The sequence below is a fragment of the Acidobacteriota bacterium genome (assembly GCA_030697165.1).
Lineage (GTDB): Bacteria > Acidobacteriota > Vicinamibacteria > Vicinamibacterales > UBA2999 > 12-FULL-67-14b.
The window spans coordinates 1-230686 of the sequence record JAUYQQ010000009.1; the positions used below are offsets into that span (position 1 = coordinate 1).

Annotated in this window: 203 protein-coding genes and 3 tRNA genes (1 of these 206 cut by a window edge); 111 read left to right on the top strand and 95 right to left on the bottom strand. The window is 66.1% G+C overall.

Annotated elements, in window-relative coordinates:
- Positions 1 to 117 precede the first annotated feature (117 nt).
- Positions 118 to 1236: an exo-alpha-sialidase gene (locus Q8T13_08295; protein MDP3717745.1), complete on the top strand. Its 1119-nt coding sequence runs from the start codon at positions 118 to 120 to the stop codon at positions 1234 to 1236.
- On the opposite strand, the gene Q8T13_08300 is transcribed toward Q8T13_08295, so the two are convergent.
- Positions 1233 to 1961 (bottom strand): sulfite exporter TauE/SafE family protein, encoded by a 729-nt coding sequence (locus Q8T13_08300; GenBank protein MDP3717746.1) that lies wholly within the window; start codon positions 1959 to 1961, stop codon positions 1233 to 1235. The genes Q8T13_08295 and Q8T13_08300 overlap by 4 nt on opposite strands.
- A gap of 48 nt (positions 1962 to 2009) precedes the next feature.
- Here Q8T13_08300 and Q8T13_08305 point away from each other — a divergent pair, with 48 nt between their 5' ends.
- Complete coding sequence (locus tag Q8T13_08305; GenBank protein ID MDP3717747.1) at positions 2010 to 2633, top strand: carboxypeptidase regulatory-like domain-containing protein; 624 nt, start codon at positions 2010 to 2012, stop codon at positions 2631 to 2633.
- A gap of 82 nt (positions 2634 to 2715) precedes the next feature.
- Here Q8T13_08305 and Q8T13_08310 read toward each other — a convergent pair whose 3' ends face one another.
- The gene (locus tag Q8T13_08310) at positions 2716 to 3117 is read right to left on the bottom strand and encodes a hypothetical protein (GenBank protein ID MDP3717748.1); all 402 of its coding nucleotides are present in this window, start codon (positions 3115 to 3117) and stop codon (positions 2716 to 2718) included.
- Positions 3118 to 3214: 97 nt separating this feature from the next.
- Here Q8T13_08310 and Q8T13_08315 point away from each other — a divergent pair, with 97 nt between their 5' ends.
- Together Q8T13_08315 and Q8T13_08320 are read left to right on the top strand one after the other, a co-directional pair.
- Positions 3215 to 4162, top strand: coding sequence for a hypothetical protein (locus Q8T13_08315; GenBank protein ID MDP3717749.1), 948 nt, complete (start codon positions 3215 to 3217; stop codon positions 4160 to 4162).
- 13 nt (positions 4163 to 4175) lie between these two features.
- Positions 4176 to 4251: transfer RNA gene (locus Q8T13_08320), tRNA-Ala, on the top strand.
- Between the two features lie 78 nt (positions 4252 to 4329).
- On the opposite strand, the gene Q8T13_08325 is transcribed toward Q8T13_08320, so the two are convergent.
- Complete coding sequence (locus Q8T13_08325) at positions 4330 to 4698, bottom strand: hypothetical protein (GenBank protein ID MDP3717750.1); 369 nt, start codon at positions 4696 to 4698, stop codon at positions 4330 to 4332.
- A 144-nt stretch (positions 4699 to 4842) separates the two neighbouring features.
- Between Q8T13_08325 and Q8T13_08330 the strand changes: the two genes are divergently transcribed.
- Both Q8T13_08330 and Q8T13_08335 read left to right on the top strand, forming a co-directional pair.
- The gene (locus Q8T13_08330; protein MDP3717751.1) at positions 4843 to 7311 is read left to right on the top strand and encodes an ABC transporter permease; all 2469 of its coding nucleotides are present in this window, start codon (positions 4843 to 4845) and stop codon (positions 7309 to 7311) included.
- Between the two features lie 36 nt (positions 7312 to 7347).
- Positions 7348 to 8430, top strand: a complete 1083-nt coding sequence (locus tag Q8T13_08335) for an FtsX-like permease family protein (GenBank protein MDP3717752.1) — start codon at positions 7348 to 7350, stop codon at positions 8428 to 8430.
- Between the two features lie 21 nt (positions 8431 to 8451).
- On the opposite strand, the gene Q8T13_08340 is transcribed toward Q8T13_08335, so the two are convergent.
- From Q8T13_08340 to Q8T13_08355, 4 genes are all read right to left on the bottom strand, one after another.
- The gene (locus Q8T13_08340) at positions 8452 to 8595 is read right to left on the bottom strand and encodes a DUF3309 domain-containing protein (protein MDP3717753.1); all 144 of its coding nucleotides are present in this window, start codon (positions 8593 to 8595) and stop codon (positions 8452 to 8454) included.
- 257 nt (positions 8596 to 8852) lie between these two features.
- A complete protein-coding gene (locus Q8T13_08345) occupies positions 8853 to 11519 on the bottom strand; it encodes an ABC transporter permease (GenBank protein MDP3717754.1) in 2667 nt (888 codons plus the stop codon).
- Complete coding sequence (locus Q8T13_08350; GenBank protein ID MDP3717755.1) at positions 11516 to 11848, bottom strand: PadR family transcriptional regulator; 333 nt, start codon at positions 11846 to 11848, stop codon at positions 11516 to 11518. Before Q8T13_08350 ends, Q8T13_08345 begins: the two co-directional genes overlap by 4 nt.
- Before the next feature lie 72 nt (positions 11849 to 11920).
- Entirely contained in the window at positions 11921 to 12466 is a 546-nt protein-coding gene (locus Q8T13_08355) for a hypothetical protein (GenBank protein ID MDP3717756.1), read from the bottom strand.
- Positions 12467 to 12511: 45 nt separating this feature from the next.
- Between Q8T13_08355 and Q8T13_08360 the strand changes: the two genes are divergently transcribed.
- The 3 genes from Q8T13_08360 to Q8T13_08370 all read left to right on the top strand — a co-directional run bounded on the left by Q8T13_08360 (position 12512) and on the right by Q8T13_08370 (position 16093).
- On the top strand, positions 12512 to 13318 hold the full coding sequence (locus tag Q8T13_08360; GenBank protein MDP3717757.1) for a hypothetical protein: 807 nt from the start codon (positions 12512 to 12514) through the stop codon (positions 13316 to 13318).
- Between the two features lie 4 nt (positions 13319 to 13322).
- Positions 13323 to 14444 (top strand): NAD(P)/FAD-dependent oxidoreductase, encoded by a 1122-nt coding sequence (locus Q8T13_08365; protein ID MDP3717758.1) that lies wholly within the window; start codon positions 13323 to 13325, stop codon positions 14442 to 14444.
- Positions 14445 to 14506: 62 nt separating this feature from the next.
- Positions 14507 to 16093: an amidohydrolase gene (locus Q8T13_08370; GenBank protein ID MDP3717759.1), complete on the top strand. Its 1587-nt coding sequence runs from the start codon at positions 14507 to 14509 to the stop codon at positions 16091 to 16093.
- Between the two features lie 43 nt (positions 16094 to 16136).
- Here Q8T13_08370 and Q8T13_08375 read toward each other — a convergent pair whose 3' ends face one another.
- The 4 genes from Q8T13_08375 to Q8T13_08390 all read right to left on the bottom strand — a co-directional run bounded on the left by Q8T13_08375 (position 16137) and on the right by Q8T13_08390 (position 19509).
- A complete protein-coding gene (locus Q8T13_08375; GenBank protein MDP3717760.1) occupies positions 16137 to 16793 on the bottom strand; it encodes a class I SAM-dependent methyltransferase in 657 nt (218 codons plus the stop codon).
- Between the two features lie 76 nt (positions 16794 to 16869).
- Positions 16870 to 17520: a nucleotidyl transferase AbiEii/AbiGii toxin family protein gene (locus Q8T13_08380; protein MDP3717761.1), complete on the bottom strand. Its 651-nt coding sequence runs from the start codon at positions 17518 to 17520 to the stop codon at positions 16870 to 16872.
- Positions 17520 to 18032, bottom strand: a complete 513-nt coding sequence (locus Q8T13_08385) for a hypothetical protein (GenBank protein MDP3717762.1) — start codon at positions 18030 to 18032, stop codon at positions 17520 to 17522. The genes Q8T13_08380 and Q8T13_08385 overlap by 1 nt, the downstream gene beginning before the upstream one ends.
- A 43-nt stretch (positions 18033 to 18075) precedes the next feature.
- Complete coding sequence (locus Q8T13_08390; GenBank protein MDP3717763.1) at positions 18076 to 19509, bottom strand: PQQ-binding-like beta-propeller repeat protein; 1434 nt, start codon at positions 19507 to 19509, stop codon at positions 18076 to 18078.
- Between the two features lie 61 nt (positions 19510 to 19570).
- Between Q8T13_08390 and Q8T13_08395 the strand changes: the two genes are divergently transcribed.
- On the top strand, positions 19571 to 20491 hold the full coding sequence (locus Q8T13_08395) for a hypothetical protein (protein MDP3717764.1): 921 nt from the start codon (positions 19571 to 19573) through the stop codon (positions 20489 to 20491).
- On the opposite strand, the gene Q8T13_08400 is transcribed toward Q8T13_08395, so the two are convergent.
- Genes Q8T13_08400 through Q8T13_08410 form a run of 3 tightly spaced genes read right to left on the bottom strand, consistent with a single transcriptional unit; the run spans position 20484 to position 23323 of the window.
- Positions 20484 to 22190, bottom strand: coding sequence for a DUF885 family protein (locus Q8T13_08400; protein MDP3717765.1), 1707 nt, complete (start codon positions 22188 to 22190; stop codon positions 20484 to 20486). The genes Q8T13_08395 and Q8T13_08400 overlap by 8 nt on opposite strands.
- Before the next feature lie 37 nt (positions 22191 to 22227).
- A complete protein-coding gene (locus Q8T13_08405) occupies positions 22228 to 22884 on the bottom strand; it encodes a thioredoxin domain-containing protein (GenBank protein MDP3717766.1) in 657 nt (218 codons plus the stop codon).
- The gene (locus Q8T13_08410) at positions 22871 to 23323 is read right to left on the bottom strand and encodes a disulfide oxidoreductase (GenBank protein ID MDP3717767.1); all 453 of its coding nucleotides are present in this window, start codon (positions 23321 to 23323) and stop codon (positions 22871 to 22873) included. Before Q8T13_08410 ends, Q8T13_08405 begins: the two co-directional genes overlap by 14 nt.
- 73 nt (positions 23324 to 23396) lie before the next feature.
- Between Q8T13_08410 and Q8T13_08415 the strand changes: the two genes are divergently transcribed.
- The 3 genes from Q8T13_08415 (at position 23397) to Q8T13_08425 (ending at position 25659) form a co-directional block, all read left to right on the top strand.
- Positions 23397 to 23618: a ribbon-helix-helix domain-containing protein gene (locus tag Q8T13_08415; protein MDP3717768.1), complete on the top strand. Its 222-nt coding sequence runs from the start codon at positions 23397 to 23399 to the stop codon at positions 23616 to 23618.
- Positions 23615 to 24025: a type II toxin-antitoxin system VapC family toxin gene (locus Q8T13_08420; protein MDP3717769.1), complete on the top strand. Its 411-nt coding sequence runs from the start codon at positions 23615 to 23617 to the stop codon at positions 24023 to 24025. The genes Q8T13_08415 and Q8T13_08420 overlap by 4 nt, the downstream gene beginning before the upstream one ends.
- Before the next feature lie 71 nt (positions 24026 to 24096).
- Positions 24097 to 25659, top strand: a complete 1563-nt coding sequence (locus Q8T13_08425; GenBank protein MDP3717770.1) for a M20/M25/M40 family metallo-hydrolase — start codon at positions 24097 to 24099, stop codon at positions 25657 to 25659.
- A gap of 4 nt (positions 25660 to 25663) precedes the next feature.
- On the opposite strand, the gene Q8T13_08430 is transcribed toward Q8T13_08425, so the two are convergent.
- Together Q8T13_08430 and Q8T13_08435 are read right to left on the bottom strand one after the other, a co-directional pair.
- Positions 25664 to 25912: a hypothetical protein gene (locus Q8T13_08430; GenBank protein MDP3717771.1), complete on the bottom strand. Its 249-nt coding sequence runs from the start codon at positions 25910 to 25912 to the stop codon at positions 25664 to 25666.
- A complete protein-coding gene (locus Q8T13_08435) occupies positions 25909 to 26463 on the bottom strand; it encodes a nucleotidyl transferase AbiEii/AbiGii toxin family protein (protein MDP3717772.1) in 555 nt (184 codons plus the stop codon). The genes Q8T13_08430 and Q8T13_08435 overlap by 4 nt, the downstream gene beginning before the upstream one ends.
- A gap of 164 nt (positions 26464 to 26627) precedes the next feature.
- On the opposite strand from Q8T13_08435, the gene Q8T13_08440 reads away from it, so the two are divergent.
- The 5 genes from Q8T13_08440 to Q8T13_08460 all read left to right on the top strand — a co-directional run bounded on the left by Q8T13_08440 (position 26628) and on the right by Q8T13_08460 (position 34091).
- Positions 26628 to 27083, top strand: a complete 456-nt coding sequence (locus Q8T13_08440; protein MDP3717773.1) for a cytochrome c-type biogenesis protein CcmH — start codon at positions 26628 to 26630, stop codon at positions 27081 to 27083.
- 222 nt (positions 27084 to 27305) lie between these two features.
- Complete coding sequence (locus Q8T13_08445) at positions 27306 to 29495, top strand: protein kinase (GenBank protein MDP3717774.1); 2190 nt, start codon at positions 27306 to 27308, stop codon at positions 29493 to 29495.
- Positions 29496 to 29513: 18 nt separating this feature from the next.
- On the top strand, positions 29514 to 30572 hold the full coding sequence (locus Q8T13_08450; protein ID MDP3717775.1) for an SMP-30/gluconolactonase/LRE family protein: 1059 nt from the start codon (positions 29514 to 29516) through the stop codon (positions 30570 to 30572).
- Positions 30573 to 30636: 64 nt separating this feature from the next.
- Positions 30637 to 32913: a cytochrome c gene (locus Q8T13_08455; protein ID MDP3717776.1), complete on the top strand. Its 2277-nt coding sequence runs from the start codon at positions 30637 to 30639 to the stop codon at positions 32911 to 32913.
- Positions 32910 to 34091, top strand: a complete 1182-nt coding sequence (locus Q8T13_08460; protein ID MDP3717777.1) for a catalase family protein — start codon at positions 32910 to 32912, stop codon at positions 34089 to 34091. The genes Q8T13_08455 and Q8T13_08460 overlap by 4 nt, the downstream gene beginning before the upstream one ends.
- Before the next feature lie 20 nt (positions 34092 to 34111).
- Here the strand turns inward: Q8T13_08460 and Q8T13_08465 are convergent, their stop codons facing one another.
- Positions 34112 to 34669 (bottom strand): response regulator, encoded by a 558-nt coding sequence (locus tag Q8T13_08465; protein ID MDP3717778.1) that lies wholly within the window; start codon positions 34667 to 34669, stop codon positions 34112 to 34114.
- Positions 34653 to 35930: an ATP-binding protein gene (locus Q8T13_08470; protein MDP3717779.1), complete on the bottom strand. Its 1278-nt coding sequence runs from the start codon at positions 35928 to 35930 to the stop codon at positions 34653 to 34655. The genes Q8T13_08465 and Q8T13_08470 overlap by 17 nt, the downstream gene beginning before the upstream one ends.
- Positions 35931 to 35998: 68 nt before the next feature.
- Between Q8T13_08470 and Q8T13_08475 the strand changes: the two genes are divergently transcribed.
- The gene (locus Q8T13_08475) at positions 35999 to 38146 is read left to right on the top strand and encodes a response regulator (GenBank protein MDP3717780.1); all 2148 of its coding nucleotides are present in this window, start codon (positions 35999 to 36001) and stop codon (positions 38144 to 38146) included.
- Here Q8T13_08475 and Q8T13_08480 read toward each other — a convergent pair.
- Together Q8T13_08480 and Q8T13_08485 are read right to left on the bottom strand one after the other, a co-directional pair.
- Complete coding sequence (locus Q8T13_08480; GenBank protein ID MDP3717781.1) at positions 38130 to 39740, bottom strand: M56 family metallopeptidase; 1611 nt, start codon at positions 39738 to 39740, stop codon at positions 38130 to 38132. The two genes, Q8T13_08475 and Q8T13_08480, sit on opposite strands and share 17 nt — an antisense overlap.
- On the bottom strand, positions 39737 to 40126 hold the full coding sequence (locus tag Q8T13_08485) for a BlaI/MecI/CopY family transcriptional regulator (protein ID MDP3717782.1): 390 nt from the start codon (positions 40124 to 40126) through the stop codon (positions 39737 to 39739). The genes Q8T13_08480 and Q8T13_08485 overlap by 4 nt, the downstream gene beginning before the upstream one ends.
- A gap of 161 nt (positions 40127 to 40287) precedes the next feature.
- Here Q8T13_08485 and Q8T13_08490 point away from each other — a divergent pair, with 161 nt between their 5' ends.
- From Q8T13_08490 to Q8T13_08535, 10 genes are all read left to right on the top strand, one after another.
- Entirely contained in the window at positions 40288 to 42117 is a 1830-nt protein-coding gene (locus Q8T13_08490) for a PQQ-binding-like beta-propeller repeat protein (GenBank protein MDP3717783.1), read from the top strand.
- A gap of 62 nt (positions 42118 to 42179) precedes the next feature.
- Positions 42180 to 42605: a hypothetical protein gene (locus tag Q8T13_08495; GenBank protein MDP3717784.1), complete on the top strand. Its 426-nt coding sequence runs from the start codon at positions 42180 to 42182 to the stop codon at positions 42603 to 42605.
- A 3-nt stretch (positions 42606 to 42608) separates the two neighbouring features.
- Positions 42609 to 44144: a gas vesicle protein GvpD gene (gene gvpD, locus Q8T13_08500; protein ID MDP3717785.1), complete on the top strand. Its 1536-nt coding sequence runs from the start codon at positions 42609 to 42611 to the stop codon at positions 44142 to 44144.
- Between the two features lie 2 nt (positions 44145 to 44146).
- Positions 44147 to 45280, top strand: coding sequence for a HAMP domain-containing sensor histidine kinase (locus Q8T13_08505; protein ID MDP3717786.1), 1134 nt, complete (start codon positions 44147 to 44149; stop codon positions 45278 to 45280).
- The gene (gene mqnB, locus Q8T13_08510; GenBank protein ID MDP3717787.1) at positions 45281 to 45898 is read left to right on the top strand and encodes a futalosine hydrolase; all 618 of its coding nucleotides are present in this window, start codon (positions 45281 to 45283) and stop codon (positions 45896 to 45898) included.
- Positions 45880 to 46716: an MqnA/MqnD/SBP family protein gene (locus Q8T13_08515; protein ID MDP3717788.1), complete on the top strand. Its 837-nt coding sequence runs from the start codon at positions 45880 to 45882 to the stop codon at positions 46714 to 46716. Before mqnB ends, Q8T13_08515 begins: the two co-directional genes overlap by 19 nt.
- A 74-nt stretch (positions 46717 to 46790) precedes the next feature.
- A complete protein-coding gene (locus Q8T13_08520; protein ID MDP3717789.1) occupies positions 46791 to 47891 on the top strand; it encodes a Gfo/Idh/MocA family oxidoreductase in 1101 nt (366 codons plus the stop codon).
- Between the two features lie 205 nt (positions 47892 to 48096).
- Positions 48097 to 49845, top strand: a complete 1749-nt coding sequence (locus Q8T13_08525) for a protein kinase (protein MDP3717790.1) — start codon at positions 48097 to 48099, stop codon at positions 49843 to 49845.
- 11 nt (positions 49846 to 49856) lie between these two features.
- On the top strand, positions 49857 to 51389 hold the full coding sequence (locus Q8T13_08530) for a M48 family metalloprotease (GenBank protein MDP3717791.1): 1533 nt from the start codon (positions 49857 to 49859) through the stop codon (positions 51387 to 51389).
- On the top strand, positions 51386 to 52249 hold the full coding sequence (locus Q8T13_08535; protein MDP3717792.1) for a hypothetical protein: 864 nt from the start codon (positions 51386 to 51388) through the stop codon (positions 52247 to 52249). Before Q8T13_08530 ends, Q8T13_08535 begins: the two co-directional genes overlap by 4 nt.
- A gap of 44 nt (positions 52250 to 52293) precedes the next feature.
- On the opposite strand, the gene Q8T13_08540 is transcribed toward Q8T13_08535, so the two are convergent.
- The 3 genes from Q8T13_08540 to crcB form a co-directional block, all read right to left on the bottom strand.
- Entirely contained in the window at positions 52294 to 52785 is a 492-nt protein-coding gene (locus tag Q8T13_08540; GenBank protein ID MDP3717793.1) for a hypothetical protein, read from the bottom strand.
- A gap of 98 nt (positions 52786 to 52883) precedes the next feature.
- The gene (locus Q8T13_08545; protein MDP3717794.1) at positions 52884 to 54197 is read right to left on the bottom strand and encodes a PQQ-like beta-propeller repeat protein; all 1314 of its coding nucleotides are present in this window, start codon (positions 54195 to 54197) and stop codon (positions 52884 to 52886) included.
- Between the two features lie 8 nt (positions 54198 to 54205).
- The gene (crcB, locus tag Q8T13_08550; protein ID MDP3717795.1) at positions 54206 to 54577 is read right to left on the bottom strand and encodes a fluoride efflux transporter CrcB; all 372 of its coding nucleotides are present in this window, start codon (positions 54575 to 54577) and stop codon (positions 54206 to 54208) included.
- A 203-nt stretch (positions 54578 to 54780) separates the two neighbouring features.
- On the opposite strand from crcB, the gene Q8T13_08555 reads away from it, so the two are divergent.
- Positions 54781 to 56895 carry a TonB-dependent receptor gene (locus Q8T13_08555; protein ID MDP3717796.1) on the top strand — a complete coding sequence of 705 codons (2115 nt, stop codon included), beginning with the start codon at positions 54781 to 54783 and terminating at the stop codon, positions 56893 to 56895.
- A 100-nt stretch (positions 56896 to 56995) separates the two neighbouring features.
- Positions 56996 to 58204: a YeeE/YedE family protein gene (locus Q8T13_08560; GenBank protein ID MDP3717797.1), complete on the top strand. Its 1209-nt coding sequence runs from the start codon at positions 56996 to 56998 to the stop codon at positions 58202 to 58204.
- A gap of 105 nt (positions 58205 to 58309) precedes the next feature.
- Here the strand turns inward: Q8T13_08560 and Q8T13_08565 are convergent, their stop codons facing one another.
- Both Q8T13_08565 and Q8T13_08570 read right to left on the bottom strand, forming a co-directional pair.
- Positions 58310 to 59503 (bottom strand): ABC transporter permease, encoded by a 1194-nt coding sequence (locus Q8T13_08565; protein MDP3717798.1) that lies wholly within the window; start codon positions 59501 to 59503, stop codon positions 58310 to 58312.
- A gap of 173 nt (positions 59504 to 59676) precedes the next feature.
- Entirely contained in the window at positions 59677 to 60072 is a 396-nt protein-coding gene (locus tag Q8T13_08570; protein MDP3717799.1) for a four helix bundle protein, read from the bottom strand.
- Between the two features lie 240 nt (positions 60073 to 60312).
- Here Q8T13_08570 and Q8T13_08575 point away from each other — a divergent pair, with 240 nt between their 5' ends.
- Positions 60313 to 60645 (top strand): PadR family transcriptional regulator, encoded by a 333-nt coding sequence (locus Q8T13_08575; protein MDP3717800.1) that lies wholly within the window; start codon positions 60313 to 60315, stop codon positions 60643 to 60645.
- A gap of 80 nt (positions 60646 to 60725) precedes the next feature.
- Positions 60726 to 63362, top strand: a complete 2637-nt coding sequence (locus Q8T13_08580) for an ABC transporter permease (GenBank protein ID MDP3717801.1) — start codon at positions 60726 to 60728, stop codon at positions 63360 to 63362.
- Between the two features lie 225 nt (positions 63363 to 63587).
- On the opposite strand, the gene Q8T13_08585 is transcribed toward Q8T13_08580, so the two are convergent.
- Positions 63588 to 63962: a PIN domain-containing protein gene (locus Q8T13_08585; protein ID MDP3717802.1), complete on the bottom strand. Its 375-nt coding sequence runs from the start codon at positions 63960 to 63962 to the stop codon at positions 63588 to 63590.
- The gene (locus Q8T13_08590; GenBank protein ID MDP3717803.1) at positions 63959 to 64183 is read right to left on the bottom strand and encodes a type II toxin-antitoxin system Phd/YefM family antitoxin; all 225 of its coding nucleotides are present in this window, start codon (positions 64181 to 64183) and stop codon (positions 63959 to 63961) included. Before Q8T13_08590 ends, Q8T13_08585 begins: the two co-directional genes overlap by 4 nt.
- Before the next feature lie 312 nt (positions 64184 to 64495).
- On the opposite strand from Q8T13_08590, the gene Q8T13_08595 reads away from it, so the two are divergent.
- The 4 genes from Q8T13_08595 to Q8T13_08610 all read left to right on the top strand — a co-directional run bounded on the left by Q8T13_08595 (position 64496) and on the right by Q8T13_08610 (position 67714).
- On the top strand, positions 64496 to 65038 hold the full coding sequence (locus Q8T13_08595; GenBank protein MDP3717804.1) for a DUF2911 domain-containing protein: 543 nt from the start codon (positions 64496 to 64498) through the stop codon (positions 65036 to 65038).
- A 126-nt stretch (positions 65039 to 65164) separates the two neighbouring features.
- The gene (locus Q8T13_08600) at positions 65165 to 65743 is read left to right on the top strand and encodes a hypothetical protein (GenBank protein MDP3717805.1); all 579 of its coding nucleotides are present in this window, start codon (positions 65165 to 65167) and stop codon (positions 65741 to 65743) included.
- Positions 65740 to 66870: a matrixin family metalloprotease gene (locus Q8T13_08605; protein ID MDP3717806.1), complete on the top strand. Its 1131-nt coding sequence runs from the start codon at positions 65740 to 65742 to the stop codon at positions 66868 to 66870. Before Q8T13_08600 ends, Q8T13_08605 begins: the two co-directional genes overlap by 4 nt.
- A gap of 109 nt (positions 66871 to 66979) precedes the next feature.
- Positions 66980 to 67714: a ferritin-like domain-containing protein gene (locus Q8T13_08610; GenBank protein ID MDP3717807.1), complete on the top strand. Its 735-nt coding sequence runs from the start codon at positions 66980 to 66982 to the stop codon at positions 67712 to 67714.
- On the opposite strand, the gene Q8T13_08615 is transcribed toward Q8T13_08610, so the two are convergent.
- A complete protein-coding gene (locus tag Q8T13_08615) occupies positions 67711 to 68343 on the bottom strand; it encodes a nucleotidyltransferase family protein (protein MDP3717808.1) in 633 nt (210 codons plus the stop codon). The genes Q8T13_08610 and Q8T13_08615 overlap by 4 nt on opposite strands.
- 239 nt (positions 68344 to 68582) lie before the next feature.
- On the opposite strand from Q8T13_08615, the gene Q8T13_08620 reads away from it, so the two are divergent.
- From Q8T13_08620 to Q8T13_08630, 3 genes are all read left to right on the top strand, one after another.
- Complete coding sequence (locus Q8T13_08620) at positions 68583 to 68789, top strand: cold shock domain-containing protein (GenBank protein ID MDP3717809.1); 207 nt, start codon at positions 68583 to 68585, stop codon at positions 68787 to 68789.
- Between the two features lie 42 nt (positions 68790 to 68831).
- The gene (locus tag Q8T13_08625; protein ID MDP3717810.1) at positions 68832 to 69452 is read left to right on the top strand and encodes a YdcF family protein; all 621 of its coding nucleotides are present in this window, start codon (positions 68832 to 68834) and stop codon (positions 69450 to 69452) included.
- A gap of 12 nt (positions 69453 to 69464) precedes the next feature.
- Positions 69465 to 69560, top strand: a tRNA-Sec gene (locus tag Q8T13_08630).
- A gap of 4 nt (positions 69561 to 69564) precedes the next feature.
- Here Q8T13_08630 and Q8T13_08635 read toward each other — a convergent pair.
- The 6 genes from Q8T13_08635 to Q8T13_08660 all read right to left on the bottom strand — a co-directional run bounded on the left by Q8T13_08635 (position 69565) and on the right by Q8T13_08660 (position 75056).
- Positions 69565 to 70257, bottom strand: coding sequence for an HAD family hydrolase (locus tag Q8T13_08635; GenBank protein ID MDP3717811.1), 693 nt, complete (start codon positions 70255 to 70257; stop codon positions 69565 to 69567).
- Positions 70258 to 70271: 14 nt separating this feature from the next.
- A complete protein-coding gene (locus Q8T13_08640; GenBank protein ID MDP3717812.1) occupies positions 70272 to 70985 on the bottom strand; it encodes a hypothetical protein in 714 nt (237 codons plus the stop codon).
- Entirely contained in the window at positions 70982 to 71884 is a 903-nt protein-coding gene (locus tag Q8T13_08645) for a PHP domain-containing protein (protein ID MDP3717813.1), read from the bottom strand. The genes Q8T13_08640 and Q8T13_08645 overlap by 4 nt, the downstream gene beginning before the upstream one ends.
- 108 nt (positions 71885 to 71992) lie before the next feature.
- Entirely contained in the window at positions 71993 to 73012 is a 1020-nt protein-coding gene (locus Q8T13_08650) for a transcriptional repressor (GenBank protein ID MDP3717814.1), read from the bottom strand.
- Between the two features lie 10 nt (positions 73013 to 73022).
- Positions 73023 to 73400 carry an iron-sulfur cluster insertion protein ErpA gene (gene erpA / locus Q8T13_08655; protein ID MDP3717815.1) on the bottom strand — a complete coding sequence of 126 codons (378 nt, stop codon included), beginning with the start codon at positions 73398 to 73400 and terminating at the stop codon, positions 73023 to 73025.
- A gap of 126 nt (positions 73401 to 73526) precedes the next feature.
- Entirely contained in the window at positions 73527 to 75056 is a 1530-nt protein-coding gene (locus Q8T13_08660; GenBank protein MDP3717816.1) for a FumA C-terminus/TtdB family hydratase beta subunit, read from the bottom strand.
- A 51-nt stretch (positions 75057 to 75107) separates the two neighbouring features.
- Between Q8T13_08660 and Q8T13_08665 the strand changes: the two genes are divergently transcribed.
- On the top strand, positions 75108 to 77552 hold the full coding sequence (locus Q8T13_08665; GenBank protein MDP3717817.1) for an ABC transporter permease: 2445 nt from the start codon (positions 75108 to 75110) through the stop codon (positions 77550 to 77552).
- 190 nt (positions 77553 to 77742) lie between these two features.
- The gene (locus Q8T13_08670; GenBank protein ID MDP3717818.1) at positions 77743 to 78384 is read left to right on the top strand and encodes a class I SAM-dependent methyltransferase; all 642 of its coding nucleotides are present in this window, start codon (positions 77743 to 77745) and stop codon (positions 78382 to 78384) included.
- On the opposite strand, the gene Q8T13_08675 is transcribed toward Q8T13_08670, so the two are convergent.
- Positions 78385 to 78996 (bottom strand): biotin transporter BioY, encoded by a 612-nt coding sequence (locus tag Q8T13_08675; GenBank protein MDP3717819.1) that lies wholly within the window; start codon positions 78994 to 78996, stop codon positions 78385 to 78387. It abuts the gene before it with no gap.
- 16 nt (positions 78997 to 79012) lie between these two features.
- Between Q8T13_08675 and thiD the strand changes: the two genes are divergently transcribed.
- The 6 genes from thiD to Q8T13_08705 all read left to right on the top strand — a co-directional run bounded on the left by thiD (position 79013) and on the right by Q8T13_08705 (position 82952).
- A complete protein-coding gene (thiD, locus tag Q8T13_08680; GenBank protein ID MDP3717820.1) occupies positions 79013 to 79798 on the top strand; it encodes a bifunctional hydroxymethylpyrimidine kinase/phosphomethylpyrimidine kinase in 786 nt (261 codons plus the stop codon).
- 9 nt (positions 79799 to 79807) lie between these two features.
- Complete coding sequence (locus tag Q8T13_08685; protein ID MDP3717821.1) at positions 79808 to 80281, top strand: molybdenum cofactor biosynthesis protein MoaE; 474 nt, start codon at positions 79808 to 79810, stop codon at positions 80279 to 80281.
- Positions 80272 to 80517, top strand: coding sequence for a molybdopterin converting factor subunit 1 (gene moaD / locus Q8T13_08690; protein ID MDP3717822.1), 246 nt, complete (start codon positions 80272 to 80274; stop codon positions 80515 to 80517). The genes Q8T13_08685 and moaD overlap by 10 nt, the downstream gene beginning before the upstream one ends.
- 123 nt (positions 80518 to 80640) lie before the next feature.
- Positions 80641 to 81717, top strand: a complete 1077-nt coding sequence (gene prfA, locus Q8T13_08695; protein MDP3717823.1) for a peptide chain release factor 1 — start codon at positions 80641 to 80643, stop codon at positions 81715 to 81717.
- Positions 81714 to 82559: a peptide chain release factor N(5)-glutamine methyltransferase gene (prmC, locus tag Q8T13_08700; protein ID MDP3717824.1), complete on the top strand. Its 846-nt coding sequence runs from the start codon at positions 81714 to 81716 to the stop codon at positions 82557 to 82559. Before prfA ends, prmC begins: the two co-directional genes overlap by 4 nt.
- 51 nt (positions 82560 to 82610) lie before the next feature.
- Positions 82611 to 82952 (top strand): histidine triad nucleotide-binding protein, encoded by a 342-nt coding sequence (locus tag Q8T13_08705; GenBank protein MDP3717825.1) that lies wholly within the window; start codon positions 82611 to 82613, stop codon positions 82950 to 82952.
- Here Q8T13_08705 and Q8T13_08710 read toward each other — a convergent pair.
- The 4 genes from Q8T13_08710 to Q8T13_08725 are packed head-to-tail and all read right to left on the bottom strand — an operon-like array spanning position 82949 to position 87129.
- Entirely contained in the window at positions 82949 to 83782 is an 834-nt protein-coding gene (locus tag Q8T13_08710) for a hypothetical protein (GenBank protein MDP3717826.1), read from the bottom strand. The genes Q8T13_08705 and Q8T13_08710 overlap by 4 nt on opposite strands.
- Positions 83779 to 84462: an HAD family hydrolase gene (locus tag Q8T13_08715; protein ID MDP3717827.1), complete on the bottom strand. Its 684-nt coding sequence runs from the start codon at positions 84460 to 84462 to the stop codon at positions 83779 to 83781. Before Q8T13_08715 ends, Q8T13_08710 begins: the two co-directional genes overlap by 4 nt.
- Positions 84463 to 84487: 25 nt before the next feature.
- Positions 84488 to 85855, bottom strand: coding sequence for a pitrilysin family protein (locus Q8T13_08720; protein MDP3717828.1), 1368 nt, complete (start codon positions 85853 to 85855; stop codon positions 84488 to 84490).
- A complete protein-coding gene (locus Q8T13_08725) occupies positions 85855 to 87129 on the bottom strand; it encodes a pitrilysin family protein (protein ID MDP3717829.1) in 1275 nt (424 codons plus the stop codon). Before Q8T13_08725 ends, Q8T13_08720 begins: the two co-directional genes overlap by 1 nt.
- A 100-nt stretch (positions 87130 to 87229) precedes the next feature.
- Here Q8T13_08725 and ileS point away from each other — a divergent pair, with 100 nt between their 5' ends.
- From ileS to Q8T13_08745, 4 genes are read left to right on the top strand one after another with little or no spacing between them, the layout of a single operon-like run.
- A complete protein-coding gene (gene ileS, locus Q8T13_08730) occupies positions 87230 to 90046 on the top strand; it encodes an isoleucine--tRNA ligase (protein MDP3717830.1) in 2817 nt (938 codons plus the stop codon).
- Between the two features lies 1 nt (position 90047).
- Positions 90048 to 90542: a signal peptidase II gene (lspA, locus tag Q8T13_08735; GenBank protein MDP3717831.1), complete on the top strand. Its 495-nt coding sequence runs from the start codon at positions 90048 to 90050 to the stop codon at positions 90540 to 90542.
- On the top strand, positions 90523 to 91353 hold the full coding sequence (gene lgt / locus Q8T13_08740) for a prolipoprotein diacylglyceryl transferase (GenBank protein ID MDP3717832.1): 831 nt from the start codon (positions 90523 to 90525) through the stop codon (positions 91351 to 91353). Before lspA ends, lgt begins: the two co-directional genes overlap by 20 nt.
- The gene (locus Q8T13_08745; GenBank protein MDP3717833.1) at positions 91350 to 92486 is read left to right on the top strand and encodes an RluA family pseudouridine synthase; all 1137 of its coding nucleotides are present in this window, start codon (positions 91350 to 91352) and stop codon (positions 92484 to 92486) included. Before lgt ends, Q8T13_08745 begins: the two co-directional genes overlap by 4 nt.
- Before the next feature lie 4 nt (positions 92487 to 92490).
- On the opposite strand, the gene Q8T13_08750 is transcribed toward Q8T13_08745, so the two are convergent.
- The gene (locus Q8T13_08750) at positions 92491 to 93705 is read right to left on the bottom strand and encodes an MFS transporter (GenBank protein ID MDP3717834.1); all 1215 of its coding nucleotides are present in this window, start codon (positions 93703 to 93705) and stop codon (positions 92491 to 92493) included.
- Positions 93706 to 93759: 54 nt separating this feature from the next.
- Between Q8T13_08750 and Q8T13_08755 the strand changes: the two genes are divergently transcribed.
- The 3 genes from Q8T13_08755 to Q8T13_08765 are packed head-to-tail and all read left to right on the top strand — an operon-like array spanning position 93760 to position 96504.
- Positions 93760 to 94986 (top strand): Gfo/Idh/MocA family oxidoreductase, encoded by a 1227-nt coding sequence (locus tag Q8T13_08755; GenBank protein ID MDP3717835.1) that lies wholly within the window; start codon positions 93760 to 93762, stop codon positions 94984 to 94986.
- On the top strand, positions 94935 to 95810 hold the full coding sequence (locus Q8T13_08760; protein ID MDP3717836.1) for a TIM barrel protein: 876 nt from the start codon (positions 94935 to 94937) through the stop codon (positions 95808 to 95810). The genes Q8T13_08755 and Q8T13_08760 overlap by 52 nt, the downstream gene beginning before the upstream one ends.
- Before the next feature lie 7 nt (positions 95811 to 95817).
- Positions 95818 to 96504 carry a DUF1080 domain-containing protein gene (locus tag Q8T13_08765; protein MDP3717837.1) on the top strand — a complete coding sequence of 229 codons (687 nt, stop codon included), beginning with the start codon at positions 95818 to 95820 and terminating at the stop codon, positions 96502 to 96504.
- A gap of 34 nt (positions 96505 to 96538) precedes the next feature.
- Here the strand turns inward: Q8T13_08765 and Q8T13_08770 are convergent, their stop codons facing one another.
- Positions 96539 to 98053 carry a Gfo/Idh/MocA family oxidoreductase gene (locus Q8T13_08770; protein ID MDP3717838.1) on the bottom strand — a complete coding sequence of 505 codons (1515 nt, stop codon included), beginning with the start codon at positions 98051 to 98053 and terminating at the stop codon, positions 96539 to 96541.
- Positions 98054 to 98218: 165 nt separating this feature from the next.
- On the opposite strand from Q8T13_08770, the gene Q8T13_08775 reads away from it, so the two are divergent.
- From Q8T13_08775 to Q8T13_08790, 4 genes are all read left to right on the top strand, one after another.
- Positions 98219 to 99916, top strand: coding sequence for a GMC family oxidoreductase (locus Q8T13_08775; protein MDP3717839.1), 1698 nt, complete (start codon positions 98219 to 98221; stop codon positions 99914 to 99916).
- Positions 99913 to 100500, top strand: a complete 588-nt coding sequence (locus Q8T13_08780; GenBank protein ID MDP3717840.1) for a gluconate 2-dehydrogenase subunit 3 family protein — start codon at positions 99913 to 99915, stop codon at positions 100498 to 100500. Before Q8T13_08775 ends, Q8T13_08780 begins: the two co-directional genes overlap by 4 nt.
- On the top strand, positions 100497 to 101024 hold the full coding sequence (locus tag Q8T13_08785) for an NUDIX hydrolase (protein ID MDP3717841.1): 528 nt from the start codon (positions 100497 to 100499) through the stop codon (positions 101022 to 101024). The genes Q8T13_08780 and Q8T13_08785 overlap by 4 nt, the downstream gene beginning before the upstream one ends.
- Positions 101025 to 101299: 275 nt before the next feature.
- Positions 101300 to 101746, top strand: a complete 447-nt coding sequence (locus tag Q8T13_08790) for a hypothetical protein (protein ID MDP3717842.1) — start codon at positions 101300 to 101302, stop codon at positions 101744 to 101746.
- 18 nt (positions 101747 to 101764) lie between these two features.
- On the opposite strand, the gene Q8T13_08795 is transcribed toward Q8T13_08790, so the two are convergent.
- Complete coding sequence (locus tag Q8T13_08795; GenBank protein MDP3717843.1) at positions 101765 to 104062, bottom strand: response regulator; 2298 nt, start codon at positions 104060 to 104062, stop codon at positions 101765 to 101767.
- 139 nt (positions 104063 to 104201) lie between these two features.
- On the opposite strand from Q8T13_08795, the gene Q8T13_08800 reads away from it, so the two are divergent.
- Positions 104202 to 105362, top strand: coding sequence for a peptidyl-alpha-hydroxyglycine alpha-amidating lyase family protein (locus tag Q8T13_08800; protein MDP3717844.1), 1161 nt, complete (start codon positions 104202 to 104204; stop codon positions 105360 to 105362).
- Positions 105363 to 105413: 51 nt separating this feature from the next.
- Here the strand turns inward: Q8T13_08800 and Q8T13_08805 are convergent, their stop codons facing one another.
- Positions 105414 to 106964: an AbgT family transporter gene (locus Q8T13_08805; protein MDP3717845.1), complete on the bottom strand. Its 1551-nt coding sequence runs from the start codon at positions 106962 to 106964 to the stop codon at positions 105414 to 105416.
- A gap of 115 nt (positions 106965 to 107079) precedes the next feature.
- Here Q8T13_08805 and Q8T13_08810 point away from each other — a divergent pair, with 115 nt between their 5' ends.
- A complete protein-coding gene (locus tag Q8T13_08810; GenBank protein MDP3717846.1) occupies positions 107080 to 109089 on the top strand; it encodes a PQQ-dependent dehydrogenase, methanol/ethanol family in 2010 nt (669 codons plus the stop codon).
- A gap of 28 nt (positions 109090 to 109117) precedes the next feature.
- On the opposite strand, the gene Q8T13_08815 is transcribed toward Q8T13_08810, so the two are convergent.
- The 4 genes from Q8T13_08815 to Q8T13_08830 all read right to left on the bottom strand — a co-directional run bounded on the left by Q8T13_08815 (position 109118) and on the right by Q8T13_08830 (position 113221).
- The gene (locus Q8T13_08815) at positions 109118 to 109438 is read right to left on the bottom strand and encodes a hypothetical protein (protein ID MDP3717847.1); all 321 of its coding nucleotides are present in this window, start codon (positions 109436 to 109438) and stop codon (positions 109118 to 109120) included.
- A gap of 14 nt (positions 109439 to 109452) precedes the next feature.
- The gene (locus Q8T13_08820) at positions 109453 to 109983 is read right to left on the bottom strand and encodes a hypothetical protein (protein ID MDP3717848.1); all 531 of its coding nucleotides are present in this window, start codon (positions 109981 to 109983) and stop codon (positions 109453 to 109455) included.
- Between the two features lie 143 nt (positions 109984 to 110126).
- Entirely contained in the window at positions 110127 to 112589 is a 2463-nt protein-coding gene (gene lon, locus Q8T13_08825) for an endopeptidase La (protein ID MDP3717849.1), read from the bottom strand.
- A gap of 101 nt (positions 112590 to 112690) precedes the next feature.
- Positions 112691 to 113221: a TraR/DksA C4-type zinc finger protein gene (locus Q8T13_08830; GenBank protein ID MDP3717850.1), complete on the bottom strand. Its 531-nt coding sequence runs from the start codon at positions 113219 to 113221 to the stop codon at positions 112691 to 112693.
- A gap of 421 nt (positions 113222 to 113642) precedes the next feature.
- On the opposite strand from Q8T13_08830, the gene rpmB reads away from it, so the two are divergent.
- Positions 113643 to 113834: a 50S ribosomal protein L28 gene (gene rpmB, locus Q8T13_08835; protein MDP3717851.1), complete on the top strand. Its 192-nt coding sequence runs from the start codon at positions 113643 to 113645 to the stop codon at positions 113832 to 113834.
- A gap of 39 nt (positions 113835 to 113873) precedes the next feature.
- A complete protein-coding gene (locus tag Q8T13_08840) occupies positions 113874 to 114254 on the top strand; it encodes a RidA family protein (protein MDP3717852.1) in 381 nt (126 codons plus the stop codon).
- On the opposite strand, the gene Q8T13_08845 is transcribed toward Q8T13_08840, so the two are convergent.
- Positions 114235 to 116409, bottom strand: coding sequence for a bifunctional (p)ppGpp synthetase/guanosine-3',5'-bis(diphosphate) 3'-pyrophosphohydrolase (locus Q8T13_08845; GenBank protein MDP3717853.1), 2175 nt, complete (start codon positions 116407 to 116409; stop codon positions 114235 to 114237). The genes Q8T13_08840 and Q8T13_08845 overlap by 20 nt on opposite strands.
- Positions 116410 to 116735: 326 nt before the next feature.
- Here Q8T13_08845 and Q8T13_08850 point away from each other — a divergent pair, with 326 nt between their 5' ends.
- From Q8T13_08850 to Q8T13_08865, 4 genes are all read left to right on the top strand, one after another.
- The gene (locus Q8T13_08850) at positions 116736 to 117605 is read left to right on the top strand and encodes a tetratricopeptide repeat protein (GenBank protein ID MDP3717854.1); all 870 of its coding nucleotides are present in this window, start codon (positions 116736 to 116738) and stop codon (positions 117603 to 117605) included.
- 142 nt (positions 117606 to 117747) lie between these two features.
- Positions 117748 to 120993 carry a carboxypeptidase regulatory-like domain-containing protein gene (locus Q8T13_08855; protein MDP3717855.1) on the top strand — a complete coding sequence of 1082 codons (3246 nt, stop codon included), beginning with the start codon at positions 117748 to 117750 and terminating at the stop codon, positions 120991 to 120993.
- Positions 120994 to 121095: 102 nt separating this feature from the next.
- The gene (locus Q8T13_08860; GenBank protein ID MDP3717856.1) at positions 121096 to 122847 is read left to right on the top strand and encodes a tetratricopeptide repeat protein; all 1752 of its coding nucleotides are present in this window, start codon (positions 121096 to 121098) and stop codon (positions 122845 to 122847) included.
- A gap of 12 nt (positions 122848 to 122859) precedes the next feature.
- Positions 122860 to 123759, top strand: a complete 900-nt coding sequence (locus Q8T13_08865) for a fused MFS/spermidine synthase (GenBank protein MDP3717857.1) — start codon at positions 122860 to 122862, stop codon at positions 123757 to 123759.
- Here Q8T13_08865 and Q8T13_08870 read toward each other — a convergent pair.
- From Q8T13_08870 to tgt, 12 genes are all read right to left on the bottom strand, one after another.
- Complete coding sequence (locus Q8T13_08870; GenBank protein ID MDP3717858.1) at positions 123713 to 124558, bottom strand: hypothetical protein; 846 nt, start codon at positions 124556 to 124558, stop codon at positions 123713 to 123715. The genes Q8T13_08865 and Q8T13_08870 overlap by 47 nt on opposite strands.
- A gap of 56 nt (positions 124559 to 124614) precedes the next feature.
- Positions 124615 to 125094 (bottom strand): biopolymer transporter ExbD, encoded by a 480-nt coding sequence (locus Q8T13_08875; protein MDP3717859.1) that lies wholly within the window; start codon positions 125092 to 125094, stop codon positions 124615 to 124617.
- A 1-nt stretch (position 125095) separates the two neighbouring features.
- Positions 125096 to 125536 (bottom strand): biopolymer transporter ExbD, encoded by a 441-nt coding sequence (locus tag Q8T13_08880; protein ID MDP3717860.1) that lies wholly within the window; start codon positions 125534 to 125536, stop codon positions 125096 to 125098.
- A 75-nt stretch (positions 125537 to 125611) separates the two neighbouring features.
- Positions 125612 to 126382, bottom strand: coding sequence for a MotA/TolQ/ExbB proton channel family protein (locus Q8T13_08885; protein ID MDP3717861.1), 771 nt, complete (start codon positions 126380 to 126382; stop codon positions 125612 to 125614).
- 75 nt (positions 126383 to 126457) lie between these two features.
- The gene (locus Q8T13_08890) at positions 126458 to 127171 is read right to left on the bottom strand and encodes an energy transducer TonB (GenBank protein MDP3717862.1); all 714 of its coding nucleotides are present in this window, start codon (positions 127169 to 127171) and stop codon (positions 126458 to 126460) included.
- Between the two features lie 400 nt (positions 127172 to 127571).
- A complete protein-coding gene (locus Q8T13_08895) occupies positions 127572 to 129971 on the bottom strand; it encodes a sodium-translocating pyrophosphatase (protein MDP3717863.1) in 2400 nt (799 codons plus the stop codon).
- Between the two features lie 64 nt (positions 129972 to 130035).
- Positions 130036 to 130656: a DUF502 domain-containing protein gene (locus tag Q8T13_08900; GenBank protein ID MDP3717864.1), complete on the bottom strand. Its 621-nt coding sequence runs from the start codon at positions 130654 to 130656 to the stop codon at positions 130036 to 130038.
- 3 nt (positions 130657 to 130659) lie between these two features.
- Positions 130660 to 131475, bottom strand: a complete 816-nt coding sequence (locus Q8T13_08905) for an undecaprenyl-diphosphate phosphatase (protein MDP3717865.1) — start codon at positions 131473 to 131475, stop codon at positions 130660 to 130662.
- A gap of 30 nt (positions 131476 to 131505) precedes the next feature.
- Positions 131506 to 132441: a protein translocase subunit SecF gene (secF, locus tag Q8T13_08910; protein MDP3717866.1), complete on the bottom strand. Its 936-nt coding sequence runs from the start codon at positions 132439 to 132441 to the stop codon at positions 131506 to 131508.
- A 4-nt stretch (positions 132442 to 132445) separates the two neighbouring features.
- Positions 132446 to 134002, bottom strand: a complete 1557-nt coding sequence (gene secD / locus Q8T13_08915) for a protein translocase subunit SecD (GenBank protein MDP3717867.1) — start codon at positions 134000 to 134002, stop codon at positions 132446 to 132448.
- Positions 134003 to 134005: 3 nt separating this feature from the next.
- Positions 134006 to 134356, bottom strand: coding sequence for a preprotein translocase subunit YajC (yajC, locus tag Q8T13_08920; GenBank protein ID MDP3717868.1), 351 nt, complete (start codon positions 134354 to 134356; stop codon positions 134006 to 134008).
- Complete coding sequence (gene tgt, locus Q8T13_08925; GenBank protein ID MDP3717869.1) at positions 134353 to 135504, bottom strand: tRNA guanosine(34) transglycosylase Tgt; 1152 nt, start codon at positions 135502 to 135504, stop codon at positions 134353 to 134355. The genes yajC and tgt overlap by 4 nt, the downstream gene beginning before the upstream one ends.
- A 68-nt stretch (positions 135505 to 135572) precedes the next feature.
- Here tgt and Q8T13_08930 point away from each other — a divergent pair, with 68 nt between their 5' ends.
- Together Q8T13_08930 and Q8T13_08935 are read left to right on the top strand one after the other, a co-directional pair.
- Positions 135573 to 136742 (top strand): D-alanine--D-alanine ligase family protein, encoded by a 1170-nt coding sequence (locus tag Q8T13_08930; protein ID MDP3717870.1) that lies wholly within the window; start codon positions 135573 to 135575, stop codon positions 136740 to 136742.
- Positions 136739 to 137848 carry a hypothetical protein gene (locus Q8T13_08935; GenBank protein ID MDP3717871.1) on the top strand — a complete coding sequence of 370 codons (1110 nt, stop codon included), beginning with the start codon at positions 136739 to 136741 and terminating at the stop codon, positions 137846 to 137848. The genes Q8T13_08930 and Q8T13_08935 overlap by 4 nt, the downstream gene beginning before the upstream one ends.
- A 661-nt stretch (positions 137849 to 138509) precedes the next feature.
- On the opposite strand, the gene Q8T13_08940 is transcribed toward Q8T13_08935, so the two are convergent.
- Positions 138510 to 140585 carry a HEAT repeat domain-containing protein gene (locus Q8T13_08940; protein MDP3717872.1) on the bottom strand — a complete coding sequence of 692 codons (2076 nt, stop codon included), beginning with the start codon at positions 140583 to 140585 and terminating at the stop codon, positions 138510 to 138512.
- Positions 140586 to 140590: 5 nt separating this feature from the next.
- Positions 140591 to 141706, bottom strand: coding sequence for an o-succinylbenzoate synthase (menC, locus tag Q8T13_08945; protein MDP3717873.1), 1116 nt, complete (start codon positions 141704 to 141706; stop codon positions 140591 to 140593).
- Between the two features lie 26 nt (positions 141707 to 141732).
- On the opposite strand from menC, the gene Q8T13_08950 reads away from it, so the two are divergent.
- The 7 genes from Q8T13_08950 to Q8T13_08980 are packed head-to-tail and all read left to right on the top strand — an operon-like array spanning position 141733 to position 149902.
- Complete coding sequence (locus Q8T13_08950; GenBank protein MDP3717874.1) at positions 141733 to 142374, top strand: deoxynucleoside kinase; 642 nt, start codon at positions 141733 to 141735, stop codon at positions 142372 to 142374.
- A gap of 16 nt (positions 142375 to 142390) precedes the next feature.
- Positions 142391 to 143287, top strand: a complete 897-nt coding sequence (accD, locus tag Q8T13_08955) for an acetyl-CoA carboxylase, carboxyltransferase subunit beta (GenBank protein MDP3717875.1) — start codon at positions 142391 to 142393, stop codon at positions 143285 to 143287.
- Positions 143287 to 144534, top strand: coding sequence for a folylpolyglutamate synthase/dihydrofolate synthase family protein (locus Q8T13_08960; GenBank protein MDP3717876.1), 1248 nt, complete (start codon positions 143287 to 143289; stop codon positions 144532 to 144534). Before accD ends, Q8T13_08960 begins: the two co-directional genes overlap by 1 nt.
- Positions 144535 to 144569: 35 nt before the next feature.
- Positions 144570 to 146852 carry a putative LPS assembly protein LptD gene (locus tag Q8T13_08965; GenBank protein MDP3717877.1) on the top strand — a complete coding sequence of 761 codons (2283 nt, stop codon included), beginning with the start codon at positions 144570 to 144572 and terminating at the stop codon, positions 146850 to 146852.
- A gap of 14 nt (positions 146853 to 146866) precedes the next feature.
- Positions 146867 to 147880 (top strand): dTDP-glucose 4,6-dehydratase, encoded by a 1014-nt coding sequence (gene rfbB, locus Q8T13_08970; protein MDP3717878.1) that lies wholly within the window; start codon positions 146867 to 146869, stop codon positions 147878 to 147880.
- Positions 147880 to 148830 (top strand): GDP-mannose 4,6-dehydratase, encoded by a 951-nt coding sequence (locus Q8T13_08975; GenBank protein ID MDP3717879.1) that lies wholly within the window; start codon positions 147880 to 147882, stop codon positions 148828 to 148830. Before rfbB ends, Q8T13_08975 begins: the two co-directional genes overlap by 1 nt.
- A gap of 31 nt (positions 148831 to 148861) precedes the next feature.
- Positions 148862 to 149902 (top strand): radical SAM protein, encoded by a 1041-nt coding sequence (locus Q8T13_08980; protein MDP3717880.1) that lies wholly within the window; start codon positions 148862 to 148864, stop codon positions 149900 to 149902.
- Here the strand turns inward: Q8T13_08980 and Q8T13_08985 are convergent.
- Positions 149840 to 151015, bottom strand: a complete 1176-nt coding sequence (locus Q8T13_08985) for a M20 family metallopeptidase (protein ID MDP3717881.1) — start codon at positions 151013 to 151015, stop codon at positions 149840 to 149842. The two genes, Q8T13_08980 and Q8T13_08985, sit on opposite strands and share 63 nt — an antisense overlap.
- A 261-nt stretch (positions 151016 to 151276) precedes the next feature.
- Here Q8T13_08985 and Q8T13_08990 point away from each other — a divergent pair, with 261 nt between their 5' ends.
- The gene (locus tag Q8T13_08990) at positions 151277 to 151618 is read left to right on the top strand and encodes a hypothetical protein (GenBank protein ID MDP3717882.1); all 342 of its coding nucleotides are present in this window, start codon (positions 151277 to 151279) and stop codon (positions 151616 to 151618) included.
- Positions 151619 to 151684: 66 nt separating this feature from the next.
- On the opposite strand, the gene thiC is transcribed toward Q8T13_08990, so the two are convergent.
- Positions 151685 to 153307, bottom strand: coding sequence for a phosphomethylpyrimidine synthase ThiC (thiC, locus tag Q8T13_08995; GenBank protein MDP3717883.1), 1623 nt, complete (start codon positions 153305 to 153307; stop codon positions 151685 to 151687).
- Positions 153308 to 153484: 177 nt separating this feature from the next.
- Between thiC and Q8T13_09000 the strand changes: the two genes are divergently transcribed.
- On the top strand, positions 153485 to 156514 hold the full coding sequence (locus tag Q8T13_09000; GenBank protein ID MDP3717884.1) for a FlgO family outer membrane protein: 3030 nt from the start codon (positions 153485 to 153487) through the stop codon (positions 156512 to 156514).
- A 20-nt stretch (positions 156515 to 156534) separates the two neighbouring features.
- Here the strand turns inward: Q8T13_09000 and Q8T13_09005 are convergent, their stop codons facing one another.
- The gene (locus Q8T13_09005) at positions 156535 to 158232 is read right to left on the bottom strand and encodes a M1 family metallopeptidase (GenBank protein MDP3717885.1); all 1698 of its coding nucleotides are present in this window, start codon (positions 158230 to 158232) and stop codon (positions 156535 to 156537) included.
- A 20-nt stretch (positions 158233 to 158252) separates the two neighbouring features.
- Here Q8T13_09005 and Q8T13_09010 point away from each other — a divergent pair, with 20 nt between their 5' ends.
- Together Q8T13_09010 and Q8T13_09015 are read left to right on the top strand one after the other, a co-directional pair.
- A complete protein-coding gene (locus Q8T13_09010; GenBank protein MDP3717886.1) occupies positions 158253 to 160610 on the top strand; it encodes an ATP-dependent helicase C-terminal domain-containing protein in 2358 nt (785 codons plus the stop codon).
- Between the two features lie 65 nt (positions 160611 to 160675).
- Positions 160676 to 162040, top strand: a complete 1365-nt coding sequence (locus tag Q8T13_09015) for a M23 family metallopeptidase (protein MDP3717887.1) — start codon at positions 160676 to 160678, stop codon at positions 162038 to 162040.
- Here the strand turns inward: Q8T13_09015 and Q8T13_09020 are convergent.
- The 3 genes from Q8T13_09020 to Q8T13_09030 all read right to left on the bottom strand — a co-directional run bounded on the left by Q8T13_09020 (position 162037) and on the right by Q8T13_09030 (position 165481).
- Positions 162037 to 162468, bottom strand: a complete 432-nt coding sequence (locus Q8T13_09020) for a hypothetical protein (protein ID MDP3717888.1) — start codon at positions 162466 to 162468, stop codon at positions 162037 to 162039. The genes Q8T13_09015 and Q8T13_09020 overlap by 4 nt on opposite strands.
- A gap of 15 nt (positions 162469 to 162483) precedes the next feature.
- Entirely contained in the window at positions 162484 to 162957 is a 474-nt protein-coding gene (locus Q8T13_09025; GenBank protein MDP3717889.1) for a hypothetical protein, read from the bottom strand.
- Positions 162958 to 163309: 352 nt separating this feature from the next.
- Positions 163310 to 165481, bottom strand: coding sequence for a transferrin receptor-like dimerization domain-containing protein (locus Q8T13_09030; protein ID MDP3717890.1), 2172 nt, complete (start codon positions 165479 to 165481; stop codon positions 163310 to 163312).
- A gap of 37 nt (positions 165482 to 165518) precedes the next feature.
- Here Q8T13_09030 and Q8T13_09035 point away from each other — a divergent pair, with 37 nt between their 5' ends.
- Positions 165519 to 166490 carry a TlpA disulfide reductase family protein gene (locus Q8T13_09035; GenBank protein MDP3717891.1) on the top strand — a complete coding sequence of 324 codons (972 nt, stop codon included), beginning with the start codon at positions 165519 to 165521 and terminating at the stop codon, positions 166488 to 166490.
- 35 nt (positions 166491 to 166525) lie between these two features.
- On the opposite strand, the gene Q8T13_09040 is transcribed toward Q8T13_09035, so the two are convergent.
- The 7 genes from Q8T13_09040 to rpiB form a co-directional block, all read right to left on the bottom strand.
- Complete coding sequence (locus Q8T13_09040; protein ID MDP3717892.1) at positions 166526 to 168298, bottom strand: tetratricopeptide repeat protein; 1773 nt, start codon at positions 168296 to 168298, stop codon at positions 166526 to 166528.
- Between the two features lie 53 nt (positions 168299 to 168351).
- Positions 168352 to 168888, bottom strand: a complete 537-nt coding sequence (locus tag Q8T13_09045; protein ID MDP3717893.1) for a redoxin family protein — start codon at positions 168886 to 168888, stop codon at positions 168352 to 168354.
- 95 nt (positions 168889 to 168983) lie between these two features.
- Positions 168984 to 171941 (bottom strand): carboxypeptidase regulatory-like domain-containing protein, encoded by a 2958-nt coding sequence (locus Q8T13_09050; protein MDP3717894.1) that lies wholly within the window; start codon positions 171939 to 171941, stop codon positions 168984 to 168986.
- A gap of 272 nt (positions 171942 to 172213) precedes the next feature.
- Entirely contained in the window at positions 172214 to 173110 is an 897-nt protein-coding gene (locus tag Q8T13_09055; protein MDP3717895.1) for a hypothetical protein, read from the bottom strand.
- Between the two features lie 9 nt (positions 173111 to 173119).
- Positions 173120 to 174451, bottom strand: a complete 1332-nt coding sequence (locus Q8T13_09060; protein MDP3717896.1) for a hypothetical protein — start codon at positions 174449 to 174451, stop codon at positions 173120 to 173122.
- Between the two features lie 180 nt (positions 174452 to 174631).
- Complete coding sequence (locus Q8T13_09065) at positions 174632 to 175798, bottom strand: class I SAM-dependent rRNA methyltransferase (GenBank protein MDP3717897.1); 1167 nt, start codon at positions 175796 to 175798, stop codon at positions 174632 to 174634.
- Between the two features lie 52 nt (positions 175799 to 175850).
- Entirely contained in the window at positions 175851 to 176288 is a 438-nt protein-coding gene (gene rpiB, locus Q8T13_09070; GenBank protein ID MDP3717898.1) for a ribose 5-phosphate isomerase B, read from the bottom strand.
- A 110-nt stretch (positions 176289 to 176398) separates the two neighbouring features.
- On the opposite strand from rpiB, the gene glyA reads away from it, so the two are divergent.
- The 8 genes from glyA to Q8T13_09110 all read left to right on the top strand — a co-directional run bounded on the left by glyA (position 176399) and on the right by Q8T13_09110 (position 184158).
- Positions 176399 to 177664 carry a serine hydroxymethyltransferase gene (gene glyA / locus Q8T13_09075; protein MDP3717899.1) on the top strand — a complete coding sequence of 422 codons (1266 nt, stop codon included), beginning with the start codon at positions 176399 to 176401 and terminating at the stop codon, positions 177662 to 177664.
- 79 nt (positions 177665 to 177743) lie between these two features.
- Positions 177744 to 179735, top strand: coding sequence for a helicase C-terminal domain-containing protein (locus tag Q8T13_09080; GenBank protein MDP3717900.1), 1992 nt, complete (start codon positions 177744 to 177746; stop codon positions 179733 to 179735).
- Between the two features lie 30 nt (positions 179736 to 179765).
- Positions 179766 to 180701, top strand: coding sequence for a tetratricopeptide repeat protein (locus Q8T13_09085; protein MDP3717901.1), 936 nt, complete (start codon positions 179766 to 179768; stop codon positions 180699 to 180701).
- A gap of 14 nt (positions 180702 to 180715) precedes the next feature.
- Positions 180716 to 181417, top strand: coding sequence for a YggS family pyridoxal phosphate-dependent enzyme (locus Q8T13_09090; protein ID MDP3717902.1), 702 nt, complete (start codon positions 180716 to 180718; stop codon positions 181415 to 181417).
- Positions 181414 to 181980: a DivIVA domain-containing protein gene (locus Q8T13_09095; protein MDP3717903.1), complete on the top strand. Its 567-nt coding sequence runs from the start codon at positions 181414 to 181416 to the stop codon at positions 181978 to 181980. Before Q8T13_09090 ends, Q8T13_09095 begins: the two co-directional genes overlap by 4 nt.
- A 19-nt stretch (positions 181981 to 181999) precedes the next feature.
- Positions 182000 to 182284 carry a DUF167 domain-containing protein gene (locus Q8T13_09100; protein MDP3717904.1) on the top strand — a complete coding sequence of 95 codons (285 nt, stop codon included), beginning with the start codon at positions 182000 to 182002 and terminating at the stop codon, positions 182282 to 182284.
- Positions 182285 to 182299: 15 nt separating this feature from the next.
- Complete coding sequence (gene hutI / locus Q8T13_09105) at positions 182300 to 183541, top strand: imidazolonepropionase (GenBank protein MDP3717905.1); 1242 nt, start codon at positions 182300 to 182302, stop codon at positions 183539 to 183541.
- On the top strand, positions 183541 to 184158 hold the full coding sequence (locus Q8T13_09110) for a cyclodeaminase/cyclohydrolase family protein (GenBank protein ID MDP3717906.1): 618 nt from the start codon (positions 183541 to 183543) through the stop codon (positions 184156 to 184158). Before hutI ends, Q8T13_09110 begins: the two co-directional genes overlap by 1 nt.
- On the opposite strand, the gene Q8T13_09115 is transcribed toward Q8T13_09110, so the two are convergent.
- From Q8T13_09115 to lepA, 3 genes are all read right to left on the bottom strand, one after another.
- Positions 184155 to 184502 carry a hypothetical protein gene (locus Q8T13_09115; protein MDP3717907.1) on the bottom strand — a complete coding sequence of 116 codons (348 nt, stop codon included), beginning with the start codon at positions 184500 to 184502 and terminating at the stop codon, positions 184155 to 184157. The genes Q8T13_09110 and Q8T13_09115 overlap by 4 nt on opposite strands.
- A 185-nt stretch (positions 184503 to 184687) precedes the next feature.
- The gene (gene lepB / locus Q8T13_09120) at positions 184688 to 185341 is read right to left on the bottom strand and encodes a signal peptidase I (GenBank protein MDP3717908.1); all 654 of its coding nucleotides are present in this window, start codon (positions 185339 to 185341) and stop codon (positions 184688 to 184690) included.
- Between the two features lie 2 nt (positions 185342 to 185343).
- Positions 185344 to 187146, bottom strand: a complete 1803-nt coding sequence (lepA, locus tag Q8T13_09125; GenBank protein MDP3717909.1) for a translation elongation factor 4 — start codon at positions 187144 to 187146, stop codon at positions 185344 to 185346.
- A 78-nt stretch (positions 187147 to 187224) separates the two neighbouring features.
- Here lepA and Q8T13_09130 point away from each other — a divergent pair, with 78 nt between their 5' ends.
- Entirely contained in the window at positions 187225 to 188604 is a 1380-nt protein-coding gene (locus Q8T13_09130) for a trypsin-like peptidase domain-containing protein (GenBank protein ID MDP3717910.1), read from the top strand.
- 13 nt (positions 188605 to 188617) lie between these two features.
- Here Q8T13_09130 and Q8T13_09135 read toward each other — a convergent pair whose 3' ends face one another.
- Entirely contained in the window at positions 188618 to 189202 is a 585-nt protein-coding gene (locus Q8T13_09135) for a Uma2 family endonuclease (protein ID MDP3717911.1), read from the bottom strand.
- A 220-nt stretch (positions 189203 to 189422) separates the two neighbouring features.
- Between Q8T13_09135 and Q8T13_09140 the strand changes: the two genes are divergently transcribed.
- From Q8T13_09140 to Q8T13_09150, 3 genes are read left to right on the top strand one after another with little or no spacing between them, the layout of a single operon-like run.
- On the top strand, positions 189423 to 190517 hold the full coding sequence (locus tag Q8T13_09140; GenBank protein MDP3717912.1) for a DSD1 family PLP-dependent enzyme: 1095 nt from the start codon (positions 189423 to 189425) through the stop codon (positions 190515 to 190517).
- Positions 190518 to 190521: 4 nt separating this feature from the next.
- Positions 190522 to 193524 (top strand): FAD-linked oxidase C-terminal domain-containing protein, encoded by a 3003-nt coding sequence (locus Q8T13_09145; GenBank protein MDP3717913.1) that lies wholly within the window; start codon positions 190522 to 190524, stop codon positions 193522 to 193524.
- Positions 193524 to 194795, top strand: a complete 1272-nt coding sequence (locus tag Q8T13_09150; GenBank protein MDP3717914.1) for an SLC13 family permease — start codon at positions 193524 to 193526, stop codon at positions 194793 to 194795. The genes Q8T13_09145 and Q8T13_09150 overlap by 1 nt, the downstream gene beginning before the upstream one ends.
- Positions 194796 to 194830: 35 nt before the next feature.
- Here the strand turns inward: Q8T13_09150 and Q8T13_09155 are convergent, their stop codons facing one another.
- A complete protein-coding gene (locus Q8T13_09155) occupies positions 194831 to 195607 on the bottom strand; it encodes an enoyl-CoA hydratase (protein MDP3717915.1) in 777 nt (258 codons plus the stop codon).
- 1 nt (position 195608) lies between these two features.
- Between Q8T13_09155 and Q8T13_09160 the strand changes: the two genes are divergently transcribed.
- The gene (locus Q8T13_09160) at positions 195609 to 196769 is read left to right on the top strand and encodes a CoA transferase (protein MDP3717916.1); all 1161 of its coding nucleotides are present in this window, start codon (positions 195609 to 195611) and stop codon (positions 196767 to 196769) included.
- 8 nt (positions 196770 to 196777) lie between these two features.
- Here Q8T13_09160 and Q8T13_09165 read toward each other — a convergent pair whose 3' ends face one another.
- Together Q8T13_09165 and Q8T13_09170 are read right to left on the bottom strand one after the other, a co-directional pair.
- Entirely contained in the window at positions 196778 to 197152 is a 375-nt protein-coding gene (locus Q8T13_09165) for a type II toxin-antitoxin system VapC family toxin (GenBank protein MDP3717917.1), read from the bottom strand.
- Positions 197149 to 197391 (bottom strand): type II toxin-antitoxin system prevent-host-death family antitoxin, encoded by a 243-nt coding sequence (locus Q8T13_09170; GenBank protein ID MDP3717918.1) that lies wholly within the window; start codon positions 197389 to 197391, stop codon positions 197149 to 197151. Before Q8T13_09170 ends, Q8T13_09165 begins: the two co-directional genes overlap by 4 nt.
- A 131-nt stretch (positions 197392 to 197522) precedes the next feature.
- On the opposite strand from Q8T13_09170, the gene Q8T13_09175 reads away from it, so the two are divergent.
- Positions 197523 to 198719 carry an amidohydrolase family protein gene (locus Q8T13_09175; protein ID MDP3717919.1) on the top strand — a complete coding sequence of 399 codons (1197 nt, stop codon included), beginning with the start codon at positions 197523 to 197525 and terminating at the stop codon, positions 198717 to 198719.
- Between the two features lie 55 nt (positions 198720 to 198774).
- Here the strand turns inward: Q8T13_09175 and Q8T13_09180 are convergent, their stop codons facing one another.
- Together Q8T13_09180 and Q8T13_09185 are read right to left on the bottom strand one after the other, a co-directional pair.
- Positions 198775 to 200187, bottom strand: coding sequence for a hypothetical protein (locus tag Q8T13_09180; GenBank protein MDP3717920.1), 1413 nt, complete (start codon positions 200185 to 200187; stop codon positions 198775 to 198777).
- Between the two features lie 14 nt (positions 200188 to 200201).
- The gene (locus Q8T13_09185) at positions 200202 to 201341 is read right to left on the bottom strand and encodes a citrate synthase (GenBank protein MDP3717921.1); all 1140 of its coding nucleotides are present in this window, start codon (positions 201339 to 201341) and stop codon (positions 200202 to 200204) included.
- A 70-nt stretch (positions 201342 to 201411) separates the two neighbouring features.
- Here Q8T13_09185 and Q8T13_09190 point away from each other — a divergent pair, with 70 nt between their 5' ends.
- The 3 genes from Q8T13_09190 to ytxJ are packed head-to-tail and all read left to right on the top strand — an operon-like array spanning position 201412 to position 203708.
- The gene (locus Q8T13_09190; protein ID MDP3717922.1) at positions 201412 to 202833 is read left to right on the top strand and encodes a PQQ-binding-like beta-propeller repeat protein; all 1422 of its coding nucleotides are present in this window, start codon (positions 201412 to 201414) and stop codon (positions 202831 to 202833) included.
- A 45-nt stretch (positions 202834 to 202878) separates the two neighbouring features.
- On the top strand, positions 202879 to 203307 hold the full coding sequence (locus tag Q8T13_09195; protein MDP3717923.1) for a DUF6526 family protein: 429 nt from the start codon (positions 202879 to 202881) through the stop codon (positions 203305 to 203307).
- Positions 203308 to 203348: 41 nt separating this feature from the next.
- Positions 203349 to 203708: a bacillithiol system redox-active protein YtxJ gene (gene ytxJ / locus Q8T13_09200; protein MDP3717924.1), complete on the top strand. Its 360-nt coding sequence runs from the start codon at positions 203349 to 203351 to the stop codon at positions 203706 to 203708.
- Here the strand turns inward: ytxJ and Q8T13_09205 are convergent.
- The 3 genes from Q8T13_09205 to Q8T13_09215 form a co-directional block, all read right to left on the bottom strand.
- Positions 203701 to 205125 (bottom strand): pitrilysin family protein, encoded by a 1425-nt coding sequence (locus tag Q8T13_09205; protein ID MDP3717925.1) that lies wholly within the window; start codon positions 205123 to 205125, stop codon positions 203701 to 203703. The genes ytxJ and Q8T13_09205 overlap by 8 nt on opposite strands.
- A gap of 8 nt (positions 205126 to 205133) precedes the next feature.
- The gene (locus Q8T13_09210; protein ID MDP3717926.1) at positions 205134 to 206522 is read right to left on the bottom strand and encodes a pitrilysin family protein; all 1389 of its coding nucleotides are present in this window, start codon (positions 206520 to 206522) and stop codon (positions 205134 to 205136) included.
- Between the two features lie 61 nt (positions 206523 to 206583).
- Entirely contained in the window at positions 206584 to 208080 is a 1497-nt protein-coding gene (locus Q8T13_09215) for a glycosyltransferase family 2 protein (GenBank protein ID MDP3717927.1), read from the bottom strand.
- A gap of 90 nt (positions 208081 to 208170) precedes the next feature.
- On the opposite strand from Q8T13_09215, the gene larB reads away from it, so the two are divergent.
- A complete protein-coding gene (gene larB, locus Q8T13_09220) occupies positions 208171 to 208926 on the top strand; it encodes a nickel pincer cofactor biosynthesis protein LarB (protein MDP3717928.1) in 756 nt (251 codons plus the stop codon).
- Positions 208927 to 208991: 65 nt separating this feature from the next.
- Positions 208992 to 211451, top strand: a complete 2460-nt coding sequence (locus Q8T13_09225) for an endonuclease MutS2 (protein MDP3717929.1) — start codon at positions 208992 to 208994, stop codon at positions 211449 to 211451.
- Here Q8T13_09225 and Q8T13_09230 read toward each other — a convergent pair.
- Positions 211441 to 212085: a hypothetical protein gene (locus Q8T13_09230; protein MDP3717930.1), complete on the bottom strand. Its 645-nt coding sequence runs from the start codon at positions 212083 to 212085 to the stop codon at positions 211441 to 211443. The genes Q8T13_09225 and Q8T13_09230 overlap by 11 nt on opposite strands.
- Positions 212082 to 212414 carry a PadR family transcriptional regulator gene (locus Q8T13_09235; GenBank protein ID MDP3717931.1) on the bottom strand — a complete coding sequence of 111 codons (333 nt, stop codon included), beginning with the start codon at positions 212412 to 212414 and terminating at the stop codon, positions 212082 to 212084. The genes Q8T13_09230 and Q8T13_09235 overlap by 4 nt, the downstream gene beginning before the upstream one ends.
- Positions 212415 to 212491: 77 nt before the next feature.
- Between Q8T13_09235 and dnaG the strand changes: the two genes are divergently transcribed.
- The 5 genes from dnaG (at position 212492) to Q8T13_09260 (ending at position 217328) form a co-directional block, all read left to right on the top strand.
- On the top strand, positions 212492 to 214273 hold the full coding sequence (gene dnaG / locus Q8T13_09240; GenBank protein MDP3717932.1) for a DNA primase: 1782 nt from the start codon (positions 212492 to 212494) through the stop codon (positions 214271 to 214273).
- Between the two features lie 32 nt (positions 214274 to 214305).
- Positions 214306 to 216018 (top strand): RNA polymerase sigma factor RpoD, encoded by a 1713-nt coding sequence (rpoD, locus tag Q8T13_09245; protein MDP3717933.1) that lies wholly within the window; start codon positions 214306 to 214308, stop codon positions 216016 to 216018.
- 56 nt (positions 216019 to 216074) lie between these two features.
- Positions 216075 to 216148, top strand: a tRNA-Ile gene (locus tag Q8T13_09250).
- Positions 216149 to 216189: 41 nt separating this feature from the next.
- Complete coding sequence (locus tag Q8T13_09255) at positions 216190 to 216933, top strand: C4-type zinc ribbon domain-containing protein (GenBank protein MDP3717934.1); 744 nt, start codon at positions 216190 to 216192, stop codon at positions 216931 to 216933.
- Positions 216930 to 217328 carry a ribonuclease HI family protein gene (locus Q8T13_09260; GenBank protein MDP3717935.1) on the top strand — a complete coding sequence of 133 codons (399 nt, stop codon included), beginning with the start codon at positions 216930 to 216932 and terminating at the stop codon, positions 217326 to 217328. The genes Q8T13_09255 and Q8T13_09260 overlap by 4 nt, the downstream gene beginning before the upstream one ends.
- Positions 217329 to 217373: 45 nt before the next feature.
- On the opposite strand, the gene Q8T13_09265 is transcribed toward Q8T13_09260, so the two are convergent.
- On the bottom strand, positions 217374 to 220130 hold the full coding sequence (locus tag Q8T13_09265) for a protein kinase (GenBank protein MDP3717936.1): 2757 nt from the start codon (positions 220128 to 220130) through the stop codon (positions 217374 to 217376).
- Positions 220131 to 220209: 79 nt separating this feature from the next.
- Here Q8T13_09265 and Q8T13_09270 point away from each other — a divergent pair, with 79 nt between their 5' ends.
- Positions 220210 to 220473, top strand: coding sequence for a hypothetical protein (locus tag Q8T13_09270; GenBank protein MDP3717937.1), 264 nt, complete (start codon positions 220210 to 220212; stop codon positions 220471 to 220473).
- A 1-nt stretch (position 220474) separates the two neighbouring features.
- Positions 220475 to 221011, top strand: a complete 537-nt coding sequence (locus Q8T13_09275) for a hypothetical protein (protein MDP3717938.1) — start codon at positions 220475 to 220477, stop codon at positions 221009 to 221011.
- A gap of 26 nt (positions 221012 to 221037) precedes the next feature.
- On the opposite strand, the gene Q8T13_09280 is transcribed toward Q8T13_09275, so the two are convergent.
- The 4 genes from Q8T13_09280 to Q8T13_09295 form a co-directional block, all read right to left on the bottom strand.
- Positions 221038 to 222732 carry a GMC family oxidoreductase gene (locus tag Q8T13_09280; GenBank protein MDP3717939.1) on the bottom strand — a complete coding sequence of 565 codons (1695 nt, stop codon included), beginning with the start codon at positions 222730 to 222732 and terminating at the stop codon, positions 221038 to 221040.
- The gene (locus Q8T13_09285) at positions 222729 to 223295 is read right to left on the bottom strand and encodes a gluconate 2-dehydrogenase subunit 3 family protein (protein MDP3717940.1); all 567 of its coding nucleotides are present in this window, start codon (positions 223293 to 223295) and stop codon (positions 222729 to 222731) included. The genes Q8T13_09280 and Q8T13_09285 overlap by 4 nt, the downstream gene beginning before the upstream one ends.
- A 33-nt stretch (positions 223296 to 223328) precedes the next feature.
- Positions 223329 to 224225 carry a sugar phosphate isomerase/epimerase gene (locus Q8T13_09290; GenBank protein MDP3717941.1) on the bottom strand — a complete coding sequence of 299 codons (897 nt, stop codon included), beginning with the start codon at positions 224223 to 224225 and terminating at the stop codon, positions 223329 to 223331.
- A 156-nt stretch (positions 224226 to 224381) separates the two neighbouring features.
- Positions 224382 to 225914, bottom strand: a complete 1533-nt coding sequence (locus Q8T13_09295; GenBank protein ID MDP3717942.1) for a carbamoyltransferase C-terminal domain-containing protein — start codon at positions 225912 to 225914, stop codon at positions 224382 to 224384.
- 175 nt (positions 225915 to 226089) lie between these two features.
- Between Q8T13_09295 and Q8T13_09300 the strand changes: the two genes are divergently transcribed.
- The gene (locus tag Q8T13_09300) at positions 226090 to 227820 is read left to right on the top strand and encodes a VWA domain-containing protein (GenBank protein ID MDP3717943.1); all 1731 of its coding nucleotides are present in this window, start codon (positions 226090 to 226092) and stop codon (positions 227818 to 227820) included.
- Positions 227817 to 228230 (top strand): hypothetical protein, encoded by a 414-nt coding sequence (locus Q8T13_09305; protein MDP3717944.1) that lies wholly within the window; start codon positions 227817 to 227819, stop codon positions 228228 to 228230. Before Q8T13_09300 ends, Q8T13_09305 begins: the two co-directional genes overlap by 4 nt.
- 16 nt (positions 228231 to 228246) lie before the next feature.
- Here the strand turns inward: Q8T13_09305 and Q8T13_09310 are convergent, their stop codons facing one another.
- Entirely contained in the window at positions 228247 to 228858 is a 612-nt protein-coding gene (locus tag Q8T13_09310; protein MDP3717945.1) for a Crp/Fnr family transcriptional regulator, read from the bottom strand.
- Positions 228859 to 229138: 280 nt separating this feature from the next.
- Here Q8T13_09310 and Q8T13_09315 point away from each other — a divergent pair, with 280 nt between their 5' ends.
- Positions 229139 to 229480 carry a PadR family transcriptional regulator gene (locus Q8T13_09315; protein MDP3717946.1) on the top strand — a complete coding sequence of 114 codons (342 nt, stop codon included), beginning with the start codon at positions 229139 to 229141 and terminating at the stop codon, positions 229478 to 229480.
- Position 229481: 1 nt separating this feature from the next.
- Positions 229482 to 230686, top strand: partial view of an ABC transporter permease gene (locus tag Q8T13_09320; GenBank protein ID MDP3717947.1) — the start only. 1519 nt of this gene lie beyond the right edge of the window; the window shows 1205 of its 2724 coding nt (coding positions 1-1205); its start codon is at positions 229482 to 229484; its stop codon lies off the right edge, out of view.

A 230686-nucleotide genomic window follows, 5' to 3' on the forward strand; every position in this document is an offset into this window, starting at 1 on the left:
GCATATGGCGGCCTTCATCGATGGCCGCCAGATTGACGACCGCGTGTCGCTCAGCGACCCGGTCGCGGCCACGGCCGTGGTCGATGTCGTGCAATCGTTGTCCGGAGGCTAGCCGTCATGACCGAGCGGTGTTTTGTCAGCACGCGGAAAGGTCTGTTCACGCTCGAGCGTGGCGCCGGTGGGTGGCGCATTGAGCGCGCGAGTTTTGTCGGCGACAACTGCACCCTGACCATGCCCGATCCGCGCAGCGGCCACCTGCTCGCCGCGCTCAACCATGGACACTTCGGCGTCAAGCTACATCGCTCGCAGGACGGCGGCGCCACCTGGAAGGAAATCGCGGCGCCGAAGTATCCCGAGAAGCCGGCCGGCTACGTGCCGAAGGTGCCGGTCGAAGGCGTGCCGGCCGACTGGTCGCTGAAGCTGGTGTGGGCGCTCGAGCCCGGCGGCGCCAATGAACCGGGCGTGGTGTGGTGCGGCACGCTGCCGGGGGGCCTGTTCCGTTCAGAGGACGGCGGTGATTCATGGGAGCTGAACCGGCCCTTGTGGGACGACCCGCTTCGAGAACAGTGGTTCGGCGGCGGCGCCGAACAGCCTGGCATCCACTCCATTTGTGTTGACCCGCGCGATGCGCGACACGTGAAGGTCGGCGTGTCATGTGGCGGCGTGTGGACGACGCGGGATGGCGGCGCGCATTGGGACATCACCGCCAAAGGCATGCGGGCCGAGTTCATGCCGCCCGAGAAGCAGTTCGAAGAGAACGTGCAGGATCCGCATCTCGTGGTGCAGTGCCGCTCGAATCCAGACGTGCTGTGGGTGCAGCATCACAACGGCATCTTCAAGAGCGTCGATGGCGCCGCCACCTGGAGCGAGATCACCGGCGTCCAGCCGTCGGCATTCGGGTTCGCGGTCGCCGTCCATCCCGACAATCCCGACACTGCGTGGTTCGTGCCTGGCGTCAGCGACGAGAAGCGTTATCCCGTGGACGGCCGCGTGGTGGTCAACCGGACGAGCGATGGCGGCCGGACGTTCGAGACGTTGACCCGGGGGCTGCCGCAGGAACATGCCTACGACCTGGTCTTCCGGCACGCGCTCGACGTGGACACCGCCGGCAAGACCCTGATGATGGGTTCCACCACGGGTTCGTTATGGTTGAGCGAAGACGGCGGCGATTCGTGGCAAACCGTGTCGACGAACCTTCCCCCGGTGTACGCGGTTCGGTTCGAGAAGCCGATCTAGCGCAACAGCATCGACAGGCCGAGCAATCCAATCAGCACGGCCACCACCGGGCGAAACACCGCCTCAGGTATTCGCCTGAGCACGCGCGCGCCACCAAGTGTGCCGGCGGTGACGCCGGCGCATGCCACGGCAATCAGCCACCACAGCTCCGCGATCTGCGGGCCCATGACCACCGCGTAAACGGGCATCCGGGCCGCGTCAACCATCAAGCCGATGGCGGTCGCGGTTGCGACAAACGCCTGCTTCGGCATCGAGAACCCCAGCAAGGCACCGGCGCGAATACCGCCCTGATTCCCGACCAGGCCACCGAGCAGGCCCGAGAGCGAACCGGCGAGCCAGGCCCAGGCGCCGGTGAACTTCAAGCGCTTCGATAGTCCGCTCAACTCGGACGCGGCCACGAACAGCAGCAGCATCCCAAACACCAACTCCAAGGCCGGGCTGGTGGCGCGCGAGTGCAACAGTGCGCCGGTCAACCCGCCGGCAGCGCTGGCCAGGCCGAAGCTCCACAGCACGCCGCGATCGACGTGCCCCTTCACCAGCCAGAACCGGATCGCCGTGCCGAGCAGGTGGGGAATGGAAACTGCCGCGACCGCGAGGCGGGTGTCCGCCCAGAGTGCGAAGGTCGGCGTCAGCAGGCTGCCGATGCCGAAGCCGGTGATGGTAGCAATGCCGCCGGCGACGATGCTGACGATGAAGATGAGCGGTGCGGCCGCGTCCGGGGCCATATCTGGCTCATGCTAGCATCGCAGTCTGTCGATGCGAGGACACGCCACATGCTGAACCGTCACGCTGTTCGTGCGCTCCTGGTATTCGCCGGCTTTTTGACTGCCGGCGCGTGTGGATCGCCCACGCCTTCGACGGCCCCGCCGGCCGCGGCGAGCACCGCACCCGCCGACACCGCCAACGCCGAAGTCACCGGCACGGCGCGCAAGGGCGCCATCATCTCGTTGCTGCCGGCCGCCGGTGAGGTGCCGTTGCCGGAAGGACCGGCGGTGATGGATCAGTATGCCAAGCAGTTCGTGCCGAACATGCTCTACGTCCGGGTCGGCCAGCCGGTCGAGTTCCGCAACACCGAAGACATGGGTCACAACGTCACCGTGAACCGCCGCGACACCGGCGCCGGCATCTTCAGCGTGGAAACCGATCCGCAGCAGAAGCACATCCACACTTTCGACCGGGTCGGCCAGTACGACGTCACCTGCAGCATGCATCCCGGCATGCAGGCCACCGTCGTGGCCACCAGGAGTCCGGTATCAACCACCGTTGGCGACGATGGCCGCTTTACGTTAAGCGGCGTGCCGGCCGGCGACTACACGTTGAGCGTAACGTTCGAGGGGCGGACGGTGGACCAGGCAGTGGCCGTGAAGGGCCCGCGCACCGAGGTCAAAGTCCAGTAGATGTGGCGTTCGCTTTGTCCAGTAATGTGGCGTCCGGCTTCTTGACCGCCGTAGCCTTGGCGAAGGTGGTTAGCCGGACCGTTCAGGCATTAGCGGCGGGGTGGTGGAGCTTGAGCAGCGTGACCAGATCACGGTGCGCCAGGACCGCATCCGGCACTTCCTGCAAGGCCGCCTGGTAGCGTTCACCGTAGGGGGTTCCCGCGACCGGCGAGGCCAGTTCCCGCGCCAGGGCCACCAGCGGCGTGACCGGCGGAGCTTCCGGTGGCTTGGCGTCCAGGGCCTCGTCGATGGCCACGATCAGGCCCGACATGGGCCGGAGCCAGGCGAAAGAATTGTCATTGAATATCACGTGCAGCAATTGGGTGGGGGCCATCGGCCCGTGATCCAACTCGTAGGAGGCCCGCTGCCAGTCGAGCAGCGTCTTGTGCAGGTGCAGGAGGGCGTTTCTGAGCTCGCGGAGCAGGGAGCGATCGGCGTCGTTCACGGAAATTCCCGCACCAATCTTATCAGCGAATGAATCGCCGCCCGGCGTATGATGACCTGACGCCCCTGCGGCTGCGGCGGCGGTCCCCTAGCTGACTATGACCATACCGAACCTGAACTTCCTCTCGTTCGAGAGTCGCAAGAACAACTCGTTGTCGTTCCCGATGTTCACGGTCTTCATCGCCCTGCATCCGCTCGCGGCGTTCCTGATCATCCGGACGTTCTTCCGCCCGACCTGGGACGCGCAATTGTCGGCCGGCCCCGTCGCCATCATCCTGACCACGCTTGGCTGCAGCCTGGTGTTCTGCTTTGGCGAATACTTCTTCCATCGCTACCTGCTGCACGCCAACTCGGTGAGTTTCCTGGGCAAGCTCAGTTTCAGCCACCTCGCCCATCACAAGCTGACCTCGATCACCATCGTCGACGACAAGGTGAAGAGCGCCTATCCGATCGAGGATGAGGTTCACGACGAGTTCGCGACGTTCCCGCCCTATGCGCTGCTGGCGTTCATGGCGTTCTGGACGGTGTTCTTCCTGCCGGCGGCGTTCTCGTTTCCCACCTTCCCGATCCTGATCGGCGGCTACATCGCCATCAGCATCGCGCACTATCTGTACGAGACGATCCACGTCGCGCACCACACCCCGTACGACCCGTGGTGGAAGCGCAAGATCGAGGGTCCGGTGTTCGGGACGATGTGGCGCAAGTTGTACGGGTTTCACCAGGCGCACCACGCCAACTACAAGTGCAACATGAACATTGCCGGGTTCTACGGAATCCCGCTGGCGGACCTGGTGCTCGGCACCTACGTCCAGCCGGAGGTGTTGCTGCTCGACGGCGTGCCGGCGAAGAAGTCACTGGCCGCGAACCTGGGGGCGACCCCGCCGTGGCCGGTGTCGGCGCTCGACCAGGCCAACCTCAAACGCCGCCGCCGCATGTCGAAGGAACAGTCGGAACGGGCCGCCAGGCGCAAGGCCGCCGAACGAGCCGAAAGTCCCAGCCCGGGCCGCGCCGTGGTTGATCCGGTACGCCCCGGCGAGTTACGATAGGAACTTCCCCAGGGGGCCTGTAGCGCAGTTGGGAGCGCGCATCAATGGCATTGATGAGGTCACCGGTTCGATCCCGGTCAGGTCCACCATTCGACTCGCCTGTCAGCCCGCCTTCCAGGCGGGCCGAAGGCTCGCTCATGGCGAGCCCATTCCACTCACTTCTTCGCTCACCCCTGCATCCGATCGCACTCCACCTTGTACGCCTCGAGCAACTCCGTGAGCGTGGTCTGCACGAGGTTCTGCGCTGAATAGACCTTGCCGAGAGGAACCACCAGGTTCTTTTGCTTCAGCTCATCTTCGACGGTGAGCGCCAGTTCCGCGAGCCGCTCGAGGTGGGCGCGCGAATGGAACTCCAGGTCCTTGAGCTGGGCGAGCACCACCAGCGACCCTTCAAGTGCGGCATTCGGCACCAGCGCGGCCGTTTCGTCAGGGCCGACGGCCGCCGGCGTGGCGGGACTCTCGGCCGGCTCATCCTTGGCGCGCTTCTTCTCCTGGCTGACTTTCTTGGCGTGGGCGTCGTTACGCGGATCAGACATATGACTCCATGGGAAGAAGGGGTCTCCACACATGGTGGCAAAGGGTCGCGATTCCGTCCGTTCAATTGTGAACACCCTGGACAGGGGACCGTTCGCCCGCCGGGAACCATTTCCTGTCCCGCTCGTCTGAGGACTGGAGACCGCATGAACGAGACCGCCTTCTTCGACAACACCATCGGCGACGTGCAGTACGCCCTGCGCAGCTTCAGGCGGACGCCGCTGGCCGCCTTCACGATCGTGCTCACGGTCGCGATCGGCCTCGGCGTGGTGGCGGTGATCTTCACCATCCTGAACGCGATGCTGTTCCGCGTCGACCAGGTGCCGGACGTCCGGGCGTTCTACGCCGTCGAGCGCGCGCAGCTGTCGGACGGCGCCGGTTCGCTCTTCACGCGGCCGCGCTTCGAGGCGTTGCGAGCGGAAACCAGCGTCTTCACCGACGCCTACGCCGCGCTGTCCGACATCGACCTGCGCGTCGATGGGCGAGTCATGGACGTCACACTCGTCACGGGCAATTTCTTCCAGGTGGTCGGCGTCACTCCCGTGATGGGGCGCGCCATCGGTGCTCAAGACGACGGGCGATTGGGCGGGAACCCCGTGATCGTGCTGAGCGACAAAGGCTGGGAGCGCCGCTTCAATCGCGACTCGAACGTGCTGGGACAGACGGTACTCGTCAACGGTGCCCCCTTCCAGATCATCGGCGTCATGCCGGCCGGCTTCCGCGGGCTCGCGGTGAGCGCGCCCGACTTCTGGGCGCCGCTGTCGCAGCTCGGCCAGTTCAGTCCGGACGACCGGGGCCGCGAAGACAGCGTCGGCGTAGAGATCATCGGCCGGCTGAAACCGGGGACGTCCATGGAACGCGCTCGCGCGCAACTTGCGGCGTGGGACTCGAACCAGTCAGCCGGCGGTGCCGCTGACCAGACGATGAGCATTGAGCTGGCACCGCGTTGGGGCACCGTTCCGCAGCCGCTCGAAGCCGTTGCCGTCTTCACGCCGTTGTTCCTGGCGTTCGGGTTGATCCTGCTGATTGGCTGCGCCAACGTCGCCAACCTGCTGCTCGCGCGCGGCGTGGCACGGCAGAAGGAGATCGGGATTCGGCTGTCGCTCGGCGCGTCACGGCGGCGGATCGTCCGCCAGCTGATGACCGAGAGCGTGCTGCTGGCGCTGGCCGCGGCTGCCGGTGGCTACCTGATTTCACGCGTCGTGCTCGAGGGCACGGTCTACTGGGCCCTCCGCACCATGCCGCTCGATCTCGGTGACGTCAACCTCGGCGTGCCCGCCGCCGATTGGCGCGTCGCGCTGTTCCTGGTGGTCGCCGCCGTGGCCGCCACGGCGTTGTTTGCGCTGCTGCCGGCGCTGCAAGCGACACGGATCGAGGCGGTGCGGACGCTGCGCGGCGAGCTGGTGAAGGACGCGCGACCCGGGCGGGCGCGCAATGTCCTGATTGGCGTGCAGGTGTTCGCCTCGGCACTGCTGCTGATCTGCGCCGCGATCTTCCTGCGCAGCGCCATCGCCTCGTCGCAATTCGAGCCGGGATTGCGCACCGCCGACACGATCTTGATTGACCCCTTCAACGAGCCCAAGCGGGCCGCCCTGGTCCAGGCCCTGGCCGGCGAGGCCACGATCACCGCTCACGCCGCGCTCAGGCCGGCGCTCCTGGCTCCGCCACCCCGTGGGTTTGCCGACACCGGCGCGGGTAAGACGCCGCTCGCCTACAAGTTCGTGTCGGGAGCGTACTTCGACGTGCTCGGCATCGCCATCGTGCGCGGGCGCTCGTTCACGGCGGCGGAACGTGACGACTACCCGGTGGCGATTGTCTCGGAGTCGACCGCGCAGGCGCTATGGCCGAATGGCCAGGGCGTCGGCGAGACGTTTCGGCTGGAGCCGGATCTCACGACCCAGTCAGGTGGCGGCGCGCTGCTGACGATCAACCCCGGGCAGGAGGCGGCGGCGCCGCTCACGCCGCGCATGGTCACCGTCATCGGCGTGTCACGCGACGTCGCCGGCTTTCGGTTCACCGATATCAAGGAGCCGGGTGTCTACCTGCCGACCAGCCTCGACGTGGCCAGGACCTCGGTGGTCGCACGCGTGCACGGCGACCCCGACCTGGCCCGGCAAGCACTCATCGAGCATCTCACCAGGATCGATCCGAACCTGGGCATGATCGTGACCATGCGGACGGTGGCGAGGCTCGAAACGTTCTTCCTGCAAATGGCGTTCTGGGTGTCGGTGATTCTTGGCGGCCTCGCGCTGTTGCTGACGGTCTCGGGGCTGTTCAGCGTGCTGTCGTACCTCGTCGCACAGCGCACCAGGGAAATCGGCGTGCGCATGGCACTCGGGGCGTCGTCACTGAACGTGACGCGGTTGATCCTCGCGCAGACCACCCGGCCGGTTATTTACGGGCTGCTCGCCGGCGCCGGACTTGCGGCCACGCTGGCCACGGTGCTGTTGGCCACGCCGCTCGGCGCGCTCATGTCCGAGATCGTGCACGTGACTGATCCCGTCGCGTACGGGGCTGGCGTGATCTTGATCATTGCGGCCTGCCTGGCCGCGGCCTGGATCCCTGCCGCGCGCGCGGCGCGCGTCGATCCGATGCAGACGCTTCGCCAGGAGTAGACAGGAACACGCAGGCCGCCGATCCTCAGCCTGCTGGTGCGCGGCGCCACCCGCGAGCGCGAATTGTCGATTCGGGCGGCGCTCGGCGCCGGCCGGCGCAACTTGATCGGTTATCTCTTCTTCGAGGCCGTGTTGCTGGCCGCGGCCGCCGGCGCGATCAGCGCCTTGGTGCTGTTCGGCATTCCGGCCGTCATTGGCTGGCGCCTGGGCGTGCCCGTTCCTCCAGAGATCGATCCCGACCTGACCGGCATCGCGATCTCGTCCGGGCTATGCCTGCTGGTCAGCGTGCTGTTCGGGCTGTTGCCGGCGCTGCGCTTCAGCCGTCCCAGCCTGATTCACGCACCGAAGCAGGACGCCGGCGGGGGCGGACGCCAGAACATTCGCGTGCATCGCGTGGCCGCGCTGGTTCAGATTGGCATAGCGGTGCCGTTCCTGGTCGTCAGTGGTGTGATGCTCGACCGGGTGAGGACTGCCGAGCTGGGCTTTCAAACCCATGGCCTGGCGGCCGCGCGCCTGCCGGCGTCAGCGGGACCGGAGCGCGAGGCCGGATTCGCGATCCGGAAAGTCCGCGACGATCTCAAGCACACCGCCGGTGTGCTCTCAGTGGCGATCGCGGAAGGCATGCCGGTCGATTTCGACTACCGGATGTTCCGGGTCGCCAACACGGCGCAAACCGACTTCGTCTCGGCGCAGGTCACGCGCGTGGGCGAGAGCTTTCTGGAGACGATTGTTGCCGGGGGGCTGGTGCTGATTCTCGCCGCGCTCGGCATCGTCGGCGTCGTGGGGTTCATGGTGGCCACGCGCACGCGCGAGCTGGCGGTTCGAATGGCGCTCGGGGCCACGCGATTGCGCGTGCTGAGGATGATGCTGTCGGACGTGGTGAAGCTGGTGATCCCCGGCGTGGCCGGCGGCCTGTTGCTGGGCGCGGTGCTGATTCGCACCGTGGAGAACGTGATGGGCACACCGCTGACCGTCGGTCCGACACCGCTCGGCGTGATGGAGCCCATCATCGATATGGGCGCGGCCGCGATTGCGATTGCGGTGGCCCTGCTGGCCGGGCTGCCGGCCGCTCGCCGCGCCACGACCGTCCAACCGATGGTCGCGATGCGATCCGAATGAGCGGCCGGCACCGGCCCTGGTTCAGAGCCGGCCCGTAAGCGCCAGGATCACGATAATGATGAGGATCAATCCTCCCAGTCCGCCACCGACGCGCGGCCCGCCGGCATAGAAGCCGCCGCCGCCGAACACCACGAGGAGAATAATCAGTATCAACAGCAAGCTCATGGCTCCCTCAATTCCTGTGTTGGCGGCTCGACTGATTTGCCGAAACGCCTGCCCACCACAGTCTCGTAGGGACTCGCTGCAATAAGCTCGCCGCACTTCCAGGCCCGCGGCGAGGGCCGGAACACCCGCCCGCGCGGCTCATCTGTTTCCACCCCATGGGTTATCTGGTTCCACTTTCCGGAATCCAGGCCATCACCGCACAGCTGTCTCGTTGTTCAGCTACAAAGTTACGCGTCTATCCGAACGAAAGGCGGATTCTACTGGGACCGTAGCGCCGTCGCCGGAGCAATCCGCGAGGCGCGCCAGGCCGGCCCGACAATCGCGAGTCCCGTCGTGAGGCCCAGTACGATCGTCACCGCCGCGAACGTCAACAGATCGAGCGGCTGTACGCCAAACAGCACGCTCGTCAGCAGCCGTCCGAGCATCGCCGCCAGCAGCAGGCCAATCGCCGCGCCGATCGCAATCACCCGGGTCGCACTGCCCACCACCAGACGCAGCACGTCCCCGGTTGATGCGCCGAGCGCGCGTCGCACGCCGAAGTCGCGCACCCGCAGCTGCACCGAGTACGCCAGGATGCCGAACACCCCGACCATGGCGAGGACCACGGCCAAAGCCGCGAACGCGGAGACCATGATCGCGCGGAAGCGGTGGCGGCCGGTGGCCGCCCAGGCGACGTCCTCGAGGGTGACCACGCCGGCCACGCTGACCAGTTGCTCCCGGTCGATTCGCGAGATGGCCGACCGTACCGCCGGCGTCAGGTCCTCGGCGCCGCTGGTCTTCGACCGCACCATCAGGATCATGTCGTCCGAGGGGTCCTGGACCATCGGCACATACATCTGGACGAAATCAGCCACTTCGTCGGGCCGCTGCTTGACCTGCCTGGCAACGCCGACGATCTCGACGACCTGCGGCATCTCGCGTTGCTCGGGTTTCACGGCGACCCGCATCCCAATGGGCGACCGGCCGCCCAGGCTGCGGGCGAACGCTTCGTTGACGATCGCGACGCGGGGGGCGGTGGCCGCGTCGCGGCTGTCAAACGCGCGGCCCGCGACAATCGGCAGGTCCAGCGTCGAGAAATAGGTGGGGCTGATCAGCTGAACGTTCGTGGTGGGCCGGTTCGCTTCGTCGAGCGGGGCGTCGCCGACCACCTCGTAGATCCACGGATACTCACCGAAGAGCGAGTCGCCAAGCGGCAGGCCGCTCGTCCAAGCCACATCCTGCACACCCGGAACCGTCCGGACTTCCGCTTCAACCTGGTCGTAAAACTGCTGCAGCCGCTCGGGTGTCGGATAGCTCGAGCCCAGCGGATCGACCACCATCGTCAAAACACTTTCAGCGCGATAGCCACGGTCGAACGACTCGACGGCCATCAGCGTGCGCAGCAGCAGGCCGGCGCCAAACAGCAACAGCACCGCCGTGGCCACCTCGCCGGTCACCAGCAGGGTGCGCAGCCGCCCACCGCCCCCGATGGTCGTGCGGCTATCGGCGCCCATGGCTTCCGACGCCGAGATGCTGGTCGCCTGCCACGCTGGGGCAATGCCGAAGATCACGCCAATCAGCAGCGCGGCCGCGATGCAGAACGCGACCACGCGCGCGTCGAACGCCAGCGTGACCGTGGCCGGCAGCAGCCCCTCGGGAATCAGCGTTGGGGCCACCTGTAGAATCGCCGCGCCCACGCCAAGGCCCAGGCCGCCGCCAATCAGCGACAGCACCACGCTCTCGGTCAACAGTTGCCGGATGATGCGACGGCGTCCCGCGCCGAGCGCCGAGCGGACGGCGAGCTCGCGCGACCGCGCCGTGGCCCGCGCCAGCAACAGATTCGCGACATTCGCACAGCAGATCAACAACACGAAGCCGACCACGCCGAGGAACAACAGCGAGGTGGTCCTCAGGTCGCCGCCGATCATCGTGGCGTGCATGGCTTCGAGCCGAACGCCGCGGCCGGCGTTGGTCTGCGGGAACTCGCCCGCCAGCCCGCTGGCCACCGCCGCCAGGTCCGACTGGGCGGCCTCAATGCCGACGCCCGGCTTCATGCGCCCGACCGCCTGCAAGGCGTACGAGGCGCGCGCCCGCGGCGGCAGGTTCATGATCGGCCGCATGGCCCACACGCTGGTGCGGCCGAGGATCTCGAACTCCCTGGGCATGATGCCGACGACGGTCCACAGGCCGCCATCGAGCGTGATCTCGGTGCCGACGAGGGCGGGATCGCGGTTGAAGCGCGTCTCCCAGAACCCCTCGCTGAGCATCACCACTCTGGCGCGTTTCTGATCCTCTTCAGGCAGGAAGGCGCGCCCGACAATCGGCTGCACGCCCAGCACGTCGAAGATGCCGGCCGAGACCCACTGACGCGACACCGTCTCGGCGTTGCCATCGCGTCCCGCCATCACCATGCTGGCCACCTCGGGAGTGAAGCCGGCAATCGCCTCGAAACTCCGGCCGCGTGAGTGAAAGTCGGTCATGTTCAACGGCGACACGAAACTGCGGTTGTTCGTCGCCGCGGTCTCCCAGACCGTCACGAGCCGATCCGGCTCGGCATACGGCAGCGGGCGCAGCAACGCGGCATCCACCATGGCGAAGATGGCGCTGTTGGCGCCAATGCCCAGGGCCAGCGTGGTGATCGCGACCAGCGCGAAGACCGGCGCGTTCTGCAACTGCCGCACCGCAAAGATCACATCGTCTCGAAGTTCTTCCAACCACAACGCCATACTCAGCTCCCGATCTCGCTTGCGGCCAACGTTGACCATTGTTTGTTTCACGCGGGCCAGGTCGCCCATGCGGCGGATGGCAGTGTCCCGCGCCAAAGCGGGGTCCATGCCGCCGGCGATGAGTTCGCGGGTGCGCATCTCGACATGGAACGCCAGTTCCTGGTCCACTTCCTGGTCGAGTGGCACACGCCACAACCACGAACGAAGCGATCGCCTCACGTGGCCAACACCTTCGCGACACCGGCCGAGAAGCGCCGCCAGTTGGCCACCTCGGCCGCGAGTTGCGCCCGCCCCGGCGCGGTCAGGCGATAGAGCTTCGCCCGCCGGCCCAGTTCGGAAGTGCCCCACTCGGCCGCGACCCAGCCGCGGCGTTCAAGGCGATAAAGGGCGGGATAGAGCGACCCCTCCTCCACCAGCACGGCCTCGCCGGTCGTGTCTTCGATGAAGCGGGCGACGGCGTAGCCGTGGCGGGGACCATGCGCCAACGTCTTGAGAATCAAGGCGTCTAGCGTTCCGTGCAGCAGGGCGTTGGTCGACTTTGATGACATGCGCGTCCGTTCCCGAATACCAAGACATTCTTGGTATGAGGGATTGGACGGAAAACAGGTGGAGAAGGTTTGCTAGGCGCTCAGTTCGCTCATGACCTGCACCTGGCAATCGTGGCACAGGCCGTGGGTCAGCTGGGGAACGGGGGCATCAAAGAGCCGGAGTTCCGCCACGACCTCTTCAATTTCGGCCCAGCGGTTGCCGATCCGGCCGCGGTTGCACCAGCTGCACACCGTCAGCATGGCGCCGGAGCGAGACACCTGCGGCTCGAGCACTCGCACCGCCGGCCGCGTGGCCAGGTCCAGCAGGCGCGAGCGGAACTCGAGCTCGGCGCCGACCGCGACAATCGTGAGGGACATGCGACGCCGCAACATGGGGCTGTCGCAGCGGTAGGGCAGCTCGATGCGGACGCCGGCCAACGCGCGCTCGCGCAAACGGTCGTAGATCAGCCGCGTTTCGATGCCGGCAATGCCGTCGGCCACGCGACGGCCCAGGACCGCCGGGCCGAGCAGTTCGGGCGTGTCGTTCAGCACGGCGAACGCGTTCCAGCCCTCGTTCACGAAGGTCAGGTTCCCGGCGGCGTCAACGCGGTAAACCACGTCGGAAGGGTTCTTCGTCACGAGAGGCCGGTACTATCGTAACCTCGTTGCCGGATCGATGTCCTCATGAGAGCCAGGCCCCAGATTACCGACCAGATCGAAGAGCATCGCGACGAGCATTGGCGGCGTGGGGGCACGCGCCAGGTCGAGACGGCCGCCGACGCCGAGCGTTTCGTCGAGCGGGCTGGCTTTGCCGCCTGCCTGACGGATTCGCGCAAGCCGGGGCCGTCGCTCTATGTCGCGGTCTGCGGCCGGCGCGACGCGGTGATGCCGCGCAACGTCCAGAAAGATCCCGAGGCGTCGCTGACCTGGGTGATCAAGGACGAGGTGATCAAGCGCGGCAAGGTCTATTACGGCAAGCTCGCGCGCGGCAAGGCCACGTTTCTCGCACCGCGGATGATCCCCTACTTTCATGCCGTCTGGGGCATGCGCAAGTCGGAAGAAGCCGAACGCCTGAGCCCGGCGGCACGGGCTATTCTCAAGGTCTTGCGCCGGGAGTGGGAAATGGCCTCGTCGGACCTGCGCCACGACTCGGGGGTCGGCGACCGTGGCGCGTTCACGAAAGGCATCGACGAACTGCAGGCGGCGATGATCGTGATCCCGAGCGAGGTGCTGTACCTGCCCAGGTTCACCTACATCTGGACGCTGGCGGTCGGACGCTTTCCCGACGGCTTGCGCCAGCGCGTCAGGCGCGACGTGGCGGTCCGCGAGATCGCCCGCTGCTTCCTGGCCGGGGCGGGCACAACGATACCCGGCGAGCTGGCGCGGGTCACGGGGCTCTCGCGAGCCGAGGCCGGCCTCGGCAATCGCGCGCTGGTGGCTGAAGGCTCGGCCACCATGCTCGCACCGGGACACTACCAGTGGGGGCCCTGACGGCATGAGCGCCCGCGTCATCATCATCGGCGCCGGCCCTGGCGGACTGGCGGTGGCGGCCTGCCTGAAGCGCGAGGGCATCAGCGACGTGGTGATCCTGGAAGAAGCTGACCAGGTCGCCTCGTCGTGGCGGCGTCACTACGAGCGGCTGCACCTGCACACGCCGCGTAGCCGCTCAGGTCTGCCGCACTTTCCAATGCCGGTCGATCTTCCGCGCTATCCCGGCCGCGCACAGGTGATCGACTACTTCGAGGCCTACGCGCGGCACTTCTCGCTGACCCCGCGGTTTGGTGAGCGCGTGAAGTCGGCGCGGCGCGTGGGCGAGGCGTGGGAGGTCACCACGGTCCAGGGCGGCTACCAGGCGCCGGTGCTGGTCGTGGCGGCCGGCTACAACCGCGAGCCATCGATTCCGGCGTGGCCCGGCATGACGGATTTCGGCGCCCCCATCAAGCACAGCTCCGCGTATGTGAATGGCGGTCCATACCAGGGCCAGGACGTGCTGGTGGTGGGCTTCGGCAACTCCGGTGGCGAGATCGCCATGGACCTGCATGAGCACGGCGCGCGGCCGGTCGTGGCGGTGCGCGGTGCCGTGAACATCATCCCGCGCGAGATCCTCGGGGTGCCGGTGCTCGCGCTTGGGCTGCTGCAGCGGCTGCTGTCACCAGAGATGGCCGACGCCCTCAACGCCCCGCTGCTGCGCGCGCTGATAGGCGACGTCGAGAAGCTGGGGCTGCGCAAGCTGCCCTACGGCCCGGCCACCCAGATCCGCAAGCACGGCCGCATTCCGCTGATCGACGCCGGCACCGTGGACCTGATCCGGCGCGGCGCCATCACGGTGCGCCCTGGCGTCAGGGCGTTTCAGCGCGGGGCCGTCGTGTTCGATGACGGCAGCCGATCCCGTTTCGATGCGGTGATCCTGGCGACCGGCTACCGCCCTCGCGTCGATCAGTTCCTGGAGGCCGGCGCCGGCGTGATCGACGCCGTCGGCAAGCCGGCGTCGAGTGGCCGCGAGAGCGCCGCGGCCGGCCTCTACTTCTGCGGCTATCACGTCTCGCCCAACGGGATGCTGCGGGAGGTGGCGCTCGAATCGCAGCGCATTGCGCGGGCCATCAAGCTGGCGCGCTGACGCTCAGCCGCCTCAGGGGCGTCATAGTTGCGATCCGGCGGTAACGCGCTAATATTCGGCACATGAAACGAACCACCCTGCTCCTGGTCGGCCTGCTGGTCGTGCTCGGCCCATTCGTTGACGCCCGTCAGGCGGGGCTGATCCCCGCGCCGGATCGGCAGGCGGGCGAGGGCGCCGGCCCCTTTCCCTCCCTCACCATCCGTAACGTCATGGTGATCGACGGCACTGGCGCCCCGCCATTCGGTCCGGCCAACATCATTGTCGAGAACAACCGGATCGCGCGGATCGTCAGCGCGGGGACGCCCGGAGTGCCGTCGAAGGAGCCGCCGCCACCGGCCGCGCCGAACATGATCGACGGCACCGGGATGTACGTCATGCCCGGCTTCGTCAACCTGCACGCGCACCTGGGCGACCCGAGCAAAGCGCCGCAGAACGAGTACGTCTACAAACTCTATATGGCCCACGGCGTGACTACCCTGCGCGGGGTCGAGCTGACCGCGCAGCCGATGGCGGCCAAAGAGAAGGAACGCAGCGCCGCCAACGCGATCGTCGCACCCCGCATCTTCAACTACCAGCGCCCCGGCGCCGGCTGGGCGAACGGTCTCGTCGATACTCCCGAGAAGGCGCGCGAGTGGGTGCGGTGGTGCGCGGCCAACGGCGTTGACGGCATGAAGCTCGTTGCCCATCCGCCGGCGATCATGGCGGCGCTGCTGGACGAGGCCAGGAAACACGGCCTGGGCTCGACGGCCCACCTCGAACAGCGCGGCGTCGCGCAAATGGACGCGCTCACGGCGGCGAAGCTGGGCCTCGGCACCGTCACGCACTTCTACGGCCACTTCGAACCGCTGATGCGTGACTACCGCGTGCAGCCGTGGCCCGACCAGATGAACTACAACGACGAGCAGTACCGATTTAGCCAGGTCGGCCGCCTCTGGAACCTGATCCATCCGCCCGGCAGCGACGAGTGGAAGGCCTATCTCCAGGGGCACCTCAAACTGAACACGATCTTCGACCCGACGATGACGGCGTACGCGGCCACCCGTGACGTGATGCGCATGCGCACCGCTGAATGGCACGAGGCCTATACGCTGCCCTCGTTGATGGACTTCTTCACGCCGAACCGCGAGCTTCACGGCGCCTACTACTTCGACTGGACCTCACAGGACGAAGTAGCGTGGAAAAATTTCTACCAGGTGTGGTTCCGACTGGTGAATGACTACAAGAAGATGGGTGGCCGCGTCACGGTGAGCGACGATGCGGCGTACACCTACAACCTGTGGGGCTTCGGCTACATCCACGAGATGGAGCTGCTGCACGAGGCCGGCTTCCATCCGCTCGAGGTGATTCGCGCCGCCACCATGCACGGCGCCGAGGCGCTGCACGAGCCGAAGAACCAGCCGCTGCAGTTCGGCATTGTCCGCGCCGGCATGCTGGCCGACATGGTCCTGGTCGACCAGAATCCGATCCGGAATCTCAAGGTGCTCTACGGCACCGGTCACTTTCGACTGAACGACACTACCCGTCGCACCGAGCGAGTCGGCGGCATTCGCTACACCATCAAGGACGGCATCGTCTACGATGCCAAGAAACTGCTGGCGGATGTCGGCGCCATGGTCGCGGCGCAGAAGAAACAGCGCAAGCCAAGCTAGCGACAGGCCGATGGGCCGCGCGTCGCGGCCCATCCGGTTCTGCTCAGCGGAAGATCAAGTAGTGCTGGCGCGGCAGGAAGTCGTGCTTGCTGTCGAGCGCGTAGCCGGCCTGCGTCATCTCCGCTTCGATCTGCTCGGCGGTGAACCGGAACTCGACCGGCGGCCCCTCCGGCGAGTCCGTGCGGAAATCGACGATGGCGATGCGGCCTCCGGGCTTCAGGGACTTCTTCAATTCGCGGAAGTACGCCGGCCGGCTGCCGATGTGGTGATAGGTGTCGACAATCAGGATGACATCCACCGGCTTGGGCAGGTTTGGGCTCGCGGGCGACGCCAACACGGCGGTGACGTTGCCCAGCTTCTCACCGGCGGCCCGGTGGGTCAGGTGCTCCACCATCTTCGGCTCGATGTCCACGGAGTACACCGACAGGCCCGGCGACACCCTGGCCAGGCGCATGCTGAAGTAGCCGGTGCCGGCGCCGATGTCCGCGACCGCCATGCCGCTCTTGAGGCCGAGCGCATCGATCACGCGCGACGGCATCTGCCACTCGTCGCGCTTGGGGTCGTCGAACTGCTTGGCGAACTTCGCCGGGTCGTCGAAGCGGTGTTGCATGTGGTCGGGCTTGGCGCCGGGCTGTTGGGCGCCGAGCGGGGCCCACGCGCACACGGAAATAGCCATCGCAGCGGTCAGTCGTCTGGTCATCGTCATCATCAAGCCTGCCTCACCGGTCAGTTTGCCCTGTTTTACCCCGATTTGGCCATGCGGCGAAATGTCGCGCTCAGCCACCGGTGACATCGACGACGCGCCGCTCGATTTGCAGTTCTCGCGCCGGCGGGATCAGCAACTGGCCGACGCGGTTCCAGAAGAATTCCTTCACCGTCGCCCAGTCGTCCGGTCCTTCGCCTGGCAGCGCGGCTTCGCGCTCGGCGTCATCGAAGAACGTGAGCGCGCGAAGCAACAGCAGCTCGTTCACGTCCTGCCGGTAGACCTGGCGCATGGCGGCCAGGCACTCTGCAATCCCCAAGGCGTGCCGGTGAAGCGTGACGTAGAGGTCAAAGAAGTCACGGCGCGTCCCGCGGTCGAGAATCGCGTGCAGCTTGGTGGCGAGCAGCCCGGTCACCGACAGGCGGCGCTCGGTCACGAACGGCGACAGCATGACGAGCACGAAGATGGACACGTCGATGCCGTCGAAACGCAGGTGAACCGTGTCGGCGGAGCGCTCGGCAATCTCGACGCGCCCACGGCGTTGAAGTTGCTGCACCAGGTCGTCGAGATCGCGCGCGCTCGTGACGCCAAAATCCACGTCGCGACTGGGCCGGTACGGGCAGAAGCAGCGCATCGCCTGGCCACCGATTACGAACCAGTAAGGCAAATCGGCCACCGCGCGACCGACCGGCGCAGGCATGACGTCCACCGGTTCGCGCGCCATCACGCCAGTCCTCGCGCCCGCATCACCGCCTCGAACAGTCCACGACTCCGCGGCCGGAAGCCGGGCAACCGCCCGGCCTGGTACAGCGCCAACCACGGCAGCCCGGCGGCGAAGCTGACCGCGGCCAGATCGCCGTAGTTGAAACAGTAGAACGCCAGCTGATGGCCGGGAACCTCGCTGTCGGCCGTCAGGTTGTACAGCGCGTCGCGCACCGCCGGTGGCAAGTCGGCCACCTTGTAAGTTGGGGTCGGGAGGGTCGCGAGCAACTTGTAGATCGAGGCTCGCGACGGGCACTTGAGACTCTCGCTCCGACAACGCTGATCAATGGCAGAAAGCAGGTCGGCCGTGCGAGGCCGGTCGTAGTTACCCACCGCGTCGGCGAGCACGGCCAGGGTCCGTGGCGCAATTCTGGAAGTCCCGCGGTCCGACCGTGGCCTGCGCCCGGTCACCGCAGCCCCTTTTAGGCGTGTTTCCGCACGTCCAAGGGTGGCTGCCATGTCAAAGATGGACATAGGTGGTATTAATTATAGACGAATACCATCTAATCTCGACATGTTAGCTGGCGCCAAAGGCGTACAGGGCCTGCGTGGTCCTGACGTAGATGCGGCCGTCGGCCACGGCCGGCGTGGCATACGCTTCCTCGTTCAGCACGTTCACCGACTGCACGGCCAGATCACCACCGGGCGACACCACCACCACGGCGCCGGCTTCGGTCGTGATGTAGACGTGACCATCCGCAGCAATCGGCGATGCGAACACCGCGCCGGGTGCGCCGGTCAGCCGGCCCTGCTTGATCACGGCACCGGTGTCGGGGTTCAGCGTGGTGACAATGCCGTTGTCGTTCACCATGTAGAGGACGTTCCGGAACAACAGTGGCGACGGCAGCTGCGGCACGCTGCGCTGGTACTTCCAGCGGATGGCGGTGTCGCTCATGTCACCAGAGCCGCCGAGACGGATCGCGAGCATGCCGTTCTCGGAATCAAGCGCCGCGCGATAGTACGCCCACTCGTCCTTGTTGAGCGAACCGTTGGTGTCGAGGTCGGCCACGTCGAACCAGAATGCCTGGGTGAACTTCGGAAACTCCGTCTTCTGGATCACGCCATCGCCATTGGCGTCGGCAGTCTTCCACACCTCGTCCGCGGCCGGAATCGAGATCTTGTTGCCAGGATCGTTCACCGGCGCGCCGTATCCGTTCACGTAGATGGTGTCGCCGCCAATCACCGGCGTGGACTTCATCTCGAACGACAGGCCACCCACCCACCACAGCTTCTTGCCCGTGGCCGCGTCGTACGACGTCAGCAGGAACGAACCCGGCAGCAGCACCTGGTCGCGACCGTCGGGACCGCGCCACAGGATGGGCGTGGAGTGCCCGCTCTTGGCCTCGGGCCGATCGATCTTCCACACCTGCTTGCCGGTGCGCTTGTCGAGCGCCATCACGTACGAACCCAGGCTCTGATCGCAGGCGAGGATCAGCAGGTCGCCGGCAATCACGGGCGAGGCGCCCATGCCGTAGATGTTGTTGAACGGCCCGAGCGGCAACTTCCACAGTTGCTTGCCCGCGGCGTTGTAGGCCACCAGCCCGTAGTCGGGGAAGAACACGTAGACGCCATCCGCTTCGACCGCCGGGCTCGGCGAGGCCGGGTTGTTGCGCTTATCAACGACCTTCGTCGTGACCTTCGGCGCGACTCGCTCCCACAGGATCTTGCCGCCCAGCCGATCGATGGCCATGGTCACCAGGTCGTCACCGCGTAGGGCGGTGAGATAGAGACGGTCCTGGTACAAGATTGGGGACGAATGACCTTGCGGCAGCGCCAGCCGCCACAGCAGGTTCTTGTCCGGACCGAACTGGGTCGGCACGCCCGTGGCGGTGGACAGGCCCGATCCGTTGGGACCGCGAAACCGTGCCCAGTCGGGCTCGGCCGCAACTAATGAGGTGGCCGCAAGGACGGCGAACACGCCAGGGACAACGACGGATCGGATGTGAGTCACGCTGGCAGTGTAAACGCCACCGAACGCGAACGCTACCCCACCGGACACATAATTAGTCACCGTGTTGACCTTCGACGACGACCGGGCGTTCGCGCTGCTCGACTTCAGGATGCGCGTGCTCCTGCCCGCGCAATATCAAGATGCCGCCGACGCCGTGCAACCGGTGCCCATGCGCTCGGCCGGACTGAAGTTCGACGCCGGCGGCAAGGTCGCCTGGGACGAGATCTGGCAGAGCTTCTGCGACCTGGCCATGGCCGGCGGGCCGCCCCACAAGGGAACGCTGCTCGAACCGGGACGGCCGGACGCGATTGCGGCGGAACCGGATCGCTACCAGGAGGTGGTGGACGAGATCTGCCGGGGCGTCACCATGGCGAGCGAGTTGTTGGCCACCGAATCACCCGTCCCCGGTCGCGTCAGGGTCAGCTGCTTCAGCGACACCATGGCCGATTGGCTGCTGCGCGCCATCACGATGGAGAATGTTGCCGTGACGCGCGCCGGCGACCTGGATCTCGACCTCCCGGCCGCGCCGCATTTTCGCCTCGACAAGGAAATCAAGAACGTCGTCACGGTCATTGCCAAGACGACGCATTACTGGATGGGCCACCTGGGGCGGGTGCACAAGGCCGACATCGGCGGATTGTTTGCGTTGCTATCCGCGGAGCTTCCGCTACTCGAGCCGGAGCCGGCCGACGGACCGGAGACCGCGACCACCCGGCGCGCGGTGGCAGCGGCGATCGAGCAGGACGGCCTTCGCGCGGTTGATGATCGCTACCAGGGCTGGATGGGTCTGGAGACCACAAGCGTCGGCACCGCCGTCTGGATGATGCGCGCGCTGGTGGCCGGCAACGTGCTCGCGAGGCGCGAGGAGCAAACGCTGTTCGTGCCGGTCAACGCCGCGATCGATCCGGCTGGCGAGATCCTGGTCCCGCGCCTGGCGCTCGTCCATCGACTGGCCGCGCGGCGGGGCAACCCGCCTACTTAGCTTCGGCGAGTTCGTCGGCGATGAACTGGTTCATGCGCTGCTCGAGCACCGGCAGCGGCACCGAGCCGATCGCCAGGATCGCATCGTGAAAGCGCCGCTGATCGAACTTCGCGCCGAGTTTCTCTTCGGCCTCGCGACGATGCCGGCGGATCTGTATTTCACCGAGCTTATAGGCCAGCGCCTGTCCAGGCCAGGCGATGTAGCGATCGATCTCGGTCGTGATCTCGTGCTCGGACAGCGGTGCGCGATCGCGCAGGTAACTCATCGCCTGCTCGCGCGTCCAGCCGAACTGGTGAATGCCGGTGTCGATCACCAGCCGGCACGCGCGCCACATCTCGTAGGTCAGCCGGCCCATGTCCTCGTACGGCGTTTCGTAGATCCCCATCAGGGTGCCCAGCCACTCGACGTAAAGTCCCCAGCCTTCGCCGTATCCGGAAAACGACGTGCCTCGGCGGAAGTCCGGTCGTTCCGGCCCTTCGAGCGCCAGCGCCGCCTGGAAGCTGTGACCCGGCGTGCACTCGTGCAGCGTGAGCGCGGCGAGAGTGTAGAGCGGGCGCGCCGGCAGGTTGTAGGTGTTCATCAGGCACGCCTCGAGACCGCCACGGCCACCGGTGTAGATGGGCGCGATCGCGTCGGGCACGGGCCTGATGCCGTGCCGCCGCCGCGGCAGGAAGCCAATGGTTTCAGCAAGCTTGTCGTCGGCCTTCTTGGACACGTAGGCCGAGTACGACAGCAGTTCGCGCGGCGTCTTCGCATAGAACTGCGGGTCGGTCCTCATGAACCTGAAGAACTCGGCCATCGTGCCCTTGAAGCCCGCCTTGTCCTTGGTCGCGAGCATCTCCGCTTCGAGGCGGGCCACTTCTTTCAGGCCGATGTCGTGAATCTCTTTCGGCGTCAGCGCCAGGGTGGTGTGCTTCTCGATCTGCGCCTGGTAGAACTTCGTGCCGTCCGGCAACTCGAACGCGCCGAGCGTGCGGCGCGCCTTCTCGAGATACTCCTGCCGAATCATCGTCAGCAGTTCCGCGTAAGCCGGAGCGACCAGCTCTCGAATGACGGTATCGGCGTCAGCGCGCAGCGCCGCCTGCTCTGCCGCCGGGATGCCGGCCGGCATCTGGGTAAACGGAGTGTAGAGGGGATTACTGGCATCGGCCGTCACGTACGGCTCGATGGTTTGATCGCGTCCAATCACCGACACCCGCGGCACGCTGTAGCCGCGCGCCAGGCCGGCGCGCATGTTGGTGATTTGCTCGTCGAAATATCGCGGCACATCGCGCAGCCGCGCGAGATACGCGCGATACGCGGCCGTGTTGGCGAAGCCCTGGCGCGGCGTAAACGAGGTCCAGAAGAACGTGTCGCTGTTGAAGGGCGCTTCGTAGGTGCGGTACTGGACGTCGCTGATCAGTTCGCGCAGCGAGGTGCGAAAGATCTGCGCGTTGATCTGCTCCTCGGCCGACAGCTGGTCAAAGGGAATGGTGTCGAAGGTCGCGAGCGCCTTGGTCCAGTAAGCAAGCCGCGCCTGCTGTGTCGCGGCGTCGACGGGCGCGAAGCGGTCACTCGCCGCGGCGCCGCGGCCCAGTTCCTTTTGCCGCCAGTTCCATTCCTCGGTATACAGCGCCCGAAGCCGCGCGTCGGCAGACGTGTCGGCCGGGGCCTGCGCCGATGCCGCCGAGAACAGGGCTACGGCGAGGAGGACCGCCATCAGTGGGACGCGCGCGAGGGCCTTCAACATGACGGAATTATCGCCCATCTTCGCGCAGCGCGGCGGCGATGGCCGCGCGCACCGGCTCGTAGCCGATCTGCGCCAGCGGCTTGCCGTTGACGAAGAACGTCGGCGTGCGCGTCACGCCGAGCGCCTCGGCGTCTTCGGCATCCTGCTTGATGCGCCGCTCGGTTTCGGCGCTGGTGCTGGTGACGCCGAGCTTGGTCATGTCCAGCGCCAGGTTTCGCGCGTACACCGCGAGGAGATCGGGGCGCGGCGCATCGTGGCCCGCCCACTCGTGCTGGCGCCCGAGGAACTCGTCCATCAGCTCCCAGTACTTACCCTGTTCGCGGGCCCCTTCCAGCAGGCTCGCGGCGTAAGCGGCGTTCGGGTGGAACGTCGCGTAGCGCACCACCAGCCGGACGCGGCCATCGAACTCGCGCATCAGTTGCTTGACGATCGGATGCATCGCCCCGCACGCTTCGCATTCAGGGTCGAGAAACTCCACCAGGGTGACCGGCGCATTGTCCGGACCCAGGGTCGGGCTGTGCGGCCGCACCAGCCGGTCCGACGCCTGCGATGCCGTCTGCTCCGCCTGGGTGGTCTCTTCGCTGCGATACCGATTGGCCGCAATCACGAACGCGGCCACCAGCGCGACGGCCACGCCACCCATCACGAACTTATTGATCTTCATCGAGACGACCTCTGAGACGCTGCTGGCAGACAAACAGGGTGGCGACGATCAGCGTGAACGCCGCCAGCGACAAGAGCGGAATGGTGACGAACCCCAGCCACTCGATCTGCCGGTCGGTGCACGACACGCCCGTGGTGCACGGCGCAATGCTTTCCGGAATCAAGTGGTAGTAGAGCAGATTGTGGTACACCGCGACGGCCAGCCCGCCCGCCGCGAGCGGCCACGCGTATCGCAGCGCGCCCGGATCGCGCCCCAGCAACCCGACGGTGGTCACCACCACCAGCGGGTACATGAAGATTCGCTGGTACCAACAGAGCACGCACGGCGGCAGCCGCATCACCTCGCTGAAGAAGAGGCTGCCGAGGGCGGCCACCAGGCTGATCAGCCAGACCGCGAACAGCGGCTGCAGGACCGAGTCATCAATTGCCGGTTTCGGCACGGTGACCGATTATGCCTCAGGACTTGGCCGAGACTTCGATAGTTGTACAAGTATATGTTATATACTTGGCCTCGTGGCGCAGATCACCCTCTACCTCCCCGACAAGATTGCCGGCCGTCTCAAGCACGCTGCTCAGAAGTCCGGCCAGAGCGTTTCGGCGTTTGTCACCGCTCTCGCCGAGCGCGAGCTCTCACCGGGCAAATGGCCAGCCTCGCTCGAGAAGCTCTACGGCGCGTGGGAGGGCGACTTCATCGTTGGGCCAGACGCACCGCCTGATCACGTCGAGCTGCCGTGACCTACCTGCTCGATACCGATATTTGCATCGACTACCTGCGCGGGTCGAATGCCATGGTGCGCGACCGGCTGCTGGCGTGTGCGCCTGGCGACGTGTGCCTCTGCAGTGTGGTCAAGGCCGAGTTGCTGTTCGGGGCTCACAACAGCCAGAAGGTGGCCGCAAACCTTCGCCGGCTGCGCGACTTCTTCGAACCGTTTCAGTCGGTCTTCTTCGATGATGGGGCGGCCGAGGTCTATGGTTCGCTGCGCTCACATCTTCGCCGCGAGGGGTCGGAGATTGGCTCGAACGATCTCATGATCGCGGCCATCGCCGTCGCTCTCGACCTCGCGCTGGTGACCCACAACCGCAGTGAGTTTGAGCGCGTGCCAGGGCTTCGTTTGGCCGCGTGGCAGGCGGACACGCCCTAGCCGCCCATCGGGACGAACGCGATAGACTGCCTGGTAGGCGGCTGATCGTGAACGGCCGGGAGGATGATGTGATGACAAGACGACAACTGATGTGGCTGCCGGCAGTGGGCCTCGCCGTGGTGATGTCCGGGGTGCTCGGACTGTCGGCGCAGTCGGGCGAGCCGGTTGACCTTGGCGCCGTTCAGCGCATCAAGGAAGAAGGCTTCGATCGGTCGCAGGTGATGGACACCGCGTGGTGGCTCACCGAGATCCACGGTCCGCGCCTGACCAACTCGCCGCAGATGCGCGCCGCCGCCGATTGGGCGGTGAAGAAGCTCGCCGAGTGGGGTCTCGCCAACGCGAAGCAAGAGCCCTGGGCCGCCGAGTTCGGCCGCGGCTGGAGCAACGAGCGCACCGTCGTCCACGTCATGAAGCCGACCCCATGGCCGGTGCTCGCGTACGCCAAGGCCTGGACACCGGGCACCGGCGCCGCGGTGACCGCCGACGTCGTGCTGGCACCAATAGCCACGGACGCCGACCTCGAGAAGTTTCGCGGCAAGCTCAAGGGCAAGGTCGTGCTACTGCAGGCGGCGCGCCCGGTGCCGCCGCTGTGGGAGGCGCCGGCGCGGCGCTACACCGCCAAGGACCTCGACGACATGCAGGAACAGCAGGTCGGCCCCGGGGGCGGCCCCGGCAACTTCAACCCCGGCCAGGCCCAGGCGTTTGCCGCCAGGCGTAACGCGTTCCTGATCGCCGAGGGGGTGGTGGCGGTGCTCGAGCCGGGCAACGGCCGCGGCGACAGCGGCAGCGTGCTCGCCGCCGCGGGCGGTCCGCGCGGCCTGAAGGACCCACCCGTGCCGCCGCAACTGGCTGTGGCCACCGAGCACTACAACCGGCTGGCGCGCATGGCCGACAAGGGCACGCCGATCACGATTGAAGTTGACGTCCGCAGCACCTTCCACGATGCCAACCTCGGCATGTACAACATCGTCGCCGAGATTCCCGGGACGGATAAGGCGGACGAGGTGGTGATGCTCGGGGCCCACTTCGACTCGTGGCACGCTGGCACCGGCGCGGTCGACAACGCGTCGGGCTCGGCGGTGATGATGGAGGCCATGCGCATCCTCAAGCAGTCGGGCGTGAAGCTGCGGCGCACGGTGCGGCTGGGCCTGTGGACCGGCGAGGAGCAGGGCCTGATCGGCTCGCGCGAGTACGTCAAGGCGCACTTCGGCGATCCCGCGACCATGCAGCTCAAGCCCGAGCACGCGAAGCTGGCCGCGTACTTCAACATGGACAACGGCACGGGCGCCTATCGCGGGGTTTACCTGCAGGGTAACGAAGCGGTGGCGCCGATCTTCCGCGCCTGGATGGAGCCGTTCGGCAACATCGGCATGACGGACCTCACCATTCGCAACACCGGTGGCACCGATCACCTGGCGTATCACGCGGTCGGCCTGCCGGGGTTCCAGTTCATCCAGGATCCGGTGCAGTACTCGAGCCGCACGCACCACTCGAGCCTGGACGTGTACGACCAGTTGATTCCCGCCGACCTGATGAAGAACGCGGTGATCACCGCGGCGTTTGCCTACCACGCCGCCAATCGCGAACAGATGCTGCCGCGACGGCCGGTGCCGAGGGCGACGCCGTCACGGTAAGGAATTAACCGCGGATCTTGGCAATCAGCTGCGACATCACGGCCGGTGCGAGATCGCCGGCGTAGAGCCGCTCCAACAGCATGACGCGCTGCTCGGTCTCGCTGAGACCGGCAGCGGCGTCGCCGAGACCCGCTCGCGCCATGCCGACCGCGGTCGCCCACATGCCGCACGCCATCTCGATCCGTTGCCCCGGAGTCAACGCCTGGTAGCGTGCCGCCAGGTACGCCTCGGTCGTCGGCAGCGTGTCGCTCATGAGCGCACCCCTCGTAGCGCCTCAGCCAGATAAAGCATGGCAGCCCATCGGTCCACATAGGACCAGTCCAGTGTCAACGCCGCAAGCTGGCGCGCATCGCTTATCTGGACGGCAGAGCCCGACTCTGCGCCCCAGATCAGTTTCGAGAGGAGCAGGTCCTCCGGCGAGACAATGCGCACGTCGCGACCATGCACGGACACCGTTCCGCGGCGATCGAACTCCGCTTTTCGAAACGGCTCGTCCTTGCGAATCACAAGGTCGACTTTGACGAGCGTTTCCTCATGTACGGCGTTGACCAGCCGGCGTTCGGCCACGGCACGACGAGCGGCCTCATCGTCCAGATAGTAGCCGTCCCGAAACGCCCGAGCGAGTAAGTCCGACTGACCAGGCTGGACGTCGATGACGAGGTCGATGTCCCGTGTCATCCGCGGGCGGACGTAGGCGCTGAGCGCGACGGAGCCGCTGAGCATGTAGGGGATGCCCTCGCGATCGAGGCGCTGCACGACGTCGAGCAGAACCCGGGACTGGTCGTCGAGCGGAGGCGGCGCCACGCGACGATTATGTCAGAAGGGGACCGAGCGTCCCTTAGCCCTCACGGTGGCAGGTGGTCCCGATACCCGTGAACTTGCCCGTGCCGGTGAACGGCGTGTGGCCAAATGCCCCTGCGACAATTCGCCGCCCCCCCGGTGCCGGGACGACCGGCTACCATGGGTGTATGCCGCGTCCCATCGCTCTGCTCGCCCTGCTCTTGGTGCTGGTGACGGCGTCGCCGGTGCGCGCCCAGGCCAACGTGGACCAGGCGGCCGACCGCCTGTTCAATACCGTGATGAGTCCGTACTGTCCCGGCAAGTTGCTGGCGACCTGCGGCTCCGGCCAGGCCGACACGCTGCGCCAGGAAATTCGCCAGGACCTCGCGGCCGGGAAGCCGGCCGACGAGATCGAGGCCGGGCTCTACTACCGGTTCGGCGACTCGATCCGCAGCGAACCTCAGGCGCGCGGCGTGGGGCTGGTGGCGTGGGTGTTCCCCGCAGTGCTGCTGCTCGGGACCGGCGCGTGGCTGGTCCTCTGGTTGCGGCGCGCCCATCCCGCTGCCGAAGATCCGGCGCCGGCCCTGGCCGCATCGCCGCAGATGCGCGACCGGCTGGACGATGAGTTGCTGGAACTGAATTAGAAGGCCAGGTCCGCCTAAAAGGCGAACGCTACATTCCGAGCGGGTCTCGATGCTTACCGGCGTCACCGTGTTGAATCTGCCGGACACTCGCCGCTCCTGAAAACAGCCGCAAATTGGCGAGATTCCAGTCGTGGGATCGCGCCGCAAACCAACAAAATTCCGAGGACAACACCACCGGCACGTCGTGGTATGGTCTTCGGCACCATTCCAGACAATCGAGGCGTGAAGGCGGACGCTGGCGTCGATCCCCTCGTGGGTCGGAGGCTGCTGCATTACGACGTGCTGGAGAAATTGGGCCAGGGCGGGATGGGCGTCGTCTACAAGGCCCGCGACACGCGCCTGCAGCGCCTGGTCGCCCTGAAGCTGGTGCCCGCCGTTCAAACAGGCGATCGGGTGCAGCGCGAGCGGCTGGTGCGGGAGGCGCAGACCGCCTCATCGCTCAACCATCCGCACATCGTCACCATCTACGACATCGTGCGGGACGGCGAAGTCGACTTCATCGTGATGGAGTACGTCGACGGCCGCCCCTTGAACCACCTCATTCCCCACCACGGCCTGCCGGTGCGTCACGCCCTCGAATATGCGGTGCAGATTGCCGACGCGGTTGCCGCCGCACATACCGCCGGCATCGTGCATCGTGATCTCAAGCCGGGTAACGTGGTCGTCGGCACGGACGGGCGCCTTCGGGTCCTGGACTTCGGCCTGGCCAAGCTCGTGGCACCGGAACTGGGTGACGAGGGGCGGACCATGGCCGTTCTCACCGAAGCGGGGTCGGTGCTCGGCACCTGCAGCTACATGGCGCCGGAACAGGCCATTGGCGCCGTGGTGGATCACCGCGCCGATATCTTCTCGTTCGGCGTGATGCTCTACGAGTTGCTGACGGGCCTGCGGCCGTTCCGGGGCGCCAACCAGGCGGCAGTGATCCATGCGCTGCACTACCAGACGCCGGCGCCGATTCGGGACCTGGCGCCGGGGGTGCCGCAGGCACTGGCGGCCACCATCGACCGCGCGCTGTCCAAGCTGCCGGAGGCCAGATTCCAGAGCATGGAAGAGCTCCTGGCCGGGTTGCGGGCGATCGCCGCGCAGCCGAACGAAGCGGAACTGCTGTCTTCCGATCAGGCCACCGGCGCCCCGGCGGCGGCACGGTCAGAGGCCGATGCGTCGTCGGGCGGCCCGGCAGTACGGCCGCCGAGAGTCGGCAGCGAGCGCGCGTCGATTGCCGTCCTGCCGTTTGCCAGTTTGTCGTCGGACAAGGAGGACGCCCATCTGGCGGCCGGGATCGCGGCGGAACTGATTAGCGCGCTGTCGGGCGTACCCGACTTGCGCGTGGCGTCACACCTGGCGTCGTTCAGATTCCATGGCGCCATCCCCGAGCTCAGCACGGTCGCCGCGGCGCTCAACATCCGCTATGTGTTGACCGGCAGCATGCGCCGGGCCGGGTCGCGCATTCGCGTTATGGCGGAACTGACCGACGCGGTGCCGGGCGTGCAGCTGTGGGCCCGGACCTACGAGCGCGGGATCGAAGACGTCTTCGCCGTCCAGGAGGAGATCGCGCGCGAGATTGTGGGCGCGACTGGCGGCCAGATCATCCGCGCCGGATCGGAGCAGGCCAGCCGTAGCGCGCCCGAGAGCCTCGACGCGTGGGGTCTGGTGCGCCGCGCCTACCATTTCTGGAATCACGCGTGGACACCCGAGGGCGTCGAGGATGCGCTCAACCTGCTGCGACGCGCCGTCGAGATGGATCCCGGGTACGCAGCGGCCCGGGCCTTTCTCGGGCTGTACCTGATTCAACGGGTGGTCAACTTCCTCTCCCCGAATCCGCTGGCTGACATGGCTGAAGCGCTGTCCGCCGCGGACGCAGCCATCAGCCTGGCGCCGAGGAATTCGGAGGTGCTCGAGAACGCGGGGCTCGTCTACTTCAACTCGGGACGCTACGAGGACAGCGTGCGGGTGCTCACGCGCGCGGTGGAGATTGCGCCCTTCAACCTGGTCGCGTGGGGGTACCTCGGGCTCGCCCACGTTTGGACGGGCGACGACGCCCAGGTCGGCGAGGGCCTGACGATCCTCGAACGCCTGCTCAAGACCGCGCCCGATCATCCGTCAGTGCCGTACTGGCTGTACTTCAAGAGCTCGGGCTGCGCGAGCCTCGGCCGCTACGAGGAGGCGCGCGCGGCCGGATTGCGCTCGACCGAACTGCAGCCGCACTTCTTTCTCGCGCGGCTCGAATACGCCAACGCGCTGGGCGCGCTCGGGCAGACGGCCCAGGCGATGGCAGAGATCAACCTCGTCGTAGCCGTCAACCCGACCATCCAGCCCGACGCGGTCGAGCAGTATGTGCGATTGCTGAGCCGGACCACCGAGCGGACGGAGCGGCACCTGATCGGCTGGCGCGCCGCCGGCTGGTTGTCCTAACGAACGCCAGGAGCACCGATGTCATTCAAGACCTCCGATTTCAAAGTGATTTGCTCGGGACTGGGCTACCCCGAGGGTCCGGTGGCACTGCCTGACGGCAGCGTCCTCGTGTGCGAGATCTCGGCCGGCGCCCTCTCCCGCATCACCCCTGACGGCCAGCGCACCGTGGTCGCGCAGCTTGGCGGCAGCCCGAACGGTGCGGCGATTGGGCCGGACGGCAAGGTCTACGTGTGCAACAGCGGCGGCTTCGCTTTCCTGTATTTCCGCCAGGACGGATCGCTGGTCATGCCCGGGAGCGCCCCGCCCCCGGGGGCGATCTGCCTGACCGGTGACCAGCCGCCCACCTACACGGGTGGGTCGATTCAGCGTGTCGACCTTGCGACCGGCACATTCGAAACGCTCTACACGCAGTGCAGCGCACCCGATTTTCCCGGCGCCCCGACCAGCACGACGCATCCGCTGCGAGGGCCTGACGATCTGGTGTTCGACGAGCAGGGCGGCTTCTGGTTCACCGACTGGGGCAAGTCGCGTCCCCGCGAGCGCGACATCCCAGGCCTGTACTACGCCAAGGCCGACGGCTCGTCGATCATCGAGAAAGTCTTTCCGCTCAATGCGCCCAACGGCGTCGCGTTGTCCCCCGACGGCCGCCGCCTGTACGTCGCCGAGACCTACACGCGCATGGTGCGGTTCTGGGAGCTGGACGGGCCTGGCCAGATCGCCAAGACCGGCCCGGCCATCGACCATTCCCATGTGCTCACCTCCCAGGTCCATGGCGTCGGCATTCTTGATTCCATGAAAGTCGACGAGGACGGCAACGTCTACGTGGTGACCATGCTGGATGACGGGTACGTGGTGCGATCCAACGGCGGCCTGACGATCATCTCACCCGAGGGCGAGCGGCTCGAGTTCATCGATCTGGAGGTCGGCGAGTGGTTCGATCCGTTGCCGTCCAACTTCTGCTTTGGCGGTCCCGATCGCAGGACGGCGTTTATCACGCTCGGCGGGACCGGGCGGCTGGTGTCGTGCCAGATGCGCGTGCCAGGCCTGAAGCCCGCCTACAACGTGACGACGACTTGAGGGTGAGACCCGAACGGGCCACCAGGCGATCTTTAAAATTCGTCACATCTTGCAGGAGGACCGAATGGTCGACAGCGACAGTGCCCCGGAATCCCCGAAGCGCGGCACGATGCTGGCGCGAATACTGGCCCTTGGGTGGACCAGCCTTCGGCGCACCGTCCTCGCGATCGGCCTCACCATTGACGGTTGGGCCAGGAGGACGATCAGCAGGACGGGGCGGCTCGGGATTGGCCTGGCTTCGCGGGTCGGGAACGTCAAGGTCCGGGATGTCCTGAAGTGGAGCGCCATCACCGCGGTGTCGGTGATCGGCCTGGCCTTCCTGATCACCCTCGTCCTCGTCTTCTACCCAGCGACGCAGATTCCCGCCTCCGAGCCTCCGGCCGAGACCCGGTATCTCGATCAGGGCTGGGGCGTTCAGCGCGAGTCGCCCGAGCGCGAAACCTACTACTACACCGCCCAGGGCTCCACCTTGCAGGGCCTGCCGATGCGATACAACTGGCTGGTCAATCTCGAGACCCCCTGGGGGCGGCGCCGCCTTGCCGATCCATCGCACATGCGCAGCCTGGGCTTCGTCGTCGACCCCGTGCCGACGCGCGCCAACCCCGACCTGTTGCCGGTCGGGTTCAGCCGGCACTTTGATGACGCCCTCGGCGAGGATCTGCTCGATTTGTCCTGCGCGGCCTGCCATACCGGGCAGATCAACATCACGCGAAACGGACGCACTGTCGGCATCCGTATCGATGGGGGCGCCGCGATGCACGCCGCCACCGCCATGGAGATCGGCCATTTTGGTCCGGTGATGCTCGGTTCGGTCGCGAGCACTTATTTCAACCCCCTCAAGTTCAACCGGTTTGCCCGGCGCGTACTGGGGGAGGAAGCCTATAGCCGCGGCAAGTCCGAGCTGCGCCGGCAGATGTGGGCCTTTCTCAAGGCGGGGGTGGACTTCTTCGCGATGGAGCAATTCAACCACCTCTATCCCACCGCTGAAGGCTTCGGCCGGCTGGATGCGGTGGGCCGCATCTCCAACACCGTGTTTGGGCAAAATCTCGATCGGAAGAATCTCCATGTCGCGGATGCGCCAGTCAGCTTCCCGTATCTCTGGAACATTTGGAAATTCGACTGGGTGCAATACCTGGCGTTCGTCAGCCAGCCGATGGCGCGCAACGTCGGCGAGGCCCTCGGCGTCGGCGCCTCCTACAAGCTCATCGACCGCTACGGGCGGCCGCTGCCGGCCGCTGAGCAGTTCAGGACATCGATCCGCTTCGATGGGATCCACCAGATCGAATCCGCGCTTCAGAAGCTCAAGCCGCCGCCCTGGCCCGAGGACCTGCTCGGACCGATCGATCAGGCGAAGGCGAGCCGCGGCCGGGAGCTGTTCCAGAACCACTGCCAGGGGTGTCACGGGCCCCACGTCGCGGCCGACGCGATCAAGATGCGCGACGCGCCCGGCAAGGGTCCCGATGCGCCGCAGTGGACCATCAAGACGATCGACATCCGCGACATCGGCACCGATCCGACCGCGGTCCTGAACGCCACGCAGATCCTCGTGGACCTGTCGCGCGCCGGGTTGCCAATCGACCGGGTGCGGGCGCTCATGGGCGATCAGCTGCAGCAACTGCAGGAGCGATCGGCCTCGGCGATCGCGCAGCTGAAGAACGACATCCGGAGTGCCGACGCGGCGCAGCGGGCAGCACTGCAGAAGGTGCTCGCCGACGCTGAGCGCTACGCGCCGACCGCCGACTCGATCCAGCGGCGCCTGGACAGCATCAACCTCAGCGCCGTCTCGATCCCGGACGGCCTCAATATCCTGGGGCTGCTGGTGCGCGATCGGTATTACACGGAACACGGATTCACGAAGGCGGACCGGGAGTGTTACGACGGCTTCGGTACGCTCGACATGCCGGAGGCGAACACGGGGTACAAGCCCCGCCCGATCGCGGGCGTCTGGGCCACGCCACCGTTCCTGCACAACGGATCGGTGCCGACCCTGTACCATTTGCTGTCGCCCGCGAGCGAGCGGCCGCGGAAGTTCTTTGTCGGTCGCCGCGAGTTCGATCCGGTGAATGTGGGTTTCGTCACCGAGCCGTTGTCGAAAGGGGGCTTCTGGTTCGACACACGAGTGCGCGGCAACGCCAACACCGGCCATGAGTTCCGGGCCGGTTACGTGCCGTATGACCCGCAGCATCCCGAGCGCGTGCAGTATGGGGTCATCGGTCCCGAACTCACCATGGAGCAGCGCTACGACCTCATCGAGTACCTGAAGATCCACCGCGACGATCCGGAGGACGCGAAACCGTACACCCCGGCGGTCTGCGGTCCAGCCCAGGGAGGTTCCCGATGAAGATCCTGCGCAAGGTGCTTGCCGTTCTCGCCATCATCCTCGCCGCCGGCGCGGTCACCATCATCATCGTCGAGCGCGGCCGCAGCACGTCGGTGATGGGTGAGGAAATTTCCGCCGACGAGAGCGTCTATACGGCCAGCATCGTCGCCGCGGCCATCGACGCGGTGAACTACCCGGAAGGTGAGCATCCGCCGTATCGGCGCGACGTGCACGCCAAGGCGCACGGGTGCGTCCGTGCGACCGTCGAAGTCGATCCCCAGGTGCCGGCCGCCTACCGGGCGGGCGTCTTCAGCCAGCCAGGCCGGCAGTACCCGTCGTGGATTCGGTTTTCGAATGGCAGTCCCGGAAACCCCCTGGGTGACGGGGAGCGGGATGCGCGCGGCATGGCCTTGAAGCTGACCGGCGTCGCGGGCACGAAACTGCTCGAGGGGGAGCAGGACGCCGAGACCCAGGACTTCGTCATGGTCAACAGTCCAGTGTTCTTCATCCGCAACGTCGCGGACTACGCCAAGTTTGCGAGGGTCCTCGCCGACGATGGCGGTATGGCAATGGGATATTTCCTCGGCGGCGCCAACCCGCTGGGGTGGCACCTGCGCGACGCGTACCTGGCGCTCGGCACAAAGCGGAAAGCGCCCGCGAGCCTCCTGCACGAGCAGTACCACAGCTGGTCGGCATACAAGCTCGGCGACCTGAACATCAAGTTCAGCGCCCGGGCGTGTACCAAGCAACCGGTGGCCACCGTGGACCGCCGACAGCCGGATTTCCTGCGCGCCGGGCTGAAGGCTGAACTGAACAGCGGCGAGGGCTGCTTCGATCTGCTGGTGCAGCCGCAGGTGGCCGGCAAGAACATGCCCGTCGAGGATGCGACCGTCCGGTGGAAAGAGTCTGATTCGCCATTCGTGAAAGTGGCCACGGTGAACGTGCCGAAGCAGGAGTTCGACACCGAGCGGCAGAACGAGTTCTGCGAGAGCCTGTCGTTCACGCCCTGGCACACGCTGCCGGAGCATCGGCCGCTTGGCGGCATCAACCGCATCCGCCTGGCGGTGTACCAGGAGGTGGCTCGCTACCGGCGCGCCAAGATGATCGACAACAGCGGCAAGCCGTACCTGGCAAAGACCGAGCCCAAAGGATGGTGCCTCGACTTGTCGGGCGCAACGTGCGAGGCGACCAAGCCCTGACGCCTCGGCCAACGGCGAGGTCAGCGCGCGGCGGGGAACTTCGACAGCTTGCGCTGCAGCGATCGACGGTGAATGCCCAGCAGGCGCGCCGCCTGCGAGACGTTGCCGTCGCAGTCGTTGAGCACCCGCTGAATGTGCTCCCATTCCACCCGCGCGAGCGAAGGCACCTCCACGGTTGGTGGTTCCTGCGCCACGTCCCGTCCCTCGAAGGCCACCAGCACCTGATCGGCATCGACCGGCTTGGTCAGGTAATGGGTCGCGCCGAGCTTCATGCTTTCGAGCGCGGTCGCAATGCTGCCGTAGCCGGTGAGCACCACGATGCGGGTCGTCGGATCGATGGCGTGCAGGCCGCGCACGACGTCGAGGCCGCTGCCGACGGGCAGCTTCAAGTCCACGACGGCGAGTTCGGGGCTCTCGAGGCGCGCCGCCGCCAGGGCCTCGTCCACCGACGCCACCGCTCGCACCTCGCAACCGCGCGCCGTCAGCGCGCGGCCCAGGCGCTCGCGAAAGCGCTCGTCGTCTTCAACCAGCAAGACGCTTGGCGCGGAGCGATCGGAAGCGTCAGGCCTGATGTCCATCACCGCCAAAGGATACTGCCGCGACCGTGCCCTGGCCGGGTTCAGACGACAGCGAGAACTGGCCGCCCCACTGCTCCACGAATGTCTTGGCCAGGAACAAGCCGAGGCCAAACCCGGCGCCGGCGGGCTTGGTGGTAAAAAACGGCTCACCGGCGCGGGCGAGCGTGGCTTCATCCATGCCGCGACCGGTGTCGCGGACTTCCATCGCCAGTTGATCACGAGAGGCGGTGACGGTGAGCTCGACGGCGCCGTCATGGTCGGACGCGTCGAGCGCGTTCTTGATCAACGTCGTCAACAGGCGTGCGGCACCCAGCCGTGGAATTCTCACTGCGGTGGCCGTGCCCTCTATGCTGACGCGCACTCGCGACGCGGCACCGGCCGGCAGCGCGTCGATGGCCTCGCGCGCGACCAGCGCGGGCTCGATGGCGGCAGGCGGATCGGCGGTGGACGCATCGGCGCGTCCGCTCATGTGATCGAGAATCTGCCGGCACCGTTCCACCTGCGCCCGAATCAGACTGGCATCTTCGATCAAGGCCGGGTTCGCGGTCGCCTCGGCCTCGCGCATCAGCTCCTTCGACGCCACGGCGATGGTGGCCAGCGGCGTGGCCAGTTCGTGGGCGGCGCCGGCCGCCAGGGTGGTCAGCGAGGCCAGCCGTTCTTGCGCGGCGGCAACGCGGCGCGCCTCGCTCAGGGCGCGCTCGCGTTGGTCGAGCGCCTCGCGCACTCTCGTGACGAAGAAGCCGATCAGCAGGGCCGCCGACAGGAATGCGACCCACATGCCGGCCAGGTGTCCGGCCAACTCGTCGGCGGGTAGATGTGCGGCGTGCGGATCGGCCGGCGGCGTAATCGCAAACAGCGTAGCGTAGGCGGCCACCGACAGCGCGGCGATCGTCCAGGTCCACCGCGATCCCAAGGTCACGGCAGCGAGCGCGATGTAGACGAGATAAACAGTGGTGAATGGATTGGACGTGCCACCGGTCAGCCACAACAGGGCCGTGAGCAGCGTGACATCAAGGGCCAGCACCACGCCGAACGCCCGCGGCTGCGTGGGACGTCCATGCGCGACCCATCGGCCCAGGGCCAGGTTGCTGGCGGCCAGAAGGAGAATCAGAAAGGCAATCGGCGCCAGCGGCAGGGCCAATCCCAGGACCTGGACCGCGACTGCCACGCCGATGCCCTGCGCCAGCACCGCGGCCCAGCGCAGGCGGACCAGCCAGGGACCGGTCACGAGCGGACCCGCCTCGACTGGAACCTGTGTCATGTCGACCCAAGTGTAACCGCCGATTCACCACACCGTCGATCCGGTCTTGGGTGACGTATCCTCGTCGTGTGAGGGGAGACGAAGACGATGGCCGGCAGGCGCTCAGAATGCGCCGGCTCCTGATGGCGAGCGGCACGTCACTGATGGTGATTGCCCTGCTGGGCATCGCCTACCTGTTCGGCGGCCTCGAGTGGACCGGGTTCGCGCAGGGCACGGCGCTGATCCTGTTCTGGAACGCGGTCTTCTTCACCATCCTTCGCACCGGTCTCAATCTCCGCTTCGCCGATCCCAGCCTGACCCTGCCGCAGATCGCGTCGGCCATGGTCACGATGGCCTACGTGATGTACTACGCCGACCGCGGCCGCGGCGCGCTGCTGGTGGTGTTCCTGGTCGCGTTCCTGTTCGGGGTGTTCCGGCTGCGGACCCGCCAGTTGCTGCTGCTGGCCGCCACCGCCATCCTCTCGTATGCCGGAATGGTGCTGGCGCTCTACCAGTTCAAGCCCGAAACGGTCGAACCCGCGGACGAGCTCCTCGAGTTGATCGTGCTGACGGTGACCCTGCCGTGGTTTGCGGCCATGGGCGGCTACGTCGGCCGGCTGCGCGACCACATGCGCGACACCAACCGGCAGCTCGAGGCCGCCAAGACCGCGGCCGAGTCGGCGGCGCTCGCCAAGACCACGTTCCTGGCCAGCATGAGCCACGAGATCCGGACGCCGATGAACGGCGTGATCGGCATGACCAGCCTGCTGCTCGACACCAAGCTCAGCCCGCAGCAGCGCGACTACGTCGAGACGATCCGGTCCAGCGGCGAAGGGCTGCTGTCGATCATCAACGACATCCTCGACTTCTCGAAGATCGATGCCGGCAAGATGGAGGTCGAGCGCCGGCCGTTCGAGCCGCAGGCCTGCGTCGAAGATGCGTTCGACCTGCTGGCGGCTCAAGCCGAGCTCAAGGGGTTGCAGCTGAGCGCCGAGATCGAGCCGTCGGTGCCGCGCGCCATGATCGGCGATGGCGCCAAGGTTGGCCAGATCCTGATCAACCTGCTCGGCAACGCCGTCAAGTTCACCGACGCGGGCGAGATCACGGTGTCGGTCAGCGCCGCGCCGCGGCTCGGCACGCCGCTCGTGGATGTGACGTTCGTCGTCACGGACCCCGGCATCGGCATTCCCGCCGACCGCATCGCCAAGCTGTTCGATTCGTTCAGCCAGGTCGATGCCTCCACCACCCGAAAGTACGGCGGCACCGGGCTGGGGCTGGCGATTTCGCAGCGGCTGGCGAAACTGCTGGGCGGCCGCATCTGGGTGGAGAGCACGCCCGGCCAGGGCACGCGCGCCTCCGTCGTGATCGCCGCCGAGGCCGCGCCGGAACGCAGGGCACTGGGCCCGGAGCGGCCGTCCGACGAAGAGGCGCGCTTCGCGGGCAAGCGCGTGCTGATCGTCGACAACCACGCCGGGACGCGGCGATCGCTGCAGCGACAGTTCGAAGCCTGGAGCCTGTCGGCCAAGACGGCCGCCTCGGGCGAAGAGGCGCTGCGGTGGCTGGACGAAGGTCAACGCTTCGACATCGCGTTACTCGACTCGCACCTGCCGGTGATCGACGGCGTCGCGCTGGCCACCGCCATCCGCCAGCGCCTCGAAGGCGCGACGCCGCCGATGATCCTGCTGTCCACCCTGGCGGGTCCGGAACCCGAATCAACCGGGGAGTTCGCGGCCTCGTTGACCAAGCCGTTGCGGGCGTCGCGCCTCTACAACGCGGTGTCCGACGTGCTGGCGCCTGACGACGCCACCCCGCCCCCGCCGGATACGAGTGCGGCGCCGCCTCTGGCCAAGCGGCACCCGCTCCGCGTGCTGGTGGCGGAAGACAACCTGGTGAACCAGAAGATCGCGCTGCTGATGCTCGAACGCCTCGGCTACCGCGCCGATCTCGTCGCCAACGGCCGCGAAGCCGTTGACGCCGTACGGCGGGTGCCGTACGACGTCGTGTTGATGGACCTGCAAATGCCGGAGCTCGACGGCCTGGATGCGACGCGCCAGATCCTCGCCGAGCACGCACCCGGACGGCGGCCGCGCATCGTGGCACTGACCGCCAACGCGTTCGAAGACGACCGCATCGAGTGCCTGGCGGCAGGCATGGCCGACCACCTCAGCAAGCCGCTGCAGAAGGAGCGTCTCGAAAGCGCCCTCCTCCGCAGCAGCCGCATCAGTCCTCCAGGCTGAAGGCAACCGACACGTTCATCAGGACCTCAACCGCCTCGCCGTTGAGCAGGGTCGGGCTGAACTGCCACTGGCTCACGGCCTCGGCGGCGGCCTTGCCCAGGTCAGGATGCGCCGGCGAACCGATCACGCGTACCGACGAGACCCGGCCCTCGGGATCGATCAACGCGGTCAGCGACACGACGCCCTCGAGACCGGCGTCGCGCATCGCCTGTGGGTAAATCGGACGGGCATCGACCAGCTTGCGCGGCGGCTTGATGTTGCCGCCAATGCGCACAGGCGCGCGCTCGACGCGGCCGGGCGCGCCCGACGGACGCTGGTCCCTGACGGTGATCGTCTCCTGGAGTGTCCCGACCGGGATCGTCAGGGTGACGTCCCAGTGCCTGGCGCTCTCCAGGCGGACATCCTGCGCGAGGGACATGAAACCGGGCAGCCGCGAGCCGACCTGGTAGCGGCCGGCCGCGACGGAACCGAAATCGAAACGGCCATCGCGGTCGGTCGTCGCCGTCAGCCGATTCCCGGCGGCGTCATCGAGCGTCAGGGCGACGTTGGGCAACACCGCTCCGGTCACGTCGTAGGCGGTGCCGGTCAACGGCAGCGGGCCCACCTGTTCGTTGGCGCGGAAGCTCGCCGTGGTCAGGGTGATGCCGACGATGACGGCGAAGACCATGGCCAGGGCGCGGCGTGTGGGGCGGGTGCGAATCAGCGTGTGGTTCAACATTGCAGCAATCCTCCATTCAAGCGTGGACCGGCGAGCCATCGGGACGAGCGTCGCCATGGGAGACGGCCGGCGGCACGTCCTGGCAATCGCAAGCAAGTGAGAGGCGTACTCTGAAGCGGGCACGCCGGCCTCGAGCACGGCGTTGTCGCAGGCGGCTTCGCTCTCGCGGCGCAGCCGCGCGCACGCCAGCCAGAACAGCGGGTTGTACCAGAACACCGCGCGCACGACGTCGGCGGCCATCTGGATGGCCCAGTCGGCGCGGCCAATGTGCGCGAGCTCGTGGCCGAGAACGATGCGAATGCGTTCGTCGCTCCAGGTTTCGCAGCCCGCCGGCACCAGCACTGCCGGCCGGCGCCATCCCCAGGTCCCGAGGGTGGTCGGCACATCCGTCTGCCTCAGCTTCACATCGTCCCGGACGTCCAGGCTCCGCGCCAGCATGTGCGCCATGGCAAGCCAGCGCGGGTCGGCCAGCGGCCGCGCGGCGGCGGTCAGTCGTGACAGCCGCCGCAGGCTGATGACCATGGCAGCCATGCTGATCAGGAAGCCTGCGGCCCACACCGTCTCGACCATGGTTGAGATCGAGACGCGTGACGGCGCTGCCGGAAAAGTTGAGGGCGGCGCAGCCGGCGACCCTGCCGGGCGTGGTGAGGCATCGCCGCTGATGGCGACGGTCAGCGGCGCCGGGGGATCGGATTGGAGAGGCAGATTCCAGGCCGGCAGTGCGATACCCAGAGGCGCCACCGCGAGGGCCGACAGGATCCCCGCGGCCAGCACCGAGTGACGCAGGGCCGCCGAACGGCGGCGCAGCAGCAGAGACACGGCCAATGCCACCAGCACCACGACCGACGCGCGTACGCCGAGGTCGAGGGCGATCATCGTCCCGCCTTTCTGGCCGCCGCGATCAACTCGGCGATGCGATCGAGATCCTCGTCCGAGAGCCGCGACCCGTCGCTGCCGAGCAGCGTGGTCACGACCTTGGCGTGGGAGCCGTCGAAGAAAGTGTCAACGAGGTGATTGAGCGCCGACCTGCGGGCGGTGTGGCGCGGCACCGTCGGCATGTAGACAAACCGCAGGCCGAGTTCCTCGTGACGGACGTGGCCCTTCTCCTCGAGCACGCGCAGCTGCGTGCGGACGGTGGAATCGCTGGGGCTGCCGCTGAGGCTTTCGCGGATCTCGGTCGCAGTGGCGCGGCCGAGCCGGTAGAGGAGGTCCATGATCTGGCGTTCGCGCTTGGTCAGGACGGCGTGGCGGTGGGCAGTCATGTTATTTTTATAACAACTCCGCGAGAAAAATAGCAGGTCCCGCCGCCGGCTGTCAAGCCCCCGAACCCGGCTCCGATGCCTGACCCCTGATCCCCGATCCCCTGATCCCTGATCCCTGATCCCTGATCCCTGATCCCTGATCCCTGATGTAGGATGCGCGCATGCGTATGCCCCTCATCGCCGCTCTCATCCTCGTTGCGGCCGCCTCGGATGCAGGTGCCCAGGGCTTCGGCGTCGGTGGCCTGCTGCCCTTCAACGAGAAATGCGCCAGTTGCCACGTCGATCCCGCACCCGGAAGCCGCGCGCCGACCCAGGCGCAGTTGCTGGGACAGCCGCCCGAGACGATCCTGGCGGCCATGACCACCGGCAGCATGGCGCCCATGGCGTCGGGCCTCAGCGAAGGTCAGTTGCGCGCGATCGCCGAGTACGTCTCGGGACGGTCGTTCGGCACCGCGAAGGCCGGCGATGCCTCGACGATGAAGAATCAATGCGCGCCGAGGCCTCTCGGCAATCCCATGGCAGGCCCGGGCTGGAACGGCTGGGGCGTCGACACGGCGAACTCGCGCTTCCAGACCGCGGCCGCGGCCGGATTGACGGCCGCCACCGTGCCGAAGCTGGCGCTCAAGTGGGCGTTTGGTTTTCCTGAAGGGCGCCAGGCGTTTGGGCAGCCCACGGTCATGGGCGGCCGCATCTACGTCGGCTCCGACAATGGCTTTGTCTACTCGCTCGACGCGGCCAGCGGTTGCGTCTACTGGTCGTACCAGGCCAAGGCCGGTGTCCGCACGGCGATCACCGTGGCCCCGATCAAGGCCGGCGCCTCGCGGTTCGCGGTGTTCTTCGGTGACGTCAGGGCCAACGTGTACGCGATCGATGCCGAGAGCGCCGCGCTGATCTGGACCAAGCACGCCGACCCGCATCCGGTGGCGCGCATCACCGGGGCTCCGACGTACCACGATGGCCGCCTCTACGTCCCGGTGTCGTCGATCGAGGAAGCCCTGGGCGGCAACCCGGCGTATCCCTGCTGCTCGTTCCGCGGCAGCGTGATCGCATACGACGCCAGCACCGGCGAGCAGCGCTGGCAGTCGTTCACGATTTCCGAAGCCGCCGTGCCCATGCGCAAGACCTCCACCGGCACGCAGTTGTGGGGACCCGCCGGCGCCGCCGTGTGGTCGGCGCCGACCATCGATCCGGAACGAGGCCGCATCTACCTGTCCACCAGCAACGGCTACACTTATCCCGCCGTCAACACCACCGACGCGGTGATGGCGGTGGACCTCGCCACCGGCAAGCGGCTGTGGACACGCCAACTGACGGCAAACGATGCCTACGTCATTGGCTGCGGCCCCAACGCCAAGTCGGAAACCTGCCCGCAGGAAACCGGACCTGACTTCGCCGTCGGCACGTCGCCGATTCTTCGCTCGCTCCCCGGCGGCCGGCGCATTCTCGCGGTCGGACAGAAATCGGGCATTGCCTGGGGCATCAATCCAGACGATGGCACGGTGGTGTGGCAGCACCGCGTCGGCCAGGGCTCGCCGCTCGGCGGCATCGAGTGGGGCGGCGCCGCCGATGATCGGCTGGTCTACTATCCCAACGCCGACGGCTTGCTCGGCATGAAAGCCGCCGGCGGGCTGGCCGCGATTCGGCTGGCGACCGGCGAACGCGAGTGGTGGGCGCCGCCGATCGCCACCTGTCCTGATCAATCGATGAAGTGCATCCCGGCGCAGTCGGCCGCAGCCAGCATGATTCCCGGAGTCGTGTTCTCCGGCGCGACCGACGGCATGATGCGCGCCTACAGCGCCACCGACGGCAAGGTGCTGTGGGAGTTTGCGACCGCGCGCGACTTCGAGACCGTCAACGGCGTGAAGGCGCGCGGCGGTTCCATCAACGGCCCGGGCGCCACCATCGCCAACGGCATGGTCTTCACCAACTCCGGCTACGGCTCGTTCGGCCAGATGGCCGGCAATGTGCTCCTGGCGTTCGGCGTGAAGTAGCGGCGACGCGGCCGAAGATATCTCGCCGAACGGCTGGGCGCTCAGGCATAGTACTTCCTGCCATGAAGGTGCTCGGTACTGCTGAGCTGAAGCTGCTCGCGCTTAGGGTCCTTGCGACGCCCCAGGGTGCCGTCTCGGACGCGAACGCCGTGGCGGTGGCGGCCGAGCACGCCTACGATGACCTGACGCGCGTGTCAGTCCCGCTGATTGGGCAGGTCGGCGTGGCCGCGATCACGGGTCGTGCGCTGCATCTTGTGGCACGCGACTACCCGTGGTTGCGCCGCGGCAGCGAGCCCGCCGACGCCGAAGGGTCATTCGCAAACCTCATTTCCTGCCTGAAGCAACAGGAGCCCACCGTCGCCCTTAACGCCGCGGCGGCGGTGTTCGCTGCTTTCCTCGGTTTACTGGTCTCGTTTATCGGCGAACCCCTGACATCGGGCTTGTTACGCAAAGCGTGGCCCGATGCCTTTTCCGACGCGGAGATCTAAGACATGACGGACCGGGTTGCCATTCGCCAACTTCCCACGGGCGTTCCTGGACTCGACCAAATCCTGGGCGGAGGCCTGCCGGAGTTCTCCTTCAATGTCATTGCCGGCGCGCCCGGCGCGGGCAAGACCACGCTCGCACAGCAGATCATGTTCGCCCTCGCCACTCCCGAGCGGCCCGCCCTGTACTTCACCGTCGTCGGCGAACCTCCGCTCAAGATGCTGCGCTATCAACAGCAGTACGGTTTCTTCGATTCCGCTCGCGTTGGTGGCGCGATTCGCTACATCAATCTGAGCGAGGACGTGGTCAACGGCACGCTGGAGAAGCTCCTGGCGCGCATCGTCCAGGAGGTCGAAGCCTCGAGCCCGGGCGTGGTGATTGTCGATTCGTTCCGCACCGTGGCCCAGGCCGCTGAAAGGAGACAGAGCAGCGCGCTCGATCTCCAGCACTTCGTCCAGCAGCTGGCCGTCCGGCTCACGAGCTGGCAAGCCACGACGTTTCTGGTTGGCGAATACCAGCCGGGAGAGGCGGAACATAATCCGGTGTTCACGGTGGCCGACGGTCTGCTCTGGCTGGTGCAAAGCCTGGATCGCAATTCAATGGTCCGCAAGATCCAGGTCATGAAGATGCGTGGGCAGGCGCCCATTCCAGGACTGCACACCTTTCGCATGACGGGCGACGGGGTCCAGGTGTTTCCCAGAGTGATCGTCGGGCCAGAGGAAAAATCGCAGGGAACGGGCGGCGGCGCGAAGGGAAGACCGCGAAAGCGACTCTCGATCGGCGTCAAAGGGTTGGACGAGATGCTGGGCGGCGGCATTCCCGCCGGCTACTCGATGCTGCTGGCCGGGCCGTCGGGCTGCGGCAAGAGCGTGCTGGCCGCCGAGTTCATCGCCGACGGCGCGCTTCAGGGCGAACCGGGCATCATCGCGGTGTTCGAGAAGCGCCCCAACGAGTACTCGCAAGACAGTCCCATGGGACGGCGATTTGACAAGTTCGTCCGCGACGGCAAGGTCGGCATCCTGCAGACGCGCCCGCTGGATCTGTCGATCGACGAAATGCTGAGCGAGATTATCGACGCCATTCATCGTCTCAAGGCGCGCCGGGTCGTGATCGATTCGCTCTCGGGCTTCGAGCTGGCGCTGGCGCCGACCTTTCGCGAGGATTTTCGGGAATCGCTCTATCGCATGGTCACCGTGCTCACCGGCATGGGCGTCACCATGATGATGACGGCGGAAGTCGAGGACAGCTACACCGACCTGCGCTTCAGCCCGCACGGCACGGCCTTTCTCACCGACGCCATCATCATGCAGCGCTATATCGCGTTCCAGGGACAACTGCAGCGGATGATGGCCGTCGTGAAGGTGCGTGGCAGCGCCCACAGCAAAGACATGCGGGCGTTCGAGATTACCGAACACGGCATTGTGATGGGCGACAAGCTCGGTGGTTACGAGGGCTTGCTCACGGGCAACCCGGAGTTGGCCTCGATCGTTACCAAAACCGCTCGAGCCAAGAAACCACGCTCGCGGCCGGCGCGGCGGTGACTATGTCCGAGGCCAACAAGCCGACCCACGCCACCCGCGAAGACGCGGTCACCGCGCGCGAGCAGACCGCCACCGTGCGCGAAGGTGCGGCGACGGCGCGGGACAAAGTTGCCGATCAGCGCGACGACACCGCCTCGTTGCGCGACGATGTGGCCGATCAGCGCGACGACACCGCCTCGCTGCGCGACGATGTGGCCGGCGTGCGCGACGAGGCCGCCGGATTGCGCGAGGACACATCTACCGTGCGCGAGGAGGCGGTGCGGGCGCGGGAAGAGGCCGCTGAAGCGCGGGCCGAGCTGGAGCAGCTCATGGTCCAGATGCGCGAAGCCAACGAGCGCCTGATCGTCGGCTCGCTGCGCGCCCAGACGATGACCGAGGTCGCTGAGGAGGCCAACCACCTCAAGGATGAGTTTCTGGCCACCGTCTCGCACGAGCTGCGCACGCCCCTGAACGCCATTGTCGGCTGGGCGCGGATCCTGGCGAAGTCGTCGTCGCCAGAGCTGGTGGGGCAAGGCGTCGCGGCCATCGAGCGCAACGCCTGGGCTTTGGCTCACATCATCGACGACCTGCTGGATGTGTCGCGCATCGCCGCGGGCACCCTGCAGATGTCGACGCAGCCCGTTGACCTGGCCGCCGTTGCGCAGACGGCGCTCGAGACGTTGCAACCGGCAGCGCAGCACCGGCACGTGCAACTCTCGCTCACCGCAGACCCGGCCGCGGTCGAAACGGTCCGCGGCGACGCCGTCAGGCTCCAGCAAGTGATCTGGAACCTGCTGGCAAACGCAATCAAGTTCACGCCTGAGGGTGGGCGCGTCGACGTCTTCCTGGAGCGGTCGGGAGACTTCATGCAGATCAAGGTCGTCGATACCGGGGAGGGCATCGACCCCGGCTTCCTGCCACACATTTTCGACCGCTTCCGCCAGGGCGCCGGCGCCACCACCGGACGCCAGACTGGTCTTGGCCTAGGGCTGTCGATCGTCCGGCAGCTCGTCGAGCTTCACCAGGGAACGGTGCAGGCCACCAGCGAGGGCCCGGGACGCGGCGCGACGTTCACGATCCGCCTGCCGATTTCAGCGATCGATCCAACCACCGGCCTGCAAGACCGGCGGACGGGCAAGTCAGACCGCCGGCCGTAAATGCTGATCTGTATTGCGACGGAACTCGAAGGCGCTTTGCTGCGCGAGCGCCTCGACACCAACCGGGCCATTGAGATCGTGACGATGGGCGTGGGGCCGGTGAACGCCGCCCATGCCGTGACCCTGGCAATCTCGCGCTCGCGACCATCCGCCATCATCGTGTGCGGCATCGGTGGCGCCTATCCGGGCTCGGGGCTCGCCATCGGTGAGGTCGTGTGCGCCGACACCGAATGCTACGGCGACCTCGGCGCCACCAGCCCGGCCGGGTTTCTCGACATGCACGCCCTCGGCTTCCCCATCGTCGCCGGCCCGCCGCCGATCTACAACGACCTGCCCATGCAGGTGTTTCCGGCGTCCGCCCGGGTGCGATTCGTCACGATGTCGTCGTGCACCGGCACCGCTGCGGCGGCGCGCGAGATCGAGGCGCGCACCGGTGGCGCGGTCGAGAACATGGAGGGCGCGGCCGTCGCGCACGTTGCCGCCATGCACGGCATCCCGGTCGGCGAACTGCGCGGCATCAGCAACATGGTCACCGATCGCGACACCGGCGCGTGGCGGATCAAGGAGGCCGCCACGGCGGCCCAGGAGGCACTGCTCACGTGGATCGCCCGGCGCTAGCAGCTCCGGCCAAGGCCGGGCACCACCTTGATTTCGGGTTCTCGTCGTGCCCGAACGACACGTTCGCGTTCCACGCCGTGGTCCACGGGCTGGTGCCGGGACCGGCGGTGACGCCGTACCTCGACGACGTCGAGGCGCTCAATGCGCGCGCCGAACTGGGCGGCGCCGAGGTGACTAAAGTCTCGATCGCGGCCTACTCCCGCATTCGCGATCGCTATGCGCTGCTGCGGGCCGGCGGCGCGGCCGGCTACGGCGTGGGGCCGATCGTCGTGGGCCGGTCGCCGCGGGCGGTGGGCGGACGGGTGGCGATCCCCGGCCAGCGGACGACGGCCGCGCTGCTGCTGCGATTGCTCGGCCAGTTTGACACCGTCGCGATGCGGTTCGACCAGATTGAAGGTGCGATCCTGCGCGGCGAGGTCGACTGCGGCGTGCTGATCCACGAAGGCCGGTTCACGTACGAGGCGAAGGGCCTGACGCTGCTGGCCGATCTTGGGGCAGTGTGGGAAGAGCGCATGCAGTCGCCGCTGCCGCTGGCCGCGATCGCCATTCGTCGAGACCTGGTGGCGCCCATCGGCACCGCCATCGATGCCGCGCTTCGGGCGAGCGTCGAGTACGCCTTCGCGCATCCACACGCGAGCCGCGCCTACGTGGCCGCGCACGCGCAGGAAATGGCGCCCGACGTGGTGCAGCGGCATATCGAGCTCTACGTCAATCGCTACACCGTCGAGTTGGACGAACGGGCGGTGCAGGTGATGCTCGACTGGCAGGCGCTGATCGCAAGCGGCCAGCCTGGCAAGACCATGCCGATATTTGCCTGAACCGCGACAGCTCATCAGCAACCGCGCGCTTGGTACGTGGCTTGCAGCGTCTCCTGTTGGGAGAAACGCTTCAAATGGCTCAGTCGAAAGTTCGCTATGCCGTCGTCGGGCTCGGGCACATCGCGCAAGCTGCTGTATTGCCAGCATTCGCGCACGCCAAGCGTAACTCCAGCCTTCACGCCCTCGTCAGCGGCAGCGTAGAGAAGCTCAACACCCTGGGAGATCGCTACCGCGTACCGGTGCGCGCGAGCTACGACAACTACGAGCGATGCCTGAAAGAGGTGGATGCGGTGTACATCTGCACCCCTAACTCGGAGCATGCCGACTTCGCCGTGCGCGCCGCCAAGGCCGGCGTCCACGTGCTGTGCGAGAAACCGCTGGCCGTCACCGAGGCGGAATGCTCGCGGATGATCGAGGCGGCGGCCGCCGCCGACGTGCGGCTCATGACCGCCTACCGGCTGCACTTCGAGCCGCTGTTTCTCGAGATCGTGGAGATGGTCCGCAGCGGGAAGATCGGGGAACCTCGCTTCTTCAACTCATCCTTCTCGATGCATGCCAAGCCGGGCGGCATCCGCACCAAGCGGGAACTGGGCGGCGGGACGCTCTTTGACCTCGGGGTGTACTGCATCAATGCGGCCCGGCTGCTGTTCCGCGCCGAGCCAACTGAAGTGTTTGCCTACTCTGTCGACGGCGCCCGCGCGGACATGCCTGAGATTGACGAGATGACCTCAGGTGTCATGCGTTTTGACGGCGACCGGCTCGCGACGTTCACGACGAGCTTCGCGGCTAACGGCGTGTCGGACTTGCGAGTGGTCGGCACCGAAGGCAACATCCACGCGGAGCCCGCGTACCAACACACTGAAGCGCTCGGCTACACGCTCACGGTGGGCGACCAGGTGACGCGAAAGAAAGGCCGGCGGCGCGATCAGTTCGCGGCGGAGCTGGTCTACTTTTCTGACTGTGTGCTGAACGGCAAGAACCCGGAGCCCTCGGCCGAAGAAGGCTGCTGGGACGTGCGGGTGGTGGATGCGCTGTGCGAGTCGGCGCGGGTTGGAAAGCCCGTCTCGTTGCCGCCCTTCGGACCCGAACGGCGGCCGACCCTCGACCAGGCCGAGGACCTACCGCCGGTGGCGCGCGAACCAGAACTGGTAGCGGTCGAGAAGCCGCACGACTAGGGTTACCGTCGGCAACTACTCCCGCGTCGCCGCTCGGCGACCGGCCGTCAAGGCCAGGGAATCGGGCGGAATATTCATAAAGCTGAGCCTTTGCGTGCACATCATAGCACTCCATCTACAAGCTTCATTGATCAGCTACTCCCCTCAGTGTTAGGCTCTGCGCGACACAAAACCTCGTCAGCCGGCCGTGCCCGGACGGGCTGTCATGTCCATAAATTTCGAGCGCTGCGGCCGTTACGAACTGCGCGAGGTGCTGGGCGAAGGTGCCATGGGCACCGTCTATCGCGCGTGGGATCCGGCTTTGGCCCGCGCCGTCGCCATCAAGGTTATTCAAGCCCGGGCACTGAGTGAGGACCTCCTCGAGCGGTTCCGTCGAGAGGCGCAGGTCCTGGCCAAGCTGCCTCACCCTCATATCGTCGGCGTGTTCGATGTCAGCATGGCCGGTGATGATCCGTTCATCGTCATGGAGTTGGTCGAGGGCAGCAGCCTCGCGGGCCTAATCAAGACCCGCGCGGCGTCGACCACGGCGCAGAAGCTGCGGATGATCATCCAGGTCTGTGACGCCCTGGCTTGCGCCCACTCTGCGGGCGTCGTCCATCGCGACGTCAAGCCCGGAAACATTCTCATCACGGCCGGTGGCTCGGCAAAGCTGGCCGACTTCGGCATTGCACGGCTCTACGACTCCACACTCACCTCCACGTCAAAGATCGTGGGCACGCCGGCGTACCTCGCGCCCGAAGCCTTCTCTGGTGGGCCGATCGACGCGCGCACCGATATCTACGGCGTTGCGGCCAGCCTTTACGAGTGGTCCTGCGGATCGCGGCCTCACGAGGCCGGCGACCTCGCCTCACTCGTCGCCAGGGTGACCAACAGCGAGGCGCCGTCGCTGGCCGCGGTCTGGACGGAGTGCCCACCACGATTGGATCGCTGCCTGCAACGCGGGCTCGCGCGCAATCCCGAGGAGCGGTATCAGCGGGCGGTGGACTTTGCCGACGACCTGGCGCGCGTGCTCGAGGAGCTTGGAGCGTCGCCGGTTGAGGGAGCACCGGACTTGACGCTACGTCTGGATCCGCCGGTCGCCGAGCCGGGGACACGGCCGCGCAAGCATGTGATCGCCGCGCTCGCGGGCACGGCCACGCTCGTCGCGCTGCTTCTCGCATGTCCGAGGAACACCGCCTCTCCGCCGGCGTTCGCGACTAATCCAGAGTCGGCCTCCGACACGAATCGCCCACCGGACGCGTCGGACACGGCAGCGAACCAACCTGAGCCACGCACGACCTCCGGAAACGAGCCCATCAAGACGTCGTCCGGCAGTGACGCGCTCGCGGCTGGTCGGGGCCGCCCGACGCGGGGCGGCGCAGGTCGGTTTCCGCCCGGAAGGGACTCGGCCGCAAGCTCGCCGGCGCCAATAGTAGTCGAGGAAGAGGCGGATGAACCGGTGCGGCGCGCCGTCCCGATCGGCACGCGCGTGCACGTCAGCCTGCTGACCGAGTTGCGGACCGATCGCAGCCAACCCGGCCACGAGTTCGAGGGACGGCTGGCGGAGCCCCTCCTCTTCAACAATGAGGTGATCGCCCCGGCGGGCACCGGGCTGCGAGGAATCGTTGACGAGGTGCGCACCGGCGGCACCGGTCGTCCGCCGTCGATCCGGCTGTCGCTTTCCGAGTTGCTGCTGGCCGGCGCGCCGATGAAGATTCGCACCGCGCGGTACGAGGTTGTCAGTCCAACCGACAGCAACCATGACCCCTCCTTGACAACCCTGATTCTCGGCGCTGCCACCGGCGCCCTCATCGGCGGCGTGACCGGCGGCAGCCGCGGCGCCGCGACCGGCGGCGCCATTGGCGCATCCATCGCGGCCCAGCCCTTGGCACCGCGCCCGGGCGACATTATCTTGACCAACCCGTTGATCTTCAGGCTCGCAGAGCCCCTGCAGCTTGCGGCGACCCCGGAATGAGGAGGATCAGAATGCGTCCCAGGAAATTTCTTTGCGGATTGATCGTCGTGGCCCTGCTCGTCCCCACCGAAGTAGCGGCGTTATCGTCCTCGGGCGCGACGCAGGCCCAGGACGATCGGGCGGAACGCGAGCGCAAGCGCAATGCCGACCGCGCCGCCAAGCAGGCCGCGGAGCAAAGCAAGGATTACGCGGAGACGATGCGGGAGGTGGCCGACGAGCTTGAAGAGCTCGGCGCCAGCCTCCTGCAAGACCGTTACGACGACCCGTTCCTCCAGGACTACGTCAATGAGATGGGCCAGAGCCTGGTTCCCAAGGAGACGCCGGCGGGGACGCTGTTTTCATTCCGTGTGCTCGACAATCCTGAGCCCAACGCCTTCGCGCTGCCCGACGGGCGAATCTACGTCAACAGCGGCCTGTTGATGTTCGTTGAGAACGAGGCGCAGCTGGCCGTGATCCTCGGGCACGAGATCGCGCACGTGATCGAGCGGCACTACGTCGAGAGCGTGCGCGCGCAAAAGAGGGAGCAGTTGGTGACGTCGGTGCTCGGCGCAGCAGCAGGCGCGGTACTGGGCGGCCTGTTTGGCGGCAAGAGGGGCGCGGCGGACGGAGCCGTCATCGGCGCCGTGTCCGGGCTGGTGGTGGCCAAGCTGCGGATGAACAACTACAACAAGCGCCAGGAAGATGAAGCCGACGCGCTCGGCGCGACGCTGGCTCTGGACCGCCGCTACGACGCGCGGGAAGGAATCGCGCTCTTCACCAAGCTGACCAACACCTACGGCGATCAGGGCCGCTTCGCCAATGCGCTCTACGGCAAGCACTCGCGCAACAAGGACCGCATTGCCTATATCGATCAGTTGCTCTCCGGCAACCTCGGCGCGCGGTACAACGAACTGCGGACCGCCGGCAACCTGACCACCGGCACCGGCCAGATGCACCTGTTCGCCTCGCGAATGATCCGCGAAGTAGCCATCAAGCTGATGGACTCCTATGATCAATATGGCGTCGCGAAGGAGCACCTCGAACGCATCGCCGACTTCCGGGCGTCGGACCCGCGGACACAGTGGGCGCTCGGGCGAGCCTACAAGCGGGTCGGCCGAACGGACGAGGATCGGGCCAGGGCCCTCGACTTCTTCCAGCGTGCCGTCCAACTCGACCAGCGCAACCTGTACCCGTACCTTCACTTCGACCTGGGCCTGATGCACGCGCGCCTGGGAGCAACGGCCGCCGCCATCGAGAGCCTCAAGAAATACGTCGTCGGCTACGTCGATCGGTATCACGTGCATCCGAATGACCTGTTGACGACTTACGATTACCTGCTCACCTTCGGCGACGGCAACTGGACGGCCCCGGCGGTGGACCCGACCATCGTGCGGGCCCTTTATCCCACGAGTGCCGCTCCGACGCCGCCAATGAAAACCGAGGATGATGCGGGGCTAGCGAAGGGGCTCCTGAAGGGGCCCACGCCGAAGCCGACTGCCAAACCCGAGACCAAGAAGCCGGATGTAAAGAAGCCCCCGTTCAAGCCTGGCGGAGACGGACAATGAGTGTCTCCTGGCGAGTCCGCTGGGTGACGCTGCCGCTGGCCATCCTGCTGTTTGCGGCCACGACCGCGACCGCGACAGCGGAGCCGAAGGTTACGCTGCGCGTGCCTGCCTTTCCGGCGGCAGCCTTTGCCAACTTCGGCAGCATCGTGCTGCCGGCCTCGGGATACGACTCACTCGAGATCATGCTGGCCGACACCCTGGCACCGGTGCAGACGTCAACGGTGCGGGTGACGCTGAACAACATGCCAATGACGCCCTTCGTGGCGATCAACCCGGTGCCGGCCGGGGTCCGGGTGATCATCAAGCTGGGCGTCTCACTCAGTCCTGACTACGCGATTAGACCTGAGGGCGAATCGCTCTTGACGTTTGAGGCGAGAGACACCGGCGGAACCGTCTACCGAGGGCAGTTCTATCTGGCCATTGATCCGGCCAAGACCGCTCCCGAGGCGGCGCGCTCGACACGCGCGCGATCGCAGGAGGCCACCACCATCGCGCCGCCCCAATTCAGGGCGCCGGTGGTGGTGATTACGTCGAAGGAGGGCGGTCGCACTGTCGATCGCGTCTATTGGCTGGAGGCCGAGGTGTCAGATGCCGAAGGCCTCCGCAAGGCGGTGATCGAGTTGAACGGCCGCGACATCGAGGAAGTCGTGCTGCAGAACGAGCGGCCGGTCCGCTATCGCGACGGCCGCATCGCCAGGGCCGCCGTGGCGGGCGAGGTCGGCGGCGATGGACAGCGCGTGACGATTCGCCTGCCGCTGACGCTGGCCAACAACCGGATCAATGTGATCGCCATTCGGGCCGAGAACATGCACGGCCTGACCACGCGCGCCGACCGCACCGTGGAGGTGTTCGGCAAGTAGAACGGCCGCCTGCGGTTCAATGGCGCCGCTTGATCATGTCCGGATCAGGGCGCTCGTTTGCACGGCGTGGGCCAGGTCTCGCACGGTCCGACGCCGGTGACCTTCGTGTAGATCAGCGCACTCGTCGCCGTCGCGGCGGCCGTGGTGGTGATCTGCACCATCAGCACCTTGCCATCCGCGCTGAGCGACATGACTTCCTTGACCGTGGTCGTGTCGCCGTTGGGTGCCTTCATGGCGCCTTCGCTCACGAGCGTGCGGCCATCCCACCTTGTAGTCATGGTCACCGCGCCACCCTGACCAGCGGGCGTCGAAGTTTGTCCGCCCGGCTTGTAGATCCGGACGTGCTGCTCGTTGACCTGGCTTTCGACGACGACGCTCCCGTTGGCGGGCTGGGTGATGTGCAGCGTTGCCGGCGCGCCCGCCGAGATCAACCCGGTGAAGCCGGCGGTGGCCACCACCTGGCTCTTCGCCTTGTCCAACACCCACGTTCCCGATAAGTCCGGCGCCTGCGCGGTCAGCGTCGCCGAGGCGAGCAATGCTAGTACGAGGCAGCCCAGCCCCCTGATCCCCGATCCCTGATCCCTGATCCCTGATCCCCGATCCCCGATCCCTGATCCCCGATCCCCGAACACCATTACTGCGCCCCCAGGTTGAGCGCGACGATCTTCTCGCGGTCGCGGGCGTACAGGGTCCTGCCGACCAGGGTGGGCACGGTCCACGAGGTGGTGTCGAACACCTTCTTGGCCTCCGCGAGAATGGTCACGCCCTCAGGCGCCAGCCTGGCCAGCGCGAGGTCGCCATCTTCGTCCATGATGATCGCCTTGCCGTCGGCGTAAACCAGGCTCGCGCGGCCGAAGCCGCGGTGCTGCCAGGCGGACTGCCCGGTCTTGATGTTGAGGGCGGTCAGGAACGCCGGGCCAAAGTCGCCGGTCGTGCCATAGACGTGATCGCCCACCCGGATGGAGTTCAGGAACATGAAGCGCACGCGATTGGTGAACCAGAGTTCATCGGCGTGGGTCGCCGCGCCTTGCTGCTTCAGCTGGATGGCCCGGCTGCCCGCCCGGTAGGCCGACGAGACAAACAGGATGTTGTCGGGCCCGAACAGCGGCATGCCGCAGTTGAGGTCGTTGCCGGGATCATGGGGATGCGACCACAGGATCCGGCCAGTGGCCGGGTCGAGGCCGTTGACGGTGCCGCCGCCGACGATCACCAGCTGCTGGCGGCCGCCCATGTCGATCAGGATCGGCGGCACCTCCGACGTCAGGAAGTCGCCGCTCTTCCACACCACCGCGCCATCGCGCTGACGGAAGGCCATGACCGATTGTCCGGGACCGCCGACGCTGCAGATGATGGTGTCGCGATACGCGATCGGGCTGCAGCCGTAGCCGGTCTTGACCACCGGACGAATCAGCAACTCGGGCGAGTTGAACTCCTTGACCAGGTCGTGCGACCAGAGAATCTTGCCGCTCGTCTTGTCGAACGCGAACAACTGCTTGTTGGTGCCGATCGTGAACAACCGGTCGCCGACGATCAGCGGCGTCGAGTGCGGCCCGGCGCCAAAGCTGAAGTCTTCACGGCGCGATGGGTACTTGTGCTCCCACAGCGTCTTGCCCGACGCGGCATCCATGGCGACCACGGTCTCTTCGGCGTCCCAGGGTCCCTGCTTCGCGCGTCCATTGCCGGCGCGGTACATCGTGTACAGCCGACCCTCGTCCGCGAGAATCGCGGAGTGCCCAGGGCCGAGCGGCCGGCTCCAGATCACGGGCGGGCCCGTCTCAGGCCACTTCTCGGCCAGGCCGGTGGACGACACCATGAAGTCGCGCGTCGGCCCGCCCCATTGACGCCAGGAATCGGACGCGGCCGGGGCCGCTTGCGCGAGCACGGGAACTGGGGGCGCCGGCACGGCCGCCAGCCCGGCCACCGCGAGCACGACGAACAGGATGCGCATGCGCGGGACTATGCCACAAGTTGGCGCGCGAAGACGAGACCGAGCCACCCGGCCACCAGTCCTCCGGCGAGCGTCACGGCCACGTTCAGCGCGGCGGCACCCGCGGCGCCGTGCGACAGCATCGCCAGCGTTTCCTGGTTGAAGCTGGAGTATGTGGTGAAGCCGCCGAGCAGCCCAATGGCCACGGCCGCGCGCAGTTCGGGATTGCCGACTGGCACGGCCGAGAGATGGGTGACGATGCCCAGCAGGAAACACCCGATGAGGTTGACCGCCATCGTCGCGTACGGAAATCCGGCGCCGAACCGTTCGAGGATCCACACGCCGACCAGGTAACGCGCGCCGGTGCCCAACGCGCCGGCCGCCATGATCCACCACAACATTCCAGCTAGCCTACAACGAACCGGTGACAGAGATGATCTCCTTAGCAGTCAATCAGTTAGAGTCTGCGAGCCGAGCTCGGTGCACTGGTCTGGCCTGAGCGGGACCGATCGCGACGAAACATTGGGGCTGGTTTCGCGGTATTCAGTGACGAAAGGAAGCCCTGGCCGAAACGCCCGTCGCGAGGCCCGTGCATAATAATGAGATGCTCAGACTTCGTTTTGCTGTCTTGATTGGCTTAACCGCACCTACCCTGTCGTTCGCGCAGGCACCCCAGGTGCCCAGCACCACCCTGCCGACCGTGATCGTCACCGCCCAGAAAGAGGCCGAAGACGTGAAGGCGGTCCCGGCGAGCATCACTGCGGTGACCGCCGCAACCATTGCCAACGCCGGCCTGCGGGTCGTCACCGACGCGGCGATCTTTGCGCCGAACACGGTCTTTACCGAGTTCACCGCCCGCAAGGTGAGCAACGCGCGGTTCCGCGGCATTGGTTCGAGCCCCGGCAATCCTGCGATCACCACCTACTTCGACGGCGTGCCGCAGTTGAACAGCAACTCGTCGAACATCGAGTTGCTGGACGTCGATCAGATTGAATTCGTGCGCGGACCGCAGAGCCCGTTGTTCGGCCGCAACACGCTTGGCGGCATTGTCAACGTGACGAGCGCGCGGCCGTCCACGGCGGCGTGGACCGGGTCGGTGGTGGCGCCGTTTGGCGACTACGGCGCCAGGGAAGTGCGCGGCAGCGTGTCGGGCCCGCTCGGCGACAAGGCGGCCATGAGCTTCGGCGTGGGCAAGCAACAGCGCGACGGCTACACGGTGAATCAGTTGACCGGCAACGACCTCGACTATCGCGATGGCACGTTCGCCAAGGCGCAACTGATGCTGACGCCGAACGCCAACTGGCAGGCCCGCGTCATCTACTCGCACGAACGCAACCGCGACGGCGACTATGCCCTCGGCGACCTGAACGCCATTCGCGCCAACCCGTTCGAGGTCAGGCGCGACTTCGAGGGCTTCACCAATCGCGACATCAACGCCACGACGGTGCGCCTGCGCGGCACCGGGCTCAACCTGTCGATCGAGGCGACGACCGGTTTCGTGAAGTGGAATACCGAAGACGAGACCGACCTCGACTACACGCCGCTGCCGCTCGCCACCCGCAGCAACGCCGAGCAGGACTTCCAGTTCACACAGGAGGTGCGCATCGCCTCGCCGGAGAACGCCCCGCTGCGGCTGTCGGAGACGGTGACGCTGAAGTGGCAGGGCGGCCTCGAGTATTTCAGCCAGAACTACGAACAACTGGCGGTCAACTCGCTCTCGCCGTTCGTGCTGTCGCCGATGATTCCGTTCGCGGTGGCAATGACCTCGCCCGAGTCGGCCATCGACAGCTCAGGCATTGGCCTGTTCGGCCACGCCACGGTCACCCTCAAGGAGCAGGCCGACGTGATCGTCGGCCTGCGCTTCGACCACGAGCAGAGCGAAGCCGTCCTCAACACCTTCTTCACGCCGGCGATCGCGCCGGCGAACCTGGTGACCGCCGAGGACAGCTTCTCGGATGTGTCGCCGCAGTTCGCGTTCGCTTACCGGCCGGCCGCCGATGTGTCGCTCTATGCCTCGGCCAGCCGCGGCTTCAAGGCCGGCGGCTTCAACCCGGCCGCGCTGCCCGGCAGCGAAGCCTTCGGCGAGGAACAGGCCTGGCACGTCGAAAGCGGGGTCAAGTCGACCTTCGCCGGCGGCAAGGCGTCGGCCAGCGCCGCGGTCTTCCAGATCAAGTGGGACGACATGCAACTGAACGTGCCCAACCCGTTTGTGCCGGGCCAGTTCTACATTGCCAACGTCGGCCGCGCCCACAGCCGCGGCCTCGAGCTCGACCTGACCGCGCGTCCTCACCCGTCGGTGGACGTGTTCACGGCGTTTGGCTTCACGAGCGCGTACTTCCGGGACGGCACCATGGCCGCCGGCGTCAACGTCGGAGGCAACAAGCTGCCCTTCACCCCGGCTTATACCGGGTTGATCGGCACTCAGCTCTCGCGCGCCCTGAATTCGGCGGTCTCACTTTATGGCCGCGCCGAAGTCGTGCTGACCGGCGCATTCGAGTACGACGAGGCCAACACCGCGCGGCAAGAGGCCTACACCCTGGCCAATTTGCGCGTCGGCGGGCGCGGCAAGTGGCTGTTCGCCGAAGCGTGGCTTCGCAACGCGTTCAACACGATGTACGTGCCCATCGCCATCCCCTACCAGGGCTTTGCGCCGTCGGGTTTCATTGGTGAAAATGGCCGTCCCCGCACCTTCGGCGTCAGCGCTGGGGTAACCTTCTAGGGACAAACACGAAGCGCACGAAGGACACGAAGACATAACCAAATGTTTTTCGTGTTCTTTGTGATCTTCGTGTTAACTACCGAACGCCATGGCTCAAACGATGAACCCCGCCGCTCCGATTGCGATTGAATCGCGTTCGCTCGTGCCGGGGCCGGCGGCGATCACGGCCGCAGTCATCGCGCTGGCGGCTTGGTACCTTTACGCCGCCATCAGTTGGCGGCAGGCCGCGCTGTTCCTTGTGGGTTCGGCCGCCGGCGTGGTGTTGTACCACGCCGCCTTCGGCTTCACCTCGTCGTGGCGGGTGTTCATTTCCGATCGCCGCGGCGCCGGCTTGCGCGCGCAGATGCTGATGCTCGCCGTCACCTGCGCCGTGTTTTTTCCGTTGCTTGCCGCCGGCACGGTGTGGGGGCAGCCGGTGCGCGGCTCGATCTCGCCAGTCGGCATCGGGGTGGCCGCCGGGGCGTTCATCTTCGGCATCGGCATGCAACTGGGCGGCGGCTGCGCTTCCGGTACCCTGTTCAGCGTCGGTGGCGGCAGCACGCGCATGCTCGTCACGCTGTTCTTCTTCGTGATCGGTTCGGTGATCGGCACGGCGCACACGCCGTGGTGGAACGGCCAGCCCGCCTTCGCCCCGACCTCGGTGGTCACGCTCTGGGGCCCGTGGCTAGGCTTGGCGGTATGCCTGGCGCTGTTCGGCGGCATTACCTGGTTCACGCGCGTCGCCGAGCAGCGGCGCCACGGCGACGTCGCGGACCTGACACCCGCGGCGATCGGACCCCGCTGGCTGACCGGTCCGTGGCCGCTCGTCGCCGGCGCCGTCGGCCTCGCCCTGGTCAACGTCGCCACGCTCACGATTGCCGGCCGGCCGTGGGGCGTCACGTCGGCCTTCGCCCTGTGGGGCGCCAAGCTGTTCGCCGCGCTCGGCATCGACGTCGCGACGTGGACCTACTGGGCGGCGCCGGCGCAGGCGACGGCGCTGCGGTCGAGCGTGCTGATGGACGTGACGTCGGTGATGAACTTCGGCATCATCCTCGGCGCGCTGGCGGCCGCGATTCTGGCCGGCAAGTTCGCGCCGGTGTGGAAGGTGTCGAACCGGTCGCTCGTGGCGGCGGTGGCCGGCGGCATCCTGCTCGGCTACGGCGCACGGATCGCCTACGGGTGCAACATCGGCGCCTACTTCAGCGGCATCGCGTCAGGCAGCCTGCACGGATGGCTCTGGCTGGTCGCAGCATTCGCGGGCAACATCGTCGGAACGCGCTTGCGACCGATGTTCGATCTGAGCGTCGAAAGAACCCAAACCGCCTGTTAAAACCCAACCACGAAGGACACGAAGGCGACCACGAAGGACACGAGGCACTTCTTCAAGAGTATTACTTCGCGTGCTTCGTGGTGTTCTTCGTGTGCTTCGTGGTAGTTATTCCGCGCGCAGTGCAATTAGTGGATCAACTCGCAATGCTCGCCGGCCGGGGATCAGACACGCGCCGAACGCCGCCAACGCGACCAGCAACGACACCCCCACGAACACCAGCGGATCTCGCGCCGACACCCCGAACAGCATGCCGCTGATGAACCGCGCGCCGGCGTACGACAGCGCGGCGCCGGCGGCCAGGCCCAGCACCACCAGCAGCGCGCCGTCCCTGAGGACCAGCGACATCACATCGCCCGGCGAGGCGCCAAGCGCCACGCGCAGCCCGATCTCGGGCACGCGCTGGTTCACGGTGTAGGCCATGACACCGTAGACGCCGGCAATCGCCAGCACCAACGCCACCACCGCAAACGTCACCAGCAACACGGTGCGGAAGCGCGGCGTCGCCGTGGCGCTCTCCATGGTGGTCGCCATCGTCTCCACCCGCACGGGGACATCGGGGTTGCGCTCACGGATGTGACGCGCCGCCGTGGCGCCGAGCGCCAGGGGATCGGCGGCGTCCGCGCGCATCACGATGTTCAGTGACGTCGCGGGCCCCTGGTGTTGCTCGTAGGGCATGAAGATCTCCGCCTGCACGGGCCGGCCCGGACCTCGTGTCCTGATGTCATGGACGATCCCGACGATGGTCATGGGCTCAAGGCTGTCGAGACCGCAGCGAATGGTGCGGCCGATCGGATCGACACCCGGAAACGCGTCCTTCGCCAGCTGCTCGTTGACCACCGCCACCCACGGCGCGTCGAGCCGGTCGCCGTCGTTGAAGTCGCGGCCGCGCGCCAGCGGCACCTTCAGGGTCTGGAAGTAGTCCGGCGCGATCACGTTGAACACGGCTTGTGGTGACTTCATGCCTAGTACTTCCGGACCGGGCCCGCCTTCGATCCAGTAACCGCCGTTCGAGCGGACCACCGTGGGCAGCGACGTCACCGCGCTCACCGAGGTCACACCGGGCAGGGCGCGCAGTTCCGAAAGCAGCGTGCGGTACGCGGCAATGGCGCGCGGGAAGTCCGGGCGCCCCGCCACCGGCACCGTGGTGCGCAACACCACCAGGCGGTCGCGCTCGAAGCCCATGTCCACGCTGGCGAGGGCGATCAGGCTGCGACCCAGCAAGCCGGCGCCCATCACGAGTGCCACCGCCAGCGCGATCTCGGTGACCACGAACGCCTTGCGCGCCCAGCCGCCGCGCACGCCCAACGCCGAGCCCTTGCCGCCCTGCGTCCTGCAGGAGGTTGTCCATGCGGGGTTGGACGGAATTGGGGGCTGCAGGGTTGCTGATCTGGCGACTTGGTGATTTGGTGATTTGGTGAATTTGCTCACTGATTTAGCGATTTAGCGATTTACCGATTTGCCGATTTACCGATTCAGCGATCTTGTGACTTAGCGCGGCGATGCTTCTGGGCCAGCAGGTAGTTCCTCCGCGCCGTGCCGTACGATGCGGCGAAGATCGCCCGCAGTTGCTGCGCCTCGTCGAGCAGACCTTCTAGAGTCGCTGGCACCGTCAGCCCGCCACGGGTTATGAGCTCGAGCCAGTAGACGGCTTCATCGATCTCCTCAACGACGAGTCCAAGCTTGGAAACAAACTCGGCCCGCGACCGAGCGCGGCAGGCAGCTCGGTAATTGGCGCCGACCGAAGTGGCGCATCGGGACAACTGATCCGCAGAGCCACGGTGAGCTGGAGCATCGCGCATCACCTGCGTGAAGCTCGTGATCGCTACGGCAAACCTGAGGCTGCGCTCCTGGAGTTCGTCCTTATCCATGTGCATCCCAGGAGCACACGGGATGCCAATCGATTTAGGCATGAATCGGGTCTCGCTGGCGAAAGAGTAGAAATTACTGCCACTCGAACCACGTTCGGGCACTGCAAAATCGCAACTCCCAAAATCACTAAGTCCGTAAACCAAATCCCAAAATCACCAAATCACGAGACCACAAGATTCGGCCGGCCCCTCCCTGTTGACTATCAACACGAGTCGTGAGACCTTCTGTTGCCTATCAACATGTCACCCAATTCCGAAGTCCCCTACGGCACCCTCGACCTCATGGTCCTCAAGACGCTGGCGGCGCTCAGCCCGCTGCACGGCTACGGCATTGCCAGGCGGATTGAGCAGGTGGCGCAAGGTTCGCTGGCGCTGAACCAGGGGACCATCTATCCCGCGCTCCTGCGGCTCGAACAGAAGGGGTGGATCAAGAGCGACTGGGGCATGAGCGAGAACAACCGCCGCGCCCGGTTCTACACCATCACGGCAGCCGGTAAGCGCCAACTCTCTGCGGAAGCCGACTTGTGGGCGCAGACGGTCGCCACGGTCAATCGGTTGCTCGAGGAGTCATGAGCGGACCTCGCGATCTCGTGATTTGGCGATCTGGTGATTTGGGCAAGGGATTTTGGGATTTGGTGATTTGGTGATTTGCCATGCCGACGTTTATCTCGCGATTGCTTGATCTCGTGCTTCGCCGCCAGCGCGAAGACCGCTTGTCGGAAGAGATCCAGGCGCATCTCGACCTGCTGGCTGACGACTACGTCGCGCAGGGGATGTCGCCCGCCGACGCGCGGCTCGCGGCACGGAAGGCATTCGGCGGGGTGGATCAGGTGAAGGAGCGCTATCGCGACCAGCGCGGTCTGCCCATGATTGATGCGCTCACTCAGGACGCCCGCTACGGCATCCGGATGCTCGGCAAGGAGCCCCTGCTCACCGCCGCTGCGGTGCTCGCCCTGGGCATCGGCATCGGTGCGACGAACACGGTGTTCACGATGGTGAACGCGTTCCTGCTGCGGGACCTGCCGGTGAAGGATGGGCATGAGTTGGTGGCCTTCGGCACCCGCAACATCGAGTCGTCTCGCCCCGGCGGCGTCTCGGTCCAGGAATTCCGCGAGTGGCAGGCCGAGCTCACGTCCGTCAAGGACCTGCTTGCCTATCGCTCGCGACCAGCCACGCTGCGTGGCGACGGCGTCACGCCCGACCAAATCTGGCTCTACCACCTGTCGGAACGGTCCTTCGAGATCCTTGGCCTGTCGCCCCAGTTGGGCCGCGTCTTCACGGCCGAAGATGAGCGGGCCGGCGCACCGCCCACCGTGGTTATTTCCCATGCCTTGTGGCAGCGCCGGTATGGCGGCGACCCGGCGATTCTTGGCCGCAGCGCGTTGATCGGCGACATCGCGGCGACCGTGATCGGCGTGATGCCGCCCGGCGAGAGCTTTCCAGCCATCGCGGAAGCCTGGCAGCCGCTGACGCTGTTGCCGGGGGTGGACACTCAGCCGCGCAGTACGCGCAACTTGTCGGTCCTGGGACGTCTCGTGCCAGGCGCCACGCTCGCCATGGCCCGGACCGAGATGGCAATGGTCGGCGACCGCGATGCCACCTTGCACCCCGAGGCCAACAAGACGATTCGACCACGCGTGGTAACCACGGCCGAGTACAGCAACGGTGGCTGGTGGCAGATCTTCCCGGCGCTGATCCTCGTCGCCGCGCTGGTGTTGCTGGTCACGTGTGCGAATACGGCGACCCTGCTGCTGGCCAGGGCCGCCTCCCGATCGCGTGAGATCGCGCTGCGCGTGTCGCTCGGCGCCACCCGCGGCCGCATCGTGCGCCAGCTGATGATCGAAAGCCTCGCGCTTGCCGTGACCGCAGGCGGCGTGGCCTATCTTGTCTCGATCGCGGGCATCCGCTTCGTCGACTACACGATGCGAAACGTCACGGTTCGTCCGCAGTGGACCGTGTTGACGATGGACCCACCGGTGCTGCTCTTCCTGGGCGGGTTATGCCTGGTGACACCAATCCTGTTTGGATTGTTGCCGGCGTGGCACCTGTCGCGCACGAACGGCAGCGAGATGCTGAAAGAGGGCGGCCGCAACACCACGTCGCGGCGTGCCTTCCGCTGGACCAGCGGACTCGTCGTCGCGGAGATCGCGCTGTCGCTGGTCGTGCTCGTCTGCACCGGCATCCTGATCAATACGATGTGGTCGCTACGTGCCGCCGATCGCGTCTTCGACATCGACCACCTCGTCACCGCTACGCTGACGCTGCCGGCGTCGTACCGGACGGCCGACCAGCGGCTGAGTTTCGTGAACCGTCTTGGCGAACGGCTGCGCGCGAATCCGGCGATCGCGGGCGCCAGCCTCGCAAGCCTCATGCCGCTGTCAGGAATGTCGCCGTTGCGCCGTCTCGGACTCCCAAACGCGCCGGTCACCAGCACCCCGGGCGGGCCCGACATTGGTGTGATCAGCGTGGGCGCCGGCTACTTCCAGTCGCTGGGCATTTCGGTCCTGCACGGGCGGGATTTTGCCGACAGCGACGTCGCGGGCTCGCCCGTGGCGATCGTCAACCGGCGGTTCGCCGAAGTGCATTTCCCCAACACCGATCCCCTCGGTCAACAAATTCAGGCGGTCGAGATCGGCAAGGAGCAGGACGCCGTGTGGCTCACCATCGTCGGCATCTCGCCGTCGGTCCGCCAGGCGATCGTGACGGAAGCACCGCCGGTGGTCTACGTGCCCTACCGTGGCGAAGCACTGCCGCGGCTGGATCTCATCGTGCGGGCGGCCGGCATCAGCGCGGCTCTGGCGCCAACATTGCGCGAAGAGCTGAAGGCGATTGATGACTCCATCCCGTTGGTGTCGCCGCAGACCTCGGAAGAGATGATGTCGGTCCGGTTATTCACGCACAACCTGACCGCCGGCTTGTTCATCGCGCTGGGCGCGGTGGTCTTGCTGGTGTCAACGGCCGGTCTTTACGCGATCACCTCGCATGCCGTCACCATCCGCACCCAGGAGATCGGTGTGCGCATGGCGGTCGGCGCATCGGCGGGCGACATCGGCTGGATGATCGGCCGGAGGGCGATCGGGTTGATCGTGGCGTCCAGTGCGATCGGCGTAGCCGCCACGTACGCCTCGCGAGATCTGATGAAGACGTTCGTGGCGCAGGCCGGATCCAGCAACTGGCCCTTGGTGGCGGCGGTCGCGGCGGTTCTCGGTGTCGTGGCGCTCGTCGCGGCGGTGATTCCGGCCCGCCGGGCGACGCGGATGAGTCCGGTCGCTGCGCTTCGTCACGACTGAGAGGCGGCGACCGCCATGGAGGCCGCGGCCTCTGGTCGCGGTGGGGCTCGGGGGCTCGTCGCGACGCGACTCGTAGGGCTCACTTCGTTCGTGGGGATTTTCCCTACGAGGGCGCGAGAGCGCCCGAGCCCCACGATGGTCCGCCGGACCGAGCCCCACGAGCGACCCGTCCCGCCGTAGCGCGAAGCGCGAAGGAGGAAGCGAGCCCTGCTGAGCCTGGCCGGATCACCAGAACGCGGGCGGATAGCGCCGGCGAATGATGCGGTCTTTGGTCAGGAGACCCGTGGCCCGAATCGCCGCCTGCGCCACGATCATCCGGTCGAACGGGTCTCGGGTCCAACTCTGGGCCACGGCCTCCCGTGCCACGCGGGGAAACGGCAGGTCGCAGATCGCCAGACCGATTCGGCCCGCCAGGTCGTCGATGACGGCGTTACCCGGGGTGGTCGTGCGCTTGGTTTCGAACAGGTACTGCAGTTCCAGCACCACCGCTGGCGATACGAGCAGGTCGTGCTCCTCCACTGCCCGGCGTCCAGCGGCCGACAATCGCCGGTGCTCGCCGGCGAAGAGCCACGCGACCACGTGCGTGTCCAGGTAGATCACGGCCGCCAGGTGTCGCTCCAGTCGATCGAGACGAGGTCGTCAGGATCGCCCCGCAAGAACTTCGTCCGCGGCACCAGCCGGCTGAGTTTGGACGCCGCCGCCACCGGCGCGATCTTCAACCGGCGCCCGCGGCGCTCGACCTCGACCGGCTGACCGCTGTCGAGCACCGAGTCGAGAATCCGGTAGATGTCTTGACGCAGATCGGAAGCGGTGATTGCCATGCTTTCTCCCGGACTGAGAGCCGATCCTATCGTACGTGTGTCAGCGATGGCAATCGTACGCCCGATCAACTGGTGGGAATGGGGTCCCCCACGAGGGCGCCGGAGCGCCCCGAGCCCGACCAAGGCGCAAAGCGCCGAGCCCCACGAGCAACCTGTCCCGCCGTAGCGCGAAGCGCGAAGGAGGAAGCGAGCCTCACCCGTCGGCAAGACCTAAGCTCGTGCGTAGCAGGGTCTTGGACCTGTTACGCAGGCGGGTTACGATGGATCACTGTTGAACGCAAAGCCAAGCACGGCCTTGCGAAGGAGAAACTAATGAAGCGAACTGTTTTGGCCGTCGCGATCACCGCGCTGGCGTTCGGCGCCGCGGTCAGCGCGCAGAAGACCACCCCGATCCACCCCGGCAAGGCCGGCAGCCCGCACGAGCGGGTCGAGTGGACCGTCGACGGCGCCAGCCTGTCGATCGAATACGGCCGTCCCTCGCTCAAGGGCCGCACCCCCGGCAAGGACGTCGATCCGTACGAGGGCCGCGAGTGGCGCACGGGCGCAGACGAGGCCACCACGTTCAAGACCGACAAGATGCTGATGTTCGGCTCGCTGCACGTGCCGGCCGGCACCTACACGCTGTACACGATTCCGACCGGTGGCACGTGGCACCTCGTGATCAGCAAGAAGACGGGTCAGTGGGGCGTTCCCTACCCGAAGGGCGAAGACCTCGGCCGCGCGCCGATGACGCTCGGCACCGCTCCTGCCGCCGCCGAGCAGCTCACCATCTCGATCCAGGACACGGCCGCCGGTGGCACGCTCCAGATCGATTGGGGCACCACGCGCGCGAGCATTCCGTTCACGGTCGGGTAACTACAGGTGCCACGGTGCCAGAGTGCCAGGGTGCACCTTGGCACCTAGCACCGTGGCACCCTGGCACCTAAGCACCTCAGCCGTTTCTGCACTATCCTTGCTTCCTCTATCCCGAGGAGGCCCACGTTGTCCCGGCGACTCTCGTTGCTGACCTTGCTGTGCACGCTGGCGGCAACCGGCGTGGCGCGCTCGACCACGGTTATTCCCCCCACCTTCGACGCGTTGGTATCCGGTGCCAATACTATTTTCGTCGGTGAGGTGATGAACGTGCGTGCCGCGTGGGAATCCACCCCCGCCGGGCGCGTCATCAGGACGATGGTCACCTTCCGTGTCGAAGCCGTCTGGAAGGGGAACGTCGGTACAGTCACCCAACTCGCATTCATGGGCGGGGAGATCGGCGATCTCGGCATGAAGGTGCACGGCATGCCCACGTTCCGCATGGGCCAGCGCGACGTGCTGTTCGTCGGCAGCGAAGCGAGACGGATCAGCCCGTTGGTGGGATTGATGCACGGCCGCATGCGCGTCGAGCGCGACCTGGTGTCCGGCGTCGACCGGGTCCGCACCCACGACGGGCAGGCGCTCGGCAGCGTGACGCAGATCGGGCCGCAGCGGGCGCCGGCCTCGCTCGCGTCCGTTACCCCAATGCGCCTCAGCGACCTGGCAGACGCCGTGCGTGCCCAGATCACTGCTGCGAGGCGGCAATGACGACCATTCGCCGCCGCACCCTGTGGGGAGCGCTGGTTGTGCTGCTGCTCGGCGTGACGGCCGCCGACACGCCGCTCGGCTTTTCGCTGCTCCCCAACAAGTGGCCGAACGGCACGGTGACCATGCACCTGCAGCTGGGCAGCGCGTCGAGCCCGCTGGTGGACGGCTTGACCAGCTGGAACCAGGTGGCCACCAATGCCCTGGCCACCTGGAACACCCATATCGACCTGGTCAAGTTCTCGGCTGTGCCGAACTCCACCGCATCGCGCGCCGAGAATGACGGCCGCAACAGCGTGTTCTTCGATTCCGCGGTGTTCGGCGATCCGTTCGACCGCGACACCCTGGCGATCGCCACGAGCTGGTATCGCGTCAGCACGGGCGCCAAGATCGAGGGTGACGTGGTGTTCAACAACGCCAAGTCGTGGAACTCGTACCGCGGCAACTTGCGCACCTCGGGCACCACCACGGTCAACGACTTGATGCGCGTGGCGCTGCACGAGTTCGGTCACATTCTCGGCCTCGACCATCCCGACGAGAACGGCCAGAACGTCAGCGCGCTGATGAATTCGGAGATCAGCAACCTCGACGCGCTGACGGCCGACGACATTGCCGGTGGCCGCTCGTTGTACGGCGGCGGCGTGACCTCGAACGTCAGCTTCCCACCGCGCAACGAGCCGAACGACTTCTTCAACCAGTTGATCGGCGTGTACCAGAACGAGTTGCGCGCCGGCCAGGTCACCACCTACGTCGATCCGGAAGGCATCGTCGTGTGGCTGATCGAGTACGCGCGCTACCGGGTGGGCTTGTGCGATCACTCGGCGGCGCAAACCCGCGTGTTCGCCGCGATCGACAACGCCGGGGTCTTTGGGGTGTGCGCGCTCACGCCGGCCGGCACCATTCCCTTCCCGCCACGCAACGAAGGGCTCGACTTCATGAATGCCCTGCAGGTGAAGTACCGCGACGATCTCAGGCGCGGCGCCGGCTCGTCGTTTGTGAACAACGAGGGCGCCGTGGTCTGGGTACTCGAGTACCTGCGCTATCGCTTGAATGGCTGCAACCACGGTGATGCCACGACGAAGGTGTTCGCGCAAATTCGCGGCCAGGGCGTCCAGCCCGTCTGTCGCTAGTGGCACGCCCCTTGCTCCCGTTCATGACTGAAGAGTCATGGCGGGAAAACAAGCGGGAATCAATCGTCGCGAGTTCGCCTGTAGGGGGTTGAGCGCCGGAATCGGGTCGTTGGTTGCCACCCGCGCGGCCCACGCTCAAGAACAGCCATCGCGCGAGCCGCGGCTGATCTCCGACACCGACATCCTGAATTTCATCCTGAACCTGGACTACCTGCAGGCCGAGTTCTATACCGTCGCCATCAGCGGCCGGCGGATCGGGGACTACAGCGTCGCCACTAGCGGCGTCGGGACCACCGGCGATACTGTTGGCGGCGCCGCGATCCCCTTCGAGCCCCGCCTGCACGAGGTAGTGACGCAACTGGCCGCCGACGAACGGGCCCACGTGAAGACCTTGCGCGATCGGCTGGGTCCCCTGGCCGTCGCGAAGCCGGCCATCAACCTCGAGGCCATGGGCACCGGGTTCCGGTCCGAAGCCGAGTTTCTCGCACTCGCACGAATGTTCGAGGATCTGGTGATGACGTCGTACCTGGGCGTGAGCAGCCTGATCGGTGATCCCCGGATGAGGGCCACCGCGGTGGGCCTGGCCCTCGCCGAAGCCCAGCACGCGAACACGTTCCGGAGCCTTGTCTCGGAACGCGGCCTGGTCGTCACCCGCTTCGATGCGCTCGACGTGCCGCCGCCACCGGCGGCCGGGGGCCGGCACTTCAACGTCGACAGCGAAGGCCTCTGCAACGTTCGCAGCGCGAGCCAGGCGCTGGCCGTGCTCTATCGCACCGGGACGCCTTTCGCCGCCGCCGGCGGCTTCTTTCCCCAGGGTCTCAACGGCGTAGTGAAGAACGTCTAGTTACCTTCTGAGCGCTTCAGTACGGATCGATACTCGTCGGGCGTGTCGATGTCGAGATACGCGCCCGCGTCCTCGACCGGCACGTCGAGCCGCCGCGACGCGTGCGCGGCAAAGATCGCCTTTGCGCCGATCCGCGGATCGGCCGAGCGCAGGTCATCGAACACGGCGCGATCGAAAATCACGGGATGGCCATGGCGCGCGCCACCTGCCCTGAGCGTAGTCGAAGGGTGGACCGGCCGTACAATCGGCGCCCGCGACTCTCGCCAGGCGGCGACAATGGCGGCGACCGAGGCGGGCCGCACGAGCGGCACGTCCACCAGGGTGACCAGGATCGCCTCGAGTTGGGGGTCATCCACGGCGGCCAGCCCCGCCAGCAGCGACGACAGCTGCCCCTCGGCCCAGCCCAGGTGCTCGACCACCCGCGCGCGCGGTTCAAAGGCTGGCATCGCAGCGCGAACGGCATCAATGTGCGCGCCGGCGACCACGGCCACACTGGGGAGACCGGCCGCCAGCAAGGTGGTCACGACCCGCGACAGCACTGTGTCTCCGGTTGTCCCTAAAGGTAGCGCGGCCTTGGCCTGGCCCATTCTGGACGAGGCGCCGGCAGCCAGCACGATGGCGCGAATCATCGCATTTCCCGTTCAAAAACCTGCAATGGAGCGCCGAACGCTCGAGCTGGGTAAACACCGTTACAATCTGAGACGTATACTTGACTTCCCATTGTTGACCTGCCTACACTGGCCCCGTTTTCGTGCCCCCTTGCCAGTGGCCACAGTGTAATCGGCCTCATTTTTGATACCACCGGTATCGTGGGTGCGGCGGCCTGGAGGGCGTTTCCTACAGGCTTCGGTTCATCGGAGGACAGGTTATGCCGACCGGAACAATCGCACGGCTCCTTATCGACAAGGGTTTCGGATTCATTCGTGATGAATCCGGCCTGGAGCATTTCTTCCACCGCAGTTCCGTTCGCGGGGCGGTGTTTGAACTGCTGCGCGAAGGACAGCGCGTCGAGTTCGTCATCGAGGAATCCCAGAAGGGCCCTCGCGCAGGAGACGTGCGGCTCGTTGAGGGGTAGAGTAAGGCCGGCCCCAGACGGGTGGGGCCGGAGTTCGTCGCCTTGAAACGTATCCTTGTTCGCCTGGCCGCCGTCGCGGCACTCTTCCTCGTTCTGGTCGCCGTTGCCGCGCCGCGCCTGGGCGGCTGGCTCGTCGTCGAAGATCCCCTGCAGAAAGCCGACGCCATCTTCGTGCTGGGCGGCACCATGTTCGAGCGTCCGCTCGAGGCCGTGGACCTGTATCACGAAGGGTGGGCGCCGCGAATGCTGCTGATGCGGCAGATTGCGGACGATGGCGAGGTGGAGTTGCAGCGGCGCGGCGTGCAGTACCACCGGGAAATTGACGTGCAGGTGGACGTGCTGACCAGGCTGGGCGTGCCGCTGGCGGCCATCGAGATCCTGGGCCAACAGAACAGCACCAAGGACGAAGCCGACGCGCTGCGCGACATCGTCGTGGCCAGGAACTGGTCGCGGGTGATCGTCGTGACGTCGAAGCAGCACACGCGGCGCGCCAGGCTGGTAATGAACCGTCGCGTCGCGACGACCGGCGGGCAGGTGATCCTCCGCGCATCGCGCTACGACCGGACCGACGCGGACGGCTGGTGGCGGCAGCGTGGCACGCTGCGGTTCACGTTGTTCGAGACGCAGCGGTTGATCGCCTACTGGCTGGGGATAGCGGACTGATATGATCGGAGCGGAAGTGAACGGGGCCCGGTGGCCCTCCCGGTCTTCAAAATCGGTCGCTGCCTCCTTGTGGGGCAGGCTGGGTTCGACTCCCAGGCGCTTCCGCCAACCTTCACACCAACAGCGCTAACACCTTCTCGGTATCGGCTAGATCTGCCAGCACGAAGTCCGCGCCGGCGGCGGCCAGCTCGTCAACCGAGTGTCCACCCGTCGCCACTGCAAGGCACTGCGCCCCGGCGACGCGCGCGCACTCGATGTCATGCGGCGTGTCGCCAATGACGATGACGCGCTCGAGCGCTTCGGCCGGCACGTCGTAGGTCTCGGCACGCTGCCGCGCGATTGGCACCAGCGCATTGCGATCCGCGGCATCGTCGCTGAAGGCACCCCATTCGAAGAAGTCCCACAACTCGAAATAGGTCAGCTTGATCTCGGCCGCCGCGCGGTAGTTGCCGGTCAGCAGGGCCAGGTGCAGGTGGTCATACTCGCCCAGCGCCTCGACCAGCTCGCGGGCCCCAGGCATCAGTCCCTTGTGGCCCGTGCCTTCGTGCTGGATCTCTTCCTCGAGCAGCGGCAGGTACGTGTCGCGGAAGCGCGCGTGGTTCTCGGCCGTGTCGGGCAGGCCGGCCGCCTGCAGCGCCTGCGACAGGAGAAACGAATCGGTCCGGCCGCCAAATGACGCGTGCGTGAAGCCGTCGGCCACGCCAAAGGTGGTGGCAAAGGCGCGCGTCATGGCGCGCATCCCGGCACGGCCGCTCAGCAGCAGCGTGCCATCAATATCGAATAGAACGAGGGCGGGAGTTTTCACAGGAGATTAGGAGGTCAGGAGAACAACTTTTTCAAGAACCCGACCGGCTTCAGCTCGCCGGTCGCCCCCACCAGCTCGACGCGGCGGCCGCCAATTGCCTTGACGAGCTCGGCGTCGGCAGTCAGCACCAGCAGCGCCAGGCCGCGGGAGCGGGCGAGGCGGGCGAGGTCGGCGCCAAACCCCGCCACGGTGTCTCGCGGCAGGCTGGCGGACGGATGCTCGGCGATTAGCAACTGTGGCCCGAGCGCCAGGGCGCGGGCCAGGTGCACCCGCATGTGAGTGTCAGGACGGGCGCGGCCGGCGGGAACGTCGAAGTCCGCTGCCGCGATCCCCACCTCGCGAGCCAGCGCCGTGACCTGCGGCAGCACGACCGGGTCGATCGGATCAACTTCGAGCGTGAACGACAACGCGATGTTCTGCAGCACCGAGAACATCTCGACCACGATGCCGCGTGAGGTGACCATGCCGAGCCGGTCCAGCGACGTGAGCCACGCGTTGATATCGGCAATCGTCCGGGTGTTCTGGCCGAACAAGACGATGTCGCCCGCGTCGGGTAGCGCTGCGCCGGTCACGAGGTGCACGAAGGTCTCGGCGGCCAGGGCATCAAGTCCACTGACGGCCAGCACCTCTCCTGGTGCCAGCGCCAGCGACGTCATGCGCAACGGCCTGAGTCCCTGGTAGTCCTTGACCAGGTCCTGAACAGCCAGCAGTGATGGTGTGCCGCTCACGACGGGCGCCGGGCGTTGGCGCGCTGCTCGAGCGCCGCCAGGTCGTCGGGAGGCAACAGGATGGCGCCCAGGGTATTGCGATGCGAGCGCGCCCCGCCTCCTGCCCTGAGCGAACCAGGGGGACTGGCCGGGAGCGAGTCCCCCTGGTGAGTCGAAGGGTCGCCATGAAAGTCGGAGCCGCCGCTGACGAGCAGGCCCAGCCGCTGCGCGAGCCCGCGATACAACTGCACGTCTTCCGGCAGGTGATCCGAGTGATAGACCTCGATGGCATCGAGCCCCGACTCCGCCAGCGGGCCGATCAGCGCATCGCGCCTGGTCACGGCCGGATGCGCGAACGACGCCACACCGCCGGCCGCATGAATGGCCGCCACGACCGTGGCCGGGCTCGGGCCGGTGCGCGGCACGAAGGCCGGCAGGCCCGTCGCCAGCCAGCGTTCGAAGGCCTCGGCCACCGACGCGACATGGCCGGCGGCAACCAGCGCGCGCGCCACCTGTGGCCGCCCAATCGAGGTGCCCGGCCGCGTCGCCGCGGCGGTGACCATCGACTCGACGTCCACGGGCATGCCGAGCGTGGCCAACCGCGCGCCAATCTCGCGGACGCGCGCCACGCGCTCGGCGCGCTGCCCCTCGAGAAATGTCAACAGCGCCGGGCTGGCCGGATCGAAGAAGTAGCCCAGCATGTGAACGTCGCGCTCCTCGGCGACCGAGGTGATCTCGATGCCGGGGATCAGCCGAATGCCGCGGGCCGCCGCCTCGACCCCGGCCTCGGCCAACGCCGCGACCGTGTCGTGATCGGTCACGCTCATGGTGGCGATGCCGGCGGCGGCGACTCGCGCCACCAACTGGGGCGGCGTCAGGCGGCCGTCGGACGCGGTGGTGTGGAGATGGAGATCGATCACGATGATTTTGCGATCTGATGATCTCGCGACGTGGCGATTTGGCTAACGCGTGTCACGAAATCCCAAAGTCCCAAAATCCCCAAATCACCAGATCGCCAAATCCCCAAATCAGCGACCCGCAGCGCGCGAGCGCGCTTTGGCTCGCCCGCCTCCGCGCGGACGCTTCGGCGCGCCAAGTGGTTTGTGTCCGGTGGCGCGCTGCCGTTTGACGAGGGCTCGGTACTCGCGGATTAGCAGCTCCAGGTGCTCGCGTTCTTCTTCGGCGAAATCCAGGAAGACCTGCTTGCCTTCCGAGTCTTCGAAGCGTTCGCCGTAGCGCTTGAAGAAGCGGTGCGACCCGCGCTCGCAGCGAATGCCGATGCGATAGGCCTCGAGGTCGTCGACCCCGTCGCGGCGCAGTTGATCGGTGCCGGCGGCAAACAGGCCGTTGGCCGCGCCCTTGAAGAACAGGAACGTCGGCCGCGACTCGAGCAGCGGATCCTGCTTGAGCAGCGCGTCGTAGCGCGCCTCGAGGGTCTTCAGGTGGTGCACTTCCTCGGTGGCCAGCTTGCGGAAGATCTCGCGGGCCCGCGGATCCTTGACCAGCTTCACGCCACTGCCGTAAAACTCCATGCCGCTGCGCTCCGTGGCAATCGCAATGCGCAGCGCATCGCGCGCGAACAGCAGTTCGGAGTTGGAGGGCTCTTCCGGCGCGCGCCCGGTCGTGCACGCATCGCAGGTGCCGTAGACCTGGACGACGCTCTGCCGCGCCGTGAACGCGCGGGCTGCCGCCACTTCTTCGACCAGCGACTCGATGTCGGAGCTGAGAAACTCGTACGAGCGGTTGCAGGTCTTGCAGATCAGGTGAAAGTGCCGGGGATGCCGGTACGAGTGCTCGAAGCGGAAGCGGCCCTCGCCGAAGTCGACCTTGCGGGCGATCCCCGCCTCTTCCATCCACTGCAGGGTGCGATAGACCGTGGCCCGGCTGATCCGCTCGTCCTCGCGCTTGATCAGCACCACCAGATCGTCGGCGCTCAAGTGTCCCTCCTGCTTGAGGAACACGTTGACGATCAGGTCGCGCTTGCTCGAACGTTTCGTGCCGGCCGGTCGCAGCCGATCGAGATCCGGGATGGCCGCCGGGGTGGCCATGGCAGCCCCTTTACGCGCTGAAGGACGAGCCGCAGCCACAGGTCGAGGTGGCGTTGGGGTTCTTGATGGTGAAGCCGCCGCCGGTGATGGTGTCGACGAAATCCACTTCGGCGCCCTTCAGGTAGCTGACACTCACCGGGTCGACGAACAGGCGCACGCCGTTCGACTCGAACAGCTGGTCGCCGACGCCGCCGCTCTCTTCGATCATCAGGCCGTACTGGAAGCCCGAGCAGCCACCGCCCTGCACGAACACGCGCAGGCCGCTTTCGAGCTTGCCCTCTTCGGCGAGCAGTTCGCGGATCTTGCCGGCTGCCGATTCGGTGACCGTGATCATCGGGTCGGTCATCGGGGGCGCGGTCGGGGTGAGGGTGTGCGTCTCTGTATTCATGATTAATCCTAGTTTATTCCGCCTACGCCCGGATTAAAAGCACGCCGGGCTACGGCGGGACCTCGCCATAGCTCGGCCGGTATTCCCCAAGCGACGGCGGGCCGCCGAGAAATCCCTCGAATTCGCCTAAAACCTTGCTTCTGCCAGTTCGGCCAGGTGCCCCGCCGAGTCCTGCTCCAGGTCCTTGTGCAGGCTGTTGCCGTGGGCGTCCATGGTCACGATCGCTGGGAAGTCCCTAAGTTGTAGATGCCACATGGCCTCAGGAGTTCCAAACTCGAGCAGCGACACCCCCTCCACCCGGTCAATACAGCGCGCGTAGAACTGTGCAGCCCCGCCGATGGCGTTGAGGTAGACCGCCCCGTGCTGCTTCAGGCCGGCCAGCGTCTTGCCGCCCATCCCGCCCTTGCCCATCACCACGCGAATGCCGTACTTGCCGATGATGTCGGCCTGATACGGCTCCTCGCGGATGCTGGTGGTCGGCCCCGCCGCAGTCACCTTCCATGACCCGTCGTCCTGCTTCGCCACCACGGGGCCGCAGTGATAAATCACCCCGCCGTTCAGGTCCACCGGCGGCGCGTGACTCGCCAGGTGATGGTGCACTGCATCGCGGCCCGTGTAAGCCTGGCCGCTGATCAGCACGACGTCGCCGACCTTGAGGGACCGGATGGTGGCCTCGTCGATCGGCGCGCGCAGCACCACCTCGCGGCCGGTGCGCTTGAAACCGGCCTGGTCCATCATCGGAATGGTCGGCACCGACGGATCCCGATAGATCCATTCCTTGATCGCCCCGGTGGCGCCGTCGAGCGTTACGCCCAGCCGGCGATAGGCCCAGCAGTCGTACGCGACCGACACGAAGAAGCTTGCCGGCAGGCGGTTCTGCGCGCCGACCTTGCAGCCAATCAGCGAGATGCGGCCGCCAAAGCCCATGGGGCCGATGCCGAGCGTGTTCACGGTGCGCATGATCTCGGCCTCGAGCTCGGCGAGCCGCGCGTCGGGGTTGAGGTCGTCGAGGCTGCGGAACAGCTGCTGCTTGGCCTCGACATAGCCGCTGGTGCGGTCGCCGCCAATGCACACGCCGATGGCGCCCGGGGCGCAGCCCTTGCCCTGCGCGTTCCACACCGCGTGGAGAATGCACTTGCGCACGCCCTCCATGGTGCGGTCGGCGCGGCCGAGGTGCGGCAGCTCGGCCGGCAGCGAGTACTGCGCGTTCATGTTCTCGCAGCCGCCGCCCTTCAGCAGCAGCTTCACCTCGATGTCGTCGCGCTCCCACTGCTCGAAGTGAATTACCGGCGTGCCGGGGCCCAGGTTGTTGCCGCTGTTCTCGCCGGTCAGCGAATCAACCGAGTTGGGGCGCAGCTTGCCGCGCCTGGTGGCCTCCGCAATGGCGTCCTTGATCTGCTTCTTGAGCAGGATCTGGTTCACGCCGACCGGGGTCTTCACCTCGAAGGTCGGCATGCCGGTGTCCTGGCAAATGGCCCCCTCGACTTCGGCCGCCTGGTCGATGTTCTGGCTGATGATGCTGAGCGCCTGGCCGGCGCGCGAGTCGGCCGCCTCGGTGTCGCGGGCGTGCCGCATGGCCGCCCGCACGTCGGGCGGCAGGTCCGTGGAGGTCTTCACAATCAGCGCGACCACGGAATCGAAGAAGCTGGGGAGCATATCTGCACAGTTTAGGCGAACTTCCCACCCTCCGCCATCGTCTCACTGAGGGTGAAACTCGCCCTGCGCCGCCTCTTCAAGAGCCCAGCTTTCGCTCTGACCGCGGTCATGACGGTGGGCGCCGCGATTGGCGCCAACGCCCTGATTTTCAGCGTCGTCAACGGCATCATCCTCAAACCGCTGCCGTATCACCAGCCGGCCTCGCTGGTGGCGGTGTGGCATGTGGCCCCAGGGGTGATGGCGGGGCCGCTCAATCAGTCGGCCGCCACCTACTTCATGTATCGCGACAGCGCGCAGGTGTTCGAGGACATCGGGCTGTGGAGCAACGGCTCGGCCACGGTCACCGGCCGCGGCGAGCCGGAGCAGGTGCAGACGATGAACGTCACCGACGGCACGCTGGGCGTGCTCGGCGTGCGGCCCGCGCTCGGTCGTGGCTTCAGCCGCGAGGATGACCTGCCGACCGGCCCCGATGTGGTGATGCTCTCGCATCGTTATTGGGAGCGGGTGTTCAGCAGCAGTCCGGCGGCGATTGGACAGTCACTGATGCTCAACGGCCGGGCGCACGAGGTGATCGGCGTGCTGCCCGAGGGCTTCCGCTTCCTGGATCAGAACCCGTCGCTCTTCGTCACGTTCCAGTTCAACCGCACCGAAATCCATGCGGCCGGCTTCAGCTATCAGGGCATCGCGCGGCTCAAGCCGGACACGTCGATCGCCCAGGCCAACGCGGATGTCGAACGGCTGCTGCCGACGTTGACAGAGCGCTTCCCGTTGCCGCCGGGCTTCACCCAGAAGATGTTCGAAGAGGCGAAATTCGGGAGCCTGGTTCGTCCGCTCGAGGTGGACGTGGTGGGCGACATCGGCAGCATGCTGTGGTTGATGCTCGGCACGGTCGCACTCGTGCTGCTCGTCGCCTGCGCCAATGTCGCCAACCTGTTCCTGGTGCGCGCCGAAGGACGCCAGCAGGAGCTGGCCGTGCGCCTGGCGCTCGGCGGCTCGGCGCGCCGGGTCGCGTGGGAGCTGATGTCGGAATCGCTGCTGGTCGCCATGCTGGGCGGCGTGCTCGGCGTGGGCCTGGCCTACGGCGGCATCCAGTTGCTCGTCTACCTGCAGCCGGCGCAACTGCCGCGCCTGAACGAGATCACCCTGGATCCCGTCGTGCTGGTGTTCACCCTCGGCCTGTCGCTCGTGGCGGGCCTGCTGTTCGGCGCGATCCCGGTGCTGAAGTATGCGAGGCCCCATCTCGCGGCCGCGCTCAAGGACAGCTCGCGCGGGTCGAGTGAAGGCCGCGAGCGGCATCGCGCGCGCAACACGTTCGTGGTGGCCCAGGTCGCGCTGGCGGCCATCCTGCTGGTGGCGTCTGGCCTGATGGTGCGCACGTTCCTCGCCATTCGCGACGTGCCGCCGGGCTTTACCAAGCCGGAAGAAGTGCTCACACTGCGCATTTCGATTCCCCAGGCCGTGGTCAGCAACGCCGGACAGGTGGCACAACTGCACGAGCAGATCGTGCGCCGCATCGAGGCGGTGCCTGGCGTGGTGTCGGTTGGCACCACCTCTTCGTTGCCGATGGACGGGAACAACAACAACGATCCGGTCTGGGTCGAGGACTTCCCGGCTCCCGAAGGGCAGATCCCGACGTTGCGGCGTCACAAGTACATCGGCGAAGGCTACTTCGCCGCGATGGGCAATCACATTGTCGCCGGGCGGGACCTGACGTGGCGCGACGTCCACACCTCGGCGCCCGTTGCGCTGATCAGCGACAACCTGGCGCGCGAGTACTGGAAGGACCCGTCACGAGCGGTCGGCCGGCGCATTCGCCGTTCGTCGCAGTCGCCCTGGATTGAAATCGTCGGCGTCGTCGGCGACGACCGGCAGGATGGCGCGACGCAGCCCTCGCCGACGATGGTTTACTGGCCGATCTTGACGACCGGCTTCGACAACCAGCCGTATATCCAGCGATCGCTGGCGTATGCGATCCGCTCGTCGCGGTTGCAATCGAGCACCTTCCTGCCGGAAGTGCAGCGCGCGGTGTGGAGCCTCAACCCCAACCTGCCGCTCGCGCGCGTGCGCACGCTGTCGCAGATTTACGACGAGTCGATGGCGCAGACGTCGTTCGTGCTGGTGATCCTCGGTATTGCCGCTGCGGTCACGCTGTTGCTCGGCGTGGTTGGCATCTACGGTGTGATCGCCTACATCGTGTCGCAGCGGCGCCGCGAGATCGGCATCCGCATGGCGCTCGGCGCGCACGGCGGCACGGTGCAGCGCATGTTCATCAGCCGCGGCGTCGCACTCGCCGGCATCGGCCTGGTGGTCGGCCTGGTGTCGGCCTCGCTGCTGATGCGCCTGCTCAGCTCGTTGCTGTTCGGCGTCAGCCCATTCGATCCGCTCACCTACGCCGCCGTGGTGACGGCGCTCGGCCTGGTCGCCCTGGTGGCCACCTGGCTCCCCGCCCGCCAGGCGACGCGCGTAGACCCCATGTCGGCGCTCCGCGCCGACTGAAATCGCGCCGACTGGGGTCTGACCCCCAATTTCACAATTTTGTGGATTGGGGTCAGTCGTCGTGACTGGCTTCGGCCGGTCGCCGAGACGAACGTCTCGGAAACGGCCCAATTCTGGCGCGCCAATCTCGGAAACGACTGCCCCCAATCCACTGTTTGGTGAAATTGGGGGTCAGACCCCATCATGCGGTGTGAAGCTGAAGACGGCCGTGGCGGCGTTGCTCTTGCTGGCGACCCCTGCGTCGCCGCAAAGTCCAAGCCACGGCCGGCTGTTTCCGCCCTCTGATCTCGGCCTGCTCGAGGCGCCCGACCGCGACCTCTGGCAGCGGCCGGATCAGATCATGGACGCCATGGGCATTGCCGAGGCCTCAGTGGTGGCCGACATTGGCGCCGGCAGCGGCTGGTTCACCATCCGGCTCGCCCGCCGCGTGGGTCCGCAGGGCCTGGTTTACGCCGAAGACGTCCAGACCGAGATGATCAACGCCATTACCCGCCGGGTGCAGCGTGAGGGACTGACCAATGTCCGCGCGGTGCACGGGCAGAACAGCGATCCGCGCCTGCGGGCCGGGGCCATGGATGCGATCCTGATCGTCGACGCCTATCACGAGGTGGAAGACCGCGTGACCATGCTCGCCAACCTGGCGCGCGCGCTCAAGCCGAACGGGCGAATCGGCGTCATCGACTTCAGGCTGGATGGGACGGGGCCGGGACCGTCACCCGAGGAGCGCGTGAGCCCGGACGTGGTCGTGAAAGACGCGGCCAAGGCGGGGCTCCGGCTGGTGCGCCAGGAGCCCTTCCTGCCGTATCAGTACTTCCTGATCTTCGGGAAGTAACTAGCGGGCGCCGAGGAACTTCCAGGCGCTCGGCAGCACCAGTCCCGCCGCGACCATCTTGATCACGTCGACGATCACGAACGGGTAGAGGCCGATCGCCAGTGCCGCAGTCATGCCGATGCCGTTCGCCAGCCACAACACGCCACCGGCGAAGATCACCGACAGGCCGGCGGCCATGGCCAGGATCGACGACAGGTAACGACGGTCAAGGCCGCGCTCGGCCAGCAACCCGGTGAGAAACGCCGCGGCCGGATAGGCCATCAGGTACCCGCCGGTCGGGCCCAAGAGCCGCAGGAAGCCCTGCGGCAGCTCAGGCGAGAACGCAAACACCGGCAGGCCGGCAAGGCCAAGCGTGAGATAAAGGATCTGGCTGAGGGCGCCGAGACGGGACCCGAGGACCGCCGCGCCGATGAGCACGACCATCGGCTGGATGGTAAACGGCACGGGCGTGAACGGCAGCGGAAAGCTGAGCTGCGCCGCCGCCGCCGTCAGCACCGCCACGAAGGCAACCGAGAGCACCTGCACGCCGGTCCACACGCTGGCGGAGCCCGCGCGCATGCTGACCTGATCGAGAATTGTGGATGCGTGCGAAACCTGGGGACGTGATGTCATGACACGGAATTCTACTATGCCCGCCGCCCTGACCATCGCCGGGTCCGATTCTGGCGGCGGTGCCGGCATCCAGGCCGATTTGAAGACATTTGCCGCCCACGGCGTCTATGGCACCTCGGCGATTACGGCGCTGACGGCGCAAAACACGCTGGGCGTCACCGGCATCCACGTCGTGCCGGACGACTTCGTGACCGCGCAAATCGAGGCGGTGGCGGGCGACATCGGGTGCCAGGCGGTCAAGACCGGCATGCTGGCGACGTCCCAGATCGTGGAGGCGGTGGCCGCGGCCGTCGAGTCATTCGACTTGCCCAACCTGGTGGTCGACCCGGTGATGGTGGCCAAGAGTGGGGATCACCTGCTCGATGAGGAAGCGGTGCACGCCGTGCGCTGGACGCTGCTGCGCCTCGCCCGCGTGGTGACCCCCAATATTCCCGAGGCCGAAGTCCTGGCGAAGATGCCGATCCGGTCGGTCGCCGACATGCGCGAAGCGGCGCGCCGCATCGCCACGCTCAAGCCGGCGGCGGTCGTGATCAAGGGCGGGCACCTCGCCGGACCCGAAATCGTCGATGTGCTGCTCGAGCGCGGCGAGTTCCACGAGTTTGTCGGCCCCCGCATCGAGGGTCGGAACACGCACGGCACCGGGTGCACGTTCGCGGCGGCGATTGCCGCGCACCTGGCGAAGGGTGCGAACCTGGTCGACGCCGTGCGCGAGGCCAAGGCATATGTCGCCGGCGCCATGCATCCGGGCGTTCCCCTGGGGGGCGGCCACCGGCCGCTCAATCACTTCTGGAAGCTATACTGAAGGGCTGACATGGTCCCGCTGACCGCCATCACCACGGCGCCGCTCGACACCGACGCCCTCGTGCGCGCCCTCGACACGTCGGGCATTGGCGCGGTGGTGACGTTCATCGGGCTGGTGCGCGATCACAACCTGGGGCGGCGCGTCCTGCATCTCGAGTACGAAGCGTACGAGGCGTTGGCGCGGCGCGGCCTGGACCTGATCGTGACGGAAGCGGCAGCCCAGTGGCCGGCGGTGCGGCTGGCCATTCATCACCGCACGGGCCGAATGGAAATCGGCGAAGCCAGCGTCGCGATCGCCGCTGCCTCGCCGCATCGCGCTGATGCGTTTGCGGCATCGCGCTACGCGATCGAACGGATCAAGCAGATCGTGCCGATCTGGAAGCACGAATACTTCGAGGGTGGCGACGTGTGGATTGAGGGCGCCACGGCCGATCCCGACAACACCGAGGCGCGCACCCAGGCGCTGAAGATCGCATGCGCGTAACGATCCGGCTGTTTGCCCGTCTGCGCGACATCGCCGGCACTGGCGAGCTGGCGCGCGAAGCCCCGAGCGGCGCCACGGTCGGCGCCCTGTGGGCGGGCCTGGTGGCCGAGTACCCCGAGCTGTCGCCGTACGGGAAATCGATCTCGTGCGCGGTCAACGCGGATTATTCGAAGTTTTCCGCGACGATCAACGACGGCGACGAGGTCGCGTTTCTGCCGCCGGTCTCCGGCGGATGATCGGTAGCCAGATGCCAGTATCCAGATGCCAGGGCATGAACCTCGGTACTTCTGGCTACTGACTACTGGCTACTGGCTACTGGCTACTGGCTACTGGCTACTGGCTACCGAAAGGATTGTGTTTTGTTCGACAAGCTCGAAACCGTTGAGGGCAAGTACGAGGAGCTGATGGCGTCGCTTGGCACGACCGCCGTGCAGAGCGATGCCAACGAATTCCGCAAGCAGTCAAAAGCGCTCGCGGAGATCGAGGAGCTCGTCCAGAGGTACCGCGACTACAAGGCGGTGTCGCAGGAGATCGCCGGCACCGAAGAGATGATCAAGGGCGGCGACCCCGAGATGCGCGACCTCGCCCTCGAAGAGCTGAACGACCTCAACGTCCGCAAGGAACGGCTGTCGGACCAGATCAAGATCCTGCTGGTCCCCAAGGACCCCAACGACGATCGCAACGTGATGGTGGAGATACGTGCCGGCACCGGCGGCGAGGAAGCGGCGCTGTTCGCCAGCGAGTTGTACCGTGCCTACGTTCGTTACGCCGAGCGTCAGCGCTGGAAAGTCGAGCTGATGTCGCTGAGCGAAGCCGACAAGGGCGGCGTCAAGGACGTGGTCGTCGCCATCGAGGGCAAGGGCGCTTACAGCAAGCTGAAGTACGAAAGCGGCGTGCACCGCGTGCAGCGCGTGCCGGCCACCGAAGCCAGCGGCCGCATTCATACCTCGGCGGCCACCGTCGCGGTGCTGCCGGAAGCCGACGAAGTCGACATCGTGATCCAGGAGAAGGACCTCCGCATCGACACGTTCTGCTCGAGCGGTCCTGGCGGCCAGAGCGTCAACACCACCTACTCGGCCGTGCGCATCACCCACATCCCCACCGGCACGGTGGTCTCGCAGCAGGACGAGAAATCGCAGGTGAAAAACCGCGCCAAGGCCATGAAGGTGCTGCGCAGCCGTCTCTACGACGCGGAAATGCAGAAACAGCACGATGCGATTGCCAAGGACCGCAAGAGCCAGGTCGGCACCGGCGACCGCTCCGAAAAGGTGCGCACCTACAACTTCCCGCAGAGCCGCGTCACCGATCACCGGATCAACTTCACCTCCCATCAATTGCACGACGTCATGGACGGCTATCTCGACGAACTGATCGACGCCCTCAGCACCTTCTACACCGCCGAGAAACTGCGCGAAGTCACCCAGTCGGGGCAGTGACGCTCAGACAACACCTCACCGCGGCGAAAGGCCTCCTGGTGGCGGCCGGCATCGAGCCGGCCGAGGCCGCACGAGACGCGCTGTTCCTGGCCATGCACACGCTCGGTTGGGATCGGGCGACGATCCACGCCCGCGACCTCGAGTCGCCTCCCGACACGTTCGCCGCCGCTTACGGCGCCGCCATCGAGCGGCGGACGCGGCGCGAGCCGACCGCCTACATCACCGGCCACCAGGAGTTCTGGAACCGCGACTTCCTGGTGTCGCCGGCGGTGCTGATTCCTCGACCCGAGACCGAGCTCATCATCGAGGAAGCGCTGTCGCTGGCGTTTGTCACGGTCGCCGACATCGGCACCGGCAGCGGCTGCCTGGCGGTGACGCTGGCCGCCGAGTTCCCGCGCGCGCAGGTGGTGGCCACCGACATCTCGGCGCCGGCGCTGGAGGTCGCACGCGGCAATGCACAGCGTCACGGTGTGGCCGACCGCATCGCATTTCGCGAAACGCCGTACCTGGACGGCGTCACCGGTCCGTTCGACCTGATCGTGTCGAACCCGCCGTACGTAACCGACGCGGAGTACGCGGACCTGGCGCCCGAGGTCCACGACTTCGAACCCCGCTCGGCGCTGACCGCCGGGCCCGATGGGCTTGGCGATGTGCGCGCGATCCTGTCGTGCGCCGCGACGCGGCTCGTCCCCGGCGGAATGCTACTGATGGAGATTGGCTTCGGCCAATCAGAAATGGTACGCTCGCTGGTCCAGGCGACACCAGATCTCACGTTGGTGCGCATCAGCCCCGACCTCCAGTCAATCCCCCGCATCGTCGTCGCCCAACGAACTGCACCTTAGGCACCTTAGGCACCCTAGGCACCCTAGGCCCCCTATGGCACCATATCCCCCATGAGCTGCTTGTTCTGCAAGATCATCGCGGGCGACATTCCCGCGTCGAAAGTCTACGAAGACGATCAGTTGATCGCCTTCAATGACATCAATCCGCAAGCGCCGACCCACGTGCTGATCGTGCCGAAGCGCCACATCCCGACACTGAACGACCTGGCGGCCGCAGACGATGGGCTGGTGGGGACGATGGTGCGACGAGCGGCCGCGATTGCGAAGGAGAAAGGGTTCGACGGTCCTGGCTATCGAACCGTCTTCAACTGCAACGCCCAGGCCGGCCAGACGGTGTTCCACATCCACCTGCACCTGCTCGGCGGACGCACCCTGGCCTGGCCGCCCGGCTAGTCTTTTCTCGCCAGCAGATAGCGGCCGAAGCCGGCCTCTCGCTGGAGCACGAAGTCCACCGCGCGGTACCCCCTGGCGAAGTACTCCTGGAACATCTGCCGTACGTGCAACCGCCACTGCAGCGCCCGTTCGGGCGCTTGCTGCTGCATTTGCGTGAAGCCGGTGGGGATCTCGATCCACAGGCGCCGTTCGGCCACCGTCAAGTCGATGCTCTTGACCTCGCGCCAGCCGTCGTCCAGGGCCGTGACGTTCACCACCGGGGCCATCCCTACTTCATGAGACACGGCGCGCAGCCCCGGGGTTTGTTCCAGCCGGCGAGCAACGTGGGGCTCGCCGATTCGCCAACTGACAATCAGGCGATCGGTCGGCGTGCCGCGGTGCAGGGCGCTGGTGGACTCGCCGTAGAAATTCTCGGCATACTCCTCCACCACGCCGCCCAGCTTGGCGAAGTTGAAGTGCGCGTTCATCGCCTGCATGGGGTCGAACGTCCACTCGATGAGCTCGTAGCCTTGCGCCAGCGCCCGCGCGCGCTGCTCGAGCTTCAACTGGAATCCGAGGCCGCCGCGGTACTCGGGCAGCACGCCGGCCATGTGCGACCACATCATCGGCCGGCCGTCCTTCATGCCGACCACGGCATAGGCAAAGCCAACCATGTGGTCACGATCGAAGGCGCCGATCAAGGTGGCGCCGCGCTTGACGGTGAAGATGAAGACCGGGACGGTGACGATGTCGCCGAGGTCGGTGTAGCCCCAGATGGCCTGCTCGAGGGCGACCACCTGCCGGAACTCGTCGATGGTGGTGAGGTGCCGAATACGAATGTCAGTCGTCACAGAACGTCCGTCAGTTGTAAAAGCGTTTGTATCACCGCGACATTTGGCGGCAACCCCGCCGGCACCTCGCCGGATCGGCGCAGCAGCACGGCCTGCATGCCGGCCTTGAGCGCGCCCTCGACATCGTGCTTCAAGCTGTCGCCGACCATCATGGATTCGCCCGCCGACACGCCCGCGCGCTCCAGCGCCGCATCGAAGATGCTGCGGTGCGGCTTCATGTAGCCGTGAGCAGACGACGAGACCGAGACGTGGATGAGCCCGTTCAGCGAGAAATGTTCGCGGAACGCGTCGAGGCAGCGGTGTGAATTCGAGATCACCCCCACCTTCAGGCCACGCTCCTGTAACCCCTTCAGCACCGGCGCCGCATCGTCATACATCTCGAAGTGGTGGTTCACGGCCCACTGCTCGTAAATTTGTCGCGCCACCTCCACCACCTTCGGCCCGCGGCCGCCCATGTGCTCGATGATCGAGGCGGTGTAGTGGATGAACAGATCGTGGTTGTAGATCTGCTCTTCGACCTCGTCCAGGATGAACGACGAGGCGGCGGTCGCCTGATCGAAACGCGCGGGATCGACCTCGATGCCGCCGGTGGCGCAGGCCTGCCGGTAGCCCTCGGCCTGGAATGTCGGACCGGGATAGATCAGCGTGAAGTCGACGTCAAAGAAGACAGCGCGGATCATTTCTTAACCACGAAGGACACGATGGTCACGAAGTCTTCTTGATGGATTGGTCTTCGTGATCTTCGCGTGCTTCGTGGTTCCATGGCCCTGCGACGGCGATCGTGGCGCGCGCCGGATCGAGCAACTGGCGCGCGGCGTCGCTCGCGGCCTCGAGCGTGACCGCCTGCACCAGGCCGGGCACGCGCTCGTCGTAATCCAGGCCCAGGTCGAAGAAATCGGCGTTCAGCAGAAACGACGCGATCGCCGCGTTGGTCTCGAGCTGCCGCGGCAACGAACCCACCAGGTAGCTCTTCGATTCGTCGATCTCCTGCGCGGTAAAGCCGGACTGCACGACCGCGGCGAGTTCCGCATCGATCGACCGAATGGCGCGCTCGACGTTGTCGGCCGACACGCCGGCGCGAATCGTGAACGGGCCCGCACCGAGGCTCGCCTCGAGCGAGCTGAACACGTAGTACGCCATCCCCTGCCGCTCGCGAATGCTGTCGCCCAACCGGCCGCCGATGGCGTACTGGCCAAGCGCGTTGTTCATCACCGAATACGTGATGTAGTCGGGGTGCGAGCGACGAATGCCGACAAACCCGTACGCCAGGTCGGCCTGCGCCTTGTTCATCATCGGCACCGTCACCAATCGGCGCTCGGTCGGCGCCACGGCATCGGGCACAAGCCGTCCGTCGGGCACGACCACGTCGGTCGGCAGCCCTTGTCCCGCCGGCTTGTCCGCCGTAGCCTGGGCGGAGGTGGAAGCCTTGGCGGAGGCGGACCAGTCGCCAAACGCCTTGGCGATGGCGGCGGTCGCCGCGTCCTCGGCCACGTCGCCCACCACGACCACGGTGATGGCCGGCGGTTGAAAGCCCTTCTGGTAGAACCGCACCAGGTCCTGCCGGCGAATTCCCTCCACGCTGGTGACGCTGCCGCGCACCTTGCGGCTGTATGGATGCGACCCGTAGAGCGCACGCGCGAAAGCATCGACGGCCATCGGCGCCGGATCATCCTCAGCCTGGCGGATCGCGGTGATCAGGTCCGCGCGCCGCGTGTTCACTTCGTCGTCCGGAAACGCCGGATGGCGGGCAATGTCGGCGGCCAGGGTCAGCACGGCACCGAAATCATCCGACAGGCAGGTGGCGCTGATGGCCATCTGGTGGCGGCCGGTCACGACCGACAGGGAGGCGCCGCGGCCATCGAGGTCGTCGGCAATGACCTCGGCCGGCCGCGTCACGGTCCCCCGGTCGAGGACGCGGGCGCACAGCGCCGCCACGCCTTCGCGGTCGGGCGGGTCGGCATAGGCGCCGGCGCGCACGCCGACCACCAGGCTGACGGCAGGCGTGGTGTGGTTCGCCTTCGCGATCACCGTGACGCCGTTATCGAGAACGGTCCGCTTGGGATTGAGCGCCATTACTCGACCACCGGCTCGAACCAGCCAATGGTGCGGTTGGCGGGCGTCAGGTACTTCACCGCCGCGGCATGCACGGCCTCAGGGGTGACGGCGTCGAGCCGGGCGCGCAGGTCGCGATAGTACTGCCACGCGCCAATCGTCTCGAAGTAACCCAGTTGATGGGCGATGTCGGTCACGCTGTCGGTGTCGTAGACGAACCGCGCGCGCAATTGCGCGTTGACCTTGGTGAACTCCGCGTCCGTGATGCCGTCGTGCAGCAGGCGAGCCACCTCCGTCAGCACCGTCTCTTCGATCGCGGCGAGCGGCTTGCCCTCGGCGACACTGACGCTCAGGGAATACAAGTACGGATGCTCGGTCGGCATCAGGGCGCCGCTCACGCTCGAGGCCAGGCCGCCATCGACCAGCGCGCGATACAACCGGGCACTTCGCTGTGGGCGCGACACGCCGCCACCCGACCAGATGTTCAGGCCCCCGGCGCCATTCAGCACCGCGTCGGCCACCAGCAACGGGAAAAACGCGTCATCGGCGAACGCCGGGGCATGAAACGAGGCCTTCCAGTACGCGGTGGTGCCTTCCTTGCGCAGCACCACGCGGCGTTCGGCCTGCTGTTCAGGCTCCACCTGGCGCACGCGCGCCGGACGAGCGCCTGCGGCAATGCCGCCGAAGTGCGCTTCGATCCGCTTGAGCACATCGTCCGTGTCCACGTCGCCGACCACCACGAGGGTGGCGTTCGAGGGGACGTAGTACCGGCGGTAATGACCGTACAGATCGTCGCGCGTCATCGTCTGCAGGTCGGACAACCAGCCGATGGTCGGGTGGCGATACGGGTGCACCTTGAAGGCGGTGGCGTTGACCTCGGTGTCGAGCAGCTGCTCGGGGTCGTTCTCACCGCCTTGCAGTTCCGAGATGATGACGGTGCGCTCCGACTCGCAATCGTCCGGGTCGTAGAGACAGGCGTCCATGCGCTCGGCTTCGATGAACAGCATGCGGTCGAGCGCGTCCTTCGATGCGGTCTCCAGGTAGGTCGTCTGGTCGATCCAGGTATAGCCGTTCCAGCTACCGCCGAACTTCTCGATGATGCCCTTCACCTGGTCCCGGGGAATGTTGCGGGTGCCCTTGAAGTTCATGTGCTCGCACCAGTGGGACACCCCGGTGATGCCCGGCGTCTCGTCCTTCGAGCCGACCTTGTACCAGCACCAGACCGACGCCAGCGGGGCGGTATGGACCTCCTGGACGAGGACCTTCAAGCCGTTATCCAGCACCGTTTCGCGCACTCCCGACACTGATAACCTCCCGGCCAGAGTTGCCTTCCCGACAAGGAGCGCCTCCCGGCCCGGCCAAGTCGTTCCTCCACAGTACAATAGGAGGAACGACATGGCCGATTGGAAAGATACGTGCAACCTGCCCCGGACGTCCTTCTCGATGAAGGCCAACCTGCAGACGACCGAACCCGAGACCGTGGCCCGCTGGGACGCGATGGACCTGTACGGGCAGATTCGACAGGCGCGCAAGGGGGCCAAGAAGTTCCTGCTGCATGACGGCCCCCCGTACGCCAACGGCAACATTCACATCGGCCATGCGCTCAACAAGATCCTGAAGGACCTGGTCGTCAAGTCGCACAACATGATGGGCTTCGACGCGCCCTACGTCCCGGGCTGGGACTGCCACGGCCTGCCGATCGAGTTGCGCGTCGACCGCGAGCTCGGCCCGAAGAAGCGGCAGATGAGCACGGCGGATTTTCGCCGCGAATGCCAGGCGTACGCGGCCAAATACCTCGACATCCAGCGCGATGAGTTCAAGCGCCTGGGCGTGATTGGCGAGTGGGGCGAGCCCTACAAGACGATGAACCACCCCTATCAGGCGGCCATCGTCCGCGCGCTCGGCAAGTTCGTCGAGCAGGACATGGTCTACAAGGGCAAGAAGCCGGTGCACTGGTGCACGCATTGCCGCACCGCGCTGGCCGAGGCCGAAGTCGAGTACGAGCCGCACACCTCGCCCTCGATCTACGTCGAGTTCCCGATGGTGGATCCCGACGTTTGGAGAGCGACGGCTTTAGCCGTCGCTGGCTCAGCGGACGCTAAAGCGTTTGCTCTCCAAGCGATCTCCGTCCTCATTTGGACAACGACGCCGTGGACCATTCCCAGCAACCTGGCGATCGCGTTCCATCCCGAGTTCGAATACGGCCTGTACGACGTCGACGGCAAGGGTGTGATCGTCGCGAAGGACCTGGCGAAGGCTGTTTCAGAGAAGGTCGGCAAGTCGTTCGACAAGCTGGTCGCCACGTTCCCCGGCAGCGTCATGGAGCGCCTGGTCTTCCGTCACCCGTTGTACGCGCGCGACTCGCTCGGCGTGCTCGGCGATTACGTCACGCTCGAAGCCGGCACCGGCGCGGTGCACACCGCTCCCGGACACGGCGCGGACGACTATCACACCGGCGTCAAATACGGCCTCGAGATCTACGCGCCGCTCGACCCGGGCGGACACTACAACGAGTCGGTTGAGCTCTTTGCCGGTCTCAAGGTGTGGGATGCGAACCCGAAGGTCGAAGCTGCGCTCAAGGAGCGGGGCCACCTGTGGTCGCGCGAAGACTTCGAGCACTCGTACCCGCACTGCTGGCGCTGCCACAACCCGGTGATCTTCCTCGCCACCGCCCAGTGGTTCATCGCCATGGACGCGAAGCACCTGCGCGAGCGCGCGCTGAAGGCGATCAACGACACCCGGTGGATCCCGTCGTGGGGGCAGGCCCGCATCGAGGGCATGATCGCCAACCGCCCCGACTGGTGCATCTCGCGGCAGCGCGTGTGGGGCGTGCCGATCCCGGCGATGGATTGCGTCAAGTGCGGCCACGCGGTACTGACCAAGGCCCTGGTCGACAAGGCGGCGGCGGTGTTCGACGTCTACGGCGCCGACGCGTGGTACGAACGGCCCCTCGAGGAATTCGTGCCCGCGGGCATGACCTGCAGCGAGTGCGGCGGCACGGCCTTCGATCGCGAGAACAACATCCTGGACGTGTGGTTCGACTCGGGCTCCAGCCACGAGGCGGTGCTGCCGTTCCGCGCCGATCTCCAGTGGCCGGCCGACCTCTACCTCGAGGGCAGCGACCAGCATCGCGGCTGGTTCCACAGCTCGCTGCTGGTCGGCATCGGCACGCGCGGCCGCGCGCCGTTCAACCAGGTGCTGACGCACGGCTTCGTGATGGACGACCAGGGCCGCAAGATGTCGAAGTCCCTGGGCAACACCGTGGCGCCACAGGACATCATCAAGCAGAGCGGCTCCGAGGTCCTGCGGTTATGGGCGTCGATGGTCGACTACCGCGAAGACATCCGCGTCGGCAAGGAAGTGCTGGCGCGCACGGTCGAGGCGTACCGCAAGATCCGCAACGTCATCCGCGTGCTGGTGGCCAACCTCTACGATTTCGATCCCAAGGACGATCGCGTGCCGAACGCACGCCTGCAGGAGGTCGATCGCTGGGCGCTGGCCAAGTACGCCGACGCGGCCGAACGCATCGTCAAGGCCTACGACGACTACGACTACCCGCAGATCTTCCAGGTCGCCAGCCAGCTGATCACCGTGGACCTGAGCGCGTTCTACATCGACGTGACCAAGGACCGGATGTACACCCTGGGCGCCAAGTCGGAAGCCCGCCGCTCGGGACAGACCGCGATGTTCATCATCGTCGACGGTCTGGCGCGGCTGCTGGCGCCGATCCTGTCGGTGACCATGGACGAGTTGTGGCGGATGCTGCCGGGGGAACGGGAGGCGTCGGTGCACATGGCGCTGTTCCCTGGCGAGCTGGCGCAGTGGAAGGACGCCGCGTTGATCGAACGGTGGGCGGCGCTCGCCGCGGTGCGCGACCAGGTCAACCTGCAGCTCGAAGAGAAGCGCAAGGACAAGACCATTGGCGCCAACCTGTCGGCACGGGTGATCGTGGAGCAGGACGGCGCAACCGCGGCGTTGCTGGAGAGCTACCGAGAGTTTCTGCCGACGCTGTTTGGCGTTTCGGAAGTCGAGCTCAAGCCCCAAGGCCCAAGCCCCAAGCCAGACGGAGGCCCTCGGGTCGACGTAGCGAAGGCCGAGGGAGCGAAGTGCGACCGCTGCTGGCGCTACGTGCCGGACCTGAGCCAGGACCCCGATCGCGCCGGCCTTTGCCCACGTTGCGTCGAGGCATTGGCCGAACCGGTGAGCCTCTAACGTGCTGGCGTCACGAAAGCTGGAAATTTATATCACCATGGTCGTGGTGGTCCTTGATCAGATCACCAAGGCGCTCGTCCGCCCGGCGCTGGCGCTGCATGAAAGCGTGGTGGTCATTCCGGGCTACGTCGACTTCACGCGCGTGCACAACACCGGCGCCGCCTTCGGCATGCTGAACGCGGCGGATTTCCCGTTCAAGGCCGTGGTGCTGTCGCTGGTCGCCCTGATCGCCTTGGGCGGGGTCGCATGGTACGCTGCTACCGTACCGCTTGCCGATCGGCTGGCTCGCATCGGCATTGCCGGCGTGCTGGGGGGGGCCATCGGCAACCTGATCGACCGCGCGAAAGACGGCTACGTGCTCGACTTCGTGGACGCCTATTGGAACGGCTGGCACTTCTGGGCCTTTAACGTCGCCGACGCGGCCATCACCATCGGCGTGATTTTCATGATTCTCGACATTCTTGGAGTAGGCAGACGTGCATCCAATCCTGTTTAGCGCCGGAGCGATCACCATCTACTCGTACGGCGTGCTGCTGGCCGCCGCCTACCTCGCCGGCTTGTGGTTGGCCGTCAGGCGGGCGAAGGCCGCCGGCTATGACGGCAACCGGATCATGGATCTGGGCATCTGGGTGATCATCGCCGCCCTGGTTGGCGCCAAGCTGTTGCTGTTCGTCGTCGATTTCGAGCACTTCACCAGCAGCTGGGACGAGTTCACGACGCTGCTACGCTCGGGCGGCGTGTTTTACGGCGGCCTGATTGCCGCCATTCTCGTCTGCATCTACCTGCTGCGGAAGCACCGGCTGCCGCTGTGGACCTCGGGCGACCTGTTCGCCCCAGGCATTGCGCTCGGCTACATGGTCGGCCGGCTCGGCTGCCTGGCGGCCGGCTGCTGCTACGGCAAGCCGACCGAGGTGGCCTGGGCCATCACGTTCACCGACCCGGCCGCCAACTTCAACGTCGGCACGCCGCTCAACGTCGCGCTGCACCCGACCCAGCTGTACGAATCGGCGGCCGGCCTGGTGATCCTGGTCGCGCTGCTGGCGCTCGAGAAGCGGCCGGGGTCGTTCCCGGGGCGCACGTTCTGGAGCTTCGCGTTCCTGTACTCGGTACTGCGCTTCATCATCGAGTTCTTCCGCGGCGACGACCGCGGCCTGGTCCTCGACATGCTGTCCACGTCGCAGTTCATCTCGGTGGTGCTCGGACCGCTTAGCCTGGTGATGCTGTGGTACCTGAGCCGGGCCAATCGCCCGGCGGCGCCGGTGGCGGCCGACACGTCCCACGGCCCACGCAAGCCCCGGTTCACATGAGCCAGGGCAAGGGTCCAGGCACGCGGGACCGCAATAAACCTCGCAGGACGGGCGCCGACAAGAAGGCCGCCGCCGTAGCCGCGCGGGCGGTCAAGACCGCCGCGGCGCCGGCGACCCGGCAAATGACGTTCACGGCCGAGGAAGACAATCGCGGTGACCGCCTCGATCGCTTTCTCGCCGGCGAAATCCCGGATTACTCGCGTTCTCAGATCCAGCGGCTGATCGAGAGCGGCCACGTCACGCATTCCCGCTACGCTGCCGCGAAGCCAAACTCCGATATCCGCGAGGGAGACGTGCTCACGGTGGCGCTGCCCGAGCCGACGCCGGCGGCGGCGCAGGCGGAAGATCTCCCCATCGAGATCCTCTATGACGATGTGGACATCGTCGTGGTGAACAAGCCGGCCGGCATGGTGGTGCATCCCGCGGCGGGGAATCCCTCGGGCACGCTGGTCAACGCCCTGCTCCACCACGTGAAAGACCTTAGCGGCATCGGCGGCGAGATTCGCCCGGGCATAGTCCATCGCCTCGACAAGGGCACGTCGGGCGTGATGGTGGTCGCGAAAAATGACGACGCGCACCGCGAGTTGACGCGGCAGTTCCACGATCGCGAGGTCGAGAAGGAATACGTGGCGCTGGCGTGGGGCCTGGTGCAGCAGCGCAAGCGCATCAACGCCCGCATTGGCCGCGACCCCAAGAACCGCATCAAGATGTCAACCCGGGCGAGCCGATCGCGCGAGGCCATTACCCGGGTCACGTGGTCTCGCGATCTGCAGGGCGTCACGCTGTTGCGGGTCGCCATTCACACCGGCCGCACCCACCAGATTCGCGTCCACCTGAGCGCCATCGGCCACCCCATCGTCGGCGACTCGCTCTATGGCGGCGTGCATCGCCGCGTGCCGCATCCGCTGAAGGCCGTAACCCGGCTGGCACGGCCGTTCCTGCATGCCGAGCGGCTGGTGATCACGCATCCGCGGACCAAAGAGCGCATGGAGTTCACCGCGCCGATCCCAGACGACCTCGAGGCGATTGCCTACGAGCTGGCGCCGCCGGAGATCCGCGAGACGGTGTTCGCGCGGGTCTCGATCGCGGAAGAGACACACCACGATCTGGACGAAGACGAAGACGACGACTAGACGATCAGATGTGGTGTCCGGCTTTAGCCGGACCTTGCGGCCTGAAGCCGATCACCAATAGCAGGGCGGCCGCAAAGGCCAGTGCGGCCGGTCCCAGGAACAGCCGCGTGAAGTCCACGGAGCCGTCGGCCAACCGGAAGACGTCGCCCAGCCACCCCCACAACAAGCTGCCCGCGAACGGTCCCACGCCGAGGATCACCAGGTTGAACAGGCCCTGCGCGCTGGCGCGCGCGTCTCGGGGGCAACGCTCGTCCACGAAGATGTAGACCGCCGCGAAGAAGAACGCGTAGCACATGCCATGGACGACGTTGATGGCGACCATGAGCCACAGCGGATCGCCGATGGCGAACACGAGGAAGCGCGCCGCATGGGCCAGCACGCCAAGCGTCATGGTCCACTTCCACCCGAGGCGTGCCAGCGCCCAGCCGAGGATCGCCATCGAGGCAATCTCGGCGATCTGGCCCACGCTCATCGCCGGCATGATCCAGTTCTCGGCGAGACCCGCCTGCTGCAGGAACGGGCTGGTCCATTGGAAGTACGCCTGGTGCACGAGCGCGTCCATCAGCGTCGCCACGAACAACACCGCCATCGCCGGGTCGCGCAGGAGCTTCAGCGCCTCGATCGGCGCGCTGGCGGCGCCTTCGCGGCGGGCCGGCGGCGTGTGCGGCAGCAGCAACGAGAACGCGGCGAGCGCGATCGACGCCAGCCCGGCGACGGTGAAGATGCTGGCGAGGGCGGCGTGCAGATCGGGCCCGGTCTTGCCGGCCAGAATGAACACGAACGGCCAGCTGGCGGCAATCCAGCCGATGGTCCCCCACAGCCGCACCTTCCCGAAGTCGCGCTGGGCGTCCTTGATGTGATGGAAGCAAATCGCGTTCGTCAGCGACATGGTCGGCATGTAGGCCAACTGGTAGATCAGCATGACGATGAAGAACGACCAGAAGTCGCGCTGGTAGGCGAGCGCGAACATCGCCGTGCCGCCGACCAGGTGCAGCACGGCCAGCAGCTTCTCGGTCGACAGCAGGCGGTCGGCGATCTGGCCGCCAAAGTAGAGGCCGGCTAAACAGGCGATGGCCTGGGTGGCGAAAATCCAGCCGATCTGCCCGCCGGTAAATCCGAGCACGTCGCCCAGGTACAGCGCCAGCAGGGGAAGCCAGGAGCCCCAGATCAGGTACTCCAGGAACATCATCACGGCGAGGCGGGTCGAGGAGGCAGGCATGACTAGGCTGCACTATAGTGTGACCCGCGGAAAGAGAACAGCGAGGAGCGTCAGATGGCGGGCAGGCTGGGGGTTGGGTTCATCGGCAGCGGGTTCATGACCCGCTTTCACATCCGGTCGTGGGAGGCGGTGCGCGACGCCGACATTCGCGGCATCTACAGCCCGACCCGGGCTAACGCCGAAGACGCCGCGGCGCTGGCCCGCTCGCTGAGGGTCGGCGACGCCCGCGCGTTCGACTCGATCGAGGCGATGGTGGCCGACGAGTCGATCGATGCCATTTGGCTATGCGGCCCCAACTTCGCGCGCGTCGAGAACATGGAACGCATCGTCGCCGCAATCAAGAACGGCGCGAAGCTCAAGGCGGTGGCGTGCGAAAAGCCGCTCGGCCGCAACGCCGCCGAGGCCAGGCGCATGGTCGAACTGGTGGAGGAGGCCGGCCTGCTGCACGGCTACCTCGAGAACCAGTTGTTCGCCCCCAGCCTCGAGCGCGGCAAGCAGATCATCTGGGAGCGCGGCGCTGCCACCGCCGGGCGGCCGTACCTGGCCCGCGCTGCCGAAGAGCACAGCGGCCCGCACATGCCGTGGTTCTGGCAGGGCGACCTGCAGGGCGGCGGCGTGTTGAACGACATGATGTGCCACAGCCTGGAGGTGGGACGCTACCTGCTGACCAAGCCCGGCGCCCCGCGCGACAGCATTACCCCGGTGAAGATCTCGGCGCAGATCGCGTCGCTCAAGTGGTCGCGGCCCGAGTACGCGTCGCTGCTCAGCAGCACCATGACCAGCCAGGTGGATTACGCGCGCACGCCCGCCGAGGACTTCGCCCGCGCCAGCGTGACCTACGTGGACGAGGCCGGCACGCCGCTGATCGTCGAAGCCACCACGTCGTGGAGCTACGTGGGCGCGGGCTTGAAGCTGTCGATGGAGCTGCTGGGCCCGGAGTACTCGATGTCGGTGAATACCCTCGACGGCGGCACCAAGCTGTTCTTCTCGCGCCGGCTGCGCGAGCAGCAGGCCGGCGAAGACCTGGTCGAGAAGCAAAACGCCGAGCAGGGCCTGATGCCGATCGTCGGCAACGAGGCCGCCGAGTACGGCTACGAGAACGAGAACCGCGCGTTCACCCGCTGGTTCCTCGACGGCGTGCAGCCCGAGCTTGGCTTTCACGCCGGCTGCGAGGTGAGCGAGCTGCTGATGACGTGCTACATGAGCGCGGAAGAGGAACGGGTGATTGCGTGGAAACCACAAAACCTGCAGTCGTACATCCCGGTGCCGGCCAGGCGCTGACCCGGCGCGCCTTTGGGCTGGCGGCGGCCGGCGGCCTGCTGGTGGCCTGCCGCGGCTCGCGCCCCGTGACGATCGGCGTGCAGAGCTACAGCTTTCGCGACCGATCCCTCGAGGATGCGATTGCCGGCATGCAGAAGCTGGGACTCACCAGTTGCGAGTTATGGCAGGGGCACCTGGAGCCGCGCCGCATTACCCGCGACGAGATGCGGCAATGGCGCGAAACGGTGGAGATCGACTTCTTTCACCGCGTGCGCGAACAACTGGCCAAGGCGTCGATCACCCTGTCGGCCTACAACATCAGCTTCCGCGATGACTTCTCAGACGCCGAGATCGAGCGCGGCTTCGAGATGGCGCGGGCCCTCGGCGCGCCCTCGATCACCTCGTCCTCGAACGTCGCCACGGTGGCGCGGATCGCCCCGGCTGCCACGCGCCAGCAGATGCTGGTGGCGGTGCACAACCACTCGCGCATCGACGACAACGAGTTCGCGACGGTGGCCAGCCTGACCGGGGCGCTCGCACAGGGTCCGTTCATCGCCGTCAACCTCGACATTGGCCACTTCACCGCCGCCAACGAAGACGCGGTCGCGTTCCTGTCGGCGCACCACGAGCGCATCACCACGCTCCACCTCAAGGACCGCAAGCGCGACCAGGGCCCAAACGTCGAGTTCGGCGCGGGCGACACGCCGATCGTGCCGGTGTTGAAGCTCCTGCAGGAGCAGGACTGGCCGATTCCGGCCAACATCGAATACGAGTACAAGGGCGGCGATTCGATCGAGGAGGTCGGCAAGTGCCTCGCCTATTGCCGGCGGGCGCTCGGCGTATAATCCGCGAATGCTGCGAACAATCCTGGCGGTTGGCGTGGTCCTGGTGTCGAGCGTGAGCGCGCAATCGCCCGCGTCTTTGACAGCGGCTGAGAAGGCCGAGGGCTGGAAGCTGATGTTTGACGGCACGTCGCTCGCCGGGTGGCGCGGCTACAAGACCGAGACGGTGCCGTCCGGCTGGACCGCGGCCGACGGTGTGCTGACGCGCACCGGCGCCGGCGGCGACCTGATGACCGTCGCGCAGTACGGCGACTTCGAGATGCGCTTCGAGTGGAAGGTGCCGGAAAAGGGCAACAGCGGCATCATCTACCGCATCGCCACCACCGAGCCATATCCCTGGCACACCGGGCCCGAGTATCAGATCCTGCACAACCAGGGCCACGCCGACGGGAAGAACCCCATCACCTCGGCCGGCTCCAACTACGCCGTCAACCCTCCCGTGAAGGACGTGACCAAGCCGGTCGGTGAATGGAACGAGGGGCGTTTGCTCGTTCGCGGCAATCACGTCGAACATTGGCTGAACGGCGTGAAGGTGGTCGAGTACGAGATCGGCAGCGCCGACTGGGAAGCCCGCGTTAAGGCGAGCAAGTTCGGCAAGATCCCGCCGTACGGCCGCACCAAGGTCGGCTACATCGCTCTTCAGGATCACGGCGACGCGGTCTCCTACCGCAACCTGAAAATCAAGGCGCTTCCCTAACTACCAACTATCAACTTTCAAGTTTCAACTCTGGCTATAGCGACCAGCCGCGCCGGTACTCTCGCTTCAGGAAGTCATTCGCCTCGCGCGAGTTCGTGACCCGCATGTTCGCGGCGTCGTAGTGGATTTTCGCGCCGGCCCGTAGCGACACTACTCCGAGCAGCATCACTTCGGTCAGCTTCGCCGCGTACTCAAACGGGCATGACACCTGGCCGTCGCCCTTGCAGGCGTTTGACCAGTTCACCTCGTGGCTGGTGGTGATGCGCGGCAGCGTCTGCGGCGGATCGCCAACCGACTGTGCCAGCGAATCCGGCAAGAGCCGGGACCGCAGGCCATAGGTGTTGTAGATCACCTTGCCCTTGGTGCCGACCATAATCGCGCCGCCTTCGGCGTTGAGCTTCTCGCCCTCGGCGAACTCGGGCGGGGTCGGCGGGAACATGCCGCCGTCGTACCATGTCAGCTTGACCGCCGGCTTCGCGCCGCGCGCCGGGAACTCGTAAAAGGTGCTCGTGGCCGTCGGGAAGCACGCCTTGTCGAACGGCGTCGAGACGGTCTCGATCGACGTGGGGTAACCCAAGTCGAGCGCCCAGTAAGCGTGATCGATCAGGTGCGCGCCCATGTCGCCCAGCGCTCCGGCACCCCAGTCGACCCAGCCGCGCCAGTTGAACGGGTGATACACCGGGTGGTACTCGACTTGCGGCGCAGGCCCGAGGAAGAGGTCCCAGTTCAGCGTGTCGGGCACTGAATAAATGCCCATAGCGTTCGCCAGTCGCGCGGAGACACCGGACATGTTCCAGCGCAGGTCGTTCGAGATTCGCCGCGGCTCCGGCCGGGGAATGCCCTGCGGCCAGTACGACAGCGGCCGGTTGGTCCACACGTGCACCTCGGTCACGTCGCCGATCGCGCCCGACTGCACCCACTCCACCGCCTTGCGGCCGTCATCCCACGAATGGCCCTGGTTGCCCATCTGCGTGACGGCCTTTGGCGTTTGCCGCGCCTTGCGCGCCAGCTTGCGGGCCTCATCGACCGACCAGCAGAGCGGCTTCTGCACGTAGACGTGCTTGTCGAGATCGAGCGCGGCCATGGCGATCGCGGCGTGCATGTGGTCGGGTGTCGCGACGACGACCGCGTCGATGTCCTTCTGCTGCTCGAACATCAGGCGATAGTCGGTGTAGCGCTTCTGCTTCGGCAGGTCCTCGGCCAGGATCCGCTTGAGCGATCCGACGCGATGCTCGCTGTTCTTGCGAGCCTCTGGTGTGAGCTCGGCCTTGTCCAGCCGATCCTGCTCGCGCGTGAGCGCGCCCTCGAACGAGGCGGCGGTCCACTGCGGCCCGGCGTGTCCCCAGTCCACGTCGCACAAGGCGACGATGTTGTTGTCGAGGCCGAGGTTGAGCAGGTTGGTCCGGCCCATGCCGCCGACGCCGATGCCGGCAATGTTGAGGCGATCGCTGGGAGCCGTGAAGCCGCGCCCGAGCACGTGCCGAGGCACGATGGTGACGGCGGCGGTGGTGGCGGCGGCTTTCGTGACGAAGTCGCGTCTCGAGATCATGGGGTCCCTTTCGCTTGCCGATCGAGCAGAAGGTAGCTCAAATGCGTCACACGGAAACACCGAATCACGGGAACACGGACCACTTCTTGGAAGAATGTTTTCCGGTTTCCGTGTTTCGGTGATTCCGTGCGGTGCATTCTACAGGCTACAATCGCCGCCACCATCATGCAGGTCATCCGCAATCGCACGATATACGACGTCGTCATTATCGGCTCGGGCGCCGGTGGCGGCATGGCTGCCAAGGTGCTGACCGAGGCCGGGGCGAATGTGATGATGCTCGAGGCTGGCGTCATGTGGGACGCGCGCACTGACGCCAAGATGATGGCGTGGCCCTACTCCTCGCCGCGCCGCGGCGCGGCCATTCCAGCCCGCCAGTTTGGCGAGTTCGACGCGGGCCTGGGCGGGTGGACGCTCGAGGGCGAGCCCTACACCTCGGCGCCGGGGGACCAGTTCGACTGGTTCCGGACGCGCATGCTGGGCGGCCGCACCAATCACTGGGGCCGCATCTCGCTGCGGTTTGGTCCGGATGATTTTCGCCGCAAGAGCATCGACGGCCTCGGCGACGATTGGCCGATCAGCTACGAAGACCTGAAGCCTTACTACGACAACGTCGATCGGCTGGTCGGGATCTTCGGCTCGAATGAAGGCCTGCCCAACCACCCAGATGGCGTGTTCCAACCGGCGCCGCGCCCGCGATGCTGGGAGCTGCTGATCAAGCGCGCCGCCGACAAGCTGAACATCACTTGCATCGCCAACCGGCTGTCGATTCTCACGCAGCCCTTGAACGGCCGGCCGGCGTGCCATTACTGCGGCCAGTGCGGCCGCGGCTGCTCGTCGCACGCCAATTTCTCGTCGCCGTCGGTGCTGCTGCCCCCGGCCCTCGCGACCGGGCGGCTCACGATCACGAGCAACGCGATGGCGCGCGAGGTGACCGTGGACGAGGCGGGCCTCGCCAACGGGGTCAGCTACATCGACAAGACCACCGGGCGCGAGAACCACGTCCGCGGCCGCATCGTCGTGCTGGCCGCCAGCGCGTGCGAATCAGCGCGGCTGCTGCTCAATTCGAAGTCGGCGAAGTTCCCGCACGGGCTGGCCAATTCGAGCGGGACCGTCGGCAAGTACCTGACCGACACGACCGGCACCGGCGTGTCTGGACATATCCCCGCCATGATGGAGGGCGTTCCGCACAATGAAGATGGCGCGAGCGGCGCGCACCTCTACATGCCGTGGTGGCTCGACAACACGAAGCTAGACTTCCCGCGCGGGTACCACATCGAGCTTGGCGGCGGACGCCGCATGCCCGGCTTTGGTGTGATGGGCAATATTCATCGTTACGGCGCCGGCGGGGGCGGTTACGGCAAGCAGTTGAAGGACGACTACCGCCGGTTCTACGGCTCGACGGTGAACTTCGCCGGCCGCGGCGAGATGGTACCGAACGACGCCACCTTCTGCGAGATCGATCCGTCGGTGGTCGATCGCTGGGGCATCCCGGTGCTGCGATTCCACTTCAAGTGGAGCGACCACGAGCACAAGCAGGTGAAACACATGCAGGAGACGTTCCGCGCGATCATCCACGAGATGGGCGGCACGCCGCTCACGCCGATGCCCTCGCGCGAGAACGGCTACGGCATCCTGGCGGGCGGACGCATCATCCACGAGCTGGGCGTGACGCGCATGGGCAACGACCCGTCACGGTCGGTGCTCAACCGTCACTGCCAGGCACACGATGTGAAGAACGTGTTCGTGGCCGATGGCGGGCCGTTCGTGTCGCAGGCCGATAAAAACCCGACCTGGACGATCCTGGCCCTCGCCATGCGCACGGGTGAGTACATCGCCGAACAGCGAAAGGCGGGCGTGATATGAAACGGCGTGACGTCCTCAAGTTGCTGCTGGCCGCCCCGGCCGCCGGCTTCACATGGACCGAGGCCGAGGCCTCGCAAGCCGGCGCTGCCGCCCAGGCGGCGCGCGCGGCCACCACGGCCAAGCCGTTCGTCCCGGCTTTCTTTACCGCCGCCGAGTACCGGCTGGTGGGCACGCTCGCCGACATCATCATCCCGAAGGACGAGCGATCAGGGAGCGCCAGCGACGCCGGAGTACCGGAGTTCATGGACTTCATGATGCTCGACCAACCCGAGCGTCAGATCGCCATGCGCGGCGGGCTGGCGTGGCTGGACGTCACCTGCCAGCAGCGCTTCGACAAGACGTTCATGAACTGCACCGACGCCGAGCGAACGTCGGTGCTCGACGACATCGCCTGGCCGGCGAAGGCACGGCCAGAACTGGCGCACGGCGTGGCGTTCTTCAACAGCTTCCGCGATCTCACCGCCAGCGGCTTCTGGACAACGCGCATGGGCATTGACGACCTGCAGTACCTGGGCAACCGCTCGGTGGCGCGCTGGAACGGCTGTCCCGATGCGGCGCTAAAGAAGCTCGGGGTCAGCTATTGACGGCCAAGCGGCTGTCCCGGACGCTCATCTACGAAGGGCGAATCTTCCGATTCGAGATCGACCGCGTCATCCTGCCCGGCGGACACACGATCGACATGGAAATCGTCCGCCATCCCGGCTCGGTGGTGCTGTTGCCGGTGCCATCGCCCGGCACGATCATTTTGATCCGCCAGTACCGCTACGCGATCGACCGCTACATCTGGGAACTGCCGGCGGGCACGCTGAAGCCAGGAGAGGATCCGGCGGCGGCCGCGGCCAGGGAGTGCGAAGAGGAGATCGGCCTGGCACCGGCCCGCGTGACGCGGCTCGGCGGCTACTTCCCGACGCCGGGGTTCTGCGACGAAGAGATGACCTACTGCCTGTGCGAGGAGCTGCGGCCGCCGGCGCCCGATTCAACGGTCCGCAAGGACGAGGACGAGGAGATCGAGCCGCGGACCTTCACCGTCGCCGAGGCCCGCGCCATGGTGACGTCGGGCGAGATTGTCGACCTCAAGACCCTGGCCGGGCTCGCGCTGCTCGGCTGACTTCACGGTTCGGCACGTTCTGAATCACGCGACAGTGTGTTTAAACGGAACATTTAACTATAAACGTTTTATTTATATATATTTAGCGCCAAGAATCTGGTCTTTTTCCTGCCTTAGTGTTCTATTTTGGTAATATTGTCACTATTGTCGTTTGGGTGACATTTTTGTAATGCCAGATAATCCTCAAATACACTACCAAAAAGCCTGTTTTCGACCTTCCTGACGCGAACTGGTTGGGTGTCCAAAGTGGCAGCTCAATTGCTCTACGAAGGGGCATGAGCAAAAACAATCGCTCCCAGTGGATCGTCAAAGTGGTCGTAGCCGTCGTCCTGCTCGCCATGCCGCTCGTGGCGCAGGCCCAATCGTCCACCTCACCACGGGGTGTGTGGATGGCAGCCTCCGCTGACGAAGCGTCCCTGACCGGCCGTGGCTTCGGCCGGCTGACCATCGCCGACGGGTTGCTGGCCTTCCAGTCGGCGGACTACGAGTGGCACCTGGAGTTGTGGGAGGTCAAGCGCGTCTCCCCTAGCCAAGCGCTCGCCAACACACTCGAGATCGAAAGCGTCGCCGGCCAGGTCCACTACGTCGCCATTCTCGACGCTCAGCTGACGCCGACCGCGCCCGGCAAGGCCGCGCGGACCATCGAGCGCGCCGTGAACACCGCGCCGGCGGTCTCGCCGGCACGGGCGACGCTGGCCACAGCGAGCGGCGGGCCGCGGTAGGTTGCGACTCGGCGCCCACTAGCGGGCTCGATTGAATAGCGAGGCCAGGGCGTTCAACAGCGCCTCGGCGGTGTAGGGTTTCGGCACGAAGCTCTGCGCACCTGCCGCCACCGCCTTCGCCACGAGCCCGTTGGCGTCGAGGCCACTCGAACCAATAATCAGCACCGCCGGATTGATGGCCTTGAGCGCCACGATCAGGGCGGGGCCGTCCATCACCGGCATGGCCATGTCGGTCAGCACGGCGGCGATCTCACTCTGGTGAGAGACGTACGTGGAGACGCCTTCGGCACCGTTGCTGGCCAGGCGCACCCGGTAACCGAAGCGGGTCAACACCTTCTCCGCGATCAGCCGAATATGCTGCTCGTCGTCGACCACCAGAATCACTTCGCCATGTCCGCGCGGGAGCGCGGTCTGGGCGACGGCCGCTCCCTCTACGGCCTCGGCGGTCGTCTCTGCCGGCAGATAGACCTTGAAGGTCGAGCCCCGGTCCTTCTCGCTGTACACGTGAATGTACCCGCCATGCCCCTGGACGATGGAGTGTGCCGTCGCCAGGCCGAGACCGGTGCCCCGGCCTGAATCTTTAGTGGTGTAGAAGGGCTCGAAGATGCGGTCCAGCACCTCGGGCCGCATCCCCATCCCCGTGTCTTCCACTCGCAAGACCACGTAGGGACCTGGCCGTGCGTCCGGATTCATGCCAGCGTAGATCTCGTCGATGCTGACGTTCTTGATCGTGACGCTGAGGCGCCCGCCATTGGGCATGGCGTCTCGCGCGTTCAGGCACAGATTGATCAGCACCTGGTGAAGCTGTGTCGGGTCGGCCCTGATGGGCCACGGCTCCGACTCAACCTTCACCGCGAAGCCAATATTCTTCGGAAAAGTATCGGCGGCAATCTTCTCGACGTCACGCACGACGGTCAGGACATTGATGGTCGCCCAGGACCCCTCGGTGCCCTTCGCGAACGAGAGCACCTGCCGGACCATGTCGGCACTCCGCTTCACGCTGGACTCGAGGATGCCCAGCGTCTCGAGCTTGGCAGGATCCGCCTCGTCCTCTTTCAGGATCTCAATCGACATCAACACCGGCGCCAGTGCGTTGTTGAGATCGTGAGCAATGCCGCCGGCCAGCGTGCCGAGACTCTCGAGCCGTTGTGCCCGCAGGAAGTGCCGCTCCATTCGCTTACGGTCGGTGATGTCCTGGAACGCGCCCTGGATCCGGCTGATTCGGCCGGCGTCGTCGCGCACCGCCTCGCCAATCGCGCGCACCCAGATCCGGCGTCCCTTCGCGGTGATGACGACGCTCTCGAAGTCGAACGGGATGCCTTCCTGAACACACCGCTCCACTGCCCGAGCCACCGCGGGACGGTCGGCCTCATCGTAGAACTCGATCGCTTCCTGCAGGCCGGGGGTATGGCCAGGGGGCACCTCGTGAATGGCCCGCGTGACATCAGACCACGTGATGGCGAGGTCGGGAACCTGCAGGGACCATCCGCCCAGCCGCGCGGCGTCGCCAGCAATTCGCAGCAGCGCGGTCTGGCTGCGCGCGGTGTCCTCGGACTTGAGCTGCTCCGTGATATCGCGCGAGATGCCGGTGGAGCCCACCACCCGTCCCTGCGCATCGCGAATGATGCGGGCATTGGCGCTCAGCGTCACCTCCCGCCCATCCTTGGCGTAAACGCGGCTGGTGTAACCGAGGGTGTCGCGGCCGGACTGCAGAGCCTCGGCGAAGATCGCCGAGTCGCGCTCGGCCTGCCCAGGGGGGATGAAGTCAAGGAATGAGCGTCCGACCATCTCCTCGGGTTCACGCCCGTAGATCTTGCGACAGGCCTGGTTCAGGAACGTGATCCGCCCTTCGGCATCGACGGCCCAGATCAGATCGTGGGAGGTTTCGACGAGGTCACGATAGCGGGCTTCGCTGGCCCGCAGCGCCTCGGTGAGTTCGCGGTGCCGAACCTGTGCGCGGACGCGCGCCAGCAGTTCCGCCGGGGCTACCGGCTTGGTGAGATAGCCGTCCGCACCGGCATCGAGTCCCCCGGCCTGCTCCTCGGAGCCGGTCGCCCGCGCGCTAAACAGGATGACCGGGCTGTCGGCGATGTCCGGATCGGCTCGAATCTGCCGAAGCACCTCCAACCCGGAGATGTCGGGCAGCATCACGTCCAGCAGGATCAGATCGGGGCGGAGCTGCTTGACGACTTCGAGGGCCTGGCGGCCATTGAGCGTTTTCGCGACGTTAAAACCACCACGTTCGAGAATCAACGCCGTGGCCTCAAGGGCGTCTTCGTAGTCGTCGACTACGAGCACAGTCGCAAGGTTTTTCATCTAACCCTATTTCGTACCAGGCCGTGGCCAAAGTCCAGTCGCAGTCGGTCGAACCAGCTCATCAGGAACAAACATCACCGGCTTGCTTCGGCAACGCGTTGCCACGACAATCGGTCTTCCACTGAAAGGGAGCCGCCCGATGATTCCGACTCGCCGACCTTCTGCCGCTTTTCTCAGCACTGCCCTGCTCGCCGTCGCGAGCGTCAGCCTTCTCAGCCAGGCGCCGGCGAAACCACCCGCGCCACCGCGCGGTGCGTCCGGGCCACCCGAGCACGCGAAGGTCGCCCCGATCAACAACCTGCCGAATCCGTACGAGACCGTGCGCAACTTCGGCACGCTCCCTGACGGCCGGGCTTGGGGCTCGGTCAGCGCCATCCACGTCGATCCCGACGGCAAGCACATCTGGGCGGGCGATCGCTGCGGCGCCAATTCCTGCGCCGGCTCGACCGTGAATCCGATCGTCAAGATGGATCCCAGCGGCAAGGTGGTCCAGAGCTTTGGCGCGGGCGTCATCCTGTGGCCACACGGCATGGACGTCGATCGGCAGGGCAACGTGTGGGTGGTCGATGCGCGCTCCGCGACCGCCGCGGAGTTGAAGCAGTTCCCCGATGCCAAGGGCAAGGGTCACACCGTCGTCAAGTTCAGCCCGCAAGGCAAGGTGCTGCTCACGCTTGGCACGCCCGGTGAGGCGGGCAGCCCGCCGACGCACTTCACCGAGCCCAACGACGTGTTGATTGCCCCCGACGGCAGCATCTTCGTCGCCGAGGCGCACAACGCGCAGTTCCTCGACCAGGATGCGCCCAATGCGGTGGGCCGAATCTCGAAGTTCTCGGCCGACGGCAAGTTCATCAAGACCTTCGGCGCCTACGGCTACGCCGCGAGCGAGTTCCGCGGACCGCACTCGCTGGCCATGGATTCAAAGGGCCGTCTGTTCGTCGCCGATCGCGGCAATCGCCGCATCCAGATTTTCGACCAGGAGGGCAAGCACCTCGACACCTGGTACCAGTTCAGCCGCATCAGCGGGCTGTTCATCGATCGCAACGACACGCTCTATGCGATCGACTCGGAGTCGGACGACAACTACAACCCGGGCTGGCGCAAGGGCCTGCGCGTCGGCAGCGCCCGCACCGGCGAAGTGTGGTACTTCGTGCCCGAGCACGTCTCGCGGCAGGCCTCGGGCATGGGCGGTTACGGCTCGATGGGCGAAGGCGTCGCGGTCGATGCGCAGGGCAACGTCTATGCCGGCGAGGTGGGACCCGTGCAGGGCGTCACGAAGTTCATCCCACGCCTGAAGCGCTGAACCAGCCGTTCCCGATGCCGCACGACCGGCGCTGACCGCCGGTCGTGCCGGTCACGGATACAGGTACGCCGACTGCACCCCCAGCGGAATGCCGAGCGCCCAGAACAGCAGCAGGAACAACGTCCACACGATGATGAAGGTGATCGAGAACGGCACCATCATCGAGGCGACCGTGCCGATGCCGGCGCCGCGCACGTAGCGCTGGCAAAACACCACCACCAGCGGGAAGTACGGCATCAGCGGCGTGATGATGTTGGTGCTGGAGTCGCCAATGCGGTAGGCGGCCTGCGTCAGCTCCGGCGCCAGGCCGACCTGCATCAGCATGGGTACGAAGATCGGCGCCAGCAGCGCCCACTTCGCCGACGCGGATCCGATCAGCAGGTTGACCATCGCCGTCACCAGGATCACGCCGCCGATGGTCACCTGCCCCGGCAGCGCCAGCGCCTGGAGGGTGGTGGCGCCCTTCAGCGCAAACAGCGCCCCCAGGTTTGACCGCCCGAACTCGGCGGTAAACATCGCCGCGAAGAACGCCATCACCAGGTAGTAGCCCATCGTGCTCATCGCCTTGGTCATGCCGGCAATGACGTCGCGCGACGACTTCACCGTGCCGGCCACCACGCCGTAGGCGATCGCGGGCACCAGGAACAACAGGAAGATGAACGGCACGATCGAGCGCATCAGCGGTGCCTGGAACGACGTGATCTGACCATCGGGCGCGCGCAGCGCCGAACCGACCGGCAACGCCCACCAGGTCAGCAGCGCCAGGCCGACGAGCATGGTCAGGCCGCCCGCCCGCAAGCCGCGCGACTCGGCCGGCGACAAGGCCTCGAGCCGCGGCATGTCCTTGACGTCGCCGTCCACCGCCAGCGCCCGGAGCCGCGGTTCGACGATGCGGTCCGTGATGAACCAGCCGAGGCCCACGACCAGAAACGTCGAGGCGGCCGTGAAGTAGAAGTTGCTGAGCGGGTTGACCTGCCGGGCTGGATCGATCAGCTGTGCCGCCGTCTGCGTGAACCCCTGCAGCAGCGGATCGATCGCCGACGGGATCAGGTTGGCGCTGAAGCCGCCAGAGACGCCGGCAAACGCGGCGGCAATGCCCGCGAGCGGATGCCGGCCGGCGGTGTAGAACAGCACCCCGCCGAGCGGGATCACCAGCACGTAGCCCGCGTCGGTGGCGGTGTGGCTCAAGCACGCCACCAGGATCAGCATGGGTGTCAACAGCGCGCCAGGCGTCAGCTTCAGCAGCCACTTCAGCCCGGCATTGAGGAAGCCGACCGCCTCGGCCACGCCGACGCCAAGCAGCGCCACGAGCACCACGCCGAGCGGCGGGAACGTCACGAAGGTATTCACCATGGCCGCGAGGAAGGCCGCCATGGCCGTACCGGTCATCAGGTTCTGGACGCGAATAGGCTGGCCGTTCCTCGGGTCAATCTCGGTAAACGCCACCGACGACAGCATGAAGCTCAGGAGCCAGACCAGCGCCAGCCCGATCGCAAAGAGCATCGCCGGATCCGGCAGCTTGTTGCCGGCGGTCTCAATGCCGTTCAGGAACCGGTCGAGCGGGCTCGGCCGGGCAGTCGAACTGGTGTTTGACGCGGTCATGGCAACGCCCCCTCCGGCGTGGGCCAAAGAATACCCCGGGTCGAGCAGCGGCTGCGACTCAAACGGCTTGCTTCGGGCGGCGACTGGCACGACAATCGGCCGCGAGGTTTCCCTTATGGTCCGTCGGCTGCTCGCAGGCACTCTGTCTCTGCTCGTCCTCGTCGGCCTGGTGACCGCGCAACAGGCCCCTGCCCCGGTTGACGATAAGGCGCTTGCGAGCGTGGAGTCGCGTCCCGGTGACTGGCTGTCCTACGGGCGCGACTACTACGAGCAGCGGTTCAGTCCGCTCGATCAGATCAACGACACCAACGCCGCGAAGCTGGGGCTGGCCTGGTCGTTCGAGACGGCCACCGACCGCGGACTCGAGGCCACACCGCTGGTGATCGACGGCGTCATGTACACCACCGGATCGTGGAGTGTCGTCTACGCCGTCGATGCCCGGACCGGAAAGCAGCTCTGGAAGTTCGACCCCGAGGTCCATCGCAAGTACGACCAGCTCGCCTGCTGTGACGTCGTCAATCGCGGCGCCGCGTTCTACAAGGGCCGCGTCTATCTTGGCGCGCTCGACGGCCGGCTGATCGCGATCGATGCCGTGAGCGGCAAGCCGTCCTGGTCGGTGACGACGGTCGATCAGAAGCAGGCGTATACCAGCACCGGCGCGCCACGCATCGCCAACGGCAAGGTGATCATCGGCAACGGTGGCGCGGAGTACGGGGTCCGGGGCTACGTGTCGGCCTACGACGCCGAGACCGGCAAGCTGGCGTGGCGGTTCTACACCGTGCCCGGTGATCCGTCCAAGCCGCAAGAGAACAAGGCGCTCGACGTCGCGCTGCCCACGTGGCAGGGCGAGAACTGGTGGAAATTCGGCGGCGGCGGCACGGTGTGGGATTCGATCGTCTACGATCCCGAGCTCAACCTGCTGTACGTCGGCACCGGCAACGGCGCCGCGTGGAACCGTGAGATTCGCAGCCCGGGCGGTGGCGACAACCTCTACCTGGCCTCGATCCTCGCCATCAACCCCGACAACGGCGAACTGGTGTGGCACTACCAGACGGTGCCCGGCGACACGTGGGACTACACCGCGGTGCAGCCGATGATGCTGGCCGACCTGCAGATGGGCGGCCGCCTGCGCAAGGTGCTGATGCAGGCGCCGAAGAACGGGTTCTTCTACGTGCTCGATCGCGCGACCGGCGAATTGCTGGCAGCCGACCCGTACGTAACCGTCAACTGGGCCTCGCATGTGGACATGAAGACCGGCCGGCCGGTCGAGATGCCTGGCGCCGACTACAAGGAGAAGGGCACCTACATTCGCCCGGGCCCGCTCGGCGGCCACAACTGGCAGGCCATGTCATTCAGCCCGAAGACCGGCCTCGTCTACATTCCCGCGCAGGATAACGGGCGTTACTACGAGCAGCCGAAAGACTTTGAATACCGGCCGCTCGAGTACAACCTCGGGCTCGCGCCGGTCGGCCGAAACATGGACCGCTACGACGTGCCGTACACCGGCCGGCTGCTGGCGTGGGACCCGATCGCGCGCAAGCCGCGCTGGACGGTCGAGTACGGTTCGTACTGGAACGGCGGCACCCTCGCCACGGCCGGCAACCTGGTGTTCCAGGGCACGGCGGCCGGCGACTTCATCGCCTACCACGCCGCCACCGGCGAGAAGCTCTGGTCGTCGTGGGCGACGACCGGCATCGTAGCGCCGCCGATCACCTACATGATCGACGGCAAGCAGTACGTGTCAGTGATGGCCGGATGGGGTGGCGCGTTCTCGAAGAAGACGCGCAGCTACGGCCGGTTGTTGACCTACGCGATCGGCGGTACGGCTGATCTGCCGTCTCGACCGCGGCCGCGCGCGGTCACGGCGATTGCCAGCAACGCGCGGCCCGAAGAGATTGCCGCCGGCGCCCGGATCTTCAACACCTACTGCGCCCGCTGCCACGGCGGCGGCACCATCCTGCCCGACCTGCGGCGTTCGTCGCCGGGCATCTACAACGGCCTCGAGAAGATCCTGGACGGCTCGCTCGTCGAGCAAGGCATGCCGCGCTTCGCGGAACTCGACAAGCCCGCCGTGGCGGCCCTGCGGGCGTACTTGCTGGACGAACGCAAGAAGCTGGTGCCCTGACCGCTGTCAGGGCGCGCCGCCTGATCCTCTAGAACAGGCTCCAGAAAGGAGGGAACGTGCCCAGCAGGCCAAGCGCCGTGAGCACGACCGTGGCCAGCCACACTGGTGGATGAGTCACGGTGCGGTCCCGCCAGCGACTGTGCACGATCAGCCAGGCGGCGAGCCAGACGACGCAAGCGAACGTGGCGCGGCCCGACAAGCCCCCGGCTGGCCCATACAGGGCCGGCGCCGCAAATACCCCCGACTCATTCAGGACGCAGAAGGCCCCCATGGCGAAGGCGCCAATGCCGGCGCCGAGATACGCCGCCATGGCGGCGCCGTTCGAAGCGGTTGCGGAATCGGAGGTCATGGAACCTGTCCTCCCTACTGCAGCGGGGCGACTTTGTTGACGAGGGTGCCGAGCAGGCCGATGAAGCCGACGATGGCGAAACAGATCAGCAACATCGTCATGGTCGCGCGCCGCAACGAGGTGTCGGTCAACAACTGCGATCGGTAGCGCGTGCTGACGAAGGCCACGGCGGTCGCCAGCATGGCCGCGATCCAGGGCATGTGCTCCTTGCATTCCATCGCAAACGCGTGGAGCCAGGCGGTGTCTGGATTCCCCAGGAGCAGTGCGCGCGGGTACGGGCCCAAATCAACCGTGCCCGCCGGCGGTGGCAGCCGGTACTCAGGGAAGACCACGAACGTGCCGACCAGGACCGAAGCCCAGAGGGCGGCGGCGGTGAAGAGCAGCAGTCCGCTGAGCGCGCGGGCCTGGGCGCGGTTGGCCTCGGGATCGCGGCCCGCGGCCATGGCCTGCAGGCAGAACAGCGCGGCAAAGAGCCCCGCCAGCGCGGCGCCACTCAAGCCGATACCGTGAACCATCGTCCAGATACTGCGATCACTGAACAGCATTGGGTGCTCCTGAGCGAATGGACTGGTGAGAGTCTACCTCGCCCCGGTCTGGGTTTGAGTAAACCAAACGAGGATGTGAGGGAGATGAGAAAAGGCTAGCGGGGATTTCAGGCGGGAAGCGGCGGACCCGAAGGTCCGCCGGCCTAGCGCGACCGGGGTGCGTGCCCCGGCCGGGTCTTGCGCGCGGTGACCGCCGGCTTCGATGTGCCCTTCCTGGCCGGCCGGTCGTTCTCGTGCACCAGCGCCAGCAGCAACACTTCGTCGATCGTGCTGACCAGGTGGATCGTGAGGCCCTTCAGCAACTCGTCGCCGAGGTCTTCTTTCACGTTCTTCTCGTTCTGCCGCGGCAGGATGATTTCCTTGACGCCGGCGCGCTTGGCGGCCAGCACCTTTTCCTTGATGCCGCCGACCGGCAGCACCTTGCCCGACAGGGTGATCTCGCCGGTCATCGACAGATCGCCGCGCACGGGCCGGCGGGTCAATTCCGACACCATGGCCGTGACCATCGTGACGCCGGCCGAGGGACCGTCCTTCGGAATGGCGCCTGACGGCACGTGCACGTGCAGCTCGGAGCTCTTGAAGAAGTCGGGATCGATCTGCCATTCGGTGGCGTGTGCGCGCACCCATGACAGCGCCGCCCGCGCCGATTCCTTCATGACGTCGCCCAGCTGGCCGGTCAGGGTCAGCAAGCCACCGCCGGCCATGCGCGTGGCCTCGACGAACAGCACGTCGCCACCGACCGGTGTCCAGGCCATGCCGGTCGCGACGCCGGGCAGCTTGGTGCGGTCCTTCACTTCCTCTTCCATGAAGCGGAACGAGCCGAGCAGCTGCTCGACGAACTCGGGCGTCACCCTTACCTTGTTGTCATCGCCTTCGGCGCGGCGGCGGGCGATCTTGCGGCAAATCGCGCCAATCTCGCGCTCGAGGTTGCGGACGCCGGCCTCGCGCGTGTAGCCGCGAATCACCGCGCGCAAGCCCGCGTCGGTGAACACCACCTGCTGCTTGTTCAAGCCGTGGTTCTGCACCTGCTTGGCGACCAGGTGATCGCGGGCGATGGCGAGCTTCTCTTCCTCGGTATACCCGGGGAGTTCAAGCACCTCCATGCGATCGCGCAGTGGCGGTGGAATCGTATCGAGCACGTTCGCCGTCGTCACGAACAGCACTTCCGACAGGTCGAACGGCACGTCGAGGTAGTGATCGCGGAACGTGTTGTTCTGTTCCGGGTCGAGCACCTCGAGCAGCGCAGACGAGGGGTCGCCGCGGAAGTCGTTGCCGAGCTTGTCGACCTCGTCCAGGATGAAGACCGGGTTCTTCGACTCGGCGCGGCGCAGGCCCTGGATGATCTGGCCGGGCAGCGCACCGATGTAGGTGCGGCGATGGCCGCGGATCTCGGCCTCGTCGCGAACGCCGCCAAGCGAGATGCGCACGAACTTGCGGCCGAGCGACTGCGCGATCGAGCGCGCGAGCGAGGTCTTGCCGACGCCCGGCGGGCCGACGAAGCAAAGGATTGGCCCCTTCATGCCCGGGTTCAGCTTGCGCACGGCGAGGTATTCGAGAATGCGGTCCTTCGCCTTTTCGAGCCCCGAGTGCTCGGCATCCATGATCGACTTGGTCTTCTTCAAATCGATGACCTCATCGGTCCGCTTCGACCACGGCAGCGCCACGATCCAGTCGAGATAGGTGCGGGCGACCGTGTACTCGGCGGCGGCCGGCGGCATCTTCGACAGCCGGTCGAGCTCGCGCAACGCTTCCTTCTTGACGGCCTCGGGCAGGCCGGCGGCCTCGAGCTTGGTACGCAGCTCCTCGATCTCGCGGGTCTGGTCGTCGCCTTCACCCAGTTCCTTCTGGATCGCCTTGAGCTGCTCGCGCAGGAAATAGTCGCGCTGGTTCTTGCCGACTTCCGACTGCACCTGGCTTTGGATCTTCGAACCAAGCTCGAGCACCTCGAGTTCCTTGATCAACAGGCGGTTGAGCAGGTCGAGTCGCGCGCGCACGTCGAGGGTCTGCAGCACTTCCTGCTTGGTGTCGGTGGCGATGGTGCCCAGGCCCGAGGCAATGAAGTCGGCGAGGCGTCCCGGATCGGTGATGTTCGAGGCGAGCGCCTGCAGGTCGTCCGACATCAGCGGCGACAGCGAGACGATCTGCTGGAAGTTGGCCTTGATGTTCCGCTGCAGCGCGTCGATCTCGAGGTGATCGTCGTCCTTCAGGATCTCGGGGGCCTCGGTGGCCTTGCCGCGAAGGTACGGACGGGTGGCGGTGATCTCGTCCAGGCGCACCCGCGCCAGGCCCTGCACGATGATCCGCAGGCTGCCGTCGGGCAGCTTGAACATCTTGTGGATCTGGCTGGCGGTGCCAATCTCGTGCAGATCGTTCTGCCCTGGCTCGTCTTCGCCGGCTTCGCGCTGCGCGAAGACGGCAATCGTCTGGCCGCTGGCGACCGCTTCGTCAATCAACTTGACGGAGCTTTCGCGCGCGACGGCGAGCGGCATGAACGCCTGCGGAAACAACACGGTGTCGCGGAGCGGCAACACCGGCATTTCGGGCGGCACGCGAAACACCGGCGTGTCGACAGTCGGCGGGTCGATCGGATCGATTGGATTGCTCACGATGCCGCCCCTCCCAGGGGCGATTGTATTCAGGTGTGAGCCGGAAGGCGGGAGAATTACAGACCCGCCTTCCGGCGGGCCTGTGATTAGGACGCCGGGTGTTAACCCCGCATGTCGAAACCGAGGCTCGAGGAACCGCGGCGCGCCTGGATGCGTTCGCGCTGCTGTGCCATCTCGCGGGCTTCTTCGCAGTCCTTGCAGCGAACCGCGAAGGGCAGCGCGCGCAGCCGGGGCTGGGCGATCTCTTCCGCGCACTCGAAGCAATGACCGTAGGTGCCTTCTTCAAGGCGCGACAGCGCCTCGTTGATTTTGTTCAACGTCTCCGCCTTCATCTGGATGAGGGCGAATTCGATGTCTTCCTGGATGTCGACCTCCGAGGTCTCACCCGGATCGAGCACTTCGTGGTCCTTTTCCGAACCCTCGGCGCGCACATCGCGAATCTTCCCCTGAACTTCGCTCAGGATCTCGCGCTGACGCTCGACGAGCATCCGCTTCAATTCGTCGTACCGTGCCCCGATGGGCACTTCCGCTACCGCTACGTTCCGCTTCTTCGACTTGGCTGCCATGACTGCAACCGCTCCCTTCGTTCCCTGTCCTACAGGGAAGCTATGATTTGCCCCGCTCTTGCGCATACCTCTAAGCAAGACCGATGCCTATAAACCCGACCGAACCTGTACTTCCAATTACTGATATGAGCGAAGGATAGATTGACTGGGAATATGAACCGGCGAGTTCGAGAGTGCCCGGTCTTCCTTATCTATCGCGTTTATTCACAAGGACTTAACTGTCCATGCCTTGCCCGGTTATCAGCGGCCCGAACACCGTTCACTGATGATTAGACGCCGGACCCCTGAATTGGGTTCTCCCTCACTCTGTCACTTATCGGGGACACCCAGAAACCGGGAAAAGGTACCACAGTGCCTACCGCTGTGGCAAGAATTACACTTTCCCAACTGGGGAATTCTCACCAGTGGTGGCGCCCTTTTCGACACACCTTTCCAGGGGTCCTGGCTCGTACTGATAAGATAGGGGTTTCTCCAAGGAGCTTTGGTTATGGCAATGCGCTGCGATATCTGCGACAAGGGCCCGGCGGTTGGCCGCCGTGTCTCTCACGCCCACAACGTCCGTCCCCGCCGGTTCGAGCCGAACCTGCAGACGGTCCGCGCCGTCGTTGACGGAGCCACCAAGCGTGTGAAGGTCTGCACCCGCTGCATCCGCTCGGGCAAGATCACCAAGGCGGCTTAGGCAGGTGGGGCTGGTAGGGCAGGTGGGGCTGGTGGGGGCATGAAGGAACTTGTGACGGCAGCCGGGGCGGCCAAGGCGATTGGACCGTACTCGCCGGCGCTGAAGGTGGGGAACCTGCTGTTCCTGTCGGGATCGATTCCGCTCGATCCCGTCACCGGCCAGATCGTGGCCGGTGACATTACCGCCCAGGCCACGCGCGTGATGGACAACATCAAGGCGCTGCTGGCCGCGGCCGGCGCGGACTTCTCGCACGTCGCCCGCACCACCGTGTTCATGGTCGACCTGGGCGAGTTTGCCGCCATGAACGACGTCTACGCCAGCTACTTCACCGCGCCCTACCCGGCGCGCTCGACCGTCCAGGTCGTGAAGCTGCCCAAGGACGTGCGCGTCGAAATCGACGTCATCGCCGTTCTGGAATAGGCGACGACCGCTCGACGTTCAACACGCCCTTAATCCCGCGCACCGCCTTTAGCACCTGCTCCAGGTGCTTCATGTCCCTGATCTCGACCGTCACGTCAATGCGCGCGCGCTGATCGCCGGTGCGCGCCTCCATGTTCGTGATGTTGGTGTTGATGTCGGAAATCCGCTGGCTGAGTTCCGCCAGCATCCCCTTGCGGTCCTCGACCTCGATCGTCAGCCGCACCGTGTACGGCGCGAGGTCGGCGCCCTTGTCCCACTCGACGTCGATCCGGCGCTCGGGGTCGTACATCAGGTTGACTACGTTCGGACATTTCGCCGCGTGCACCGAGACGCCCTTGCCGCGCGTGATGTACCCCACGATCTGTTCCCCGCGAATCGGGTTGCAGCACTTCGCCCGGAACACCATCACCTCGTCCGCGCCGCGCACCTTGATGCGATCCGGCTCGCTGCCGGTCCGCAGCACGCGCTTGACGGCCGAGAGCACGGGATGCTCCGGCGCCTGCTCCTTGAGTTCGTCCTGCGGGACGATCTTGTCGAGCACCAGGCGCGGCGACACCTTGCCGTAGCCGATCTGCGCCAGCAGATCCTCGGGCTTCGCTGCCGCGAACTCGGCGAGGATCTTCTGCATCGCCTCGCCCTCGACCAGCTTGCCGCCGTTCAGGCCGAAGCGGCGGGCCTCCTTGTCGAACACGCGCTTGCCCAGCTCGACCGCGCGCTCCTTCTCCTCGGCCTGGATCAGGTGCTTGATCTTGTTGCGGGCGCGCGAGGTGACCGCGAAGTTCAGCCAGTCGCGGCTCGGCTTGTGCGACGCATTGCGGATGATTTCGACGATGTCGCCGTTCTTGAGGCGGGTGCGCAGCGGCACCATGCGGCCGTTGACGCGGGCGCCCACGCACTGGTGGCCGACGTCGGTGTGAATCGAGTACGCGAAGTCGATCGCGGTCGAGCCCTTGGGCAGCACCTTGACCGTGCCGCGCGGCGTGAAGGTGTAGACCTCCTCGGGATAGAGATCGATCTTCAGGTTCGACAGGAACTCCTGCGGGTCGCGGGTGTCCTGCTGCCATTCGAGCAGCTGCCGCAGCCACTGGAAGTATTGCTCATCGCGCCCGGCGCCGACCCGCCCTTCCTTGTATTTCCAGTGCGCCGCAATGCCTTCCTCGGCCAGCCGGTGCATCTCCTCGGTGCGAATCTGCACCTCGAACGGAAAGCCGCGGTCGCTGATCACCGAGGTGTGCAGCGACTGGTAGCCGTTGGGCCGCGGCATGGCAATGAAGTCCTTGATGCGGCCCGGCACCGGCGACCACGTCTGGTGAATGATGCCGAGCGCGGCGTAACAGTCCTTTACCGACGGCGTCACGATCCGCAGGGCGACGAAGTCATACACCTGCTCGAGATCGATCTTCTGGGCCTTGAGCTTGAGCCAGATGCTGAACAGGCGCTTGACCCGGCCGTCGACGCTGATCACCGGCACTTGCGCCTCGAGCAGCTTGGCGCGCAGGTCGCCAGTGAGCTGCTCGATCATGCCTTCAGTCGGCTTGCGCTTGGCTTCGACCTTGGCCCGCAGCGTCGCGAACGCGTCTGGCTCCAGGAAGCGGAACGACAACTCCTCGAGCTCGTTCTTGATGCGGCTCATGCCCAGCCGGTTGGCAATCGGCGCGTAGATGTCCAGGGTCTCCTGCGCGATGCGCGCGCGCTTGTCGTCGGCCATGTGCTGCAGCGTGCGCATGTTGTGCAGGCGATCGGCCAGCTTCACCAGGATGACCCGGATGTCATCGACCATCGCCAGCAGCATCTTGCGGAAGTTCTCGGCCTGGCGTTCTTCGCTGGACGAGAATGGGATGGCGCCGATTTTGGTCACGCCCTCGACGATGTGGGCGACGTCCTCGCCGAACTTCTCGCGGATCTTGTCGGGCGTGGTCAACGTGTCCTCGACCACGTCGTGGAGCAGGCCGGCGGCAATGCAGACGGCGTCCAGTTTCATGTCGGCCAGGATGTCGGCCACTTCCAGGGGGTGGACGAGGTACGGCTCCCCCGAATGGCGGATCTGTCCCTTGTGCTCCAGGGCCGAGAACACGTAGGCCCGGCGGAGCAACTCGAGATCGGCGTCCGGGCTATAGCCCTGGACCTTGTCGAGCAGATCCTCGAAGCGAATCATGAAGTTCGGTGTCTAATTGCTTATCGGTCGCTGATGGTCCGGCTGAAGCCGGACGCTACATTCAGAGACAAGCCCGGCCGAGCCGGAAGTGCCAGCGGCGTCCGCCGTGAGGTGGACCTTGATCCATCATAGGGCATCGCCAGCCGGAGGTTGCGGGGGGTCTGGAAACGAAGCTATACTTTCCGGCCTTGCGGCTTGAACGTGTTTTACAGGGACTTACAGGGGGAATTCTAATGAGAAAGCGGTCTTCGGCAGCGTATTTGGCGCTGGTTGTCGGGCTGAGCGTCACGTTGGCCGGTTGCGGATATATCAGTCAGGTCCGCGCCATGAAAGCGTTCAAGGACGGCAACAAGGCCTACGCCGCCAGCGACTGGCGGACGGCGGTCCAGAAATATCAGGAAGCCGCGGACATGACCGCCAGCGACCCGGCCTGCGAATGGTGCCCGGCGATCTATTTTTACCTCGGCAATTCGTACGACAACATGTATCGGCCGGCACGCAAGGGCGAGCCCGAGAACGACGCCTTCTTGACGAAGGCAATCGAGAACTACAAGCTCGCGAGCGAGAAGCTGACGGAAGAGTCGAATCCGAAGCGTTCGCTGGCCCTGGAGTTCCTGGTCTCGACCTACGGCCCCGACAAGCTGGCCGACCCGACGCAGGCCGAACCGGTGGTGAAGCGCATGATCGAACTGGCGCCGAACGAACCGACCAACTACTTCCAGCTCGCCAAGATCTACGAGGACTCGGGCGAGTACGAACTGGCCGAGGAAACCTACCTGAAGGGCCGCGACGCCAGGCCGAACGACCCGACCGTGTACCTGACGGTGGCCGGCTACTACAACCGCCAGGGCGACTTCGCCAAGCTGGTCGAGAACCTGCGCAAGCGCATTGAGCTCGAGCCAAACAACCCCGAGGCACACTACACGCTGGCAACCTACCACTGGGACAAGGCGTCACGCGACTTCCGCCTCTCGGACAAGGAAAAGCTGCAGCTCGTCCTTGACGGCCTCGACGCCGTGAACAAGGCCCTCGAAATCAAGGCCGACTACATCGAGGCCATGACCTACAAGGGCCTGCTGCTTCGCACCCAGGCGCTGGTCGAGAAGGACCCCAAGAAGCAGAAGGAACTGCTGACCGAAGGCACCGCGCTCGGCGACAAGGCCAACGAGATGCGCAAGGCCCGGGCATCGAGCTAGAAACCATATAGTTTGGGCGGTTGGTTAATCGCCCAAACCCCAAAAACGGGCCGGTTCCGCAATGCGCGGGCCGGCCCTTTTCTATTTACCCGCACGTAACCCGCAAATGAGATAATTCACGCTCTGTTCAGGAGCGATGTACATGAAACATTTGATTAGGTTTGTCTTCTCCCTCGTCGCCGTTCTCGCCGTCGCGTCGACCGTCAACGCGCAGGTCACCACCGGCTCCCTTCGCGGCAAAGTCCAGAACGAGCAGCAGCAGCCCGTCGCTGGCGCCAGCGTCATTGCCATCCACCTCCCCTCGGGCTCGAGCTACGAGGCCACCACCCGCAACGACGGCGGCTTCACCATCGTCGGCATGCGCGTCGGCGGCCCGTATTCCGTGACGGTGGCCTACAGCGGCGGCGGCGCCGCCGCCTTTGCTCCCGAGACCCAGGAGAGCATCGAAGTGAACCTGGGCGTCGCCACCGACCTGGCCTTCACGGTGCGGGCCATTGCGGTGACCGAAACGATCACGGTGACCGCCCAGTCGGACGCGGTGTTTGCGTCGAACCGCACTGGCGCGGCGACCGCGGTCACGCGCGAGGAGATGGCGTCACTGCCGACCATTTCCAACCGCCTCGAGTCGTTCGCCCGGCTGACGCCGTCGATGGGCGGCAACATGTCGTTCGCCGGCCAGGACAACCGCATGAACAACATCACGGTGGATGGGTCCTACTTCAACAACTCGTTCGGCCTGGGCGGCCAGCCCGGCGACCGCACGGGCGTCGCGCCCATCTCGATGGACGCCATCGAGCAGGTCCAGATCAACGTGGCGCCGTTCGACGTGCGCTCGGGCAACTTCGTCGGCGCCGGCATCAACAGCGTCACGCGCAGCGGCACCAACCAGTTCCGCGGCTCCGGGTTCTACCAGTTCCGCGACGACGGCCTGGTCGGCAAGGAAGCCAAGGACCTGCCGGTGAACCCCGGTACGTTCAGCTTCAAGAACTACGGCGGTTGGGCGGCCGGCCCCATCGTCGAGAACAAGCTGTTTTTCTTTGGTAACGCCGAAAAGGAAGAGACCGAAGGACCGGGCACCACGTTCCGCGCCAACGCGGGCGGCGAGGCCGCCGTCGGCAGCACCACCCGGGTGCTGGCGTCCGACCTGACCGCGCTCAGCAGCTTCCTGAAGCAGCGCTTCGGCTACGACACCGGCCCGTTCCAGGATTACGCGCACCTGACCCCCGGCCGGCGCCTGCTGGCGAAGTTCGACTACAACATCAACAACCGCAACAAGCTCAGCTTCCGGTACAACCAGCTCGATTCGGACACCGACGTGTTGCTGTCGAACTCGTCGTCGCTCGGCTTCGGCAACCGCCGCACCAACACCTTCGGGCTGAACTTCCAGAACTCCAACTACAAGATCCTGGAGAACATCAAGTCGGGCGTCGGCGAACTGAACACCGTGATTGGTTCGACGATGTCGAACTCGCTGATTGTCGGCTACTCGTCGCACGACGAGAGCCGCGAATCGCTCGGCAGCTTCTTCCCGATGGTCGACATTCTCGAAGGCGGCTCGGTCTACACCACCTTCGGCTTCGAGCCGTTCACGCCGAACAACGAACTGCGCTACAAGTCGTTCCAGCTCCAGAACAACTTCAGCAAGTTCTCGGAGAAGCACACCTGGACGGCCGGCTTCAGCTTCGAGCGCTACGAGTCCGAGAACGTCTTCTTCCCGGGGTCGCAGAGCGTCTACGTCTACAACTCGCTGCAGGACTTCTACGACGACGCGAACCGGGTGCGCCCGGTCACGCTCAACCGTTTCCAGGTCCGCTACAACAACATCCCCGGCCAGGACAAGCCGATCCAGCCACTCGAGGTCGTCTACACCGGCGGCTACATCCAGGACGAGTGGACCGTCAACGACAAGCTCAAGCTGATAGCCGGCCTCCGCATGGATGTGCCGATCTTCGGTGAGACCGGTTACACCAACGTCAACGCCGACGCGCTGACGTTCCGCGACGAAACCGGCGCCGCCGTGCAATACCAGTCGGGCAAGCTGCCCGACGCCAACCTCCTGTGGTCGCCCCGCCTCGGCTTTAACTGGGACGTCACCGGGAGCCGCAACACGCAGGTGCGCGGCGGTTCGGGCGTGTTTACCGGCAAGCCGCTGTTCGTGTGGATTTCCAACCAGATTGGCAACACCGGCGTGCTGACCGGCTTCATCCAGAACAACAACAGCACCGCGAACCCGTTCAACCCGGACCCGAACGCCTATAAGCCCACCAACGTGACCGGCGCGCCGGCCACCAGTTACGAGCTGGCGCTGACCGACCAGAACTTCAAGTTCCCCCAGGTGTGGCGCACCAACGTCGCCGTCGACCGCCGCCTCCCCGGTGGCTTCACCGGCACGGCCGAGTTCATCTACAACCGCGACGTCAACGGGATGTACTACATCAACGCCAACCTGCCGGCGGCCCAGACGTCGTTCGCGGGCGCCGATAACCGGCCGCGCTGGACCACCAACCGCATCAACAACGTCACCGGCAACCAGGTGAGCAACGCCACCGTGATCAAGAACCAGGACGTGGGCACGGCGTGGAACGCGGTGTTTTCGGCGAAGAAGAACACGTCATGGGGCATGGTCCAGGCCGCCTACAACTACGGCGAGAGCAAGAACACCGTTGACCCGGGCTCGATCGCGTTCGGCTCGTGGAGCAACAACGCGCACTCCGGCGATCCCAACAATCCGGGAACGAGCTACGCCGGCGCGTCGCCCGGCCACCGCTTCTTCATGACCGGGTCGTACCGGAAGCAGTACTTCGGGTTCGGCGCCACCGCGATCTCGGCGTTCTTCGAGGCCAGGACCATCGGTAACGCCAGCTACACCTTCGCGGGTGACATGAACGGCGACGGCGGGTTCAACGACCTGCTCTACATCCACGCCAACACCGGCGAGATGAACTTCGCACCGTTCACGTCGGGCGGCGTCACCTATACCGCGGCCCAGCAGGCCGCGGCATGGGAGGCCTACATTGCGCAGGACTCCTACCTCAGCAAGAACCGGGGGAAGTACGCCGAGCGCGGTGCGGTGTTCCTGCCCATGGTCAAGCGCCTCGATGTCAGCGTCACGCAGGACGTCTTCACGAGCAGCGGGGGCGGCCATCGCTTCCAGTTCCGCGCCGACTTCATCAACTTCGGCAACCTGCTGAACAAGGACTGGGGCGTGTCGCAGCGGCTCGTCTCGAACCAGCCGTTGACCAACCCGGCGGTCGATGCCGCCGGACAGTCGACCTACCGGCTGCGGCTGGTCAGCGGCCAGCTCATGTCGCAGTCGTACCAGCAGACCGCCGACCTGAACGACGTCTACCGGATTGCGTTCAGCCTGAAGTACTTCTTCGGGTCGTAAGAACGCCCAGCACTCGGGCTTGGGGCCTGGGGCTTGGAACTTGGAATTTAGGGGCGGGTCTTCGGACTCGCCCCTTTTTTCTTGTACCGGTATATTTCTTTTATGAAACGACCTGCCGCCCTCGTCGTGGCCCTCCTCCTGGTTGCCGCTTCCACCGGCCCTGTGCGGGCGCAGAACGAGCTGGGCCAGATCGATTTCCCCACTTCGGGCGCCCCAGCCGCGCAGCCAGCATTCCTCAAGGGCGTGCTGCTGCTGCACAGCTTCGAGTACGACGATGCCAAAGAGGCGTTCCTCGAGGCGCAACAGGCGGACCCGGGGTTCGCCATGGCGTACTGGGGCGAGGCCATGACCTACAACCACCCGGTGTGGCAGCAGACGGCGCCAGAGCTCGCCAGGGCCGCGCTGGCGCGCCTCGCACCAACCCTCGAAGGCCGTCTCGCCAAGGCGCCGACGGCAAAGGAGAAGGATTGGCTCGCCTCGCTCGAACGCCTCTACAGCACGGACGAGAAACTGACGCGCGACCGCGCCTACGCCGAACACATGCGGCGCATGCACGAGAAGTATCCGGCTGACGACGAGGTGACGTCCTTCTACGCGCTGGCGTTGCTCGGCACCAGCCACGGCGGCCGCGACTTCTCCATCTACATGAAGGCGGCGGCGCTCGTCGAGCAGGTCTACGCGAAGAACCCGCAACACCCCGGCGCCGCGCATTACCTGATTCATTCGTACGACGACCCCATCCACGCGCCGCTCGGCCTGCGCTTCGCCGACGCCTATTCGAAGATCGCGCCGGCAGCCTCGCATGCCCTGCACATGCCGTCGCACATCTACGTCGCGCTCGGCATGTGGGATGAAGCCTCGGCGATCAACGAGCGCTCGATGAAGGCCGCCGACGCGCGCCGCGCCGAGAAGGCGCTCGACGTCGACGCCCGCGGCTTCCACGCCATGCTGTGGCTGGTCTATGGCTACGCCCAGCAGGGCCGGTTCGAGGAGTCACGCGCGCTGTTGTCGCAGATGGAGGCCGACGCCAAGACCAGCGGTTCGGTGCGGACCCGCAGCCACCTGGCACTGGCCCGCGCCGCCTGGCTGATCGAGTCGCGCAAGTGGGGCGAGGCCAAGGCGCCGGTCGTGGCGAAGGGCCTCGGCACCGACGCCGCCATCGCGGACCTGTTCGCCATCGGGATGGCGGCCATCCGTTCAGGCAACCGGCTGGCCGGCGGCAACGCGCTCCAGCAGATGGCAGTGCTGATGGAAGATTCTCCCACCGCCGCGGGCCCGGCCACGACTCCGCCCGCTATGGTGGGCAAGCCCCCAGCCGCGGGGCCGAGCAAGCCTGTCGTATCGGGGTCAACGAGGGCCGGGATTTCACCGGTCGTAGAGTCGCATGCCGCCCACACCGGCGGGCAGCCGGCGATCGGCCTGCCTTCGGCCGGCGGCGGGCCCGACAAGCGCGCCGCCCAGGTCATGGCTCAGCAGCTCGAGGCCGTCCTGCTGTTCTCGGAGGGCCGGCGCGAGGAGGCCCTGGTGCTGGCCCGCCAGGCGGCCGTAGTCGAAGACGGCATGTCGTTCGAGTTCGGCCCGCCGGTGCCGGTCAAACCGGCCCACGAGCTCGTCGGAGAGATGCTGATGGACCTGCGGCGCCCCCGCGAGGCGATCCCGGCGTTTGAGACCTCCCTGAAGCGGAACCCCCGGCGCGCCCTGTCGCTGCTGGGTCTCGGCCGGGCGTCGATGGCCGTCAAGGACATGTCCCGCGCCATGGGCGCCTACGGCGAGCTCAGGAAGATCTGGAAGAACGCCGACAAGGGACTGCCGGAGCTAAGGGAGCTCGGGCTGGTGCCGCCGCCGAGCTACTAAGGAGCGGGCGGGATGGGCACCCAACAACGCGCCTCAGGTGGGGCTCGGGCACCGCGGCCGAGCGGCGTCGTGCCCGCAGTCCTGGCGGTGGCCCTGCTCGCCGCGGCCGTCGCGCTGGCCTTCTGGTCGATGTCGCCGGACCGCACCCTCGGGCGCCTGGAGCACGAGGAGGTGTCGGCGTTCTCGCGAATCCGGGTCCGCAGCAACGGCGAGGTCCGCGCCCTGACGTTCGTACGCGACAACGGACAGGAAGTCGTGCAGAGCCGCGTCAACCTGGCGGCGCCCCAGACCTTGATGTCGCCGTACGCCCGCGGCATGTTCGCCAGCTACCTCTACCAGCCTCATCCGCAGCGCGTGCTGATCGTCGGTCTGGGCGGCGGCGCGATGGTTCGCTTCCTGACCCATCACCAGCCGCAGGTGCAGATCGACGCGGTCGAGATTGATCCCGCCGTCGTCCGTATCGCCGACGAGTACTTCGGTGTGCGCTCCGGCGGGAACGTCCGCGTGCATACCGCCGACGCGGTGGCGTTCGTGGAGTCCACCGTTGACCGGTACGACCTGATCCTCATGGACGCGTTCCTGCGTCCGTCGAGCGGCACCGACGCGACCGGCGTGCCGACGGCCCTCAAGACGCTGGCGTTTCTCGGGCGCCTGAAGCAGGCGCTGGCCCCAGGCGGCGTGGTCGCGTTCAACGTCAACGAACACGCCAGCATGGCCGACGACATCGCCGCGGTCGCGGCCGCGTTTGGCCACGCCGCGGTCTACCGCTGCCCGCCCTCTGACAACAAGGTGGTCATCGCCACCGAGGGCGGCATGGCCAAAGATGGCGAGCTGCGCGCCCGCATCGATGCACTCGATGCGCGCTTTAGCGGGGCGCTGTCTTTCGCGGATTTACTGCGGAACCGGGAGTAGAAATCGCACGGGCGAAGACGAGCAGGAAGATCGCCAAACTGCCGCCGGTGAGGAGGAGGTGATCTGACTTGAGGATGACGACTCGCATGGAGGTCTGTCGCATCCACTCGTCACCCGCGGTGGCGCGGACCACGCTGGCAAGCGCGCCCAGTCTCGTCCAGTTTGTGCGCCGGTACGGCGAGAACAGCGACAGCTCGCCATCACGGTATTCCTCGGGCAGCCAGTCGCGCATGTGAAGAGGCAATGCGCGAATCTCGTCAATCCCCAAGAACCGGCCGTCAATCGGACTTTGAAAACCTCGGCCTTCGATTGGATCGAGCAGCACCCAGCGTCCGGCATCGTCTGGCGTCTCGAACATGATGTGGCCGGCGCCCTGTTCGTCGACATTGGCCTGAAGTATTCGAAAGGGGCGTCCGCGGGAAACGAAGACCGCGCCGAGCGCCCCGGCGGCCCTGCCGCAATCGCCGCCGGTAAGAAGGTAGTCGGCCTCGCTTCGCAGCGGCCACGCGGCGACTTCGCCAACGGCGCCATACTCCTCGATATGGCGGAAGCGGGCGGCGACACGCCGGGTGAGCTCAAGTGCGTTGTCGAGCCGGATCTCGCTGGAGATGCCCTCGTTGATGGACGCCGACAGCACGGATGCCCGGTGCACACGCGCCGCAGCGATCCCGACCACGCACATCAAGCCGACCATCACGCCCAGGCACAGCCGACGGCGGGAGTCCCGATCCCATGCCAATGTCCCCATCTTCACAATCAGCAGTTCATCGTGTCCGTAGGCGCCTCGCGTGGCGTACACGCACAAGGCCGCCGGGTTGCCCGGCGGCCTTGTGCGTATGTTCTGGCGAGCGGGAGCTAGTTTCCGCCCGTGCGGCCGGCACCGGCGGCAGCGCGGCGCATGCCCTCGGTGATGATGCCGACTTTTTCGACGCCTGCGCCCTTGGCGGCGTCGATCACTTCGACGATCGCGCCGTAGCTGAGCGAGCCGTCGCCGGCGATGAACAGGGTTTTGTCCTTGCGTTCCTCGTAGATCTTACGGAGCGAGTCTTCGAGGTCGGCGATCGTGACATCGCTCTTGTTGATCGAGATCTTCCGGTCGGCGGTGTATTCGATCACGATCTGCGAAACGTCGACCTGGGTCTGCTCGGCGGTCTTGGTTTCGGCCGGCAGGTTGACGTCGAGCCCCTTCTGCGACAGCGGCAGGGCGGCCATGAAGATGACCAGGAGCACGAGCAGCACGTCGATCATCGGCGTGATGTTCATGTCGCCATTGGCTTCGAGCTTCTTGGCGGTGATGACGCGGTCGGCGCCGAGGTGCTGGTGTGCGTGTGCCATGTCAGTTACCTCCGCCGGCCAGCAGGGTGCGGTTCTTGGGGTCGGTGATCAGCCCCATGTCCTCAATCCCCATGGCGCGCAATTCGTCCATGAGATCCATGACGGCGGCATAGCGGGCTTCTTCATCGGCCTTGATGAGGATGATGCGCTCGGCCTTGGTCTCGAGAATCTCTTCGACTTTCTGCCGCAGGTCTTCTTTCCGAACGGGCAGGCCGTTGACGAAGTACCGGTCGGTCTTGTCGACGGCGACGACCGTCTGGTCCTGCGTTTCCGGCTTGTCCGCGGTATTTGCGGCGAGCGGCAGTTTGACGTCAGCACCCTTCTGGAGCAGCGGGGCCACGATCATCATGATGATGAGCAGGACCAGCATGACGTCCACGAGGGGCGTGACGTTGATGTCCGATTTGATTCCGCCTCGGGAACCGCCGACATCCATTGACATAACAGATACTCCTTACCGAATTACCGGGAGGGCGCCTGGCTGGGCGGGACTGAAGTCCCGCCCTCCTGGCACCAATTACGCCGTCTTCTTGATGAAGTAGTCGACCATCTCCGACGACGAGTTGTCCATCTCGACGTTGAAGAATTCGAGCTTGCCCGACAGGTAGTTGTAGAACCACACGGCCGGGATGGCCACGAACAGACCGAGCGCGGTTTCGACGAGCGCTTCGGCGATACCGGCCGAGACGGCGCCGATGCCGCCCGAACCCGAGGAGGCGATACCGACGAAGGCGTTGATAACGCCGATGACGGTGCCGAGCAGGCCGACGAACGGCGCGGTCGCGCCGATGGTGGCGAGGCCCGAGATGCCCTTCTTGAGGTCGTTCGAGGTCAGCGCGGTGGCGCGCTGAATCGAGCGGCGGACGGTGTCGAGCAGGTCCTCACGCGACAGGTTGCTGCCGCTTTCCTGTTGAAACTGGTATTCCTGCAGCCCGGCGAGCACGACCTTGGCGAGGTGGCTGTAGCGGTATTCCTTCGCCGCCGACAGGGCGATGGCTTCCTTCAGCCGGCCTTCCTTGAGGTGCTTGGCGACGAGGGGGGCATACATCTTCGACTGCTTGGTGGCCTGGTTGAAGGTGTAGATGCGCTCGATCGCGACACCCACCGACCAGAACGACATGATGAACAGCACGATGGCGACGGCCCACGCCGCGGCGCCCATCTGCTCGAACATATCGACCCAGTCGATGCCGGCACCCTCCTGCGCAAAGGCAGGGGCGCTCGTCATCAGCAACATCGCGAAACCGGCACCAGCGATCCGACCAAACTGCATCTTCCGACCTTCCATCGCTATCCTCCAGAAAAAAAACGGCTTACTACGTTTGAAAACCTTCGCTGAGCAGGCGGGTCTACAGACCCGCCTCTACTGCAGCGTGAACTGCACCGTGACGGTCATGATGACCGGCACCGGCACGCCGTTGAGCAAGGTCGGTGTAAACACCCACTGTCGCACCGCGTCGAGTGCCGCCTGATCCAGCAGCGGAATCGAGCGCAGCACCTTGGCATCCTTCACCGCGCCGTCGGGGCCGATGGTGGCCTCGATGATCACGATGCCCTGGACGCGCGCCGACTGCGCGATCGGGGGATACGTCGGCCGCACGTCGCGGGTCTTCTGCGGCGGCTTGATATTGCCGCCGACGCGCACCGGCGCGGCGGGTGGCGGCGGGGGCGGCGGCGGTTCCGGGATGCCGCCGGTGATGCCACCGGCGACGCCGCCGATGATGCCGCCTTCGACGCCGGCTGACCGCTCGAAGCCGGCCTCGAGACCGGTCTCTGCCTTGATTTCCTTGGGCGCCTCGAGCGGCGCCGCATCAGGGCTCACATCCATGGGAGGTGGCGGCGCCTTCGCCTCCGGTGGCGGGGGCGGCGGGGGCGGAGGCGGTGGTGGGGGCGGAGCCGCCACAAACGCCATCATCGAAGGCGTCGTCGGCAAGACCCCGGTCGCCATCAACGGAACGATGACCAACGCAGCAACGATCGTCGCCTGGATCAACATGGTCAGTGGCACGGTGTACCACATCTTGTTGCCCATTTTGATTGATGGATCGACGACATCACCAAACATGTCGCGTGGCACTGTTCCTCCTGCTCTCGTCGAACAAGCCGACCGGCTTGTTCGTCTAAAAAATATGTCGCCTAATGAGCGACGCCAAAAGAGCGCCGATTATCCCAACGCCGAAAACGACTGTCAACGCCGGAACCCGGCCGAGTTAACGGCCTGTCTTCAATTAGACACCGGTTCCCGGCATCGGCTCCCTGAAAAAACGCCGAGGGGCCAGATATCGAAGGTATCTGACCCCTCGTGTGAATGCCCGGCGATTCTAGTCGTGCTCGGATCCCCGCGTCAACGGCTTGATGGGCTGAAAACCATGTAAATTCCGCATGATTACCAACAATTACAACGTTCACAGGTGCACTGGTTCACAGGTGCACTAGTTCACGGGTGCACCGGTCCCCAGTGCATCCGTTCACCTGAGCTAGTTCGACTCGATCCGCATCCCGTAGAACGAGCGGTAGACGAAATACATGCTCACGACGAAGAACACCACCGACAGCCCGACGGTGAGCGCGGCGCCGGTGCCGAGGTAGACGCCGAGCTCGACCGCCAGCAGGCCGAACAGCGTGGTGAACTTGATCACCGGGTTCATGGCCACCGACGAGGTGTCCTTGAAGGGATCGCCGACCGTATCGCCGACGATCGAGGCGTCGTGCAGCGGGGTGCCCTTCATCTTCAACTCAGTCTCGACAATCTTCTTGGCGTTGTCCCACGCGCCGCCGGCGTTGGCCATGAAGATCGCCTGGTAGAGGCCGAACAGCGCGATCGAGATCAGATAGCCGATAAAGAAGAACGGCTCGATGAACGCGAACGCCAGGGTCGAGAAGAACACGCCCAGGAAAATGTTGAACATGCCCTTCTGCGCGTAGATGGTGCAAATCTCGACCACCTTCTTGCTGTCCTCGACCGACGCCTTGGTCGCACCGTCGAGCTTGATGTTGGCCTTGATGAACTCAACCGCGCGGTACGCGCCGGTGGTCACCGCCTGCATCGAGGCGCCGGTGAACCAGTAGATCACCGCGCCGCCGGTGATCAGGCCCAGCAGGAAGGGCGGGTGCAGGATCGACAGCATGGCAATCGACGCCTGGTTCTCGAGGCCCTGCGTCAGCGCCATGATGATCGCGAAGATCATCGTGGTCGCGCCGACCACGGCCGTGCCGATCAGCACCGGCTTGGCGGTCGCCTTGAAGGTGTTGCCGGCACCGTCGTTCTCTTCGAGCAGTTCCTTGGCCACCACGAAGTTGACCTTGAAGCCGTAGCTCTTCTCGAGTTCGGCTTCGATGCCGGGAATCTCTTCAATCTGCGACAACTCGTAGACCGACTGCGCGTTGTCGGTGACCGGGCCGTACGAGTCGACCGCGATCGTCACCGGGCCCATGCCGAGGAAGCCGAAGGCGACCAGGCCGAACGAGAAGATCGCCGGCGCCACCATCATCGGCGCCCCGGCAATGACGGTGCTCGACAGCGCCATCTCCGACAGGAAGTAGGCGCCGGTCATCAGGCCCATGATCGTCAGGCCGAGCCAGTAGGCGCTGAAATTGCCGGCCACCAGGCCCGACAGGATGTTGAGCGAGGCGCCGCCTTCGCGCGACGAGGTCACCACTTCACGCACGTGCGCCGAGTGGGTGGAGGTGAAGACCTTGACGAACTCCGGGATGATCGCGCCGGCCAGCGTGCCGCAGGTGACCACCGACGACAGCTGCCACCACAAGTCGGGATTGCCACCAAGGTTGGGAATCAGCAGATACGACAGCACGTAGGTAAGCACCACCGAGACGATCGAGGTCAGCCACACCAGCGAGGTGAGCGGCGCCTCGAAGTTCATCTTCACCGCACCGGCATACTTGCCGGCGGCGATCGCGTTGTTGACCAGGTACGAGCCGGCCGAGGCCAGCACCATGACCACGCGGACCATGAAGATCCACACCAGCAGTTGCACCTGCGTGGCAGGATCGTTGACCGCCAGCATGATGAACATGATCAGCGCCACGCCGGTGACGCCGTAGGTCTCGAAGCCGTCGGCGGTCGGGCCGACCGAGTCGCCGGCGTTGTCGCCAGTGCAGTCGGCAATCACGCCGGGGTTGCGCGCGTCGTCTTCCTTGATCTTGAACACGACCTTCATCAGGTCCGAGCCGATGTCGGCGATCTTGGTGAAGATGCCGCCGGCAATGCGCAGCGCCGAGGCACCGAGCGACTCGCCGATGGCGAAGCCCAGGAAGCAGGCGCCGGCGTACTCGCCGGGAATGAACAGCAGGATGGCGAGCATGAACAGCAGCTCGACCGAGATCAGCATCATGCCGACGCTCATGCCGGCCCGCAGCGGAATGTCGCACACCGGGAAGGCCTTGCCGGCGAGGCTGGCAAACGCCGTGCGCGAGTTGGCCAGGGTGTTGATGCGGATGCCGTACCAGGCCACGCCGTAGCTGCCGGCAATGCCGATCAGGCTGAAGATGATGACAATCGCAATGCGCGACGGCTCGAGGCCGGTCAGCCAGAAGTAGGCAATCATCACGGTACCGATGAACAGCTCCAGGATCAGCAGGAACTTGCCCTGCTGAATCAGGTAGGCCTTGCAGGTCTCGTAAATGATCGCCGAGACGTCGGACATCGACTTGTGGACCGGCAGGTTCTTGACCGCGGTGTAGGTCCACAGGCCAAACAGCAGGCCGAGCACGCAGACGACCAGGCCCGACAACAGGATGTCGTGGCCGGTCATGCCGAGGAAGTCGCCCTGGTTCAGGTCGGGCAACTGGATGTTGACCTCACCCCCGGGGCGGTGATGCGCCTCATCCGCCGCCGCTTCCGGCTGCGCCGCCAGCATGACCGGCGCCGTCAGCACCGCCATCCCCACGACCAACGAGGCCGCTCCGAGCAGCCGGCCGACCCTATCGAGAAGTCTCATCACCATCGTGTCCTGTCCTCGTACTGATCTGCGGGGGCAGCGCCATGCCGCCCGTTAAGAAAATCCGCACGCCGTCTTCCACCGACAAACTCGGGAACGTCGCCTGGTGCCGCGGGTAGACCAACACATCACCGAGATACAGGTGATTGGTCGGCACGTACACCGCCACCATCCGCTCCGGTCCCGCGCCGCGATCGAGCGTGAACTCGCGCGTCAGGAACCCCATCACCATGCCGCGCCGCTGATCGTCGACGATCACGACCTTCTTGAAGCCCGTCTCGCTGTCAGGCGAGAAGGCCGCCACCAACTGCTTCACCGGCGCATACACGGTCTTGAAGAGCGGCACGTTCAGCAGCCACATCTCCCCGCGCCGCAGGATCCGCCGGCCAATCACGTTGGTCGCCAGCGCCCCGGTCAACAGGATCGCCGCCGTCGTGACCAGCACGCCCAGCCCCGGCACCTCGCGGCCGAACAGGTTCGTCGACAGCGGCGTCGCCACCCCGTCGATGAAGCGGAACAGCCAGACGAGCGTGACGACCGTGATGAACAACGGCACCGTCACGACCAAGCCGGCCAGGAAACTCCGGCGCAGCCACTGCATCATTACTCACACCGCCCGGCTGAGCAGCCACGCGAACGTGACCGCCGCCAGGGCAAAACGATAGTACGCAAACACCGCCAGCGAGTGCCCCGCAAGATACCGCACAAAGTACTTCACCGTGACGTAGCCCACGACCGCCGACGTCACCAGGCCCACCAGCATCAGCGTGACCGGCAGACCCGCGGTGCCCACCTCGGACAGTGCCAGCGCTTCCTTGGCCGCGGCCGCGACGATGGCCGGCAGGCTCATCAGGAACACAAACCGCGCCGCCGTATCGCGCCGCAACCCCAGCAGCAGGCCGACCGTGAGGGTCGCCCCCGATCGCGACATGCCGGGCGCCAGCGCCGACGCCTGGGCCAGGCCAATCAGCATGGCCTCGCCGTAACCGAGCGACCGCGCGTCGCGCGTCTTGCGCCCGACCCACTCGGCCACCAGCAGGCCGACCCCGCCCACCACCAGCATCACCGCGACCACCACCGGCGAGCGCAACTGCGTTTCAATGACGTCGGCCCACAGGCCACCGACGATCACGATCGGGATGGTGCCGGCGATGATCAGCCGGCCGAGCCGTTCCCATTCGCCGTCGCGTCCGCCAAGCGCGCCCGGGGCCGCCATGATTAGCTGCGCAACGTCGGCGCGGAAAAACGCCACCACCGCCAGCAGCGTGCCGACGTGGCACGCCACGTCGAACGCAATTCCAAACCGGCCGGGATCCCAGCCGAAAAACGCCCGCGCCAGGATCAGGTGGCCCGAACTGGACACCGGCAGGAACTCGGTCAGTCCCTGGACGACGCCCAACAACGCGGCCGACAGTAAATCCACCAGTGTCTCTTCGCCAGGCTCCGCGGCGGCTTACGACGCCTTGCGGGCGCCCGGCGTGCGGGCCTTGGCCTGCTTGGCGCCAAGGAGGGTCGCGATCGCAGCCGCAATAAAGATGGTCGAATAGGTGCCGCTGGCGATCCCCACCAGCATCGTGAACGCGAACCCCTCGAGCACTTCGCCACCGAACAGGAACAGCGACAACACCGCCATGAACGTGGTGCCGGCCGTGATCACCGTGCGGCTGAGGGTCTGGTTGACGCTCAGGTTGACGATGGTATCGAGCGAGTCGCGGCGCTTGCTCTTCAGGTTCTCGCGCACCCGGTCGAAAATGACGATCGTGTCATTCACTGAATAGCCGGTAATCGCCAGGATCGCTGCCACCACGTTGAGCGACAGGTCGTAACCGAAGAAGGCGAGGAACGCAAAGGTCACCAGCACGTCGTGCAGGGTCGCGGCGATCGCGCCAAGGGCAAAGGCGAAGCGGAACCGCAAGCCGATGTAGATGGTGATGCCGAACAGCGACGCCAGGGTCGCGTAAATGCCCTTGCGCTGGAGGTCGGCGCCGATCACCGGACCGACAATCTCCTGGCTGCGCACCTCGAACCCGCCGAGGTTGGCCTTGGTGATCGAGTCGACGATGGCGCGCGCATTCTGCTCGAGCGCGGCGCCTTCCTCCTGCACCAGCTGCGGCACGCGAATCAGGATCTCGTTGTTCGCCTCGTCGCCATAGCTCTGGATGACGTTCTCACCCGACATGCCGGCCGCGAGCGCCGAGCGCACCTGGTCCACGGTGATGGGCTGTTCGAACTTCACCACCACGATGGTGCCGCCAGAGAAGTCGATGCCGAGCGGCAGGCCCCGCATGACCACGAAGCCAATGCCCCCGAGCACGATCAGCGTGGACAGGGCGATGGCGTGCCAGCGCCACTTGATGAAGTCGAAGTTGGAGTTATCGAAGATGCCCATATGACTAAATTGAAAGCTTCGCGACCGCCCGGCGGGACAGGCCCAACTCGAACAGGGTGCGCGAGACGAAGTATGCGGTGAAGACGTTGGTCAAAAGGCCGATGGTCAGCGTCATCGCAAACCCGCGGATCGGACCGGTACCGAACTGGAACAGAAAGGCCGCCGAAATCAGCGAGGCGACGTGCGTGTCGAGAATGGTCAGCAGCACGCGATCGAAGCCCGCCGCCACCGCCTGTTTCACGCCCTTGCCGGAGCGTAACTCCTCCTTGATGCGCTCGAAGATCAGCACATTCGAGTCCACGCCCATGCCGATGGTCAGGATGAAGCCGGCAATGCCGGGCAGCGTCATGGTGGCCCCGACATAGGCCATCAGGCCGAGCAGCAGGGTCAGGTTGATGCTGATCGAGATGAGCGCGTTGATGCCGGCCAGCTTGTAATAGAACAGCATGAACAGCGTCACGATCATCAGGCCGCCAAGGGCGGCGGTCACGCCCGCGCGTACGGAGTCGGCACCAAGCGACGGCCCCACCGTGCGCTCTTCGAGGTAAGTCAGCGACGCCGGCAGCGCGCCGGAGCGCAGTTTCAGGGACAGATCCTGCGATTCCTGGTTCGTGAAGTTGCCGGTGATGCGGCCCTCATCGTCAATCCGCGACTGGATGACCGGCGCCGACTGCACGCGGCCATCGAGCACAATCGCCAACTGGCGGCCAATGTTCGCCTGCGTGAACAGGCCGAACTTGCGCGCCCCCTCGTTGTTCAGCGAGAAGCTGACCGCCGGACGGTTGTTCTCGTCGAGCGTGGGCCGCGCGTTGCGAAGGTCGCGGCCGGTCACCGCCGCCACCCGTCGAATCACGTAGTAGCCGGTGCTGGCGGCCTGGCCCGGGGCGCCCTCGATCACGCCCGGCAGGACCTCCAGGTCGGCGGCGAGGTTGCCGCCAAACGCCTGGCGGGCCGCGGCTTCGTCAGGGAACGGCCCCTGCTCGACCTGCTTCAGCTCCAGCAGCGCCGTCGAGCGGATGATCTCCTTCGCGCGGTTCACGTCGGTGACGCCCGGCAACTGCACCAGGATCTGGTCAGCGCCACTGTGGCGCGCGATGATCGGCTCGGCGACACCCAGTTCGTTCACGCGGCGCTCGATCGTCTGCAGCGCCTGATTGACGGTGTCTTCGCGCAAGTTGACGACCACGTTCGGCTTGAGGGTGAAGGTGTAGCCACCGGCCCCGGACGAACGGTCGTAGTTCACTTCCACTTCGGTCAGCGCGGCGCGAAACGCCGCATCCTGCTCGGCCGGCACGCCGGTCACGCTGAACGAATTGGCGTTGCCCACGGCCACGCCGCCGACGGGGATACTAGCCGTCTTCAGCTGCTCCGCCAGCCGGTCGGCGGTGGTCTGCGTCTCGAGCCTGAGCGCGTCATCGGTCTGGACGCGCATCACCAGGTGCACGCCGCCCTTCAGGTCCAACCCGAGGCGGACCTTTTCGCCCGGCGGGTAGAACGCGAAGATCGACAGCGCGGTAACGCCGAGAATGACAAGGACTTTCCAACGAAGGTTCTTCGACATGGCTTATGTATTCGGGGCTTCGACGACGGGGGGCTGGCCCTGGTAGCCGACGATGGCGGCCTTGGAGATGTCCAGACGAACGTTGGGTGCGACCTGGAGCGACACCACCTGGTCGGTGATCTTGGCAATCGAACCAAACAGTCCGCCCGAGGTGACGACCTTGTCGCCCACCTTCAAGGCTTCGAGGAAGGCCTGGACCTTGGCCTGCTTCTTCTTCATGGGAAGCAGGATCACGAAATAAAAAATCGCGAGTACGAGCGCGAAGGGAATGAGCTGGATGAGCGGGCTGACCTGTTGTCCAGGTGAAGCAGCCAGCGCAAACAAGGGGGCGATTAGGGGATCCGTCGTGGTCATGAAATCAACGCGCGGCGGGCAAAAGTCCGATGGAAACCAAGCCTAAAATCTTCGAACCTGCCGAACGCTATAGCCTCCCTAATCCGCCGCATGGTGTCAAGGTAAAAGCTCAGGTTATGCAACGTGTTAAGGGTGCCTCCGGTCATTTCTCCGGCCATGAAGAGGTGCCGCAAATAGGCCCTGGAAAAGCGCCGGCACGTGTAACACCCGCACGCCGGATCCACCGGGCCGTCGTCTTCGGCAAACTGCGCATTCTTGATGTTCAGTGGCCCTTCGCTAGTGAAGAGCTGGCCGTTTCGCGCGTTGCGGGTCGGCATTACGCAGTCGAACATGTCGATGCCGCGGGCCACCGCCTCCACCAGATCGATCGGGGTGCCGACGCCCATTAAATAGCGTGGCTGGCCGGCCGGAAGAAAGGGCGCCGTCTGCTCGACGATTTGGTACATGGTCTCGTTGGGCTCGCCGACGCTCAGGCCGCCCATGGCGTAGCCTTCAAACCCAATGGATACAGTCAGTTCCGCGCTTTTCTGCCGCAGCTCAGGAAACGTACCGCCCTGGACAATCCCGAACTGGGCTTGGGAAAGTGGACCTGCTCCCCTTTCCTCCCTTTCTTTCGAGTTTCGTAATTCCAGGAACCGGTTCCGGCAGCGCCGGGCCCAGCGGGCTGTCAGTTCCAGGGAGGTATCGATGATCCGCTCGGTTGACGGCAATGCCGGACACTCGTCGAGCACCATGGCGATGTCGGAGCCTAGGTTCGCCTGAATTTCGACCGCCTTCTCAGGGGTCAGCAGGTGCGCGCTGCCGTCGTGGTGCGAGCGGAAATGCACGCCCTGCTCTTCGACCTTGCGGCGGTCGGACAGGCTGAACACCTGGTAGCCGCCGCTGTCGGTCAGCATGGGACGATCCCAGCCAATGAACTTGTGGAGTCCGCCACGGCGTGCGATCAGCTCGTCCCCCGGGCGTAGATAGAGGTGATAGGTGTTGCCCAGGATGATCTCGGCGCCGACCTCCTCCAAGTGCTGAGCGGTGAGTGCTTTGACCGCCCCCTGGGTACCGACGGGCATGAAGGCCGGGGTTTGAATCACGCCGTGGGCGGTCGTGACCAATCCCCGCCGTGCGGCGCCGTCAGTGTGTGTGAGGGTGAACATGGAATAGGACGCCGGGTTGATTTTCGTTTATCCCTCGAAAATCAACCCGGCGTCTTATTATTCCAGTAATGAAGAAGCTGCGCGTGGGTGTCATTTACGGCGGCCGATCCGGCGAGCACGAAGTGTCGGTGACGTCGGCGGCCTCGATTTTCAAGTCGATCGATCGCACGCGCTACGAGCCGGTGCCGATTCGCATCGACAAGGACGGCCGCTGGACGCTGGCCGACCGCGCGCCGGCAGCGTTGTCGGCGGCCGAGGTCATCCAGCAGGCGCGCCTGGCGCAAGCGCGCCCGGTGCGGGCGGGCCGCGATTCGCTGTTTGTCCCCTATCCGTCGGCCGACACGCTAATCACGGTCGAACGGCGAAACTCGGCGGATGGCACCACCCCGGCGGACGTCGAACGCGCGGTGGTCACCGGTCTCGGATTGGACGTGGTGTTTCCCGTGTTGCACGGCCCCTACGGCGAGGACGGCACGGTGCAGGGGCTGCTGGAACTCGCGAACGTGCCGTACGTGGGCCCGGGCGTGCTCGCCTCCGCCGCCGGCATGGACAAGGCCGTGATGAAGGTGTTGTTTGCCGCGGCCGGCCTGCCCGTGGTCGACTCGCGCGCCTTCGTGCGTGCCGAGTGGACGCGCAACCGCGACGGCGTCCTCGCCGGCATTGCGGCGCTCGGCTACCCGGTGTTCGTGAAGCCGGCCAACCTGGGCTCGAGCGTCGGCATCTCCAAGGTGAAAGTCCTCGCCGAGCTGGTGCCTGCCATCGAGGCCGCGCTCGAGTTCGACCGCAAGGTGATTGTCGAGGCCGGCGTCATCAACGCGCGCGAGATTGAATGCGCGGTGCTCGGCAACGACGACCCCGAGTCGTCCGTGCCTGGCGAGATCGTGCCGTCGCGCGAGTTCTACGATTACGAGGCCAAGTACCTGGACGAGGGCTCAAAGAGCCTGATCCCGGCCGACCTGCCCGAGGCCACCGTGGCCGAGGTGCGCCGGCTGAGCATCGCGGCGTTTCGCGCCATCGACGCGGCCGGCCTGGCCCGGGTCGACTTCCTGCTGTCGCGCGACACCGGCGCCATCTACGTCAACGAGATCAACACCATGCCCGGCTTCACGAGCATCAGCATGTACTCGAAGATGTGGGAGGCGAGCGGCATCGGCTACGCGGCGCTGGTCGATCGGTTGATCCAGCTGGCGATCGAGCGCCACGCCGAAAAGCAGAAGCTCCGCACCAGCGCGTTATGAAGCTGCTGGCCGCCACGGTGATTGCGGGGGTCGCGATCATGAACGTGGCGTCCGGCTTTAGCCGGACCGTGCCACAGCCGGCCGCGGTCCGGCTAAAGCCGGACACTACAAGCGTCACCGGCATCACGGCCGCGCCGGTGGTGGCCAGAGCCTACGACCTCATCCTCGATGCTGACTTCGATCGGTTGAAGGCAGAGCTGCCGGCGATCTGCGATCCGTCATCCCAAGGCTTCGCCGAGACAAGCCCGGCGCCGCGGGTGGCCTGCCTGGGCCTTGAAGCGCTCAGCCTGTGGTGGCAGATCCAGTTGGATCCGGAAAGCCGCGCGCTCGACCCGGCGTTCCTGGCCAAGGCCAACGAGGCCATCGCGGAAGCGGAGCGCATGACCAAGGCAGAGCCTAACCGCGCCGAGGCGTGGTTTTACCTGGGCGCCGGCTACGGCGTGCGAGCGCAGTGGCGGGTGCACCGGGTGGACCGCCTGGCGGCGGCGCGCGACGGCAAGCGGATCAAGGAATCGCTCGAGCGCGCCCTGGCGCTGGACCCGGCCATGCACGATGCCGAGTTCGGAATCGGAATGTACCGCTACTACGCCGACGTCGCACCCGCGGTGCTGCGGTTCCTGCGCTGGCTGCTGCTGCTGCCCGGCGGCAACCGCGTCGAGGGCCTGCAGCAGCTCGAGCGCGCGGCCACGCAGGGGCAGCTCGTGAGCGGCGAGGCGCAGTTCCAGATCCACGTGCTGTACCTCTGGTACGAAAACAAGTTCCGCGAGGCGCTGGAACTGGTCAAGGGGCTGCAGCGCCGCTACCCGCGCAACCCGCTGTTCCTTCAGATCGAAGCGGAGATCCTGGATGTCTACTTCCACGATCCCGCGGCGAGCCTCGCCGCGTCGGAACGGTTGCTGGCACTGGCGCGCGGCGGCCAGGTGCACCGGCCGGGGCCGGCCGAGATCGTCGCGCGCCTCAACCTGGCGCGGCAGCTGCGCGCCCTGCGCCGCACCGACGCCGCCATCGCCGTGCTCGACGCGATCATCGCGGCGAAGCCGGCCGCTCCCGCCGGCGCACTCGCACGGGCCGAGCGCATGCGGCGCGAGATCAAGACGCCGGGTTGAAATTCCGAATCGGGCGCGAGGGAATTTCAACCCGGCGTCCTCGACCTACAGATCTGTGCGCGAGCAGCCGAGACGTGTTCTTGAAGGTGTGATCGGATGAGGACGATCGGCCCCTTGTTTGACAATCACAAACGCTTTGTGCTTGACAAGGTGAATTTCTCATCCATAATCTACATCTGGTATGAGGGAGTAAGGCTCAGGCCACTGATTGTGAACACGTAAAAACAATCAGCGGTCGCCATCAGGCAAGAGTCGCCCCCCATCAGGAGAGAACAATGGCGAAGAAGGCAAAGAAGGCGGCCAAGAAGGCCAAGAAGGCCAAGAAGCGCTAGGCCGCTACAGGGGTGGTTCTCAACCAGGACTGCCCCACCCTTTTCACCAAGACCGCGCGCGTGAATAACTCACGTCGCGTAACGAAGCGAAGAACGCCGGCATGGACAAGCCGAGTGCCAGGCGGCAGAGGCAAGTCGTGCAGCGGCAAGGTTCTTACGCATAACCCAACCTGAAGGGGGGGATTACAAATGGCAAAGAAAGCAGCTAAGAAGAAGGCGGCGAAGAAGGCGAAGAAGCGCTAGTCGCTTCGTCAGCCAGAAGATCGAGGGGAGCGCAGACGCTCCCCTTTTTTATTGCTTCTGACTGCAAGATCACCAGATCAAGACATCTACTGCCCGATCCAGCTGACCCCGTCCCAAATCCGAATCCGCTCGATCGTGTCCCACTGCTGCAGGCGGTCGACCACGTCCATGCCGGACAAGACCTGCCCGAACACCGTGTAGCGGCCGTCCAGGTGCGGCTGCGGCGAATGGGTGATGAAGAACTGGCTGCCGCCGGTGTCGGCCCAATCGAGCGCCATGCCCACCGTGCCGCGCAGGTAGGGCCGCTGGTTGAGCTCGTCGCGGATGGTGTAGCCGGGCCCGCCCTCGCCGTCGCCGCGCGGGTCGCCGTCCTGCACCACGAAGTCGGGCACCACGCGGTGCAGCTGCACCCCATTGAAGTAGTTCTTGCGCACCAGGGCAATGAAATTGGCGACCGTCCGAGGCGCATCGAGCACCGCCAGCTCGATCTGGATGGTGCCGCGGCTGGTGTCGATGTACGCAGACGGGGAGTACTGCGGCGACACGAGCGCGGCCACCGCCGCCAACTCGGGCACGATCGGCGGCGGCGCCGGCCGCATGGCCGAGACGTCGGCCGCCGGGTCAATCTTGCGCAGGTGTTCGGCGGCCCGGAGCCGGACCGCCCAATCCCGATCGGCGAGCGCCGCCAACAACAGCGGCCGCGCCGCCGCCGGATCGACCGCGACCAGCGCGTCAAGGGTGGCGGTGCGGGCCACGTAGAGCCCGTCGCGTTGCGCCAGCGTCAGCGCCTCGGCCAGCGCGGCGGCCGCGCCGGGCGCCTTGAGCGTGACCAGCGCGCGCGCCGCGGCCGCGCGCACCACCGGGTCGTCGGCCTTCAGCCGCGCCAGGATCTCGGGAACCGCCGTCGTCGATCCGATCTTGGCCAGCGCGTCGAGCACCGACGGAATCACGCGCTGGTCGCCGTCGCGCAACTGGTTGGTCAGCGGCGCCTCGGCGCGCTCCTTGCCCAGCTCGCCGAGCGTGGTCGCCAGCGCCGCGCGAACCGACCAGTGCGGATCGGGATCGAGTCCTGAGATGGCGCTGATGAAGGTGTCGGTGTCGGTGCGGGCCAGGGCTTGTAGCGCCGCCGCCCGTGCCGACGGCCACGAGGCCGACACCAGGTCGATCAGCAGATCCACCGCGCCGGCGTGACGCAGCTGGCCGAGCGCAACAATGGCTTCGAGCTGAAGGTTCTGGCTCACCTGGGGCGACGTGATCAGCCGCACCAGCACGGCGCCGCCGCGGGTGTCGCCAAGCAGGGCCAGCCCCCGCACGGCCTGGATGCGCACGGCCAGGGGCTCGCCCGCGTTGTCGGCCATGGCGAGCAACGCGGGCCCGGCTTTCTGCTCTTTCAGCACGCCCAGGCCGCGCGCCGCGAAGGCGCGGGTCAACTGGCCCTCGCCCGTCAGCAGGGCCAGCAGGGCCGGCGCCGCGCGCGGGTCGTTGATCCGCTGCAACGCAAACGCGATCGGCCACCAGCGGCTGCGCGCCTGCCCGGTGCCGTCAATGACCGCCGCCGCGAGCGCGTCGAACGAGCCCAGCCGCACCAGCGCGTAGACGCCGAGGCGAACGGCTTCAATCGGCGGCGCCTTGGGCGCTCCCATGTCGTCGGGGTTCAGGCCGTTCAGCACACCCGCGACGGCATGGGCGGCGACCATCGCGCCAATCGCCTGCGCTGCCGGCCGGTGGCCGATCAGCCCCAGGGCTTCAGCCGCGCGCCCCTGAATCGTCGGGTCGGTGCCGGCGAGCGCGGTGGTCAGCGCCGGCGCCGCCGAGCCGTCGCCGACCAGGCCCAGGGCGAACGCCGCCATCTGGCGCACTTCGGCGTCCCGGTCGTTTTCGAGCAGCGTCACCAGGGGCGGCACCGCCTCGGGCAGTCGCACGCGGCCGGCCGCCAGCGCCGCGCGCCGCCGCACCCGCGCTTCGCCGTCCTGCATCAGGACCAGCAGGTCGCCGCCACCGCCGCGCAGCTGGCGCTCGTCCTCGAGCTGCAGGATCCACCGCATCTTCTGGTCGAAGGCGGTGAGCGGCGTGGTCGCCGTGACCTGCGGCGCCGCCGCGGGGGCGCACGCGCCGGCGGCGAGCAACGCGACAAGCGCGACGAGCGCGCGGGGAGACTGCAATCGCATCATAGGGATAAGTGCCGCAACGTCGCCTGGTCAATCCGATCGCGAACGATGTTCACGCCAATACCGGGTCCGGTCGGCACGGCGATGGTGCCGTCGGGGCCGATGTCGATGGCCGGTTCAATGAGGTCCGCCTGGTAGTAACGCCTGCTGGCCGAGATATCGCCCGGCAGGGTGAAGTTCGGCAGGCTCGCGAGGTGGAGGTTGTGGGCGCGGCCGATGCCGCTTTCGAGCATGCCGCCGTGCCACACCGGGATGCCGTTGGCCGCGCACAAATCGTGCAACTCGATCGACGCGCGATGGCCGCCGACGCGGCCCGGCTTGATGTTGATGATCCGGCACGCCTTTGCCGCGATCGCGTCGCGGGCAATCCGCACGGTGTGAATGGACTCGTCGAGGCAGACCGGCGTCTTGATCTGCTGCTGCAGCACCGCGTGATCCATCACATCGTCGTAGTCGAGCGGCTGCTCGACGAGCAGCAGGTTGTACGGATCCAGGCGGGCCAGCAGGTCGGTGTCGGCCAGCGAGTATGCGGCGTTGGCATCGACCTGCAGCGGGATGTCGCCGAACCTGGTGCGAATGCGGTCCACGGCTTCGATGTCCCAGCCCGGCTTGATCTTGATCTTGATGCGTTGGTATCCCGCCGCGAGTTCGCGCTCGACCTTGTCGAGCAGCTGGTCGTAGGAATCCTGGATGCCGATGGAGACACCCGACGCGATGCGATCGCGGGTGCCGCCCAGCACCTGCGAGAGCGGCTGCCCGATGCTGCGGGCGTAGAGGTCCCACGCCGCCATCTCGACGGCGGCCTTGGCCATGTTGTGGCCGCGAATGCGGTGCAGCGCCGGGAACACGTCGCGCGGGTGCGCGAAGGCCTGGCCGAGCATCAGCGGCGCGATGAAGCCTTCGATGATGTGCCAGACCGTTTCGGTGGTCTCGCTGCTGTAGTAGGGATTGGCCTCGGCCACCGATTCGCCCCAGCCTTCGTGCTGCTTTCCGCCGTGCTCGCCGGCAACGCGGACCAGCACGAACGTGCGGTCGTAGGATCGGCCGAAGCTCGTCTCGAAGAAATGGACCAGCGGCAGGCGGCACAGGAACAACTCGATCTTCTCGATCTTCACGCCTACAAACTATACTCGCCAGCGCAGTGGCCTTTCACTATCTCGCCATCGAAGGCCCAATCGGGGTAGGCAAGACGCGGCTGGCCGAGCGGCTGGCGGCCCGGCTCGAGGCCACGACCATTCTCGAGGACACCGAGAACCCGTTTCTTGCCGACTTCTATGCCGACCGGCCGGGCTCCGCGCTCCAGGCCCAGCTCTTCTATCTGCTGAACCGCCACCGCCAGCTGACCAGCAAGCGGCAGGCCGACCTGTTCCTGCAAACCATCGTCTGCGACTACGTCTTCGACAAGGACAAGATTTTCGCCTACCTGAACCTCGACGATAACGAGCTGTTCATCTACCAGCGGCTGTTCGACCTGCTGGCCAAAGACGTGCCGCCGCCCGACCTGGTGGTATATCTCCAGGCACCCACCGAACTGCTGATGAAGCGCCTGCGGTCGCAGGAACCGGACCCCGACGGCGTCGCGGCGCCGGTGCCGGACGAGGGCTACATCCGGGAACTGAACGAGGCCTACCAGCACTTCTTCTTCCACTACTCGGCGACCCCGCTGCTCGTGGTGGAGACCTCCGAGTTCGACCCCGAATCAGACGATGCCGCGCTCGATGAGTTGGTGAGGCAGATCAAGGGGATGGGCAAGGGGACGCGCTACTACGTCGCCCGGAAGTGAGCTAAGCTGATCCGATATGGCTTGGTTCAAGAAGGCCCGCAAGCCCATTGCCACGCCCGAAAAGTCCAGCCGCGTCCCCGAAGGCCTGTGGGTGAAGTGTCCGGAATGCGACACCATCATCTACACCAAGGACCTGGTCAAGAACCTCCACGTCTGCGGCAAGTGCGGGCACCACTTCCGGCTGTCGGCTACCGAACGCCTCAAGTCGCTGTTTGACGACGAGCGGTGGGAAGAGCTGGCGCCCAACCTGACCTCGAACGACCCGCTCAAGTTCACCGACACCAAGCCTTACAAGTCGCGGCTGGCCAACACTCAGAAGGCCACCGGCCAGAAGGACGCCGTGATCGTGGGCGTCGGCCGCATCAACGGCCTCGAAACGGTCGTCGCCTCGATGGAGTACAGCTTCATCGGCGGTTCGATGGGCGTGGTGGTCGGCGAGAAGATCGTGCGCGGCATCGAGATGGCGCTCGAGCGCCGCGCGCCGGTGATCATTGTCTCGTGCTCGGGCGGCGCGCGCATGATGGAAGGCGCGTTGTCGTTGATGCAGATGGCCAAGATCTCGGCGGCGCTGGCGCGGCTCGATCGCGCCGGGCTGCCCTACATCTCGCTGCTGACCGACCCGACGACCGGCGGCGTGACCGCCAGCTTCGCCATGCTGGGCGATCTCAACATCGCCGAGCCCAAGGCGCTGATTGGCTTTGCCGGTCCGCGCGTGATCGAGCAGACCATTCGCCAGAAGCTGCCCGACGGCTTCCAGCGCAGCGAGTTCCTGCTTGAACGGGGCATGCTCGACCTGGTCATCGATCGGCGCGAGCTGAAGGCGACGCTCGAGAAGACGCTGCGGTTCATGAGCTCGAGCATCCCCCAAATATCGAGCACTCCTGTCAGCCATAGCGCGAAGCGCGACGGCTGATGACCTCTCTCGAACGGCTGTTTGCGCTCGAACAGTTCGGCATCAAGCTCGGCCTCGATAACATCCGCGCCATTCTCGCGGCGCTCGACCACCCGGAACGGGCGTGGCGGTCGGTGCATGTCGCCGGGACCAACGGCAAGGGCTCGGTGGTTGCGATGGTCGAGCGCGGCCTGCGCGCGGCCGGGCTGAAGACTGGCCGCTACACCTCACCACACCTGAACGTCGTCGAAGAACGGGTGGCCATCGACGGCGAGCCGGTCGATCGGCAGACCTTCGCGGCGGCGACGGCCGTGGTGTTCGACGCGGTGGACCGGGCCACGAGCGCCGGCACGCTGACCGTCGTACCCACCTTTTTCGAGGTCTCAACCGCGGTCGCCTTCGAGATTTTCCGCCAGTGCCGGGTGGACGTCGCCGTCGTCGAGGTCGGGCTGGGCGGCCGCTACGACGCCACCAACGTGTTGTCTCCCGAGGTGACGGCCATCACGTCGATTGCGTTCGATCACGAACGGCACCTGGGCTCCACGCTGTCGCAGATCGCGTTCGAGAAGGCCGGCATTGCCAAGCCCGACACGCCGCTGGTGATCGGCCGGTTGCCCGGCGAGGCGGCGCGCCGCATTGCGACCGACGCCGCTGCGGTGGGGGCTCCGCTGATCGACGCGCACGCCACCACCACCGATCGGACCTATCCCCCGCTCAAGCTCGCGCTGCCCGGCCGCCACCAGCTAGAGAATGCCGCGGTGGCGGTCGCCATTCTCGAAACCTGGTCGGCGCGGGTCTCGTTCGTCCCGACCGAGGCCGTCGTCACCGGCCTGACCGATTGCCAGTGGCCGGCGCGCCTCGAGTGGCTGCGGCTGCCAGGCGGCGAGTTGCTGGTGGATGCGGCGCACAACCCGGCCGGTGCGACGGCGCTGGCCATGTATCTGAAGGACACGAACCTGGCACCGCTGCCGATCGTGCTGGCGGTCATGGAGGACAAGGATCTGACCGGCATGGTGCAGCCCTTGCTGGCCGTAGCCGAGTCGTTCGTCGCCACCACGGTGCCGTACTCGCGCGCGCGCACGGCCGACGGCCTGGCGTCGGCGCTGCGGGTGCTGGCGCCCAGGTTGAGCGTCGAGGCCGAGCCCGATGCCGAGGCCGCGGTAGCTCGCGCCCTGTCGCGGGCCAACCGTGCGGTGGCCGCCGGATCGATCTACCTGATCGGTCCATTGCGCGCGCGCCTGATCGCCAAGGGCGCAAGCTCGCGATAAGCGGGACGCTACATCTGGTATTCTCGACTTCACTCGTGCGGTTGCGCCTTCCCATCTTCCTCGTCTGCGCCGTCCTGCTGTTTCCACGCCTGGCTGCAGCCCAGATTCCCCTTCCCGGCTGGAGCACCAAGCAGGACTCGGCGGAACGGCTCGACGCCGACCGCTGGCGCTTGATGCGCGACGTCGAGATCGAGGGCGAGGCGGGCACCGCGAACGCCGGCCAGAAGTTCTTTGCCGACGAGCTCGAGGTCAACATCCGGACCGGCGAGTTCACCGCGCGCGGCAACGTCGTGCTGCAGACACCGACCTCGCGCATTGCCGGCGACTCGGCAGTCTTCAGCAGCCGGACCAAGCTCGGCACGTTCACCAATGCCATGGGCATTGCCCAACTCGGCGAGCGCGGCCGGCAGAACCAGAGCATGTTCGGCACCATGGAGCCCGACGTGTACTTCTACGGCGCGGAAATCGCGAAGGTCGGCGCCGACAAGTACCGGATCGTCAAGGGCGGCTTCACCACCTGCGTGCAGCCGACGCCGCGATGGGAAATCGTCAGCGGCCGCGCCACCGTCAACCTGAACGACTACGTGGTGATGAAGAACGCCGTGATCCGGGTCAAGGATGTCCCGGTGTTCTACCTGCCGATCATCTACTACCCGATCCAGGAAGACGATCGCGCGACCGGGTTCCTGCTGCCGATGTACAGCTCGGCCACCTACACCGGTTCGTCGATCAGCAACGCCTTCTTCTGGGCAATTAATCGCAGCCAGGACCTGACGCTGTTCCACGACTTGTTCTTCACCGGCAGCACCGGTGTCGGGACCGAGTATCGCTACCTGCTGGGGCCGACGGCGCAGGGCAACTTTCGCGCCTACTGGCTCGACGAGAAAGAGGCGATCGTCAACGGCGTGAAACGGCCGGCGCGCCAGAGCCAGCTCTTCACCGGCGGCCTGAGCCAGGGGTTGCCGCTCGGCTTGTCGGCGCGCGCCAACATCAATTACTCGACCGACATCACCACCCAGCAACTGCACAGCAACAATTTCTACGATGCGACGACCAGCCGCCGCACCGTGACCGGCGGCGTGACCGGGGCGTGGGGCGGGCTCAGCATGAACTCCGTGTACACCCGCAACGAGTACTTCTATAACGCCACCGATTCGCAGATCGACGGCAGTGCGCCGGGCCTGGCCATCTCATACAGCGGCCGCAAGTTGCCGCTGCTGCCGGCCTATTTCTCGCTGACGGCGGATGCCGGGCACATCCTGTACATCGGCAAGACACCGACCGTCACGGTTGACAAGAGTCTGAACAAGGTTGACGTGGTGCCGGCGCTGCGGGCGCCACTGAGCACGCTGCCGTTCCTGACCGTCAACGCCACCGCGGCCTACCGCACCACCTACTTCAGCGAGAGCCTCGCCGGCGATGGCCGGACCCAAATCGAAGAGGCGGTGACGCGGCAGTACGCCGACTTGCGCGCCGACATCGTCGGGCCCGTGTTCTCGCGCGTGTTCAACCCCAACAACGCGTTTGCCGAGCGCCTGAAGCACATCATCGAGCCGAACTTTTCGATCCAGCGGCGCACCAAGATCGCGGACCAGTCGCGCATCCCGCAAGTGGGCGGCGCCTACGACACCATCATCGGCGGCACCACGACGCTCACCTATGGCCTGGCCAACCGCCTGCTGGTGAGAAAGCCGGCGGTCGCGGGCGAGCAGGCGGGATCGCCGCAGGAGCTGCTGAACGTCGCGATCCGCCAGAGCTACTACAGCGACGACACGGCGAGCCAGTTCGACCCGGCCTACGGCAACAACCGGGGCCGTCCGCCCAGCCCGTTTTCGCCGATCACGCTGTCGGCCAGGGCCATGCCGAGCCTGCCGGCCTCGCTCGACTTCCGGCTCGACTACGACCCGCGCAGCGAGGCCGAGTTCAGGATCATGGGCTACGGCCTGAATGGCGTCTATCGCACGAACCTGATCGAGACCACCGCCGGCTGGAGCAAGCAGAACTACGGCAACGCGCGCGACGGCCGTTCGAACAATAACCTCCAGCAAAGCACCCAGCTGCGCTTCGCCGGCGGCAAGTACGGCGGCACCGTGTCGTTCTACTACGACATCGCGCGGTCGATGCTCAACAACCACCGCTACATCGCGTTCTACAACGCCCAGTGCTGCGGCATTTCGTTCGAGTACATGGCCTACAACTACGCCCAGAGCACCAACCTGCCGATCAACCAGAACCGCCGGTTCAACATGTCGTTCACGCTGGCCGGCGTCGGCTCGTTTTCAAACTTCTTCGGGGCATTCGGCGGCGGAACGTATTAAGATCGTCGGCTGTCATGGTTAAAGTCCTCGTCACCGGCGGCGCCGGGTTCATCGGCAGTAATTTCGTGCGCTACGCGTTGCAAACGCATGCGGACTGGCACGTTACCAATCTCGACAAGCTGACCTACGCCGGCCGCAGGGAAAACCTGCACGACGTGATGGATGACCCGCGGCACAGCTTCGTGCACGGCGACATCTGCGACGCCGCGGTGGCCGGCCCGCTGGTCGAGGCCGCCGACTACGTGGTGCATTTCGCCGCCGAGACGCACGTCGACCGCTCGATCATGGCAGCGGGCGACTTCATCAAGACCGACGTCGAAGGCTCGTTCGTGCTGCTCGAAGCCGCGCGCCGCAACCCCGGCCTGAAGCGCTTCATCCAGATTTCAACCGACGAGGTCTACGGCAGCGTGCCGGAAGGCTCGAGCACCGAGACCGACGAGTTGAAGCCGCGCAACCCATACGCGGCCAGCAAGGCCGGCGCGGATCGCCTGGCCTATAGCTACTGGGCCACCCACGACGTCCCGGTGATCGTGACCCGGGCCTCGAACAACTACGGGCCGTACCAGTTTCCCGAAAAGATCCTGCCGCTGTTTGTGACCAACCTCGCCGACAACATCCCGGTGCCGCTCTACGGCGACGGCGGCAACATCCGCGACTGGCTGCACGTGCTCGACCACTGCCGCGCGCTCGACCTGCTGCTGCACACCGGCACCAACGGCGAGGTCTACAACATTGGCGGCGGCAACGAGGTCAAGAACCTCGACCTCACGCACGCCGTGCTGAAGCTGATGGGCAAGGGCACGGAGCTGATCAAGCCGGTCGCCGACCGCAAGGGCCACGACCGCCGCTACAGCCTCGGGACGAAGAAGCTCGAGGGCATGGGCTGGCAGCCGCAAGTGCCGTTCGAGCAAGGGCTGGCCGAGACCGTCGCGTGGTACCAGGCCAACGAGTGGTGGTGGCGGCCGATCAAGGAACGCGATCCCGGCTACCAGGCGTATCTCGAAGCGCAGTACGGCAAGCGCGGCTGATGCCGGCACCAATCCTCGTCACCGGCGCGGCGGGGTTTGTCGGCAGCCACCTGCTGGAGCTGCTCGGCCGCGAGGCCACCGAGATCGTCGCCTGGCAACGGCCGGGCACCGAACCTCTCGTCGCCGGCAACGGCGTGCGCTGGACCATGGTGGAGATGCTCGACCGGGACGCGGTTCGAGCGGCGCTGAGGACGACCCAGCCCGGCGCGATCTACCACCTCGCCGGCCTTCCCCATGTTGGCGATTCGTGGGCCAAGATCCGCGACACATTCGAAGGCAACGTGCTCGCCTCCCACTATTTGTTCGACGGCCTGCGGCGCGAGGGCCTGAAGCCGCGCGTGCTCATCACCAGTACCGCCTTCGTCTATCAGCCGGTCGATCGCGCGCTGCGGGAGTCCGACGCGGTCTGTCCAAACAGCCCATACGGTACCAGCAAGCTGGCCCAGGAAATGGTGGCGATGCGCGCCTGGCAGGACGATGGGATACCGGGACTGGTGGCCAGAGCCTTCAACCACATTGGCCCGCGCCAGTCTCCCTCGTTCGTGGCGCCAGGCATCGCGAAGCAGATTGCGGCGATCGAGGCCGGACACGCGGAACCCGTCCTCAAGATGGGCAACCTCGAGTCTCGCCGTGACCTGATGGACGTGCGCGATACCGTCAAGGCCTATCGAGCCATGATGGCGTCGGCGACGCCGGGCATTCCCTACAACGTGTCATCTGGCACGTCGGTGGTGATCAAGGACCTGGTTGATCTCTTCATCAGTCGCGCAAAGGTCCCGCTCCGCATCGAGCAGGACCCCGCGAAGTTTCGGCCGGTGGACACGGCATTTCTCCAGGGCGACCACACCAGGCTGACGACTGATACAGGCTGGACTCCGCTGATCCCGTTCGCTCAGACGGTTGAGGATCTGCTGACCTACTGGCGCGGCCAGGCCACGAAACAGGGTTGACAGGCGAATAAAAGGCGAAATAATGGTCGCGATGGCGACCTTTCCGCTGCTGTTCGACCTTGGTCGCTCCCCGACCACGCGGGACGTGGCGAAGCTGGTGAGGGACGGTGGCCTCGCCGCATTGCCCGACGCCAGGCGCCGTGGCGACGCGGCGACCTACCAGGAGATCCGCTGCCGCTCGGCGCTCAACCGCGTGAAGGGCATGCCTTTCTTCAAGTGGACGCTCAATCCCTATCGCGGCTGCACGCACGGCTGCCACTACTGCTTCGCGCGAAAGTACCAGACCCAGCTCGAACTGAACGCCGGCGACGACTTCGCCTCGGTCATCTTCGTGAAGACCAACTTCGTGGACGTGTTGCGGCGCGAGCTCGCCAAACCCACGTGGGTGAAGGACACCATCGGCTTCGGCACGGCGACCGACCCGTATCAGCCGATCGAGGGCACCTACAAACTGTCGCGCGGTGTGCTCGAGGCACTGCGCGACGCGGCCTCGCCGGTGGGCATCGTCACCAAGGGCCCGATGATTGTGCGCGACCTCGACGTGCTGCAGGACCTGTCGAAGCGCGCGCCGTGCCGCATCCACATCAGCGTACCGACGGTGGATGAAGAGGCCTGGGAGCAGCTGGAGCCCGGCGTCGCGCACCCCATGCAGCGGCTGCGTGCGGTGCGGCAGCTGGTGGATGCCGGCCTCGATTGCGGCGTGCTGATGGCGCCGATCGTCCCAGGTTTCTCGACGCAGCCGTCAAAGATCGAGCGGACCATCAAGGCGATCGCGGACTCGGGCGCGCGGTCGGTGGGCGCGATGGTGATGCACCTGCAGGGCGGCACCCGCGATCACTTCATGGGCCTGCTGGCGCGGGAATATCCACACCTCGTCGATCGCTACGAACACCTCTACGCGGGCAAGTATGCGCGCAAGGACTACCTCAGGCAGGTGGACGAAGTGGTGGGGATGATGCGGGCGCGATACCTGCCTAGCGTCCGGAAGCGAGCCGTTGCCGCCTCCGCTCTACGAGCTTCCACCTTCGCCAAGGCTACGGCGGACAGGTCCGCGGGCCAGGCGCTCGATTAGGCCGGCGATTACGGCGGCTCGTGGCACGAGCGCGTCGATCTCGACGTGCTCGTGAAGCGCGTGCGCACCATCCCCAATGGCACCGAAGCCATCAAGGGTGGGCACCCCGAGTGCCGCGGTGAAGTTGCCGTCGGAGCCACCGCCGGCACTGCCTTCCTCGAGCGTCAGGCCGAGGTCTTTCGCCACATCCCGAGCCGCCTCGAACAGCTTCACGACGCCCTCGCTTCGCTCCAGGGGCGGACGATCGAAACCACCTGTGACGGTGACACGGGCACCGGTGAGGTGCGGCGCCAGCGCCGTCATGGCCCGCTCCACGCGCTCGGCATCGGCTCGCGTCACCGCCCTGGCGTCGATGGTGGCGCGCGCCTCGGCCGGCACCACGTTGGCGCGGGTGCCGCCTTCGATCACGCCCACCGTCACCGTGACACCTCGCGCCGGATCCTGCAGGTCGTCGATGGCGATGATCTGCCGCGCCAGTTCGCGAACAGCGCTAATGCCCTTGCCGGGGTCGAGCCCCGCGTGCGCCGACACGCCGTGCACGATCATTTCAAATTGGCCGACGCCCTTGCGGCTGGTCTTGAGCCCGCCGCCGGGCAGCGACGGCTCGAACACCAGCACGGCCTCGCTCTTGGCCGCCTCGGCCTCGATCAACGCGCGCGACGTGGTGCTGCCGATCTCTTCGTCGGCGGTCCACAGCATCACCACCTGGCAATTGTTGAGCCCGCCCGCGTCGAGCACCGCGCGGGTGGCCAGCGTGGCCAGGCCGATGCCGGCTTTCATGTCGAAGATGCCGGGACCGTAGAGCCGGCCTTGCTCGCGCTTGAGCGGCATGCGTGCGAGCTGGCCGATCGGCCAGACGGTGTCGAAGTGCCCGAGCATCAGGACCTGGCGCGGACCACTGCCAAAACTCACTCGCAAGTGGTCGCCCGCCGCGGCTGACGAAACCCGGGTCACCGTGCCGCCGAGCGCCTGCAGCCGCGTGGCCAGCTCAGCCCCACAGCGATTCACGGCCACCGGATCGTCGCTCGGCGACTCGATGGCGACGAGCGTCTCGATGAACTCGAGCAGCCAGTCGCGCTGGGAGGCGCAGTAGTCGAGGAATTGGCGGGGCACGGGTTCTATAATAGACCCGTGGTTCAAAGGTTCACGGGGTCACGGGTACAGGGGTTCACTGGGTTCACTGGGTTCGCTGTCGCCTGTGCGCTGATCGGTGGGGGCGCACTGCAGGCGCAAACGCCGCAGCCGTTCCCGACCCCGAGGCCCCCGTCCACGCAAAAGCCCGCGGCACCGCCGGCAGCAGTGGGCCAACCCGCCCCACCCGCCCAACCCGCCCAACCCGCCCCACCCGCCCAACCTGGCGTGCCAAGCGAGGCGATGTTGGGCGCACCGATCTATCCGTCGGCGGTCTACCTCACGTCCTATGATGCCGGCCGCGGCCAGCGGTTCTACTTGTTCGGCTCGACTATCCCCTACGCCGAGCTCGTGGGGTATTACCGGACTGTACTGAAGACCAGGGGGGACGAGCTATTCCAGTCACCGTCGACGCACCAGTTCGAGATCGCGCGCTACCGCGACGACAGCATGGCGTTTCCGCCGAGCGTCACGATTAAGGACTACACCTACGGCGGCGCGGCCGGCTTTCCAAATCCCAGGCCCGGCGCAGAACCGGCACGCTTTCCGACGATCATTCAGATCGTCCCGACGCCCAGGCCTTAACGCAACCACGAAGACACGAGACGCACGAAGCCTACTTTGGCTTCGCGTTCTTCGCGTCCATCGTGGTTATCCTTTCACGTAGATTTCGCCGACCTTTCGGAACTCGGCCGACTTCTCTTCCATCCCCTTCGCGGCTTCGGCGCGCACTTGCTGCGTGAGCTCCATGCTGCAGAACTTGGGCCCACACATCGAGCAGAAGTGCGCCACCTTGGCGCCGTCGGCAGGGAGCGTTTCGTCGTGGTACGCGCGCGCGGTGACCGGGTCGAGCGACAGGTTGAACTGGTCCTCCCACCGGAACTCGAACCGCGCCTTCGACAGCGCATCGTCCCACGCCCGGGCACGCGGGTGGCCCTTGGCCAGGTCGGCGGCGTGGGCGGCGATCTTGTAGGCAATCACGCCGGCCTTCACGTCATCGCGGTTGGGCAGGCCGAGGTGTTCTTTCGGCGTGACGTAGCAGAGCATGGCGGTGCCGTACCAGCCGATCATGGCCGCGCCAATGGCCGACGTGATGTGGTCGTAGCCGGGCGCGACGTCGGTGGTGAGCGGACCCAGCGTGTAGAACGGCGCTTCGGCGCACCATTCCAGCTGCTTCTCCATGTTCTCCTTGATGAGGTGCATGGGCACGTGGCCGGGACCTTCGTTCATCACCTGCACGTCGTACTCCCAGGCGATCTTCGTCAGCTCGCCCTGCGTCTTCAGCTCCGCGAACTGGGGCTCGTCGTTGGCATCGGCAATCGAGCCGGGCCGCAGGCCATCGCCGAGCGAGAACGACACGTCGTAGGCCTTCATGATCTCGCAGATCTCGCGGAAGTGCGTGTAGGTGAAGTTCTCTTTGTGGTGCGCGAGGCACCATTTGGCGAGAATCGAGCCCCCGCGCGAGACGATCCCGGTCAGACGCTTGGCGGTCATCGGGATGTAGCGCAGCAACACGCCGGCGTGCACGGTGAAGTAGTCCACGCCCTGTTCGGCCTGCTCGATCAGCGTGTCGCGGTAGACCTCCCAGGTGAGGTCCTCGGGGCGGCCGCCCACCTTCTCCAGCGCCTGGTAGATCGGCACGGTACCGATCGGCACCGGCGAATTGCGCATGATCCACTCGCGGGTCTCGTGAATGTTCTTGCCGGTCGACAGGTCCATCACCGTGTCGGCGCCCCACAGCGTGGACCAGCGCAGCTTCTCCACTTCCTCGTCGATGGACGAGGAGACGGCGGAGTTACCGATATTGGCGTTGATCTTTACCAGGAAGTTGCGGCCGATGATCATCGGCTCGAGCTCGGGGTGATTGATGTTCGCCGGGATGATGGCGCGGCCGCGCGCCACTTCATCGCGCACGAAATCGGCCGGCAGGCCCTCTCGCGAAGCGATGTAGGCCATCTCGGGCGTGATCTCGCCCTTGCGCGCGTAGTGCAGCTGGGTGACTGGCTGACCGGCCTTCGCCGCGGCACGGCGCGGCGCCACCCACGCTTCGCGCAGCTTCGGCAGGCCCGCGCGCGGATCGTGTCCCTGCGGACCGCTGGTGTCGTACAGGCGAATCGACGGCTCGCCGCCGCCGAGCGCGACCTCGCGGAACGGCACGCGCAGGGTCGTCTCGCCGGCGGGCGTCTGCACCACCTGCTCGTCGTAGACCTTGGTGGAATTGGGATAGGCCTCTTCGTACGTCGAGGCAACTGGCACTGGCGTGGACTTCTTCATTCCGCTCTCCCTCCGCCGGTCTGAACCGGTTTCCGCCTTCGCGGCGGTCCTGTACGCCGCTTCGGCGGACAGGCAGGTTCCAGGGTGTTTCTCAACTCGCCGTGAATCGACGAATACCCCTGGCGGTAAGCCTTCAAGTTATCACGGGGCCGCCGATGAGCTTCGGGTAGAATGCCCGTGCCTTCCCCCAGACCCATGGAACTGACCGGCCGCTCGCTCGGGCACTACCGCGTCGAGGAAGAGATCAGCCGAGGCGGCATGGGTGTGGTCTACCGGGCCACCGACACGCGCCTCAACCGCGATGTCGCGCTGAAGGTCCTTCCGCAGGAACTCACTCACAGCGATGACGTGCGGCGACGTTTCCTGAAAGAGGCGCAGGCCGCTTCGGCGTTGGAACACCCGCACATCGCCGTGATTCATGGCGCCGACGAAGTCGACGGCGTGGCTTACATCGCGATGGAGCTGATCCGTGGCGAGAAGCTCAGCGACCTGCTGACCCGCAGCAAGTTGCCCGCGGCGCGGTCGCTGGAACTGGCGGCCGAGATCGCCGCCGGACTGGCGCGGGCCCACGAGAAGGGCATCGTCCATCGCGACCTGAAGCCCGCCAACGTCATGGTCACCGACGAAGGCCACGCCAAGATCATCGACTTCGGTATCGCAAAGCTCATTGAGGTATCCGCCACGGCGGGGGCCCAAACGCAGACCGGCCGCGACACCGGCGTGGGCGTGGTGCTCGGCACCATGACCTACATGTCGCCCGAGCAGGCGCGCGGCGAAGTCGTTGACCACCGCAGCGATATCTTCTCGTTCGGCATTCTGCTGCACGAGATGCTGGCAGGACAGCCGCCGTTCCGCGGCAAGACCGGCATCGAAACGGCCAGCGCAATTCTGCATGAGGCCGCGCCTCGCCTGCCCTCCCTCGGTCCGACCGTCATCGCCGAAGCCGGTGCGGACATTCAGCGCATTGTCGACAAGTGCCTCGCCAAGGACCCCGCCGATCGCTACCAGGGCATGAAGGATGCGGTGGTCGACATCCGCGCCGCCCGGCGGCGTCTCGACACGGGTCCGCAGGCTGCCGCGGCACCGGCGACGCCGGCACCAATGCGCGTGCCGACCTGGGGCTGGCTGGTTGCGGCCGTCGCCGTAGCCGCGGTTGCCGGGGTCGTGCTGTTCACCCGCGGCGAGGCCGAGAGCAGCTCCGACGTTGTCGGGGGATCAGGCAAGCCGTCAGTGGCGGTGTTGTATTTCGACAATACCACCGGCGACAAGGAACTTGACTGGATGCGCACCGGCATCACCGAGATGGTGGTGACCGACCTGTCGCAGTCGCAGGGCATCGAGGTGGTGGGCACCGATCGCCTCTACGGCATCCTCTCGGAGCTCAATCGCCAGGACGATCGTATGCTGTCGCCCGAGGCGATTAGCGAAGTCGCCGCGCGCACCGGCGTCACCAACGTCGTGGTGGGCAGCTACGTCCGCTCGGGCGATGCGATTCGCATCAACGTTCGGCTGCAGGAGGCCAAGACCGGCCGCATCATCTCGTCGGAGCGCGTTGACGGCACCAGCACGTCGGCGCTGTTCTCGATGATCGACGACCTGTCGCGCCGCATTCGAACAAAGTTCGAAGGGCTGCGGGCTGAGGCGGCCATGTTGACCGCTCCCGGCGTGGGCCTGTCAACCGGCGACCGCCGCGGCGTAGATGAGGTCACGACCACTTCGATCGACGCGTATCGGTTCTATGCCCAAGGCCTCGAACACAATAATCGTCGCCGCGATGCCGAGGCCGTCGCGATGTTCGAGAAGGCCGTCGCCATCGACCCACAGTTCGCGATGGCCTACGGCAAATTGGCGATCGTGGAAGGGAACCGGGGAAATGCCGAGCGTCGGGATGAGTTCAGCGCCAAGGCATTCGCGCTTTCCGATCGTCTGACACCGCGGGACCGCGCCTACATCGAGGGCGTCCACTACGCGAGCTCTCCGGCCACTCGGGCAAAGTCCATGGCGGCCTACGAGCGCTGCCTGGCCATCGCCCCGCGCCACGAAGCGTGCCGAAACAACCTGGGCCTCGCTTACAACGGCCTCGAACGCTACGTGGAGGCGGTGCAGCACTTTGAAGTGCTGATTCAGGCCGGTACCACCATCGTCCAGCCCTACTCCAACATCGGAGTTGGCTACCGGGCGCTCGGCCAGCCCGAGAAGGCCCTGGCAGTCGTCGACGCGTTTGCGACACGTAACCCGGACAACGCCGCAGCACAGGTATTGCTCGGCGTCGCCTTGGTCGGTGTCAACCGGCTGGACGAGGCCATTCGGGTGCTGGACAAGGCCCGGCTATTGGATCCGCTTGATACAAGCGCGGCCAGCACGGCTGGCCTGACCCACCTCCTGCGCGAAGACTGGAAGGCCGCAGCCTCGGCCGCAGCCGACCTGACCAGTGGCCCCACCGATGGGCACCGATTTTTTGGCGCGCAGATCCAGATGGGGCTGAGCGGATTCCTGGGCAGGAGCACCGACGCGGTGACGTGGGCGGAGCGTGTGGTCGCGGCCAACAGGGCTGCCGGACAGCGCCGCTCGGTCGGCCATATGTTGACGGGCTTGACCCTGCTTGCAAGGGGCCAGCACGCCCTCGCCGCGGCAGCGACGACCAAGGCCGTGGCCGATGCGAAGGGGACGGTCCAAGAGCCGGTGGCCCTCCTTTACCAGGCATGGGCGCTCTCTAAGGCCCGCCGGCCCGCCGAGGCTGAGGCGGCGGTCACCGCCCTGCTGTCGATGGCGGACCCCTTGTCAACCGTGCGCGACGGCAGGGCGGCGAACATGGCCCGAGGATTCGTGGCGCTTGGCCGCGGCGACGCCTCAGCCGCGATCAAGCCGCTGCAGGATGCGGCGGCAACCCTCACCCCGCGGGGGCCGGGACCCAACACGCGGAGCTGGCATCTGCCGGTATGGTCGGCCCTTGGCCAGGCATTGTTCGACTCGGGCCGTCCCGGAGAAGCGCGACCCTGGTTCGAGAAGGTCGCTGGCAGCGGCTACGAGCGCGCGGTTTGGCCGATTGAGTACGTGCGCAGCTTCTACTTCCTCGGCCGCATCTACGAACAGCAGGGCGACACGGCGAAGTCGCGCGAGGCCTATCACCGCTTCGTCGGCTACTGGAAAGACGGCGACCTCGATCGCGAGCGGATCGCGGAGGCGCGGAAGAAGATCGGGAGTTAGGCGGGTCTAAAGACCCGCCTCTACGGGCGGCCGCTCGCGTCCAAGACTGAGACGTTGATGTAGAACAGCTCCGTCGCCACCGCCAGCCCCTTTCCCAACTTGTTCGGCATCGTCTGCCACGCTGTCGTCGGCTTGATCACCTGCCAGTCGCCCCTGGCGCCCACCTTGATCGGCATCGCGAAGCCGCGCTCGTCGGCGTTCCAGCGGTACGACACGGTCTCGGCCTTCTCGTCGAACGTCAGCTCCAGCGTCGGCAGGTTGGCTCGGCGCAGGTACTGATCGAAGATCGGCGTCAGATCCTGCTGCAACTCGGCGTTGAAGAAGCGAACCAGGTCTTCGGTCATGATGTTCTGGTACTTGAAGCGCTCGTAGGTGTCCCGAACTAGCTTCCACCAGCGGGCATCGTCATTGACGACGCTCCGCAGGGTGTGCAGGAACAGCGCGCACTTGAAGTACATGTCCTGGTTGGGTGTGCGGTGTATGCCACGCTGCGTGATCACCGGCTCGCGGTTGCCGACCTTCTTCTTATAGCCATTCACGTACTTCAGCGCATCGTCATAGCCGAACAGCGCCTCGACGTAGACGCCTTCGAGATAGGTCGTCCAGCCCTCCTGGATCCACATATCCGACACGTCGGCCGCCGACACCGCGTTGCCGAACCACTCGTGGCCGCTCTCGTGGATGATGATGAAGTCGAACTTCAGGCTGACGCCCACCTCGGTCCAGTCGCGCTCGAGGTAACCGTTGGCGTAGCGGTTGCCATAGGTCACGGCGCTCTGGTGCTCCATGCCCGAATAGGGCACCTCGATCAGCTTGAATCCGTCCTTCGGGAACGGGTACTTGCCGACGTACTTCTCGAACGCCTCCATCATCGGCAGCGCCTGCGCGAACTGCTTCTTCGCCTTGTCCAGGTTCTCGGGCAGCACGAAGTAGTCCATCGACAGGTCGCCGAGCTTCTCGGCGAAATGCACGTAGTGGCCGATGTTGAGGGAGACGTTGTAGGAGTTGATCGGGTAGTGGACGCGGTAGTCCCAGCGCGTGTAGCCGTCGCCCAGGTCGGTCTTGCCCATGAAGCGGCCGTTCGAGACGTTGGTCAGGCCGCTGGGCACGGCCACGCGGATGTCGGCGCCTTCCGGCTCGTCGCGCCACTGGTCCTTGCTCGGCCACCACACGCTCGACCCCTCGCCTTCATTCGCGGTGTTGATCCAGTGGCGGCCGGCGGGGTCCTTGCGGAACGCCAGGCCGCCAAAGCGGCCCTGTTCCTGCGGCAGGCCGGTGTAGTGGAAGTCGATGGTGTAGGTGCGGCCGGCACGCAGCGTCTCGGGGAAATCCACGTAGACGGTGTTGTGGTCGCGCGCGTACTTGAGCGTCGTGGCGCCCATCAGGATCTGATCGACCGCCAGGTTGGCGTACAGCTCCAGTTGGATGCGGGTGTCGTCCGTGAGCATCTTGAAGCGGATGGCGTTCTTGCCGGTGATCGACCTCTTCTCGGGATCGACGCGGACGTCGAGGTCGTAGTGCAGCAGATCGTTGTTCGCGCGGTAGCGGCCGTATTCACCGCGTAGCACATCAAGCCTCGTCGGTGCTCTCAGCGTTGATGGGGGTTCACGACGCTGGGCTGCGGGCGCCGCGGTCTGTGCCGACAGATCAATGGGGCCACAGAGGACACAGAGGACACCGAGGAAATTGATCAGGGTGCCACGGCGCACGATACTCATGGTCTGACATCATAAGGGAGGTGTCGCCGATCCCCCTCCCCGTCGATGCATTCATCGACCCCATTCGTGAGGCGCTCAACCGTCATCGGGCCGCGGTCCTGACGGCGGCGCCTGGAGCCGGCAAGACGACGAGGGTGCCGCCGGCGCTGGTGGACCAGGGCCGGGTGCTGTTGCTGCAGCCGCGACGGGTGGCGGCGCGGGCCATGGCGCGTCGCATTGCCGACGAGCGCGGCTGGACGCTGGGCCGGGAAGTGGGCTGGCACATCCGCTTCGAGAAGAAGGCCGCCTCCGACACACAGCTCCTGGTCGTGACCGAGGGCATTCTGACCGCCTACCTGCAGGACGACCCGTTGCTGAGCGATGTCACGACGCTCGTCGTGGACGAGTTTCACGAGCGCAGCATTCACGCCGACCTCGGGCTCGCCCTGGCGCGACAGGCGTGGCTGGCGCGGCCGGAGCTGCGGATCCTGGTGATGTCGGCAACCCTCGACACGGCGCCGGTCGCGCGTTTCCTGGGCGGCTGCCCGGTGATCGACGTGCCCGGAACCTTGCATCCCCTCTCAATTTCGTACGCCTCAGGACAGTCTGTCGCCACGGCCCTCGATGAACTACTGCCGGTCACCCGCGGCAATGCGCTCTGCTTTCTGCCAGGCGCCGGCGAAATTGCCCGCGCGATACGCGAAACCGAGCCGGTGGCGGCCCGGCACGGCGTCGAACTGCTGTCGCTCCACGGCTCAATGGACGCCGCCGGGCAGGACGCTGCCTTGTCGCCCAGCTCGAAGCGGCGCGTGATTCTCGCGACCAACATCGCAGAGACCTCCCTGACCGTGCCCGACGTCTCGATCGTGATCGACACCGGGCTGCACAAGGTCGCCCGTTACAACGGCGAACGCGGGGTTGACAGCCTGACGCTGGAGCGGATCACGACCGATTCCGCGGATCAGCGCGCCGGCCGCGCCGGACGGCTCGGTCCGGGAACCGTGACGCGGCTCTGGGACCAGCGCGATCGCCTGCGGCCCCACCGGGAGCCCGAGGTGCAGCGCATCGACCTGGCGCAGCCGGTGCTGTCGATCCTGGGATGGGGCGGCGACCCCGCGACCTTCGAGTGGTTCGAGCGACCTTCGGACGATCGCCTGGCGGTTGCGGTCACGCTGCTCGAGCGGCTCGGTCTCGTGCGCGATGGCCGCGCCACCGAGGACGCGCGGTTGCTGCGGCGCCTGCCCTTGCACCCGCGACTGGCCCGCATCCTGGTCGATGGCCTCGGCTCGTTCGAGGCGGCGGCAGCCTGTGCGTGGCTCTCGGAGCCGGGTCGAACCGAGGGTGGCCACCAAACGACCTCTTGCGACCTGCTGCCCATTCTCGACGCCTGGGCCCGCATGCCGTTTCACCTGAAGCGCATCGCCGACAACCTGGAACGCAGTGCCGCCGGGGTGTTGGGCAACCGCCAAGCCAGGCACATCGACGAAACCGCGTTCCGGCGAGCGGTGCTGGCGGGCTATCCCGACCGGGTGGCGAAGCGACGAAGTGCAGACCGTGTCACGCTCGCGACCGGCCATGGCGCGGTGATGGGCAGCGAGAGCGGTGTTCGTGAGGGCGACTGGCTGGTGGCGTTGGATGTCACTGCTGGCTCGGTCCGCCTAAAGGCGGACGCTACATTGACGACCGAAGCCACGGTTCGGTCCGCATGCCGGATCGAAGCCGAGTGGCTCGGCCCGACTCGAAGCGAAGTAATCCACAGCATTGACATCAGCGGTGTCGTCCGTGCTCACGCCACCGACTGGTACGACGCGCTGGTGCTGCGAGAGCGTCACGTCGCCATCGACCCCGTGATCGCTTCGCAGATGCTGGCTCAGGCGTGGTGCAACCGCGAACACGATGCTGACACCGAGCGATTAGTCCGACGCGCCACTTTCGCGGGACACTCGCTGGACTTGTCAGGACTGGCGGTGCTGGCGGCAGCGGGAGCGAACAACCTCAAGGGTCTGGACATCGCTGCCCAACTGCCATGGGCGACCAAACAGGCCATCGAGCGCGACGCGCCCGACAGTCTCGCGGTGCCAAGCGGACGCTCGATGCGGCTCGACTACGCCGCCGACGGCACCGTGTCGGTCGCGGTGAAACTACAGGAGCTATTCGGTCTCGCCGAAACACCCAAGCTTGGACCGAAGCGGATCCCGGTGACGTTTCATCTGCTCGCGCCGAACGCGCGGCCGGTGCAATCGACACAAGACCTCAAGAGCTTCTGGGCCACGACGTATCAGGAGGTCCGCAAGGAACTGCGCGGCCGGTATCCACGGCACCCCTGGCCGGAAGATCCCTGGACCGCAACCCCAACACACAGAACGACGAAGCGGTTGCGCCAAGGGAACAGGAGCTAAGGAGTTCAGGAGAAATAATTGTTTCTCTTGACCTCTTGAACTCCTGTTCATGGCTATGATCGGTCATGCGCTTTTTCCGCCTGACTGTTCTTGCCCTCGTCGTCATTGCCATCGCCGGCGCGGGCGCCGGTTGGTACCTCGCCGGTCGCGAAGCTGGACCGTCAATCACCATCAAGTCGCCCGATCAGTTCGTGGGTCGCGCCAGCGCACTTGATGTGGTGGCGGAGTCGGCGACGCCAGTGGTGGCGATGCACGCCACGCTCGAGCAGAACGGGCAGTCAACCATGGTGGCGTCGTACGGCAACGACGGCACGGGGCAAACGCAGGTCAGCCTGTCGGGCGCACTCGGCAAGACCACCATCCCCACCCTCGTCAGCGGGCCCGCCACCCTCACGGTGACCGCGTCGCGCCAGGCCTTCTTCGGACTGCGAACGGTTGAGTCGGCGATCACGCGCGAGTTGCAGGTACGGCTGGATCCGCCCAGGGTTGCGGTCATTTCCATCCACCACTTCATCAACCTCGGCGGCGCCGAGTTCGTTGTCATGCGAGCCACGCCAGACGATGTGGACGCGGGCGTCAAGGTGGGCGATGCCGAGTATCCGGCCTATCCAGGCTCGGCGGTGGGCATTGCGGATCCTGCGGTCCGGGTGGCGTTCTTCGCGCTCAAGCACGACCAGGACGTCAACGTCCGCATGTCGGCATTTGCCCGCGATCTGGCCGGCAACGAAGTGACCACGCCGCTCGAGCACAAGCCAACGAACAAGAAGTTCCTGCAGTCGCGCATTCCCATCGACCAGCGCTTTCTCGATCGGGTCGTTCCAGCCATTGCCTCGAACACGCCTGAGCTGAAGGTTGACACCAGCTCACCTGAAGGATTGCTGAAGGGGTTCCTGACCATCAACGGTGACCTGCGCAAGCAGAACGGGGACACCATCACGGCCCTCGCCGCGAAGACCCAGCCGAAGATGCTGTGGACCGAAGCGTTTGCGCAGATGGGCAACTCGCAGGTCGAGTCGCGCTTCGCCGATCGCCGGACCTACTTCTTCGGCGACGAGGAAATCGACCGGCAGGTGCACCTCGGCTTCGACCTGGCCTCGGTGCAGCGGGCGCCGGTCAACGCCTCGAACGCCGGCGTGGTCGTGTTTGCGGACTACCTGGGCATCTACGGCAACTGCGTGATCGTCGATCACGGACTGGGCGTGCAGTCACTCTACGCGCACCTGTCTACGATTGGTACGAAGGTCGGCGACACCGTCGCCAAGGGCCAGGAACTGGGCCGCACCGGCGCCACCGGCCTGGCCGGCGGCGACCACCTGCACTTCACGATCCTGCTGCAGGGCGTGCCGGTCAATCCGATCGAGTTCTGGGATCCCCAGTGGATGCGGGATCGGGTGTTGCGGAAGATCAACGAAGCAGGCGGAACGCGCTAGGTCCGCGAGAGCCACCAGACGATCGCCGCGGCGACCACTATCAGCCCGCCGGTCACAAACAGGCGGCTGTTGCCCCGGTTGAGGCGCGCGGCCGCCCGGTACTGTTCGTTGGTGTTGGCGTGCTTGGCCAGGTATTGCTCCACGGCCTCTTTCGAGTCCTTGAGCCCCAGGCCCGTGGCTTCCCGCGTGCGCTTGATCGCGTCGATCAAGCTGCCCTGGTGCAGAGCCGACACCGCCTGCAATGGGATCTGCACTTCGCCACGGATACTGGTTGGGGTGGCCCCGGGCAAATACGCGTCAACAGCTTCCTTGGCCTCCTTGAGACCTAATGACGAGACCTGACGCGTGATCTTGATGGCCTCGATGAGCTCGCCGCGATCAGCTGCGGCCCGCGCATCTGGCGGGATTTCAGTCGACCGATCGCTCATGGCCAGGTCCCTCGTCTATCGGGGAAGCACGGCACCATAAAACGCATCCATCTCGCGGATCACATCGACCTCTTTTTCGCGATACAGATAGTGCGGACCGTTCATCATAACGACTCGGCCGCCGGCCACTTCCCGCCGAAACTTCTCGGCCGTTCGCTCGACGAGCGAATTCCATTCGGTCCGCCAATACTCGTCCAGCCGAGCGCGCATCGCGGTCGACGCTCCGGGCGGCGGGTAAGGATGACGGTCTTGGATGGCGAACAGGGCCAAGGCAGGCACCCGAACTGCCGCGAAGTCTGACGGGTGTGTGTTCCACCACCGGTCAATCTGCTCCGAAACAGATCCGACAGGCGACTTCGGAGGCCCCTGAGGATCCTTCATCATGACGCGCCAGGCCGCAGCGGGGTCGACCGCAGCGTCGATGAACACCATCGACAACACCCGCGCTGGGTACAAACGGGCGAATTGCATCATCTCTGTGCCCGCCATCGAGTCTCGTCGTCGGGCGGAGCGCCCGCGCAGCCGGCGGGAGTCGGGGCGGCCGGTCACTGTTTGGACAGAGGGAATCAACATCGCCCCGACGGGCAGGTTGCTTACAGACAACTCGCTGCGAGCGCAACGAGATAGGCAACCCCAAGAAGGGGTTGCCTCCACCTCCAGAGCGAGCGGCGAGTTGACAGCCGTTGCGGAGCGGGCGCGGAGTCCGATGGCGAGATGCCTGGACTGACCGAACGGCGCCCCATAAAAGGGGCGCCCTACAACGGGCGGCGGGTCTGAAGACCCACCTCTACGACCGCTTCCTGGTCCGCCTAAAGGCGGACGCCACATAACTAGGCGGAGTCTACTTCACCGCCTGCTGCAACGCCTTCGTCGCTTCTTCCACTTGCGCGGCCAGGGCGTTCACGGCTGACGACACGGTGCGCACGCCGCCTTGCGCCTCGGTAAAGCGGCCTTCTTCCAGTCCCTCACGAATCTGAGGCATGGTCTTCACACCGTAGCCGGTGTAGAAGCCCGGCGCGTAGATCTGGTGCTTGAACCACTCGCGACGGGGCAGGCCTTCGGTGTTTCCCAGTTTTCGCTCTGACGTGATCAGCAACTGGTTGAGCGCCTGCAGATCCTTGCGTGCCTGCAGCGCTTGCGTGTTGGCGCGACCGAGCGAACCGTAGGCCTTCTCGAACGCGCGGCCGGCATCGCGCAGCTTCTCCACCGCCGAACGCACCTGCCGCAGGTCCACGTTCGACTCCTTCTTCGTCGCCGCCAGCGCTTCGAGCTCGACCACGTAGCGCATCAGCGTGTCGGCCGTGTCGGTGAACTGGAACGGCAGCACCGGCGCATCGGCCAGGCGCAGGATCAGCGTGCCGGTCAACTGCGCCAGCGTGCGGCCGTAGCTGTAGTCGGTGTCCGAATAGGTCTGGTACCACTTGATGGTGTCGTACGCGGAGTGGTACACGCCACCCGGGCTCTCGCCGCCGAAACTGACGTTGAGCGACGACAGCGTGAGGTGCTGCAGGAACGGCGTGAAGTCCGAGCCCGATCCGAGTGGGGCAATGCGGAACGACGGATCGGCCTCCGCTGCCTTGCGCTCGGACTCCGGGTGGCCCAGGATGGCGCGGCGGCGGCCCTCGTCGAACACCGGCTTGCCGGTGCGCGGATCCATGATCTCTTTGGCCACTTCGCCGAGGAACTGCTGCAAGCCGTGCGAACCGCCGGCATTCAGCCAACCCTTACCCGTGCCGTCAGTGTTGATGTAGACCGCCGCCTTCTGCTTGAGCTCGGCGTTGTTCTTCTCGGCCCACTCGGTCGATCCGAGCAAGCCCCACTCTTCGCCATCCCACAACGCGATCTTGATCGTGCGCGAGGGCCGCCAGCCGGTCTTGAGCAATTCGCCAAGACCGCGGGCCGTCTCCATCAAAGACGAGGCGCCGCTGATCGGATCGTCGGCGCCCATCACCCACGCGTCGTGATGGTTGCCGAAGATCACCCATTCGTCGACGCGCGTGGTGCCGGGAATGGTCACCATCACGTTGTAGAGCGGACGGTTTTTCCACTCGAACGACAGCTTCATGTGCAGCTGCGCCGGGCCGGGGCCAAGGTGATACGTCACTGGCAGCGCGCCCCGCCATTCGACCGGGGCGACCGGCCCTTTCAACTGCTTCAGGATCGGCAGCGCGTCGCCGTAGCCGATTGGCAGCACCGGAATCTTCATGATGGTCTGCGATTCCTCCATCCGGAGCTTCTTGCCGCCGGCCTCGCTGCCCCAGCCGGGAGTGAGAGGATCGCCCGGGTGAATCGGCATGTCCATCACACTGCCGCGCTGCGCGCCGAACTCGGGGCGATAAGGACCGTTCGGATAGACCTCGCCCTGGAAGTAGCCATCGTCTCGAGGATCGGAATAGATCAGGCAACCGATGGCGCCATTCTCATACGCCACCTTGGGCTTGATGCCGCGCCAGCCGGCGCCGTAGCGTGCCAGCACGATCTTGCCCTTGACGCTGATGCCAAGCTCCTTCAGTCGCTCGTAATCGGCCGGCATGCCGTAGTTCACGTAGACCACTTCGCCGGTCACGTCGCCATCGGCCGAATAGGCGTTGTAGACGGGCGTCTGGTCGCCAGAGTCGGGATCTTCCGGCAGCACCGGCTCCTTGAGCAGCAGCGAATGCTTGACCGGCGCCACCAGCTCAACGCTCGTTTCCACGGGCCACGGCATCATCGCCTCGAACTCTTCGATGCGCGCGTCGAGGCCGAACGACGTGAACCTGGCCAGCGCGTACTCGGCCACCTTCTTCGAAGACGGCTGACCGGCCACGTGCGACTCGCCGGCCATGGCCTCCATGTACTCCTTGAGCCGCGCCGCGTCGGGGATCTTCCTGAACTGCGCCTCGCGCGCCCGCTGCGCGGCGACGGCATCGTCTGGAAATCCGCGAAGACCCGGCGACTGCGCGGTGACAGGCAGCTGAACAAGAACCAGGGCCAGGACGGCCACCAGTGCAAACGTGCGTAGGGAGCGGGGCATCCGAGGTTTATATCGCAGTTTGCGATATCCTCGGCGGATGACCCGCATACTCCCGGCGCTGCTCTTGTCTCTGATTGTCGCCTCGTCTTCTTTCGCGCAAGACGCTGCGAAGCCTGCCGCGCCGCCGCAGACGATCGTCCAGAAAGTGCGCGCGGCCATCGGCGAGAACGACTTCGTCAAGGCCGAGAAGCTGGTGCTCGACGACATGGCCGCCAACGGCACGACGCCAATCGCCATCGAAGCTTTTTCGTGGCTCGGCCGCGGCGCGGTCGCCGCCAAGAACTACGACGCGGCCATGACCTATGCCGCCCGCACCTACGAAATCGTCGAGGAGCAACTGAAGACGCGGAAACTGGACGATGAGGCGCGGTTGCCGATTGCCCTGGGCGCGGCCATCGAAGTGACCGCGCTCGCCTCGGCAGGACAGGGCCGCCGTTCCGAGGCCGTCCTCTACCTGCGCCGCGAACTCGACACCTACCAGGACACGTCGATCGTCGAACGCCTCAACAAGAACGTCAACCTGCTGAGCCTCGAGGGCTCGACGGCGTTTCCCGTGGACAGCCCGAAGTGGATTGGCGCGGCGCCGCCGGCGATGGCGGCGCTCAAGGGCAAGCCGGTGATCCTCTACCTGTGGGCGCACTGGTGCCCCGACTGCAAGGCCCAGGGGCCGGTCCTCGCAACACTGCTGGAGAAGTACAAGAGCACCGGCTTGACGCTGGTGGCGCCGACCAAGTTCTACGGCTACGTCGCCAAGCGCCAGCCGGCCGGTCCGGACGAGGAGCTGACCTATCTCACGGGTGTCCGCGACAGCGACTACCCGTGGATGAAGAACATCCCGGTGCCAATCAGCGAGCAGATTTTCGCGCAGTACGGCGTCTCGACGACGCCCACGCTGGTGCTGATTGATCGGGCGGGCAACGTCTCGAAGTACAACCCGGGGCAGTTGACCATGGAGCAGTTGGAGCCGCTGGTTCAGAAGATTGTCGCGCCGATGGGATCCGCTCGCTGATAGCACGGTCCGGCTAAAGCCGGACGCCACATCAGTTATTGCGGCAGGCGCCTGAGATACTCGGCGCGCCTCGCCAGCACGCGCGGCGCCAGGGCCTCGGGCATGGGCAGCTTGATGGCTCGATCGATCATCTCAATCGCCAGGTCGAACGACCCGCTCATCGCGTAGGCTTCGGACAATCCAAACAGCGCCTGCGGGTTCGCCGGGTCGAGGCGAACCGCTTCCTGCAGATGCTTCAAGGCATAACCCGTCTTTCCCTGCGCGAGCAATACCTGCCCCAGGTTGTTGTGCGCCAGCGCGTAATCGGGACGGCGAGCGAGAGCGGCACGGAAAGCGGCAGTCGCATCATCGAGGCGGCCGGCCTGGGCCAGGGCGGTGCCCAGGTTGAAGCGAGCCGCCGCCGAATCGGGCTTGAGCGTCACGGTCGCCTCGAAGTGCCGGATTGCCGGCGCCATCTGCCCGATCCCCATGTACAGCAACGCCACATCGTCGTGCAGCTCGACGTCACTGGGATCCACGCGCAGCATCGTTTCGTAGCCGGCAATGTCCTCGACGGTCATCTTGGTTGCGATTTGATCGCGCATCAGCTGGCGGTCGCGGTCGTTGGCCGCGAGCAACTGGAACCAGAGGTCGCCCATCTCGTCCTTCGAACGCTGGCCCCAGTAGACCTTGGCAGGCGGCAGCTCAGGATTGCGGATGTTGTCGGCCGAATTGTCGTAGGTGTACTCCATCGACAGCCGCGTGCCCTTCGGCAGGCGAATCGGCGTAGCGTGGCGATAGACATGCTGCCAGCGGAAGTCCCAGTCGGTGATGTGCATCACCACGCGCGACGTCCCGTCCGGCAGGTGCGCCGTGCCGCGGATCTTGCGGGCGCGGTAGTGGGCGTGCGGCTGCACCGCCAGCAGGTCGGCATCGACCGGCAGCGTGTAGGCATCGCGAATCACATAGCGCGGCTCGCCAGGCGGAATCTCGATGGCCTGGGAACCCAACCGCAGGATGGTCGGTGTCCGCGTGGGCGGCTGGTCGCTGAAGTACAAGCCGATCTCGGGCAACACCTGTTCCACCGCTCCGCTCGGCTGCAGGTGCAACTGCACCACCAAGTCGCTGCCCGGCTCGAGCGTCCACGCCAGATCGGGCGGCACGAGGGGCGCGACCTGGCCAGGGGTCCAGCCAAGGAAGTGGCCATCGGGGTACTCGGCCGATCGCGGCATCAGGCCGTCGTACCCGGGCAGCGGATCCGCCTCGTCCAACTTGCGCGTGGCATCCGTGCGATCGATGCGGATGTTGGCGTGATGCACCACCCGCGGATTGCCGGGGTGAAACTCGATGCCGCGAACGTAGGTTCGCTTCGTCACGGGCAGGCGGATGGCGAAGATGCGAAACGCGTCGGTCGGCTGCGGCGCCAGCGTGTACGCGCGCGATGGCTTCACGATCAGGTCCGGTTGTCCCAGTAGCCAGCCGTCGGGCAGTTTCGGCAGCGCCGGCAGCGCACCCGGATCACCCTCCGGCGCGCCAGCGGCCGCCCACGTCTCGAGCCGGGCGATCTGCTCGTCGTTCAGCGGGTCCTGTCCCACGAAGTGGCCAACGCCGGGCTCCACCTTCCATGGCGGCATGAAGCGGCTCTTGGTGACCGTGGCAATCTGCGTCGCGCGTCGGCGCACCTCGTCGTACGTGGTGAGGGCAAACGGCGCCGGACCGCCCTTGCGATGACACGATACGCACGACTTGAAGACGATCGGCGCGATGTCTGTTGTGAAAGTCACGTCCTGCGCGCTGGCAGACGCTTGGAGGGCGATGGCTTCAGCCATCGCCACGACTGTCACAGCGACGGCTAAAGCCGTCGCTCTCCGAACGGTAGGGGTCACTTGATTAGATCCCCCAGGAAACATCCCACAGCTTGTGTCTCGCGCACGGCAACCGGCTTGCCTTGCACAACGGCCTCGAGCGCGCGTTCCAGCGTGCGTTCGGTGGGCTGCGGCCGGTCCTTGCCGAAATCAATGTAGCGGTCGTCGATCCGGCCCCGGTACAACACCTGTCCGCCGGCGCCGATGACGGCCACCTCCGGTGTCACCTTCACCCCGGTGTGCTTCACCAACTCCTGTGCGGTATCGCGCACGGCGGGGATGGCATAGCCAAACTTCTTCATGTGTTCGCCGATTACCGCGGGCGTATCGGTGGCCGCCGGATACACCAGCGTGAAGGCAAAGCCCCGCGTCGCGAACTTCGCCGCGAGGTCCTGGATCTCTGGCGCGTAGCGATTGGAGATCGGGCAGTCGGTGGTCACAAAGATCAGGACGCTGGCGCCCTGACCGGCTGGCCGGACGAGTGGATCGACGGCCTTGCCCGTCAAATCGGCGACAGCCGCCAACTGTAGAGCCAGAGCGAGGTGGAGCAACATCGGGTGGCTTCAGTATAGGAAGAAAAAGAACGGCGGGGGTGTTTTAAGCCCCCGCCCTTCCCGGTCCGGCTAAAGCCGGACGCTACATCCGAGTCTTACCAGGTCATATCCACACCAACGCGGATGATGCGGCCCTGGAGGATTACGGAAGGCCGCATGTAGGCGGCCGCGCCGAACTGCACCGACGAAACCGAGGAGTAGTCGTCCGAGTTCAGGGCGTTGAAGAGGTCAACCTTCGGCGTCATCCGGAACGCGCCGAACTCGACTCGCTTGCTGAACGAGAAGTCCACCTGGTTGATGCGGGGGGTGAACTCGGTTTCGGGCGCCACGAGCGGCACCTGCAGGTTAGCCACGCCGCTGGCGGCGAGCGCGGGCAGCACCAGCCCACCCGGCGTGCAGGGACCCGTACAGTTGGCGGCGTAGCGCGTGGCCGAAGTCAGCTGCCAGAAAGTACCCTGGCCGTTGGGACGGTCGAACCCGGTGCCGGCCGTGAAGCCGCCGTAGGCCTGCGCGGCGGTGCCGGTGAGGTAGCCGTTCAGGTTCTGCCACGAGGCGCTGACCGACACGCCCCAGAACGGCAGCGGGTAGACCACGGTGGCCTTGACCTGCTTCTGCCACGGAATGCCGCTCTCCGACTGGTCGCAGTACAGCGACCGATTGGGGTCGCTCGCCGCTGCGGCACAGACATTGTTGAGGCTGCGCTCGAGGTTGAAGCCGCCGAACGCGCGGACCCCGCGGGCCATGCGCGCATTGAAGTTAATGTCCATGCCGTTGTAGCTGCGCTTCATGTCGCTGTTGGTACTGTCGATGTTTGCGACCTGGCCGCGGAACTCGGGCTTGATCACCCAGGCAGGGATCACGCTGCCGTCGAGGGGGCTGACCACTTCGAAGCGGTTGTAGCTGGCCTCGTTCAGCAGCGAGTTCGTGCGCATCGTGATGTTCCTGAACGAGATGTGGTAATACTCGGCCGCCACGGAGAACCCGGAGAATAGCTCGTGCGTCACCCCGACGTTAATCGGCAGCGAGTAGGGGCGCTTGAGCCCGGGATCCGGCGTCGACAGCGACCGCACGCCGAAATTCGGGGACAGGTTGGCGAAGTTGATCTCACATCCGGCGGTCAGGTAGACGCAGCCGCGTTCGCCCTGCGCGATGTCGTCACCATTCACGTCGGTCCACGGCAGCGTGGCGGTCGTCAGGGCCGTCGGGTTGTAAAGCTGCGAGAACCCCGTCGTCTGGGCGGTCACGAACTTGTTGAGGCCGGCCCGCACGGCGGTGCGACCGTCGCCCGACAAGTCGTAGACGAGCGAGAGCCGAGGCGAAAAATCCTGCCACGTCGGAACCGCCTGGAACGAACTGTACGCAGGGCTGTTGGCGAATCGGCCGACCTGGGCCTCCTGGCCCCGGATGGTCTGCTTGTTGTAGTCGAAGCGCAGGCCAAGATTCAAGGTCAGGCGATCGAGGTTCCACGTGTCCTGGGCGAAGAAGCCGAGACTGGCGTTCAGGTCTTCACCGGTTCGAAGCGGCGTGTTCAAGACCGTCACCTGCAGCGGATTGCCGTTGTTGTAGGTCTGGTAGAGATCCGCGTTGGCGTTGTTGTAGCGGATGTACTTGCCGGTTTGCCAGGCGCCGCCCACCTTGATGGTGTGTGCGCCGGTGACATACGAGACCGCGCCCTGGAGGTTGTAGCGGTCTGGATAGTTGCCCAGCTGCGCGCCCGAGGCTCCCCACAGCAGGCCGGTGCTGTTGTCGTTCTTGCGGACGTTTCGATACCAGTCGGCGGTGTTGCGCTCGGCCAGAATGCCGGGCTGATACAGGTTGTCGTAGCGCTCCCGATTGCCGGAGTAGCCCAACTCGAGCAGCAGCTTCGACGACAACGTCGAGGTCCACTTGATCGAGCCCGTGGCGAAGGTCGGCGTGTTCCAGATCACCGACGCCGTGTTCTGATCGGTCAAGGCGCCCATGGCGTGGCCGCGCAACCGCAGCGCGCGGTCCATATAGACGGCCACCTTATTGCGCTCTGATGCCTGCCACGTCAGGCGCACGACCGGGTTGTCCATCTTCTCGTCCGAGACGCCCTGCTCACAACTGTCGGGATTGGCCCGGCAGGCGGCGAAGGCCGCGGGCACATTCTGGCCCGCCGGGATCGCAAACGTGTTGGCAATGGGCCGGTCGTAGCGAGCCTTGCGGAACGCGCCGAAGAACCACAGCTTGTTCCTGACGATGGGTCCGCCCTGTTCGACGTTCCACTCGTAGAAGTTCGAGATCTTGTCGACGCCGGTGACGCCGAGCGCCCGCAGGTCGTCGGTCAGGTTGTCGCCCTGCCACCCGGACGGTGACTTGAAGCCCTTGGCGCCGCCGCGAAACTGGTTGCCGCCGTCCTTGGGAATCAGGTTCATGTTGACGCCGCCGGTCAGGGTCTCGGCGTTGCCGCCGGCCGTCTGGTAGACCGCTTCCTGCGTCATCGATTCGTTGTGGTACGCCTGCACGGCGCCGTCGCCCATCAGGCCGTTGGTCATCATGCCGTCCACCAGCACCACCGTCTGCGCGCCGCCCTGGCCGCGCACGGCGAAATAGGTCTGCTGCATCGCGCGCGAGCCGCCCACGTCGGGCACGTTCAGCGTGACGCCGACGACCAGTTGGCCCAGGCCCTGGATGGTGCCGGCGGTCGGCACCGCGCTCAGCACATCGCGCGTCAGCACCTGCTGCTTGGCGTTGCTCTGCACGTCCACCACCGGCGAGGCGCCGGAGACAGTGACCGATTCCTGCAGCGTGCCAACGGACAGGTCGATGTTGATGGTCGCGACGAAGTTGCCCTGCAGTTCGACGCCGTCGCGAATCACGGTGTTGAAGCCCGGCAGCGTGTAGGTGAGCTTGTAGGTGCCAGGACGCAGGTCGCTGATGCGATAGCTGCCGTTGGCATCGGTGATCGCCGAACGCACGCCCTCGATCAGGGCCGGGCTCGCGGCTTCCACCGTCACCCCAGGCATCACCGCGCCCGACGTGTCTTTCACTGTCCCCGTGAACACACTCTGCGCGCGCGCGATCGCCGGCACGAGTACGAGGCTTGCCAGTACAAGTACGAACGTTCTTGCAAGAAACCTGAGCGCCATCTATTTCCCCCAATCAGCCGCTGGGTTCACCTGAGAGCCAGGCGATGCCTCGCGGCCAAGCCAACGCGAGAGTTTACTCGTGTGCATGTCTGGGGTTGTAATCCAGTATTTTGTAATGCGTGCGGAAAATGAATAAGCCGCGATCCGGTTATGGATCGCGGCTCCGGATAGTGCCGCTCTTCGCTGACGCGAAGGCAGTTCGCTGGGGCCGTTCGCTATTGGCCGCTGGTGCTGGCGGCCTTGACGTTCACTTTCACATACGCCGTCGACCAGCAGCACTGGAAGCCGCCGCCACCGACGCCGGACGAGTCGTTGCCTTCGAGGCGGATGACATACTCACCCGGCATCGAGAAAGTAGCGGTCGTCGAGATCTTGTCCTTCTCGACCGACGGCCGGGCGTTGGCGAAGGTGATGTCGCCGGGGCCCCGGTACTTGGTCAAGGTGGCGCTGATGCGCGGACGGCGGGGCGGCGCCGGCGCGCCGCCAGGGGCCGGGGCCACCGCGCCGCCGACAGCCGGCTCCTCGTGCCCGTCGTCGGTCAGCCAGGCGCTGATGGTCACGGGCTCGCCGACGACGCCGGCCAGGACGGGCGCGGCGGAGAGCGGCTTGGGCGGACCGGTCAGGGCTTCACCGTTTTCCGAGAACTTGAAGACCGGCGGCTTGTTGCCCATGGCGGCATCCAGGTACGGCTCGATCTGGTAGCCCTTGGTGATGCCGAACGGCACAGAGACGGTTTTGCCGTTGGTGGTCAGGGTCCAGGTCAGCTTCTTGTCGCCGAAGTCCTTGGGCACCTTGATGGCGATGGTGCCCCAGCCGCGGCCGACCACGAAGTGCGTGGGCTGGCCCTGGTCGGGGCCGCCGGGCTCGATGCGGTTGGCCGGACCGATCGGCACGTCCAGCACCTGCTTCTTGTTGCGGTTGTAGTACCCGATCAGCAGCGTGTACGTACCATCCTCGTTCTGGTACCAGCCTTCGAAGGCCGGATAGACGTTCAGCCCCGAATCTTTCAGGGGCTCCATGACCAGTTCCTGCTGGGCAGCGGCGCCCGACACCATCAGGGTGCCGGCGATAGCTACCGCCGCCGCGACGCGCCTTAGGCTCACGAATGACATGATCCTGGTCTACTGCTGCTGGCGATCGGTCGCCGCGGCCAGCCGCGCCTTGCGCGCTTCGACTTCCTTGTTGAAGTCGTCATCGCCCATGTAGGTGATGTTGATCCAGACGTGCGCCATTTCGTCGACCGTGCGGTCGCCCCAGCCAACCCACTGGTTGGGGTCGGGGTTGTTCTTGTTGGCGGCGGTGTTGTCGTGCCACGAGGTGATCTTGATGATCGTGCCCTTCGGCAGCAGGGGCGCGTAGTCATCGTCGAACACGTAGTTGTTCATCCAGTTGAACTCGAACCGGTTGACGTGGCCGAGCACCATCTGCTGGCCGTTGGGCAGGATGGCTTCGACCATCTGGGCCTTGCCGCGCAGGTGCATGTGGGGCTGGAAGTTCTCGACGCGGCCGGCGCGGCGCATCACGTGGAAGTTCTGGCCGACGCTGATCGCGTTGGGCGCGATGTCGAGCTGGCGGTTGCCGCCGGTGACGCCGCTATAGAGCGAGAGCGCGGTCCGGTACTTCGGCTCCTGGCCTTTCGGGTAGAAGTAGATGCCGAGCTCGACGTTGTCGGTGATGTCTTCGCCACCGGCGCTGTAGTGGATGTCCCAGCGGATCTTCGAGCCGGGCAGCATCAGCTTGCCGGTGTTCGCGCGCATCAACTCGCCCTGCTTGTTGACCGCCCACTCCATGAACAGGCCCGCGCCGCTGTCAGCATCGGGATCGCTCAGGAGCGCCTGGGCTTCCTTATCGTTCTGCATCAGGTAGGCCAGCGCGTGGTGCGTGATCTTGCGGCCCTTGATGGTGGTGGGACGCATCTCGATGGCACGCACCCAGCGGGGCTCGGTCAGGCCGGTGTCGCTGACCGGCTTGTACCAGGCGTCCATGGCCACGGCCTTCTGCGTGTACTTCGGCGACGAGATGATCAGGTCGGGCGGGCCGCCAAACTTGCTGGCGTAGTTCCAGCCGTTGGTTTCTTCCCACTTCTTGGGGGCGGGCATGTCCGTCATCTCGCCCTTCGGCGCGCCGTTGGACGCCCAGCGGACGATCGTGTCGATTTCCTTGTCGCTGAGCGACCGGTCGTCCTTGTAGTGCTGGATGCCGACCGACTTGTCGATGTGCCAGGGCGGCATGTTGCGCGACGCCACGCGATCACGAATCGAACGCGCCCACGGACGCGTCTCCTCGTAGGTGATCAGCGAGAACGGGGCAATCGAATCCGGACGGTGACACGACTCGCACTTGTTCTGGAAAATCGGCGCGACGTCCTTCGTGAACGTCGGCGTTGCGGTCGTCTGAGCTGCGAGTGTTGCAGGAAGAGCCAGAAGGCCCATCATGCCCACCGCTCCACTCATTACCCGGCCGAAGATACCGTTAGCCATCTTCTTCCCCTTCGAAAGATTTATCAGACCTACAGTTCGCGGTTGGGGAGTGTACACGCTATGTACCCCCCTGTCATCCCTGCGGTAACCTCATGGCTGCCATCAGTTACGCGAATGCTGCCCGCAACGTTTATCCACCGCAGCACGCTTATTTTAGGCGAGTTTACGCAGGACGAGGCACTTCAAGTAGTAGGTCTCGGGAACGCCTAAAAGGACGGGGTGGTCACGTCCCTGCATGCGTTTTTCCACGACGGTTACGGGGATATGGGCATCGGCTGAGGCGGCGAACACGGCCTGGGCGAACATGCTTTCGTCGACGTTGTACGAACAGCTGCACGTGATCAAGTAGCCGCCCGGGGCCAGCAGCCGCAGGGCCCGGAGGTTGATTTCCTTGTAGCCGGCCAGCGCATTGGTCACCGACGCCTTGTTCTTCGCGAACGCCGGCGGGTCCAGGACGATGGTGTCGTAGCGGGCGCCGTCGCGCTCGAGGTGCCGCAGCTCGTCGAAGACGTTGGCTTCGCGCGCGGTCACGTTGGCGAGGCCGTTGGCGGCGGCGTTGGCCGTGATCCGGGCCACCGCGTCGGCCGAGACGTCGAGCGCCTCCACAGTCTGGCAGCGCGGGGCCAGCGCCAGCGCGAAGCCGCCGTGGTAGCTGAAACAATCGAGCAACGCGCCGTGCGCATAGCGCGCGGCGGCTTCCCGGTTCTCGCGCTGATCGAGAAACAGCCCGGTTTTCTGCCCGCGCCACGGATCGACATCGTAATTCACCGCGCCCTCGCGCACACTGATGGTCTCGGGCACCGCGCCGTGTACGGCCGCCACTTTCTGCTCGAGGCCCTCGAGCAGCCGCACTTTCGGGTCGTTGCGGGCGAGCACGCCCTTCGCCCCAGTCAGTTCCACCAGCAGTGGTACGAGGGTCGGCGTCAGCCGATCCATGCCTTGCGACAGCGTCTGGATCACCAGGTAGTCGTCGTAGCGATCGACGATCAGCGACGGCAGCAGATCCGCCTCGCCGTGCACCAGGCGGTACGCGGTCGCATCGATCTCGAGGATCTCGCGAAACCCGATCGCGTCCGAGAGGCGCTCGCGCCAGAACGCCTCGTCGATCACGCGATCGTCGCGCGAGATCATGCGCAGGGTGATCTGCGACTGGTCGCTGAACAGCGCATGACCCAGGTCCCGATCGCGCGGCCCGCGGACGTTGACAACAATGCCGGGCTCGACGTGGGCGACGTCCATGACGTCGGAGCGGTAAATCCAGGGATGACCGCCGCGGATGCGATCCTCGCCCTTGGCGTTGACGATTGCAGTGGGCGGCACGTCTCTATAGTGTCATGCGCCTAAGGTGCCTAGGGTGCCTAAGGTGCTGCGGCTACTTCTCAATCTGGTGAATCTTGCCGACGCGGGTCGCGTGGCGGCCGCCCTCGAATGGCGTCGTGAGGAACACCTTGACGATCTCGCGGGCGCGGGCTTCGGGCGTGACGCGGGCACCGAGCGTCAGCACGTTCAGGTCGTTATGCTCACGCGCCAGCTTCGCGGTGTCGATATCGACCACCGGCGCGGCGCGGACGCCGGCCACCTTGTTGGCGGCAATCGCCATCCCGACGCCGGTCCCGCACACCAGGATGCCGCGTCCGAACTTGCCGCTCGCAACCGCTCCAGCCACCGCCTGGGCATAATCCGGGTAGTCCACCGACTCCGCGGACGTCGTGCCGAAGTCCTCGTAGGTGACGCCCATTTCCTCGAGCATCCGTTTCAGCGAATCCTTGAGATGAAACCCTGCGTGATCGGCAGCGAGCGCGATGTGCATGCGCGATTCTAGCTTGCCGCGCCGCCACCCGGGCACCCCGGCACCCTGCTACCCTCTAGGCACCTTAGGCACCCTGCACTGTTGTCACCTGTTAGAATCAGTATTCCCACATGACTCTTCCCTTGATGCAACGTACCCTCGCGCAGGCCGACCCCGAAATTGCCGCGGCCATCGCCCACGAAACCGACCGCCAGGCCGACGGCCTCGAGTTGATCGCGTCGGAAAACTTCGTCAGCAGCGCCGTGCTCGAAGCCGCCGGCTCGGTGATGACGAACAAGTACGCCGAGGGCTATCCCGGCAAGCGCTACTACGGCGGGTGCGAGTTCGTCGATGTCGCCGAGACGCTGGCGATCGCCCGCGCCAAGGCGCTGTTCGGCGCCGATCACGCCAACGTGCAGCCGCACTCGGGCGCGCAGGCCAACATGGCGGTCTACTTCACGCTGCTGAAGCCCGGCGACGTGGTGCTCGGCATGAACCTCGCCCACGGCGGCCACCTCACGCACGGCCACCCGCTCAACTTCTCCGGCAAGCTCTACACCATCGTCCCCTACGGCGTGCGCCAGGACGACGAGCGGCTCGATTATGACGAGTTCGAGCGGCTCGCCCACGAGCACAAGCCGAAAATGATCATCGCCGGCGCCAGCGCCTACCCGCGGGCGTTCGACTTCGAGCGCATGGGCAAGGTCGCCCGCGCCGTCGGCGCGCCGCTGATGGTCGACATGGCTCACATCGCCGGCCTCGTCGCCGGCGGCCAGCACCCCAGCCCCGTGCCGCACGCCGACTTCGTCACCACCACCACCCACAAGACGCTGCGCGGGCCGCGCGGCGGCATGGTGCTCTGCCGCGAGCAGTACGCGAAGGACCTCGACCGCACGGTGTTCCCCGGCGTGCAGGGCGGACCCCTGATGCACATCATCGCGGCCAAGGCGGTGTGCTTCCGCGAGGCCGCGACCCAGGAGTTCAAGGACTACCAAAAGCAGCTGGTGGCCAACGCCAGGCGACTGTCGGCGGCCATGACCGCGGCCGGCTTCCGCATTGTCAGCGGTGGCACCGACAACCACATCGTGCTGGTCGATACGTTCTCGAAGGGCATCACCGGCAAGGTCGCCGAAGCGGCGCTCGGCCAGGCCGGCATCACCGTCAACAAGAACGCCATCCCCTTCGACAAGAACCCGCCGATGGTGGCCAGCGGCGTGCGCCTGGGCACGCCGGCGGTGACCACGCGCGGCATGGGCGAAGCGCAGATGGACGAGGTCGCCGGCTTCATCTCGCGCGCGCTCGCCTCACCAGAGGACACGGCCGCGCTGACGATGATCAAGACAGAAGTCGAGCAGTTGTGCCGGAAGTTCCCGCTGTACCCGGAACGCCGGGCCTAATGGAGCGTATCAACCGATTACACAGTGTCAGGATCGTCGCTCAGCCAACGTGCTGGGGCCGTTCCTACGGAACGGCCCGATGCAAGATCGATCGGACATTCCACTAGTCTCCGCCGTCGAGGCGGCCTTCGCGGACGAGGGCGTGCTGGCGCGGGCGGTGGATCAGTTCGAGCCGCGCGCCGGCCAGCGCGCCATGGCGCTGGCTGTCGCCGAAACGCTGAGCGAAGGTGGCGTCCTGCTGGCCGAGGCCGGTACCGGCACGGGCAAGACGCTCGCCTATCTCGTCCCCGCGATCCTGAGCCGGCAGCGCGTGCTGGTCTCGACCGGCACCAAGAACCTCCAGGAACAGATCTACTTCAAGGACCTGCCGGTGCTGCGCGAGGCGCTGGGCGTGCCGTTCAAGGCCGCCTACATGAAGGGCCGCGCCAACTACCTGTGCCTGCACCGCCTCGATCAACTGCGCGCGTCACCCGCCGTGCCTCACGACTTCGTGTCGATGGTGGACGAGTGGCGTCACGTCACCGAGACCGGCGACCGCGCCGAGTTGCGTGACCTCCCCGAAGACTCGGCCACCTGGCACGACGTGTCGGCCACGGCCGAAACCTGCCTCGGCAACGACTGCCCGCAGTACTCCGAGTGCTACGTCACCCGGATGCGCCAGCGCGCCGCCGAGGCCGACGTGGTGATCGTCAACCACCACTTGCTGTGCGCCGACGCCTCGGTGCGGCAAAGCAGCTACGGCGAAGTGATCCCCGAGTGTCACTACGCGGTGCTCGACGAAGCCCACCAGCTCGAAGACGTGGCAACGCAGTACTTCGGCGTCGCCATCAGCAACTACCGCGTTGACGACCTGGTCCGCGACGGCGAACGCGCGGTGAACCTGGGCATGGTCGAGGACACCAACTCAGACCTCCGCCGGTCGCTGCGCCGGGTCGACGATCATGCGCGCGAGTTCTTCGGCCGGCTGGCCCTGGCGCGGCAATCCAGCCCTTCGACTTCGCTCAGGGCAGGAGGCGGCGGCGACGAGCGCTTGCGCATCAACGGCGAATGGTTCGGCGACATCATCGACGATGGGCTGGGGCTGATTAGCGGGCTCGACGCCGTCGAGCACGACCTGACGCGGGCCGCCGGCTCGAGCGCCAACGGCAACGTCGTCAACGAAGAGGCCGCCACGCTGGCGCGCCGGGCCGCCGAAATGCGGCAAGGCCTGTCGTTCCTGCTCGAGGCCTCGAACCCGTCGTTCGTGTACTTCCTGGAGACGCGCAACCGCGGCGTGTTCCTGCGCGCGGCGCCAATTGATGTCTCGGCCATCATCCGCGAGCAGCTGCTCGATCGCATGCGCGCCACTGTACTCACGTCGGCCACGCTGACCATCGCCGGCTCGTTCGAGTACGTGAAGCGGCGCCTCGGCGCCGATGACGCGAACCAGATGGTGGTGCCGTCGGAGTTCGACTTCACCGAGCAGACCATCCTGTACCTCCCGCGCCAAATGCCGGCACCCAAGTCTCCCGACTACGGCGAAGCGGTCGCCCGTGAGGTGCTCGAGCTGTTGCGGCGGAGCGAGGGCCGCGCCTTCGTCCTGTTCACGAGTTACGCCATGCTGCGCCTGGTGCGCGAGCGCGTCGAGTTGGAGCTTCCGTACCCGCTGATCGTCCAGGGCACGGCGCCGCGCAGCGTGCTGCTGTCGCAGTTCCGGACCACGCCCAACGCGGTGCTGCTGGCCACTTCGTCGTTCTGGCAGGGCGTGGACGTGGTGGGCGAGCAATTGAGCTGCGTGATCATCGACAAGCTGCCGTTCGCCTCGCCCGGCGACCCCATTACCGCCGCCCGCATCGAGGCGATCACGGCTGAAGGCGGCGATGCCTTCCAGGAGTACCAGGTACCGCTGGCGATCCTGGCCATGCTGCAGGGCCTCGGCCGGCTGATCCGCCATCGCAGCGACCGCGGCGTGCTGGCCGTGCTCGATCCGCGCCTGCGGACCATGGGCTACGGCCGGCGCTTTCTCGATTCATTTCCGCCGGCACCGGTCACCCAGAACCTGGACGCGGTGTCTCGATTTTTCGCCGGGTGACGTACACTGAAGACCTGAGGCAGATCGCATATGACACACAATTTCACGGCCCGGATCGCTCCTATCCTGTGCGCCCTCCTGGTGCTGGCGTTCGCGCCCGCCGCCGTCGCGCAGACGACGATGATTAAAGGCAAGGTGGTGGACGCCAAGAACCAGCCGATGGTCGGCGTCGCCATCCTCATTGAGTCGATGACGGGCGCGCGCAAGCTCACGACCAAGACCGACCGGCGGGGCGAGTTCATCCAGTTGCTGACCGAAGGCGGCCAGTACCGGGTGACCGCGACCGACGAGAAGGTCGGTACCGCGCAGTCTGAACTGGCCGTCAAGTTGGGCCAGATGCGTGAACTCAGCCTGGTACTCGCCGCCGCGACCACCGCCAACAACGACGCCAAGGCCGCCGAGCTGAAGAAGGCGTTCGAAGATGGCGTGATCGCCAGCCGCGCCGGCAACCACGACGAGTCGATTGCCAGGTTCCAGGCCGCCTTCGACCTGTCCCCCGGCTGCTTCGATTGCCTGTTCAACATCGGCGTCGCGCAGCTGGCCAAGAAGGACGAGAAGGCGGCCGAGGCGGCGTGGACCAAGGCGCTCACGGTCAAGGCCGACTACACCGAAGCCATGAACGCGCTGTCGACCCTGTACAACAACCAGAAGCGCTTCGACGAAGCCGCCGCGATGAGCGCCAAGGCCGCCGCGGCCGGCGGCGGCGGCAACGCCGACGCCAGCTTCAACCAGGGCATCATCCTGTGGAACCAGGGCAAGATCGCCGAGGCCAAGGCCAAGTTCGAAGAGACGATCAAGGCCAGCCCCGAGCACGCCGACGCGCACTACCAGCTCGGCATGGCGCTCTTGAACGAAGGCAAGCTGCCCGACGCGGTGGCCGCCTTCGAGACTTACGTGAAGCTCGCCCCCGACGGCCAGTACGCCACGCAGGCCAAGGGGATGATCGCGCAGCTGAAGAAGCTGTAAGAAGTTAGAAGCGCGTGTACGAGCACATTCCCGGGCGCCTGGCTGAAGTCCGCCATCGAATTGCGGACGCGGCCGGGCGTGCCGGCCGCGCGCCGGATTCCGTCCGGCTGATCGCCGTTTCCAAGACCCACCCGATTGACGCCGTCAGGGCCGCCGCCGAGGCGGGGCAGATGGACTTTGGCGAGAACAAAGTCCAGGAAGCCCTGCAGAAGATCACCCAATCTGCCGATACCAGACTGCGGTGGCATCTCATCGGCCACCTGCAGTCGAACAAGGCGAAGAAGGCCGCGCCGGCCGTTCACGCCATCCACGCGATCGATAGCGCGGAGTTACTGCAGAAAGTTGACCAGGCGGCCGCGGCCGCCGGCCACTCGCTCGACGTCATGGTCCAGGTGGATCTGGCGCTCGAAGAGACGAAACACGGCGTCACGGTGGATCTGGTCCCCGGGATTTTCGCCGCCGCCGACAATTGCCGGGCTGCCAGCCTGGTGGGGCTGATGCTCCTGCCCCCGTTGGCCGACAACCCGGAAGACGCACGGCCCTGGTTCGCCAGGCTGCGGGCGTTACGCGACCAGTTGGGCGAGAGCGGCGTGCCGCCGGCCCGGTTGCGCGAGTTGTCCATGGGCATGAGCCACGATTTCGCGGTGGCCATCGAAGAGGGCGCGACGATGGTGCGGGTTGGCACCGCGATCTTCGGCGCCAGGGATTACACATGAAAGTGACACCACTCGACCTTCGGCAGCAGCAGTTCAAGACCGTGATGCGCGGCTACGATCGCGGCGAGGTGCAGGCCTTCCTGCTCGAGGTCGCCGACGACTACGAGAACGCGCTGCGCGACAACGACAAGCTGCGCCAGGACGTGGCCAAGCTCGACGCCGTGCTCGGCGAACACCGCGGGCAGGAACGCAACCTGCGCAACACGCTGCTCACCGCCCAGAAGATGGGCGACGAGATCAAGGAGCACGCGCAGGCGGAGGCGGCGCTGATCGTGCGGGAGGCCGAAGGCCGTGCCGACATGCTGCTGCAGAAGTCGCAGACGCGGGTGGAGGACATCCAGCGGGAAATCGACGGCTTGCGCATGAAGCGGCGCGAAGTCGAAAACGACATCGAAGCGCTGGTCCGCACGCTCAACAGCACGCTTGAATTCATTCGCGACCAGGATACGCGGTCGCGCGAAGAGCGCGTGCTGCTCCACCGCCCGCGCGCCGTCGAGGCGGCGCCGGCGCCCGCGCCGCGGCCGGCGGAGGTCACGCCCAAGACCGACAGCCAGGTCGGCTAGGCCACAGATTAACGCCGATTTGCGCGGACAGGCTCCTAGCGGCCAGCTGCTCGACGTGCGCGTCGCACCACGCGCAGGCCGGAGCGGCATTGCCGGCGTGCGCGACGGGGCACTGCTGGTGCGCCTGGCGGCCGCGCCCGTGGACGGCGCCGCTAACGCCGAACTGATCGCCGTCCTGGCCGGCGCTCTTGACCTGCCCAAACGAAGCATCCGGATTGTGAGCGGCGACCGCTCGCGCGCCAAGCGCGTACACGTCGATGGCATGGACGCGGCCGCGGTGTTCTCGGCACTCGGGCTGTCCTGAGCGACAATGGCCTCAATGACGGCCGACTTTCTCATCCACGATGCCGACCTCGTGGCGACCTGCGCCGGACCCGGTCCGCGCGTCGGCGCGGCCCAGAACGACATTTCCGGCATTGCCCGCGGGTCGGTCGCCGGATTCGCTGGGCGCATGGTCTTTGTCGGCCCCGCCGACGAGTGCGATCGGGTCGTGACCCTCACGCCAACTGCGCAGGTGCTCGACGCGCGCGGCTGCACGGTGGTTCCCGGTTTCGTTGATCCCCATACCCATCTCGTGTTCGGCGGCGACCGGCGGGAGGAACTGCGCCGGCGGCTTGGTGGCGCCACCTATGCCGAGATCGCCGCCGACGGCGGTGGCATCGTCAAGACCGTGGCCGCGACCCGCGCGGCGAGCGAGCACGAACTGATCGAAGGCGGGCGGGCCCGGCTGGCCGAGATGCTGGCATTCGGGACGACGACCGCCGAGGCCAAGAGCGGCTACGGTCTCGACCTCGAGACCGAACTGCGAATGCTGCGGGCCATCCGCGCGCTGGCCGCCGGTCAACCCATCGAGCTGACCGCCACGTTCATGGGCGCCCACGAGGTGCCGGTGGAGTATCGCGGCCGGCGCGCGGACTACGTGCGCCATGTCATCGACGACATGGTTCCCGCGGTGGCGCGTGAGGAACTGGCCGAGTGGTGCGATGTCTTCTGCGAGACCGGCGTCTTCACGCCGGAAGAATCACAGGCGATTCTCGAAGCGGGTGTTCGCCACGGGCTCAAGCCGCGCATTCATGCCGACGAACTGGGCCTGAGCGGCGGCGCCGCGGTGGCCGCGATCGTCGGGGCGCGATCAGCCGATCACCTCATCTTCGTGGACGAACCCCACGCCCGGCGCCTGGCCGAGCGCGGCGTGGTCGCCACCTTGCTGCCGGCGGCGGCGTTCTTCCTGAAACTGGGCCGCTTCGCGCCGGCGCGCATGCTGATCGATCAGGGAGTCGCCGTGGCCCTCGCCACCGACCTCAACCCGGGCGGCGGTTTCACCACGTCGATGCCGTTCGTGATGTCGCTCGCCTGCTTCGGGATGAACCTGACCCTCGAAGAGGCGCTGGTGGCAGCGACGATCAACGCCGCCGCCTCGATCGATCGAGCCGACACCATCGGCAGCCTCGAGCCGGGCAAGCAGCTGGACGCCGTCATCGTGCAGGGCGCGCTGGCGGACCTGATCCGCGTCGGCGCGCCGGTGATCCGCCAGGTCGTCAAACGCGGGAGAATGGTCTGATGAAGTTCGCTGAGATGACGATGGCGGGGTTCCTGGAGGCGTTGGCCAGTCCCGACCCGACACCTGGCGGCGGCACGGCGGCGGCCATGGCCGGCGCCATGGGCACAGGGTTGCTCGTCATGGTGACCGGCCTCGCGAAGTCCAACACCAACAGCGACGCCGAGAAGGCCGCCCTGGCGGTGGCCAGGCAGGCACTGCAACCGCTCATTCCCGCGCTGACCGAACTGGCCGATGCTGACGCGGCCGCCTTCGATCTGGTGATGAATGCCTATCGGCTGCCCAAGGCCACTGACGATGACAAGGCCGCGCGATCGGCGGCGATCCAGGCAGCGCTGCAAGGCGCCACGACCGTGCCCCTGCAGACCTTGCGGGCGTGCGCCGCCGCGATGGCGCACGCTGACACGGTGGCCGCCAGCGGCAACCGCTCGGCAGTGAGCGACGTGGGCGTGGCGATTGGGTTACTCGAGGCGGCAGCCGCTGGCGCCGAGGCCAACGTGCGCATCAACCTTGCCAGCGTGCGCGACCTGAAGTTCACGTCGGCGGCCAGCGACGAAACCGGCCGGCTGATCTCGGAGGTCAACCGCCAGGCCGCGGCCGCGCGGCTCCGCCTGGTTTAGCGTCGCCGCTGGGTCAGCAGCCGGACCGACGCGCTCGGCGAAAACGTGATCGGCTGCGTGATGATGCCGGGGAGAAACGCCACGTCCGTGCTGTAGGTGACGTCAACAATGCGGTCCGAGGCACGCTCGCTGATGGCGATGTTGTCGGCCTCCACCGGCAGGCCATACTCATCGGCGAGCGACATCACCTGCTGAACCAGCTCATCATCGGTGGCATTGGGCGCGAACAGCAGGGCCTGCTCCACGGCGTCCTGAAACTGGTAATTGGACAGGGTGGCGCGCGCGCCCTGGAACGCGGCGGTCAGCAGCGCGAAAGCCAGAACCAGCTTGATGATCGTTGTCATTCAGCCATAGGGCGCGCGGGGGGACGTCCGGCGCCTGGGGACATCATACGCCTTCGGGAGTTGAAAGTTGAAGAGTTGAAAGTTGGTAGTTGCAGTTGCAAAGTTTAAGTTGCAGTTTCAGTCCTGAACTTGCAACTTTCAACTGCAACTACCAACTTTCAACTTCTCAACTTTCAACTTCTTTCCTAGTGGATCTGGTGCAACAACCGGTCCCAGCGCACGCCCAGAAACGACTCGGGCGCCGACCCATCGTCGGGGGTGTCGAACGACCAGTAGATGAACAGCGCGCGGCCCTTCACGTACGACGCCGGCAGGAACCCCCAGAAGCGGCTGTCCTGCGAGTCGTCGCGGTTGTCGCCCATCATGAAGTAATGCCCCTGGGGTACCGTCACCGGGCCGTACTGGCGGCGCAGGTCAAAGCCGTCGACCTGCCCCTCGCCCATCGGCGCAAACAGGTAATGGGCGTAGGGCTCGATCAAGGGCATGCCGTTGATGTGAATGGTCTGGTTCTTCAGCTCGAGGGCGTCGCCGGGCAAACCGACGACGCGCTTGATGAAGTCGCGCTCCGGCTCCTCCGGGAACTTGAAGACGACGACGTCGCCGCGCTCGATCGGCCGCATCGGCAGCAGGGCGCGTTCGAGCGGGCTGGCGGTGGGGGCGAAGATGAACTTGTTCACCAACAGGTGGTCGCCCACCAGCAGGTTGGGCTTCATGGACCCGGTCGGGATCTTGAAGGCCTGGAACACGAACGTGCGGACGAACAGCGCCAGGATGACAGCGACGACAATCGACTCGAAGTACTCGCGCGCCGTCGATTTCTGGAACGTCGCCTCGGCCATGGCTATTCGTCTCCGATCTTGAGCACGGCGAGGAACGCTTCCTGCGGGATGTCGACCGTGCCCACCCGCTTCATGCGCTTCTTGCCTTCCTTCTGCTTCTCGAGCAGCTTGCGCTTGCGCGAGATGTCGCCACCATAGCATTTGGCGAGGACGTTCTTGCGCAACGCCTTGACCGACTCGCGGGCAATGATCCGGGCGCCAATCGCCGCCTGGATCGCCACCTCGAACATCTGCCGCGGGATCAACTCGCGCATCTTCGACGCCAGCATGCGGCCGCGGTCGTAGGCGCGGTCGCGATGGACGATGATCGAGAGCGCATCCACCGGCTCGGCGTTCACCAGGATATCGAGCTTGACCAGGGGGGATTCCCAGTAGCCGGTGACGTGATAGTCGAGCGAGGCATAGCCGCGCGAGATGGTCTTGAGGCGGTCGTAGAAGTCGAGCACCACCTCGTTAAAGGGCAGTTCATAGGTGATCAGCACGCGGTCGGCCGCCTTGAACTCGAGCTGCTTCTGCACGCCGCGCTTGTCCTGGCAGAGCTGCAGGATCGCGCCGACGAACTCCGCCGGCGTGAGGATCATGGCGGTGATCACCGGCTCTTCGATCTTGCTGATGTGGCCGGGCTCCGGCAGCTTGGCCGGGCTGTCGATCTCGACCGTCTCACCGTCGGTCTTGGTCACGCGGTAGAGCACGCCCGGTGCGGTGGTGACCAGGTCCATGTTGAACTCGCGCTCGAGCCGCTCCTGGACGATCTCCATGTGGAGCAAGCCGAGGAACCCGCAGCGGAAGCCAAAGCCCAGCGCCAGCGAGGTCTCCGGCTCGAAGAAGAAGGCCGCGTCGTTCAAGCGCAGCTTCTCGAGCGACTCGCGCAGCTCGGAGTACTGGTGGCTCTCGACCGGGTACAAGCCGGCGAACACCATCGGCTTCAGTTCCTTGAAGCCGGGGAACGGCTCGAGCGTGGGCCGGTAGGTTTCGGTGACCGTGTCGCCGATCTGCGCGTCGGACACGACCTTGATACCGCAGGCGATGAAGCCCACCTCACCGGGCCCGAGCTGCTCCACCGGCACCGCCTTCGGCGTGAACACGCCAAGGGTTTCCACTTCGTGGTCCTGCTTGGTGTTCATCATCGTGACCTTGGTGCCGGCGCGCAGGGTGCCCTCGAGCACCCGCACCACGATCACGACGCCGCGGTACGCGTCGTACCACGAGTCGAAAATCAGCGCCTTCAGCGGCGCCGACGGATCGCCGTCAGGCGGCGGCAACCGGGTGACGACGGCCTCAAGAATGTCGACGACCCCGGTGCCTTCCTTGGCGCTGGCGAGAATGGCGGTGTCGCCGTCGAGGCCGATGATCTCTTCGATCTGACGGCGCGCCTCTTCCGGCTGGGCACTCGGCAGGTCGATCTTGTTGATGACCGGGATGATCTCGAGGTTGTTGTCGACCGCGAGATAGGCGTTGGCCAGCGTCTGCGCCTCGACTCCCTGCGACGCGTCGACCAGCAACAGCGCGCCCTCGCACGCCGCCAGCGACCGCGTGACTTCGTAGCTGAAGTCGACGTGCCCGGGCGTGTCGATCAGGTTGAGGACGTAGCTCTTGCCGTCCTTCGCGGTGTAGTTCAACCGCACCGGATGGGCCTTGATGGTGATGCCGCGCTCGCGCTCGAGGTCCATGCTGTCGAGCACCTGCGCCGACATCTCGCGCATTTGCAGCGCGCCGGTGACCTCGAGAAAGCGATCGGCGAGCGTCGACTTGCCGTGGTCGATATGGGCGATGATCGAGAAATTACGAATGTGAGGCTGATTCACGGACTATTTCGTTCCTGCGATGTGGCGTCCGGCTTCAGCCGGACCATGAGCGGCAGGCAATCCTGACTATTATGACCCATGCCTGACCCCGGGCCGGGTTTGAGCCGGCTCTGCCCTGCGTGCGGCCGCCGCGTCCCCCGGTCGGTAGCTCTCTGCCGGTGCGGGGCGGGCCTGCCCGCCCTGGACGACGGCCCTCCCGAGGCCCAGGACCCGCCCACCAGGGGCCTGACGGCCATGAACCTGGCCGCCGGCCTGCTGCTTCTCGCCGCCGTGGCCGCGACCGGTTACTGGTCGTTCACGCGTCCACCCGCCGCCGCGCCGCAGGGGCCGGCAGCCCGGCGAGGCGTCGCCGAGGGTGGATTCCTGCCGCTCCCTGCGACCAACGGCCCACCCCTTCTGTTCGGCGAACGCGGGAACGTACCGGCGAATGCCGACAACCGCGCGCCCGAGGCCGACCCATTGCCGCCTGTGGCCGAGCCTGAGGCGGCCACCCCGCTGGAGGATGTGGTCGGCCGGGTCCTGCCCGCCGTGGTGCTCGTCGAAACCTCGTCGGGGCGAGGCAGCGGATTCTACGTGCGACCCGACACCCTCATCACCAACCTCCACGTCGTCAAGAGCGATGGCTTTGTGAAGCTGCGGCGCACCGACGGCACCACGGTCACGGCTCGCGTCGACCTGAGGTCGCCGGCGCACGATCTTGCCATCCTGAGGGTGACGGCACCGGCCGCCGACCAGGTGGTCATTGACATGGGCACCGCCGACACGCTTCGCCCCGGGCAGGAGGTCATCAACATCGGCTCACCGTTCGGCACCCTCCGGAACAGCGTTACCCGGGGCATCGTGAGCGGGATCCGCCGGTCCGGGGTGGCGACGATGATCCAGAACGACGCGACCGCGCATCCCGGTAACAGCGGTGGACCGCTGCTCGATCGCAACGGCGTGGCCGTTGGCATCACCACGGGAGGCGAGAACGACAAGCCAGGCATCCACTATGCGGTGGCGATCGACCATGCGCGCGAGATCCTCGGTGGACGCCTGGCTGATTCGACGGCGCCGCCGCTGGCCATCCGCGACGTCAAGGCGGTGGACCCGGCGTCGAGCGAGCCGCAGCGGGTGATCGACGAGCGCGCCTTCACCGCCGCCGTGGCCAGGATCGCCGCCACCGCCGACGCGCTCGATGTGGAATGGACGAAGTTCCGCGAGGCGTGTTACACGGGCACGGTACCGGGATCCACCGGCCGGGAGTGGCTCGTGATGCTGTCGCCGCGGCCGATCACGCCGTCGCAGGTAAGCTTCGGGGCGTGCGCGACGTTCGTGACGGGGGTGCAGGCCGAGGCCAACCGTCTGCGCGCTGCCATGCGTGGCGCGCTCGACAGCGCCAGGCGCGCCGGGGTGCTTCCGGGTACCATCCGCGACGCGCTGCAAGCAAACCGACTGGAGTTCGATTGGGATCGTTGAGCGGACCGTCGCGTCAGCGGAAGAGTTTCACCAGGTCCAGCGCGAGGCCGGGCAAGAGCGGCGTCGTCAGGCTGTCGGCGTTGGCAGCAGACAACGTTTCTGGGAAGCCAAACCTCCCCGGCTTCTCGAGCCGGTGCACCGAAATACAGTCGTTGTCGGGATCGACCACCCAGTACTCCCTGACCCCGACGCGTTCGTAGAGGGCGCGCTTCGTGCGCTTGTCCCTCCCCGAGGAACTTTCAGAGAGAATCTCGATCACAAGCGCCGGCGCACCGCGTGCGTTGCGCTTGGTCAGGATCGCTCGTTGATCGTTCGTCACCACCAGCAGATCAGGCTCCACCACGTCGAAGAAGCTGAACACACAGTCAAACGGCGCGTGCAAGAGAGTCGCGATCGGATCCGCCTCGAGGAACCTGCCCAGCGCGAGGATCAGGCGGATCGAGAGCTCCTGGTGCCGGAAGCTCGGCGCGGGGGTCACGGCGTGTTCTCCATTGATGAGCTCGTGACGCTGCCCATCGTTGGGGAACCTGCGGAAGTCAGCGTAGGTGAGCCTGCGCTGTGACCCGCCGGCTTCGTCTGTGTGCTGATGCCCGGTCATGCGACTCATCCTAACATCGTCTTTGGTTCCATCCGATGGACAGCGTCGGCCGGTACAGGAGCTAGATCCGTGCCGCTCGAATTCGTTCGAAAAATCGAAAGGGGCATCGCGCATGATCGCAAGGCCTTCAACGGGGAGGCGGTTTCCATATGGCAGAATCTGCGATCCGCCCCCCACGGTCGTGCGCGTGTATCGGCAGCAGTGATAGCATTCGCGCTCGATGCAATTTCGTGGCGACGTCCCCACTCCTGCCCTCCTGCTCGACCTCGACGCCTTCGAATCGAACGTCGCCACGATGGCCGCGCACCTGAAGGCGCGCGGCAAGGCATTTCGGCCACACGGCAAGACCCACAAGTGCCCGCAGGTGGCGCGGGCCTTGATCAGTGCCGGCGCCATCGGCTGTTGCGCCGCGCGGCTGGCAGAAGCCGAGGTGTTTGCCGACCACGGCATTCGCGGCCTGTTGATTACGACCGCCGTTATCGGTCGCGCCAAGATCGCGCGTGCGGTGGCCCTGGCGGCGCGGGCCCAGGACACGATTTTCTGCGTGGACGATGAGGCCAACCTGCGGGAGTTGGAGACGGCCGCGCGAGCGGCGGGCGTGACCGTGAACGTCGCCATCGATTTGTATTTCGGCCGCACCGGCGTGCTGCCCGGCAAACCGGCGCTGTTGCTGGCGCAGGTCATCGACGCGCTGCCGAACGTCACGCTGGCGGGCCTCCAGTCCTACGACGGCGAAGCGGCGCATACCACGCCGTTCGAGGCCAGGAAACAGCGCACCGACGGTTCGATGGCGAAGGCCATCGAGACCCGGGCGATGATCGAACGCGGCGGCATCCCCTGCCCGATGATCACGGGCGGCTCGACCGGCACCTACCGGTTCGACTCAGAGAATCCGGGCGTGACCGAATTGCAGCCGGGCAGCTTCGTGTTCATGGACCTCGACTACGGCCGCATCGGCGGTCCCACCGGTCCCGAATATCGCGACTTCAAGAACGCGCTGACCGTCGTCACCACGGTGGTCTCGCGCCCGCCGGGGTTTGCGATTGTCGATGGCGGCTACAAGGCGTTCTCCACGGATCGGCCGTTCACGCCCCGGCCGGTGGACCTGCCGGGGGTCACGTACGGATGGGCGGGCGACGAACACGGCCGCCTGGACCTGGCCGGCGCGGCCCGCGAGGTGAAGGTGGGCGACCGCATCGAATTTATCCCGCCGCATTGTGATCCGACGGTGAACCTCTACGATCACCTCCACGTCCTGCGTGGCGACCGTGTGGAAGCCGTGTGGACGATCGCGGCCCGCGGCAAGAGCCAGTGACCCCATGAGCGAGACTCTCAGGCAGGAACTCGCCGCGGCCGTGGACGGCGAGGTTCGCTTCGATCGCGTGTCGCGCGCGCTCTACTCGACCGACGCCAGCGTCTACCAAATCGAGCCGCTCGGCGTGGTCGTGCCGCGCTCGGCCGAGGGGGTAATCCAGGCGGTGACCATCGCGGCCCGCCACGGCGTGCCGATCACGCCGCGCGGCGGGGGCACGTCGCAGGCCGGCCAGGCCATTGGCGCCGGCCTGGTGCTCGACACCTCCAAGCACCTGAACCGAATCGTCGAGATCAACGCCGACGAGAAATGGGCGCGGGTGCAGCCAGGCGTGGTGCTCGACGACCTGAACGCGGCGCTACGCCCCTTCAACCTGCGGTTTGCCCCGGACGTGTCGTCGGCCAGCCGCGCGACGGTTGGCGGCATGATGGCCAACAACTCCAGTGGCGCGCGCTCGGTGCTCTACGGCAAGACCCTCGATCACGTGCGCGAACAACGGGTCGTGTTGTCCGATGGCGGACTGGCGCACCTGCGGCCGCTGACGGCGGCGCAGCTGGCCGGGGCGCGGCACGGCGACAGCATCGAGGCGCGCGCCTATCGCGCGGTGCCGGAACTTGGCCGCCGCCATGCTGCCGAAATCGACCGCCGGTTCCCCAAGGTGTTGCGCAGGGTCGGCGGCTACAACCTCGACGAGTTCGTGGACCCGGCACGCGCCGTGGATCTCACCCGCATCCTGGTTGGGTCCGAAGGCACGCTGGGCTTCATTGTCGAGGCCAAGCTCGGACTGGTGCCGCTGCCGGCAAGCAAGGCGGTGCTCACGATCGAGTTCGACGAACTGCTGGATGCGCTCGGCGCGACGCCGCTGATCCTGAAACACGGGCCGTCGGCCGTGGAGGTGATGGACGATTTCATCCTCCGCCACGCCCAGGGCCATGCGGTCCTCGATGCGCAGCGGCGCTCGATGATCGATCGCGACGGTTCGGCGCTGTTGTGCGTCGAATTCTATGGCAGTCCGGACGGTCCGGCTAACCACCTTCGCCAGGGCTACGGCGGTCAAGAAGCCGGACGCCACATGGATGAACTAACCGAGCGGATGACGGCGGTCGAGCGCGACCTGAAGGGGGCCGGGATCTCGTGCCGCTGCCGGCAGATCGTCGAGCCGGCGGCGCAGCAGCGCATCTGGAGCTTCCGCGAGGCGGCGCTCGGCCTGTCAACCGCGATGAAGTCCGACGGCAAGGCGATCTCGTTTGTCGAAGACACGGCGGTCGCGCCCGGCCAGCTGCGCGACTACATCGACCGCTTCATCCGCATCGTCCAGCGCCACGACACCGTGGCCGGCGTCTACGCGCACGCCTCGGTCGGCTGCCTGCACGTGCGCCCGGTGGTGAACTTGAAGACCGCACGAGGCGTGGCCACGTTCGAGGCCATTGCCAACGAGGTGGCCGACCTGGTGCTGGAGTTTGGCGGCGCGCTGTCGGGTGAACACGGCGATGGCCTGGTGCGGGGCGCCTTCAACGAGCGGATGTTCGGCTCCGAGCTCTACCAGGCGTTCCGCGAGGTCAAGCGCACGTTCGATCCGGACGGGCTGTTCAACCCCGGCCGCATTGTCGACACGCCCGCGATTACCTCCCACTTGCGGTTTGGCGCGGGCTACGAGACCCCCGAGCCGGCCACGCTGTTCGACTACGCCGAGCACGGCGGCTATGGCCGCGCCGTCGAGATGTGCAGCGGCGTGGGCCTGTGCCGCAAGACCCGCGAGGGCACGATGTGCCCGTCGTACATGGTGACCAAGGACGAGGCGCACTCGACGCGCGGGCGGGCCAACGTGCTGCGGCTGGCGATGGCCGGCCGGCTGGGCGAGGCCGGGTTGGCCGACCAAGGCGTGCACGAGGTGCTGGACCTGTGCCTCGAGTGCCGGGCCTGCAAGTCGGAGTGCCCGGTCGGGGTCGATGTCGCGAAGTTCAAGAGCGAGTTTCTCTCGGGCTATTGGGATCGCCACGGCCTGTCGGCCCAGGCGCAGGTGTTCGGCAATGCGCGATCGGCCGCCGAGTGGGGCAGCCGTTTCGCGCCGCTGTCGAACGCGGTGGCCGCCAGCGCGCCGGCGAGATGGCTGGCTGAAACCGTGATTGGCCTCGATCGCCGGCGCCAGTTGCCGCGCTTCACCCGCCACACGCTGCGCAAGCGCCTGGCGGGCCGTCGGCCGCGGCTCGCCACGCCGGGCGCGGTGCTGTTCGCCGACACGTTCACCGAGTTCGAGGATCCCGAGATCGGCGTCGCCGCCCTCGACGTGCTGGACGCGGCCGGCCTGGGCGGCACGCTCGCACCGAACGTGTGCTGCGGACGGCCCTTGATCTCGCAAGGACGGTTGCGCGAGGCGCGCAAGCTGGCCGCGGCCAACGTGCATGCGCTCTACGAACTGGCCGAACGCGGCACCGCGATCGTGTTCGTCGAGCCCAGCTGCCTGTCGGCCGTGCGCGAGGATGCGCCGGGCCTTCTGCGCGGTGAGCTGCAGCGCCGGGCCAGGGTCGTCGCGGCGGCAGCGGTGCTGTTCGAGGAGTACCTCGAACGCGAGCTGTCGGCGGGACGCGCGACCCTGGACCTCGAGCGCGGTCCCGCGAAGGTGCAGCTCCATCCCCATTGCCACCAGCGCTCGATGGGGTTGGCCGCACCGGCCAGGGCATTGCTGTCGCGCATTCCCGGCGCGCAGGTCACCGACCTCGAGGCCGGGTGCTGCGGCATGGCCGGGTCGTTCGGGTATACCCAGGACCACTACGAGGTGTCGCGGGCGATTGGCGAGCGTAAACTGCTGCCGGCCGCGCGCGCGCTTGACGATCGAGCCACGTTGGTGGCTGGGGGCACATCGTGCCGCCACCAAGTGGCGCATTTCGCCGGCGTGCGGGCAGTGCACCCGGCGGTTCTGCTCAGATCACTACTGGTCCGGCTAACGCCGGACACGACATTAGGGGCAGGTCCGGCTAACGCCGGACGCCACAAGGTTGAGGAGACCTGATGGACCTCGCGTGGATTTCGCTGGCGGCGCTCGTGATCGCCGTCACGCTCAGCATCATCACCAGCGTCAACGTGGGCGTGGTGTCGCTGGCTTTCGCCTGGATTGTCGGGGTCTACCTCGGCGGCATGCCCCTCAACACGGTGGTTGGTGGATTCCCGATCCAGTTGTTCCTCACGCTGGTCGGCGTGACGCTGCTCTTCGGCATGGCCAACGTCAACGGCACGCTCGGGCGCATTGCGACCCGCGCCGTGCGGCTGTGCCGCGGCAATGCCGGTGTGATCCCGGTGATGTTCTTCCTGATCGCCCTCGGCCTGTCCAGCATCGGACCCGGCAACATCGGCACGACGGCGATCCTGGCGCCGATGGCCATGGCCGTGGGCGGGCGGGCCATGGTGCCGCCTTTTCTCATGGCGCTGATGGTAGGCAACGGCGCGCAGGCCGGCGCCCTCTCACCGTTCGCGCCGACCGGCGTGATCGTGAACGGCATCATGGACCGGATCGGCCTGCCCGGGTATGAGTTCCAGACCTACGCCAACAACCTGCTGGCCCATGTCGTGGTCACGTTCGCCGCGTACCTCCTGTTCGGAGGAGTGAAGCTGTTCACCAGGCGGCCCGTCGAACGCATGGTCTCGCAGAGCGATCAGGCCGGTGCCCGAGGCGATGCCGAACTGGTCGAGACCGAGCCGTTCGCGTGGATCCACTGGGTCACCCTGGGCATCCTGGCGACGCTCGTGATTGTCGTCGTGTTCTTCAACATGCAAGTGGGCATGGCCGCGCTGACCGGCGCCGCCTTCCTCGCGCTACTCCGGCCCGGTGATGAGAAAGAGGCCTTGAAGAGGATGCCCTGGGGCGTCGTGGTCCTGGTGTGTGGCGTGACCGTGCTGATTGGCGTGCTGGAAAAGACCCAGGGCATGTCGCTCTTCGCCGACCTGCTGGCGAAGATCTCGACGCCGGGCACCGTCACGCTGACCATTGCGTTCGTGACCGGCGTGGTCTCGGCCTACAGCAGCACCTCGGGCGTGGTGTTGCCGGCGTTTCTCCCGACGGTGCCGGCGCTGGCGACGCAGCTTGGCGCAGATCCCATGGCCATCGCCTCGGCGATGAACGTCGGCGGCCATCTCGTGGACCTCTCGCCGCTGTCAACCATCGGCGCGCTGTGCATCGCGGCGCTGCCGCCCGAGGCCGATCCCAAGAAGCTGTTCAACCAGTTGCTGGCGTGGGGCCTGTCGATGACGGTGGTCGGGGCGGTGATCTGCTGGATCCTTTTCTAAATGCGACCACGAAGGCACGAAGGGCGCGAATTCGCCTATGACCAGCGCGGCGGGCGGCCGTCGAGAAACGCGGCCACGCCTTCCTTGAAGTGGTCGCTGCCGTAGCAGGCGCGCAGGAGGTCGTCGGCCGATCCAGCCGGCGGCCGGCGGTGGTCGCGCAGCCGCAGCAGCATGGCCTTGGTCGCCTTCACCGTGCTCGAGGCCCGGGTCGACAGCTGCGCGGCCAGCTTCGTGGTTTCCGCCTCGACTTGATCGACGGGCACTACCACGGCGGCCAGCCCGCGATGGTACGCCTCGTACGCATCCATCAGGCGGCCGCTCAACAGCAGGTCCCGGGTCAACGCCACGCCGATCAGGTCGACCATCCTCGCGGTGTTGGCGATGGAGAGGCAGTTGCCGAGCGTGCGGGAGACCGGCACGCCGAAGCGGGCCCGGTCCGAGCAGACGCGAAAGTCGCAGGCCAGGGCGATGGCGCAGCCGCCCCCGACCGCCGGGCCATCGACTTCGGCAATGGTCGGCATCGACAGCTGCTCGATGCGATCGATCACCGCGTCGAGCCGGCGTTCGTAGGCCACGCCGGCCTCGCCGTCGGCAAATGCGCGGAACTGCGCGATATCGGTGCCGGCCGCGAAGGCGCCCCCGGCTCCACGTATGATGAGCACACGCACGTCGCCGGCCGCTTCGGCCGTCTCGCACGCCGCGACGAGTGCGTCGTACATGTCCCACGTCAGCGCATTGCGCGCCTCGGGGCGATTGAACGTCACCACTCCGACGGATCCGTTGATGTCCCAGTCCAGGTTGCTCGAAGGCATAGTGGTTCTCGATACGACGCAGGTCATGGCCGGCCCGTATTGCGCGATGTTACTGGCGGACATGGGCGCACGGGTGATCAAAGTGGAGCCGCCGGCGGGAGACTCCACCCGGGTGATGGCGGGCAGCCAGGGCAGCGACTCCGCGGCGTTCAACGCCGTCAACCGCGGCAAGCGTGGCCTGGTGCTCGACCTGACCAAGGACAAGGGCCGCGACGTCTTTACCCAGCTGGCGCGCGGCGCCGACGTCCTGGTCGAGAACTACCGCCCCGGCGTCATGGCCAGGCTCGGGCTCGACTACGCCACCCTGTCGGTAGCGAACCCCCGCTTGATCTACGCCTCGATTTCCGGCCACGGCCAGACCGGGCCCTGGGCGCAGAAGGGCGGCTTCGACCTGATCGCGCAGGGTTTGTCCGGCATCATGTCGGTGACCGGCGTGCCGGGCGGGCCGCCGGTGAAGACCGGCCTGCCGGTGACCGATCTCGGCGCCGGCCTGTTCGCGCTGATCGGCATTCTTGGCGCCCTCCATCACCGCACGCAGTCGGGTCGCGGGCAGCATGTCGACACGTCGCTCGTTGACGCCGGCCTCGCTTTGTCGGTGTGGGAGGTGACTGACTACGTCACCACCGGGCAGGTCCCGGGTCCCATTGGCTCGGCGCATCGGCTGTCGGCGCCGTACCAGGCGTTTCAATGTGCCGACGGCCACATCACGATTGGCGCGGCCAACGACCGCAACTTCGTGAAGCTCACGACCGTGCTGGGGCACCCCGAATGGGCCACCGACGTGCGCTTCACCACCAACACCGTGCGCGTGCGTCACCGGGAGGCCCTCGCGGCGCTGATCGACGCCGTCACGGCCACGGCGCCACGGGCCGCCTGGCTCGAGCGCCTCGACGCCGCGGGAGTCCCCTGCGGCCCGATTCTGAACTACGAAGAAGCACTGGCCACGCCGCAAGCCATCGCGCGAGAGATGACCACCGAAGTCGACCATCCCATTCTCGGGCGCCTGCGGACCATGGGCACGCCGATCAAGATGTCGGAGACCCCGCTCGATCCGCACCATCGCGCGCCGATGCTCGGCGAGCACACGGACGAGGTGCTTGCCTCGGCCGGCTATAGCAGCGACGAGATCGAACAGCTTCGCTACGCCGGCGCGGTGGGCTAGGGGCCCCGCTAGGTCCAGATCACCGGCGCGCCGTACGGTTCGATGGCGCGATCGTGCGTGACGAGCGTCGCCTTCTCGGCCAATGCCTGGGCGACGAGCAGGCGATCGAAGGGGTCGGCGTGATGAGGAGGCAGGTCGAGCAACCGCTCGGCGTGAGCGAGCGACACGGGAAGCTCCGTGAAATCGTCAGCCGCGACCAGGATGCGAAACTTCTCGTCGAGACGCAAACGTCCCAAGGCGGCCTTGATCGAGGCCTCCCATCCGGAAACCGCGCTGACCCACACGATGTCGGCGGTCGCAATCGCCTTTCGGGCCTCGCGGCCCAGCCGGCGATCGTCGGTCTGCCACCACAGCAGCACGTGGGTGTCGAGCAGCAACCTCAATCGGACTCTCCGTAGAACGCCGCTTGCAGGTCGGCGGGCAGGGGCGCATCGAAGTCGTCGCCAATCCACACCAGGCCTTTCGCCCGCCCCGGCTTTCGGCGGGCCGTCTCGCGGAACGCGACCAGCTTCGCCAGGGGCTTGCCAGCCTTGGCAATGATGATCTCGGCGCCATTCGAGGCTTCATCCACGAGGGCCGACAACTGGGTCTTCGCCTCGTACAGATTCAACAGCTTCCCCATGCGACGACGATACCGTCGTCACCAATGATTGGTCAAGTTGGTCAAACCCGATTCAGGGGTCCACAGTTGGATCGCCGCCTGCGAAATGCGAGACTGTGTGAAGCCACCTTTTCACATTCCGCAGTTTCCCCATGAACACATCCCGGAACATCGTCCTCATCCTTCTTGCCGGCCTCGGACTCACGGCGGCCATGGCCGCGCAAGGCATGCGCGGCGGCACCCAGATCGCCCCGGGCCAGGAGTGCCCGCCGGGCACGACCGAGACGCGGCCGGGCAACTGCCAGGCGCCGTCGGAACCGCCGCCGAGCATCCTCGACTACCGCCCGCGGTCGACGCTGGTGGCGACGGAGCACAAGGTGCCCAGGGCGAAGTTCCCCGCCATCGACGTGCATGGGCACCCCGGCAACCTGACCACGCCCGACGCCATCAACCGGGTGATCGGCATCATGGACTCGCTCAACCTGAGGGTGATGTTGGTCGCGGAGAACCTCACCGGCGCGCGCCTCACGAACACGCTCGCCGCGCTCAACGCCAGTCCGCACAAGGAGCGCTTCCGCGTGCTGGCCGGCGTCGACTTCCGCAACGTGGGTCCCGGATGGGGCGAGAAGGCCGCGGCCCAGCTCGAGGCCGATCTCAAGGCGGGGGCGATTGGCGTCGGCGAGGTCGGCAAGCAGTTCGGCCTCAGGATCACCAAGCCCGATGGCTCGCGCCTCAAGGTCGATGACCCGGAACTGGATCCGCTGTGGGCGGCGTTCGCCCGGCTCGACGTGCCGGCGTTCATTCACACCGCCGAACCGCAGGAGTTCTTCCAGCCGCAAGACTTCAACAACGAGCGCTGGCTCGAGCTGTCACTCTTCGCCGACCGCCGCAACAACCAGCCCGGGCAGGTGACGTTCGAACAACTGATGACCGAGCGCAACAACGTCTTCCGCAAGCATCCGAAGACGCAGTTCGTCGCCGCGCACTTCGGCTGGCACGCCAACGACCTGGCGCGGGCGGCGAAGATGCTCGACGAGTTCCCGAACGTGACGATCGAGGCCGGCGCGATCCTGCATGACCTGGGCCGCCAGCCGCGCGCGGCCCGCGAGTTCTTCGAGAAGTACGGCGACCGGATCATGTTCGGCAAGGACTCGTTCCAGCCGAGCGAATACCCCTACTACTGGCGGGTGTTCGAGACGCCGGACGAATACTTCGACTACTACCGCGACTACCACGCGTTCTGGAAGTTGTACGGCATGGCGCTGTCGGACGACGTCCTGAAGAAGGTGTATTACAAGACGGCCCTGAGAGTCTTCAAGGGCTTGCCGCAGGGCGGCTGGCCGCAATAGGCAACCAGGGAGGCAACCCCAAGGACGGGTTGCCTCCACCAATCATTCCACTAGCTCACTGCGGCCTGCCCGAGGCCGTCGACGACGGCGCCGGCGGGAAGCTGAACGTGATGCTGGTGTACATCATCTCTTCCCACGTCTGATCGCCCCACGTCACCGTCTTGGTCGGATCCGGGTTCGACTTGTTCCTGGCCGAATTGTCGTACCACGCCTTGGCATAGAGCTTCGAACCGGCCGGCAAGCGCAGCGGCTGCGTGAACACGTACTCGTGCTGCCAGTTGAAGTCGTACTTCGGCACTGACAGGATCACTTCTTTGCGGCCGTCGGGGTAGATCGCCTCGTAGTGCCAGCCGGTGCCGCGCACGTGCGTGTGCGGGATCAGGCTGAAGATCACCGTCTCGCGATTGAACGTCATCGCGTTATCGATGGTGTAATCTGCGGCGCCCGGCGGAATCGACAGCGACGCGTTGATCAGCGCCATCGTGTTGAGGACGGTCGTCGGCGGCGTCTTCGTGAACTTCAGTCCGATCTTCGAGCGGTCGGTGGTTGCCTGACCGTAGGTGGTGTAGTGCATCTGGAACACGAGCGAGTAGCCGGCCGGGATGCGCATGCCCGTTCCCTCTGGGAAGTGGCGGATCGAGCCGCCCGGCGAGAACCCACCCATGCCCGCGCCCATGCCGATCGGCCGCGGCCGATAGTTCGGACCCAGATCCTTACGTTGCTCGGGCGGCAACGGCCGTCCGCCGCTTTGTCCCGCGGGGATCTCGACGCAACAGGCAAATTCGAAAGGCGGGACCGGGCGCGGCGCGGCCGATGCGCCGGCCGCCGGCGGTGCGCCGAACAGCCGCTGCAGCATCATGCCTTGCTGCCGCTTCATCTGCGCCTCGGCCACCTCTTTCGGGGCCTTCAAGTAAAGCAGCATGTGGTGCACGGCACGACGGTCGCCTGGCCGATACTCCCAGTCCGAGATATAGCGATCCTCAGCGAAGTTCGCGGGGACCTCGAAGTACTGGTAAGGCACCTCGCCAGTAGCGGGAATCGGGTAGTCCTCCTGCATCGACAACACCGCGTCGGGCGTACCGATGTTCCACTCGTCGGTATAGACGGGGGCCGGCGGCAAATCCGCGGCCTGGCCTTCCGGCGCGCCGGCCGCGACCCACTTCGCAATCGTCGACTTTTGCGCGTCGGTCAAGGTGCGAGCACCCACGAACGTGCCGTACTTCGGGTCCGCGTGCCACGGCGGCATGGTTCCATCCGCGACTTTCGTCGCGATCGACTTCGCCCACGGACGCGCGTCCTTGAAGGTAAGCAGTGACATCGGGGCGATCTCGCCCGGCCGGTGACAGCTGGTGCAATTGGCAAAGAAGATCGGGGCCACGTCCTTACTGAAGGTCGGCGCCGCGGGCTGCGCCGACGCCGGCACGGCCAACCCCGTGAGAACGATCGCGATGGCTGCAATCTGCTTCATTGTTGTCGTCTCCTCTAGCGCTGCTCGACGGGCATCCACGTCTGGGGATACCCCGGGCCAGTATAGTCGGCCCGGGGCCGGATCAGGCGGTTGTTGGCCAGCTGCTCCAGGACGTGTGCAGTCCAGCCGGAAATGCGGCTCACCGCGAAAATGGGCGTGTACAGGTCGATCGCAATGCCCATCGTGTAATACGTGGACGCCGAATAAAAATCGACATTCGGGTGCAGCTTCTTCTCGGCCTTGACCAGGGCTTCAATCCGCTCGCTCATCTCGAACCACCGGGTATTGCCGGCCTTCTGGCCGAGCTGCTTCGACATCTGCCGCAGGTGCGTGGCCCGCGGATCCTCGGTGTGGTAAACGCGATGGCCAAAGCCGGAGATCTTCTCCTTGCGCGCGAACTTCCCCTTCACGAACGCATCGATGCGTTCGGCCGGGGCATCCTGGCCAATCTCGATCAGCATCTTCATCACCTCGGCATTGGCGCCGCCGTGCAGCGGCCCCTTCAACGTGCCGATGCCGGCAACGATGGCAGAGTGGATGTCGGTGAGGGTGGCCGCGGCGACGCGCGCCGCAAACGTCGAGGCGTTCAACTCGTGGTCGGCATGCAGCGTCAGCGCAATGTCCATGGCGCGAATCGACGTCGCATCTGGCCGCGTGCCGAACAGCATGTAAAGGAAGTTGGCGGCGTGCCCCATGGCCGGGTCCGGCGCAATCGGCCCGCCGCCCTGCTGCATGCGGCCCCAGGTCGCCACCAGGCTGGCAATCTGTCCGGTCAGGCGCACCGCCTTGCGATAGGCTGCGGCCGGCGAGTTGTCGTGCGCATCACGATCGTAATGCCCGAGCGCCGACGTCAGCGTGCGCAGCGCGTCCATGCCGTCAGAGGGCGGCAGCATGTTCATCAGCCGGATGATGGCCTCGGGCAGCGGCCGCGCGGCGGCCAGTTGCGATTGCAGGTCGCCCAACTCGGCGCGGTTCGGCAGCCGGCCGTGCCACAGCAGGTAGCAGGTCTCTTCGAAGGTCGCGTGCCGGGCCAGGTCGTGGATGTCGTACCCGCAATACGCGAGCACGCCGCGATCGCCGTCCAGGAAACATATCCGTGAGGACGTCGCGACGACGTCCTCGAGTCCGCCCTTGGGTTTTGCCTTTGCCGCCATGGCAGTGATCTTACAGCGTCAGCCGTCACGAAACTCATACCACCCGCCGGCCTTGTGCTAGCGTTCTCCCATGCGCCGCACCTGGATCGCCTTTGCCGTTGTCTCACTTGCCTCGGTTGCCGCCGGGCAGGCCCGCCGGGCGCCCGACGTGGCCTGGCCCCAGTTCCGCGGGCCGGCCGGCGCCGGCATTCTCGATTCAGCGAAGCTGCCAACGGCCTGGTCGACGACCAGCAACGTCGCCTGGAGCACCGAAGTCGCGGGCCGCGGCTGGTCATCGCCGGTGGCGTGGAACGACACGGTCTACGTGACGTCGGCGATCAGCCCGGGCGCGTTCAAGGCGCCATCGACCGGCATTTTCGGCAACGACTACGTCGCCGAACTGGCGAAGCAGGGCTTATCGGAAGACGAGGTGGTCAAGAAGGTCGTGTCGCGCGACATCGAGCTGACCGCCGAGAGCGGCGCGATCCGCTACCTGGTCTACGCCTTCGATGCCGCCACCGGCAAGCTGCGCTGGGAGCGGGAAGCGCACCACGGCGCGCCGGTCGGCGGCCGGCATCGCAAGAACACGTTTGCGTCGGAAACCCCCGCCACCGACGGCGAGCGGATTTACGCGTACTTCGGCAATGTCGGGCTGTTCGCCTATTCGCTCGACGGCAAGCCGGTCTGGAACGCGCGGTTTGATCCCCAGCCGATGTATCTCGACTTCGGCACGGCCGCGTCGCCGGTGGTCCATGGCGGCCGCGTGTTCGTAGTGCACGACAACGACGGCAAGTCGTTCGCGGCGGCGATCGATGCGAAGACCGGCAAGCAGCTCTGGAGAGTTGAGCGCGACCTGCCGGCGGGCGGCATGACCTCCGGCTGGTCATCGCCGTTCGTGTGGCAACACGCGCAGCGCACCGAGATCGTCGTGATCGGCAGGCAGCACGCGATTGCGTATGCGCCCGAGAGCGGCAAGGAACTGTGGCGCATGAAGGGGCTCACCGGCCAATCCACGCCCAGCCCGGTGGCCGCCGATGGCCTGCTCTACCTCGCCACCGGATCACAGGGCGAGAGCAACCGTCCGGTGTTTGCGGTTCGCCCGGGCGCCAGCGGCGACATCTCGCTCGCCAAGGGCGAAGAGCAGAACAAGTACGTCGCCTGGTTCCATCCGCGCGCCTCGGCCTACACCTCGTCGCCGCTCGTCTATCGCGGCCGGATGTACGTCGTGAACGACAACGGCATCCTCAGCGTGTTCGATGCCACGACCGGCAAGGAGATCTACAAGGCGCGCGCCGGCGGCTCGGGCAACACCTTCTCGGCCTCCCCGTGGGCGTCGGACGGCAAGGTCTACCTGCTGAGCGAGGACGGCCACACGTTCGTGATCGAGGCCGGCGACAAGTACGTCGAGCTGGCGAAGAACAGCCTCGACGAGATGAGCCTCGCGTCGCCCGCCCTGGCGCCCAATGCGCTGTTCATGCGGACGCAAACCCGGCTGTACCGCATCGGCCGGTAGCCCGGCCATTCGGAGTATGCTGAGGCCCCCTGAAGGAGGGCCTCCATGTCAGTGCAGACCTACAAGAACCACGTCCGGTGGCTCCCGGCGTTTCATTTCTTTGCCGTCCCCGTGCTCTTACTCCACACGATCAACGAAGGGCGGCATCTCTACGCCGACCCCTCGCGCAGCACGGCGTTCGCCTTCGTGGTGGCGGCGGCGATCCTGACGGTGGCGTTCCTGGCGCGGACGCAGGCGCTGACCGCGCAGAACCGCCTGATCCGTCTCGAGATGCGGCTGCGGCTGCAGCCGCTGCTGCCGGCCGAGCTTTATGCCCGCTTCAACGACCTGACCGTGTCTCAGCTGGTCGGCCTGCGCTTTGCCAGCGACGGCGAAATGACTGAACTGGTACGCACCGTGTTGAAAGACTGCACCAAGCAGTCCGACATCAAGAAGATGATCAAGGACTGGCAGGCCGATTACGTCCGGGTCTGACGCCCGCCCCAGGGCGACGGAGTACACTGGGTGCTGTCGCCATGCCCAGCCCGTTCAAGACCCTGTCCACCTCCGACCAGCTCGACCGGGCGCTCGACGAATCGTCGCGGCGTCCGGCCGTCATCTTCAAGCACAGCCCGACCTGCGGCATCAGCGCGCAGGCGTTCGAGTCCATTTCCGAGTGGTTGACGGGTGAGGTCCCGGATGCCGACTTCTATGTCGTGCCGGTGCAGGCCAGCCGCGCGCTGTCGACCCATCTGGCGCAGAAGTTCGGGATTCGTCACGAATCGCCGCAAGTGATGGTGATCGACCGCGGCGACGTCGTGTGGCACGGCTCGCACTATCGCGCGACGGCAGCCTCGATTGCCGCCGCGCTCGACAAGCTCGTCGCTGCTACTTAGGTTCGGGGATCGGCTTCCCGCCGAGATCGACGAACGTGATGTTGGTGAACGCCCCCAACTGATCCTTCACTTTCGGGTAGTCGCCCACGATCACCACCACCGAGTCCTCGGATCCCAACAACATCTCGGCGCCGGTCTTGATCGCTTCGGCCGACGGTTGTGAAATCTGCCGCTGGAACGTCTCGGGATAGTCCTTGGGCAGGCCAAACGTGTTGACGGTGTTGACCGTGCCGGCCAGTCCCGCCTGCGTGGCGTTCTGGATCAGGAACAGGCCGCGCGCGTACTGCTTGGCGTTGGCCAGTTCCGCCGCTTCCGGACCACCGGCGCGCAGCTTGTCGATCTCCGCGTAGATCTCCTTCAGCGTCGCGCCGGTCACCTCGTTGCGGACATCGGCGGCCGCGCGATAGAAGCCGCCCTCGGCCATGGCCTGGAACTGCGACTGCGGCGAGTAGGTGTAGCCCTTTTCCTCGCGGATGTTCCGCACCAGCCGCGAGTCGAACGCCGCGCCGAAAATCTGGTTGGCCAACTGCAGCGTGTACCACCGCGCATCGTCACGGCGCGTGGTGAAGTTGCCAACCGAGATCGACGACTGCACGCTGTTGGGCCGCTGGACGAAGATCAGCCGGCGGCCTGTGACCGTGGGCATGGCCGGCGCTTTCGCCTCGGGCACGGCGGCACGCGCCCAGCTGCCAAACGCCTGCTCGGCGGCGGCGAACACGGCCTCGGGTGCGACATCGCCAACCACCACCAGGAAGGCATTGTTCGGCCGGTAGTAGGCCGAGTGATACGCGGCAATCGCCGCGCGATCGATCGCCGGCAGGGTGTCCGGCGTTGGACCGGTACGCGCGTAGGGATGGTCGCCAAACAGCGACTGCCGAAACACCTTGTTCGACACGAACTGCGGCGAGGCCATCTGCGCCTGGAGCTGCTGCGCGGTGTTGGCCTTGAGCAAATCGACTTCGGATTGCGGGAATGCCGGGTTGCGCACCACGTCGGACAAGAGCGCCATCATCCGCGGCATCGACTCCGTCAGGCCGCGCATCTGGAAGGTCGTCGAATCCTGGCCGGCAAAGCCCGACAGCGTGGCGCCCATGCCAAACACTTCGCGTTTGATCTGTTCGCTGGTGCGCGTGGCGGTCCCCTCCTGGGCGGTGTCGGCGACAAACTGCGCCAGTCCGCCCTGGCCCGCCGGATCGAGGGCCAGGCCCGCCTTCACGGTGAGCATGGCCGAAATCTTCGGCACGGTGGCGTAGCGAACGGCAATGACCTGCAGGCCGTTGGCCAGCGTTCGCTCGACGCGCGGGGGCGGCGCGAACGGCTTCTCGGGTCCGACTTCGGGCTTGGGCAGCGCTTGCGCCCAGGCCGAACCGGGGAGCATGACCGCGGTCGCGGTTGCGACAAGAGCCAGACGCAGCATGCGGCGAATCATCGGACACCTCCCTGCGCCGCTGCCGGTTTCGTGGCAGGACGGCTGTCGATCGACGTGCGGTTGGTAGGCACAAGCCATCGGCCCGCGGCCGCCTTGACATCGTCGACGGTGACCTTCTCCAGTTCGCCGAGAATGGTGTTGATGCGGCCCGGGTCGTCATCGAACAGGGCGAAGGCGGCCAGCAGGTTGGCGCGGCCGAATCGCGGCATGCCGCCGCTTTCCAGTTCGTCGAGGAATCCCGAGCGAATCGTGGTCTTGGCCTGTTCCAACTCAACGGGACTCACGCCATTCTCTCGAACTTCGGCGAGCACATTTTCAATGGCGGCCAGCACCTGGTCGGCGGTCTTGTCGTTCAGGTAATCAACCCGCACCGTGTAGAGCATGGGCCCCTTCATGTCGAAGTTGCTGCCCAGGAAGTTGAACCCGCCCTGCGACGACACGGCCAGCCGCTCGTCGCGCACCAGCTTGCGATACATCCGCGCGCTATCGTCGCTGTTCAGCAGCGGATCGAGCACGCTCAGCGCGAAGAAGTCCTTGGTCATCCGCGCCGGCAGGTGCCACGCCGCGGCCAGCGCCGGCGTGCGCGCCAGCTGGTCTTCGCGCGTGAACTGTTTCGTCGCGGTCTGCGGCGGCTCGGAGATGTCGGCCGGCGGCGGCAGGGGCTGGCGTGGAATCGACCCGAAGTGCTTCTCGGCGAGGCGCCGGACTTCGGCCGCCGTGGTGTCGCCGACCACCACCAGCACGGCGTTGTTCGGCGCGTAGTAGGTCTTGAAGAAGCTGCGCACGTCCTCGAGCGTCGCCGCCTCCAGCTCCTTGAGGTCGCCGTAAAAGTTATGGGCGTTGTGCCAGTTGGTGTTGGCGCGCTCCCAGATGTCGAGCCACTCGAACCCGCCGTGCGGCTGGTTGAGCACGTTCACCCGCACCTCTTCGCTGACCACGTTCTGCTGGTTCTTGAGGTTCTCGGCACTGACATCGAGCGACCGCATGCGGTCGGCCTCGAGCCAGATCGCCCGTTCCAACGCGTTGGCGGGCAGCGACTGGTAGTAATTGGTGTAGTCGAAACGGGTCGAGCCGTTGACGATGCCGCCGGCCTCCTGCAAGAGGGAGACGTGCTCCATCTTCTTCACCTGGGCCGAGCCCTGGAACATCATGTGTTCGAAGAGATGGGCAAAGCCGGTACGGCCCTTGGGCTCGACCCGGAAGCCGATGTTGTACATCACCTCGACCAGCACCACCGGGGCGGCGTGGTCTTCGCTGACCACGACCTTCAGGCCGTTGGGCAGGGTGAAATAATCGACGGGGACTTTGAAGCCCTGTGCCGCCGCCGGCAGGGCGACCGACACCAGGAGGAATGCGGAGAGAAGCTCAGCCAATCGTTTCGGCATAGGTTTCACCTTGGTCACCCAAGGATAGACGAACGACGAGGCCGAACGGTTGCGTGAGGGCTTAGGCGGCCTTGCCCTGCACGATTCCGACGCCGGAGTCGCCGCCGTACTGCTGCAGCAGCGACAGCATGCCGGTGTAGAGGAAGCCGACCTGGAACAGCATCAGGAACGGCACGGTGCCGTAGATGCCGTTGGCGAGCGCGTAGAAAAGAGTGCCGGTAAAGTAGAGCCCCAGCGCCAGCTCGATCATCGGCTGCACCGCCACCGACTGGCGGTACTTCTTCTGGCTCCACTCGTCGCCGTTGGCTTCGACCGCGTATTTGGGTGTGCGGACGAACTCGCTCGGCTTGTGGAACAGGGCTTCGAACACCGCCTTGGTGTTGTTCACCGCCAGGCCGATGCCGATCGACATCAGGATCGGCAGGTACTTCAGCCGCTCGGTCCAGGTCTGCGGATACAACTCGCGCTGGCAGACCATGTAGAAGTTGGCGACCGACGCGGTCGCCGCGAAGAACAGCGGGATGTCGATCAACAACATCTCGTACCAGCCCATGTTGTAGCGAATCACCATGGACGGCCCCATCAGCACCGACAACACCACCATCAACGGGTAGTTGAAGTTGGCCGACAGGTGGAAGAACGCCTCGGCCTTCACCTTGAACGGCTGATCCGACTGCAGGATGCGCGGCATCAGCTTCAGGAACGTCTGGATCGATCCCTTGGCCCAGCGATGCTGCTGCGACTTGAACGCGTTCATCTCGACCGGCAACTCGGCGGGCGCGACGTGATCCTGCACAAACACGAACTGCCAGCCCTTGAGCTGCGTGCGGTAGCTCAGGTCGAGGTCTTCGGTCAGCGTGTCGTGCTGCCAACCGCCACCGTCGGCGATGGCGACCTTGCGCCAGATGCCCGCGGTGCCGTTGAAATTGAAGAAGCAGCCGCCGCGATTGCGGCTGCCGTGTTCCAGCACGAAGTGCGCGTCGAGCAGCACCGCCTGGATCTTCGTCAGCAGCGAGTAGTCTTCGTTGATGTGGCCCCAGCGCGCCTGGACGAGCGCGACCTTGGGATCGGTGAAGTAGTGCACCGAGCGCATCAGGAAGTCGGGCTTGGGGATGAAGTCGGCGTCGAAAATCGCGACGTACTCGCCGCGGCACACCTTCAGGCCCTCATCGAGCGCGCCGGCTTTGTAGCCGGTGCGGTCGTCGCGATGAAGGTACTTGATGTCGATGCCCTGCAGCGCGTGGCGGCGCACGGCGAGTTGGGTGATCTGCCGGGTCTCGTCGGTCGAGTCGTCCAGGACCTGGATTTCCAGCTTCTCGCGCGGGTACTCGATCTTGCAGATCGCATCGATCAGGCGATCGACGACGTACATCTCGTTGTAGAGCGGCAGCTGAATCGTCACGACCGGCAGGTCGTCGAACGAACCCTTGGGCACGGGCTGTTCGTGTTTATGCTTCATGTAGAGGTACACCAGGTAATACCGGTGCCACCCGTACACGGCCAGGATCAGCAGAACGAAGAAATATGAAGCGAGTATGAGCGTTTCGACTGCGGTCATCTATTATTGAGGCTTCTGCCCCGTAATCCAGTCAATCATTATACTGGAATCGAGTGCCAGTAAAGTCAACAAAACACGGACGATAGCGTCATGACACCGGCTGAACTACGCATCATTCTGGAACAGGTTCGCGAAGGTCGAACCGACACGGCTCAGGCCTACGACCAACTGCTGACCGCGTTTCGGGACCAACCCTTTGAGGACCTTGGGTTTGCAAAGGTTGACCATCACCGGTCAATTCGGCAGGGCTTTGCCGAAGTCATCCTCGGGCTGGGCAAGACGCCGTCTCAAATCGCGACAATTGCGGCTGAGATAGTCGGTCGTGGACACCCCCTGCTGGTGACCCGGGCTGACCGGGCGGCCTGGCAGGCCGTCCATGAGCTCGTGCCCGAGGCGGAGTATCACGAGGTGGCGCAGGCGATCAGCCTGAAGCGGGACGTGCCCCGCGGCGTGGGGACCATCGTCCTGTGCTCGGCCGGGACTTCCGACATCCCGGTCGCAGAAGAGGCGGCGGTGACGGCCGAGCTGATGGGCAACACGGTGGACCGGATGTACGACGTCGGCATTGCCGGCATCCATCGCATCATGAAACAACGCGCCCGGCTCGAAGCCGCCCGGGTGATCATCGTCGTCGCCGGCATGGAAGGCGCGCTGCCGAGCGTCGTCGCCGGCATGGTCAGCGTGCCGGTGATCGCGGTGCCGACGAGCATCGGCTACGGCGCCAGCTTCGGCGGCGTGGCGGCGCTGCTCGGCATGCTGAACTCGTGCGCGAATGGCGTGTCGGTGGTCAACATCGACAACGGATACGGGGCGGGATGTATTGCGTCAATGATCAACCACCTCTAACAGGAGTTTAGGAGTTCAGAAGAAAACAATCTCTCTTGTTCTCTTGAACTCCTGTTGATTTTCCTATGCTCGCTCTCCGCACCCTGGAATTCGATCGCATCGTTGACGCCGTGACGGCGCTCGCCCTGACGCCGCTCGGAACGGCGGCGCTCGCGGAACTGGAGCCGTCCACCGACCCCAGGGTCGTGGTCGCGGCGCAGGAGGCGACCAGCGAGACGGTGCGCTTCCTGGAGCGGCATCCGCTGTTCCCGCTGCGGGCCGGCGAGGGCCTGCCCGACGCGCTGGCGTCGCTCGCGATGACCGGACGGCCACTCGAGCCGCTGCAGCTGCGGATGCTCGCCGACTTCGTGGACTCGGTGGACCAGGCGGGGGTGAGCGTGCGGCGCGCCGGCGCCGACTTCCCCATCCTGGCCAAGCTGGCCGCTCACGTTGCCTCGTTCACGGACGAAGTCGCAACGGTGCGCCACGCGATCGACCCCGGCGGCGAGGTGCTCGATCACGCCAGCCCCGAGCTGAAGCGCATTCGCAACGAGCTGCGCCAGAAGCGCCAGAAGCTGCGCGGCACGCTGGAGCAGTTCACGCGTGGCAGCTTGGCGAAGTACCTGCAGGAAGAGATCGTCACCGAGCGCAACGGACGGTTCGTGCTGATGGTGCGGGCCGAACACCGGGGCAACGTGCCGGGCATTGTGCACGGCAGCTCGACGACCGGGGCGACCTTGTTCATGGAGCCCGCCGCCACCGTCGAGATCAACAACGACATCGTCGAGCTCGAGGATCGCGAGCGCGAGGAGATCTTCCGCATCCTGCTGGAGCTGACCGATCGCTTTCGCGCCCGCCCCGACGACCTCGCCGTGATCGAGGAGGTGGCGCGCGATCTCGATACCCTGCAAGCGAAGGCCCGCTACAGCTCGAAGGTGAACGGCATCGCGCCGGCGTTCACGGCCGACACCAGCCTGGAGCTGAAGGGGGCGCGGCATCCGCTCGTAGGACGCCGGGTTGATTTTTCGGAGGAGCGCTCGGCGAAAAATCAACCCGGCGTCGTGGTGCCCGTCGACATCCTGCTCGATCCGCCGAACCGCGTGCTGCTGATTACGGGTCCCAACACCGGCGGCAAGACCGTGGCGCTCAAGACCGCCGGCCTGTTTGCGCTGATGGCGCAGGCAGGCCTGCACCTGCCGGCCGCCGTCGCGCGGCTGCCGGTGTTCCGCTCGGTGTTTGCGGACATCGGCGACGAGCAGTCGATCGAGAACAGCCTGAGCACGTTCTCGTCGCACATCACCAACCTGGTGTCGATGGAACGCGACCTGCAATTGCCCGCGCTCGTGTTGCTCGACGAAGTCGGCACGGGCACCGATCCGAACGAAGGCGGCGCGTTGGCCACGGCGATCGTCCAGCACTTCCGCCAGCGCGGCGCGCTGGTCATGGCGACCACCCACTTTGATTCGGTCAAGACGTGGGGGATCGGCACCGAGGGCGTGGCGGTGGCGGCGTTCGCGTTCGATCCGCAGAACTTCGCGCCGACCTACCGGCTGATCTACGGCGCGCCGGGACGCAGCCTCGCCATCGAAATGGCGCAGCGGCTCGGCATGCCCCAGGCGGTGATTGCCGCGGCACGCGGCTACCTGAGTGACGACCAGAAGCGGCTGCAGGCGCACCTGTCGCGGCTCGATGCGCAGGCGCGCGCGCTCGAGGCCGACCGGATCCGGCTCGAACGCGAGCGGCGCACGTTCAATGAAACCAACGCCGCCCTGTCGCAACGGGAGAAGTCGCTCGCCGAGCGCGAGGAGGTGTTCAAGAAGCGCCTCAACGAACGGCTCGACGAGCGCCTGCGGCAGGCCCGCCGCGATGTCGACGCGGTGATCGATCAGCTCAAGGAAAAGTCGGAGGCGCTGGCGGAGAAGGCGTCGCTGCGGGCGGTGATCAACACGGGCGAATCGGGGGCCGCGAAGGCCGGGGCCCGGGCCGAGATCGATCGCATTGTCGAAGACCTGCGCCACCCGGCGGCGCCGGGGTCTGACCCCGAGCCGCGTGGTGCCGAGGGGTCTGAGCCCGTCGTGGGCGCCAGGGTCACGGTAGGCGGACTTGGCCTGGAAGGCACGGTCGTTGCAATCGACGGCAATCGCGTCGAGATCGACGTCCGCGGCAAACGCATTCAGGCCAAGGTGAAGGAACTGCGCGTAATCGGAAAAGCCAGCGGTGGTGTTGGTGGAGGCAACCCTTCAGGGTTGCCTGTGAAAGGCAAGGTTCGCGTCAACGTTGACCTGAAGCCGCGCGAGGGCATGCTGAGCGAGCTGAAGGTGATCGGCATGACGGTGGACGAAGCGATCGACCGCGTGTCGCGCTTTCTCGACGACACGCTGGTCACCGACGTTTCGCAGGTGCGGATCGTCCACGGCCACGGTACCGGCGCGTTACGGAAGGGTCTCGGGGCGTTCCTGAAAACGCACCCGCTGGTCGAAAAGCACTACCCCGCCCCCGACAACCAGGGTGGCGGCGGCGCGACGATCGTCGAGCTCAAGGACTGACGGAGGCCGGGCCGGCCGCGAGCTCCAGCGGCGCGGTGCGTGGCGTCAACATCAGCGACGATCCCACGCCGCCGAGCAGGCCGGCAATGAAGGCCGCGGTGGTCCCCACCTGCTGGTAGAACTGGGGCAGCAAGAGCACGGGGACCGAGAGTTCTTCCGCCGCCTTGAGTCCAGCGATGGCGCACACCATGGTGGCCGAGCCAAACCCGATCACTCGCGCAACCCGATGGTCGCCGCCGGCGCAGACCATGCGACCCACGATCAGTCCGGCCAGTAGCGACAGCAGCGGCGCTGCCAGTGGCCAGTGCGCCAACCAGGCGGGCACGCGCGACAGAACGTGCATGCCTTGGACTCGCAGCAGCCAGTCGGTCACGTTGACGACGAACACCACGTAGAAGCCCAGCATGAAGAGCATGATCAGGCCGAGCATGGCCGGCTCGAGGCCCGCCAGGCCATGGGCACGGACCGGGCGAACCAGCGCCGCGGCCGCAGCGCCGAACACCTGTTGCCAATACCACAGGCGCGATCGTCCGGCGGCGAACTCTTCCAGCAGATCACCGTGCAGCGGGGCGTTGGCGGGGTCGACCCACTCGAGCAGGGTCTGGGCGAGAACGGGTGGGCGGCGGGGCGTCATGCACGACCTCCTCGTAACTGCGGCAGGTTACTCCAAAGCGCGGTGAGGGCTTGCTGGGTGTCTTTGGCCTGGGCCAGGCCCTTGGGCGTGACGCGGAACAAGCGCTTGGCGCGGCCACCACGCTCCGGCGTCGGGTCACCGAGCGAGGAGCCAACGAGCCCGCGCGATTCCATGCGATCGAGCGCGGCGTAGATGGCGGCGAGTTGCACGGACCGTCCCGCGGTCTCCTCAATCTCGCGCGCGATTCGCACCCCGTAGGCCTCGCCCTCCACGCGGAGAATCGCCAGCAGGATCATCAACTCGAAGTCGGTCAACAGGCGGCGCGCCATTTGTTTACATATTGTGAAGTAACTGTGCCGGTTAGGTCAAGTCCGGCCCCACAGACGCGATAAGCTGGTGGGTCACCGTGGCGTTGTTCCCCCAGGCGTTCATCGACGAAGTTCGTGCGGCGGCCGATATTGTCGCCGTCATCTCGGACTCTGTCTCGCTGCGCAAGGCCGGTGCGACGTACAAGGGCCTGTGCCCGTTCCACGGCGAGAAGACCCCGTCATTCACCGTCAACAAGGACAAGGGCTTCTTCCACTGCTTCGGCTGCGGTGTCGGGGGCGACGTCTTCAAGTTCATGGAGCTGCAGGACAAAGTCGGCTTCCAGGAAGCGGTGCGCAGCCTGGCCAGCCGGTTCGGCATCCCGATTCCCGAGCTTGAAGCCAGCGGCGAGCATCGCGAAACGGCCGCCGAACGCGAGGCCCTCGTCAAGATCCACGAGATCGCCGTCACGCATTTCCGCGAACAGCTCGACTCGCCCGCCGGCGCGCGCATCCGCGAATACCTCTTGAACGAACGCGGGCTCACCCAGCAGACGATCGAGAAGCTGCAACTCGGTTACGCGCCGCAGGGGCGCGATGCGCTGCGGCAGCGGCTGCTGAAGCAGGGCTTCTCACCGCTGCAGCTTGTCACGAGCGGACTGGTCTCGCGGCGAGACGATGGGAGCGAGGTGGATCGGTTTCGGAACCGGCTGATGGTGCCGATCGCGCGCGACACCGGGACCGTGGTGGCGTTTGGCGGACGGGCGCTCGAAAAAGACCAGCAGCCAAAGTACCTGAACTCGCCCGAGACGCCGATCTACACCAAGAGCCGCACCCTGTACGGCCTGAACCTGACCAAGGCCGACCTGCGCAAGGTGCGTTACGCGATCATCGTCGAGGGCTACTTCGACTTCGCGCAGGTCTACCAGGCGGGGGGCTTTCCCGTGGTGGCAACATGCGGCACGGCGCTCACGCCGCAGCAGGCGCAGATCCTGCATCGCTTCACGTCGAAGACCGTGCTTTGTTACGACCCCGACAGCGCCGGCCAGACCGCGGCGGAACGCAGTTCAGAGTTGCTGGTCGCCGAGGGGTTCGTCGTCAACGTCATGACCCTGCCGGGTGGCGGCGACCCCGACACGTTCATCCAGAAGCAGGGGGCCGAGGGCTTTCGCGAGCAGCTCAAGCACTCGCGTCCCTACCTGGAGTTTCTGCTCGACCGGGCGGCCGCCGGCATCGACCTGACTCGCGACGACAACCGACGGGACTTTCTCAAGCGAATGCTCGGGGTGGCCGCCCGCATTCCCGATCCGGCGGTCCGCGACCAGTTTGCCGACCGCCTGGCCCACAAGGCGCGGGTGACGGAAGACGTGGTTCGAGCCGAGATCAGGAAGGCAGCCGCGAACCGCAAGACGGAGCTACCGGCTGAGCGGGTGCCGAGCCTCCAGGGGAACGTGAGAAAGGCCGAGAAGGGCCTCATCTGGAGCCTGGTCCACGACCCGGCGACCACGCTTCAATGGCTGAACCAGCTCGAACCTGAAGACCTGAAAGGACTTAGCACGGCCAATATCCTCCGGACGGCGCAACAACTCACGGTGAGGCCCGAGGATGTGCCTGGTGCGCTTATGGAGCGTCTAAGTACTCAGGAGGCGGAGTTACTGGCCTCCGTGGCCGCCGAGCCCTCCCCACCCGCGGTGCTTCCGGATCTTTGTGTCGTGGCCCTGAAGTACGTCCGGCTCGAGCGAGAGCTGGCCGAGGTCCAAAGGGAGCTCAAACGCTTGCAAGATATGGGGGATAGCGGCCCTGCATCCATGGTTCTGCTGGCCAAGAAGTCGCAAATGGTGCGCGCACTGGAAGCGATGAAGCCGCCAAAAGAGCTACAATAGAGGGCTCCGCACTCTTGAGGAAAAACACGAATATGGCCTTGGCGCTCGAAGAGAAATTCGATGAAGTCCGTCAGCTCATTGTCATCGGCAAGGAGAAAGGGTATCTCCTGTACGACGAAGTCAATGACTTGCTGCCGGCGGATCTGACCGCCAACCCCGAAGACCTCGAGGAATTGCTCGCCGTGTTCGCGAGCGCCGGGATCGAGCTGGTCGATTCGGAAAAGGGTTACAAGCTCGAACGCGAGGGCATCGAGCGCCAGGAGGGTCCGGAAGGCGAAGGGCCCGAGCTCGACCTCACCCCTGGTTCGCTCGACAAGACCAACGACCCCGTCCGCATGTACCTGCGCGAGATGGGCACCGTCCCGCTGCTGACGCGCGAAGGCGAAGTGGAGATCGCCCGCCGCATCGAGCGCGGCAAGCTCTCGGTGATCAAGTCGATCTCGCGCATGCCCGCCATCACCAAGGCGGTGATTCGCATGGGCGACGCGCTGAAGGCCGGCGAGCGCACCATTCGCGAGCTGGTGATCTTCAACGACGAAGAGATCACCGACGACCGCATCGAGGAACGCGCGCAGCAGTTCCTGAAGCAGGTCGAGTCGGTGCGCAAGGCGCGCCTCGGCGTCGAGAAGCACGACGAGAAGCTCGAGGCCATTCCGAAGTCCGACAAGAAGAAGTATCGCCGCCAGCGCTGGAAGCTGATGCGCGGCCAGGTCGAGACCTCGCGCTACATCCGCAAGATCGAGTTCACCGAACCGGTCAAGCGCCGCCTCGTCGAAGAGGTCAAGGACATCGTCGAGCGGGTCTCGAAGCAGCAGCGCGAGCACGACAAGCTGAAGAAGGAACTACTGCTCAAGGTCCGCAAGCCGAAGCTCAAGGAAGACGAGCGCAAGGCGATGACCAAGCGGATGAACGATCTCAAGGCCGAGATCAAGATCCGCACGGAAGATCTCGAGGAGAGTGTCGACCACCTCCGCCACACGCTCGAAGTGATCATGCGCGGCGAGGCGCAGGCCGAGCAGGCCAAGAAGGAACTGGTCGAAGCGAACCTGCGCCTGGTGGTGTCGATCGCCAAGAAGTACACCAACCGCGGCCTGCAGTTCCTCGACCTGATCCAGGAAGGCAACATCGGCCTGATGAAGGCGGTCGACAAGTTCGAGTACCGCCGCGGCTACAAGTTCTCGACCTATGCGACGTGGTGGATCCGCCAGGCGATCACCCGCGCCATTGCCGACCAGGCGCGGACCATCCGCATCCCGGTCCACATGATCGAGACCATCAACAAGCTGATCCGCACCTCGCGGGCGCTGGTGCAGGAGCTCGGGCGCGAACCGACCTCCGAGGAGATCGCCCGCCGCATGGACATCCCGGTCTCGAAGGTCCGCAAGGTCCTCAAGATCGCACAGGAGCCGATCTCGCTGGAGACCCCGATCGGCGAAGAGGAAGATTCACACCTCGGCGACTTCATCGAGGACCGCTCGGCGGTGTCGCCGTCGGAAGCGGTGATCAACCTCGACCTGAAGGAACAGACCGAATCGGTGCTGAAGACCCTGACCCCGCGCGAGGAAAAGGTCATCAAGATGCGCTTCGGCGTGGGCGACGGCAGCGAGCACACGCTCGAGGAAGTCGGCCAGAACTTCGCGGTGACCCGCGAGCGCATCCGCCAGATCGAGGCCAAGGCGCTGCGCAAGCTGCGCCATCCGTCGCGATCGCGTAAACTACGCGCGTTCCTCGAAGGTCGTTCGTAGGCCGGCGACGGCGGGCAGGCGCCTGCCTCGACGAAGCTGCGAAGCAGCGTAGTCGGGGGCCCATAGCTCAGTTGGTTAGAGCGGCCGGCTCATAACTGGTTGGTCCCTGGTTCGAGTCCAGGTGGGCCCACTCTTCAGTTGAAAGTTGAGAAGTTGACAGTTGGTAGTTTGATGCTCCCAGACCTTGAACGGCTGATCCAACTGCAAGACATCGAAAGCAAAGCTGCGGTGGCCGCCAAGGCCATTGCGGAGGCCCCGGGCCGCATTGCCTCGCTCGACGCCCTCCTGAAGGCGGCCACCGCCGCGCTCGAATCCGCCAAGCATGCCCTTGCTGAGAACAAGACCCGTCGCGGACTGATCGACAAGGACCTGGCCGCCGCCCAGCAGCGGCAGGACAAGTACAAAGATCAGGTCATGGCGGTCAAGACCAACGAGCAGCTGCACGCGATGCAGCATCAAATCAAATCGGTCGCGGACGAAATCGGTGTGCACGAGGAAAAGGTCCTCGTGAACATGATGGAGGCCGACGAGATCAACGCCGCGATCAAGGCCGCCGAAGCCGCCCTCAAGGCCGCGCAGAGCAAGGTCGGCACCGAACGCGGTGCCATCGAGGCCGACGTCACGGTCCAGCGAACCGTCGTCACCGAATGCGCCGCCGCCCGCACCGCCCTGGTTGCCAGCCTCAGCGACAAGGGCCTGGTCGACACCTTCGCCCGCATCGCCAAGGTGCGCGGCACCGCCGTCGCCCGCGCCGAAGGCGAACGCTGCACGGTGTGCCAGGTGCGGCTGCGGCCGGCCGTGTTCGTCAACGTGCTGAAGAACGATCAGATCGTGCAGTGCGACAGCTGCAACCGCATCCTCTACTTCATCGCACCTCAGGCACCCAAGGCACCTGAGGCACCCCAGGCACCTTGATCACTGCGTTCTTCGACGGCGGCTCGCGGGGCAACCCAGGCCTCGCCGGGTGGGGCGCGTACATCGTGGACGATGACGGCACCGTGCTGGCGGAGTTGAGCGGCGCGCTCGGCGTGGCCACCAACAACGTGGCCGAGTACACCGGCTTGATCGCCGCGCTGCAGTGGGCCGTCGATCATGACCTCACCGCACTGGCGGTGAAGGGCGACTCGCTGCTGATCGTCGAGCAGATGCGCGGCAACTACAAGGTGAAGAACGAGGGCCTCAAGCCCCTGCACATGAAAGCCCGGATGCTGGTGATGCAGATCGGCAACGTCAGCTTCGGTCACGTCCCCCGAGAGAGAAACAAGGACGCCGACCGCCTGTCCAACGTCGGCATGGACGCCAACGGCTGATCGGCGTTCGGAGGGCGGAGGCTTCAGCCTCCGCCAGGCAACCGCTCATGGCGTCGCCGCTGGCGGCGCTTGCAATGAGGCCGGCCAGTTCACCAACACGGTCAATGCCGGCGACACCGCCGCGCCCCGCTCGCGAAGCACGACAATGCGTTGACCATCCGGCGACACGTCGTACGGAGATATCGGCCCCAGCTGGCTGTTTGCAAAGTCAAACAGCGGCGTTGCTTCGCCGGCCTGGAATCGCGGGCCCGCAGCAACCGGGACCGCCCACAGGCGTCCGTTGTTGAGAAAGAAGATCTCGCGACCGTCTCGCCGCCAGCGCGCATGACTGGCTCCCAGCGGCGACACGGGCCACCGGCCAACGGTCACATCAGGAAAGGTCTGAACGAAGACCTGCCGGCCTACCCCGGTGGTTGAGTAGAGCAGCCTGCGGCCGTCAGGGGACACCGATGCGTGAGCCACGTCGGTGAGTCCGGGAAATTGAGTCGGCTTGCGATCACCGGCGAGGGGCAGGAACCAAAAGCTGGGCACATTGGACGTCCGCATGTTCTCGGAATAAGCGAGCCAGCGACCGTCCGGCGACCAGTCAGTTGGCACGGTGACGCTCCCGAGTCGGGAGTTCAGCAGTACCTCTCCCGTGGTGGCGCCAGATATGGGCATGGTGTGGATGGAGGAACCGGTCGCTGTTTCCCGCAAGAAGGCGACGCTCAGTCCATCCGGCGAGAACACCGGCGCGCTGACGCCGACCTCTCTCGCCAGTCGGGTTTCAACCCGGCGCAGCGGCTCGTAGATCCACAGCTCTGTCGGCCTTGTGCCCGTGGCGCTGCTTCCCCGCGTGAACGCCAGGTGGGTTCCGTCCGGTGACAACCGTAGCCCCGCTGACACGCCGCGGAGCGGCGGCCACCCGGCGATCTCCCGTCCGGCACGATCGACCCACGTCGCATCGAATCGCTCACCCGACGTGCCAGCCGCGGTGTAGACCAGCACACCGGTCTTCGACACCGAAAGCGCAGCCCGACCCGCCAGCGTGCCCTGTACCCCGCTGGCCACCAGCCGGGGCTCGCCCACCAGTTCCAGCCGGCCAAGATCGAGCCGCTGCGCTACCAGCGCACCCTCACGTACGTAGAGCATTTGGTCCGGTGGTGCAAAGCGGGCCATGAGCGGCGAGTCGACCAGGAACTTCGGCGTACCACCGTCGAGAGTTGCGATGAAGATCGCCGTCAGTGATCGACCGGATGGCTTGGCGGGATCCTCAACGCGGGTCGACAGGTAGACGAAGTGCCTGCCGTCAGGGAGAAACTCGGGCCACAAGTGGCTCGTCTCACCCGTGACCTTATTGAGAGTGGTGACCTGGGTCGTCGCGCCGCCGGCTGCCGAGACCCGCTGCACACCGTTGGTCGCCACGGTGGCAGCGATGATGACGCCGTCGTCGTTCCAGCTGCCGCCATACTGGTTGCGGGGCACGTCGGCGAGCACCTGAACTACCCCCGACTGAAGTTCGATCTTCTTCAGCTTCTGCGCGGCGCCGTCGAAGAACCCAATATACCGGCCATCTGGCGACCAGAACGGCTGCTGCGTGCCGTCGCCGTCCCCGCCCGCCTCGGTGTTGGGAATCGGCCGGCTGTTGGGCGAATCGAGCCGGCGCAGCCAGAGCTGGCTGTCTTTTCCGACATCGGCAACCTGGTAGACCACCATGGTGCCGTCGGGAGAAACGGAAAACCGCGGCGCGCCGTTGGTGGCGATCAGCCGCTGGCCGTCAGCCGCCGTTATTTCGAAACTGACGACGTTCGACGAAGCCACCTGCGTGGCCGCGGGTCGCAGCGCAAATGCGATCGCTGCCACGACGGCGGTACCGGCGAGCGCCCACGCGACACGCTCGCGCATGACGGCCCCAGCTCTGGCCGGTGGTATCGACGGGACGGTCGTCGCGTCGGCGCCCCCAGCGAGTTCGAGTCTTGCGACACCAATATGCGGTATGCGCTTCTTCACATCCTTCTGAAGGCAGCGCCGCAACAGATTCCGGATGTGAGGCGGCGTGGATGCCGGCAGGGCCTGCCACGCTGGCTCATCACGAATGATCGCCACCAGCACGTCGCTGATGTCCTCTCCCCCAAACGCGCGCGTGCCGGTGAGCATCTCGAAGAGCACGCAGCCGAAAGCCCAGATATCAGCGCGCTGATTCACCGCCCGGCCCTTGGCCTGCTCGGGGCTCATGTAGGCCGCGGTTCCGAGTACCACGCCCGCCTGTGTCATACCGGCGCTGGTAATGGTGGGCGAATTGGCCAGCGCACCGGATTGCATTTCGCTCGACGGCCCCATGGCCTTCGCCAGGCCGAAGTCGAGCACCTTCACCGTGCCGTCGTCTCTCACCTTGACGTTAGCGGGCTTCAGGTCGCGATGGACGATGCCTTGATCGTGCGCGCTCTCGAGGGCCTCGGCGATCTGGATCGCGATCGGCACGGCTTCGTCGAGTGGAATGGGACCTTTGGCAATGCGATCGGCCAGCGTCGGCCCTTCGACCAGCTCCATGACCAGCGCCCGCATGCGGAGGTCGGTGCCGCCTTTCTCGAGACCGAAGACCTGCGCGATGTTGGAGTGATTGAGCGAGGCCAGCGTTTTGGCTTCGCGCTCGAACCGCGCGAGCCTTTCGGGATCCTGGGCGAAGGCGTCCGGCAACACCTTGATGGCGACCGATCGGCCCAGGTTGGCGTCGACCGCGCGGTAGACCTCGCCCATGCCGCCGACGCCGAGCGCCCCGGTGATCTCGAACGGGCCGATGCGTGAGCCGACGGTCAGAGCCACGGGCGAAGTATAGCCGCCAGCTCCAGTGCCCGCAGTCCGATGCCTTGTGGATATGCTTAGCGGTAAGTATAATAAGGACATGACCAGCACGGGAGCTATCGCCGCCGCTCTAGGACGCCTTGGCGGCCAGGCGCGAGCCAGGCGGCTGGAGCCAGCGGAGCGGAAGCGAATCGCCGCGCTCGGTGGCGCGGCAAGAAAACGGTCGCTCGATGTCGCCCGGCGAATCGCCGACAACTTCGCCTACGCCGCTGCGGTCCAGGAACTCAGCGGGGGGCAACCGACGCCGGCTCGAGTCAAAGCCTGCAAGGGCCCCCTGCCCGGCCTCTATCCGGATCGGAAATGACATGCGCGACGCTGCCGGGCTGCTCGACGACGCCGGCCGGATCGTCGCAGACCTGACCACGCTGGGCCTGGAACCGATTCTCGTTGGTGGTATGGCGCTCGTCACGCTGGGATCGCGCCGGGTCACGAGAGACTTCGATTTCGTGGTCCCCGTTCCAGGCGTTCGCCTGGCCGCCCTCGTCGATGTGTTCTACGACCGCGGGCTGGATCTGGCCGCCCGCGTCAACGATTCGGGCGACATCACCGCAACGATCGACAACCGCAAGGTGGCACACATCCGACTGCGACTGGACTCGCCGTCCAGCGCTTACTTCAGTCATCCGAAGACCGGACTGCGCGTGGACCTGCTATTCGATTTCCCAATACCCGCCTCACAACTCGCCGAGCGCGCAACCAGGATTACCGTCCGTTCCCAGCGCTTTCTCATCGCCTCGGAGGATGACCTGCTGAACCTCAAACGCATTGCTCGCGCCAACCGGGCATCGCCCGGTGACGCTGAAGACGTTGCGTTCCTGGAGGCACGGCGCCGCGATCGGTGACGCGACCTGCGGCAGCAAGCTGGCCGCTAGAGAGTGCCGCGTTTGATCTCGTCCACCGCGTAATGGCACGCGCGGGCCGTAAGCGCCATGTAGGTGAGCGACGGGTTCTGATTACCGCTCGACGTCATACACGCGCCATCGGTCACGAACAGGTTGGGCGAATCCCAGGCCTGGTTCCAGCCGTTCAGCACCGACGTGCGGCGATCCCGTCCCATGCGGGCAGTGCCCATTTCGTGGTTCGTATTGCCGGGCGTGCTAATCCGCGTGTCGGGCCGAACCCGCCTCGCACCGGCCTTCTCGATCATCTCGGCAGCCGTCACGTTCATGTCCTTGTGGATGGCGAGTTCGTTGGGGCCCCAGGCGCAGTCAATGTGCAGCACCGGGATGCCCCACGCGTCGACCGTGGTCGGGTGCAGGGTGCAGCGATTCTCCGCGCGCGGCAGCATCTCGCCGAAGCCGTTCAAGGCCATCGTCCACGGGCCAAGGTCGCTCAACGTTCGTTTGAGCCCGATACCAATGCCGGGGGTTTGAACCCGCGCCTGCCACCCCGGACGGGAGCCGCCTCCCTGGAAGCCATAGCCGCGAATGAAGTCTTTGTGGCGGGTGCCGACGTTGCGGAACCGCGGCACATAGATGCCGTTGGGTCTCGCACCGCTGACCCGGCGATCGGTCCAGCCGTCGAACTCGCCGGTGGCGCCACCCCACTTGATATGGTCCATGATGTTGCGGCCGACTTGCCCGCTGGAGTTGGCCACGCCGTCTGGGTGCTGCGCGGTCCGGGAGTTGAGCAGGATGCGGCTGCTCTCGATGGCCGACGCGCACAAGAAGACAATGCGCGCCCGGAACTCGTGCGACACCCGGGTCTGCGCGTCGATGACGTGTACTCCCGATACCTTGCCGCTCGACGGATCGACCGTCAGGTGCCTCACGATGCTGTATGGGCGGAGAGTCATCCGGCCGGTCGCCTCAGCTGCCGGGAGCGTGGCGTTGAGCGCACTGAAGTACGAACGCGTCACGCAACCCCGATGACACGGTCCGCAGTAGTGACAGGCGGCCCGGCCGTTGAGGGGTGCGGTCAGCACCGCGGCGCGGCCGATCGTCATCAACCGCTCGCCGGGAAACGATGAGCGAATGCGCTCGGCGACGTGCGTCTCGACGCAGTTCATCGTCATCGGCGGCAGAAACGGACCATCAGGCAGGTGCGCCAGGCCCTCGCGCTGGCCGCTCACGCCAATGAACGACTCGACACGGTCGTACCACGGCGCGAGGTCCTGGTAGCGAATCGGCCAGTCAACGGCGATGCCGTCGCGGGCGTTGGCTTCGAAGTCCAGGTCGCTCCAGCGATAGACCTGGCGGCCCCAGATCGTCGACTTGCCGCCCACCTGCCGCGATCGAAACCAGTCGAATGGCTTGTCTTGAGGAGTCGTGTACGGATTGTCCACATCGTCGGCCCACGAACGATGGCTCCATTCATCGAACGAGACCGATCGGCGTTGCTTCGGCTGACGGCTCTCCACGTATCGGCGATCGCCCAGGCCCCGAAAGGGCATGGCCCAGACGGGCTTGTGCTCCGAGTAGTCCTCCGAAGGGACCAGCAGGCGCCCGGCCTCGAGCACGAGGGTGCGCAGCCCAAGCTCGGTGAGTTCCTTGGCGGCCCAGCCGCCGGTCATGCCGGAGCCGATGACGATCGCGTCGTAGTCCGGAGCGTTCTGTTGGCTCATGGCTGAACCTGTGCTTTCCGAGGCCGGGGCGCGTACGGCGCGCAACCGTCATAACGTCCAGGCAAAGGCCATTGGCCGAGCTCCCGGACGACACCGACCTCGGAAGTGAAGTAGCCCCAGATGGTGAGGTACTTCACCGCTCCGAACCAGTGAGTGGGCCCTTCTCGATCCAGTTCCAGAAGGAGCGCGTCCTGCTCGGCACTCGGGCATGCGGCGAACGAGCGGCCAAATCGTGTTCGCGCCAGCGCGTCGAGTGATTCGAGCCCGGCAACGACGCGGGTTCGTTCCGCCTGGTCGTGCCAATCCCGGAGCATGCGGTCGATGAATGCGGGCACGCCGGCGGCCGTGGCGCCAGGCGTGTCGTCGGCGGGGATGATGCGCTCGCACGCGGCGGTGAGGGTCTGCACCACGGATCCCGGCAGTGAGTCGGCGGCCGGCTGGCCGGCACCAACGGCGAGATGCACTTCCCTGCCCCACGCCAGCAACTCGTCTGGAAACAGCGATCCCAGGAGCGGTGCCGCCGCGCCACTCGCCAATCCCCGCAGCACGTCGCGACGGTCCATCGAACTCTGCCTATCTCGGAGCGATCGCTCCGCTCAAATCGTTTGACCCAGGCGGTCGGTGAGGTAGCGGCGATTCAACTCCGCCGCTTCTTTCGGGCTGCGTGCGCCATCGGGGACGGCATCGAGCTCGACGACGATCCAGCCCTTGAATCCGACTTCCCCGAGCGCCTTCATGACTGCTGGCAGGTCGACGCGGCCGCGGCCCAACTCGACGAAGCGATATGGCCGCAACTGGACTAGACCGGGTTCCGGTGAGCGCGTCTCGACATCCTTGAGGTGCAGGAACAGGATCTGCGAGCCGTACTTCCGGATCGCCGCGGCCGGATCGCCACCGCCCTGAAGGTAGTGAGCCACATCCAGTTGCAGCCTGACGTAACGGGGATCGGCCGCGTCAAGAACGCGGTCAATCTCGTCGGGCGCCTCGCCCAGGCTCGCCATGTGATGGTGATAGCCGAGTGGGATGCCGACGTCCGCCGTTCGCTTTCCAAGCTCGGTGAGCCGGCTGCCCAAGGTCCGGTAATCGGCTGAAGTGATGGCACGCTTTGGGCGTGAGTCGATGATCTGCAGATAGAGGCCGCCAACGTCGCGCACAAATCGCGCGTGACGCGTGTGCCTCGCCATCTCTTCTGCTTCAAGAGTCGGATCAATGCCGAGGTTGCCGCTCGAGAGCGCCACCATCGTCAAGTGGTGACGCGCGAGCAATTCCTTGAGCTCGGCCGGACGGTCGCCAAAAACATCAACGGCCGCGGTCCGCAGTTGAACTCCGGGAAACCCGACGGCTTCGATATCGGCCAATGCCTGGCGATCGTTGCCACCCCACGTGATGGCCGCATAGCCAAACCGGAAGGGCTGTTGGGCCGCCCCTGACCACGGCACCGTCGTCGCCATGGCCGCCGAGGCCAACGTTCGGATTGCCTCGCGCCGATTCATGATCGCTCCAGTCGATGCGCGACCTGCGCCCCTCATCGCGACGACCGGTCGTGGTCGCGGGCGAATGATACACGAGGATGGCCCGGTATCGCCGGCCCCAGGCACCCAAACAGGTGAAGAACGTGGGTCGCGTAGCTCGACGAAGAAGAGGTCCCGCTACTTGCGCAGCACGAACCCTTCCATCGCCAGCAGATCGAGGCCGGTGCCGTAGAACACGCGGATGGCATCCCGGGGCGAGCACACCAGCGGCTCGTGAAAGCCGTTGAACGAGGTGTTCACCAGCGCCGGCGTGCCAGACAACTCACCCCAGCGCTCCAGCAGCCGCAGGTAGCGCGGCTCGTCCTCACCGACCGTATGCACCCGCACGGTCGTCGCTCCATTCGGCAGCAGCGTGCGGAACCGTTCCGGATCGCGCGGCGTGTACTCGTACTGCATGAACGGAGAGGGCTGCGGAGGCCCGGTGAGGCCGGCCGGCACCACGAACAGGTCGCCGAGGCGAGACCGCGGGACGCTGACGCCGTAGGTCCGAAACGCGGCTCGCTTCTTGAGATACCCGTTCAAGTTGTCGAGCACGTACGGCGAGAACGGGTCGGCCAGCACGGTCCGGTGCCCGAGCGCGCGCGGACCCCACTCGAGCCGCCCCTGAAACCAGCCCACCAGCCGCCCGGCCGCAATGGCTTCCAGCACGGTCTCCACGACCTGCTCGTCGCGCTGCAGGTCAAACGACAGCTTGCAGTTCTCGAGGGTGGCATTGATCTGCGCGGCGTCATACGCCGGCCCCAGGTAAGCACCTGAGGTGCCCGACACAGCAGGAGTACCGGCCGCCGCCGCGGCCAGCAAGGCCGCTCCCATGGCACTGCCGTTTCGTCCCGGATGCGCCGGCAGAAACGTGCGTTCAAACACCCCGCAGTGCGCCGCCGTGGTGTTCAGGTCGGTGTTGAAAAACAGGCCACCGCTCAGGCACACGTCCTTGGCTCCCGATGCTGTAGCCAATCGCCGCAGCAGCTCCACGAGGCATTCGCCGAGCCGGCGTTGCACCGACGCGGCGACGTCGCGCTGGCGCGACGCGTCACCCCGGGCGGCGTCGGTCACCAGCTCGCGAAAACGGGTGGGGACCTGCATGCCGGCGTCGGCGACGGCAATGGCGTCAGCGAGGCCGTGCTGGCGGTCCACGCCGGCGCGCGCCATGGCTTCGGTCAGGTGTTCGTCGCGCGCGGGCAGGAGACCCAGGGCCGCCGTGAGCTCGCTGTAGATGCGCGCGATCGGAAAGTTGCCGGCATCCACGTCGAGCGGCACGGCATCGGTCACGCCCGTGCCCCGGTAGTGCCACGCGCTCCAGCCCTTTGGAACGCTGGCGTCGCAGATGACGACCAGGGCGGAGCCGAAGCCTGAGGCGCGAAACGCGTATTCCGCATGCGCCTGGTGCGCCGCCACGTCGCGCCGGCCGGCCACGGCCCACGGCGTGGCGTCCTCGTCCCTGACCACCGCCGTGGCGGTGATGTCGCGGTCCTTGCGCCCGAGAAAAGTGAGCAATTCGGCGATGGCCAGATCCGGGCCGCCCAGGGTGGGTGCCTGCCGCGCCCGCGTCAGGCGATTCTCTTCGCACGCCGCAAGGCCGCGTCCGGTGTCGATTAAGGCGGCGGCCGGTCCCAGCCGCGCGCGGGCGATTCCAAGGTAGAGCGTTGCCATCCTGAATGAATGTTAGCGGGTATCTCCGCGTGACGCGGAGGACATCGCATTCCTCGAGGGGAGACATGAGCAACGTTCGCTCAACTTGACGGCGCCTTTCGAGCTGATTATTTTTATTTTCCAGAACAGTTCGACACCTGCTGCGGGAGTCTTTTCAAAAGGAGGGACGACTACCATGCGCCAGGCGATTACCACCGCCCTTGCTTGTTTACTGACCGCCGCTGCCGGCCACGCGCAGGGCGGCTCACCGTCACAGCAGCCTTCAGCCACCTTCAGGACCGACGTCAACCTGGTCGAAGTCCACGCGGTCGTCACCGACGCCCGCGGCGAGTTCGTGAGGGACCTGACCCGGGACGATTTCAAAATCTTCGAATCGGGCCGGGTGCAGACGCCGTCGGTCTTTCAGCTCGTCGATACGCCGATGGCGGCGCAGACGCGGAAGACCACCTCGCTCACCGCGGAACCCGACGTCCGCGCCAGCGCGGCCCGGTTCGAAGGCCGGCTCTATGTGCTCGTCCTCGACGACCTGCACACCAACGCACTCCGATCGCAGTCGGTCAGGCGCGCCGCGCGGCAGTTCATCGAACGCCATCTCGCCGATGGTGACCTCGCCGCGGTCGTGCATACCAGCGGCCGCAGCGACGCCGGCCAGGAGTTGACGCCCAGCCGGCGGCTGCTGCTCGCCGCCGTGGACCGGTTCCACGGCCAGAAACTACCGTCCATCACCGCCGAACGGCTCGCGGTGCACCTGAACGATCGCGACCTGGAACGCGCCATGAACTCGAGCGGCGACACCGGCAGTGCCTCGTCGTCGAACGCCACGTCGCGGACGGAGGATCCGCGTGACGCCGAGCGGGGCATGAATGCGCAACGCGCGCTGGGCGCCATCCGCAACATCGCGAAATGGATGTCGGACGTGCCGGGCCGCCGCAAGTCGCTCGTGCTGTTCAGCGAAGGCATCGAGTACGACATCTACGATGTCTTCAACAACCGCGCCGCCTCGAGCATCATGGCCGACGCGCGCGACGCGGTTGCCGCCGCGCAGCGCGCCAACGTGACAATCTTCGCAGTCGATCCGCGGGGACTGACCCAGCTTGGTGATGAGGCCATCACGATCCAGAGCCTCTCGGACGACCCGCAGGTCGACTACGGGACTTCGCGCGGGTTCGCCAACGAGTTGCTGATGGCGCAGGAAAGCCTGATCTCGCTCGCGCAGGAAACCGGCGGCCTCGCCGTCGTCCGCCAGAGCGACCTCGCCGGCGGCCTCGCGCGCATCGAGCGTGACACCAGCCGCTACTACATCCTGGGGTATGTGGCCGACCCCACGACCTCGCCCGGGAAGTTTCGAAAGATCGAGGTGAAAGTAAACCGGCCCGGCCTGACGATCCGGGCACGCCGGGGCTATGTGCCAGCCGACTTGAAGTCTGCTGAACGCCGCGACACCGGCGTCAAGGCGGGGACATCGCCGGCCCTGGCGGCCGCGTTGGGCAACCCCGTGCCGGTGGGCGACGTGCCCATGCGTGTCTGGGCCGCGCCGTTCAAGGGCACTGGCAAAAGCGCGTCGGTCGCGCTCGCGGTTGAAATCGACGGTTCGGCGTTGCAGTACCGGCAGCAGGGCGATCGTTTCCTGGAGAATCTCGAACTCTCGATTGTCGCCGCCGATCACGACGGCAAGATCCGCGGCTCGGATCGCCAGACGCTGAACCTCAAGCTGAAACCGGAGACGCACCAGCGGCTGACCTCGGGCGGGGGGGTGCGCATGCTGTCGAGAATCGAACTGCCGCCAGCGCGCTACCAGCTGCGGGTCGGCCTGCACGAGTCGAACGGCGGTGCCGTCAGCACCGTGCCACTCGACCTGAGGTTCCCGACTACGCAAAACTGCCGTTTGCGCTCAGTGGACTGGTGATCACGTCCACCGCGGCGCCACGGTTGATGACGCCGCGGCCGGATCCGCTCCTGAAGGAGGCGCTGCCCCTGCCGCCGGTGGCCACCCGGTCGTTCGACCCGACGGAGACGATGGCGGTGTTTGCCGAGATCTACGACCGGTCGGCGCCGTCGCCGCACGAGGTCGACGTCAAGGTCGTGGTGGTGCCCGATGGCAGCTCGAGCCCTGTCTTCGCCGCCACGGAGACGCAGACGATGGCCGCCTCGGCCACCACCCGGACGCACGGCTACCGGGCCGAGATTCCGCTGAACGGCATGGCGCCCGGCGACTACGTGCTGCGGCTCGAAGCCTCGTCGCGGGCCGGCAACCACACGGCAGCTCGTGAGATTCCGTTCACGGTCGGCCGGTCGTTGGCCGTACCGACGCACTAAGGCCGAAACAGGCGGGTCAGTCGTACAGGAGGGCGGTCAACAAGGTGGTGTTGACCGTGAGCGGCTGGCCCGCCTGGTATTCGATGAAGCCAAGGCTCTTGAACCTGTTCAAGAAGAAGTTGACCCGCGAGCGGGTGGTGCCAATCATCTCTGCCAGCGTCTCTTGCGCGATCGGCGGCACGGTGACTAGCGGCGCGCCCTCTGACAGGTCCTTCGCCAGCAGCAGCAGCGTCCGAGCCAGTCGCTTCTCGGCCGGGTGGAAGAGATGGTCGATCAAGTCGTCTTCGATCCGGACGTTGCGGTTCAGGATGTGAGCGATGAACCGGCTCGAGACGTCGTCCGGCCGGTAGAGCAAGGCGGCCATCGCGGTCTTGGCCACTGAGATGACCGAACACTGGCCGACCGCGCGGGCGGTCGCCGTCCGGTACGGCTGACCGGCGAGGGCGCCCTCGCCGAAGAATTGGCAAGAGTTCAGCATCGCGATGACCCCAAACTTGCCGGCGCTCGACAACACCGACAGCTTGATGCAGCCCGACTCGAGGTACATCACCTGCTCCGCGCGATCACCTTGACTGTAGATAACCTCGCCCGGTGCGTAATGGGTGGCGCTCTCTGCGAGCGGCTGCACACGAGGCAGGTCTTGAGTACAGAGGGCAAGGGGGCCCTGACGAGGGGCAAGGGCCGTGTTCATGTGCCGTTAGCTCATGCATACCTGATGCCGCCCAAAACAGCCCGTTATTATCGTGCGGCGGCATTTCGGGAAGGTCTGGAGTCGCGCTGCTACCACTTCTAGGCTGCGGCAAGCTCAGTTAGAGCGATTTGTCCGTGAATCAGCCTCTTGAGTGGCTCTCCTTGACAACTTAGGAGAGGCCGGCATATCTTCCTATACCAACTTAGGAGAGACCGCCGTGTCTAGATCTGCCGACCTTCTGCCGGGGACCCTGGATTTGCTGATCCTGAAGTCCGTCTCGCTTGGAACCCTGCATGGCTACGCGGTGCTGCTGCGCATTGAGCAGATTACCGGCGGCGCCCTGCAGATTCAGCAGGGCGCGCTCTACCCGGCTCTGTATCGGCTCGAATCGCAAGGGCTGATCGAGAGCGAGTGGGGCCTCTCTGACAACAATCGCCGCGCCAAGTACTACAAGTTGACCACCGCCGGCAGGCAACGACTGCGCGACGAGTCGGCCGGCTGGAACCGCCTGGCGGTGGCGATGGCCTCGGCCCTGCGCGCGACGAGCCAGGAGATCTGACATGCGCCAGCTGTTCTCGTGGGCGCGGATCCTCTGGCGCGGCCTGCGACGCCCGGCACAGCTCGACGCGGACATGCGCGACGAGATGCGGTTTCACATCGAGATGGAGACCGAACGCAGGATCCAGCAGGGCCTTGACCCGGCCGAGGCGCGGCGGCAGGCAGCGATCGCGTTTGGCGGCATCGAGAAGTACCGCGGCGCCGGCCGCGATGTCCTTGGCGTGACGTGGCTGCGCGGGCTGTCGACCGACACCAGGCTCGGAGTCCGCATGCTGATGAAGCACCCGGGCCTGACCCTGGTCGCAGTGTTCGCGCTCTCGCTCGCGATCGGCGCCGGCGCCGGCTATCTCGAGTTCACCCGGGATCTGATGCATGGCCGCCTGCCCTTCCCCGACGGCGAGCGCATCGTCGGCATCCAGAACTGGGACCAACAATCCGGCGACCCCGAACACCGGGCGACGTTCGAGTTCGTCAGCTGGCGGGGCCGCCTCGCCTCGATCGAAGATCTCGGCGCCTACCGCGCGCTCAATCGCAACCTGGTCGCGGAAGATGGCCGCGCGGAACCGGTGCGCGGCGTCGAGATCAGCGCGTCGGCGTTTCACATCGCCGGGGTCCCGCCCTTGCATGGGCGCCCGCTCGTCCCGGACGACGAGCGCGCCGGCGCCGCCCCGGTCGTCGTGCTCGGCTACGACGTGTGGACCGGGCGCTTTGGGTCTGACCCATCGGTCGTCGGCCGAGCGGTCAAGCTTGACCAGGCACACCACACGGTCGTCGGCGTGATGCCGCCCGGCTTCGGCTTCCCGATCAGCCACAACCTGTGGGTGCCGCTGCAACTGGGCAACACGGCCCCGCCCGGACGCTCCGGCGCGCCCCTTCGGATCTTCGGCAAGCTTGCGGCGGGCTACGGGACAGCGCAGGCGCAGGCCGAGCTGACGGCGATCGCCCTGCAAGCCGCCACTGCCTTCCCGGAGACACAGACGCACATCCGGCCGGTGGTGAAGCTCTACGTCCAGTCGCTGTGGTCGGCGGTGGAAGACTCAGAGATCCAGACGATCGTGTTCTACGCCGCCAACCTGTTCTTCGTCGGGTTGCTCGTGGTGTGCGGCGCGAACATCGCCACCCTGGTGTTCGCGCGCACCGCGACCCGCGAGGCCGAGATCAGCGTGCGCACGGCACTCGGCGCCAGCCGCGCGCGCATCGCGGGACA

Bases quoted from the DNA above. Each gene is read 5' to 3' on its own strand.
- Q8T13_08490 (MDP3717783.1), top strand. From the start codon at position 40,288: ATGCGTATGCCCCTCATCGCCGCTCTCATCCTCGTTGCGGCCGCCTCG.
- Q8T13_08840 (MDP3717852.1), top strand. From the start codon at position 113,874: ATGAAGGAACTTGTGACGGCAGCCGGGGCGGCCAAGGCGATTGGACCG.
- Q8T13_08425 (MDP3717770.1), top strand. From the start codon at position 24,097: ATGACAAGACGACAACTGATGTGGCTGCCGGCAGTGGGCCTCGCCGTG.
- rfbB (MDP3717878.1), top strand. From the start codon at position 146,867: ATGGTTAAAGTCCTCGTCACCGGCGGCGCCGGGTTCATCGGCAGTAAT.
- ytxJ (MDP3717924.1), top strand. From the start codon at position 203,349: ATGCCCAGCCCGTTCAAGACCCTGTCCACCTCCGACCAGCTCGACCGG.
- mqnB (MDP3717787.1), top strand. From the start codon at position 45,281: ATGCTGATCTGTATTGCGACGGAACTCGAAGGCGCTTTGCTGCGCGAG.
- rpoD (MDP3717933.1), top strand. From the start codon at position 214,306: ATGGCCTTGGCGCTCGAAGAGAAATTCGATGAAGTCCGTCAGCTCATT.
- Q8T13_08350 (MDP3717755.1), bottom strand. From the start codon at position 11,848: ATGTCATCAAAGTCGACCAACGCCCTGCTGCACGGAACGCTAGACGCC.
- larB (MDP3717928.1), top strand. From the start codon at position 208,171: ATGACACCGGCTGAACTACGCATCATTCTGGAACAGGTTCGCGAAGGT.
- Q8T13_08990 (MDP3717882.1), top strand. From the start codon at position 151,277: ATGTTGGGCGCACCGATCTATCCGTCGGCGGTCTACCTCACGTCCTAT.
- Q8T13_08880 (MDP3717860.1), bottom strand. From the start codon at position 125,536: ATGTCAATGGATGTCGGCGGTTCCCGAGGCGGAATCAAATCGGACATC.
- Q8T13_08530 (MDP3717791.1), top strand. From the start codon at position 49,857: ATGCGTCCCAGGAAATTTCTTTGCGGATTGATCGTCGTGGCCCTGCTC.
- Q8T13_09205 (MDP3717925.1), bottom strand. From the start codon at position 205,125: ATGCTGCGTCTGGCTCTTGTCGCAACCGCGACCGCGGTCATGCTCCCC.
- Q8T13_08360 (MDP3717757.1), top strand. From the start codon at position 12,512: ATGAGAGCCAGGCCCCAGATTACCGACCAGATCGAAGAGCATCGCGAC.
- Q8T13_08660 (MDP3717816.1), bottom strand. From the start codon at position 75,056: ATGCTCCCCAGCTTCTTCGATTCCGTGGTCGCGCTGATTGTGAAGACC.
- Q8T13_08980 (MDP3717880.1), top strand. From the start codon at position 148,862: ATGGCGACCTTTCCGCTGCTGTTCGACCTTGGTCGCTCCCCGACCACG.
- Q8T13_08605 (MDP3717806.1), top strand. From the start codon at position 65,740: ATGACGACCATTCGCCGCCGCACCCTGTGGGGAGCGCTGGTTGTGCTG.
- Q8T13_08875 (MDP3717859.1), bottom strand. From the start codon at position 125,094: ATGGCACACGCACACCAGCACCTCGGCGCCGACCGCGTCATCACCGCC.
- Q8T13_08815 (MDP3717847.1), bottom strand. From the start codon at position 109,438: ATGACCTCCGATTCCGCAACCGCTTCGAACGGCGCCGCCATGGCGGCG.
- Q8T13_08650 (MDP3717814.1), bottom strand. From the start codon at position 73,012: ATGGCCACCCCGGCGGCCATCCCGGATCTCGATCGGCTGCGACCGGCC.
- Q8T13_09080 (MDP3717900.1), top strand. From the start codon at position 177,744: ATGCAAGATCGATCGGACATTCCACTAGTCTCCGCCGTCGAGGCGGCC.
- Q8T13_09135 (MDP3717911.1), bottom strand. From the start codon at position 189,202: ATGACCGGGCATCAGCACACAGACGAAGCCGGCGGGTCACAGCGCAGG.
- Q8T13_09085 (MDP3717901.1), top strand. From the start codon at position 179,766: ATGACACACAATTTCACGGCCCGGATCGCTCCTATCCTGTGCGCCCTC.
- Q8T13_09270 (MDP3717937.1), top strand. From the start codon at position 220,210: ATGACCAGCACGGGAGCTATCGCCGCCGCTCTAGGACGCCTTGGCGGC.
- Q8T13_08485 (MDP3717782.1), bottom strand. From the start codon at position 40,126: ATGACTGCCCACCGCCACGCCGTCCTGACCAAGCGCGAACGCCAGATC.
- Q8T13_08545 (MDP3717794.1), bottom strand. From the start codon at position 54,197: ATGCGCATCCTGTTCGTCGTGCTCGCGGTGGCCGGGCTGGCGGCCGTG.
- secD (MDP3717867.1), bottom strand. From the start codon at position 134,002: ATGTCGAAGAACCTTCGTTGGAAAGTCCTTGTCATTCTCGGCGTTACC.
- Q8T13_08315 (MDP3717749.1), top strand. From the start codon at position 3,215: ATGACCATACCGAACCTGAACTTCCTCTCGTTCGAGAGTCGCAAGAAC.
- Q8T13_09115 (MDP3717907.1), bottom strand. From the start codon at position 184,502: ATGACAACGATCATCAAGCTGGTTCTGGCTTTCGCGCTGCTGACCGCC.
- Q8T13_08465 (MDP3717778.1), bottom strand. From the start codon at position 34,669: ATGGACATCAGGCCTGACGCTTCCGATCGCTCCGCGCCAAGCGTCTTG.
- Q8T13_08820 (MDP3717848.1), bottom strand. From the start codon at position 109,983: ATGCTGTTCAGTGATCGCAGTATCTGGACGATGGTTCACGGTATCGGC.
- Q8T13_09060 (MDP3717896.1), bottom strand. From the start codon at position 174,451: ATGAGTGGAGCGGTGGGCATGATGGGCCTTCTGGCTCTTCCTGCAACA.
- Q8T13_09155 (MDP3717915.1), bottom strand. From the start codon at position 195,607: ATGCCTTCGAGCAACCTGGACTGGGACATCAACGGATCCGTCGGAGTG.
- Q8T13_09045 (MDP3717893.1), bottom strand. From the start codon at position 168,888: ATGTTGCTCCACCTCGCTCTGGCTCTACAGTTGGCGGCTGTCGCCGAT.
- Q8T13_08745 (MDP3717833.1), top strand. From the start codon at position 91,350: ATGAGCCAGGGCAAGGGTCCAGGCACGCGGGACCGCAATAAACCTCGC.
- Q8T13_08400 (MDP3717765.1), bottom strand. From the start codon at position 22,190: ATGGCGGTCCTCCTCGCCGTAGCCCTGTTCTCGGCGGCATCGGCGCAG.
- Q8T13_09030 (MDP3717890.1), bottom strand. From the start codon at position 165,481: ATGCCCCGCTCCCTACGCACGTTTGCACTGGTGGCCGTCCTGGCCCTG.
- Q8T13_08295 (MDP3717745.1), top strand. From the start codon at position 118: ATGACCGAGCGGTGTTTTGTCAGCACGCGGAAAGGTCTGTTCACGCTC.
- Q8T13_08560 (MDP3717797.1), top strand. From the start codon at position 56,996: ATGAACCCCGCCGCTCCGATTGCGATTGAATCGCGTTCGCTCGTGCCG.
- Q8T13_08575 (MDP3717800.1), top strand. From the start codon at position 60,313: ATGTCACCCAATTCCGAAGTCCCCTACGGCACCCTCGACCTCATGGTC.
- Q8T13_09195 (MDP3717923.1), top strand. From the start codon at position 202,879: ATGTCAGTGCAGACCTACAAGAACCACGTCCGGTGGCTCCCGGCGTTT.
- Q8T13_08370 (MDP3717759.1), top strand. From the start codon at position 14,507: ATGAAACGAACCACCCTGCTCCTGGTCGGCCTGCTGGTCGTGCTCGGC.
- Q8T13_08715 (MDP3717827.1), bottom strand. From the start codon at position 84,462: ATGATCCGCGCTGTCTTCTTTGACGTCGACTTCACGCTGATCTATCCC.
- Q8T13_08860 (MDP3717856.1), top strand. From the start codon at position 121,096: ATGAAACGACCTGCCGCCCTCGTCGTGGCCCTCCTCCTGGTTGCCGCT.
- Q8T13_08375 (MDP3717760.1), bottom strand. From the start codon at position 16,793: ATGACCAGACGACTGACCGCTGCGATGGCTATTTCCGTGTGCGCGTGG.
- Q8T13_08935 (MDP3717871.1), top strand. From the start codon at position 136,739: ATGAAGCTGCTGGCCGCCACGGTGATTGCGGGGGTCGCGATCATGAAC.
- moaD (MDP3717822.1), top strand. From the start codon at position 80,272: ATGCGCGTAACGATCCGGCTGTTTGCCCGTCTGCGCGACATCGCCGGC.
- Q8T13_08615 (MDP3717808.1), bottom strand. From the start codon at position 68,343: ATGATTCGCGCCATCGTGCTGGCTGCCGGCGCCTCGTCCAGAATGGGC.
- Q8T13_09185 (MDP3717921.1), bottom strand. From the start codon at position 201,341: ATGGCGGCAAAGGCAAAACCCAAGGGCGGACTCGAGGACGTCGTCGCG.
- Q8T13_09150 (MDP3717914.1), top strand. From the start codon at position 193,524: ATGGACCTCGCGTGGATTTCGCTGGCGGCGCTCGTGATCGCCGTCACG.
- Q8T13_08775 (MDP3717839.1), top strand. From the start codon at position 98,219: ATGCAGGTCATCCGCAATCGCACGATATACGACGTCGTCATTATCGGC.
- crcB (MDP3717795.1), bottom strand. From the start codon at position 54,577: ATGTTGTGGTGGATCATGGCGGCCGGCGCGTTGGGCACCGGCGCGCGT.
- secF (MDP3717866.1), bottom strand. From the start codon at position 132,441: ATGGGCATCTTCGATAACTCCAACTTCGACTTCATCAAGTGGCGCTGG.
- glyA (MDP3717899.1), top strand. From the start codon at position 176,399: ATGACTCTTCCCTTGATGCAACGTACCCTCGCGCAGGCCGACCCCGAA.
- Q8T13_08340 (MDP3717753.1), bottom strand. From the start codon at position 8,595: ATGAGCTTGCTGTTGATACTGATTATTCTCCTCGTGGTGTTCGGCGGC.
- Q8T13_08975 (MDP3717879.1), top strand. From the start codon at position 147,880: ATGCCGGCACCAATCCTCGTCACCGGCGCGGCGGGGTTTGTCGGCAGC.
- Q8T13_08780 (MDP3717840.1), top strand. From the start codon at position 99,913: ATGAAACGGCGTGACGTCCTCAAGTTGCTGCTGGCCGCCCCGGCCGCC.
- Q8T13_09235 (MDP3717931.1), bottom strand. From the start codon at position 212,414: ATGGCGCGCCGCCTGTTGACCGACTTCGAGTTGATGATCCTGCTGGCG.
- Q8T13_08720 (MDP3717828.1), bottom strand. From the start codon at position 85,855: ATGGCGCTCAATCCCAAGCGGACCGTTCTCGATAACGGCGTCACGGTG.
- Q8T13_08525 (MDP3717790.1), top strand. From the start codon at position 48,097: ATGTCCATAAATTTCGAGCGCTGCGGCCGTTACGAACTGCGCGAGGTG.
- Q8T13_08800 (MDP3717844.1), top strand. From the start codon at position 104,202: ATGATTCCGACTCGCCGACCTTCTGCCGCTTTTCTCAGCACTGCCCTG.
- Q8T13_08850 (MDP3717854.1), top strand. From the start codon at position 116,736: ATGAAAGCGTTCAAGGACGGCAACAAGGCCTACGCCGCCAGCGACTGG.
- Q8T13_08675 (MDP3717819.1), bottom strand. From the start codon at position 78,996: ATGACATCACGTCCCCAGGTTTCGCACGCATCCACAATTCTCGATCAG.
- lepB (MDP3717908.1), bottom strand. From the start codon at position 185,341: ATGGCCGAGGCGACGTTCCAGAAATCGACGGCGCGCGAGTACTTCGAG.
- Q8T13_08305 (MDP3717747.1), top strand. From the start codon at position 2,010: ATGCTGAACCGTCACGCTGTTCGTGCGCTCCTGGTATTCGCCGGCTTT.
- Q8T13_08535 (MDP3717792.1), top strand. From the start codon at position 51,386: ATGAGTGTCTCCTGGCGAGTCCGCTGGGTGACGCTGCCGCTGGCCATC.
- Q8T13_08685 (MDP3717821.1), top strand. From the start codon at position 79,808: ATGGTCCCGCTGACCGCCATCACCACGGCGCCGCTCGACACCGACGCC.
- Q8T13_08480 (MDP3717781.1), bottom strand. From the start codon at position 39,740: ATGATCGCCCTCGACCTCGGCGTACGCGCGTCGGTCGTGGTGCTGGTG.
- rpmB (MDP3717851.1), top strand. From the start codon at position 113,643: ATGGCAATGCGCTGCGATATCTGCGACAAGGGCCCGGCGGTTGGCCGC.
- ileS (MDP3717830.1), top strand. From the start codon at position 87,230: ATGGCCGATTGGAAAGATACGTGCAACCTGCCCCGGACGTCCTTCTCG.
- Q8T13_09145 (MDP3717913.1), top strand. From the start codon at position 190,522: ATGAGCGAGACTCTCAGGCAGGAACTCGCCGCGGCCGTGGACGGCGAG.
- Q8T13_08900 (MDP3717864.1), bottom strand. From the start codon at position 130,656: ATGATGCAGTGGCTGCGCCGGAGTTTCCTGGCCGGCTTGGTCGTGACG.
- Q8T13_09230 (MDP3717930.1), bottom strand. From the start codon at position 212,085: ATGACGCCCCGCCGCCCACCCGTTCTCGCCCAGACCCTGCTCGAGTGG.
- tgt (MDP3717869.1), bottom strand. From the start codon at position 135,504: ATGTTCACCCTCACACACACTGACGGCGCCGCACGGCGGGGATTGGTC.
- Q8T13_09005 (MDP3717885.1), bottom strand. From the start codon at position 158,232: ATGAGTATCGTGCGCCGTGGCACCCTGATCAATTTCCTCGGTGTCCTC.
- Q8T13_08495 (MDP3717784.1), top strand. From the start codon at position 42,180: ATGAAGGTGCTCGGTACTGCTGAGCTGAAGCTGCTCGCGCTTAGGGTC.
- Q8T13_09055 (MDP3717895.1), bottom strand. From the start codon at position 173,110: ATGTCATTCGTGAGCCTAAGGCGCGTCGCGGCGGCGGTAGCTATCGCC.
- Q8T13_08385 (MDP3717762.1), bottom strand. From the start codon at position 18,032: ATGTCCATCTTTGACATGGCAGCCACCCTTGGACGTGCGGAAACACGC.
- thiC (MDP3717883.1), bottom strand. From the start codon at position 153,307: ATGAAGAAGTCCACGCCAGTGCCAGTTGCCTCGACGTACGAAGAGGCC.
- Q8T13_09190 (MDP3717922.1), top strand. From the start codon at position 201,412: ATGCGCCGCACCTGGATCGCCTTTGCCGTTGTCTCACTTGCCTCGGTT.
- Q8T13_08300 (MDP3717746.1), bottom strand. From the start codon at position 1,961: ATGGCCCCGGACGCGGCCGCACCGCTCATCTTCATCGTCAGCATCGTC.
- Q8T13_09210 (MDP3717926.1), bottom strand. From the start codon at position 206,522: ATGCCGAAACGATTGGCTGAGCTTCTCTCCGCATTCCTCCTGGTGTCG.
- Q8T13_08330 (MDP3717751.1), top strand. From the start codon at position 4,843: ATGAACGAGACCGCCTTCTTCGACAACACCATCGGCGACGTGCAGTAC.
- Q8T13_09015 (MDP3717887.1), top strand. From the start codon at position 160,676: ATGCGCTTTTTCCGCCTGACTGTTCTTGCCCTCGTCGTCATTGCCATC.
- Q8T13_08750 (MDP3717834.1), bottom strand. From the start codon at position 93,705: ATGCCTGCCTCCTCGACCCGCCTCGCCGTGATGATGTTCCTGGAGTAC.
- Q8T13_09020 (MDP3717888.1), bottom strand. From the start codon at position 162,468: ATGAGCGATCGGTCGACTGAAATCCCGCCAGATGCGCGGGCCGCAGCT.
- Q8T13_08430 (MDP3717771.1), bottom strand. From the start codon at position 25,912: ATGAGCGACACGCTGCCGACGACCGAGGCGTACCTGGCGGCACGCTAC.
- Q8T13_08795 (MDP3717843.1), bottom strand. From the start codon at position 104,062: ATGAAAAACCTTGCGACTGTGCTCGTAGTCGACGACTACGAAGACGCC.
- Q8T13_08755 (MDP3717835.1), top strand. From the start codon at position 93,760: ATGGCGGGCAGGCTGGGGGTTGGGTTCATCGGCAGCGGGTTCATGACC.
- Q8T13_08470 (MDP3717779.1), bottom strand. From the start codon at position 35,930: ATGACACAGGTTCCAGTCGAGGCGGGTCCGCTCGTGACCGGTCCCTGG.
- Q8T13_09180 (MDP3717920.1), bottom strand. From the start codon at position 200,187: ATGAAGCAGATTGCAGCCATCGCGATCGTTCTCACGGGGTTGGCCGTG.
- Q8T13_09225 (MDP3717929.1), top strand. From the start codon at position 208,992: ATGCTCGCTCTCCGCACCCTGGAATTCGATCGCATCGTTGACGCCGTG.
- Q8T13_09285 (MDP3717940.1), bottom strand. From the start codon at position 223,295: ATGGACCGTCGCGACGTGCTGCGGGGATTGGCGAGTGGCGCGGCGGCA.
- Q8T13_09290 (MDP3717941.1), bottom strand. From the start codon at position 224,225: ATGAATCGGCGCGAGGCAATCCGAACGTTGGCCTCGGCGGCCATGGCG.
- hutI (MDP3717905.1), top strand. From the start codon at position 182,300: ATGACGGCCGACTTTCTCATCCACGATGCCGACCTCGTGGCGACCTGC.
- Q8T13_08930 (MDP3717870.1), top strand. From the start codon at position 135,573: ATGAAGAAGCTGCGCGTGGGTGTCATTTACGGCGGCCGATCCGGCGAG.
- Q8T13_09040 (MDP3717892.1), bottom strand. From the start codon at position 168,298: ATGGCTGAAGCCATCGCCCTCCAAGCGTCTGCCAGCGCGCAGGACGTG.
- Q8T13_09280 (MDP3717939.1), bottom strand. From the start codon at position 222,732: ATGAGCCAACAGAACGCTCCGGACTACGACGCGATCGTCATCGGCTCC.
- Q8T13_09255 (MDP3717934.1), top strand. From the start codon at position 216,190: ATGCTCCCAGACCTTGAACGGCTGATCCAACTGCAAGACATCGAAAGC.
- Q8T13_08705 (MDP3717825.1), top strand. From the start codon at position 82,611: ATGAGCTGCTTGTTCTGCAAGATCATCGCGGGCGACATTCCCGCGTCG.
- Q8T13_08520 (MDP3717789.1), top strand. From the start codon at position 46,791: ATGGCTCAGTCGAAAGTTCGCTATGCCGTCGTCGGGCTCGGGCACATC.
- Q8T13_08580 (MDP3717801.1), top strand. From the start codon at position 60,726: ATGCCGACGTTTATCTCGCGATTGCTTGATCTCGTGCTTCGCCGCCAG.
- Q8T13_09300 (MDP3717943.1), top strand. From the start codon at position 226,090: ATGCGCCAGGCGATTACCACCGCCCTTGCTTGTTTACTGACCGCCGCT.
- Q8T13_09110 (MDP3717906.1), top strand. From the start codon at position 183,541: ATGAAGTTCGCTGAGATGACGATGGCGGGGTTCCTGGAGGCGTTGGCC.
- Q8T13_08590 (MDP3717803.1), bottom strand. From the start codon at position 64,183: ATGGCAATCACCGCTTCCGATCTGCGTCAAGACATCTACCGGATTCTC.
- yajC (MDP3717868.1), bottom strand. From the start codon at position 134,356: ATGACCACGACGGATCCCCTAATCGCCCCCTTGTTTGCGCTGGCTGCT.
- Q8T13_08765 (MDP3717837.1), top strand. From the start codon at position 95,818: ATGCTGCGAACAATCCTGGCGGTTGGCGTGGTCCTGGTGTCGAGCGTG.
- Q8T13_08325 (MDP3717750.1), bottom strand. From the start codon at position 4,698: ATGTCTGATCCGCGTAACGACGCCCACGCCAAGAAAGTCAGCCAGGAG.
- Q8T13_09025 (MDP3717889.1), bottom strand. From the start codon at position 162,957: ATGGCGGGCACAGAGATGATGCAATTCGCCCGTTTGTACCCAGCGCGG.
- Q8T13_09140 (MDP3717912.1), top strand. From the start codon at position 189,423: ATGCAATTTCGTGGCGACGTCCCCACTCCTGCCCTCCTGCTCGACCTC.
- thiD (MDP3717820.1), top strand. From the start codon at position 79,013: ATGCCCGCCGCCCTGACCATCGCCGGGTCCGATTCTGGCGGCGGTGCC.
- Q8T13_08805 (MDP3717845.1), bottom strand. From the start codon at position 106,964: ATGACCGCGTCAAACACCAGTTCGACTGCCCGGCCGAGCCCGCTCGAC.
- Q8T13_08855 (MDP3717855.1), top strand. From the start codon at position 117,748: ATGAAACATTTGATTAGGTTTGTCTTCTCCCTCGTCGCCGTTCTCGCC.
- Q8T13_08460 (MDP3717777.1), top strand. From the start codon at position 32,910: ATGAAGATCCTGCGCAAGGTGCTTGCCGTTCTCGCCATCATCCTCGCC.
- Q8T13_09175 (MDP3717919.1), top strand. From the start codon at position 197,523: ATGAACACATCCCGGAACATCGTCCTCATCCTTCTTGCCGGCCTCGGA.
- rpiB (MDP3717898.1), bottom strand. From the start codon at position 176,288: ATGCACATCGCGCTCGCTGCCGATCACGCAGGGTTTCATCTCAAGGAT.
- Q8T13_08450 (MDP3717775.1), top strand. From the start codon at position 29,514: ATGTCATTCAAGACCTCCGATTTCAAAGTGATTTGCTCGGGACTGGGC.
- Q8T13_09170 (MDP3717918.1), bottom strand. From the start codon at position 197,391: ATGGGGAAGCTGTTGAATCTGTACGAGGCGAAGACCCAGTTGTCGGCC.
- accD (MDP3717875.1), top strand. From the start codon at position 142,391: ATGGCTTGGTTCAAGAAGGCCCGCAAGCCCATTGCCACGCCCGAAAAG.
- Q8T13_08570 (MDP3717799.1), bottom strand. From the start codon at position 60,072: ATGGATAAGGACGAACTCCAGGAGCGCAGCCTCAGGTTTGCCGTAGCG.
- Q8T13_08960 (MDP3717876.1), top strand. From the start codon at position 143,287: ATGACCTCTCTCGAACGGCTGTTTGCGCTCGAACAGTTCGGCATCAAG.
- Q8T13_08405 (MDP3717766.1), bottom strand. From the start codon at position 22,884: ATGAAGATCAATAAGTTCGTGATGGGTGGCGTGGCCGTCGCGCTGGTG.
- Q8T13_09215 (MDP3717927.1), bottom strand. From the start codon at position 208,080: ATGACCGCAGTCGAAACGCTCATACTCGCTTCATATTTCTTCGTTCTG.
- Q8T13_08810 (MDP3717846.1), top strand. From the start codon at position 107,080: ATGGTCCGTCGGCTGCTCGCAGGCACTCTGTCTCTGCTCGTCCTCGTC.
- Q8T13_08505 (MDP3717786.1), top strand. From the start codon at position 44,147: ATGTCCGAGGCCAACAAGCCGACCCACGCCACCCGCGAAGACGCGGTC.
- gvpD (MDP3717785.1), top strand. From the start codon at position 42,609: ATGACGGACCGGGTTGCCATTCGCCAACTTCCCACGGGCGTTCCTGGA.
- Q8T13_08380 (MDP3717761.1), bottom strand. From the start codon at position 17,520: ATGGCGCGCGAACCGGTGGACGTCATGCCTGCGCCGGTCGGTCGCGCG.
- Q8T13_08365 (MDP3717758.1), top strand. From the start codon at position 13,323: ATGAGCGCCCGCGTCATCATCATCGGCGCCGGCCCTGGCGGACTGGCG.
- Q8T13_08830 (MDP3717850.1), bottom strand. From the start codon at position 113,221: ATGCGCAAGAGCGGGGCAAATCATAGCTTCCCTGTAGGACAGGGAACG.
- Q8T13_08770 (MDP3717838.1), bottom strand. From the start codon at position 98,053: ATGATCTCGAGACGCGACTTCGTCACGAAAGCCGCCGCCACCACCGCC.
- Q8T13_08865 (MDP3717857.1), top strand. From the start codon at position 122,860: ATGGGCACCCAACAACGCGCCTCAGGTGGGGCTCGGGCACCGCGGCCG.
- Q8T13_09130 (MDP3717910.1), top strand. From the start codon at position 187,225: ATGCCTGACCCCGGGCCGGGTTTGAGCCGGCTCTGCCCTGCGTGCGGC.
- Q8T13_08885 (MDP3717861.1), bottom strand. From the start codon at position 126,382: ATGGAAGGTCGGAAGATGCAGTTTGGTCGGATCGCTGGTGCCGGTTTC.
- Q8T13_08895 (MDP3717863.1), bottom strand. From the start codon at position 129,971: ATGCTGGCGGCGCAGCCGGAAGCGGCGGCGGATGAGGCGCATCACCGC.
- Q8T13_09035 (MDP3717891.1), top strand. From the start codon at position 165,519: ATGACCCGCATACTCCCGGCGCTGCTCTTGTCTCTGATTGTCGCCTCG.
- Q8T13_08620 (MDP3717809.1), top strand. From the start codon at position 68,583: ATGCCGACCGGAACAATCGCACGGCTCCTTATCGACAAGGGTTTCGGA.
- Q8T13_08555 (MDP3717796.1), top strand. From the start codon at position 54,781: ATGCTCAGACTTCGTTTTGCTGTCTTGATTGGCTTAACCGCACCTACC.
- Q8T13_09295 (MDP3717942.1), bottom strand. From the start codon at position 225,914: ATGGCAACGCTCTACCTTGGAATCGCCCGCGCGCGGCTGGGACCGGCC.
- Q8T13_08455 (MDP3717776.1), top strand. From the start codon at position 30,637: ATGGTCGACAGCGACAGTGCCCCGGAATCCCCGAAGCGCGGCACGATG.
- Q8T13_08845 (MDP3717853.1), bottom strand. From the start codon at position 116,409: ATGATTCGCTTCGAGGATCTGCTCGACAAGGTCCAGGGCTATAGCCCG.
- erpA (MDP3717815.1), bottom strand. From the start codon at position 73,400: ATGAATACAGAGACGCACACCCTCACCCCGACCGCGCCCCCGATGACC.
- Q8T13_09275 (MDP3717938.1), top strand. From the start codon at position 220,475: ATGCGCGACGCTGCCGGGCTGCTCGACGACGCCGGCCGGATCGTCGCA.
- Q8T13_09095 (MDP3717903.1), top strand. From the start codon at position 181,414: ATGAAAGTGACACCACTCGACCTTCGGCAGCAGCAGTTCAAGACCGTG.
- Q8T13_08595 (MDP3717804.1), top strand. From the start codon at position 64,496: ATGAAGCGAACTGTTTTGGCCGTCGCGATCACCGCGCTGGCGTTCGGC.
- Q8T13_08790 (MDP3717842.1), top strand. From the start codon at position 101,300: ATGAGCAAAAACAATCGCTCCCAGTGGATCGTCAAAGTGGTCGTAGCC.
- Q8T13_08440 (MDP3717773.1), top strand. From the start codon at position 26,628: ATGCCGCGTCCCATCGCTCTGCTCGCCCTGCTCTTGGTGCTGGTGACG.